214 protein-coding genes, 4 tRNA genes, 1 other RNA gene, 7 pseudogenes and 1 riboswitch (2 of these 227 only partly in view) are annotated in these 219,802 nt (G+C 67.6%); of the genes and pseudogenes, 92 read left to right on the top strand and 134 right to left on the bottom strand.

Annotated features, from left to right (window positions below; genetic code table 11):
* From LPB142_RS05515 to LPB142_RS05505, 3 genes are all read right to left on the bottom strand, one after another.
* Positions 1-469: the 5' portion of a DUF2478 domain-containing protein gene (locus tag LPB142_RS05515; protein ID WP_071165757.1), read on the bottom strand. The gene continues 59 nt to the left of window position 1, outside the view; 469 of the gene's 528 nt are visible here — the first part of the coding sequence; it begins with the start codon at positions 467-469; its stop codon lies beyond the left edge, outside the window.
* Positions 466-1,722 carry a molybdopterin molybdotransferase MoeA gene (locus LPB142_RS05510; protein WP_071165756.1) on the bottom strand — a complete coding sequence of 419 codons (1,257 nt, stop codon included), beginning with the start codon at positions 1,720-1,722 and terminating at the stop codon, positions 466-468. The genes LPB142_RS05515 and LPB142_RS05510 overlap by 4 nt, the downstream gene beginning before the upstream one ends.
* A gap of 62 nt (positions 1,723-1,784) precedes the next feature.
* Entirely contained in the window at positions 1,785-4,454 is a 2,670-nt protein-coding gene (locus LPB142_RS05505) for a molybdopterin-dependent oxidoreductase (protein WP_068767789.1), read from the bottom strand.
* Positions 4,455-4,569: 115 nt separating this feature from the next.
* Between LPB142_RS05505 and LPB142_RS05500 the strand changes: the two genes are divergently transcribed.
* Complete coding sequence (locus LPB142_RS05500; RefSeq protein ID WP_068767788.1) at positions 4,570-5,277, top strand: response regulator; 708 nt, start codon at positions 4,570-4,572, stop codon at positions 5,275-5,277.
* On the opposite strand, the gene LPB142_RS05495 is transcribed toward LPB142_RS05500, so the two are convergent.
* Entirely contained in the window at positions 5,253-8,066 is a 2,814-nt protein-coding gene (locus LPB142_RS05495) for an ATP-binding protein (protein WP_068767787.1), read from the bottom strand. The genes LPB142_RS05500 and LPB142_RS05495 overlap by 25 nt on opposite strands.
* Here LPB142_RS05495 and torT point away from each other — a divergent pair.
* The 5 genes and pseudogenes from torT to LPB142_RS18380 all read left to right on the top strand — a co-directional run.
* Positions 8,017-9,036, top strand: a complete 1,020-nt coding sequence (gene torT, locus LPB142_RS05490) for a TMAO reductase system periplasmic protein TorT (RefSeq protein WP_198037871.1) — start codon at positions 8,017-8,019, stop codon at positions 9,034-9,036. The genes LPB142_RS05495 and torT overlap by 50 nt on opposite strands.
* 77 nt (positions 9,037-9,113) lie before the next feature.
* A pseudogene (locus LPB142_RS19935) lies at positions 9,114-9,209 on the top strand (ATPase); the annotation flags it as partial.
* Positions 9,210-9,235: 26 nt separating this feature from the next.
* Complete coding sequence (locus LPB142_RS18385) at positions 9,236-9,409, top strand: DEAD/DEAH box helicase family protein (RefSeq protein ID WP_156894320.1); 174 nt, start codon at positions 9,236-9,238, stop codon at positions 9,407-9,409.
* Positions 9,406-9,714 (top strand): hypothetical protein, encoded by a 309-nt coding sequence (locus tag LPB142_RS05485; protein WP_231879133.1) that lies wholly within the window; start codon positions 9,406-9,408, stop codon positions 9,712-9,714. Before LPB142_RS18385 ends, LPB142_RS05485 begins: the two co-directional genes overlap by 4 nt.
* 62 nt (positions 9,715-9,776) lie before the next feature.
* Positions 9,777-10,531 (top strand): annotated as a pseudogene (locus LPB142_RS18380) (IS5 family transposase); the annotation flags it as partial.
* Between the two features lie 19 nt (positions 10,532-10,550).
* Here the strand turns inward: LPB142_RS18380 and LPB142_RS05475 are convergent.
* Positions 10,551-11,264 (bottom strand): Hint domain-containing protein, encoded by a 714-nt coding sequence (locus tag LPB142_RS05475; protein ID WP_083392600.1) that lies wholly within the window; start codon positions 11,262-11,264, stop codon positions 10,551-10,553.
* A gap of 149 nt (positions 11,265-11,413) precedes the next feature.
* Between LPB142_RS05475 and LPB142_RS05470 the strand changes: the two genes are divergently transcribed.
* Positions 11,414-11,503: transfer RNA gene (locus LPB142_RS05470), tRNA-Ser, on the top strand.
* A gap of 180 nt (positions 11,504-11,683) precedes the next feature.
* Here the strand turns inward: LPB142_RS05470 and istB (LPB142_RS05465) are convergent.
* Both istB (LPB142_RS05465) and istA (LPB142_RS05460) read right to left on the bottom strand, forming a co-directional pair.
* A complete protein-coding gene (istB, locus tag LPB142_RS05465) occupies positions 11,684-12,448 on the bottom strand; it encodes an IS21-like element helper ATPase IstB (protein ID WP_071165181.1) in 765 nt (254 codons plus the stop codon).
* Complete coding sequence (istA, locus tag LPB142_RS05460; protein ID WP_071165182.1) at positions 12,445-13,932, bottom strand: IS21 family transposase; 1,488 nt, start codon at positions 13,930-13,932, stop codon at positions 12,445-12,447. Before istA (LPB142_RS05460) ends, istB (LPB142_RS05465) begins: the two co-directional genes overlap by 4 nt.
* Before the next feature lie 44 nt (positions 13,933-13,976).
* Between istA (LPB142_RS05460) and LPB142_RS19335 the strand changes: the two genes are divergently transcribed.
* On the top strand, positions 13,977-14,351 hold the full coding sequence (locus tag LPB142_RS19335) for a hypothetical protein (protein WP_198037870.1): 375 nt from the start codon (positions 13,977-13,979) through the stop codon (positions 14,349-14,351).
* Positions 14,352-14,361: 10 nt separating this feature from the next.
* Here LPB142_RS19335 and LPB142_RS05450 read toward each other — a convergent pair whose 3' ends face one another.
* On the bottom strand, positions 14,362-16,662 hold the full coding sequence (locus tag LPB142_RS05450; RefSeq protein WP_071165751.1) for a heavy metal translocating P-type ATPase: 2,301 nt from the start codon (positions 16,660-16,662) through the stop codon (positions 14,362-14,364).
* A 92-nt stretch (positions 16,663-16,754) separates the two neighbouring features.
* On the opposite strand from LPB142_RS05450, the gene LPB142_RS05445 reads away from it, so the two are divergent.
* From LPB142_RS05445 to LPB142_RS05430, 5 genes and pseudogenes are all read left to right on the top strand, one after another.
* Positions 16,755-17,189 (top strand): MerR family transcriptional regulator, encoded by a 435-nt coding sequence (locus LPB142_RS05445; protein WP_071165750.1) that lies wholly within the window; start codon positions 16,755-16,757, stop codon positions 17,187-17,189.
* A 274-nt stretch (positions 17,190-17,463) separates the two neighbouring features.
* Positions 17,464-17,598 (top strand): annotated as a pseudogene (locus LPB142_RS19930) (DUF6538 domain-containing protein); the annotation flags it as partial.
* Positions 17,599-17,658: 60 nt separating this feature from the next.
* Complete coding sequence (locus tag LPB142_RS05440) at positions 17,659-19,224, top strand: site-specific integrase (RefSeq protein ID WP_198037869.1); 1,566 nt, start codon at positions 17,659-17,661, stop codon at positions 19,222-19,224.
* Positions 19,217-20,059: a hypothetical protein gene (locus LPB142_RS05435; RefSeq protein ID WP_071165748.1), complete on the top strand. Its 843-nt coding sequence runs from the start codon at positions 19,217-19,219 to the stop codon at positions 20,057-20,059. Before LPB142_RS05440 ends, LPB142_RS05435 begins: the two co-directional genes overlap by 8 nt.
* A 106-nt stretch (positions 20,060-20,165) precedes the next feature.
* Positions 20,166-20,843, top strand: coding sequence for a hypothetical protein (locus LPB142_RS05430; protein WP_198037868.1), 678 nt, complete (start codon positions 20,166-20,168; stop codon positions 20,841-20,843).
* A gap of 285 nt (positions 20,844-21,128) precedes the next feature.
* Here the strand turns inward: LPB142_RS05430 and LPB142_RS05425 are convergent.
* The 5 genes from LPB142_RS05425 to ychF all read right to left on the bottom strand — a co-directional run bounded on the left by LPB142_RS05425 (position 21,129) and on the right by ychF (position 26,369).
* Positions 21,129-22,282, bottom strand: a protein-coding gene (locus tag LPB142_RS05425) for an IS3 family transposase (protein WP_156894319.1) whose coding sequence is annotated in 2 segments (ribosomal slippage) — positions 21,129-22,036 and positions 22,036-22,282 — 1,155 coding nt in all. Because the reading frame shifts where the segments join, the coding sequence is not laid out codon by codon here.
* 121 nt (positions 22,283-22,403) lie between these two features.
* On the bottom strand, positions 22,404-23,471 hold the full coding sequence (locus LPB142_RS05415; RefSeq protein WP_071167137.1) for an integrase core domain-containing protein: 1,068 nt from the start codon (positions 23,469-23,471) through the stop codon (positions 22,404-22,406).
* Between the two features lie 245 nt (positions 23,472-23,716).
* Entirely contained in the window at positions 23,717-23,917 is a 201-nt protein-coding gene (locus tag LPB142_RS18375) for a hypothetical protein (RefSeq protein WP_083392598.1), read from the bottom strand.
* A 271-nt stretch (positions 23,918-24,188) separates the two neighbouring features.
* Complete coding sequence (locus tag LPB142_RS05410; RefSeq protein WP_068767565.1) at positions 24,189-24,971, bottom strand: DUF2924 domain-containing protein; 783 nt, start codon at positions 24,969-24,971, stop codon at positions 24,189-24,191.
* 300 nt (positions 24,972-25,271) lie between these two features.
* Positions 25,272-26,369, bottom strand: coding sequence for a redox-regulated ATPase YchF (gene ychF / locus LPB142_RS05405; RefSeq protein ID WP_071167136.1), 1,098 nt, complete (start codon positions 26,367-26,369; stop codon positions 25,272-25,274).
* A 168-nt stretch (positions 26,370-26,537) separates the two neighbouring features.
* On the opposite strand from ychF, the gene trpA reads away from it, so the two are divergent.
* The 4 genes from trpA (at position 26,538) to LPB142_RS05385 (ending at position 29,959) form a co-directional block, all read left to right on the top strand.
* A complete protein-coding gene (gene trpA, locus LPB142_RS05400; RefSeq protein ID WP_068767566.1) occupies positions 26,538-27,329 on the top strand; it encodes a tryptophan synthase subunit alpha in 792 nt (263 codons plus the stop codon).
* 235 nt (positions 27,330-27,564) lie between these two features.
* Complete coding sequence (locus tag LPB142_RS05395; protein ID WP_071165746.1) at positions 27,565-28,728, top strand: alpha-hydroxy acid oxidase; 1,164 nt, start codon at positions 27,565-27,567, stop codon at positions 28,726-28,728.
* Between the two features lie 71 nt (positions 28,729-28,799).
* The gene (locus LPB142_RS19330) at positions 28,800-29,249 is read left to right on the top strand and encodes a hypothetical protein (protein ID WP_071165745.1); all 450 of its coding nucleotides are present in this window, start codon (positions 28,800-28,802) and stop codon (positions 29,247-29,249) included.
* Between the two features lie 101 nt (positions 29,250-29,350).
* A complete protein-coding gene (locus tag LPB142_RS05385; RefSeq protein WP_068767569.1) occupies positions 29,351-29,959 on the top strand; it encodes a 50S ribosomal protein L25/general stress protein Ctc in 609 nt (202 codons plus the stop codon).
* 63 nt (positions 29,960-30,022) lie between these two features.
* Here LPB142_RS05385 and LPB142_RS05380 read toward each other — a convergent pair whose 3' ends face one another.
* On the bottom strand, positions 30,023-30,424 hold the full coding sequence (locus LPB142_RS05380) for a rhodanese-like domain-containing protein (RefSeq protein WP_071165744.1): 402 nt from the start codon (positions 30,422-30,424) through the stop codon (positions 30,023-30,025).
* Positions 30,425-30,487: 63 nt separating this feature from the next.
* Here LPB142_RS05380 and ftrA point away from each other — a divergent pair, with 63 nt between their 5' ends.
* Together ftrA and pth are read left to right on the top strand one after the other, a co-directional pair.
* Positions 30,488-31,495, top strand: coding sequence for a transcriptional regulator FtrA (ftrA, locus tag LPB142_RS05375; protein WP_071165743.1), 1,008 nt, complete (start codon positions 30,488-30,490; stop codon positions 31,493-31,495).
* A 92-nt stretch (positions 31,496-31,587) separates the two neighbouring features.
* The gene (pth, locus tag LPB142_RS05370; protein ID WP_068767572.1) at positions 31,588-32,268 is read left to right on the top strand and encodes an aminoacyl-tRNA hydrolase; all 681 of its coding nucleotides are present in this window, start codon (positions 31,588-31,590) and stop codon (positions 32,266-32,268) included.
* Here pth and LPB142_RS05365 read toward each other — a convergent pair whose 3' ends face one another.
* The 3 genes from LPB142_RS05365 to LPB142_RS05355 are packed head-to-tail and all read right to left on the bottom strand — an operon-like array spanning position 32,269 to position 34,932.
* Positions 32,269-32,697 (bottom strand): VOC family protein, encoded by a 429-nt coding sequence (locus LPB142_RS05365; RefSeq protein ID WP_071165742.1) that lies wholly within the window; start codon positions 32,695-32,697, stop codon positions 32,269-32,271.
* Positions 32,698-32,707: 10 nt separating this feature from the next.
* A complete protein-coding gene (locus LPB142_RS05360) occupies positions 32,708-34,075 on the bottom strand; it encodes a hypothetical protein (RefSeq protein ID WP_071165741.1) in 1,368 nt (455 codons plus the stop codon).
* Positions 34,072-34,932 (bottom strand): hypothetical protein, encoded by an 861-nt coding sequence (locus LPB142_RS05355; protein ID WP_068767575.1) that lies wholly within the window; start codon positions 34,930-34,932, stop codon positions 34,072-34,074. Before LPB142_RS05355 ends, LPB142_RS05360 begins: the two co-directional genes overlap by 4 nt.
* 148 nt (positions 34,933-35,080) lie before the next feature.
* On the opposite strand from LPB142_RS05355, the gene istA (LPB142_RS05350) reads away from it, so the two are divergent.
* From istA (LPB142_RS05350) to thyX, 3 genes are all read left to right on the top strand, one after another.
* Positions 35,081-36,568 carry an IS21 family transposase gene (istA, locus tag LPB142_RS05350; RefSeq protein WP_071165182.1) on the top strand — a complete coding sequence of 496 codons (1,488 nt, stop codon included), beginning with the start codon at positions 35,081-35,083 and terminating at the stop codon, positions 36,566-36,568.
* Positions 36,565-37,329 (top strand): IS21-like element helper ATPase IstB, encoded by a 765-nt coding sequence (gene istB, locus LPB142_RS05345; protein ID WP_071165181.1) that lies wholly within the window; start codon positions 36,565-36,567, stop codon positions 37,327-37,329. Before istA (LPB142_RS05350) ends, istB (LPB142_RS05345) begins: the two co-directional genes overlap by 4 nt.
* Before the next feature lie 326 nt (positions 37,330-37,655).
* Positions 37,656-38,570 carry an FAD-dependent thymidylate synthase gene (gene thyX, locus LPB142_RS05340; RefSeq protein ID WP_068767576.1) on the top strand — a complete coding sequence of 305 codons (915 nt, stop codon included), beginning with the start codon at positions 37,656-37,658 and terminating at the stop codon, positions 38,568-38,570.
* 9 nt (positions 38,571-38,579) lie between these two features.
* Here thyX and LPB142_RS05335 read toward each other — a convergent pair.
* Both LPB142_RS05335 and LPB142_RS05325 read right to left on the bottom strand, forming a co-directional pair.
* Positions 38,580-39,625, bottom strand: a pseudogene (locus LPB142_RS05335) (acyltransferase family protein).
* A gap of 96 nt (positions 39,626-39,721) precedes the next feature.
* Complete coding sequence (locus LPB142_RS05325) at positions 39,722-40,561, bottom strand: alpha/beta fold hydrolase (RefSeq protein ID WP_071165738.1); 840 nt, start codon at positions 40,559-40,561, stop codon at positions 39,722-39,724.
* Between the two features lie 59 nt (positions 40,562-40,620).
* On the opposite strand from LPB142_RS05325, the gene LPB142_RS05320 reads away from it, so the two are divergent.
* Entirely contained in the window at positions 40,621-41,214 is a 594-nt protein-coding gene (locus tag LPB142_RS05320) for a hypothetical protein (RefSeq protein ID WP_071165737.1), read from the top strand.
* A gap of 44 nt (positions 41,215-41,258) precedes the next feature.
* On the opposite strand, the gene LPB142_RS05315 is transcribed toward LPB142_RS05320, so the two are convergent.
* From LPB142_RS05315 to fabA, 3 genes are read right to left on the bottom strand one after another with little or no spacing between them, the layout of a single operon-like run.
* Positions 41,259-42,047, bottom strand: a complete 789-nt coding sequence (locus LPB142_RS05315) for an enoyl-ACP reductase FabI (RefSeq protein WP_071165736.1) — start codon at positions 42,045-42,047, stop codon at positions 41,259-41,261.
* A gap of 17 nt (positions 42,048-42,064) precedes the next feature.
* Entirely contained in the window at positions 42,065-43,294 is a 1,230-nt protein-coding gene (fabB, locus tag LPB142_RS05310; protein WP_071165735.1) for a beta-ketoacyl-ACP synthase I, read from the bottom strand.
* A 33-nt stretch (positions 43,295-43,327) separates the two neighbouring features.
* A complete protein-coding gene (gene fabA / locus LPB142_RS05305; protein ID WP_068767583.1) occupies positions 43,328-43,837 on the bottom strand; it encodes a bifunctional 3-hydroxydecanoyl-ACP dehydratase/trans-2-decenoyl-ACP isomerase in 510 nt (169 codons plus the stop codon).
* A gap of 151 nt (positions 43,838-43,988) precedes the next feature.
* Between fabA and irrA the strand changes: the two genes are divergently transcribed.
* The gene (gene irrA / locus LPB142_RS05300) at positions 43,989-44,405 is read left to right on the top strand and encodes an iron response transcriptional regulator IrrA (protein WP_068767631.1); all 417 of its coding nucleotides are present in this window, start codon (positions 43,989-43,991) and stop codon (positions 44,403-44,405) included.
* A 209-nt stretch (positions 44,406-44,614) separates the two neighbouring features.
* Here irrA and efp read toward each other — a convergent pair whose 3' ends face one another.
* Positions 44,615-45,184 (bottom strand): elongation factor P, encoded by a 570-nt coding sequence (efp, locus tag LPB142_RS05295; protein WP_068767584.1) that lies wholly within the window; start codon positions 45,182-45,184, stop codon positions 44,615-44,617.
* 96 nt (positions 45,185-45,280) lie between these two features.
* Here efp and epmA point away from each other — a divergent pair, with 96 nt between their 5' ends.
* On the top strand, positions 45,281-46,327 hold the full coding sequence (gene epmA, locus LPB142_RS05290) for an EF-P lysine aminoacylase EpmA (RefSeq protein WP_071165734.1): 1,047 nt from the start codon (positions 45,281-45,283) through the stop codon (positions 46,325-46,327).
* On the opposite strand, the gene LPB142_RS05285 is transcribed toward epmA, so the two are convergent.
* From LPB142_RS05285 to LPB142_RS05265, 5 genes are all read right to left on the bottom strand, one after another.
* Positions 46,324-46,707: a DUF2237 family protein gene (locus LPB142_RS05285; protein ID WP_071165733.1), complete on the bottom strand. Its 384-nt coding sequence runs from the start codon at positions 46,705-46,707 to the stop codon at positions 46,324-46,326. The genes epmA and LPB142_RS05285 overlap by 4 nt on opposite strands.
* A gap of 79 nt (positions 46,708-46,786) precedes the next feature.
* Positions 46,787-47,947 carry a serine hydrolase domain-containing protein gene (locus tag LPB142_RS05280; protein WP_071167135.1) on the bottom strand — a complete coding sequence of 387 codons (1,161 nt, stop codon included), beginning with the start codon at positions 47,945-47,947 and terminating at the stop codon, positions 46,787-46,789.
* 93 nt (positions 47,948-48,040) lie between these two features.
* Complete coding sequence (locus LPB142_RS05275; protein ID WP_068767588.1) at positions 48,041-48,550, bottom strand: MarR family winged helix-turn-helix transcriptional regulator; 510 nt, start codon at positions 48,548-48,550, stop codon at positions 48,041-48,043.
* A gap of 125 nt (positions 48,551-48,675) precedes the next feature.
* Positions 48,676-48,948 carry an FAD assembly factor SdhE gene (locus LPB142_RS05270; RefSeq protein WP_068767589.1) on the bottom strand — a complete coding sequence of 91 codons (273 nt, stop codon included), beginning with the start codon at positions 48,946-48,948 and terminating at the stop codon, positions 48,676-48,678.
* Positions 48,945-49,322: a helix-turn-helix domain-containing protein gene (locus LPB142_RS05265; protein WP_071165732.1), complete on the bottom strand. Its 378-nt coding sequence runs from the start codon at positions 49,320-49,322 to the stop codon at positions 48,945-48,947. Before LPB142_RS05265 ends, LPB142_RS05270 begins: the two co-directional genes overlap by 4 nt.
* Before the next feature lie 81 nt (positions 49,323-49,403).
* Here LPB142_RS05265 and LPB142_RS05260 point away from each other — a divergent pair, with 81 nt between their 5' ends.
* On the top strand, positions 49,404-50,606 hold the full coding sequence (locus LPB142_RS05260; RefSeq protein ID WP_071165731.1) for a pyridoxal phosphate-dependent aminotransferase: 1,203 nt from the start codon (positions 49,404-49,406) through the stop codon (positions 50,604-50,606).
* A 26-nt stretch (positions 50,607-50,632) separates the two neighbouring features.
* A complete protein-coding gene (locus tag LPB142_RS05255) occupies positions 50,633-51,049 on the top strand; it encodes a hypothetical protein (RefSeq protein ID WP_068767592.1) in 417 nt (138 codons plus the stop codon).
* Here LPB142_RS05255 and LPB142_RS05250 read toward each other — a convergent pair whose 3' ends face one another.
* The 7 genes from LPB142_RS05250 to LPB142_RS05220 all read right to left on the bottom strand — a co-directional run bounded on the left by LPB142_RS05250 (position 51,050) and on the right by LPB142_RS05220 (position 57,198).
* Positions 51,050-52,102, bottom strand: coding sequence for a threonine aldolase family protein (locus LPB142_RS05250; RefSeq protein WP_071165730.1), 1,053 nt, complete (start codon positions 52,100-52,102; stop codon positions 51,050-51,052).
* Positions 52,099-52,548, bottom strand: coding sequence for a YcgN family cysteine cluster protein (locus LPB142_RS05245; protein ID WP_068767594.1), 450 nt, complete (start codon positions 52,546-52,548; stop codon positions 52,099-52,101). The genes LPB142_RS05250 and LPB142_RS05245 overlap by 4 nt, the downstream gene beginning before the upstream one ends.
* Before the next feature lie 46 nt (positions 52,549-52,594).
* Positions 52,595-53,518 carry a bifunctional riboflavin kinase/FAD synthetase gene (locus LPB142_RS05240; RefSeq protein WP_071165729.1) on the bottom strand — a complete coding sequence of 308 codons (924 nt, stop codon included), beginning with the start codon at positions 53,516-53,518 and terminating at the stop codon, positions 52,595-52,597.
* Positions 53,519-53,554: 36 nt separating this feature from the next.
* Complete coding sequence (locus LPB142_RS05235; RefSeq protein WP_071165728.1) at positions 53,555-53,992, bottom strand: MaoC family dehydratase; 438 nt, start codon at positions 53,990-53,992, stop codon at positions 53,555-53,557.
* 128 nt (positions 53,993-54,120) lie between these two features.
* Positions 54,121-54,999 carry a TIGR01459 family HAD-type hydrolase gene (locus tag LPB142_RS05230; protein ID WP_071165727.1) on the bottom strand — a complete coding sequence of 293 codons (879 nt, stop codon included), beginning with the start codon at positions 54,997-54,999 and terminating at the stop codon, positions 54,121-54,123.
* Between the two features lie 201 nt (positions 55,000-55,200).
* Positions 55,201-56,121 (bottom strand): manganese-dependent inorganic pyrophosphatase, encoded by a 921-nt coding sequence (locus LPB142_RS05225; protein ID WP_068767598.1) that lies wholly within the window; start codon positions 56,119-56,121, stop codon positions 55,201-55,203.
* An 81-nt stretch (positions 56,122-56,202) separates the two neighbouring features.
* Positions 56,203-57,198, bottom strand: a complete 996-nt coding sequence (locus LPB142_RS05220; RefSeq protein WP_071165726.1) for a TraB/GumN family protein — start codon at positions 57,196-57,198, stop codon at positions 56,203-56,205.
* 207 nt (positions 57,199-57,405) lie between these two features.
* Here LPB142_RS05220 and groES point away from each other — a divergent pair, with 207 nt between their 5' ends.
* From groES to LPB142_RS05205, 3 genes are all read left to right on the top strand, one after another.
* A complete protein-coding gene (groES, locus tag LPB142_RS05215) occupies positions 57,406-57,693 on the top strand; it encodes a co-chaperone GroES (RefSeq protein WP_068767600.1) in 288 nt (95 codons plus the stop codon).
* Between the two features lie 44 nt (positions 57,694-57,737).
* The gene (groL, locus tag LPB142_RS05210; RefSeq protein ID WP_071165725.1) at positions 57,738-59,375 is read left to right on the top strand and encodes a chaperonin GroEL; all 1,638 of its coding nucleotides are present in this window, start codon (positions 57,738-57,740) and stop codon (positions 59,373-59,375) included.
* A 131-nt stretch (positions 59,376-59,506) separates the two neighbouring features.
* Entirely contained in the window at positions 59,507-60,028 is a 522-nt protein-coding gene (locus LPB142_RS05205) for a hypothetical protein (RefSeq protein ID WP_071165724.1), read from the top strand.
* Positions 60,029-60,105: 77 nt separating this feature from the next.
* Here LPB142_RS05205 and aroQ read toward each other — a convergent pair whose 3' ends face one another.
* From aroQ to LPB142_RS05165, 8 genes are all read right to left on the bottom strand, one after another.
* Positions 60,106-60,546 carry a type II 3-dehydroquinate dehydratase gene (aroQ, locus tag LPB142_RS05200; protein ID WP_071165723.1) on the bottom strand — a complete coding sequence of 147 codons (441 nt, stop codon included), beginning with the start codon at positions 60,544-60,546 and terminating at the stop codon, positions 60,106-60,108.
* Between the two features lie 12 nt (positions 60,547-60,558).
* A complete protein-coding gene (locus tag LPB142_RS05195; protein ID WP_071165722.1) occupies positions 60,559-60,909 on the bottom strand; it encodes an H-type lectin domain-containing protein in 351 nt (116 codons plus the stop codon).
* Positions 60,910-61,004: 95 nt separating this feature from the next.
* On the bottom strand, positions 61,005-61,403 hold the full coding sequence (locus tag LPB142_RS05190; protein WP_068767605.1) for a F0F1 ATP synthase subunit epsilon: 399 nt from the start codon (positions 61,401-61,403) through the stop codon (positions 61,005-61,007).
* A gap of 12 nt (positions 61,404-61,415) precedes the next feature.
* Positions 61,416-62,834, bottom strand: a complete 1,419-nt coding sequence (gene atpD, locus LPB142_RS05185; protein WP_068767606.1) for a F0F1 ATP synthase subunit beta — start codon at positions 62,832-62,834, stop codon at positions 61,416-61,418.
* 21 nt (positions 62,835-62,855) lie between these two features.
* Complete coding sequence (locus LPB142_RS05180; protein WP_071165721.1) at positions 62,856-63,731, bottom strand: F0F1 ATP synthase subunit gamma; 876 nt, start codon at positions 63,729-63,731, stop codon at positions 62,856-62,858.
* A 20-nt stretch (positions 63,732-63,751) separates the two neighbouring features.
* Complete coding sequence (gene atpA / locus LPB142_RS05175) at positions 63,752-65,281, bottom strand: F0F1 ATP synthase subunit alpha (RefSeq protein WP_071165720.1); 1,530 nt, start codon at positions 65,279-65,281, stop codon at positions 63,752-63,754.
* The gene (locus LPB142_RS05170; protein ID WP_068767609.1) at positions 65,281-65,841 is read right to left on the bottom strand and encodes a F0F1 ATP synthase subunit delta; all 561 of its coding nucleotides are present in this window, start codon (positions 65,839-65,841) and stop codon (positions 65,281-65,283) included. The genes atpA and LPB142_RS05170 overlap by 1 nt, the downstream gene beginning before the upstream one ends.
* 461 nt (positions 65,842-66,302) lie before the next feature.
* Complete coding sequence (locus tag LPB142_RS05165; RefSeq protein WP_068767610.1) at positions 66,303-67,058, bottom strand: class I SAM-dependent methyltransferase; 756 nt, start codon at positions 67,056-67,058, stop codon at positions 66,303-66,305.
* A 60-nt stretch (positions 67,059-67,118) separates the two neighbouring features.
* On the opposite strand from LPB142_RS05165, the gene gloB reads away from it, so the two are divergent.
* On the top strand, positions 67,119-67,889 hold the full coding sequence (gene gloB / locus LPB142_RS05160) for a hydroxyacylglutathione hydrolase (protein ID WP_071165719.1): 771 nt from the start codon (positions 67,119-67,121) through the stop codon (positions 67,887-67,889).
* 3 nt (positions 67,890-67,892) lie between these two features.
* On the opposite strand, the gene LPB142_RS05155 is transcribed toward gloB, so the two are convergent.
* Positions 67,893-69,275: a chloride channel protein gene (locus tag LPB142_RS05155; protein WP_071165718.1), complete on the bottom strand. Its 1,383-nt coding sequence runs from the start codon at positions 69,273-69,275 to the stop codon at positions 67,893-67,895.
* 406 nt (positions 69,276-69,681) lie between these two features.
* On the opposite strand from LPB142_RS05155, the gene clpA reads away from it, so the two are divergent.
* Positions 69,682-72,000, top strand: a complete 2,319-nt coding sequence (clpA, locus tag LPB142_RS05150; RefSeq protein ID WP_068767613.1) for an ATP-dependent Clp protease ATP-binding subunit ClpA — start codon at positions 69,682-69,684, stop codon at positions 71,998-72,000.
* Positions 72,000-72,956, top strand: coding sequence for a M23 family metallopeptidase (locus LPB142_RS05145; protein WP_071165717.1), 957 nt, complete (start codon positions 72,000-72,002; stop codon positions 72,954-72,956). The genes clpA and LPB142_RS05145 overlap by 1 nt, the downstream gene beginning before the upstream one ends.
* Here the strand turns inward: LPB142_RS05145 and LPB142_RS05140 are convergent.
* The 3 genes from LPB142_RS05140 to LPB142_RS05130 all read right to left on the bottom strand — a co-directional run bounded on the left by LPB142_RS05140 (position 72,953) and on the right by LPB142_RS05130 (position 76,052).
* The gene (locus LPB142_RS05140) at positions 72,953-74,263 is read right to left on the bottom strand and encodes a peptidoglycan -binding protein (protein ID WP_071165716.1); all 1,311 of its coding nucleotides are present in this window, start codon (positions 74,261-74,263) and stop codon (positions 72,953-72,955) included. The genes LPB142_RS05145 and LPB142_RS05140 overlap by 4 nt on opposite strands.
* Before the next feature lie 3 nt (positions 74,264-74,266).
* Positions 74,267-75,454, bottom strand: a complete 1,188-nt coding sequence (locus LPB142_RS05135) for a biopolymer transporter ExbB (protein ID WP_232230981.1) — start codon at positions 75,452-75,454, stop codon at positions 74,267-74,269.
* 64 nt (positions 75,455-75,518) lie between these two features.
* Positions 75,519-76,052: a gamma-glutamylcyclotransferase gene (locus LPB142_RS05130; RefSeq protein ID WP_068767617.1), complete on the bottom strand. Its 534-nt coding sequence runs from the start codon at positions 76,050-76,052 to the stop codon at positions 75,519-75,521.
* 83 nt (positions 76,053-76,135) lie between these two features.
* Here LPB142_RS05130 and LPB142_RS05125 point away from each other — a divergent pair, with 83 nt between their 5' ends.
* Entirely contained in the window at positions 76,136-77,098 is a 963-nt protein-coding gene (locus tag LPB142_RS05125; protein ID WP_071165714.1) for a DUF2125 domain-containing protein, read from the top strand.
* Here the strand turns inward: LPB142_RS05125 and LPB142_RS19515 are convergent, their stop codons facing one another.
* The 11 genes from LPB142_RS19515 to LPB142_RS05070 all read right to left on the bottom strand — a co-directional run bounded on the left by LPB142_RS19515 (position 77,099) and on the right by LPB142_RS05070 (position 91,095).
* Positions 77,099-78,001, bottom strand: coding sequence for an extensin-like domain-containing protein (locus LPB142_RS19515; protein WP_071165713.1), 903 nt, complete (start codon positions 77,999-78,001; stop codon positions 77,099-77,101). It lies immediately after the preceding gene.
* Entirely contained in the window at positions 78,001-78,927 is a 927-nt protein-coding gene (locus LPB142_RS05115) for a prephenate/arogenate dehydrogenase family protein (RefSeq protein ID WP_071165712.1), read from the bottom strand. Before LPB142_RS05115 ends, LPB142_RS19515 begins: the two co-directional genes overlap by 1 nt.
* A complete protein-coding gene (gene hisC / locus LPB142_RS05110) occupies positions 78,924-80,015 on the bottom strand; it encodes a histidinol-phosphate transaminase (RefSeq protein ID WP_071165711.1) in 1,092 nt (363 codons plus the stop codon). Before hisC ends, LPB142_RS05115 begins: the two co-directional genes overlap by 4 nt.
* Before the next feature lie 131 nt (positions 80,016-80,146).
* A complete protein-coding gene (gene rpsD / locus LPB142_RS05105) occupies positions 80,147-80,767 on the bottom strand; it encodes a 30S ribosomal protein S4 (protein WP_068767622.1) in 621 nt (206 codons plus the stop codon).
* 274 nt (positions 80,768-81,041) lie between these two features.
* Entirely contained in the window at positions 81,042-82,100 is a 1,059-nt protein-coding gene (locus LPB142_RS05100; RefSeq protein ID WP_068767623.1) for a Hint domain-containing protein, read from the bottom strand.
* A gap of 140 nt (positions 82,101-82,240) precedes the next feature.
* Entirely contained in the window at positions 82,241-83,161 is a 921-nt protein-coding gene (locus LPB142_RS05095; protein WP_071165710.1) for a lipid A-modifier LpxR family protein, read from the bottom strand.
* 168 nt (positions 83,162-83,329) lie between these two features.
* Complete coding sequence (locus LPB142_RS05090; protein ID WP_071165709.1) at positions 83,330-84,988, bottom strand: hypothetical protein; 1,659 nt, start codon at positions 84,986-84,988, stop codon at positions 83,330-83,332.
* A 60-nt stretch (positions 84,989-85,048) separates the two neighbouring features.
* Entirely contained in the window at positions 85,049-86,794 is a 1,746-nt protein-coding gene (locus tag LPB142_RS05085) for a PhoX family protein (RefSeq protein ID WP_068767626.1), read from the bottom strand.
* A gap of 96 nt (positions 86,795-86,890) precedes the next feature.
* On the bottom strand, positions 86,891-89,134 hold the full coding sequence (locus LPB142_RS05080; protein ID WP_071167134.1) for a hybrid sensor histidine kinase/response regulator: 2,244 nt from the start codon (positions 89,132-89,134) through the stop codon (positions 86,891-86,893).
* A gap of 20 nt (positions 89,135-89,154) precedes the next feature.
* Positions 89,155-90,342 (bottom strand): FIST N-terminal domain-containing protein, encoded by a 1,188-nt coding sequence (locus LPB142_RS05075; protein ID WP_071165708.1) that lies wholly within the window; start codon positions 90,340-90,342, stop codon positions 89,155-89,157.
* A 21-nt stretch (positions 90,343-90,363) separates the two neighbouring features.
* Complete coding sequence (locus tag LPB142_RS05070; protein WP_068767628.1) at positions 90,364-91,095, bottom strand: response regulator transcription factor; 732 nt, start codon at positions 91,093-91,095, stop codon at positions 90,364-90,366.
* 150 nt (positions 91,096-91,245) lie between these two features.
* Between LPB142_RS05070 and LPB142_RS18365 the strand changes: the two are divergent.
* Positions 91,246-92,000: pseudogene (locus tag LPB142_RS18365) on the top strand (IS5 family transposase); the annotation flags it as partial.
* A 309-nt stretch (positions 92,001-92,309) separates the two neighbouring features.
* Here the strand turns inward: LPB142_RS18365 and LPB142_RS05055 are convergent.
* Entirely contained in the window at positions 92,310-94,076 is a 1,767-nt protein-coding gene (locus LPB142_RS05055; protein ID WP_071165706.1) for a PQQ-dependent methanol/ethanol family dehydrogenase, read from the bottom strand.
* A gap of 191 nt (positions 94,077-94,267) precedes the next feature.
* Positions 94,268-94,675, bottom strand: coding sequence for a c-type cytochrome (locus tag LPB142_RS05050; RefSeq protein ID WP_068767926.1), 408 nt, complete (start codon positions 94,673-94,675; stop codon positions 94,268-94,270).
* A gap of 162 nt (positions 94,676-94,837) precedes the next feature.
* Between LPB142_RS05050 and LPB142_RS05045 the strand changes: the two genes are divergently transcribed.
* Genes LPB142_RS05045 through LPB142_RS05025 form a run of 5 tightly spaced genes read left to right on the top strand, consistent with a single transcriptional unit; the run spans position 94,838 to position 99,028 of the window.
* Positions 94,838-96,061 (top strand): ABC transporter substrate-binding protein, encoded by a 1,224-nt coding sequence (locus LPB142_RS05045; RefSeq protein WP_083392596.1) that lies wholly within the window; start codon positions 94,838-94,840, stop codon positions 96,059-96,061.
* On the top strand, positions 96,058-97,020 hold the full coding sequence (locus tag LPB142_RS05040; RefSeq protein WP_068767925.1) for a YVTN family beta-propeller repeat protein: 963 nt from the start codon (positions 96,058-96,060) through the stop codon (positions 97,018-97,020). The genes LPB142_RS05045 and LPB142_RS05040 overlap by 4 nt, the downstream gene beginning before the upstream one ends.
* A 10-nt stretch (positions 97,021-97,030) precedes the next feature.
* Positions 97,031-97,483: a cupredoxin domain-containing protein gene (locus tag LPB142_RS05035; RefSeq protein ID WP_068767924.1), complete on the top strand. Its 453-nt coding sequence runs from the start codon at positions 97,031-97,033 to the stop codon at positions 97,481-97,483.
* A 49-nt stretch (positions 97,484-97,532) separates the two neighbouring features.
* Positions 97,533-98,252 carry an ABC transporter ATP-binding protein gene (locus LPB142_RS05030; RefSeq protein WP_232230963.1) on the top strand — a complete coding sequence of 240 codons (720 nt, stop codon included), beginning with the start codon at positions 97,533-97,535 and terminating at the stop codon, positions 98,250-98,252.
* Entirely contained in the window at positions 98,249-99,028 is a 780-nt protein-coding gene (locus LPB142_RS05025; RefSeq protein ID WP_068767923.1) for an ABC transporter permease, read from the top strand. Before LPB142_RS05030 ends, LPB142_RS05025 begins: the two co-directional genes overlap by 4 nt.
* An 80-nt stretch (positions 99,029-99,108) precedes the next feature.
* On the opposite strand, the gene LPB142_RS05020 is transcribed toward LPB142_RS05025, so the two are convergent.
* From LPB142_RS05020 to LPB142_RS05010, 3 genes are read right to left on the bottom strand one after another with little or no spacing between them, the layout of a single operon-like run.
* Positions 99,109-99,702 carry an ABC transporter ATP-binding protein gene (locus LPB142_RS05020; protein WP_071167130.1) on the bottom strand — a complete coding sequence of 198 codons (594 nt, stop codon included), beginning with the start codon at positions 99,700-99,702 and terminating at the stop codon, positions 99,109-99,111.
* Entirely contained in the window at positions 99,699-100,553 is an 855-nt protein-coding gene (locus tag LPB142_RS05015) for an ABC transporter permease (protein WP_232230962.1), read from the bottom strand. Before LPB142_RS05015 ends, LPB142_RS05020 begins: the two co-directional genes overlap by 4 nt.
* A 20-nt stretch (positions 100,554-100,573) precedes the next feature.
* The gene (locus tag LPB142_RS05010) at positions 100,574-101,554 is read right to left on the bottom strand and encodes an ABC transporter substrate-binding protein (protein ID WP_068767922.1); all 981 of its coding nucleotides are present in this window, start codon (positions 101,552-101,554) and stop codon (positions 100,574-100,576) included.
* Between the two features lie 197 nt (positions 101,555-101,751).
* On the opposite strand from LPB142_RS05010, the gene pedF reads away from it, so the two are divergent.
* Both pedF and LPB142_RS05000 read left to right on the top strand, forming a co-directional pair.
* Positions 101,752-102,441 carry a cytochrome c-550 PedF gene (gene pedF / locus LPB142_RS05005; RefSeq protein WP_083392594.1) on the top strand — a complete coding sequence of 230 codons (690 nt, stop codon included), beginning with the start codon at positions 101,752-101,754 and terminating at the stop codon, positions 102,439-102,441.
* Positions 102,442-102,444: 3 nt separating this feature from the next.
* Positions 102,445-103,359: a substrate-binding periplasmic protein gene (locus tag LPB142_RS05000; protein ID WP_156894318.1), complete on the top strand. Its 915-nt coding sequence runs from the start codon at positions 102,445-102,447 to the stop codon at positions 103,357-103,359.
* Here the strand turns inward: LPB142_RS05000 and LPB142_RS04995 are convergent, their stop codons facing one another.
* From LPB142_RS04995 to LPB142_RS04975, 5 genes are all read right to left on the bottom strand, one after another.
* A complete protein-coding gene (locus LPB142_RS04995) occupies positions 103,360-104,226 on the bottom strand; it encodes an FAD:protein FMN transferase (RefSeq protein ID WP_071165705.1) in 867 nt (288 codons plus the stop codon).
* Entirely contained in the window at positions 104,223-106,289 is a 2,067-nt protein-coding gene (locus LPB142_RS04990) for a 4Fe-4S binding protein (protein WP_071165704.1), read from the bottom strand. The genes LPB142_RS04995 and LPB142_RS04990 overlap by 4 nt, the downstream gene beginning before the upstream one ends.
* Positions 106,290-106,354: 65 nt before the next feature.
* The gene (gene fghA, locus LPB142_RS04985; protein WP_071165703.1) at positions 106,355-107,185 is read right to left on the bottom strand and encodes an S-formylglutathione hydrolase; all 831 of its coding nucleotides are present in this window, start codon (positions 107,183-107,185) and stop codon (positions 106,355-106,357) included.
* A gap of 8 nt (positions 107,186-107,193) precedes the next feature.
* Positions 107,194-108,303 (bottom strand): S-(hydroxymethyl)glutathione dehydrogenase/class III alcohol dehydrogenase, encoded by a 1,110-nt coding sequence (locus LPB142_RS04980; RefSeq protein WP_068767918.1) that lies wholly within the window; start codon positions 108,301-108,303, stop codon positions 107,194-107,196.
* 33 nt (positions 108,304-108,336) lie between these two features.
* On the bottom strand, positions 108,337-108,600 hold the full coding sequence (locus tag LPB142_RS04975) for a metal/formaldehyde-sensitive transcriptional repressor (protein WP_068767917.1): 264 nt from the start codon (positions 108,598-108,600) through the stop codon (positions 108,337-108,339).
* A 207-nt stretch (positions 108,601-108,807) separates the two neighbouring features.
* On the opposite strand from LPB142_RS04975, the gene rlmF reads away from it, so the two are divergent.
* The gene (gene rlmF, locus LPB142_RS04970; protein WP_071165702.1) at positions 108,808-109,713 is read left to right on the top strand and encodes a 23S rRNA (adenine(1618)-N(6))-methyltransferase RlmF; all 906 of its coding nucleotides are present in this window, start codon (positions 108,808-108,810) and stop codon (positions 109,711-109,713) included.
* Here rlmF and LPB142_RS04965 read toward each other — a convergent pair.
* The gene (locus tag LPB142_RS04965; RefSeq protein WP_071165701.1) at positions 109,708-109,947 is read right to left on the bottom strand and encodes a DUF6525 family protein; all 240 of its coding nucleotides are present in this window, start codon (positions 109,945-109,947) and stop codon (positions 109,708-109,710) included. The two genes, rlmF and LPB142_RS04965, sit on opposite strands and share 6 nt — an antisense overlap.
* The gene (locus LPB142_RS04960; RefSeq protein ID WP_068767929.1) at positions 109,944-111,140 is read right to left on the bottom strand and encodes a GTP-binding protein; all 1,197 of its coding nucleotides are present in this window, start codon (positions 111,138-111,140) and stop codon (positions 109,944-109,946) included. Before LPB142_RS04960 ends, LPB142_RS04965 begins: the two co-directional genes overlap by 4 nt.
* Positions 111,141-111,265: 125 nt before the next feature.
* Between LPB142_RS04960 and LPB142_RS04955 the strand changes: the two genes are divergently transcribed.
* Positions 111,266-112,207 carry a DUF6635 family protein gene (locus LPB142_RS04955; RefSeq protein WP_071165700.1) on the top strand — a complete coding sequence of 314 codons (942 nt, stop codon included), beginning with the start codon at positions 111,266-111,268 and terminating at the stop codon, positions 112,205-112,207.
* A gap of 5 nt (positions 112,208-112,212) precedes the next feature.
* On the opposite strand, the gene LPB142_RS04950 is transcribed toward LPB142_RS04955, so the two are convergent.
* Together LPB142_RS04950 and LPB142_RS04945 are read right to left on the bottom strand one after the other, a co-directional pair.
* On the bottom strand, positions 112,213-112,845 hold the full coding sequence (locus tag LPB142_RS04950; protein ID WP_071165699.1) for a hypothetical protein: 633 nt from the start codon (positions 112,843-112,845) through the stop codon (positions 112,213-112,215).
* 95 nt (positions 112,846-112,940) lie between these two features.
* Positions 112,941-113,828 (bottom strand): LysR family transcriptional regulator, encoded by an 888-nt coding sequence (locus LPB142_RS04945; RefSeq protein WP_071165698.1) that lies wholly within the window; start codon positions 113,826-113,828, stop codon positions 112,941-112,943.
* 111 nt (positions 113,829-113,939) lie between these two features.
* On the opposite strand from LPB142_RS04945, the gene LPB142_RS04940 reads away from it, so the two are divergent.
* From LPB142_RS04940 to LPB142_RS04930, 3 genes are read left to right on the top strand one after another with little or no spacing between them, the layout of a single operon-like run.
* Positions 113,940-114,335: a (R)-mandelonitrile lyase gene (locus LPB142_RS04940; protein WP_071165697.1), complete on the top strand. Its 396-nt coding sequence runs from the start codon at positions 113,940-113,942 to the stop codon at positions 114,333-114,335.
* Positions 114,316-114,783, top strand: a complete 468-nt coding sequence (locus LPB142_RS04935) for a cyclophilin-like fold protein (RefSeq protein ID WP_232230961.1) — start codon at positions 114,316-114,318, stop codon at positions 114,781-114,783. Before LPB142_RS04940 ends, LPB142_RS04935 begins: the two co-directional genes overlap by 20 nt.
* A 26-nt stretch (positions 114,784-114,809) precedes the next feature.
* Positions 114,810-115,550, top strand: a complete 741-nt coding sequence (locus tag LPB142_RS04930; RefSeq protein ID WP_071165696.1) for an SDR family oxidoreductase — start codon at positions 114,810-114,812, stop codon at positions 115,548-115,550.
* Positions 115,551-115,629: 79 nt separating this feature from the next.
* Here the strand turns inward: LPB142_RS04930 and LPB142_RS04925 are convergent, their stop codons facing one another.
* The 8 genes from LPB142_RS04925 to LPB142_RS04890 form a co-directional block, all read right to left on the bottom strand.
* Positions 115,630-116,565 (bottom strand): LysR substrate-binding domain-containing protein, encoded by a 936-nt coding sequence (locus LPB142_RS04925; RefSeq protein ID WP_071165695.1) that lies wholly within the window; start codon positions 116,563-116,565, stop codon positions 115,630-115,632.
* A gap of 27 nt (positions 116,566-116,592) precedes the next feature.
* Positions 116,593-117,939: an NAD(P)/FAD-dependent oxidoreductase gene (locus tag LPB142_RS04920; RefSeq protein WP_071165694.1), complete on the bottom strand. Its 1,347-nt coding sequence runs from the start codon at positions 117,937-117,939 to the stop codon at positions 116,593-116,595.
* Positions 117,940-117,947: 8 nt separating this feature from the next.
* A complete protein-coding gene (locus LPB142_RS04915; RefSeq protein WP_071165693.1) occupies positions 117,948-119,456 on the bottom strand; it encodes an aldehyde dehydrogenase in 1,509 nt (502 codons plus the stop codon).
* A gap of 2 nt (positions 119,457-119,458) precedes the next feature.
* Positions 119,459-120,376: a dihydrodipicolinate synthase family protein gene (locus tag LPB142_RS04910; protein ID WP_394328607.1), complete on the bottom strand. Its 918-nt coding sequence runs from the start codon at positions 120,374-120,376 to the stop codon at positions 119,459-119,461.
* Positions 120,377-120,574: 198 nt separating this feature from the next.
* Positions 120,575-121,654, bottom strand: a complete 1,080-nt coding sequence (locus LPB142_RS04905) for a hypothetical protein (RefSeq protein WP_071165691.1) — start codon at positions 121,652-121,654, stop codon at positions 120,575-120,577.
* A 1-nt stretch (position 121,655) separates the two neighbouring features.
* The gene (locus LPB142_RS04900; protein WP_071165690.1) at positions 121,656-122,003 is read right to left on the bottom strand and encodes a hypothetical protein; all 348 of its coding nucleotides are present in this window, start codon (positions 122,001-122,003) and stop codon (positions 121,656-121,658) included.
* Positions 121,970-123,247 (bottom strand): DUF1176 domain-containing protein, encoded by a 1,278-nt coding sequence (locus LPB142_RS04895; RefSeq protein WP_071165689.1) that lies wholly within the window; start codon positions 123,245-123,247, stop codon positions 121,970-121,972. The genes LPB142_RS04900 and LPB142_RS04895 overlap by 34 nt, the downstream gene beginning before the upstream one ends.
* Positions 123,247-124,062: a hypothetical protein gene (locus LPB142_RS04890; protein ID WP_071165688.1), complete on the bottom strand. Its 816-nt coding sequence runs from the start codon at positions 124,060-124,062 to the stop codon at positions 123,247-123,249. The genes LPB142_RS04895 and LPB142_RS04890 overlap by 1 nt, the downstream gene beginning before the upstream one ends.
* Positions 124,063-124,285: 223 nt before the next feature.
* Here LPB142_RS04890 and LPB142_RS04885 point away from each other — a divergent pair, with 223 nt between their 5' ends.
* Together LPB142_RS04885 and LPB142_RS04880 are read left to right on the top strand one after the other, a co-directional pair.
* On the top strand, positions 124,286-125,650 hold the full coding sequence (locus tag LPB142_RS04885; protein ID WP_068767901.1) for an FAD-dependent oxidoreductase: 1,365 nt from the start codon (positions 124,286-124,288) through the stop codon (positions 125,648-125,650).
* Between the two features lie 10 nt (positions 125,651-125,660).
* Positions 125,661-126,023, top strand: a complete 363-nt coding sequence (locus LPB142_RS04880) for a DUF5368 domain-containing protein (RefSeq protein ID WP_068767900.1) — start codon at positions 125,661-125,663, stop codon at positions 126,021-126,023.
* A gap of 373 nt (positions 126,024-126,396) precedes the next feature.
* On the opposite strand, the pseudogene LPB142_RS18950 reads toward LPB142_RS04880, so the two are convergent.
* Both LPB142_RS18950 and LPB142_RS18360 read right to left on the bottom strand, forming a co-directional pair.
* Positions 126,397-126,519, bottom strand: a pseudogene (locus LPB142_RS18950) (IS256 family transposase); the annotation flags it as partial.
* Between the two features lie 116 nt (positions 126,520-126,635).
* A pseudogene (locus LPB142_RS18360) lies at positions 126,636-127,222 on the bottom strand (IS5 family transposase); the annotation flags it as partial.
* A gap of 29 nt (positions 127,223-127,251) precedes the next feature.
* On the opposite strand from LPB142_RS18360, the gene LPB142_RS04865 reads away from it, so the two are divergent.
* The 5 genes from LPB142_RS04865 (at position 127,252) to LPB142_RS04845 (ending at position 133,398) form a co-directional block, all read left to right on the top strand.
* On the top strand, positions 127,252-127,830 hold the full coding sequence (locus LPB142_RS04865) for a hypothetical protein (protein WP_156506817.1): 579 nt from the start codon (positions 127,252-127,254) through the stop codon (positions 127,828-127,830).
* On the top strand, positions 127,830-129,626 hold the full coding sequence (locus LPB142_RS04860) for a hypothetical protein (RefSeq protein WP_071165686.1): 1,797 nt from the start codon (positions 127,830-127,832) through the stop codon (positions 129,624-129,626). The genes LPB142_RS04865 and LPB142_RS04860 overlap by 1 nt, the downstream gene beginning before the upstream one ends.
* On the top strand, positions 129,626-130,303 hold the full coding sequence (locus LPB142_RS04855; RefSeq protein ID WP_068765935.1) for a hypothetical protein: 678 nt from the start codon (positions 129,626-129,628) through the stop codon (positions 130,301-130,303). The genes LPB142_RS04860 and LPB142_RS04855 overlap by 1 nt, the downstream gene beginning before the upstream one ends.
* Before the next feature lie 8 nt (positions 130,304-130,311).
* Complete coding sequence (locus tag LPB142_RS04850) at positions 130,312-131,223, top strand: hypothetical protein (RefSeq protein WP_071165685.1); 912 nt, start codon at positions 130,312-130,314, stop codon at positions 131,221-131,223.
* Between the two features lie 291 nt (positions 131,224-131,514).
* Complete coding sequence (locus tag LPB142_RS04845; protein ID WP_083392593.1) at positions 131,515-133,398, top strand: acyltransferase family protein; 1,884 nt, start codon at positions 131,515-131,517, stop codon at positions 133,396-133,398.
* A gap of 183 nt (positions 133,399-133,581) precedes the next feature.
* Here the strand turns inward: LPB142_RS04845 and LPB142_RS04840 are convergent.
* Positions 133,582-133,657 (bottom strand) — tRNA-Phe (locus LPB142_RS04840).
* A gap of 245 nt (positions 133,658-133,902) precedes the next feature.
* Between LPB142_RS04840 and LPB142_RS04835 the strand changes: the two genes are divergently transcribed.
* Together LPB142_RS04835 and LPB142_RS04830 are read left to right on the top strand one after the other, a co-directional pair.
* Complete coding sequence (locus tag LPB142_RS04835; RefSeq protein WP_071165683.1) at positions 133,903-134,556, top strand: CoA transferase subunit A; 654 nt, start codon at positions 133,903-133,905, stop codon at positions 134,554-134,556.
* A gap of 11 nt (positions 134,557-134,567) precedes the next feature.
* Positions 134,568-135,221: a 3-oxoacid CoA-transferase subunit B gene (locus LPB142_RS04830; RefSeq protein WP_071165682.1), complete on the top strand. Its 654-nt coding sequence runs from the start codon at positions 134,568-134,570 to the stop codon at positions 135,219-135,221.
* Between the two features lie 45 nt (positions 135,222-135,266).
* On the opposite strand, the gene yacG is transcribed toward LPB142_RS04830, so the two are convergent.
* From yacG to LPB142_RS19325, 14 genes are all read right to left on the bottom strand, one after another.
* Entirely contained in the window at positions 135,267-135,449 is a 183-nt protein-coding gene (yacG, locus tag LPB142_RS04825) for a DNA gyrase inhibitor YacG (protein WP_071165681.1), read from the bottom strand.
* Positions 135,446-136,486, bottom strand: coding sequence for a ribonuclease E/G (locus LPB142_RS04820; protein ID WP_071165680.1), 1,041 nt, complete (start codon positions 136,484-136,486; stop codon positions 135,446-135,448). Before LPB142_RS04820 ends, yacG begins: the two co-directional genes overlap by 4 nt.
* Complete coding sequence (locus LPB142_RS04815) at positions 136,483-137,058, bottom strand: Maf family protein (RefSeq protein WP_071165679.1); 576 nt, start codon at positions 137,056-137,058, stop codon at positions 136,483-136,485. Before LPB142_RS04815 ends, LPB142_RS04820 begins: the two co-directional genes overlap by 4 nt.
* Positions 137,055-137,273: a translation initiation factor IF-1 gene (infA, locus tag LPB142_RS04810; RefSeq protein ID WP_036636451.1), complete on the bottom strand. Its 219-nt coding sequence runs from the start codon at positions 137,271-137,273 to the stop codon at positions 137,055-137,057. Before infA ends, LPB142_RS04815 begins: the two co-directional genes overlap by 4 nt.
* A 96-nt stretch (positions 137,274-137,369) precedes the next feature.
* Complete coding sequence (locus LPB142_RS04805) at positions 137,370-138,257, bottom strand: carbon-nitrogen hydrolase family protein (RefSeq protein ID WP_068765943.1); 888 nt, start codon at positions 138,255-138,257, stop codon at positions 137,370-137,372.
* Complete coding sequence (locus tag LPB142_RS04800; protein WP_071165678.1) at positions 138,254-138,841, bottom strand: GNAT family N-acetyltransferase; 588 nt, start codon at positions 138,839-138,841, stop codon at positions 138,254-138,256. Before LPB142_RS04800 ends, LPB142_RS04805 begins: the two co-directional genes overlap by 4 nt.
* Positions 138,841-139,248 carry a ketosteroid isomerase-related protein gene (locus tag LPB142_RS04795; RefSeq protein ID WP_071165677.1) on the bottom strand — a complete coding sequence of 136 codons (408 nt, stop codon included), beginning with the start codon at positions 139,246-139,248 and terminating at the stop codon, positions 138,841-138,843. The genes LPB142_RS04800 and LPB142_RS04795 overlap by 1 nt, the downstream gene beginning before the upstream one ends.
* Before the next feature lie 121 nt (positions 139,249-139,369).
* The gene (locus tag LPB142_RS04790) at positions 139,370-139,828 is read right to left on the bottom strand and encodes an arsenate-mycothiol transferase ArsC (RefSeq protein WP_071165676.1); all 459 of its coding nucleotides are present in this window, start codon (positions 139,826-139,828) and stop codon (positions 139,370-139,372) included.
* Positions 139,825-140,304 (bottom strand): UPF0262 family protein, encoded by a 480-nt coding sequence (locus LPB142_RS04785; protein WP_068765947.1) that lies wholly within the window; start codon positions 140,302-140,304, stop codon positions 139,825-139,827. Before LPB142_RS04785 ends, LPB142_RS04790 begins: the two co-directional genes overlap by 4 nt.
* Positions 140,304-141,614, bottom strand: a complete 1,311-nt coding sequence (hisD, locus tag LPB142_RS04780) for a histidinol dehydrogenase (protein ID WP_071167126.1) — start codon at positions 141,612-141,614, stop codon at positions 140,304-140,306. The genes LPB142_RS04785 and hisD overlap by 1 nt, the downstream gene beginning before the upstream one ends.
* Before the next feature lie 172 nt (positions 141,615-141,786).
* Complete coding sequence (locus LPB142_RS04775) at positions 141,787-142,272, bottom strand: GNAT family N-acetyltransferase (protein ID WP_068765948.1); 486 nt, start codon at positions 142,270-142,272, stop codon at positions 141,787-141,789.
* Positions 142,269-142,745, bottom strand: coding sequence for a DUF2948 family protein (locus LPB142_RS04770; RefSeq protein ID WP_071165675.1), 477 nt, complete (start codon positions 142,743-142,745; stop codon positions 142,269-142,271). The genes LPB142_RS04775 and LPB142_RS04770 overlap by 4 nt, the downstream gene beginning before the upstream one ends.
* Positions 142,742-144,010, bottom strand: coding sequence for a UDP-N-acetylglucosamine 1-carboxyvinyltransferase (gene murA, locus LPB142_RS04765; RefSeq protein ID WP_071165674.1), 1,269 nt, complete (start codon positions 144,008-144,010; stop codon positions 142,742-142,744). Before murA ends, LPB142_RS04770 begins: the two co-directional genes overlap by 4 nt.
* On the bottom strand, positions 144,010-144,183 hold the full coding sequence (locus tag LPB142_RS19325) for a hypothetical protein (RefSeq protein ID WP_198037867.1): 174 nt from the start codon (positions 144,181-144,183) through the stop codon (positions 144,010-144,012). Before LPB142_RS19325 ends, murA begins: the two co-directional genes overlap by 1 nt.
* Before the next feature lie 115 nt (positions 144,184-144,298).
* Here LPB142_RS19325 and LPB142_RS04760 point away from each other — a divergent pair.
* Positions 144,299-144,373: transfer RNA gene (locus LPB142_RS04760), tRNA-Thr, on the top strand.
* Positions 144,374-144,430: 57 nt separating this feature from the next.
* Here LPB142_RS04760 and LPB142_RS04755 read toward each other — a convergent pair.
* The 13 genes from LPB142_RS04755 to rnpB form a co-directional block, all read right to left on the bottom strand.
* A complete protein-coding gene (locus LPB142_RS04755; RefSeq protein WP_071165673.1) occupies positions 144,431-144,766 on the bottom strand; it encodes a hypothetical protein in 336 nt (111 codons plus the stop codon).
* Between the two features lie 27 nt (positions 144,767-144,793).
* Positions 144,794-145,642 (bottom strand): energy transducer TonB, encoded by an 849-nt coding sequence (locus tag LPB142_RS04750; protein ID WP_071165672.1) that lies wholly within the window; start codon positions 145,640-145,642, stop codon positions 144,794-144,796.
* Positions 145,639-146,103 (bottom strand): ExbD/TolR family protein, encoded by a 465-nt coding sequence (locus LPB142_RS04745; RefSeq protein WP_071165671.1) that lies wholly within the window; start codon positions 146,101-146,103, stop codon positions 145,639-145,641. The genes LPB142_RS04750 and LPB142_RS04745 overlap by 4 nt, the downstream gene beginning before the upstream one ends.
* A gap of 3 nt (positions 146,104-146,106) precedes the next feature.
* On the bottom strand, positions 146,107-146,490 hold the full coding sequence (locus tag LPB142_RS04740) for an ExbD/TolR family protein (RefSeq protein WP_068765953.1): 384 nt from the start codon (positions 146,488-146,490) through the stop codon (positions 146,107-146,109).
* Positions 146,487-147,248 (bottom strand): MotA/TolQ/ExbB proton channel family protein, encoded by a 762-nt coding sequence (locus LPB142_RS04735; RefSeq protein ID WP_083392744.1) that lies wholly within the window; start codon positions 147,246-147,248, stop codon positions 146,487-146,489. The genes LPB142_RS04740 and LPB142_RS04735 overlap by 4 nt, the downstream gene beginning before the upstream one ends.
* 147 nt (positions 147,249-147,395) lie before the next feature.
* Entirely contained in the window at positions 147,396-148,466 is a 1,071-nt protein-coding gene (locus LPB142_RS04730) for a DUF1513 domain-containing protein (protein WP_071165670.1), read from the bottom strand.
* A gap of 24 nt (positions 148,467-148,490) precedes the next feature.
* Positions 148,491-149,486 carry an imelysin family protein gene (locus LPB142_RS04725; protein ID WP_071165669.1) on the bottom strand — a complete coding sequence of 332 codons (996 nt, stop codon included), beginning with the start codon at positions 149,484-149,486 and terminating at the stop codon, positions 148,491-148,493.
* A complete protein-coding gene (locus LPB142_RS04720) occupies positions 149,486-150,913 on the bottom strand; it encodes a di-heme oxidoreductase family protein (RefSeq protein WP_083392592.1) in 1,428 nt (475 codons plus the stop codon). Before LPB142_RS04720 ends, LPB142_RS04725 begins: the two co-directional genes overlap by 1 nt.
* Positions 150,914-150,942: 29 nt before the next feature.
* Complete coding sequence (locus LPB142_RS04715) at positions 150,943-152,220, bottom strand: imelysin family protein (RefSeq protein WP_071165668.1); 1,278 nt, start codon at positions 152,218-152,220, stop codon at positions 150,943-150,945.
* Positions 152,221-152,409: 189 nt separating this feature from the next.
* On the bottom strand, positions 152,410-152,577 hold the full coding sequence (rpmG, locus tag LPB142_RS04710) for a 50S ribosomal protein L33 (protein WP_011750518.1): 168 nt from the start codon (positions 152,575-152,577) through the stop codon (positions 152,410-152,412).
* Between the two features lie 158 nt (positions 152,578-152,735).
* Positions 152,736-153,446: a tellurite resistance TerB family protein gene (locus LPB142_RS04705; RefSeq protein WP_068765959.1), complete on the bottom strand. Its 711-nt coding sequence runs from the start codon at positions 153,444-153,446 to the stop codon at positions 152,736-152,738.
* 86 nt (positions 153,447-153,532) lie between these two features.
* Positions 153,533-153,919 carry a DUF302 domain-containing protein gene (locus LPB142_RS04700; RefSeq protein ID WP_071165667.1) on the bottom strand — a complete coding sequence of 129 codons (387 nt, stop codon included), beginning with the start codon at positions 153,917-153,919 and terminating at the stop codon, positions 153,533-153,535.
* Positions 153,920-154,012: 93 nt separating this feature from the next.
* Positions 154,013-154,408: RNase P RNA component class A (gene rnpB, locus LPB142_RS04695), an RNA gene on the bottom strand.
* A 439-nt stretch (positions 154,409-154,847) separates the two neighbouring features.
* On the opposite strand from rnpB, the gene LPB142_RS04690 reads away from it, so the two are divergent.
* On the top strand, positions 154,848-156,089 hold the full coding sequence (locus LPB142_RS04690; protein WP_071165666.1) for an aromatic ring-hydroxylating oxygenase subunit alpha: 1,242 nt from the start codon (positions 154,848-154,850) through the stop codon (positions 156,087-156,089).
* 3 nt (positions 156,090-156,092) lie between these two features.
* The gene (locus LPB142_RS04685) at positions 156,093-157,163 is read left to right on the top strand and encodes a hybrid-cluster NAD(P)-dependent oxidoreductase (RefSeq protein ID WP_071165665.1); all 1,071 of its coding nucleotides are present in this window, start codon (positions 156,093-156,095) and stop codon (positions 157,161-157,163) included.
* 182 nt (positions 157,164-157,345) lie between these two features.
* Here LPB142_RS04685 and LPB142_RS04680 read toward each other — a convergent pair whose 3' ends face one another.
* Positions 157,346-158,038, bottom strand: coding sequence for a metal-dependent hydrolase (locus tag LPB142_RS04680; protein WP_071165664.1), 693 nt, complete (start codon positions 158,036-158,038; stop codon positions 157,346-157,348).
* Between the two features lie 111 nt (positions 158,039-158,149).
* Between LPB142_RS04680 and gatC the strand changes: the two genes are divergently transcribed.
* Genes gatC through LPB142_RS04660 form a run of 4 tightly spaced genes read left to right on the top strand, consistent with a single transcriptional unit; the run spans position 158,150 to position 161,377 of the window.
* Positions 158,150-158,437 (top strand): Asp-tRNA(Asn)/Glu-tRNA(Gln) amidotransferase subunit GatC, encoded by a 288-nt coding sequence (gene gatC, locus LPB142_RS04675; protein ID WP_071165663.1) that lies wholly within the window; start codon positions 158,150-158,152, stop codon positions 158,435-158,437.
* Positions 158,434-159,912: an Asp-tRNA(Asn)/Glu-tRNA(Gln) amidotransferase subunit GatA gene (gatA, locus tag LPB142_RS04670; protein ID WP_071165662.1), complete on the top strand. Its 1,479-nt coding sequence runs from the start codon at positions 158,434-158,436 to the stop codon at positions 159,910-159,912. Before gatC ends, gatA begins: the two co-directional genes overlap by 4 nt.
* A 12-nt stretch (positions 159,913-159,924) precedes the next feature.
* Entirely contained in the window at positions 159,925-160,680 is a 756-nt protein-coding gene (locus LPB142_RS04665; protein ID WP_068765966.1) for a hypothetical protein, read from the top strand.
* A gap of 4 nt (positions 160,681-160,684) precedes the next feature.
* Entirely contained in the window at positions 160,685-161,377 is a 693-nt protein-coding gene (locus LPB142_RS04660; RefSeq protein WP_068765967.1) for an N-acetylmuramoyl-L-alanine amidase, read from the top strand.
* Positions 161,378-161,448: 71 nt separating this feature from the next.
* Here LPB142_RS04660 and LPB142_RS04655 read toward each other — a convergent pair whose 3' ends face one another.
* From LPB142_RS04655 to LPB142_RS04645, 3 genes are all read right to left on the bottom strand, one after another.
* Positions 161,449-163,653 carry an NADP-dependent isocitrate dehydrogenase gene (locus tag LPB142_RS04655; protein WP_071165661.1) on the bottom strand — a complete coding sequence of 735 codons (2,205 nt, stop codon included), beginning with the start codon at positions 163,651-163,653 and terminating at the stop codon, positions 161,449-161,451.
* Positions 163,654-163,936: 283 nt separating this feature from the next.
* Positions 163,937-164,305: a DsrE family protein gene (locus LPB142_RS04650; RefSeq protein ID WP_197474221.1), complete on the bottom strand. Its 369-nt coding sequence runs from the start codon at positions 164,303-164,305 to the stop codon at positions 163,937-163,939.
* Complete coding sequence (locus LPB142_RS04645) at positions 164,305-164,757, bottom strand: nucleoside deaminase (protein ID WP_068765970.1); 453 nt, start codon at positions 164,755-164,757, stop codon at positions 164,305-164,307. The genes LPB142_RS04650 and LPB142_RS04645 overlap by 1 nt, the downstream gene beginning before the upstream one ends.
* 138 nt (positions 164,758-164,895) lie before the next feature.
* Here LPB142_RS04645 and LPB142_RS04640 point away from each other — a divergent pair, with 138 nt between their 5' ends.
* The 9 genes from LPB142_RS04640 to LPB142_RS04605 all read left to right on the top strand — a co-directional run bounded on the left by LPB142_RS04640 (position 164,896) and on the right by LPB142_RS04605 (position 174,107).
* Positions 164,896-166,452 (top strand): pseudouridine synthase, encoded by a 1,557-nt coding sequence (locus tag LPB142_RS04640; RefSeq protein ID WP_232230960.1) that lies wholly within the window; start codon positions 164,896-164,898, stop codon positions 166,450-166,452.
* Positions 166,453-166,535: 83 nt separating this feature from the next.
* Positions 166,536-166,673, top strand: a complete 138-nt coding sequence (locus LPB142_RS18945) for a hypothetical protein (protein WP_156506819.1) — start codon at positions 166,536-166,538, stop codon at positions 166,671-166,673.
* Positions 166,673-167,587, top strand: coding sequence for a 5-bromo-4-chloroindolyl phosphate hydrolysis family protein (locus LPB142_RS04635; protein ID WP_068765971.1), 915 nt, complete (start codon positions 166,673-166,675; stop codon positions 167,585-167,587). The genes LPB142_RS18945 and LPB142_RS04635 overlap by 1 nt, the downstream gene beginning before the upstream one ends.
* 30 nt (positions 167,588-167,617) lie before the next feature.
* Complete coding sequence (locus LPB142_RS04630; protein WP_071165659.1) at positions 167,618-168,787, top strand: toxic anion resistance protein; 1,170 nt, start codon at positions 167,618-167,620, stop codon at positions 168,785-168,787.
* A 2-nt stretch (positions 168,788-168,789) separates the two neighbouring features.
* Positions 168,790-169,773: a DUF2927 domain-containing protein gene (locus tag LPB142_RS04625; RefSeq protein ID WP_071165658.1), complete on the top strand. Its 984-nt coding sequence runs from the start codon at positions 168,790-168,792 to the stop codon at positions 169,771-169,773.
* Between the two features lie 9 nt (positions 169,774-169,782).
* Positions 169,783-170,907, top strand: a complete 1,125-nt coding sequence (locus tag LPB142_RS04620; RefSeq protein ID WP_071165657.1) for an SPFH domain-containing protein — start codon at positions 169,783-169,785, stop codon at positions 170,905-170,907.
* A gap of 8 nt (positions 170,908-170,915) precedes the next feature.
* On the top strand, positions 170,916-172,034 hold the full coding sequence (locus LPB142_RS04615) for a zinc ribbon domain-containing protein (protein WP_071165656.1): 1,119 nt from the start codon (positions 170,916-170,918) through the stop codon (positions 172,032-172,034).
* Positions 172,035-172,065: 31 nt separating this feature from the next.
* Positions 172,066-172,515: a D-aminoacyl-tRNA deacylase gene (gene dtd / locus LPB142_RS04610; protein ID WP_068765976.1), complete on the top strand. Its 450-nt coding sequence runs from the start codon at positions 172,066-172,068 to the stop codon at positions 172,513-172,515.
* A 269-nt stretch (positions 172,516-172,784) separates the two neighbouring features.
* Positions 172,785-174,107, top strand: a complete 1,323-nt coding sequence (locus LPB142_RS04605) for a DEAD/DEAH box helicase (protein ID WP_156506820.1) — start codon at positions 172,785-172,787, stop codon at positions 174,105-174,107.
* Here the strand turns inward: LPB142_RS04605 and LPB142_RS04600 are convergent.
* A complete protein-coding gene (locus tag LPB142_RS04600; protein ID WP_068765978.1) occupies positions 174,104-174,568 on the bottom strand; it encodes a phage regulatory CII family protein in 465 nt (154 codons plus the stop codon). The two genes, LPB142_RS04605 and LPB142_RS04600, sit on opposite strands and share 4 nt — an antisense overlap.
* Before the next feature lie 241 nt (positions 174,569-174,809).
* Here LPB142_RS04600 and LPB142_RS04595 point away from each other — a divergent pair, with 241 nt between their 5' ends.
* A complete protein-coding gene (locus LPB142_RS04595; protein WP_071165655.1) occupies positions 174,810-175,391 on the top strand; it encodes a thymidine kinase in 582 nt (193 codons plus the stop codon).
* A 106-nt stretch (positions 175,392-175,497) separates the two neighbouring features.
* Here the strand turns inward: LPB142_RS04595 and LPB142_RS04590 are convergent, their stop codons facing one another.
* The 12 genes from LPB142_RS04590 to gltX form a co-directional block, all read right to left on the bottom strand.
* On the bottom strand, positions 175,498-176,616 hold the full coding sequence (locus LPB142_RS04590) for a beta-ketoacyl-ACP synthase III (protein WP_071165654.1): 1,119 nt from the start codon (positions 176,614-176,616) through the stop codon (positions 175,498-175,500).
* Positions 176,617-176,673: 57 nt separating this feature from the next.
* Positions 176,674-177,618, bottom strand: a complete 945-nt coding sequence (locus LPB142_RS04585) for a 2-hydroxyacid dehydrogenase (protein ID WP_068765981.1) — start codon at positions 177,616-177,618, stop codon at positions 176,674-176,676.
* On the bottom strand, positions 177,618-177,953 hold the full coding sequence (locus tag LPB142_RS04580; RefSeq protein ID WP_068765982.1) for a tRNA-binding protein: 336 nt from the start codon (positions 177,951-177,953) through the stop codon (positions 177,618-177,620). Before LPB142_RS04580 ends, LPB142_RS04585 begins: the two co-directional genes overlap by 1 nt.
* Positions 177,950-178,762 (bottom strand): pyrroline-5-carboxylate reductase, encoded by an 813-nt coding sequence (gene proC, locus LPB142_RS04575; protein WP_071165653.1) that lies wholly within the window; start codon positions 178,760-178,762, stop codon positions 177,950-177,952. The genes LPB142_RS04580 and proC overlap by 4 nt, the downstream gene beginning before the upstream one ends.
* A 27-nt stretch (positions 178,763-178,789) precedes the next feature.
* Entirely contained in the window at positions 178,790-179,293 is a 504-nt protein-coding gene (locus LPB142_RS04570) for a type III secretion system chaperone family protein (RefSeq protein WP_068765984.1), read from the bottom strand.
* Between the two features lie 222 nt (positions 179,294-179,515).
* The gene (gene fabI, locus LPB142_RS04565) at positions 179,516-180,280 is read right to left on the bottom strand and encodes an enoyl-ACP reductase FabI (RefSeq protein ID WP_068765985.1); all 765 of its coding nucleotides are present in this window, start codon (positions 180,278-180,280) and stop codon (positions 179,516-179,518) included.
* Between the two features lie 188 nt (positions 180,281-180,468).
* Positions 180,469-180,544 (bottom strand) — tRNA-Ala (locus LPB142_RS04560).
* 94 nt (positions 180,545-180,638) lie between these two features.
* The gene (gene trxC / locus LPB142_RS04555; RefSeq protein ID WP_068766046.1) at positions 180,639-181,082 is read right to left on the bottom strand and encodes a thioredoxin TrxC; all 444 of its coding nucleotides are present in this window, start codon (positions 181,080-181,082) and stop codon (positions 180,639-180,641) included.
* A 149-nt stretch (positions 181,083-181,231) separates the two neighbouring features.
* The gene (gcvP, locus tag LPB142_RS04550; protein ID WP_071165652.1) at positions 181,232-184,063 is read right to left on the bottom strand and encodes an aminomethyl-transferring glycine dehydrogenase; all 2,832 of its coding nucleotides are present in this window, start codon (positions 184,061-184,063) and stop codon (positions 181,232-181,234) included.
* 4 nt (positions 184,064-184,067) lie between these two features.
* The gene (gene gcvH / locus LPB142_RS04545; RefSeq protein WP_068765987.1) at positions 184,068-184,430 is read right to left on the bottom strand and encodes a glycine cleavage system protein GcvH; all 363 of its coding nucleotides are present in this window, start codon (positions 184,428-184,430) and stop codon (positions 184,068-184,070) included.
* 10 nt (positions 184,431-184,440) lie between these two features.
* Positions 184,441-185,529, bottom strand: a complete 1,089-nt coding sequence (gene gcvT, locus LPB142_RS04540; RefSeq protein ID WP_071165651.1) for a glycine cleavage system aminomethyltransferase GcvT — start codon at positions 185,527-185,529, stop codon at positions 184,441-184,443.
* Between the two features lie 144 nt (positions 185,530-185,673).
* Positions 185,674-185,759, bottom strand: a riboswitch (glycine riboswitch).
* A gap of 174 nt (positions 185,760-185,933) precedes the next feature.
* Positions 185,934-187,262 carry a glutamate--tRNA ligase gene (gltX, locus tag LPB142_RS04535; protein WP_071165650.1) on the bottom strand — a complete coding sequence of 443 codons (1,329 nt, stop codon included), beginning with the start codon at positions 187,260-187,262 and terminating at the stop codon, positions 185,934-185,936.
* A gap of 100 nt (positions 187,263-187,362) precedes the next feature.
* Here gltX and LPB142_RS04530 point away from each other — a divergent pair, with 100 nt between their 5' ends.
* On the top strand, positions 187,363-187,782 hold the full coding sequence (locus LPB142_RS04530; RefSeq protein ID WP_071165649.1) for a metallopeptidase family protein: 420 nt from the start codon (positions 187,363-187,365) through the stop codon (positions 187,780-187,782).
* Positions 187,783-187,837: 55 nt separating this feature from the next.
* Positions 187,838-188,776 (top strand): MBL fold metallo-hydrolase, encoded by a 939-nt coding sequence (locus tag LPB142_RS04525; protein ID WP_071165648.1) that lies wholly within the window; start codon positions 187,838-187,840, stop codon positions 188,774-188,776.
* A gap of 42 nt (positions 188,777-188,818) precedes the next feature.
* Here LPB142_RS04525 and LPB142_RS04520 read toward each other — a convergent pair whose 3' ends face one another.
* Together LPB142_RS04520 and LPB142_RS04515 are read right to left on the bottom strand one after the other, a co-directional pair.
* Positions 188,819-189,808: a DUF6976 family protein gene (locus LPB142_RS04520; RefSeq protein WP_068765992.1), complete on the bottom strand. Its 990-nt coding sequence runs from the start codon at positions 189,806-189,808 to the stop codon at positions 188,819-188,821.
* Between the two features lie 13 nt (positions 189,809-189,821).
* The gene (locus tag LPB142_RS04515; RefSeq protein WP_071165647.1) at positions 189,822-190,031 is read right to left on the bottom strand and encodes a hypothetical protein; all 210 of its coding nucleotides are present in this window, start codon (positions 190,029-190,031) and stop codon (positions 189,822-189,824) included.
* 120 nt (positions 190,032-190,151) lie between these two features.
* On the opposite strand from LPB142_RS04515, the gene LPB142_RS04510 reads away from it, so the two are divergent.
* Positions 190,152-191,099 (top strand): 1-phosphofructokinase family hexose kinase, encoded by a 948-nt coding sequence (locus LPB142_RS04510; protein WP_071165646.1) that lies wholly within the window; start codon positions 190,152-190,154, stop codon positions 191,097-191,099.
* A 145-nt stretch (positions 191,100-191,244) separates the two neighbouring features.
* Here the strand turns inward: LPB142_RS04510 and LPB142_RS04505 are convergent, their stop codons facing one another.
* Positions 191,245-192,903, bottom strand: a complete 1,659-nt coding sequence (locus LPB142_RS04505) for an NAD+ synthase (protein WP_071165645.1) — start codon at positions 192,901-192,903, stop codon at positions 191,245-191,247.
* A gap of 234 nt (positions 192,904-193,137) precedes the next feature.
* Here LPB142_RS04505 and LPB142_RS04500 point away from each other — a divergent pair, with 234 nt between their 5' ends.
* The 8 genes from LPB142_RS04500 (at position 193,138) to LPB142_RS04465 (ending at position 203,494) form a co-directional block, all read left to right on the top strand.
* A complete protein-coding gene (locus tag LPB142_RS04500) occupies positions 193,138-194,706 on the top strand; it encodes an MORN repeat-containing protein (RefSeq protein WP_083392742.1) in 1,569 nt (522 codons plus the stop codon).
* A gap of 301 nt (positions 194,707-195,007) precedes the next feature.
* Complete coding sequence (locus LPB142_RS04495) at positions 195,008-196,567, top strand: 2-isopropylmalate synthase (RefSeq protein WP_071167123.1); 1,560 nt, start codon at positions 195,008-195,010, stop codon at positions 196,565-196,567.
* Positions 196,568-196,945: 378 nt separating this feature from the next.
* A complete protein-coding gene (locus LPB142_RS04490) occupies positions 196,946-197,983 on the top strand; it encodes a rod shape-determining protein (protein WP_068765996.1) in 1,038 nt (345 codons plus the stop codon).
* 70 nt (positions 197,984-198,053) lie between these two features.
* The gene (gene mreC, locus LPB142_RS04485) at positions 198,054-198,944 is read left to right on the top strand and encodes a rod shape-determining protein MreC (RefSeq protein ID WP_071165644.1); all 891 of its coding nucleotides are present in this window, start codon (positions 198,054-198,056) and stop codon (positions 198,942-198,944) included.
* Entirely contained in the window at positions 198,937-199,476 is a 540-nt protein-coding gene (locus LPB142_RS04480) for a hypothetical protein (protein WP_071165643.1), read from the top strand. The genes mreC and LPB142_RS04480 overlap by 8 nt, the downstream gene beginning before the upstream one ends.
* Before the next feature lie 9 nt (positions 199,477-199,485).
* A complete protein-coding gene (gene mrdA / locus LPB142_RS04475; protein ID WP_068765999.1) occupies positions 199,486-201,408 on the top strand; it encodes a penicillin-binding protein 2 in 1,923 nt (640 codons plus the stop codon).
* A gap of 9 nt (positions 201,409-201,417) precedes the next feature.
* Entirely contained in the window at positions 201,418-202,557 is a 1,140-nt protein-coding gene (rodA, locus tag LPB142_RS04470) for a rod shape-determining protein RodA (protein WP_068766000.1), read from the top strand.
* 1 nt (position 202,558) lies between these two features.
* Complete coding sequence (locus tag LPB142_RS04465) at positions 202,559-203,494, top strand: NAD(P)-dependent oxidoreductase (RefSeq protein ID WP_071165642.1); 936 nt, start codon at positions 202,559-202,561, stop codon at positions 203,492-203,494.
* A 17-nt stretch (positions 203,495-203,511) separates the two neighbouring features.
* Here the strand turns inward: LPB142_RS04465 and hisG are convergent, their stop codons facing one another.
* From hisG to hisS, 3 genes are read right to left on the bottom strand one after another with little or no spacing between them, the layout of a single operon-like run.
* On the bottom strand, positions 203,512-204,216 hold the full coding sequence (gene hisG / locus LPB142_RS04460) for an ATP phosphoribosyltransferase (protein ID WP_071165641.1): 705 nt from the start codon (positions 204,214-204,216) through the stop codon (positions 203,512-203,514).
* The gene (locus LPB142_RS04455) at positions 204,213-205,283 is read right to left on the bottom strand and encodes an ATP phosphoribosyltransferase regulatory subunit (RefSeq protein WP_071165640.1); all 1,071 of its coding nucleotides are present in this window, start codon (positions 205,281-205,283) and stop codon (positions 204,213-204,215) included. Before LPB142_RS04455 ends, hisG begins: the two co-directional genes overlap by 4 nt.
* The gene (gene hisS, locus LPB142_RS04450) at positions 205,283-206,782 is read right to left on the bottom strand and encodes a histidine--tRNA ligase (RefSeq protein WP_071165639.1); all 1,500 of its coding nucleotides are present in this window, start codon (positions 206,780-206,782) and stop codon (positions 205,283-205,285) included. The genes LPB142_RS04455 and hisS overlap by 1 nt, the downstream gene beginning before the upstream one ends.
* A 98-nt stretch (positions 206,783-206,880) precedes the next feature.
* On the opposite strand from hisS, the gene LPB142_RS04445 reads away from it, so the two are divergent.
* Entirely contained in the window at positions 206,881-207,087 is a 207-nt protein-coding gene (locus tag LPB142_RS04445; RefSeq protein WP_231878981.1) for a SlyX family protein, read from the top strand.
* Positions 207,088-207,096: 9 nt separating this feature from the next.
* On the opposite strand, the gene dnaE is transcribed toward LPB142_RS04445, so the two are convergent.
* Entirely contained in the window at positions 207,097-210,600 is a 3,504-nt protein-coding gene (gene dnaE / locus LPB142_RS04440) for a DNA polymerase III subunit alpha (protein WP_071165638.1), read from the bottom strand.
* A 212-nt stretch (positions 210,601-210,812) separates the two neighbouring features.
* On the opposite strand from dnaE, the gene xdhA reads away from it, so the two are divergent.
* The 7 genes in view from xdhA to LPB142_RS04405 are tightly spaced (at most 52 nt apart) and all read left to right on the top strand, a layout consistent with a single transcriptional unit that may run on beyond the window.
* On the top strand, positions 210,813-212,195 hold the full coding sequence (xdhA, locus tag LPB142_RS04435; protein ID WP_071165637.1) for a xanthine dehydrogenase small subunit: 1,383 nt from the start codon (positions 210,813-210,815) through the stop codon (positions 212,193-212,195).
* Positions 212,192-214,474: a xanthine dehydrogenase molybdopterin binding subunit gene (gene xdhB, locus LPB142_RS04430; protein WP_071165636.1), complete on the top strand. Its 2,283-nt coding sequence runs from the start codon at positions 212,192-212,194 to the stop codon at positions 214,472-214,474. The genes xdhA and xdhB overlap by 4 nt, the downstream gene beginning before the upstream one ends.
* Positions 214,471-215,427: a xanthine dehydrogenase accessory protein XdhC gene (gene xdhC / locus LPB142_RS04425; protein WP_071165635.1), complete on the top strand. Its 957-nt coding sequence runs from the start codon at positions 214,471-214,473 to the stop codon at positions 215,425-215,427. The genes xdhB and xdhC overlap by 4 nt, the downstream gene beginning before the upstream one ends.
* Positions 215,427-216,941 carry an ABC transporter ATP-binding protein gene (locus LPB142_RS04420; RefSeq protein WP_071165634.1) on the top strand — a complete coding sequence of 505 codons (1,515 nt, stop codon included), beginning with the start codon at positions 215,427-215,429 and terminating at the stop codon, positions 216,939-216,941. The genes xdhC and LPB142_RS04420 overlap by 1 nt, the downstream gene beginning before the upstream one ends.
* Positions 216,938-218,017 (top strand): ABC transporter permease, encoded by a 1,080-nt coding sequence (locus tag LPB142_RS04415; protein ID WP_068766010.1) that lies wholly within the window; start codon positions 216,938-216,940, stop codon positions 218,015-218,017. The genes LPB142_RS04420 and LPB142_RS04415 overlap by 4 nt, the downstream gene beginning before the upstream one ends.
* Positions 218,017-218,946 carry an ABC transporter permease gene (locus tag LPB142_RS04410; protein ID WP_156894429.1) on the top strand — a complete coding sequence of 310 codons (930 nt, stop codon included), beginning with the start codon at positions 218,017-218,019 and terminating at the stop codon, positions 218,944-218,946. Before LPB142_RS04415 ends, LPB142_RS04410 begins: the two co-directional genes overlap by 1 nt.
* Positions 218,947-218,998: 52 nt before the next feature.
* Positions 218,999-219,802 carry the 5' portion of a BMP family ABC transporter substrate-binding protein gene (locus LPB142_RS04405; protein ID WP_071165632.1) on the top strand. Its footprint extends 279 nt past the window's final position, so the window shows 804 of its 1,083 coding nt (coding positions 1-804); it begins with the start codon at positions 218,999-219,001; the stop codon falls past the right edge of the window.

Genomic DNA, 219,802 nt, shown 5'->3' with positions numbered 1-219,802 from the left:
CGAACGGCAGATCACTGGCCAGTTCGCCACCGAAGTCGGCCCAGGCGGCGGCGTATTTTGGCCGCACCGTTGTCAGCACCGGGATCCCGAGCTCGAGCGCCCGCGCGATCAGGTCGCGAAAACCACGACCCTCGCTCTCACCTTGGCCGAAGCGGTTCAGCACCAGGAGGTCCGGCTTCGTCGTCAACTCGCCGGCAAGAACCTCGGAACATTGCGCCAGCGCGCCGGGATGCAGGCGGCAGCCGTGCGAGCCGTTGCCAAGCGGCTGCGAGATGCGAAAGACCTCGCCCGTGGCGATCGAAGTCAGATCCATGTCGGCGCAATGACACTCGGTATCGGCGATCCCGCGCGACTGCAGTACACCGCTCAGCCGCCACCCGGCCGAGCGCAGGACCTCGACAAGACCTGCGACGAACCCGTCGATGTCCTGATCGTCAAACCGGATGGCGGCGAGCGGTGTCGCGGTCATTCCAGACCTCCCTTGCAGAAGGGTTGCCAGCGGATCATGTCGCCCTCGGACACATGCGCAGTCGAGGCAGCGACGAGGCCCAGCCCGTCAGCTTCGGTGAGAGGGAACAAGGTGGCCGACACCCCGGCGCCGAGGCGTTCGAGGATCTGCACGCCCGCCGGATCATGGCCCGCAAGGCGGGCCGGGAAGACCTCGGCACGGCCGGGCTTGCGGCTCCAGCCGAACCCGGCGCGGGCCGGCACGGAGGCAAACGGTGCGGGCGCGGCGCCGGCAAGGCGCGCGATCTGCGGCCCGGCAAAGAGACGGAAACCGGTGTAGGCGGAAAACGGGTTCCCGGGGAGCCCGGTGATTGCCGTCTTTCCGATCCGGCCGAAAGCCACGGGCTTGCCCGGCTTCAAGGCCACCCGCCAGCCGGTGAGCGCGCCGCCCGCCGCGACGATGGCGTCGCGCATGTGGTCGCGCCCTCCCATCGACACAGCGCCGGAGGTCAGGATCAGGTCGAACCGGTCGCCGAGCGCGGCGAGGGCCCGGGTCGTTGCGGCAAGGTCGTCGGGCAGAATACCCATGTCTTCGGCCTCTGCCCCGGCTTCACGCGCCAGCGTCAGGAGCATCGGCCGGTTCGCGTCATGGATCCGGCCGGGGGTCCCGCCGCCGGTCAGTTCATCGCCGGTCGAGAAAACGGCGACGCGGGGACGCCGCGAGACCTCAACTTGTGTGATCCCGTTGGCGGCCAGCAGACCGACATGCAGGGGCCGAAGCGGCTGGCCGCGCGCAACAAGGCGCGCACCGAGAGGCTGGTCGCTCCCCGCGCGACGGATGTTGTCTCCCGCTTTCGGAAGGCGGTGGAATTGCACCCGTGCGCCCGCAACGCGCGCGTTCTCGATCATCACCACCGCATCGGCGCCCTGCGGCACCGGCGCGCCGGTGAATATCTCAAGCGCGACGCCCGGGGGCAGATCGCGAGGTGCGGCACCGGCCGGCACCGTTCCGGCCAGCGGCAGGCTGTCGCCACCAGCGAGGTCGGCCAGGCGCAAGGCAAAGCCGTCCATGGCCGAATTGTCGAACAGCGGCATGGCGGCGGGGGCCAGAATGTCTTTCGCCGCGACCCGCCCAACAGCTTCGGCGAGCGGGATGCGCTCTGCCTGGGCAATCGGAGAAACCTGGGCGAGCGCCAAGGCAACGGCCTCATCCAGCGGCAAGAGCCCTGGGGTCATCTCGCAGCTTGTGCCTTCGGGGTAAGTCACATCGTGCATCTCGGCCTCGCGGAAAAAGGTGGGGCGGCCGGCTGGGACCGGCCACCCCAGGGACGTCAGGCTTACTTCGGCGCGTCGGCGGCGCGTGCCATCAGGAAGTTGCGCACCGTCTCCTGCTCGACATCGTCGAGACCGGCGCGTTCGAACATCGACGGCAGCACCGCCTGCCACTGCAGCTGGGTGTAGTGGCTGGGTTCGCGCGGCGCGTGGCAGACGGTGCAGCGCTCGTAGAACAGGTGCTCTTCGGGCGACATGTCGGCCATGATGCTCTCGAAGATCGCGTCGACCCGCTCGAGGCCAAGCGCATCGTCGTCGATCGCCGCGATCTCCATGTCCTCGATGATCGCCGGCTTCTCGTAGGCCATGTTCGGCCCTTCCGGGTCTTCGCACTTCTTGAGCGAGGCGAGCACCGTGTTGGCGGTGGTGGCATTGGTGAGCCCCGAAGCGGGCCGGGTCGAGGTGAGGAAGTTGGCCAGCCCCGAGTTGTCGCGGCCCTTGCTGTCCAGCGACGGCCAGCAGCCCTCGTAGATCGACATCACGCCCGGCATGATGTCGTCAGACACCACGGCGCCGGCAAGGATCGTGCCGCGCTCGTTGTAGAGCTCGACCACATCACCATCGACGATGCCACGCGCCGCCGCGTCCTCGCTGTTGATGCGCACCGGCTCGCGGCCCTGCACCTTGTAGAGCGCGCGCAGGCCCTCGGAGTTGTCCATCTGGCTGTGCAGCCGGTACCACGGGTGCGGGCTGACCACATGCAGCTGGCCCTCCTGAGCATTGCCGAGGTACTCGCCGGGTTCGAGCCACATCGGCATGCCGGGGCAGTCCTCGATGGCGAGGTCGGCGATCGCCTGGCTGAACATCTCGATCTTGCCGGTCGCGGTGTGCAGCGGATTGGCTTCGGGGTCGGCATAATAATCGGCGTGGCGCACCCATTTGCGCGCTTCGGCCGGTATCGGCATCCGGGCATAGCCCTTCTCCCAGAACTCCTCGAACGGCACCGTCGCCGCCGCGCCGGATTTGGCGTAGGCCGCCTTGACGTGATCGATGAACTCGAGCGAGTCGGTGAACTTCGCCCAGAAGCCCATCTTGTCGGCCAGCGCCTCGAAGATCTCGTAATCCGACTTGGCCTCGGCCATCGGCTCGATCACCTTCTTCATCGCGTAGATCTTGTCGTTCGAGTAGGTACCGCCGACCGAGATGTCGTCGCGCTCCAGCGTCGAAGTGGCCGGCAGCACGATGTCGGCCCAGCGGGTCGCCGCCGTCCACCAGATGTCCTGGCTGACGATGTGATCGACCTTCGCCAGCGCCTTGATGAGCCGGTTGGTGTCCTGCTGGTGCGACATGAAGTTGTTGCCGGCGTTGTAGATCATGTAGACGTCCGGGTAGGTCCGGGTCACGCCGTTGTACTGGAACTCGGTGCCGGGGTTTTCCAGCATCTCGGTGATCCGGCTCGCCGGGCAGATCATGTCGACGAAGTTCTTGCCCTGGCTGAGGCCGACCGGGGTGGCGTTGCCGCCCTGCGGCATGCCGCCGTTGCCATAGTGCCAGGAGAAACCGACGCCCTCGCCCGGCTTGCCGATCTTGCCGGTGAGCGCCGCGAAGTTGACGATCGCCCAGTAGATCATCTCGCCGTGGTGGGCCCGCTGGATCGCCCAGGAGCCGGCGATCTCGGTCTTCGACTTGGCCAGAAGCTCGGCCAGTTCCTTGATCTTCGCCTCGTCCATGCCGGTGATTGCGGCGGCCCAGGCCGGGGTCTTGGGCTCGCCATCGGTCTCGCCCTTGACGTAGGCGATCCACTTGTCGGCGCCGACGGTGTATTTCGCCATGTAGTCCTTGTCGTCGAGCCCCTGTTCGAGCACGTGGTAGGCCATGGCGAGGAACAGCGCGGTATCGGTGTTGGGGATGATCTTCACCCACTCGGCATTCAGATATTCATCCGAGGCGGTGCGCTGCGGGTTGATCGAGATGAACTTCACCCCGGCGTCGCGGATCTCTTCCCACGGGCCATACATGCCGTGGTCGGCCACGGTGTATTCGACGCGGTTGTTCTTGATCGGGTCGGCGCCGACCAGCAGGAACACCTCGGTGTTGTCGCGGATGACCTCCCACGCGGTCTGGGCGGAATAGACCTCCATGTCGCCGATGATGCGCGGCATGATGATCTGGCCCGCGCCCGCCGACCAGTCGCCGGCGGTGGTCGAGCAGCCGCCGATCAGGTTGAAGAACCGGCCCTGCATCACGTTCGGGCGGAACGAGCCGGCATTGGCCCAGCCGCCGTAGGACGACGAGAAGATGCCTTCGTTGCCGTGCGCCTCGATGGTGTCGAGGATCGCCTTGGCGACGAGCGAAAGCGCGGTATCCCAGTCCACTTTCACCCATTCTTCCTTGCCGCGCAGTTCGCGCTTGGTGTCGCCCGACTGCCAGCCCTCGAGATAGGACTTGCGCACCATCGGGTAGTCGATCCGGGTCTTGTCATAGGTGCGATCGAGGATGCCGGTGGTCAGCATTTCGGTCGGCCGCTGATCGAGCTCGATCATCGGCGCGAGGCTGACGATCTTGCCCTCGCGCACCACAGCTTCGAACGGGCCGAAGTGGGTGGCGTGGAACACGCGGCCGGAAAACGAGTTCGGATCGATCGCGGACAGCGCCGTCGTGCCCCAGAGGCTCGACAGGCCGAGGGCGCCGGAACCGATGAGAAAGCCGCGGCGGGTCGGGGTGGCGAATGACATGACAGGTCTCCTTCGGGATTGTCTGCCAGAAGACTAGGCGGCGGGTGTGAACCGGTCTTGCCGGTTATGTAAACGCCCTGTAGGAAGATGTAACAGGATGTAAAAGGGGCGCTCCGTGAGCCAGCACATCGTGATTGTCGAAGACGACGTGGTGACACGCCGCCGGCTGGCCGCTCAGCTCAAGCAGCAGATGTACCGGGTGAGCGAGGCAGCCGACGCCGCAGCGATGGAGGAAATCCTTGCGCGCGACCCGGCTGATGTGCTGCTCGTCGACATCAACCTCGAGGGCAAGGACGGGCTGACGATCACCCGCGAACAGCGGGCGGTCTCGAAGGTCGGGATCATCCTGCTTACCGCCCGGACCGATCAGATTGATCGCATCGTCGGGCTGGAACTCGGCGCCGACGACTACGTGACCAAGCCCTTCGACAAGCGAGAGTTGTTTGCCCGGATCAAGAACCTCGCGGCCCGGGTCGAGGATCTGCGCCGGGCCGCCGCCGAGACCGTCGCCCTGCCGGACGCCCGGTTTGGCCGCTGGTCGCTGGACCGGACCCGGCGCCGGCTAATCGACGACGCGGGCACGGTCGAGCCGCTCACCCGCGCCGAATACGAGTTGCTTGCCGCTTTCGCGGACCATCCCGGCGTGATCCTTAGCCGCGATCGCCTTCTCGACATGATTCAGAACCAGAAATGGGCGCCGGACAATCGCACCGTCGACGTGCTGGTGGGCCGGTTGCGCAAGAAGCTGGAAGCCGACCCTGCGCACCCCGAGTGGATCATCACCGTGCACGGAGAAGGCTACCTGTTGGCCGAGCTGTCCTGAAGCACAAGCCCGAGCCCGCGCGCCGCCGCCCGCAGCTCTGCGAGCGCCTCGCTTGCCGCCTCGTCGATCCCCTCCCAGGCCGCACCGATGCCCTCGCCACTGCGCGCGGCACGCTCCAGATGTCCTAGCCGGTCGCAGAACGCCGTCATCGCGAAGTTCGAGGCGGCGCCCTTGAGCCGGTGGGCGGCACGTGCCAGCGCCTCGCTGTCGGACGCGGCGCGGGCGGCTTGCATGGTGGCCAGCGCCGGGCCGAGTTCGGCGATGAAGGCGTCGACGATACCGGCGGTCTCGGCGGCGCCAATCTCGTCAATATCGGACCGAAGGGTGTCCGAGACCGCCCCCGGCACCGCCACGCCTTGCGCACCAGAACCCGGCCCGAGTAGCGCTGCAAGCGCCCGAGGCGACAGCGGCTTGTGCAGCACCGCGTCGACGTGGAGCGCCGAACGCTGATCCGGCGTGTCGTCAATGCGGTGCGCCGTCAGGGCCACGATCTGCGGTGACTGGCCCTCGCGTTCCACCTTGATCCGGCGTGCCGCCTCGCCACCCGTCATGTCGGGCAGGTCAATATCCATGAGGATCAGGTCGAAGATCTCGGACAGCGCAACGCGCACCGCGTCTTCGCCAGTTTCGGCCTCCACCACCATGCAACCCAGGCGCTCGAGGAAGCCGCGCGCCACCATCCGGTTGACGGCCTGATCCTCCACCACCAGAACGCGCTTGCCGAACTTCTGGGTGATGACAGTCTCGGCCTGTCGCACCACGAGGGCCGGATCGCCGATCACCAGGGGCACGGTCAGGGTGAAGCGCGCGCCCTGCCCAGGCGCGCTTTCGAGCGCGATCGAGCCACCGAGCGTCTCTGTCAATCGACGGCAGATGCTGAGCCCAAGCCCAAGCCCTTCGATCATGCCCTCCCCCGCACCGTCGCCACGCGCATAGGCATCGAAGATCCGGGCGTGGTCCTCCTGTGGGATGCCGCGCCCGGTGTCAGTCACGGCGAAACTGAGCACGGGCGCGCCGCTTCTCGGATCGGGCGCGAAGTCAAGCAGCAGCGCGACCTTTCCAGTCTCGGTGTATTTGACCGCATTGGACAGAAGATTGACGACCACCTGGCGGATCTTCTGAACGTCACCGAACAACACCGGGGGCACATCCTCGGCCATGTCGATGCTAACGGAAAGGCCCTTTTCGCCCGCGTTGGCCCTGAGATAGCCGGCCAGTTGCCCCATCAATTCGCGAATGTCGAAGTGCACCGGCCGCAACACCGGACGACGATCCTGCGTCGCGGAATAATCTAGAATATCGTTGGAAATCACCAGGAGGTTCTCGGCGCTTTGCCGCGCCACGGTGGCCCGTTTCTTCTGCTCGGCGCCCGCAGCCTCGGCTTCGAGCAGACGCAACATGCCCACGATGCCGTTGAGCGGCGTGCGGATCTCATGCCCCATCATGGCGAGAAATTCCGTCTTTGCACGGTTCGCATCCTCGGCCTCGGCGCGTGCCCGGTCATGGGCATGCATCTCGGTCACCACGTCGCGCGTGCGCTGGGTGACGGCCACTTCGAGTTCGCCCCGCAATCGTTGCGCTTCGGCCGCCCGCAACCGCAGCACATGCAAGGCCCGCTCCATCCGGCCAATTTCGTCATGCCCGGTCTCCGGGATGTCTCGGTCGTAGTCGCCGCGCGCAAGCGCCGTGATGTGGCGCGAGATCGCAGCCAGTCGCGCGACCGTGCGCCGACTGACAATCGCCCATGCTACGATCGCAGCGACAACCGCGCCGGAGAGGAGGGCGACAAGTCCAACTGTTATCCACCAACTCACGGTCTCCGTGCGGGCCTGGCTCGCGGCCGCCTCGGCTTGCATCCTGGCAAACAGGGCGGTGGAATAGACCGCCAATCCGTCGGTTTGGTCTTTCAGGCGTTCCAGCGCATCCACCAGTTCGCCTTCAGCAACCAGACGTTTCTCGGTCCATGCGAGCACGCCGTCAGGATTGAGGGTCTCGGCCACACCGGCGACCATCCTCCGGATGTCATCGCGCGCGTTCGGCGAGGGCAAATAGTCAATCCGACCCTGCACCGTCGCCAAGGCCGCCGTCAGCTCTTCGCCAAGAGCCTTTGCTGTCTCCGGGCGGGTAATTTGTGGGACCTCGCCCAATCCGTTGCGTACGCTCTCGACCGCCCGTGCCAGTTCGACCAAACGATCATAAGCAAAGAAGTCGGCATCGGCCAGTTCATCCAATCCGGGAGCGACCTGGTCGTGCGGCGCGTCATAGAGGTCCGAGATCGTCGCCGTCACCTGAACCCGGGCGGTGTCGATCTGGCGTTCCAGGATGTCTTCGATCTCATTCAGGAGACTGTCCGCGGCGGCAAGGCGCGTGCGCGTCGCGTCCTGTGCCGCGAGCCGCGCGAGGGCCGCCGCGGTTTCGAGTTCGACCGCCGCCTGCAACGCCGTGAATGAAGGTCCATCGGGCGACGTTTCCGTCGGTCTGTGCGAGGCAAGTTGGGCCACGGATGCGCGCAGCCCGTCAACCCTGACCACAAGTTCCTGGCCCAATTGCGCAAGTCCCGCAACGTCGGCAATATCGGGAACGGCGCCGGCCAGCTTTGCAAGATAAGCACTGTCGGCCTGAATTTGCCGGGTCAGGTTCGCTGCCGGCAAGTTGTCCTGGATCAAGGTCCGGTGCGTCTCGACCAGATAGCGGTTCGAAAGAATGGCGACAATTCCAACCACGACCGTAAGCCCGGCGATGAAACCGAAAACCCTGCGAAGCTGTCTGTCGAAACGTGCGCGTGCCATGGCCTCGTTCTACGCGCGCGCTTTTGGTCCCGCAATCTTGCTGTTGGCCGGGGTCACGGGCGCTGTCGCCTCCAACGCCCCAAGCCTTTGCGTCATCGTTCCCCACTTCAAGGACGAGTACTGGCTGTCGGTCGGCTATGGGCTGGAGCAGGCCGCCGATACCGCGGGGGCCGAACTTTTGACCTTCGAATCCGGCGGCTATCACTCGGTGGAACGACAAATCGAGCTTCTGCAAACCTGTCTTGAGGCCGGCAGCGACGCGATCCTGCTTGGCGCGGTTTCAGCTCACGATGAAGGGTTGGTCGACGCCGTCGTCGCCGCCGAGAAAAGAGTTCCGGTCCTGGCACTGGTCAACGAACTGGCAGCGCCGGGGCTGTCGGGCTGGATCGGGGTCGATTGGCGGGCGATGGGGGGTGCTGTCGGCGAGTTTCTTGCCGCGCGCGCGCAGGCAGAAGGCAGACCACTCACCGCCGTGCTCGTGACCGGGCCCACCGAGTCGGGCTGGGCGCCGATCCTCGACGAGGGCTTGGCCGAAGGTCTCGCACACAGCCCGGTGGAGATCGTCGCCACATACCGCGCCGACACCGGCCTGAGGGAGCAGTTGCGAGAAGTTGAACAGGCCCTGGCCGAGCATCTTGACGTGGATGTGCTTATCGGCAGCGCGCCGGCAATCGAGGGAGCGATGGCGCTGATCCGTCGGCTACCCGAGGGCGCCCATCGTCCAATGCTGGTCGCCACCTACATCAGCCACTCGGTATTGCGCGGCCTGCGCGGCGGGCAGGTCGCCATGGTCCCGTTCGACGACCCGATCGCGCAGGGGCGCGCGGGCGTCGACCTTGCCTTGCGGGCCATCTCCGGCGAGTCCTTTCCCGGTCTGTCTGGGCCGGTGATCGTGTCGGTGACAACCGGTACGCCAGATGTGCAACGGATCGAACTCTCGCCGTCGGGGTTCTTTCCGGCCTTGCAGTAGGGCCGCGTCTTCCCATCGCGGCCTGGCTCCGAATCCACCAGCATGGCGCAACACCGGACCTGAGCCCTGCCCCACCCATGGAAAGATCGCAGGTGCTGGAGGCGATGAGCCAGCTGAAGTTGTACGGGATGAAGGCGGCATACGATGAGCTGATCGCCACGGCGGTCATCCGCCCGACATTCTCCTGACGAACTACATGATGGCAGAATTGCTTCTGACGCGTCAGGACGACCTGGACTCGAAAGTCGTTTCGAACGCGTCCGGTCTTGAGTTCATCATTCTCGACGAACTCCATACCTATCGCGGGCGCGAAGGCGTCGCGGGCGTGATCCGCGAGATGATCGCGCCGCGCGACATGGAGGCCGCCGAATGACCCGTGGCAATGGCACGATCCGCGTGCTGATCCCCCTGAAGCTGCGCAAGAAGAACGGGCGGCCCAAGATCATGCCGCCCGCCGATTACAGCCCGAGCGAGGATCAGGCGCAGGACCCCCACATCCTGCGCGCCATCGGCCGGGCTTGGGGCTGGCGGCGGCGTATGGAGGCAGGTGAATTCGTCACGATCCAGGAACTGGCCGAGGCCGTCGGCCTGGCCGAACGCCATGTCAGCCGCCAGCTGCGCCTCGCCTATCTGGCGCCGGAGGTGCTCAAACGCCTGACCTGCGGCCGCGAAGGTTAGGGTCAGGACCCATTGATTTCCTAGGGATGGCATGATTCACGGTTCGAAAACGAGCGGTGAACATGTCTGATCTGTTTTGGCTGACCGACGCCCAGATGGCGCGTCTTGAGCCCTTCTTTCCCAAGTCACACGGCAGGCCACGCGTCGATGACCGACGTGTGCTGAGTGGGATTATCTTCATCAATCGCAACGGCTTGCGGTGGCGGGATGCCCCCATCGCCTACGGTCCACACAAGACGCTCTACAACCGTTGGAAACGATGGAGCGACACGGGCATCTTCGCGCGAATGATGGCCGGTCTGGCTGCCGAGCACAGCGAGACGAAGACCGTGATGATCGACGCGACCTACCTCAAGGCCCACCGAACAGCGATCAGTTTGGGCGTGAAAAAGGGGGGCGTGGACGCCTGATCGGTCGGACGAAGGGCGGCATGAACACTAAACTGCACGCTATCTGCGACAGCCAGGGCCGGCCGCTCAACCTCTTCGTCACCGCCGGACAAGTCAGCGACTACATCGGCGCGCGAGCGCTGCTCAGCAGCCTGCCGAAGGTCGATTGGCTGCTCGGCGATCGGGGGTATGATGCCGACTGGTTCAGAGAAGCATTGAAAAACAAGGGGATACGCGCCTGCATCCCTGGCCGTAAGCAGCGCAAGAAGGCGGTGAAATACGACAAGCGCCGCTACAAACGCCGGAACCGGATCGAGATCATGTTCGGCAGGCTAAAGGATTGGCGACGCGTTGCGACACGATACGACAGGTGTCCGAAGGTCTTCCTGTCTGCCATCGCCCTCGCAGCAACCGTCATCTATTGGTTATGTGTCCTGACCCTAGGCCTCACCCCGCCTCGCGGAACTTCTCGAAGCGCGAGAGGTGCTTGGCGATATGCGCCTCGATCCCGCCATCGCGGGCGATTTCGCGTTTGAGCAGGTCGACGGCGAAATCCTCGGGCAGCGTCGTGTAGCTCAGCGGTGCATCGTCATCGTCGTAAAAGCCCCAGTCGTCGATCATCGAGCCGGTATCGCACAGCATTACCGCGCCGTCTTCCGTCAGCACGAGCTCGGGGCGGTCGAAGCGGGGGCGGAAGATCACCCGCTCGGAGGAGGGTTTGACGCGCTCCACCTGCGGGATCAGCGCGAGCACATTGGCCGGGATCAGCACGAAGGGGTCGCCATAATCCTCCTCGGCGATGTCGCTTTCGAGCAGGAGCGCCTGTTGCGGGGCGACGAAGCGCTCCTCGGTATTGCCAAACAGCCCCGGCGGCAGGCGCAGCGGCCAGAGCGCCTCGGGCACCTCGGTGCGCAGCCAGGAGAACTCCACCCGCTCGATGTGGCGCACCGGCTGCGGGCCGTGATCGAAGGTCAGGACGCGGTCGCCGACCGCCACGCGCGCGATCGGGCGGGGGCCATCGGTGGTCAGCAAGACGGTCTCGGCATAGAGACCATGGCCGAGGTCGATGAACGAATCGAAGCTGATCGGCTCGCGCGGGTCGCCCTTCCTGAACCCCGGGCGCGTTAAAACGGCGCGCAAGCGCTCCCGAAAACTGGACATCCCCGTCCCCTCGTCTTCCCAACCGCGGCCAGGGTATCAAGGACATCTTAATAAATGCTCAAAGTGCGATATATCGCCCCCACGCGCGCCGAAAGAAGGTGCGGCAAAAGCACTTGCCCCGCCCGCAGTTGCCGCATATACGAGGCGGCGGAGACGTGGCCGAGTGGTCGAAGGCACACCCCTGCTAAGGGTGCAGGCGGGAAACCGTCTCGAGGGTTCGAATCCCTTCGTCTCCGCCATTTTACCTATCTAAGTGTCAACGGCGGAGTAAAATTGGGCCACGGGGCGGCGCAAAATTGGGCCACTTTGGGTTTGCGCGAGACGCGGCTGATGGGCGGCGGCCAGTCAGCCGCGCTCTCCATATAGCTTGCGGGTGACTGGCCGCCTTGGACCGTCAGGTCCAAGTCTGATACTTTGGATCAGGTGTTGTCGCCGGTCTTGCGCGCGCGACTTTGCGCGAGGCGATAGCTTTCGCCGTTCATCTCGAGGATGTTGACGTGGTGGGTCAACCGGTCGAGGAGCGCGCCGGTCAGCCGCTCGGTGCCGAAGGTCTCGGTCCATTCATCGAAGGGCAGATTGCTGGTGATCAGCGTGGCACCGCGCTCGTAGCGCTGGGAGATCATCTCAAAAAGCAGCTCGGCGCCGGTCTTTGACAGGGGCACGAACCCGAGCTCGTCGATGATCAGCAGCTTGACGGCAGCCATCTGCTTCTGGACGCGCAGCAGCCGACGTTCGTCTCGCGCCTCCATCAGCTCGTTGACCAGCGCGGCGGCGGTGGTGAAGCTGACAGACATGCCCTTCTGGCAGGCCGCCAACCCGAGGCCCAAGGCAATGTGGGTCTTGCCGGTTCCGCTGGGGCCAAGGGCGATCACGTTCTCACGCCGTTCGATCCATTCGCAGCGCGCCAGTTCCAGCACCTGCATCTTGTTCAGCTTCGGGATCGCCTTGAAGTCGAAGCTGTCGAGGCTTTTGGTGGCCGGGAACTTCGCAGCCTTGATGCGGCGCTCGACCATCCGCCGCTCGCGGTCAATGAGTTCCAGTTCAACGAGGCGCGACAGGAATTGGACATGGTCCAACCCTTCGGCGGCGCATTGGCGCGCAACCTTCTCGTGTTCCCGCAGGAAGGTGGGCAGCTTCAGCGTCTTCAGATGGTGGGCAAGCAGGATCTTCGGAGCCTCGCTCATTCCGCCGCCTCCGACATCAAGGCCATGTAGCTGGCCGCACGCGTCGTCTCGACGTTCGCCCGCGGCAGGTAGGGGTAGACATCGAGATCAAGCCTTGGGGGGCGCTTCTCGACCTGGCAAAGCACGAGGTGCTTCACGGCGTCAAAGCCGACCGCGCCCAGCTTCAGGGCCTTCTTCACGGCGGCATGCAGGTCATCCATGCCAAAGGTCTCAAGCAGCCGCAGCACCTGCACATACTCGCGGCGCCCCATCTTGAGCATGCGCGCCTCCATCAGGCGGCGCAAAGTCTGGAACTCTTCGGGCAGGTCCCATTCCGCCAGAGGCGCAGCCTGGTCCAAGGCATTGATCTTGCGCTCGATCAGCGGGAGGTAGTGAACCGGGTCGAAGATCATGTCCTCGCGATCGTAACAGCGCGGGTGTCGGGCGATCACCTCCCCGCGACAGCCGATCACGACCTCATCGACATAGCCGCGGATCCAGACATCCTGATGGCCATAGGCGACCGGGACCGAGTAATCGTTGGTGTCATAGCGCACGAGCGACTGCGAGCTGACCCTGCCGCTCGCTTGGTCGCAGGCGTCGAACGGGGCAGTAGGCAATGGGCGCATCGCCGCCAGATCGCGCTGCAGCCTCTCGCCGATCGTCTCCTTGTGACCCCGAAGAATGCGCGTGAGGCGTGCGCAGCACTGCCCTTCAAGGTCGGCGTTGAAGGCGTCCCAACTGGCAAAGTGGGGGATCGGCACCATGTGGTTGCGGCGGGCGTAGCCGACCATCCCCTCGACAGCGCCCTTGTCGTTCCCCTTCCCGGGCCGACCATAGCGATCCCGAAACAGGTAATGCGACTGCAAGCCGCTGAACAGCGTGGCGCGGATGCGCGTGCCATCTGGCTGGATCTTCGAGACCAGGCAGCGGTCGTTATCGTAGAGCACCGACTGCGGCACCCCGCCGAAGAAGGCAAAGGCGCGGACATGCCCGTCTATCCAGGCCTCCGCCGTCGCCGCCGGATAGGCCCGGACGAAATAGGCATCGCTGTGCGGCAGGTCGATGACAAAGAAATGCGCCTTCTGCTCGACACCGGCGATGACGACGACCGCTTCGCCAAAATCGGCCTGAGCATGGCCCGGCGGATGGGCCAGTGGCACGAACATCTCCCGTGTCCGCCGCTCACGCTCACGCACGTAATCCTTGACGATCGTATAGCCGCCGGTGAAGCCATGCTCGGCCTGAAGCCGTTCCCATATCCGCTTGGCCGTATGACGCTGCTTGCGATGCACCGCCTTGTCGGCTTCAAGCCAGGCGTCAATGAACTCGGTGAACCCGTCCAGCTTCGGCCGCCTGATCGGCTTGTCCCGCCGGTAGCCAGGCGGCACCGAGAAGGCCAACATCTTCTCAACCGTCCCGCGCGAAATGTTGAAATGCTTCGCCGCCGCCCGCGCGCTCATGCCCTCGGCACACGCCAAGCGAACCTTCTTGTAAAGTTCCACGGTATAAATCTCCCCACCCTCCCTGCTGCCGCAAGAAGGGAAAAGTGGCAGGATTTTACTCCGCCCGCAGCGAGACGATCCCGCCGCTACCGTGGCCTAATTTTGCACCGCCGTTTCCAGGCGACCATCGCGCCAAGTCCGGCGACAAATACTCCGATCAGGCCGAGGACCACGGCACCCCCCTCGGTCCAGAGGGGATCGACCTTGTGCAGGGCAGGCATGGCGAGCCAGAGGAGTGGCCCGAAAAAGGCAAGTACGAAGGCGAGACGGAAGCCCATCGCAGCCAGACGGTCGCGTCCCGTGGCGCGCGAAAACAGCCAGACAGGCCGACCCGCCGCTTGCGCCGCCAGCGCACTACCCCAGAAGAACAGAGCCAGATAGCCGAACAGAAGGGCCAACGCGGCCCAGCCAAAACCTGAGATCATGATGTCAGCTCTCACGCTCAGGGTTGAACCGAAGCAGGCGCAGGGCGTTCAGGGTCACAAGCACTGTCGCCCCGGTATCGGCCAGGATCGCAATCCACAGGCCGGTCAGACCGAAAACCGAGGTCACCAGAAACACGGCTTTCAGCCCCAATGCGATGGTCACGTTCTGGCGGATGTTGGCCATCGCGGCTCGCGACAGGCGGATCGTCGCGGGGACGTCGGTCACCCGGTCGCGCAGGATCGCCGCATCGGCGGTTTCCAGCGCCACGTCTGTGCCCGATCCCATCGCCACGCCGACGCTCGCCTGTTTCAGCGCGGGCGCGTCATTGATGCCGTCGCCGATCATCATCACGCCGCCCTGGGTGCCGATCTCGCGGATATAGGCGAGCTTGTCTTCGGGCATCATGTCGGCCTCGAACTTGAGCCCCAGGTTTCCGGCAATCGCGGCGGCGGTGCGCGGGTTGTCGCCTGTCAGGATGACCGCGGTCACGCCCATCGCCGTCAACTGGCGCACGGCATCCTTGGCATCCGCGCGCGGCTCGTCCCGCATGGCGATCAGGCCAAGCGGGGTTTTTTCGCGGAACACCGCGACGGCGGTCTTGCCATCCTCTTCGAAGGCCGTGGCCTGTCGCAGGCCGAGGCCATCAAGGCCGCCATGCTCCATTGCATAGCGCGGAGAGGCCACCCATGCGGGAGCGCCGTCCACGGTTGCGACAACCCCCTTGCCCATCAGCGCCTTTGCATCCTGCGACGACAACGCAGTGATGCCTGCGTCCTTTGCCTTGTTCAGGATGGCGATGGCCAGCGGGTGGCTCGACCCCGTCTCGACCCCTGCCGCAACGGCCAGAAGCTCGGCTTCGGTGGTGGCCCCGAACGGCACCACATCCGTCACTTGCGGGCGGCCATGCGTGAGCGTCCCGGTCTTGTCGAAGGTCACGACATCGACCTTCGCCGCCGCCTCGATCACCGCACCGCCCTTCATCAAGAGCCCGCGTCGCGCCCCGCTCGACATGGCCGAGGCGATGGAGGCGGGGACCGAGATGACCAGCGCGCAGGGGCAGCCGATCAGCAGAAGTGCCAAGCCGCGGTAAACCCAGGTGTCCCACGGCTGACCGAAGGCCAGGGGCGGCACGACGACGACCAGCGCCGCGACGGCGACGATGGCGGGCATGTACCAACGGCTGAAGCGGTCGATGAAGCGCTCGGTCGGCGCGCGGGCCTCCTCGGCCTCCTCGACCAGCCGGATGATGCGGGCGATGGTGTTGTCTTCCGGGCCTTTGGTGACTTTCACGCGCAGGGCCGCCTCGGTGTTGATCGCACCCGCAAAAACCGCATCCCCGGGCCCGCGTGTTTTGGGCACGCTTTCGCCGGTGACCGGGCTTTCGTCCACACCCGAGGTGCCTCCGGTGATCTCGCCATCGGCAGGAATCCGGTCGCCTGGGCGGACAAGGACGGTCTGGCCTACGGACAGGCTCGCGGCTGGCACCTCGCGCGTGGTCTCGCCCGTGACCAGTTGGGCCGTCTTGGGCACCAGATTGGCCAGCGCCCGGATCCCGTCGCGGGCCTTGCCAGCAGCCACGCCCTCCAGCACCTCGCCCACGGCGAACAGGAACACCACCAGCGCCGCTTCCTCTGCCGCATCGATGAACAAGGCACCGATGGCCGCGATGGTCATCAGGCTTTCGATGGTGAAGGGCATGCCCATCCGCAGCGCAGCGAAGGCGCGCTGCGCCACCGGGGCAACGCCGATCAGGCAGGCGGCCACAAAAGCCCAGCGGCCGACTTGCGGCGCGACAAGGTTCACGGCATAGGCCGCCGCCAGCAGCAGCGCGGTAAAGATCACCAGTCGCCCCTTGGCCGTCTGATACCAGCGCTTGCCACGGTCGGCCGGGTCATCGTGGATGTGGTCGGGGCTGCCGTGATCGTGGTCAGGGAGCGAGCTGTGGCCCTCGGCGCTGGCAGAGGGCGGGGCGTGGTCGTGCCCTGCATTTTCGGTGCTGTCAGGCCCCATAAGGTCGTTGCCGCTCGCGGCGTCTGCTCCGCCCGGCAGCACGAAGGCCCTGGCCTTGCCGGCCCGGGTCGCGCCGATGCCATAGCCAAGGCTGACCACCGCGGCTTCGATCTTGTCGCGCGGCGTGGTGCCGGGCTCCAGCTTCAGTGTCAGCTTCTCGGACATGATCGCGACGTTGACGTCCGATACGCCCGGCAACCGTTCGACAGCGCTCCTGATCTTGGCGGCACAGGACGCGCAGTCCATGCCGGACACTGTCCATTCCTGCGATTCGGATGCTGATTTCCCTGACATTCCATACCTTTCCCTGTGCATTGCCTGCACCGGTTGAATTCTCTCAGAGTCCTTCGTAATCTCTCTAGCCACTAGAGGTGCAAGGACATATCATGCTGACCATCGGAAAACTGAGCGAGGCCACCGGCGTCAAGGTGCCGACGATCCGATACTATGAGGACATCGGTATCCTCCCCGAGGCAGAGCGGAGTGCCGGGAACCAGCGTCTCTACGGGCAGATGGCGCAAGACCGGCTGAGGTTCGTCCGCCATGCCCGTGAACTCGGTTTCCCGCTGGATGCGATCCGCGACCTTCTCAGCCTGTCAGACCGGCCCGACCAGTCCTGCGCCGCCGCAGACGCCATCGCGCGGGCCCAACTGGTGGCCGTCGAGGACCGCATTGCCCGGCTGACTGCCCTGAAGGCGGAACTGGAACGCATGGTCGTCCAATGCGCCGGGGGTGCGATCCGCGACTGCCGGGTGATCGAGGTGCTTGGGGATCACGGCCACTGCACGGCGCCCCACCATGGCCCGCAGGAAACCACCTGACAGGTCCCGGCGCTGCTGCCGAAAGTCCTTGGCCCAAGATGCGGCGTTCCGTGACTACCAGAGTTCTCGCGCAACGGGGCTCAGCAGCCGATGCAACCTTCTCCCACGACGTCATGAAGCATTGATTTCATGGAGTTTTTCCCAGAGAAGGTTCGACGGCAGTCGCGTTCCCTCCGCCATTACCCCGCTAACTTGCTGATATTAAACGATACCCGTTTTCGTGAAGGTCAATACCTGCGCCCTGGTACAGTCAACTGGTACAGTGAGGGCAAGGATGGCCACGATACCACGGCTGGTTACGCGCGGGCGGACCTTCTATTTTCGCGCCTCGGTTCCACAGGATTTGTGGGATGTCGCGGGCCGAAAAGAGGTTAAGATTTCCTTAAGGACTGCTGAGCGATCATTGGCTCTCATGCGATGCCGCACGATCAGCAATCACGTTGATCTCGTGGTGACGGAGGCGCGGAGGATGGCTCAGGGGCAAGATGCGGCGATAGATCAGGCGATCCGCGACTATTTCCGCGAGGCGCTGGATTGGGGACAGGAATTTGCCGACATCTTCGCCCCCGAAGCGGAGGTGGACGTCGAGGACTGCATCGCCACGCTGGAAACCCGGCTCGCCCTCCTCAGGCGGCGTCTTGCGGTCAGGGACTTCCCCAGCGACATCCAGAGCGAGGCAACGGCTCTTGTGGAGGCCATCCCCCAAAGCACCTTCACCAGCCGCTATCAGGCGCTCCAACGTGCCCAGACGGGGCTCTTGCGGGCGAAGATCGAGGCGGATCGTTTGCTTCTCGCCAAGCTGCACGGCGATTATGCCCAGACGCAGATTGCCGATCCGCTTTTCGCAGGTGTCACCTCATCGCCGGACGCGGTGATCCCGGCGATTGTTCCCCCTGCCTCGATGCCAGCGCCCCTAGCGGTCGCCCCCGCCCCGCCGCTGCGGGAGCTTGCAATCAAGTACGAGCAGGCACTGGCCACCCAGAACATCAAGGAAAAGACCCTTGGCGATCTGCGCCTGACGTTTGATCTGGCCCGCGCCGTGATCGACTTCGACAAGCCCGCCTCGCTTCTCGATACCGCCGACATGAAGGCGTTGCGCGACCTGATCGGGCAGATACCGGCGCACTATCAGAAGAAGCCTGAAACCCGCGACCTTGACCCGGTCGCGGCGATCAAGGCGGGGCATGACCTACCCAAGATGGGCTATGAGACGCAAAAAAAGCGGTTTGATTTCTTCAAGCGGTTCGTCGCGTGGATGGTGGCCGAGGAATATCTGCCCAAGGCTCCGGGTGCTGACCTCAAGCTGCTTGTCAAGAAGCCGCCCAAGGGCAAGCCCAAGCGCCTGCCCTACGACACCGATCAGCTCAAGCTGATCTTCAAGACCCCGATCTACACTGGGCGGCGGAGCTTGAAGCACTCAGGCGTGCCGGGTGATCTGCGGCTTAAGGACGGTCGCTATTGGGTGCCCGTGATCGCGCTTTACGCGGGGATGCGGTCGGGTGAGATTATTCAGCTTTTGAAATCGGACATCCGCACAGAAGACGGCGTGACTTATTTCGACATCTCGAAATGGGAGGACGAAGAGGCGGAGGAGATCAAGAACCTCAAGACCGGGTCCAGCTATCGCCGCGTGCCGATCCATTCGGCGATCCTTGCCCTTGGTTTCCTCGACTATGTGGCCAGCCGGGGCAAAGGGCGGATATTCCCGGACCTCAAGCTCGGCAGTGACGGCACCTATAGTCAGCCATGGTCAAAGTTTTGGTACAACCTCGGCAATGCCTGGGGGTTCAGGACGCCGCTGCATGTGTTCCACAGCTTTCGCCACAACTTTGTGGATGCCCTGCACGATGCGAACGTAACCGATGCCATCGCCATGCAGCTTTGCGGCCATGCTGACGATGCGGCCCATTGGGGCTACGGCAAGGGCGCTTCGCTGGGGCGGCTGAAAGAAGAGATCGAAAAGGTGCAATACTCCGGCCTCGACCTCAGCCATGCAACTGGGTTCGGCTGGGATAAGGGGGGCGAGCATGGCTGACGTTCCCCCGACCGAAGGCTGGCTCCAAAAGCTCACAGCCGTTGCAAAGCAGCAGTTCAAGAAGCAAATTTTCGAGGGCGAGCCAGCAAAGCCCCTTGTGCCGCCGCCCGTCGATAGCGGGAAGTTCACGACATATGGCTTCGAACAGTATCAAAAACTCTGCAAGACGCCTCAGCCCGAACCAGACATCCTGAATGGGACCACCAAGAAAATTTACGCTCAGGTCAAGCACTGGACAGAACTATCCCCGATCCATGCCGAGGGGCGCGACTGGGCTGGGATCACCCACGAAGATTTGGCACAGGCTGTTGGTGTCAGCTCTAAGCAGGTGCAGCGGATCGTCAGCAAGCCTCCGTTTCATACCATCACCAAGGTCATCGAAAAAAGAACCCGCAAGTTGTTCAGGATCGGGGCTCCGTCCGACATGACGCACGAGGACTTTGCCCGCATCATGGTCGCTGACTGGCGAAAGGCGACTGGGCGAAAAGAAAAGCGAGACGATTTCGGCCTGCTCGTCGGGATGGTCAAGGACGCGCCGATAGGCCTTGCGCCTGACATCCTGCGAACTGTTGTGGAGAACTGGTCAGGTTTTTCGGCGGGGGTGGGCCTGGCAGTAGAAGTTGCCAAAGTTGAAGGCGATGCCTTCGACGGCAACGCCGAACACTTCGAAAAGAAGTTTTTTCACTACCCGGCCATCTCTGTCACGCGCCGATTTTGGCCGGTGGCTATCGAGTTCTATCACATGTTCATACAAGAAAATCTCGGGAAAGGTCCGATCCTTTATGACCAAATTGATAAGATACTTAATAATCATGAAATACAGTCACCATTCTGACCAAAGGACATAAAGAAATGGACATGGTGACAGTAGCTCCACGCGCTGCGCTCGTGTCGCACTTCTCACGGGGAAGATGGGAATGAGTTCTCGGGTAGAAGACATAATGCGTTTCTATGACATCCTGAAAATGCTTGAAGGCAGGCAAGGCACTATTCGAACTCTACCTGAAAGCGCCAGCCGGGACTGCCCGCTGCGCGGCGTGTATTTCTTCTTCGAGCTGGGAGAGCAGCGCAGCGGTTCGGGCGATGGTGCCCGCGTTGTGCGTGTCGGAACCCATGCCCTGAAACCCGGCTCCAAGACCACGCTCTGGACCCGGCTGTCCCAGCACCGTGGGGCGCTCAGGAGCGGCGGGGGCAATCACCGGGGGTCAATCTTCCGGTTGCTGGTAGGAAGCGCTCTGATCGCCCGTGACGGGCTTTCCTGCCCGACTTGGGACACCCAGCGCAGCAACGCGTCAAGCCCTGTCCGCGCGGCAGAGATTGAGCTGGAGCGGCTGGTCAGCCGAACCATCGGGGCGATGCCTGTCCTGTGGCTTTCCGTTGACGATGATCCGGGGGCCGAAAGTGAGCGTGGGGTCATCGAACGGGGGGCCATCGCGCTGCTGAGTGGGTGGGGGCAGACTGAGATTGATCCACCGTCGGCCAACTGGCTGGGTCACGCCTGCACGCGCGTCAAGGTCCGCCGCTCGGGCCTATGGAACAACAACCATGTTGATGAAGCCTATGACCCTGCGTTCCTTGACGTGATGGAAAGGCGCGTCCTCGCAACCCCGTTCGCTTAAGGCTGATGTCGTCCCTGCCGTCGGTGCTTTTTTGATCGCAAGCAGGCTCTGGCCCAGCCGAACGAGGGACAATAATCCAGAACTGTCAATCCTGCGATAAGCCCCTGATCCCATGGGTTTTAGCTGGCCTCCGCTGTGGAAACGCGGGGGGACATTTTCGGCAGGGACATTTCGTGTGTCTCTGTCGAACCCCCTCCGCAGACCGGGGTTGAGGCCCGGGTTTCTTGCTTTCACGGCGCTATTTCCTTCCCCTAGGCGCTGACCTGCCCCCCGGTCGTCCCTCGTTCATAACGAGAGTCCTTGGGGTTGATATTGGTTGGTTTCGGGTGTGGCAAGCGCGCCGGGCGCGGAGCCCTCAGATTGCTCAAGCGCCCGGCGCGCTTCTGCCGGGGTCTTGTTGGCCAGCGAGGAATGCGGCCTGACGTTGTTGTAGTCGTAGCGCCAGAGTGCCAGCTTGCGGCGGGCATCGGCCAGGCTGTCGAAGATCTCCTCGTTCAGGCATTCGTCGCGCAGGCTGCCGTTGAAGCTCTCGATGAATCCGTTCTGCTGCGGCTTGCCCGGATCGATGTAGTGCCATTCGACGCCGTTCTCGTTAGCCCATTTCAGAATGGCCTTGCTGGTGAACTCGGTGCCATTGTCAGAAACGATGCAAGCGGGTTTGCCGTAAATCCTGACCAGCGCATCGAGTTCCCGCGCCACTCTGGCCCCCGAGATGCTGGTGTCGGCAATCAGGGCAAGGTTCTCGCGGCAGCGATCGTCGTTGACGGCCAGGATGCGGAACTTGCGGCAGGCCCCGAACGTGTCGGATAGGAAGTCCAAAGACCACCGCTGGTTCGGGCGCAATGGCACCGGCATCGGCGTTCGGCTGCCGCGCGCCCGTTTGCGGCCACGGCGTCGACGCACCGACAGGCCCTCTTCCCGGTAGATGCGGTAGAGCTTCTTTTCGTTCATGATCATGCCCTTGCGCTCCAGCAGGATACCCACGCGCCGGTAGCCGAAGCGACGGCGCTTCTCGACGATCTTGTGCATCGCCTCACGGATTTCCGGGTTATCGAGCGGCCTGTCACGCCGCACCGTCTTCGGATCGACACCGATCAGGACGCAGGCCCGGCGTTGAGAGATCGGATGATCCCTCATCGCCCGCAGCACCGCCTCCCGCCGTTGCACCGGTGTCGTCAGGGCTTTCCCAAGAGATCCTTCAGAACCACGTTGTCCAGCATCGCATCCGCCAGAAGGCGCTTCAGCTTCGCGTTCTCGTCCTCGAGCTGCTTCAGCCGCTTGGCGTCCGACAGGTCCATCCCGCCATACTTCGCCTTGAGCTTGTAGAACGTCGCGGGGCTCAACCCGTGCTTCCGGCAAAGCTCGGAAGTCGGCAAACCCGCCTCCTGCTCCTTGATCATCCCGATAATCTGCGCCTCGGTGAACCGGCTTTTCCTCATGTCGTCTGCTCCTTCTCAGGTTGGGCAGACTCTACATCACAGCGAGGGAACTTCCGGGGGGCAGGTCAACACCTCCGGGCGCGCCATGTGGCCACGCTGAGACCAGATTCCAGACCGCGGATCATGCCGCATCGCGGGTGTAGGAGGTGATGATGCCGCCGAGCTGGTGCCGGCGGCGGATCGGGCCGTCGCGGGCGGGGCTGAAATCGACCTGAAGCACATTGTTCCCGATCTCCCGCCCCCGATGCGGACGCTCGACATTGTAATGGCGCACCCATGTGCGCAGGATGTAATCGAGCTGGGACCGGCTGAAGCAGACGAAGAAATCCAGGCATTCGCGCTTGATGGTGCCGATGAAGGATTCCGCAAAGGCATTTGCGTTCGGCGCCCGGTGCGGGATCTGGATGACCCGGGCAGCTTCCGACGCCCAGACGGCATCGAAGCTGACGCTGAACTTGGTGTCGGCGTCGCGGATCAGGAAACCCGGCGTGATCTCCTGGTCCGCGCACCACATCAGCGTATTGCGGGCCTGCTGGGTCACCCATGCCGAGTCGGGGGCGTAGGTCGGGGCGCTGCAGAACACGCGGCGGCTGCCGAGATGGATGAAGATCAGCACATAGGCCGTCAGCGGCCCGCGGGCGGTAAGTACAGTCTTGGTGAAGAAGTCGCAGGCCACCATGCTTTCCATATGTGCCCTGACGAAGGTGGTCCACGGCAGGGCCGGCTTCTTCTTCCGCTTCTCGGGGCTGGGGTGGATGCCCGCCTCATCGAGGATGCGCTTGACCGAGTTGGCGCCGGCATAGAGCCCGAGCTTTTTCAGCTCCCCGGCGATCCGCTTGTAGCCCCAGAGGAGATTTTCCGAGCCGATGCGAATGATGACGTCGCGCAGCTCCTGCGTCAGGCGCGGCCTGCCCACGGCTTTGAAGGCGCGCCCATCACGCATCTGGGCAAGCCAGCGCTTGTAGGTCGCGGGCCTAGCCACCTCCATGAGCCCGTCGATATCGTGTCCGCACTCCGCCCCGATGCGCAGCAGCTCGGATTTTTCGGCGGGCGACAGGATGATCCTTTGCGCCGGGATGCGGGCCCGGAGAATATGGATCTGGGCCTTGAGCAGCCGCATCTGCGCGTTGTGCCGCGGCATGAAGAACCGGGCCAGGAAGACCAGAAGGAGGGAAAACGTCGAATTCATCTTGCCGGGCTCCACCACGGCGCTTAAAAAACTGCCGTCATGTCAATGCGATGAGACGTGGCTACATTTTGGCACCCCTCTCAGGAAGGCCAAAAACGCGCGGGACGGGTGATGGCCGTCGTGAATCCACAGCGCGCCGCAGCGGACAGGTCCGTTGATCTCCGCATGACAGCATAGGGACCACAGTCGTCCGTTTCGCTGCCAGTCGCGACTGAACCAGATGACCATTTAAGTCACCATAAGTGTCATATAAAACAATGAATTAGGTGGTGAAGAAGGTTCGACGGCAGGCCCATCCCCTCCGGAATTTCTCCAGTATCGTCAGAAGGTTTGCCGCGTTCTCGCTGCATCAAACGCACCAGCCCGAGGGCGAGCAGCCCGCACAATTCGGCGCGGCGCTCGGCGGCGGTCATCTGGTCGGGTGGCAGGGGATTGGGGCGTTTCATGCGAGCAAGTCCGTGTTGGCTTGCCCTGCCTCTACTCAGCCGAGCCGAGAAACGTCCCACAGGGAAAGATGGCGGTTATGCGAAAGGCCGGACTCGACTTATGGTTGATCCATCGTTTGGAACATAATCAGAACACGCCGGCCGTTTGCGAGGTATTCCCGTGGGTTCCGATCTCAAGAAATTTGTTAATCCGAAGTTTCTCAAGACCATTGATCCGGCCCTGATGCGGGCGTTGTTCGTTCGGCACTTCGGCGAGGATGAACTGCCTGTGTCATTCGAGGGAGAGGCCCCAACCATTCGGGCAGCTCTGGCGGCGCATTTCGAAGGAACCGTTGCCGGCTGGAACGCCGGAATGGTCGCCGATTTGCATCGCGTTGCCGAGCTTGGCCGCAGCATTCACGCGCAGCGTGCGCAAGACCAGTGCCCCGTCCGCGATCTGGTTCTTGCGGCGGGAGACGCCCTCGACCTCGTCCGCGAGCAGGTCCAGCATGCGGCGGGTTTCGTGGTCGGTACCGCCATAGGTCAGTTCCTGCAGGCGATAGGCGATGCGAGCCTCGAGAAAGGCGCGGCTGTTGTTCGGCGCGGCGCTGCCGAGGAGCCGTTCCCATTCGGCCTTCAACTCTTTCACCGACATGGCCTTGAGGGCGGCGATGCGCGATAGGACGCTCTGGTCCAGCCGGAAGGAAAACTCTCGCGAAGGCTCACAAACAACCTGCGCGACCCCACCGAGATCGGTGGCCAGGCGGGCGACCTCGTCGCGCCGAAGCGCCCATCCTCCGCCCTCAAGCGCGGAGAGATAAACAACCGGCAAGGAGGAGACTGCCGCACCGCGAATGATCGCCTCGGCTTGATCCAAACCGGCCGAGTCGTCGCTCAGACGGTGTGGCGCACAGGCCGGGCGGAACAAACCGTCATCAAGCACCGCCCCCTCATCGAGAAGCATGCGGATCAGATGGGTCCGCTTGGGCACCTCGAGCCGCACGAGCGTTTCCCGCGCAAGGCATTGCGCTCGCACCCGCAGCAGGTTCCCCCGCCCCGGCAGATTGCGCAGCACAGCTTCAGTGCGCCAAAGGCGCTATCTGGATCGACATAATCATAACGGCATCCGGTCGCGACCCAATCCGCCCCGCGCCCAAGCGCACGGAGGTGAAGCGCCTCAGACACCCCGTCATCGATACGGATATCGTCGCCATCGAACGCGCCGGCTTCAACCGTCTCGAGCAGATGACTGTGTTTCATCCCCCGGATCCATGCCCGAATCTGCGCTTCAAACGCGTCGCCGGCACTAGAAATTCGGTGGCAAATTGACTCGTGCGCCGAGATTAGGCGCGCCACTGAATCCGGTCAATCCACCTCAGGCGTTGAACAGGAAGTGCAGCACGTCGCCGTCCTTGACCTCATAGGTCTTGCCCTCGACGCGGAACTTGCCCGCTTCCTTCGCGCCCGCCTCGCCCTTGTATTTGACGTAATCGTCGAAGGCGACGGTCTCGGCGCGGATGAAGCCGCGCTCGAAATCGCCGTGGATGACGCCTGCGGCCTGCGGCGCGAGCGTGCCCTGACGGATCGTCCAGGCGCGGGCCTCTTTCGGGCCGACGGTGAAATAGGTCTCGAGGCCGAGAAGCTCGTAGCCCGCGCGGATCAGCCGGTCGAGGCCCGCCTCATGCAGCCCGAGCTCCTCGAGGAACATCACCGCTTCCTCGGCGTCGAGCTGGCTGATCTCTTCCTCGATCTTGGCCGAGATCACCACGAACCCCGCGCCCTGCGCCGCCGCCATCTCGGCCACGCGCGCCGACTGGCTGTTGCCGGTGGCCGACGACGCTTCCTCGACGTTGCAGACATAAAGCACGGGCTTGGCGGTCAGGAGCTGGAGCATGTTCCAGGCCTTGCGGTCATCCTCGGCCACCGTGACGGTGCGCGCCGGGCGCCCGGCCTCGAGCGCCTCTTTCGCCGCCCCCATCAGCCGCGCATCTTCCTTGGCCTGCTTGTCGCCCGCGTTGATCTTGCGGGTGAGGTTCGCCAGCCGCTTCTCGAGGCTCTCGAGATCGGCGATCATCAGCTCGGTCTCGATCGTCTCGGCATCCGCCACCGGGTCGACGCGGCCCTCGACATGGGTCACATCGCCGTCCTCAAAACAGCGCAGCACATGCGCGATCGCATCGACCTCGCGGATATTGGCGAGAAACTGGTTGCCCAAGCCCTCGCCCTTCGAGGCGCCGCGCACGAGCCCCGCGATATCGACGAAGGTCATCCGCGTCGGGATGATCTGCTTGGAGCCCGCGATCGCGGCGAGCTGGTCAAGCCGCTTGTCGGGCACCGCGACCTCGCCGACATTGGGCTCGATCGTGCAGAAGGGGAAGTTCGCGGCCTGCGCGGCGGCGGTCTTGGTCAGCGCGTTGAACAGCGTCGACTTGCCCACGTTCGGCAGGCCGACAATCCCCATCTTGAAACCCATGATCTTCCCCTCGCTGGCGTGCGTTTGGCGCCTCTTACGCGGGCCGGGGCGCGCTGGCAAGTCGCGCGGGCCCGCCCGCCCCCGCGGGCCGCGCAAATCCTGCCGCATACGCTTGATTTTCCGCCCCCCATGCCGCAAACCGCTTGCGACAGATCCGAAGGAAACGCCATGACTCGCATCGACGCCAAATTCGCCGCCCTCAAGGCCGAGAACAAAAAGGCCTTCGTCGCCTATCTGATGGCGGGCGACCCCGATATCGCGACCTCGGCCGCGGTGATGGCGGGGATGCCGGCGGCGGGCGTCGATGTGATCGAACTCGGCATGCCCTTCACCGACCCGATGGCCGACGGCCCGACGATCCAGCTCGCCGGCCAGCGCGCCCTCGACGGCGGCCAGACGCTGCAAAAGACCCTCGATATGGTCGCCGACTTCCGCAAGACCGATGACGTGACCCCGATCGTGATGATGGGCTATTACAACCCGATCTATAACCGCGGCGTGACGAAATTCCTCGCCGATGCGAAGGCCGCCGGGGTCGACGGGCTGATCGTCGTCGACCTGCCGCCCGAGGAAGACAGCGAGCTGTGCCTGCCCGCGCAGGCGGCGGGCATCAACTTCATCCGCCTCGCGACGCCCACGACCGATGACGCGCGCCTGCCGACGGTGCTGCAAAACACCTCGGGCTTCGTCTATTACGTCTCGGTCACCGGCATCACCGGCAGCCAGGCCGCGCAAGCCGCCGATGTCGCCCCCGAAGTCGCCCGCATCAAGGCCGCGACCGACCTGCCCGTCGTCGTGGGCTTCGGCATCTCGACCCCCGAAGCCGCCCAGACCATCGCCGGCGTCGCCGACGGCTGCGTCGTCGGCTCGGCGATCGTCAAGGAAATCGGCGCGGGCAAAAGCCCCGAGGCCGTGCTCGCCACGATCGCGGCGCTCGCCAAAGGCGCACATTCGGCCTGAGGCCTTGGCGGCACCGCCGGAGGGGGCTGTCTGCCCCCGCTGCGCTGCCGCGCAGCCCCCCGAGGATATTTCCGCATCGTTGAAAGCGGGCGCCCTCTCCTCCTTCAATGATGTTCAAATATCCCGGGGGTGAATTCGGCAAGGCCGAAGAGGGGGCAGCGCCCCCTGCGCCGCTGCCCTTGCGCAAAACGCCCCGCATTGGTAACAAGATGTAACCAATTCGAGGAGGCCAGCCATGCCCGTTATCACCTGCATCGACGATCTCAAGCGGCTCCACCGCAAGCGCACGCCGAAGATGTTCTATGATTACGCGGAAAGCGGCTCCTATACCGAGCAGACCTTCCGCGAGAACACCAGTGATTTCGCCCAGATCCGGCTGCGCCAGAAGGTCGCCGTCGACATGACCGGGCGCTCGACGCGCTCGACGATGCTGGGCGAGGAGGTGGCGATGCCGGTCGCGCTGGCGCCTGTCGGGCTTACGGGCATGCAGCGCGCCGATGGCGAGATCAAGGCGGCGCGGGCGGCGGCGAAGTTTGGCGTGCCCTTCACCCTCTCGACCATGTCGATCTGCTCGATCGAGGATGTCGCAGCGCATAGCGACGCGCCGTTCTGGTTCCAGATCTACACGCTCACTGACGATGATTTCAACAAGCGCATCCTCGAGCGGGCGCGCGCGGCGGGATGCTCGGCGCTGGTGATCACGGTCGATCTGCAGCTCCTCGGCCAGCGCCACAAGGATCTCAAGAACGGCCTCACCGCGCCGCCGAAATTCACGCTGCCGGTGCTCGCCGATCTCGCCACGAAATGGCGTTGGGGGATCGAGATGCTGGGCACCAAGCGGCGCTTCTTCGGCAATATCGTCGGCCATGTCAGCGGCGTCGAGGATCCCTCGCGGCTGAGCTCCTGGACGGCGGAAAAGTTCGACCAGGCGCTCAACTGGGACCGGATCCAGCGGCTGATGGAAATGTGGGGCGGCAAGGTGATCCTGAAGGGGATCCTCGACGCCGAGGATGCCGAGATGGCCGCGAAAGTGGGCGCCGATGCGATCGTGGTGTCGAACCACGGCGGGCGCCAGCTCGACGGCGCGCTCTCCTCGATCCGGGTTCTGCCCGAGATCGTCGCGGCGGTGGGCGAGCGGACCGAGGTCTGGCTCGACAGCGGCATCCGCTCGGGGCAGGACGTGCTCAAGGCGCTGGCGCTCGGCGCGAAGGGGGTGATGATCGGGCGGGCCTATATCCACGGGCTCGGCGCGATGGGCGAGCCCGGCGTGACCGCGGCGCTCGAGGTGATCCGCAAGGAGCTCGACACCTCGATGGCGCTGTGTGGCGAGCGGCGCGTGGCCGATCTGCGGCGCGAGAACCTGCTGGTGCCGAAAGGCTTCTTCGAGGCCTATGAGTAAGGCGGTTGGTAACGGCTGATTAACGCCTCTTTGCTATCAAGGAGGCGTTAGCAACCCGCGGAGAACCCGCCATGACCCAGATTTCTGCGACCGCGCTCAGCGCGCTCACCTCCCGCGGCACCCGCACCGAAGCGGCGACCGCCGCCGCGGCCAATGAGCTCGAAGGCGGTGATATCCGCTCGGCCTTTGAGGATCTCTATGGCCGGGACAGCACCGCAGGCCCCCGCCCCCTCGACGAGATCGCGCAGACCGTGATGGCCGCGCAAGCCGCCACCGCCCCCGCGCCGGAGGAGCCCGCGGCGAGCCCCGCCCCCGAGGCGCCCCCCGCCCCTGCCGTCGGCGTGCCGATGTCGAGCGTGATCGCCAATATTCGCGAGCGTGTGGACGAGGCGATGAGCCGCGAAGACGCCGATGCGGCGCTGCAAGGCTTCCTGACCACGCGCCAGGATACCGAGGCCGTCGACGCCCGCCTCGCCCGCGCCTCGGCGGAATCGCTTTTCGCCGCCCGGATCTCCTCCTGAGCCACTTTCTCCTTGCCAAAGCCCGGCCGAGGGCTTATCGGCACGCGTTCATGGGCCTGCACCCTTGGAGGAGGCCCGGGTTTTAACTTGGAGATACGAAAATGGCGAAAGAGATCGAAACGATCGAAGCCTTCGTGCGTACGGGGACGGGCAAGGGGGCCGCTCGGCAAGCACGTCGTGAGGGCTATGTGCCCGGCATCGTTTACGGCGACGGCAAAGAGCCGGTTGCCCTGAACTTCGACTACAACAAGCTGCTCACCCGCCTGCGCAAGGGCCGCTTCATGTCGACCCTCTTCAACCTGAAGGTCGAAGGCATGGAAGACGTCCGCGTGATCTGCCGCGGCGTGCAGAAAGACGTGGTCAAGGACCTGCCGACCCACATCGACTTCATGCGCACCCACCGCGCCTCGCGCATCAACCTGTTCATCCACGTGAACTTCGACAACGCGGACGCCGCCCCCGGCATCAAGCGTGGCGGCACCCTGACCATCGTGCGTCCGGAAGTCGAACTCGAAGTGCTCGCGGGCGACATCCCGGATCACATCACCGTGGACCTGACCGGCAAGCAAATCGGCGATGTCATCCACATCAACGACATCGAGCTGCCGGCGGGCTGCAAGCCCACCATCGACCGCAACTTCGTCATCGCCAATATCGCGGCGCCCTCGGGCCTGCGTTCGGCCGATGCGGACGAAGCGGCCGAAGGCTGATCGGATCCGTTCCGACAAGCAAAACGCCGGGCCCAGGCCCGGCGTTTTCATTTTTGCGGCCCCTCAGGCGCCATGGGCAAAGGCAAAGCCCTCGAACTCCCAGCCCATGATCCCGCCCAGCATGATCTTGACCGGCCGCCCGAGCCGCGCCAGCGCCAGCGCCGCCTGCTCGGCCGCGTTGCAATGCGGCCCCGAGCAATAGACGACAAACAGCGTCTCGCCCGGCCATTCCGCCATCCGCTCGGCGGTGATGAGCCGATGCGGCAAGAACACCGCGTTCGGCACATGCCGGCGCGCATAGGTCTCGGGCGTGCCCATCGTATGCAAAAGCACAAAGCCCGGCGCGCCCGGCGCGGCAAAAGCCGCATGAACATCGGAACAATCGGTATGAAGCGCGCATTGCGCCTCCAGCGCGGCGATCAGGCTCTCGGGGGCGGGGGCGGGGCGGCTCAAAACGGGGTTCATCACTCTCTCCTTCGTTGATGGGCCCAGCTTGCCAGCCCGCCCCGCGCCGCGTAAGCTGGCACCATGACAACGATCGCAAATATCCTGCCAAACCTGACCCTCCCGCCGCTCCCCCGCCCGCGGGTCGTGGCGCTCGCCTATGACGGGCTGTGCACCTTCGAATTCGGCATCGCCGCCGAGATCTTCGGCCTCGCCCGCCCCGAAATGGGCCCGAACTGGTACAGCTTCGCCACCGCCGCGATCGAGCCCGGCCCCCTGCGCGCCCAGGGCGGTCTGACCGTGCAAACCGATGGCGGGCTCGACCTGCTCGAGGGCGCCGGGCTGATCCTGCTGCCCGGCTGGCGCGGCGCCGAGGCGCCGATCCCCCCCGCCCTCCTTGAGGCCCTGCGCCCCGCCCATGCCGCAGGCGCCCGCCTCGCCTCGATCTGCTCAGGCGCCTTCGTCCTCGCCGCGACCGGCCTCCTCGACGGTCGCGCCGCCACAACCCATTGGCGCTACGCCGAAATCTTCCGCGCCCGCTTCCCCCGCGTGCGCCTCGACCCAGAGGTGCTCTACATCGACGAGGGCGATATCCTGACCTCGGCGGGCTCCGCCGCGGGGATGGATCTCGGCCTCCACATCATCCGCCGCGACTTCGGCCCAGAGGCCGCAAATTCCGTCGCGCGCCGCCTCGTCATGCCCGCCCACCGCGCCGGCGGCCAAGCGCAATTCCTGCCCCGCCCGGTGCCGCGCGCCCATGAGGGCGACCGCCTCGCCCCCGCCCTCGAAGCCCTGCGCCAAAACCTCGCCGCGCCCCCCTCGACCCGCGCCCTCGCCGCCCGCGCCGGCCTGAGCGAGCGCACCTTCCTGCGCCGCTTCCACGACGCCACCGGCACCACCCCCGCCCGCTTCCTCGCCGAGGCCCGCCTCACCCGCGCAACCGAACTCCTCGAGAGCACCCCCGCCCCGATCGAGGCCGTCGCCGAAGCCGCGGGCTTTGCCTCCGCCGCCCTCCTGCGCCACCATTTCCACGCCCGCTACGGCCTCTCCCCCTCGGCCTGGCGCCGCCGCTTTGGCCGCCCCACCCCCTGACCCCCTTCATCTTGCCAAAAATATCCCGGGGGGCCCGGGGGGCTGGCCCCCCGGCCCGGCCCGCGCTAAAACCGCCCAAACAGGAGATCGCCATGCAACTCTGGGTCGGCCTCGGCAATCCGGGCGCAAAATATGCCGCCAACCGCCACAATATCGGCTTCATGGCGCTCGACCGCATCGCCGCCGACCACGGCTTCGGCCCCTGGCGCAAAGGCTATCAGGGGCTCGTCTCCGAAGGCCGCCTCGGCTCCACCCGGGTGATCTTGCTCAAACCGGAAACCTTCATGAACCTCTCGGGCCAATCGGTGCGCGCCGCGGCCGATTTCTTCAAGATCCCGGTCGAGGCGATCACGGTCTTCCACGACGAGCTCGACCTCGCGCCCGGCAAGATCCGCGTCAAACAGGCGGGCGGGCATGCCGGCCACAACGGGCTGCGCTCGATCCACCAACACCTGAGCGAAAATTACGCCCGCGTCCGGCTCGGCATCGGCCACCCCGGCGACAAGGCCCGCGTCGCCAATTACGTCCTGTCGGATTTCGCCAAGGCCGATCAGGACTGGCTCGACGACCTGCTGCGCGGCCTCTCGGACGGTGCGCCTGCGCTCGCGGCGGGCGAGAGCGCGAAATTCCTCAACGCGGTGAGCCTGCGCACCGCGCCGCCGCGGCCCTCGACCGGCACCAAACCGCCCGAAAAACCCGCCGAAAAACCCGCCGCCGCCCCCGAAGATCCGCGCAGCCCGCTCGAAAAACTCGCCGAGCGTTTCAAGCGCTGATCACCAATGCCCGGTGTTGGGCATCGAGGCCCAGGGCTCGGCCGGGGCCAGCGGCGCGCCTGCCTGCAAGAGCTCGATCGAGACATTGTCGGGCGAGCGCACGAAGGCCATATGGCCATCGCGCGGCGGGCGGTTGATCACCACGCCCGCCTCCATAAGCCTCTGACAAAGCGCATAAATATCCTCGACCTGATAGGCGAGATGGCCAAAATGGCGGCTGTCCGAGGGCAAGCCCGCATCGCCATCCCAGTTCCAGGTGAGCTCGACCGGGCAGTCCTCCTGCCCCTCCGGCGCCATGAAGACGAGCGTGAACCGCCCCGCCTCGCTCTCGATCCGGCGGGTCTCGCGCAGGCCCAAAAGCGCGAAAAACGCCATGCTTTTCTCCAGATCAAGCACCCGGACCATCGTGTGCAGATAGCGCAATTTCATCGGTCTCCCCTCAGAAGAGCGAGCGCAGCCCGAGCGTCAGCCCGAGCTCGCTGCCGTCATGGATCACATTGTTCGAACTGTCGCGCCGCCAGCTCAGCCCGAGCTCGGGCGCAAACCCCATATATTGCAGCGCCGGAAGCGTCGCCGAAACCCCGGCATCGAGGATGTCATCGGCCCGGCCATTGGCGTAATCGCGGCTCTCATAGCCGAGCGAAAGCGCCCAATCCGCCCCCCAGAGCGGCGCCTCGGGCCGGTAATCGAGGCTCACCCCGCCGCCCTCGAAGGCGATCGAATCGGTCCCCGAGATCGCCCGGCGCGCATAGCTGCCGAGCTTCCAGCTCCCCGCCCCCGGCCCCGCGGCCCGCCACCCGAGATCGAGGCCGAGCCGCTGCATCGTGGCCGAGCGCGCCTTGGCATCGAGCCGGAACTGCCGCTCGAGAAGCCCGCTCATGCGCAGCGCCATCCGCGGCGCAATCGCGAAATCCCGCCCCGCCTCGAGGCGCAGATAGTTCGACAGCGGCGCGCCCGCGTAATCGTTGTGGCCCGCCGTCGCGCGCGCATCCCAAGCCCCGCCCGCGAGCTGCGCACGATGCGCGGCCCAGGCCTCGAGCGCCCAGAAGGCGTAATCCGAGCCTTTCGCGCCGGGCGCCTTGGCCTTCGCCTCGGAACTCAGCGTGGTCATCAGCCCGGTCGCGCTCACCCCCGCCTGCCAGCGCGACCGCGCGCTCTGCCCGAGCACCCAGCCGCCGCCGAGGCTCGCCCGGCTCTGCACCCCCGACAGCGCGGTAAGCGCGCCCGGCAGCGGCAGAACGAAGGTGCCGATCGTCACCGTATCGGTCGCCGAGCCGCCGTTCACATTCGACGAGGGCGAGACGGAAAAATCGAAGCTCCAGGTAAATTTCTGAGCCGGCGCAAGGCCTTGATAGGCCCGCACGGCGAGCGCCTCGGCCTGCGCGTCGGGCGCATACCAGGCCGCGCGCCGCAGCCAGCGCCGCGCCGTGCCGATCTCGCCGCGCTGGAACGCCGCCTCCGAGACGATCATCGCCGCATCATGGCGCGCCGGGCCGCGCGGCGCGGCCCGATAGGCGCGCGCGCCCTCGGCCTCGGCCCCGGCGAAATCGCCCTCCGCATAAAGCGCCGCCGCGAGGATCTGCCGCGCGACGACATCGCCCGGATCACGCCGCAAGAGCGCGAGCGCGAGCCCCCGCGCAAGCCGCGCATCCTTCGCCCGATGCGCGGCGAGCGCCAGCCCGCGCGCCTCTTCGATCGAGAGCACCTGCGCCCCCGGGGCCCCCGGCGCGGGCTCCGCCCCGGCCGGCGCCGCCGCGAGCCACCCCGCCAGCGCCGCCGCCGCGACCCGCTGGAGCGCCCCTCTCACGGGACGATCAGGCTGACCTGATCGATCACGAAGGCCGCGGTTTCCTGAACATTGGTGCCCGACGCGCTCAGCGCATCTTGCCCGCTCAGCACCAGCACCCCCGCGATCTGATCGCCGTTCGTGCCGCCGAAAATCCCCGAGAGCGTCCCCGTCGAGCCGGTCGAGCCATCGGCATTGACCTCATAGGCGGTGGTGTCCTTGATCACCCCATCCTCGTGATAGGTGTCGACCACCGCCAGCCCCGGCAGCGCGCCGCGCACCGAACCGTCGAAATTATAGGCCACCCGGTTGCCGATCGAGGTGGTGATCGCGCCGGTATTGTCGAAATCCTCGAAATCGACGACCATGTTGATATCGCCCGTGGTCAGGTCGGCCACGCCGCCATCCTTGTAGACGCGGATGCCCTGATAGGTGCCCGCATAGCTCGCCTGCGCGTTGGTCGGCAGGTTCACCTCGCCGGTGCCGCGATACATCGTGCCCGAATAGCCGTAATCGAGCCAATCGCCCGTCGCCACGACCGAGGCCGCGGTCACATCGTTCTTGCCCGGCACATAGATCGCATAATAGGTCCGCGCGCCCGCATCGTTGCGATAGACCTGATAGCCGTTGATCGTCATGCCCGCGACGGCGGAATACTGCCCCGCGAGGTCGAAGGGCAGGTTGTTGATCGAGATCGTATCGGTCTTGGCGTCATAGACGAATTTGTTGGCCTCATCGAGACAATAGATCTTCGCGGCCTCGTCGCAGACCCCGCCGCCGGTGATCACCTCATCCGGCGTCGGCGCGCCCACCACCGCCGGCCCGTCACAGGCGGCCAGCGCCGCCACCGCGACGAACGGCCAAAGATACTGCTTCATTATCGTTTCTTTCACTGGTCCCAGCCTCGTGGAAACGGCGGTGCAAAATTAGGCCACGGTAGCGGCGGGATCGTCTCGCTGCGGGCGGAGTAAAATCCTGCCACTTTTCCCTTCTTGCGGCAGCAGGGAGGGTGGGGAGATTTATACCGTGGAACTTTACAAGAAGGTTCGCTTGGCGTGTGCCGAGGGCATGAGCGCGCGGGCGGCGGCGAAGCATTTCAACATTTCGCGCGGGACGGTTGAGAAGATGTTGGCCTTCTCGGTGCCGCCTGGCTACCGGCGGGACAAGCCGATCAGGCGGCCGAAGCTGGACGGGTTCACCGAGTTCATTGACGCCTGGCTTGAAGCCGACAAGGCGGTGCATCGCAAGCAGCGTCATACGGCCAAGCGGATATGGGAACGGCTTCAGGCCGAGCATGGCTTCACCGGCGGCTATACGATCGTCAAGGATTACGTGCGTGAGCGTGAGCGGCGGACACGGGAGATGTTCGTGCCACTGGCCCATCCGCCGGGCCATGCTCAGGCCGATTTTGGCGAAGCGGTCGTCGTCATCGCCGGTGTCGAGCAGAAGGCGCATTTCTTTGTCATCGACCTGCCGCACAGCGATGCCTATTTCGTCCGGGCCTATCCGGCGGCGACGGCGGAGGCCTGGATAGACGGGCATGTCCGCGCCTTTGCCTTCTTCGGCGGGGTGCCGCAGTCGGTGCTCTACGATAACGACCGCTGCCTGGTCTCGAAGATCCAGCCAGATGGCACGCGCATCCGCGCCACGCTGTTCAGCGGCTTGCAGTCGCATTACCTGTTTCGGGATCGCTATGGTCGGCCCGGGAAGGGGAACGACAAGGGCGCTGTCGAGGGGATGGTCGGCTACGCCCGCCGCAACCACATGGTGCCGATCCCCCACTTTGCCAGTTGGGACGCCTTCAACGCCGACCTTGAAGGGCAGTGCTGCGCACGCCTCACGCGCATTCTTCGGGGTCACAAGGAGACGATCGGCGAGAGGCTGCAGCGCGATCTGGCGGCGATGCGCCCATTGCCTACTGCCCCGTTCGACGCCTGCGACCAAGCGAGCGGCAGGGTCAGCTCGCAGTCGCTCGTGCGCTATGACACCAACGATTACTCGGTCCCGGTCGCCTATGGCCATCAGGATGTCTGGATCCGCGGCTATGTCGATGAGGTCGTGATCGGCTGTCGCGGGGAGGTGATCGCCCGACACCCGCGCTGTTACGATCGCGAGGACATGATCTTCGACCCGGTTCACTACCTCCCGCTGATCGAGCGCAAGATCAATGCCTTGGACCAGGCTGCGCCTCTGGCGGAATGGGACCTGCCCGAAGAGTTCCAGACTTTGCGCCGCCTGATGGAGGCGCGCATGCTCAAGATGGGGCGCCGCGAGTATGTGCAGGTGCTGCGGCTGCTTGAGACCTTTGGCATGGATGACCTGCATGCCGCCGTGAAGAAGGCCCTGAAGCTGGGCGCGGTCGGCTTTGACGCCGTGAAGCACCTCGTGCTTTGCCAGGTCGAGAAGCGCCCCCCAAGGCTTGATCTCGATGTCTACCCCTACCTGCCGCGGGCGAACGTCGAGACGACGCGTGCGGCCAGCTACATGGCCTTGATGTCGGAGGCGGCGGAATGAGCGAGGCTCCGAAGATCCTGCTTGCCCACCATCTGAAGACGCTGAAGCTGCCCACCTTCCTGCGGGAACACGAGAAGGTTGCGCGCCAATGCGCCGCCGAAGGGTTGGACCATGTCCAATTCCTGTCGCGCCTCGTTGAACTGGAACTCATTGACCGCGAGCGGCGGATGGTCGAGCGCCGCATCAAGGCTGCGAAGTTCCCGGCCACCAAAAGCCTCGACAGCTTCGACTTCAAGGCGATCCCGAAGCTGAACAAGATGCAGGTGCTGGAACTGGCGCGCTGCGAATGGATCGAACGGCGTGAGAACGTGATCGCCCTTGGCCCCAGCGGAACCGGCAAGACCCACATTGCCTTGGGCCTCGGGTTGGCGGCCTGCCAGAAGGGCATGTCTGTCAGCTTCACCACCGCCGCCGCGCTGGTCAACGAGCTGATGGAGGCGCGAGACGAACGTCGGCTGCTGCGCGTCCAGAAGCAGATGGCTGCCGTCAAGCTGCTGATCATCGACGAGCTCGGGTTCGTGCCCCTGTCAAAGACCGGCGCCGAGCTGCTTTTTGAGATGATCTCCCAGCGCTACGAGCGCGGTGCCACGCTGATCACCAGCAATCTGCCCTTCGATGAATGGACCGAGACCTTCGGCACCGAGCGGCTGACCGGCGCGCTCCTCGACCGGTTGACCCACCACGTCAACATCCTCGAGATGAACGGCGAAAGCTATCGCCTCGCGCAAAGTCGCGCGCGCAAGACCGGCGACAACACCTGATCCAAAGTATCAGACTTGGACCTGACGGTCCAAGGCGGCCAGTCACCCGCAAGCTATATGGAGAGCGCGGCTGACTGGCCGCCGCCCATCAGCCGCGTCTCGCGCAAACCCAAAGTGGCCCAATTTTGCGCCGCCCCGTGGCCCAATTTTACTCCGCCGTTGACAGCCTCGTCCCCCACCCTGCCCAACTCCGCCCGCAAAGTCAATTTCGCCTGCGGAAACAATCACGCCAGATCACGCCCGCGCGAATTCGCCTCAGCCCCGCGCCGACGGTTCCGCCGCGCGATCTTTTCGCTATAACGGGGCGAGTCACCACGGAGGACACCATGCCGCTCACCCCCGAACAGCAAGCCGAGATCGCGGCCCAGCGCGCCCAAACCACGCAAACGCTGCGCGCCACCGCCCCGGGGATGGAGGCGCATCTCTACACCGCCCATCCGGTGCTCGACCACGGCCTCGTGCGGGTGATCGATTACATGGGCGATGATGCGGCGATCTGCCAGGCGGCGCGGGTGAGCTACGGGCGCGGCACGAAAGCGGTTTCCGATGACAGCGGGCTGATCCGCTATCTGATGCGGCACTGGCATTCGACACCTTTTGAAATGTGCGAGGTCAAGTTCCACGTCAAACTGCCGGTCTTCGTCGCCCGGCAATGGATCCGCCACCGCACGGCGAATGTGAACGAATATTCCGCGCGCTATTCGATCCTCGACCGCGAATTCTACATCCCCGCCCCCGAGGCGCTCGCCGCGCAATCGACGGTGAACAACCAGGGCCGCGGCCAGGTTCTCGAAGGCGCCGAGGCAGCGCGCGTGCTCGATCTCTTGCGCGAAGACGCGATGCGCGCCTATGACCATTACGAGGATATGCTCAGCCCCGACGAAAGCGCCGGCAAACTCGGCCTCGCGCGCGAGCTTGCGCGGATGAACCTGCCCGCGAATATCTATACCCAGTGGTATTGGAAGATCGACCTCCACAATCTGTTCCATTTCCTGCGCCTGCGCGCCGATAGCCACGCGCAATACGAGATCCGCGTCTATGCCGAGACCATGTGCCGGATCGTCAAGGATTGGGTGCCCGCGGCCTATGGCGCCTTCGAGGATTATCGCCTCGGCGGCGTCACTCTCTCGGGCAAGGCGGTCGAAGTGCTCAAACGCCGCCTCGCCGGCGAAACCGTGACGCAGGAAAGCTCGGGCATGTCGAAGGGCGAATGGCGGGAGTTTGAGGGGGTTTGGGGGTGAGGCGAGGCCTCACCCCGCCACAACATCCTTGCGCAAAACACCTCGGCCACGCTTGACCGAGGAAGGCAGGCCGACGAGTTTGTCGATACCGAGCCGCACCGCGACGAGCTGAACCGCGACGGGAATGAGCGTCGCGGAGAGCGTGAGCACCGTCAACAGAACTGCAGGATCGCTGACCTTGAGAAACTTTGTCATCGCCAGCCTTACGGCCCCGATGACGAGGATATGCAAGATGAAGATGCCCATCGAGCATTGTCCGATCGTCACGAGCAGCGCGACCGACCGCCCTCCTGCCAGCGCGTGACCCAGCCTGATGCTCAATGCGAGAACCGCCGGAACCATGAACAGCGCGGCCGGAATCGGAAGGTAACTCGGCACACCAGCCACATAACAGAACACCGCGCCCAAGGCGCCCGCGAGCAACAAACCGACGACCGACGGCCATGTCCTCCCGAGGTGCTCAAGCAGTTTCATCTCGCGGGCCATCATCCCGACGAAGAAATAGAAGAGCCCATAACTCACCAGCATGATCGTTTTCGGAAGCGCGTAGAACGCCCCAAGGAAAGTCAGAAGCCCCACAAACACGAGCAGCAACGGACGCACCCGCCGCCAGACCAGGAAGCTGATCAGCTGTGCAAAGAACATGGCGTAGAGAAACCAGAACTGCCCAAAGGGTTTCCAGTAGATCTGGAAAAGGTCAGAAACACTCAGGTTTCCGTTCACCGCGTCGCCCCGCGCCAGCGCGATTTGCCCCCCCCCTGCAGCAGCGACCACAGCAAATAGGGCCAAGCAAGCAGCACGAGGATTTTCGTCACGAACGCGCCAAGCGGCGCCCGCTGCCCCTGGACCGAGGGACTAAAAAGCAGGCCTGATATGACGAAAAAGAGGGGCATGTGAAAGGTGTAGATCAGGTAGTCGACGGGCACGCTCCAGCCACTATCGTCGACAAAGCCCGCGCTGACCAAGCCACGCAGCGCATGACCGAACACCACGAGAACAATCCCCAAGCCGCGTGCAATATCCAGAGACAGATCGCGGGACGTAAGCGTGGTCATGGTATCTGCTCCGCAATGGGGAACTATGCGCGATCAGTCGTGCACGCATAAAAAGCCGTCCGCAAGACTGCGCGCCAAGCCCCAAATAAACCCCGCTTAATCTGCCCTTGCCAAATTAAGCCATTTTAACACCGCCCCCGCCGCCTCCGGCTCGTCGAGAAACGGCACATGCGCCCGGTCGGGCACTTCGGCGAAGGTCATGTCGGGGCGGCGGGCGCGCATCTCGGCGGCGGCCTTGGCCGAGAGGAGATCCGAATTCGCCCCCCGGATCAGCGCGAGCGGCAGGCCTGCGCAGGCGTCAAAAAGCGGCCAGGCCGTTGGCACCTCCTCGCCCGAAAACGCCGCGAGAAAGCTCTCGCGCAGCGCCGGGTCATAGTTGATTTTGACCCCCTCATCGGTCTCGATATAGTGGTGCGCCACCTCTTCGGCCCAACGGCTTGCGGGCACATGGGCAAAGCCCGGCATCGCGCGGGGCAGCTTCTCGGCCAGCTCGGCCAGCGTTTTCGCCGCGGGGTTACGCCCGACATAATCGAAAATCCGCACGAGTCCCGCCTTCTCAAGCACCGGCCCCACATCGTTCAGACAAAGCCCCGCGACCCGCTCCCGCGCCGTTGCGGCCAGCACCATCCCGATCAGCCCGCCCCGCGAGGTGCCCAGAATCGCCGCCCGCGCCACGCCCAGATGATCGAGAAGCTGCACCGCATCGGCCGCCTCGCGCGGCACGGTATAGCTCGCAGCACCGGTCCAATCGCTCGCCCCCCGGCCCCGGTAATCCATTCGGATCAAACGATAATTTTCGAGATGGGGGGCGATATAGTCGAAATCCTCGCCGGTCCGCGTGAGCCCCGCCAGCGCCAGAACCACCGGCCCGTTGCCTGCGTCGCGATAGCCGATCTTCGCCCCGTCATCGGCGGTAAAATACTGGATCTTCGACATTTTCTCCCCTTGGCTCTGACGCGCTTCTCGCTACCTTAACGACAAAGAGGGAGAGCGTCATGTCCGACACGCTGGAAAAACTACAGGCGCGCCTGGCCGAGCTCGAGGAGCAGATCGAGACCGAATGGGCCGCGCGGCGCGCGGTGATGCGCTATCATGTCGAGCGCGGGCGGGTGGTCTTCGAGGAGGGCGTGCGCGAGGCCCATCGGCGCGCGCGGGTCAACCTGTGGCTCTTCCTGCGGCGCACGCGGTTCTTGGTCGTGCTCACCGCGCCGATCATCTACTCTATGGTCATCCCGTTGTTTTTGCTCGACGTTTTCGTCTCCGCCTATCAGGCGATCTGCTTCCCGATCTACGGGATCCAGAAGGTCAAACGCGCCGATCATGTGGTGATCGACCGGCATATGCTGGCCTATCTGAACGGCTTGCAGAAGCTCAACTGCGTCTATTGCGGCTATGGCAACGGGGTGATTTCCTTCGCGCGCGAGGTCGCCGGGCGGACGGAGAAATTCTGGTGCCCGATCAAGCACGCGCGCCGGGTGAAGGGCCCCCATGCGCATTACGGCGATTTTTGCGATTTCGGCGATGCGGAGGGGTTTCAGGCCAATTCCGCGCGGCTGCGGGCCGAGCTGCGCAAGATCGAGCGCGATTGAAAAGGGCGCCCGAGGGCGCCCTATCTCGTTGATTTCACAAGACATCAGATATTGCCGGGCTGCGGCATGCCGAGCACGTGATAGCCGCAATCGACCATGACGACATCGCCCGTCGTGCAGGCGCCGTAATCCGAGCAGAGCCAGACCGCGGTGCCGCCGACGGCCTCGAGGGTGGCGTTCTGGCGCAGCGGGCTGTTGGCCTCGGTATGGCGGAAGGTCTTGCGCGCCCCGCCGATCGCGGCGCCGGCGAGGGTCTTCATCGGGCCGGGCGAGATCGCGTTGACGCGGATGCCCTGCGGCCCGAGATCGTTGGCGAGATAGCGCACCGAGCTTTCCAGCGCCGCTTTCGCCACGCCCATCACGTTGTAAAACGGCGTCACCCGGTTCGAGCCGCCATAGGTCAGCGTGATCAGCGAGCCGCCCGCGGGCATGAGGTCGGCGGCGCGGCGGGCCACGTCGATGAAGCTGTAGCAGGAGATCGCGAGCGAGTTCTTGAAGTTCTCGCGCGAGGTGTGGATGAAGCGCCCGGCGAGCTCATTCTTGTCGGAATAGGCGATCGCATGGACCACGAAATCGAGCGTGCCCCAGGTGTCTTTCAGCACCGCGAAGGCCGCATCCATCGAGGCGTCGTCGTTCACATCGACATCGACGAGGATCGAGGAGCCGAGCGAGGCGGCGAGCGGCTCGACACGCTTGCCGAAGGCTTCGCCCTGGTAGGTGAAGGCGAGCTCGGCGCCCTCTTCGGCGAGCGCCTTGGCGATACCCCAGGCGATCGAGCGCTCATTGGCCACGCCCATGACCAGCCCGCGCTTGCCCTTCATCAGATCAGCCATTTGATTTCCTTGAACAATCAGCCGTTATACTTGCTCATGACGAGCGAGGCATTGGTGCCGCCGAAGCCGAAGCTGTTGGAGAGGATCGAGTCGAACTCGACGCCTTCGCGCAGCTCGGTGACGATCTCGCCGGGGCGGATCGCCGGGTCGAGCTCGCGCACATTGGCCGAGGCCGCGATGAACCCGCCCTGCATCATCAGGAGCGAATAGATCGCCTCATGCACCCCGGTCGCGCCGAGCGAGTGGCCGGTGAGCGATTTCGTCGAGGTCACCGGCGGCACCGCGCCCTCGCCGAAGATCCGGCGGATCGCGTCCATTTCGGTGACATCGCCGGCCGGCGTCGAGGTGCCATGCGCGTTGATGTAGTTGATCTTGCGGCCTTCCGGCAGGGTGCCGATGGCGAGGCGCATCGAGCGCTCGCCGCCCTCGCCCGAGGGGGCGACCATGTCATTGCCGTCCGAGGTCGCGCCGTAGCCGGTCAGCTCGGCATAGATCTTGGCGCCGCGGGCGAGCGCATGTTCGAGCTCTTCGAGCACCACCACGCCGCCGCCGCCGGCGATGACGAAGCCGTCGCGGGTCGCATCGAAGGGGCGCGACGCGGTTTCCGGAGCGTCATTGTATTTCGAGCTCATCGCGCCCATCGCGTCGAAGAGGCACGAGAGCGTCCAGTCGAGCTCTTCGCCGCCGCCGGCGAAGACGATGTCCTGCTTGCCCATCTGGATCAGCTCGGCGCCGTTGCCGATGCAATGCGCCGAGGTCGAGCAGGCCGAGGTGATCGAATAGTTCACGCCCTTGATCTTGAAGGGCGTGGCGAGGCAGGCCGAGTTCGTCGAGGACATGCAGCGGGTGACCATGAACGGCCCCATGCGCTTGGGCGCGCCTTTCTCGACGACGATCTTGTGCGCCTCGAAGAGGTTCGAGGTCGAGGGGCCGCCCGAGCCCATCACGAGGCCGGTGCGCGGGTTCGACACATCCTCGGGCGCGAGGCCGGCATCGGCGATCGCCTGTTCCATCGCGAGGAAGTTATAGGCCGCGCCCGGACCCATGAAGCGCAGGTTGCGCTTGTCGATATGGTCCTCGAGCACGATCCGGGGCTGGCCCTTGACTTGGCTGCGGAAGCCATGTTCGGCATATTCGGGCGCGAAGACGATGCCCGAGCGGCCGGCGCGCAGGCTGGCGGTGACTTCTTCGGCGTTGTTGCCGATGGGCGAGATGATCCCGAGCCCGGTAATGACGACGCGGCGCATGGGCGGCCTCCTTGAAGTTGGGTTGGGTCGGGCTCAGCTCTCGGAGAGCGCGACCTTCATGTCCTTGACCATGTAGATCACCTCGCCATCGGCCTCGACGATACCGTCGGCGACGCCCATGGTCAGCCGGCGGGTCTGCACGGCCTTGGTGAAATCAACCTTGTAGGTCAGCATCTTGCGATCGGGGCGCACCATGCCGGTAAGCTTGACCTCGCCGACGCCGAGCGCATAGCCCCGCCCCGTCCAGCCGCGCCAGCCGAGGTTGAAGCCGGTGAGCTGCCACAGCCCGTCGAGCCCGAGGCAGCCCGGCATGATCGGGTTGCCGGGGAAGTGGCAGTCGAAGAACCACAGATCCGGCGTGATGTCGAATTCCGCGACGACATGGCCCTTGCCATGCAGCCCGCCATCGCCCGAGATCTCGGTGATGCGGTCCATCATCAGCATCGGCGGCGCCGGAAGCTGGGCATTGCCCGGCCCGAACAGCTCGCCACGCGCGCATTTCAGAAGATCTTCCTTGCCGAAGCTCGTCGGATAGTTTGCCATCGGCTTCCCCCCTTGTCCGTTGCCTTCCCTCTAGCACCCGCGCGGGCGCGCACGCAAGGGCAACGGTTTCGCTCAAAAGCCGGCGACGGGCCGAAAACCATTGAAAAAAGCCCGCCGTGCGCGATATATGGAGGATCGGGAGACGCTGAAAATGACGACGATCGCAGTTGAGAGGGGCCAGGAATGGCTCGCCAAGGGAGGTTTGCGCCCCACGCGCCAGCGGCTTTCGCTGGCGAGCTTGCTGGTGGGCGATGGCCACAACCGCCACGTGACCGCCGAGGGGCTTTATGCCGCAGCCCATGAGGCGGGCGAAAAGGTCTCGCTTGCCACGGTCTACAACACGCTGCGCGCCTTTTGCGCGGCGGGGATCATGCATGAGATCACGGTGGACGGCACGCGGTCGTATTTCGACACGCGGATGGACGATCACCCGCATTTCCTGTGGGAAGACGAGAACCGGATCTCGGACGCGCCGGCCGAGGAGCTCGAGATCACCCGCCTGCCCGCCGCCCCCGAGGGCGCCGAGGTGACGCGGGTCGATGTGGTGATCCGGGTGCGCAGGGTCTGAGACCCGCGCGGATTTCGGCGACGGCCCCCGCGCGGGGCCGTTTTGCTTTTGCGCCGATGAGAAATTCGAGGCCCGGGCTGTTCTGAACGGCGTCACCGTATGTCTCGGTCATCCGTTCGCCGGCGACGACAGTGGCGACCGCAATCCCCCCGCCCCCAACGCAAAAGGCGCCCCGTGGGGCGCCTTTTTCAATCCGCTCGGGCCGAGGATCAATCCTTGGCGCGTTCGACGTAGGAGTTATCGGTGGTGTTGATGATGATCCGGGTGCCGACGCCGATATGGGGGGGCACCATCACGCGGATGCCGCCGGTGCAGGTGGCGGGCTTGTAGGAGGAGGACGCGGTCTGGCCCTTGACGACCGGCTCGGTTTCCTCGACCTCGACGGTCACCTTCTGCGGCAGTTCGATCGAGAGCGCCACGCCCTCGTGCGTCAGCATCCACACGCGGATGCCGTCGCGCAGGTGGACCTTGGCGTCGCCGACCACGTCTTCGGAGACGGTGATCTGGTCATAGGTCTCGGGGTTCATGAAGTGATAGCCTTCGCCATCCTCGTAGAGGAAGTCGAATTCGTTCTCGTCGACATGGGCCTTTTCGACGCTGTCCACGGTGCGCCAGCGCTCCGAGACCTTCACGCCGTCCGAGATGCGGCGCATCTCGACCTGGGTCACCGAGTTGCCTTTGCCCGGGTGGACGTTTTCGGCGGTGAGAACGATGTAGAGAACGCCATCCATGTCGATAACGTTGCCCTTGCGGATCGAGGAGGCGATCACTTTTGCCATGGGTCTGGTCCTTGATGAGTGTAGCAGGCTCTGGCGCCCGGATGGCGAAGCGCCTAAACCATCCGCAACCAGATTTCCAGCGAAAAGCCTGTCCAGATGAGCCAGACCCCGTGGTGGAGCCCCGAACGCCATGCCGACCGCCGCCCCGCGCTTTTGGCGCGCAACCGTATCCAGGGGGCGATCCGGGGATGGCTCGGGGCGGAGGGGTTTCTCGAGGTCGACCCTTCGGCGCTGCAGATCAGCCCGGGCAATGAGGCGCATCTGCACGGGTTCGAGACCCGCGCGATCGGCAATGATGGCGTGGGCCATCCGATGTATCTGCACACGAGCCCCGAATTTGCGATGAAGAAGCTGCTCGCGGCGGGGGAGGAGCGGATCTTTGCCTTCGCCCATGTCTGGCGCAACCGCGAGCGCGGGCAGCGGCACAGCCCGGAGTTCACGATGCTCGAATGGTATCGGGTGGGCGAGGAGTATACCGCGCTGATGGCGGATTGCGCGGCGCTCTTGCGGCTGGCGGCGGAGGGCGCGGGGGCGGAGGTTCTGCGCTATCGCGGCGCGGAATGCGACCCGTTTGCCGCGCCCGAGCGGGTGAGCGTGGCGGAGGCCTTCGACTATTACGCCGGCGTCGATCTGCTGGCGAGTTGCGAGGGCGCCGAGACCGATGCGGCGGCGCTGCGCGGCGCGTGCCGGGCGGCGGGGATCGCGGTGCGCGAGGACGACAGCTGGTCGTTTTTGCTCTCGAAGGTGCTCGTCGAGAAGATCGAGCCGCATCTGGGGCATGGCCGCGCGGTGGTGCTCGACCGCTATCCGGCGGCGGAGGCGGCGCTGGCGCGGCCCGCGCCCGATGACGCGCGGGTGTCGGAGCGGTTCGAGCTTTACGCCTGCGGGGTGGAGCTTGCGAACGGCTTTGGCGAGCTCACCAACCCGGTCGAGCAGCGGCGCCGGTTCGAGGCCGAGATGGAGGAGAAACAGGCGATCTATGGCGAGCGCTACCCGATCGACGAGGATTTTCTCGCAGCGCTGGCGATCATGCCGGCGGCCTCGGGGATCGCGCTCGGCTTCGACCGGCTGGTGATGCTCGCCACTTCGGCGCCGCGGATCGACGATGTGATCTGGACGCCGGTCGACCCGCTGATCCGCTAATCGAAGGGCGAGAGCACGCGGTAAAGGCGCAAGACCTCCATCGGCACGACCTCGAGGGTGCGCCGATGCGTGGCCTCGAACACGACCGGCGGCGCGCAGCCCGCGTCATGGGCCTCCCAGAAGCGGCCCGCGCACAGGCACCAGCGATCGCCCGGTTTGAGGCCGGTGAAGCCGAGCTCGAGCCGCGGGCTGGTCAGATCATTGCCGACATAGGCCGAGAAGGCGAGGAATTCGGCGGTGGTGATCACGCAGACAGTATGGGCGCCGCGATCCTCCCAGCAGGTGTTGCAATGGCCGTCGCGGAAGAAGCCGGTGCGCGGCGCCATCGAGCAGGGCTCGAGCGGGCCGCCGAGCAGGTTCACCGAGGGCTCCATCTCCATGCCGACCTCCGCCGTTCTCAAGGGTTGGGCTTTGCTCAAGGTTTGGGGCGCGCGGGCGCGAAGTCAAGCGGCGCGGGCGTCACGGCGCATGGGCAAGCGCGCGCAACATGGCGAGGTTCTCGTCATCGACGCCCGCCTCGCGAAACAGCCGATCGGCCGCGTTCACCGCCACCACCGCCCGCGCGGCAGGGTTGACGTAGATATATTGGCCATAGATGCCGCGGGCGAGATAATCGTTTCCGTGCAAGGCGTTATCCTTGGGAACCCACCATTGGTAGCCATAGCCCGCGCCGCCGGGCGCCTGGTGCGCGGTGGAGGCCGCGACCCACGGGGCCGGCACGATCTGGCGGCCGTTCCAGGCACCGCCTTGCAAGAACATCTGGCCGATGCGGGCGTAATCGCGGGTGCGCAGGTTGAGCCCGCCGAGCACGAAGGCTGTGCCCTCGCCATCGGTGAGCATCACCGGGCTCGCCTCGAGGCCGAGCGGCGCAATGATCCGCTCCGCCATCAGATCGGCCGGGTCGCGCCCGGTCGCGCCCTTGATCACCATGCCGATCACATGGGTGTCGATCGAGACATAATGCATCCGCGTGCCGGGCGGGGCATCGCGGGTCTTCAGCGAGGCGGCGAAGCCATCCATCGAGCCGCCGAGCGCGAGCACGCGACCCATCCGGTTGATATCGCTGTTGAAATCGAGGTAATCCTCGTTGAAGGCGACGCCCGAGGACATCGTGAGCACATCACGGATCGTGGCGCCCTCATAGGCCGAGCCCTTGAGCGCGGGGGCGAAATCGGTCACCTCGGCGTCGAGATCGGGGATCGTGCCATCGGCATGGAGCGTGCCAAAGAGCGCCGAGAGCACCGATTTGGCCATCGACCAGCTGATCCGCAGATCCTCGGGCGCGGTGCCGTGGTAATAGCTTTCATGGACCAGCGCGCCCTCGCGCAAGATCACAAGGCCGGTGACCGCGCGCCGCTCAACCCAGGCGCGGGCCTCGGGAGAGAGCGTCTCGGGCGGCCCGGACGGCAGCGCAGAGACCGGGCCGGTGCCGCGATCGAGGCTGCGATGGAAAAAGAGCCCGTCCATATGCGAGAAATTCGCGACGATCCGATCGGCATCGAAGAGATGATTGACCGCGAGCAGGCGGGTGATCTCCTCGCGTTTCCACAGCGCCGCGGCGCCCGCGACCCCGATGAGCACGACAAGGACCGTCAGAGCGATCCGCAAGACTTTCCGCATGTTCCCCTCCCCCGGTTCGACCCAGAGAAGCACGGCGCGCCCGCCTCAGGCAAGCCCGCGCCACAGCGGGCGCGGCTGACCTGACGGCAGGGATCAGTAGATATAGCGGATCTGGTCGGTCCAGTAGCGCTCCATCCGGCGCAGCGTGCGGTTCACCTCGTCCATCGCCTCGAAGGTGATGACGCCGCGGCCTTCCATGCCGATCGCGTGACGCTCGAAAAGCTCGGCCACGGCGGCGCGCATCTGGTTGCCCTTGTCGGTCAGGCGCACCCGCACCGAGCGGCGGTCGATATCGCAGCGCTGATGATGCATGTAGCCGGTATCGACCAGCTTCTTGAGGTTATAGGACACGTTCGAGCCCTGATAATAGCCTCGGCTCTTGAGCTCGCCCGCAGTCACCTCGTTCTCGCCGATATTGAACAGCAAGAGCGCCTGCACCGGGTTGATCTCGAGGATCCCGAGCCGCTCGAATTCATCCTTGATCACGTCGAGCAACAGCCGATGCAGCCGCTCGAGCAGCGACAGCGTATCCAGATAGCCGGCCATCAGACCCGGATGGGCCGTGTCCTTGACGGGCTCCGTCACAGGGGTTTGAAAAGTCATTCCGTTCTCCGCCAGCCTCGCATCCCGAAACCGACTTTGACGAAAATTCCCCAAAATTTTGTTAAGCGAGGAAAATTCCCGGCAAATACGTCACAATTTCGGCGCAAACCGCGCGTGCGGGCGGCTCAGACGCGGCCGTGGCGGGCCTTGGCGAAGGCCGAAATCTCGGTCAGGAGCTCAAGATATTGCGGCGGGCAGGGCTGCGCCCCCGAAACCCAGGGGTAGAGATCCTGATCATTCTCCTCGAGGAGCAAATCATAGAGCTCGAGCGCCGCCGCATCCATCGTGGCGAGTTTCTCATCCGCCCAGGGCCCGAGGATCAGGTCCATCTCCTTGGTGCCGCGCCGCCAGCTGCGCATCCGCATCCGTTTCAGCCGCGCATCCTGCGTCTCGCTCATGCTTGCCCCTCCGCCGCCAATTTCCGCTCGAGCCGGCCCAGCCGCGCGTCGAGCTCTTCCACAACCGTCCGGATCGCCCGGATCTCGCGCACGGTCTCGCGCACGTCCTGTGCCTCTTCCCGCGCTTCGGGCGGGCCGTCAAGCCCCTCGCCCTCGCCGGTCAGGAGCCACATCAGCGACACATTGAGCATGCCCGCGACCATTTGCAGGCGGTTGGCGCGCGGGTCGGCCATGTCATCCTCCCAGCTCGCCAGCGTCTCGAGCCGCACGCCAAGCCGCTGGGCGAGCTCCTCCTGGCTCAGCCCCGCCGCCTCGCGCGCCCCCGTCAGCCGATCGCCGAAGGTTGCCTCATCGGCCCCGAACCAATCGCTCATGCCCCGCTCCTCTCTCTTGATCACATCCGGGGCGGAGCGTAAGACATGGCTCCGGCAGATGACAGACCGGAGTTCCCGAAAATGGCTTTCCTTTCCGATACGCTTGCGCGTGTGAAGCCCTCGCCCACGATCGCGGTGACCAACAAGGCGCGCGAGCTGAAGGAGGCCGGGCGCGACGTGATCGGCCTCGGCGCGGGCGAGCCTGATTTCGACACGCCCGACAATATCAAGCAAGCCGCGATCGCCGCGATCGAGGCGGGCAAGACGAAATACACCGCCGTCGACGGGATCCCGGAGCTGAAAAAGGCGATCTGCGCCAAGTTCGCGCGGGAAAACGGGCTGAGCTACACGCCCGCGCAGATCACCGTCGCCTCGGGCGGCAAGCAGGTGCTCTACAATGCGCTGGTGGCCACGCTGAACCCGGGCGATGAGGTGATCATCCCGGCGCCCTATTGGGTGAGCTACCCCGATATGGTGCTGCTGGCGGGCGGCACGCCGGTGTTCGTGACGGGCGAGATGGAAGCGGGCTACAAGATCAGCCCCGAGGCGCTCGAGGCCGCGATCACGCCGAAGACCAAATGGTTCATCTTCAACTCGCCCTCGAACCCCTCGGGCGCGGCCTATAGCCGCGAGGAGCTCAAGGCGCTGACCGATGTGCTGATGCGGCACCCCCAGGTCTGGGTGATGTCGGATGACATGTATGAACATCTTGTGTTCGGCGGGTTTGAATTCACCACCCCCGCGCAGGTCGAGCCCGGCCTTTACGACCGCACGCTGACCTGCAACGGGGTCTCGAAAGCCTATGCGATGACCGGCTGGCGGATCGGCTATGCGGGCGGGCCCGAGGCGCTGATCAAGGCGATCGGCAAGGTGCAGTCGCAATCGACCTCGAACCCCTGCTCGATCTCGCAATATGCCGCGGTCGAGGCGCTGAACGGGCCGCAGGACTATATCGCCGAGAGCCGCGTCGCCTTCGAGCGGCGGCGCGATCTGGTGGTGGCGGCGCTCAACACCTGCCCGGGGATCAGCTGCCCCACCCCCGAGGGCGCGTTCTACGTCTACCCCTCGATCGCGGGTTGCCTCGGCAAGACCTCGGCGGGCGGCGCGCAGATCACCGATGACGAGAGCTTCGCGACCGCGCTTCTCGAGGAAACCGGCGTGGCGGTGGTGTTTGGCGCGGCCTTCGGGCTTTCGCCGAATTTCCGCATCAGCTACGCTACCTCGGATGCGGCCCTCACCGAGGCCTGCGCGCGGATCAAGGCCTTCTGCGAAGGGCTGAAATAAGGCCCGAAGGGCCGATTGGGGGGACGATGGCGGGCGATCTGCCGGAGTATTATTTTCGGATCCGCGAGAACGGCGCGGCGGTGTTTCGGGTCGATACCGAGAACCGCCAGCGGCGCATCGAGATGGATCAGATCGCCGTCGTCAACATCAAGAACGGCGAGATCAAGGCCCAGGGCGAGCGCAAGCTGACCGAGGCCGATCTCGCCGAGATCAACGGCTGGATGGCGCGCCGCCAGGAGGTTCTGGCGCGGCGCGACATCGACGATATTCACCGCGCGGTGGATTATCTCAACCTCACGACGCAATGGGTGCAGGCCAAGGCCTCCGACGCCCAGCTCGACGAGGTGACCGACGCGCTCCTCCTCGCGATGCATGATCTGCGCTCGGTTCTGGTGCGCAAGAAGGCCGAGCGGCTGATGAAGGGCGCGCCGGAGGAGGGCTGATCAGCCCCGCACCAGCGCCAGGAACGCGTCGATCTCGGCCTCGGTCGTGGCCCAGGAGCAGACGAGCCGCGCCACGAGCGGCTCCTCGGGCGGGCCAGCGAGCGATTGGTCAAAGGGCCAGAGGTAGTACTGCGCGCCGCCGGCCTGGGCGCGGATATGGGCCGCGCGCGGGAAAGCAGTGAAGACGGCATTGGCCTGCGGCGGATGGACGAGCGTGGCGCCGGGCGTCGCCGCCAGGCCCTCGGCCAGCCGCGCGGCCATGGCGTTGGCGTGGCGCGCAAGGTTGAGCCAGAGCCCGCCCTCGAGATAGCTCGCCATCTGCGCCGCGAGGAAGCGGTGTTTCGAGAAGAGATGGCCCGCGCGCTTGCGGCGCAGCTCGAATTCGGCGGCGCGGGCGGGGTCGAAGATCACCACCGCCTCGACGCCCATGCAGCCGTTTTTCGTGCCTCCAAAGCTCAGCACATCGACGCCCGCGCGCCAGGTCATCTCGGCGGGGGAGGCATCGCAGGCGACGAGCGCATTGGCGAAGCGCGCCCCGTCCATATGCACCGGCAGATGAAAATCGCGCGCGATTTCCGAGAGTTGCGCGACCTCGTCGGGGGTGTAGACGGCGCCCGCCTCGGTGGCATTGGTGATCGAGACCATGCCGCGTTGCACGTTATGGACGCCCCCGCGCCCGGTATGCGCGATCGCGCGGCGCAGCGCCTCGGGCGCCATTTTCGCATGTTCGCCGTCGACCAGGACGAGCTTCGAGCCGCCGGTGAAGAACTCCGGCGCGCCGCATTCATCCTCTTCGATATGGGCGTTGCGGTGGCAGAAGATCGCGGCCCAAGGGTCGGTCAGGATCGCGCAGGAGAGCGCGTTCGCCGCGGTGCCGGTCGCGACGAGGAAAACGCGCGCCTCGGGCGCCTCGAAGATCGTGCGGATCTCGGCCTCGACGGCCTCGGTCAACGGGTCGGCGCCGTAGGAGGGCACATGGCCCGCATTGGCGCGCCCGAGCGCGGCGAGGATCTGCGGCGCGACGCCGGAGGTGTTGTCGGAGGCAAAGTTCATCCCAGATCCTCGATCGTGTATTGATCCCAATCGTCCTCGGGCACCTCGGCCTCGGAGACCGTCCAGCCGCGCACGCTCTGGCCCGCCTCATGGATCGTCTCGGGCGAACCCGAGATCAGATAATGCCACTCTTCCAAGGGCTTACCCTCGAATCGCAGGCGATAGGCGCAGCTCGCCGGCATCCAATAGGCGATCTTGCGGATCGTCTTCGGGGTCAGGCGCACGCATTCGGGGACGTAGGTGTGGCGCGTCTCGTAGGACATGCAGCGGCAGGTCTCGCCATCGAGCAGCCGGCAGGCGACGCGGGTGAATTCGAGCTCGCCCGTATCCTCATATTCGAGCTTGTTCAGGCAGCATTTGCCGCAGCCATCGCAGAGCGCCTCCCATTCGACGGGGGTCAGCTTGGCGAGCGGCAGGGTCCAGAATTCGGGGCGCAGGTCGGTCATGGCGGAAGCGTGCTCCATCGCGCGCGGAAGGGAAAGGGGCCCGCGCTCACGCCCGGGCAAGGATCTCGCGCGCCTGCGCACAATCGCGCGCCATCTGCTCGAGAAGGCCCGGCAGGCCGTCGAACTTGAGCTCGGGGCGGAGGAACTCCACCAGCGCGACCGAGAGGTGCTGACCGTAGAGATCGCCTTGGAAATCAAAGAGATAGGTCTCGAGATTGGGGGCATTCTCGCCAAACATCGGGCGCACGCCGAGGCTGGCCGCGCCCAGGTAATGGCCCGCCTGAGGCCCGGTCAGCACATCGACCTTGACCGCATAGACGCCGAGCCGCGGCAGGTGCAGCCCGCCGAGCGACATGTTCGCGGTCGGGAAGCCGAGCGCGCGGCCGCGCTTCTCGCCGTGGATCACCTCGCCCTCGATACGGTGCAAATGGCCCAGCATCGCCGCGGCATCGCCCGGGCGGCCCTCGGCGAGCGCGGTGCGGATCGCGGTGGAGGAAATCTCGAGCCCGTCGAGATGCAGGAGCGGCGCGATGGTCACATCGAAGCCGTAGCGGCGGCCGAGCTCGATCAGCCCGGCGGTATCGCCCGCCCGCCCCCGGCCGAAGCGGAAATCACCGCCGACCGCGACATGGGCGACGCCGAGCCCCTCGGCGAGGATCTCGCGGGCGAAGGTCTCGGCCTCCATCCCGGCGAGGGTGGCATCGAACGGCAGCTCGAAGAGCCGCTCGACGCCCAGTTTTTCCAGACGGTTCGCCCGCGCCTCGGCGTTCATCAGCCGAAACGGCGGCGCGTCAGGGGCGAAGAGCTCGCGCGGGTGGGGCTCGAAGGTGATCACGCCGAGCGGACCCTTCCCGCGCGCCAGATCGATCACCGACTGATGCCCGAGATGCAGCCCGTCGAAATTGCCAAGCGCCACCGAGGCGCCGCGCGCGGTCTCCGGCAGGCCCTGCCACTGCGTGAACTTCTTCATACCCTTGCCCCGCCGACGCGAGGCGCCGGTCCGTGGTTAGCCGCGCGAGGGCGCCAGAACCTGGGCCTCGCCTTTGATCACCACGGTATCGCCCACCGCGCAGTGGGTTTCAAGGGTGACACGACGCTTGGCCGGGTCGATCGCGGTGACGGTGACGGTCGCGGTGACCTCATCGCCCGGGCGCACCGGCGCGGTGAATTTCAGCGACTGGCCGAGATAGATCGTGCCATGGCCCGGAAGCTGCTCGCCGATCACCGCCGAAATCAGCCCCGCCGAGAGCATGCCATGCGCGATGCGGCCCTTGAACATCGTCGCATTGGCATAGTCGTCGTTCAGGTGCACGGGGTTGTGGTCGGTCGAGACCTCGGCGAACATCTCGATATCGCGGTCGGTGACGACCTTCTTGAGCGAGCGGCTCATGCCGACTTCGAGGTCTTCGAGATAGATGGTGCCGGGGGTGAAATCTTGGGTCATCGGTCCTGCCCTCAGGTGGATGTTGCACTGCGGCATAACATGGCGGGGCTTACCAAAGCAATAAAATCGAAATTAATTTTCGATGAAGATCGACGCCGCGCAAGGATATTGCGCAGCGCCGCGAAGACTCAGCGCAGCTTGCCGATCGAGAAGAGCGGGTCCTGTTGACGCGCGGCCAGCCAGGTGGCGAGCAGCTCGGCCTCCGGCGCCTCCGGGTCGGCGCCGAACTGGTCCACCGCAAGCCCGCCGGTGACGAAGAGCGCGTCGATCCCCTCGCCCACGGCGCCCGCGACATCGGTGTTGATGCCGTCGCCGATCGCCAGAATCCGGCCATCCTCGACGCCCCCGATCGCCGCGAGCTTGCGCCGCGCGAGGTCATAGATCGGCGGATGGGGCTTGCCGAAATACATCGCCTCGCCCCCCATCTCCTCGTAAAGCGCCGCCAGCGCGCCCGCGCAATAGATCCGCCGCTCGCCCAGATCGACGACGATATCGGGGTTGGCGCACAGCATCGGCAGCCCGCGCCCCTTGGCGAGCAGGAAGCGCGCGCGATAATCTTCGGGCACCTCGCTGATCTCGTCGAAGGGGCCGGTGCAGATGATCCCCTCGGCCTCCTCGAAACTCACCCGCTCGATCTCGGCCTGCCCCTGCCATTCGGCCGGGATCTGCTCGAAAAAGCCCGCATCCTTCTCCGGCCCGAGATGCCAGACCTTGCGCCCGACTGCGCCGGCAAACATCGCATCTTGCGCCGCGTCGCCCGAACTGACCACGAGATCATAGGCGTCGCGCGGCACCCCCATCCGCTCGAGCGTCGCAATCACGAAGGGCGCCGGGCGCGGCGCATTGGTCAGCAGCACCACCTTGCCCCCCGTCGCGCGGAACCCCTGCAACGCCGCCACCGCCTCCGGGAAGGGCGCCACGCCATTGTGCAGACACCCCCAGAGATCGCAAAAGAGCGCGTCATAGGGCGCCGAGATTTCGGCCAGAGATTGAACGATCCGGGTCATGCTGCCTCATCTTGTCTGCTGCGCGTCGCGCGCCGATCCTGCCCCCGCTATAGGACAGGGATGTGAAAAAGGCAAAGCCCGCCCCTTCAACGATGCCCAAATATCCGGGGGGCCGGCGCGCCGGCGGGGGCGGAGCCCCCTCCCCCGCATGCAAAAGGGCGGAGGTTTCCCCCCGCCCCTCTCATCACGATCCTGGTCGGATCAGACCTTCAGCGCCGGGATGATCTGTTTCTTGCGCGACATCACGCCGGGCAGAACCACGGTATCGCCCTCGACGGTGCAGCCAAACGACGCCTCGGCGATTTTCTTCACCAGATCGTTCGGCACCAGAAGCGTGGCCTCCTCGTTCAGGATGTCGACGACGAAGAGCAGCACCTGATCGGCGCCATCTTCCTTGGCGACATCGACCATCGAAGCCATCAGGCTCGCCTTGCGGTCGAGGATCAGCTTCGGCGCGGTGGTCTCGAGAACCGAAACCCGCAGCTCGGTGCCGTCGACGTTGTATTCCTTGGAATCCATCCGCAGGAGCGCCGCGTCCGAGAACTCGGACACGTCCGATTTCGCCTCGAACATCGCCGAAGCGAGCTCGTTGATCGACACGCCCAGATCGGCCGCGAGCGCCTCGCAGACGGCCTTGTCATGGGCGGTGGTGGTCGGCGAGCGGAACTCGAGCGTATCGGAGAGGATGCACGACAGCATCGCGCCCTTGATCCCGCGCGGAGCCTTTTTCACATCCTCGCCCATCAGGTCATACATGATGGTCGCGGTGCAGGCGAGCGGGCGGATGGTGATGTCGATCGGGCCCTTGGTCTCGAGGCCGCCGACCAGCTTGTGGTGGTCGATGATCGCGGTGATATCGGCCTTGTTGATGCCCTCGGGGAGCTCGGCGGGGTTGTTGGTGTCGACGATCACGACCTTCTCGCCGGCCTCGACGCCCGAGATGATCTCGGGTTTCGCCAGATCCCAGTGCTTGAGCACGAAGGCGGCTTCGGTGTTGGGCTCACCGAGCAGCACCGGCGTGGCGGGCACGCCTTTCACTTCGTTCAGATACCAGGCCCAGATGATGGGCGAGCCGGTCGAGTCGGTGTCAGGGGCCTTGTGGCCGAAAACCTTGGTGGTCATGGAATCCCTCGGATCTGCGTTTCGGCCGCGTTATAGGGGCTTGCGCGGGGCTTGTCATCCGTTTGGCGCTAACGGGCGCGCTCAATCGACACGGGTGACGGTGAAGCCCTCCGCCTCGAGGAGCGCGAGCACCCCCACCGCCCCCGAAAGATGCAGCGCGCCCACCGCGAGCACCGCCGGCCCCTCGGCGAGCGCGGCCTCGACCGGCGCGATCCAGGCGCGGTTGCGGCGCACGACGAGCAGCTCCTCGGCGAGATCCATCTGCGCCGCGACCTCCTCGGGGTCGAGGCCCGCCGCGAGCGCCTCATGGCGCGAGAATTCCCAGATCAGCCGCGGCTGGCGGGCGAAATAGAGGTTGCCCATGGTCACCGAATTCGACGGGCCATCCTCCGCGCCGACCAGCGTCGCGCGGATCATCGCCTCGGTATCCTCCTGCGGGATCTCCTCGAAGAGGGTGAAGAGCGTGTCATAGGGCTCGACCGCGCGCACCGGCAGATCGCGCGCCGCGGCCTCGGCCATCAGCGCCTTGTCGAGCCCGCCGCCGCCCTCGGCCATCTCGGTGAGCGCGCAGGGCGGGATCGACAGGATCATCGACAGGAAGGCCGGGCGCATCTTGGCGACCAGAACCGCGGGCATGCCGCGCGCGGTGGCCACGGTGGCGAGCTCTTGCCACAGATCCTCGGGCAGGATCTCGGGGAGCGTCGGGCCGTCGGTGGCAAACATCAGCCCCGGATCGGTGGCGATACGCGCCTTGAGCGCGGCCTCTTCCTCGGGGCCGGCCTCGACCAGAAGCGTGGTCGCGGCCGCGAGATCGGGGCGGATCTCCGCGACGAGGGCGGCGTGGCGCGGATCGGGGAGGTGATAGGTGCCGACGACGGTGAGGCGCTCTTCGCCGCGGGAGGCGCGGAAGACGAGCCCCTCGCCATGGGGCGCGGCAGCGGCGTCGGCGGTGAGCGCGGCGCGCTCGGCCTCGGGGAGCGCCGCGAAGAGATCGGTGCCCACACAGCCCGCGCGCGCCCCCGTCCCCGCCAGAACCGAGACCCCGAGGGCCACACTCGCAACCGCACGCCAAATCATTCGCACTCTCTCCTCTTTTGCCGCGCGACCCTGCCACGCCCGCACCCCGCCGCCAAGGCCGCCCGGGCCGGTCGCAAAAATTCCACGCAAAATTTTGCGCGCGGGTGTTGACAGCCACGGGGGGCAGTGCCTAACTCCCGCATCGTTAGCACTCACCCGAAAAGAGTGCTAAAAGCATTCAACCTGGAACCTTAGGGAGTGACCCAGATGGCATTCAAACCGCTTCATGACCGCGTGCTGGTCAAGCGCGTGCAGAGCGAAGAAAAGACCAAGGGCGGTCTGATCATTCCGGATTCGGCGAAAGAGAAGCCGGCCGAGGGCGAGATCGTCGCCGTTGGCGAAGGCGCGCGCAAGGATTCGGGCGAGCTGATCGCGCCGTCGGTCAAGCCGGGCGATCGCGTGCTCTTCGGCAAATGGTCGGGCACGGAAGTGACCCTCGACGGCGAAGAACTGCTGATCATGAAAGAATCCGACATCATGGGCATCATCGCGTAACTCACGCGATCCCATTGATCTCAAACGCATAAAGGAAGACAAAAATGGCAGCCAAGGACGTCAAGTTCTCGACCGATGCCCGCGACCGCATGCTCAAGGGCGTCAACATCCTCGCCGATGCGGTGAAGGTCACGCTCGGCCCGAAAGGCCGCAACGTCGTCATCGAAAAATCCTTCGGCGCGCCGCGCATCACCAAGGACGGTGTGTCGGTCGCCAAGGAAATCGAGCTCTCGGACAAGTTCGAGAACATGGGCGCGCAGATGGTGAAAGAAGTCGCCTCGCGCACCAATGACGAAGCCGGCGACGGCACCACCACCGCCACCGTGCTCGCGCAAGCGATCATCAAGGAAGGCCTGAAATCGGTCGCCGCCGGGCTCAACCCGATGGACCTCAAGCGCGGCATCGACATGGCGACGCTGAAAGTCGTCGAAGCGATCAAGGCCGCCGCGCGCCCGGTCGCCGACAGCGACGAAGTCGCTCAGGTCGGCACCATTTCGGCCAACGGCGAAGCCCAGATCGGCCGTTTCATCGCCGATGCGATGCAGAAGGTCGGCAACGAGGGTGTGATCACCGTCGAAGAAAACAAGGGCATGGAGACCGAGGTTGAAGTCGTCGAAGGCATGCAGTTCGACCGCGGCTACCTCTCGCCCTATTTCGTCACCAACCCCGACAAGATGATCGCGGATCTCGAAGACTGCCTCATCCTGCTGCACGAGAAGAAACTCTCGTCGCTGCAGCCGATGGTGCCGCTGCTCGAGCAAGTCATCCAGTCGCAAAAACCGCTCCTCATCATCGCCGAGGACGTGGAAGGCGAAGCGCTGGCGACCCTCGTGGTCAACAAGCTGCGCGGCGGGCTGAAGATCGCCGCCGTCAAGGCGCCGGGCTTTGGTGACCGTCGCAAGGCCATGCTGCAGGACATCGCGATCCTGACCGGCGGCCAGGTGATCTCGGAAGACCTCGGCATGAAGCTCGAGAATGTCGGCCTCGACATGCTCGGTAAGGCCAAGAAGGTCACCATCTCGAAAGAGAACACCACGATCGTCGACGGCGCCGGCGAGAAGGCCGAGATCGAAGCGCGTGTCGCCCAGATCCGCACCCAGATCGAGGAAACCACCTCGGACTACGACCGTGAAAAGCTGCAAGAGCGCGTGGCGAAGCTCGCCGGCGGCGTGGCTGTCATCCGCGTGGGCGGCATGACCGAGGTCGAAGTGAAAGAGCGCAAGGACCGTGTCGATGACGCGCTGAACGCGACCCGTGCGGCGGTTCAGGAAGGCATCGTCGTCGGCGGCGGCGTGGCTCTGGTGCAGGCTGGCAAGGTGCTCGCCGAGCTGACCGGCGCGAACTCGGACCAGGATGCGGGCATCGCGATCGTGCGTCGCGCGCTCGAAGCTCCGATGCGTCAGATCGCCGAGAACGCGGGCGTCGACGGCGCCGTGGTGGCCGGCAAGGTCCGCGAATCGTCGGATCTCGCCTTCGGCTTCAACGCGCAGACCGAAGAATATGGCGACATGTTCAAGTTCGGCGTCATCGACCCGGCGAAAGTCACCCGCACGGCGCTCGAGGATGCGGCTTCGGTCGCGGGTCTCTTGATCACCACCGAATGCATGATCGCCGAGAAGCCCGAGCCGAAAGCTCCGGCCGGCGGCATGCCCGACATGGGCGGCATGGGCGGCATGATGTAATCACGCCGCGCCCGCAAGGGACGGAAAGGGCGCCTCTCGGGGCGCCCTTTTTCTTTGCGCCGTCACGGTTTGGGCGCATTTTGCCGGCAAGGTGGCGTCATAGCCGCAGCCCGTTTCACGCCCGAATTGCCATGCCCTCGATTGTGCCCCCAAACCCGACCACCGACCACGACGTGTTGATCCTGCGCGCGGGCCCGCGCAGCGCGCGCGGCGGCCTGATCTGGCGCGGCGTCGGGACGAGCCTCGCGCTCATCGGCGGGGTGACGGTGCTGGGCCTCCTTGCCGCCGGGGCGGAGCTGCCTGCGCTGATCTTCTGGGGGGGCTGCGCGGCGATCGTGGGGCTTGGCGGGCTCGGGATCCGCCAGATCGGGCGCGCGCCGCGGCAATGCCTGCGGATCGACCCGGGCGCGGGCCGGGTCAGCTTGCGCACATGGCCTTTGCGCGGCGCGCCGAGCGAGGTCGGCTGCGCGCTCGACGCGCTCGAGGCGCCGCGGGTCTACCTGTTGCCCTCGGCGCCCGACAGCTCCGAAACGCCGATCCTCGAGGTGACGCTCGCGGGTGGCGCCCGGATCGCGAGCGACGAGTTCACCTCCGAGGAAGAGGCGCGCGCCTGTGCCGCCCGGATCCGCGCGATGATCGCCGCGGCGGGCTGAACGATTGTCGCAAAAGGGATAGCGCGCAGCAAAACGCCGCCCCGAAAGGCGGCGCGATTGTTGCAAAAGGGAAAGCCTCAGGCGCCGATCAGCGTCAGGATCCGGCGCGTTGCGGCCTCGTAGCCCTCGATGCCGAGGCCGGCGATCACCCCTTCGGCGCGGGCCGAGACGAAGCTGTGATGGCGGAAGGCCTCGCGCTTGTGGACGTTCGAGATATGCACCTCGATCACCGGGCCGTCATAGGCGTTGAGCGCATCGAGGATCGCGACCGAGGTATGGGTGAAGGCCGCGGGGTTGATCACGATGCCCGCGGCGGCCTCGCGCGCCTCGTGGATCCAGTCGATGATCTCGCCCTCGTGGTTCGACTGGCGCAGGCTCACCGCCACGCCCCGCGGCCCCGCGATCGCGGCGCAGCGGCTCTCGACATCGGCGAGCGTCTCGTGGCCGTAGATCTCCGGCTCGCGCTTGCCCAAGAGGTTCAGGTTTGGCCCGTTCAGGATGAAAATCGTCTTGCTCATGCCCTGCCCTCCTCAGAGAATTTCCCAATCGTCCTCGTTGCCGACCCCGCCGATCGCGAGCCAGTCGCAGCGCACGCGCGCCACGCGGGTATCGCCCCAGGTGCGGAATACGATCACGAAGCCCTCCTCGGTCACCATATCGGCCGAGATATCCATCCGGCCGTTGTGCTTCTGGTCGATATCCCACATCGCGAGCGAGACATGCACGGCGGGCACTTCGCGGAAGGCCTCGGAGAATTCGACGACCTTGCGCAGCTCGCGCGGGCCCTCGCCCGTCCACATCACGCCGCCGTCCTGGTAATCGGAGAACAGCACCAGCGACCCTTGCAAGACCCCGACGCGATGGCTGCTAAACTTCTGCATGAAATCCTCGTGACCTTTTCGCCTGTTTTAGGCGCAGGTTGCGAAAGAAAAAAGCCCCGGGTTTCCCCGGGGCTTCGATTTGCTTGGCGCCGTGCTCAGGCGGTCATATGGGTGCCGAGGGCTTCCATATCCGCGAGCATCTTCACCGCGGCGTCGACCACCGAGGGATGGGCGGTATCGACGGCCTTCTTGGCCTCCGCCATCATCTCGGCGTGGATCGCCGGGGTCAGCTCGGTCTTCGGCAAGCCGCGCTCGGCGAGGACGGTGACGCCCTCCGGCCCGATCTCGGCAAAGCCGCCGGTGACGGCATAATCCGCGCTCCCCTCGGCCGAAACGACCGTCAGGATGCCCGGACGCAGCGTGGTGATCAGGGCCGCGTGACCCGGCATCGCAGTCAGGTCACCATCGGCGCCCGGGATGCGCACCTCGCGGGCCTGGACGGAAGCGAGCTTCCGTTCAGGGGAGACGAGGTCGAATTGCATCGTGTCGGCCATGGATCAGCCTCCTTACGCCGCGGCGGCGAGCTTGGCAGCCTTGGCGATCACTTCGTCGATGCCGCCGACCATGTAGAAGGCAGCTTCCGGCAGGTGGTCGTATTCGCCAGCCACAACCGCCTTGAACGAGCGGATGGTGTCTTCGAGCGGCACCTGAACGCCGTCCGAACCGGTGAAGACCTTCGCCACGTCGAAGGGTTGCGACAGGAAGCGTTGGATCTTCCGGGCGCGCGCCACGGTGAGTTTGTCTTCTTCCGACAGTTCGTCCATGCCGAGAATGGCGATGATGTCCTGCAGCGACTTGTAGCGCTGGAGCATCCCCTGCACGTCACGGGCGACCTGGTAGTGCTCTTCGCCGACGACTTGCGGGTCGAGGATCCGCGAGGTCGAGTCGAGCGGGTCCACCGCCGGATAGATCCCGAGTTCCGAGATCGCACGCGACAGAACCGTGGTGGCGTCGAGGTGGGCGAACGAGGTCGCCGGCGCCGGGTCGGTCAGGTCGTCGGCCGGAACGTAGATCGCCTGCACCGAGGTGATCGAGCCGGCTTTGGTCGAGGTGATGCGTTCTTGCAGCGCGCCCATGTCGGTCGCCAGCGTCGGCTGGTAACCCACGGCCGACGGGATCCGGCCGAGGAGCGCCGACACTTCCGAACCCGCCTGGGTGAAGCGGAAGATGTTGTCGACGAAGAACAGAACGTCGGTGCCCGACTGGTCGCGGAACTGTTCCGCGAGCGTCAGACCGGTCAGCGCGACGCGCGCACGGGCCCCCGGAGGCTCGTTCATCTGGCCGTAGACCAGCGCCACTTTCGACTCTTCGAGTTTCTCGGTGTTGATAACGCCCGATTCGATCATCTCGTGGTAGAGGTCGTTGCCTTCACGGGTCCGTTCGCCAACGCCCGCGAACACCGAGAAGCCCGAGTGCACTTTCGCGATGTTGTTGATCAGTTCCATGATCAGAACGGTCTTGCCCACGCCGGCGCCGCCGAAGAGGCCGATCTTGCCGCCCTTCGAGTAGGGGGCGAGCAGGTCGATGACCTTGATGCCGGTCACGAGGATCTGGCTCTCGGTCGATTGCTCGGCGAATTCCGGGGCCGGCTGGTGGATGGCGCGCGCCTGGTCGTTCGCGACCGGGCCCTTTTCGTCCACCGGCTCGCCGATGACGTTCAGGATGCGGCCGAGGGTGGCGTTGCCCACCGGCACGGTGATCGGCGCGCCGGTATCGGAGACTTCCGCACCGCGCACGAGGCCTTCGGTGGCGTCCATCGCGATGGTGCGCACCGAGTTCTCGCCGAGGTGCTGGGCGACTTCGAGCACCAGCTTCTTGCCGTTGTTGGTGGTTTCAAGCGCGTTCAGAATCGCGGGCAGACCGCCTTCGAACTGGACGTCGACGACGGCGCCGATGACCTGGGTCACTTTGCCTTTGCTTGCCATTGTTTGCTATCTCCGGTTCGGTCAGAGCGCCTCGGCGCCCGAAATGATTTCGATGAGCTCGTTGGTGATCACGGCCTGACGCGAGCGGTTGAACTCGATCGTCAGCTTGTCGATCATGTCGCCCGCGTTGCGAGTGGCGTTGTCCATCGCCGACATCTGGGCCCCGTTGAACGAGGCGTTGTTTTCCAGAAGCGCCGAGAAGATCGCCGTCGCCACGCCGCGCGGGAGAAGATCCGCGAGGATCTCTTCTTCGCTCGGCTCGTAGTCGTAGACCGCCGAAGCCGCATTGGCTTCGCCTGCCTCGAACTGGGCGGGGATGATCTGCCGGGCCGTCGGGATCTGCGAGATCACGGATTCGAAGCGCGAGTAGAAGATCGTCGCGACATCGAATTCGCCGGCTTCGAAACGGGCGAGCAGATCGCGGGCGATCTCCTGCGCGTTGGCGTAGCCGATTTTCTTGACCTCGGAGAGATCGACATGGGCCACGAAATGGTCGCCAAGGTCACGACGCAGCGCGTCGCGGCCTTTTTTGCCGACGGTCAGGATCTTGACCGTTTTGCCGGCGGCGATCAGCTCGAGAGCCCGCGCCTTCGCGAGTTTGGCGATGTTGGCGTTGAAGCCCCCACACAGCCCGCGCTCACCGGTCATCACCACCAGAAGGTGGATCTGATCCGAGCCCGTCCCGGCGAGAAGCCGGGGCGCGCTGTCGGAGCCGCCCACCGAGGCAGCAAGCCCCGACATGACGGCCGTCATGCGCTCGGCGAAGGGCCGGGCGCTTTCGGCGGCTTCCTGGGCGCGACGGAGCTTAGCCGCCGCGACCATCTGCATCGCCTTCGTGATCTTCCGAGTGTTTTTGACACTCGTGATCCGGTTCTTTAGGTCCTTAAGGCTGGGCATGTCCCTGTCCTTTCAGGCGCTTAAGCGAAGGTCTTGGCGAATTCTTCGATCGCGGCTTTCAGCTTCGCTTCCGCGTCACCCTTGATTTTGGGATCTTCGTTGGTGAGCCACTCGAGGATGTCCTTGCGGGTGCCGCGCAGATACGAGAGCAGGCCTTTTTCGAAGCGGCCGACCTCTTTCACCGGAACGGTGTCGAGGAAGCCGTTGGTGCCCGCGAAGATGACCGCAACGATTTCGGCGTTGGTCAGCGGCGAGTACTGGGCTTGCTTCATCAGCTCGGTCAGACGCGCACCGCGGTTCAGCAGCTTCTGGGTCGCGGCGTCGAGATCCGAGCCGAACTGGGCGAAGGCCGCCATTTCGCGATACTGGGCGAGTTCGAGTTTCACCGGGCCGGCGACCGACTTCATCGAGTTGGTCTGGGCCGAGGAGCCGACGCGCGACACCGAGAGACCGGTGTTCACGGCCGGGCGGATGCCCTGGTAGAACAGTTCGGTTTCAAGGAAGATCTGGCCGTCGGTGATCGAGATCACGTTGGTCGGGATGAAGGCCGACACGTCGCCGCCCTGGGTTTCGATGACCGGCAGCGCGGTGAGCGAGCCCGAACCGAAATCCTCGTTCAGCTTGGCCGAACGCTCGAGCAGACGCGAGTGCAGGTAGAACACGTCGCCCGGATAGGCTTCACGCCCCGGGGGACGACGCAGCAGCAGCGACATCTGACGATAGGACACGGCTTGTTTCGACAGGTCATCATAGACGATCAGCGCATGCATGCCGTTGTCGCGGAAGTATTCGGCCATCGCGGTCGCCGAATAGGGCGCGAGGAACTGCATCGGCGCCGGGTCGGACGCGGTCGCGGCGATGACGGTGGTGTATTCCATCGCGCCGGTTTCTTCGAGCTTCTTGACGAGCTGCGCCACGGTCGAGCGCTTCTGGCCGACGGCGACGTAGAAGCAATGCAGCTTGTTGGCCGGGTTCGCGTCGTTGTAGACTTTCTGGTTCAGAATGGTGTCGAGCGCGATCGCGGTCTTGCCGGTCTGACGGTCGCCGATGATCAGCTCGCGCTGGCCACGGCCGATCGGGATCATCGCGTCAACCGACTTGAGGCCGGTCGCCATCGGTTCGTGCACCGATTTCCGCGGAATGATGCCCGGGGCTTTGACGTCGGCGATGCGGCGCTCGGCGAAAACCACCGGGCCTTTGCCGTCGATCGGGTTGCCGAGCGCGTCGACGACGCGGCCGAGCAGGCCGGGGCCCGCCGGAACGTCCACGATCGACTGGGTGCGCTTGACGGTGTCACCTTCTTTGATGTCACGGTCCGAACCGAAGATAACGACACCGACGTTGTCGGTTTCGAGGTTCAGCGCCATCCCGCGGATCCCGCCGGGGAATTCCACCATCTCGCCGGCCTGGACGTTGTCCAGCCCGTAGACGCGGGCGATACCGTCGCCCACAGAGAGCACGCGGCCCACTTCGGCGACTTGGGCGTCCTGCCCGAAGTTCTTGATCTGCTCCTTGAGGATAGCAGAGATCTCAGCTGCTTGGATGCCCATTATCCGACCTCTTTCATGGCGTTCTGGAGGGAAGCGAGTTTGGCTTTGACCGAGGTGTCGATCATTCGCGAACCCAGCTTGACGATCATGCCGCCGATGAGGCTCTCATCCACGGCGATGTTGAGTTTGACGGTCTTGCCCGTCTTGGTTTTCAGCGCCTCGGCCAGTTTCTCGGCCTGGGCGGTGGAAAGCGCGGTGGCCGAGGTGACATCGGCGGTCACTTCGCCCTTCTCTTCGGCGATCGCGGCCGAGAGCGCCTTGAGGAGCTGCGGCAGCGCGAACAGGCGCCGTTTGGACGCCATCAGCCCGAGGCCGCCGGCCATCGCCGCGGTCAGGCCCATTTTCGTGCCGAGCGCGCCGATCACGGCGGCCTGCTCGTCGCGCCCGTAGAGCGGCGAGGCGATCAGATCGCGCAGATCCGCCGACTCGGCCAGGGCCGATTGCAGGGCCGCGACATCGGCTTCCAGAGCGCCAAGCGCCCCGGCCTCGCGGGCAATTTCAAAGATCGCCGTGGCATAGCGCCCGGCAATGGCTGCGGAAATCGAAGCTGGTTCGGACACGTCCACCCTTCCGATGTTCTTGCCCCGTCCCGCCGCGAGGGTGCGGCACGCGGGGCCTCCCCTGGCGCGCAGGACAGTCCCGCACGCCGCAATATCGGCCCCGCGTGTAGCAGAGCATTCCCCCCCTCGCAACCGTCTTGCACAACAGAATGTGAATGCGGGAGGCGCAATTTGGCCCGGCCTTGAGCCGTTAGCGCAAGCGCTGCAGGGAGTTATGGCGCTAACGGCTCGATCGGCCCGAAAACCCGACCAATTCCGGCCCGTGACGCTACGGCGCGGCGGGGTTTGTCGCAGCGATGCGGCGCGCTTTGGCGGGGGTGATTCACCCGCTTGCGGGGGGCGCGGGAGGGAGGCCGCGGGGGGGGGGCGCTGCCCCCCGCCCGTGCCGGGCTCCCCCCGGGATATTTGGGGCAAGATGAAAGGGGGCGTGGGGGGGGCGTGGCAGACCGGGGCTTCGGGGCTCAGACCGGGTCGGCGGCGGGTTTGACCGCGCCTTCGAGGATCGAGAGCGGGCGGCGCACGGCGGCGCCGAGGCCAGGGCGGCGCGGGGCGTGGATCTGTTTGGAGACTTCGAGCATCACGACGCCGGCCGCCAGCAGGCCCGCCAGTTTCGTGCCGAGCCGTTCCCACATCGGCGCCGAGCGCAGCCAGAAGCGGCGGTGCGAGGGCGGGATATAGAGGGCGGCGGCGTGGCGTTCGGGGACGAAGCCGGCGGCGCGGGCCTGGGCGTCGAGCTGGCCGAGCGTATAGGGGCGGCCGAAGCCGAAGGGGGTGGTTTCGCGCGGGGCCCAGAGGCCCGAGCGGTTCGGCACGATCAGGAGCGCCCGCCCGCCGGGGCCGAGCACGCGCCAGCATTCGGCGAGCAGCGCATCGGGGTGGTCGGACATTTCGAGCCCGTGCATGACGACGAGGCGGTCGATCATGCCGGTCTCGATCGGCCAGCGGGTTTCATCGCAGAGCACCGAGACATTGGGCAGGCCCGCGGGCCAGGGCATCACGCCTTGTTGGGCGGGCATCAGGCCGATCACGCGGCGGGCGGGCTCGAGATAGGGGCGCAGGAGCGGCACCGCGAAGCCGAAGCCCGCGACGGTGAGCCCGGTCATTTCGCCGCCCGCCGGCCAGAGCGCGCAGACCCGGTCGCGCACGGCTTTCTGCGCCGCGCGGCCCAGTTGCGTGCGGTAGTAGAAGTTGCGCAGATCGAGCACATCGAGGTGCATTGCTCTTGGCTCCTGCTTGGGCGAAGCTGGGGCAGAATACCGAAACTGGCGCGAAACACCATGACCCTTGAGCTGCTGATCCTGCCCTGTCTGACCGATAACTATGCCTATTTGTTGCGTGATGGCGCGCGCGGGACGGTGGCGCTGATTGATGCGCCGGAGCCCGCGCCGGTGCTCGAGGCGTTGGCGGCGCGGGGCTGGGGGCTCGATCTGATCGCGCTGACGCATCATCATGGCGACCATATCGCCGGGGTGGGCGAGATTGTCGCGGCAACGGGGGCGAAGGTGGCGGGGGCGGCGGCGGATGCGCATCGGCTGCCGCCGCTCGATATTGCGCTGCGGGGCGGCGACCGGCTCGAGATTGCGGGGGCGGCGGCGGAGGTGATCGAGGTGCCGGGGCATACGATCGGCCATATCGCCTTTCATCTGCCGGAGGCGGGGTTGCTGTTCTCGGGCGACAGTCTGATGAGCTGGGGCTGTGGGCGGCTCTTCGAGGGGGCGCCGGCGCAGATGTTGGCGAGCCTGCGGCGGCTGGCGGCTTTGCCGGGGGAGACGCTGGTCTGTTCGGGGCATGAATATACCGAGGCGAACGGGCGGTTTGCGCTCGCGCTCGAGCCGGAGAACGCCGATCTTCTGGCGCGGATGGCGGTGGTGAGGGCGGCGCGGGCGGCGGGGCAGCCGACGGTGCCGGCGCCGCTTTCGCTCGAGATCGCGACGAACCCGTTTTTGCGCTACGGCGCGGCGGAGCTGCGCGCGGCGTTGGGGCTGGCGCCCGGCGCCTCGGATCTGGCGTGCTTCACCGAGGCGCGGGCGCGCAAGGACCGGTTCTGAGGCTCAGCGCGGGTCGAGCGGGCGCGGGGGGGCTTCGGCCTGCGCGGTGCGGCTCGCGGCCTCTTGCGCGCGGTAGAGGCGCAGCGCATCGGCCACGAAGAGCCGCGAGAGCGCGCCGTAGAGCGGCTCGGGCGCGAAGAGCCGCGAGGTGCCATAGCCGAGCATCGCGGTGAGCATCACCGGCACCACGATGCCATGGTTGCCGGTCATCTCGATGATGATCACGATCGCGGTCATCGGCGCCTGGGTGACGCCGGCGAAATAGCCCGCCATGCCGAGGATCGCGGCGAGGCCGACCTGGGATTGGAGCAGACCCGCGACGGTCGCGCCAAGGCCCGCGCCGACCGAGAGCGAGGGCGCGAAGAGCCCGCCCGGGATGCCCGAGACCGAGGCTGCGAGCGTGGTGATCAGCTTGAGCGCGAAATAGCCCGCCGAGGGGGCCTCGCCCTCGATCGCGGCGCGCGCCTGTTCATAGCCGGTGCCCCAGGTCTGGCCGCCAAAGCCCACCCCGATCCCCGCCGTGATCACGCCCGCGATCAGCGCCACGGTGAGCGCCTTGCGGGTCGGCGAGGGGCCCTTCCAGCGGCGGATGCGGCGCACGAGGCTGACCATGGTGCGCGAGAAAAGCGCCCCCGCGAGCCCGCCCGCGAGCCCGCAAACGAGCACGAGCGCCCAATCGCGGCGCCCGTCGAGCACCGCATGGGAGATGCCGAAATAGGTGTAATTTCCGAGGATTGCGAGCGAGGAGACGCCCGCGATGATGACCGTGGTCAGCACGATGCCATTGGTGCGCGCGCGGTAGGCGCGGCTCATTTCCTCGATCGCGAAGACGATGCCGGCAAGCGGCGTGTTGAAGGCCGCCGCCACCCCCGCCGCGCCCCCCGCGAGGATCAGCCCGCGCCCCTCGGCCATACCGCCAAAACGCCCCGCAAGCATCATGATCGAGGCGCCGACCTGCACCGTCGGGCCCTCGCGCCCGATCGAGGCGCCGCAAAACAGCCCGGCGACGGTCAAGAGCACCTTGCCCACCGCGATGCGCAGCGACAACAGCCCCCCCCGCCCCGGAAGATCGCGCAGCGAGCGCGAGGCGATCGCCTGCGGAATGCCCGAACCCTGGGTGCCCGGGAACCACCGCCGCGAAGCATAGGCGAGCGCGACAAAGCCGAGCGGCGTGATCACGAGCGGCGCGAGGCTCAGCCCGTCTTGCGCGACGAGCCGGGTGAAGAGGTGGTGCGCGTAATCGGCCGCGCGCGCGAATCCCGCCGAGATCGCCCCGATCAGGAGCGCCCCCGACCAGAACACCAGCCGCGATTTCCAGACCCTGCGAGACACCATCGCGCGCGAGCGGCGCAACATGCCAAGCCGCGTGAGCTTGCCCGTTTCCATCGCTTCCTCCGGTTTTGCCCCGTGGCGCCGCCCTTTCAGGCCGCACGGGCCCCCGCTTGGACCCATCGGCCCCGCATTTCAACCCGAATTCCCCGCCGGGCGGGTCTTGTGCGCGCCGCGCGCCCTCCTATATGCACATTAATTCGGCAAACGCCGACGGAAAACCCCTCCAACCGCCCGGATAATCAGCACGCCCCGCGCCTCCACCCCTGCCCCGCCATGCCGCAAGCGCAAAACGCCGCCAAACAGCATACGCTGGGTTAAGGAAAACATCAGCTTTCGGGCCGAGCGTGAGAAGTGATGGAAATTCGCGCATTCCCCCTTGAAGCCGGGCGATTTCCACCGAACTTTAACCTTATCGGGTCCAGCATGAGCAAACGGCCCGCGACAAGGAAAGGAGCACCATATGCCTTCGTTCTCGACCACGCTCGAACAAGCAATCCATGGTGCGCTGGCGCTGGCCAACACCCACAAGCATGAGCTTGCGACGCTCGAGCATCTGCTGCTCGCGCTCATCGACGAACCCGATGCGAACCGCGTGATGCGCGCCTGCGGGGTGGATCTCGATGAGCTGCGCCAGACCCTCACCGAATTCATCGACGACGATCTCTCGACGCTGATCACCGAGGTGGAGGGCTCCGAAGCGGTGCCGACGGCGGCCTTCCAGCGCGTGATCCAGCGCGCCGCGATCCATGTGCAAAGCTCGGGCCGCTCGGAGGTCACCGGCGCGAATGTGCTCGTCGCGATCTTCGCCGAACGCGAGAGCAACGCCGCCTTCTTCCTGCAAGAACAGGACATGACCCGCTATGATGCGGTCAATTTCATCGCCCATGGCGTGGCCAAAGACCCGGAATTTGGCGAAAGCCGCCCGGTCAGCGGCGCCGAGGAAGAACACAAGGCCGAAACCGGCCCGGCGGGCGAGGCCAAGGAATCGGCGCTCGCGAAATATTGCGTGAACCTCAACGACAAATCCGCCAAGGGCGATATCGACCCGCTGATCGGCCGGGAATCGGAGGTCGAGCGCGCGATCCAGGTGCTGTGCCGGCGGCGCAAGAACAACCCGCTGCTGGTGGGCGACCCCGGCGTCGGCAAAACCGCGATCGCCGAGGGGCTCGCACTCAAGATCACCCGTGGCGAGACGCCGGAGATCCTGTCGAAGGCCACGATCTTCTCGCTCGACATGGGCGCGCTGCTGGCCGGCACCCGCTATCGCGGCGATTTCGAGGAGCGTCTGAAGGCGGTCGTCAAGGAGCTCGAGGAGCACCCCGACGCGATCCTCTTCATCGACGAGATCCATACCGTGATCGGCGCGGGCGCCACCTCGGGCGGCGCGATGGATGCCTCGAACCTGCTCAAACCCGCGCTCGCGGGCGGCAAGCTGCGCTGCATGGGCTCGACCACCTACAAGGAATTCCGCCAGCATTTCGAGAAGGACCGCGCGCTCTCGCGCCGGTTCCAGAAGATCGACGTGAACGAGCCCTCGGTGGGCGATTCGATCAAGATCCTGATGGGCCTCAAACCCTATTTCGAGGACCATCACGACATCCGCTACACCAATGATGCGATCAAGGCGGCGGTCGAGCTCTCGGCGCGCTACATCCATGACCGCAAGCTCCCCGACAAGGCGATCGACGTGATCGACGAGGCGGGCGCGGCGCAGCATCTGCTCTCCGAGAGCAAGCGGCGCAAAACGATCGGCGCGAAGGAAATCGAGGGTGTGGTCGCGAAAATCGCCCGCATCCCCCCGAAAAACGTCTCGAAAGACGATGCCGAGGTGCTGCGCGATCTGGAGAAAACCCTCAAGCGGGTGGTCTTTGGCCAGGACAAGGCGATCGAGGTGCTCGCCTCGGCGATCAAGCTCAGCCGCGCGGGCCTGCGCGAGCCGGAGAAGCCGATCGGCAACTATCTCTTCGCGGGCCCGACCGGCGTCGGCAAGACCGAGGTCGCCAAACAGCTCGCCGATACGCTTGGCGTGGAACTTCTGCGCTTCGACATGTCGGAATATATGGAGAAACACGCGGTCAGCCGGCTGATCGGCGCGCCTCCGGGCTATGTCGGCTTCGATCAGGGCGGCATGCTCACCGATGGCGTCGACCAGCACCCGCATTGTGTGCTGCTGCTTGACGAGATCGAGAAGGCGCACCCGGATGTCTACAACATCCTGTTGCAGGTGATGGATCACGGAAAACTCACCGACCATAACGGCCGGACGGTGGATTTCCGCAATGTGATCCTGATCATGACCTCGAACGCGGGGGCGGCCGAACAGGCGAAATCGGCGATGGGCTTCGGGCGCGAGCGGCGCGAGGGCGAGGATACCGCCGCGATCGAGCGCACCTTCACGCCGGAGTTCCGCAACCGCCTCGACGCCGTGGTGGCCTTCGCGCCGCTTTCGCGCGATGTGATCTTGCAGGTCGTCGACAAGTTCGTCCTACAGCTCGAGGCGCAGCTGATCGACCGCAACGTCCATATCGAGCTCACGCCCGATGCCGCGCATTGGCTCGCCGAGAAGGGCTATGACGACAAGATGGGCGCGCGCCCGCTGGGCCGCGTGATCCAGGAGCACATCAAGAAACCGCTCGCCGAGGAGCTGCTCTTCGGGCGGCTGACCAAGGGCGGCGTGGTGCGCGTCGGCGTCAAGGACGAGGCGATCGTGCTCGAGGTCGAGGAACCGGGCAAACCGCGCCTCACCGGCTCGAAACCGCGGCTTCTGCCAGCCGGCTGATGCGGCTCACGCTCCTCGCGGCGGCCCTCTTCGGGGCCGCCCCGGCCTTTGCCCTTACCCTCGCCCAACCGGTCGGCTGCACCCTGGGCGATGGCTGCTATATCCAGCATTTCGTAGATCGCGACGCGGGTCCGGGCGTGATAGACCATGCTTGCGGCAATGCAAGCTATGACGCTCATGATGGCACGGATTTCGCGCTGCCCACGATGGCGGCGATGTTGGCGGGCGTGCCGGTCCTCGCCGCGGCGCCCGGGCGCATCCGCGCTGTGCGCGACGGCGAGCCCGATGGGGCGGCGCTCGCCGGGCAGGATGTTGCCGGCAAGGAATGTGGCAATGGCGTCGTGATCGATCACCCGGATGGCTGGCAGACCCAATATTGCCATCTGCGCGCGGGCAGCGTTCAGGTCCGGCCCGGAGAGACGGTCGCCGCCGGCGCGCCACTCGGGCAGATCGGCGCCTCCGGCCTTGCGGACTTCCCACATCTGCATCTGACGCTGCGCCACAATGGCGCCCCGGTCGACCCGTTCCGCCCCGTGCCCGGCGAGGCCTGTTCCGCCGCCACCGGCCCGGGGCTGTGGCAAACCGCCCTGCCCTATGCCCCCGCAGGCCTGCTCGACGCCGGGCTCGCCGAAACGCCGCCGAGCTTTGCCGCGGTCAAGGACGGCCTGCCCGCGCCCTCGACCCTGCCGAAATCGGCGAAATCTCTGGTGCTCTGGGCCTATTTCTGGGGCACGGATGCGGGCGACCGGCTCGAGCTCGAGATCTCCGGCCCCGCGGGTTTTCGCTTCGCGCAAGACGTCACGCTGGAAAAATCGCAGCAACTCGCCTTCCGCTACGCCGGAAAACGCGCGCCCGGCGAGGGCTTTGCCCCCGGCCTTTACAGCGCCGAAGTGCGGCTCACCCGCGCGGGCAAGCCCCTCGGCCTGCGCCGCGCGCAAATCACCCTCGGCCCTTAACGCTCGGTCAGCTTGAGCTCGATGCGCCGGTTCGCCGCCCGCGCTTCGGCGCTGTCGCCCTCCGCCACCGGGCGGAACTCGCCAAAGCCCGTCGCCGCGAGGCGGTTCGGCGGGAAACCGAGCCCGTCGATCATATAGCGCACGACCGCCAGCGCCCGCGCCTGGCTCAGCTCCCAGTTATCCTTGAACTCGCCAAGCCCCGAGAGCGGCTGGTTGTCGGTATGCCCGTCGACCCGCAAGATCCAGTCGATCTCGGGCGGGATCTGGCCGGAGAGCTCGCCAAAGGTCTCGGCGACCCGCGCGATCTGGGCCTTGCCCTCCGCCGAGAGCTCGGCCGAGCCCGGCTTGAAGAGCACCTCGGAGGAGAAGACGAAGCGGTCGCCGACCACGCGCACCCCCTCGCGGCCCGCCAGAAGCTCCGACATCCGCCCGAAGAACTCCGAGCGGTAGCGCGCAAGATCCTTGGCCTCGGCCTCGGCCTTGAGCCGCGCGGCCTCCTCGAGCGCGGCGCGGCGCTTTTGCTCCGCCGCGACCTGCGCGAGCGCCGCGTTGAGCTGCGAGCCGAGCGTTTCGAGCTGCACCTGCGCCGCCTCATCGCGCGATTTCGCGGCATCGAGCACGCCTTGCAGCTCGCCAAGCTGGGCGCGGAGCGCGCCGATCTGCTCGTTCAAGAGCGCGACCTTCTTCGCCGCCTCCGCCGAAATTTCCTTCTCCGAGGCCAGCGCCGCCTCCGCCGCCGCCTTCAGCGCCGCGCGCTTTTCGGCCTCGCTCAGCTCGGCATCGAGCCGCCCCTGCAAATCGGCCTTCGCGGCATTGGCGGCGGCCAAGAGCGTCAGCGTCTCCTCGGCCTTCGCCCGCGCCGCCTCGAGCGCGAGCGTCATCGCCGCCACCTCATCGCCCGAGGCCTTGAGCTTGCCGCGCAGCTCCTCGATCGTCGCCCGGTCGAGCTTGAGATCGGCCGCCCGCGCCGCAGCCTCCGCCTGGGCCGCATCGCGCGCCGAGATCAACGCCGCCACCTGCGCCTCGAACGCGGTGATCTTCTGCCCCGCCGCATCGAGCGCCGCGCCGAGATCGGCCGATTTTTTCTCTTGCAAGGACAAGGCCTTGGCGAGACCCGCCACCTGTTCATTGAGCGCCGAGAGCTCATTGTCCTGCGTCGAGATCGTGTCGCGCAGCACCGATTGCACGACCATGAAGATCGTCAGCACGAACATCAGCACCATCAGGAGCGCCGTCATCGCATCGACGAACCCCGGCCAGATCGTCGCCGAAAACCGCTGTCCGCCGGTGCCGCGCGAAAGCGCCATGGCTCAGCCCTCGCCCCGCGCGCCGCGCAAGATTGCCCGCGTCAGCGCCGCAAAATCGTTGCGCAGCTCGGCCATGCTCTCCTGCCGCCCGGCGGTCATCTCCTCGAGCATCCGCGCGAGCTGCCCGTCCATCGAGCGCAGCCGCATCCGCGCCTCGGCGTTGATTTCGGCGCTCTCATCGGTCTCGGCCTGATGCGCGAGCCGCTCGAGCGCGGCCACCAGCCGCTCCTGCCCCGCCGCCATCGCGCCAAGCGCCGCGCTTTGCGCCTCGCGCGCGTCGATCTCCTGGCCAAGCCGGTCGGCCAGCTGCGCCACCGCATTCGAGAGCATCCCGAAATGCCGGTCAAGCTCGGCGCGCGAGCCCTCGGATTCCGCGAAAAGCTCCTGCATGCCGTTCATCTGCTCGGCCATGTGGTCGAGAATTTCGGCCACCACCGAGGCCTCGCCCTCGCCCTCCGCGCCCGAGAAGCTGAGCCGGGTGATCGAGGAAATCCACTCCTCGAGCTCGCGGTAGAAGCGGTTCTGGCCATGGGTGACGAAAAGTTCGAGCAGGCCGACGACGAGCGAGCCCGCGAGGCCCAGAAGCGAGGAGGAAAACGCCGTGCCCATGCCGCCGAGCTGCGCCTCGAGCCCGGTCATCAGCTTGTCGAAGACCGCAAGCCCGCTTTCCGCCTCCTGCGGGGCGAGCGCGCGGATCGTCTCGACCACCGCCGGGACAGTCGTCGCAAGGCCGTAGAACGTCCCCAGAAGGCCAAGGAAAATCAAAAGGTTGGAGAGGTAGCGCGTGATATCGCGGGCCTCGTCGATGCGCGTCGCGACCGATTCGAGGATCGAGCGCGCCGCCGAGGTGGCGATCGTGCGCCGCCCACCGCGCGCGCCGAGAAGCGCGGCGAGCGGCGCGAGCATGGTCGGCGCGGTCACGAGCGGGCGCCCGGGGCGGTCGGCGGCGAAGCTCTCGATCCAGCTCACCGCCTTCACGAGCTGCACAACCTGCCACAGACAGGTCAGCACGCCGAGCACGAAGACCGTCGCGATCAGCCCGTTAAGCCACGGATTTGCAAAGAAAATCGGGAAGATTCGCGCATAGGCGAACCAGCCCCCCGCGATCACGAGGCCGAGCACGATCAACATCGAGGTGATCTGCCGCACGGGTTGGGAGAATTGCGCGTCGAGCCGGATTTCCCCACGCATGGGCTGCCTCATCTGCTGTCGTCTTTGGCGCGAGGATAGGCGGGTGCGGCCGGGCTGCCAAGGGTTAACGCGCGAGCGCCGCGACCCGCGCCGCGAGCGCCTCGAGCGCCGCATCCGGCAGGCCAAGTTCGCGCAAATGATTGGCAGTATTGAACAAATAATCCCGGTTCGGGCCGCGCGTGCCCGCCGCGCTGGCGATGATCCGGGCCTGTTCCTCGGCGTCAAGCTGGCAATATTGCGGCCCCGCGCGGTCGATCACATAGCTGATCGCGGAAATCGTCTCGCCGCTCTCGCAGCTCAGCTCGAGCCGCCGTTCGAGATAGGCATAGGAGATCAGCTCGCGCGCGCGGGTTTCGGCGAGCACCCGCTCGGCCTCCGCCGGCGCCACTCGGAACGCGAGCCCCGCGCAGCGCGCGCCGGGCGCTGCATCGAGCGCCAGCACGAGCCCCGGCGCCTCCGCGGTGCCGCGAAAATGGATCGAGCGCATGCAAAAGCTGCGCTGCCAGCCGATCGCGACCGCGCGCCGCACCTCGGCGGGCGCAAACCCCGGATCCCAGATCAGCGATCCATAGCCGAAGATCCAAAGCGCATCGCTCATCGTGCTGGCCCTCCCCGCGCCTCAGGGATAGCCTCTCGGCAGCCGCGCCATCAAGGGAGAAGCGCGGCGTAAGGGGGTAGGCAATGCGCGGATTTTTCGGGGTGATCGCGGTGGCGGGGCTCGCGGGCGGCTATTGGGCGGCGGGGACGGCGGCGCTCGAAAGCGCGCTCGGCGCGGCGCAGGAGAGCGGGCGGTTCCGGGTCGAGGCGCTCAGCCCGAGCCAGCGGCCGGACCGTTTTGCCGTGGCAATGACGGCGCCGGCGCTCGCTGATCCGGGGGCGGAGCTGGCGGTGCGGGCGGCGGCGGCCGATCTCTGGGCGCCGCTCTGGAACCCGCTATCCTGGCATCTCGACGCCCGTGGCAAGGTCGACATTCTCTATCAAGGTCAACTGGTTACGGTCGATCATCAGGGGCTTTCCGGGGCGGTTCGCGCGCGCCCGGGCCTCGCGCTGCCGCTGGCGCAGGCGCGCCTTGCGCTGCGCGAGGCGCGGCTCGGCGGCCCGGCGGGCGCGGGGCTCGGGGTCGGTGCGCTCGAGGTCGATCTGCGCGCCACCGACACCCCGGCGCGCTACCATCTGAGCGGCGTGGCCCGCGATCTCGCGCCGCCGCCCGAGGCCCTGCCGCAGGGCGCCGGCCTGCCCGCCCTGCCCGCCCGGATCGAAACCCTCGCGCTCGAGGCCGATCTGACGCTGAGCGCGCCGATCGCCCTGCGCGCCGGCGCCGCCCCGGCCCTCACCGCGCTCGATATCGGGGCGGCCAGCCTGGCCTGGGGGCCGCTCACCGCCGAGGCCTCCGGGCGGCTCGAGATCGACGCCACGGGCGCGCCCAGCGGCACGCTCCTCGTGAAAACCGCAAGCTGGGAGGGCTGGCTCGCGCTCCTTGAGGCCGAGGGGCTGATCCCGCCGGAGCGCGCGGGGCTCCTGCGCTCGGTCGCGGCGGGGCTTGCGGCGCAAAACGGCGGCGTGCTCAGCCTGCCGCTCGGGCTCTCGAAGGGGCAGATGAACCTCGGGCCCGTGCCGCTCGGGCCCGCGCCGCGGCTGCGCTGATCACTTGCAATAGGCGCCGTAGTTGTAGCGCGCGGTGTCGACGTGGATGTGATCGCGGTGGAACGCATCCGATTTCGGGCCGAGCACGGTGCCGAAGGTGCCGCAGGCCGAGCGATGCACCGCCTGCAAGATCTTGCCCTCGCGCCGCCAATCGGCCTCGACGGTGATCACCTTGCCATTCGCCAGCGTCAGCCCGCGCAGGTCGATCGCCTTGCCGCGGCCATGTTCGGAGATCTTGGCGCCCGCCTGACGGTTGCGCCCCCGGCAGGCATAGGAGCCCGCGATCTCGAGCCGCGCGAGGCCCCCGCCGGCGCGCCCCACCGCCGGGATGATCCCGCGATCGACCCATGTTTTCAGGGCCTTGGCGGTGTTGCAATCGACCGTCGCCGGGATCGAGAGCGGCACGCCGGCGACCGAGGTGAGGCGCACGCCATTCTCGAGCCCGCAGCCCTCCAGCTCGCCCGGGATCGCCGGAACCGCGACGCCTATGAGGCCGGGCGTGCCGCAGACCATCCCCTTCGCGCCGGGTTTTCCGAGCTTGAGCGGCACCGAGGCGCCCGACATGGTGACCTGTGGCGCGGGCGCCGTCGCGGCGGGCGCGCCGCTTTCGGGGCGGGGCATCGGGCGCGGGCTCGCGGCGAGGATCGTCAGCGTGCCGTTCGGCTCGGCCGCCACTTGCGGGGCGGGCGCGAGCGGGGCGGGCCGGGCCGCGCTGATCGCGCTTGCGGCGAGCGAGGCGCCCGCGAGCGGCGAGGGAACCGGATGCGGCACGGCGGCCAGATCGGGCGCGGCCTCGGCCGGGCGGTGCGGGTTGGGCAGCGGGCGCGGGCTCGTGGTGGGCGGCTCGGCCTGCGCCACCCCGGCCATCACGAGGAGCGCGGCCAGCACCGCCCGGGCGCGCATCAGCGGCTCTCACCCCCGGGCGCGCCGCGGCCGAAATCGGGCGCCGCGGTATCCTGGCCGGCCTCGATGATGCCGCGCCGGATCGCGCGGGTGCGGGTGAAATAGTCGTGCAGCATCTGCCCGTCGCCCATCCGGATCGCGCGTTGGAGCATGAACAGCTCCTCGGTGAAGCGGCCGAGAATATCGAGCGTCGCATCCTTGTTGGTCAGGAAGACATCGCGCCACATGGTCGGGTCGGAGGCCGCGATCCGGGTGAAATCGCGAAAGCCCGAGGCCGAATATTTGATGACTTCCTCGTGTGTTACGCGGCGCAGGTGGTCCGCCACGCCGACCATCGTATAGGCGATGAGGTGGGGCGTGTGCGACACCACGGCGAGCACGAGGTCATGGCGCGCGACCTCCATCTCGTCGACATTCGCGCCGATGCCGGTGAGGCAGGCTTTTAGCCGCGCGAGCGCGCCCGCGTCGGTCCCCTCGAGCGGCGTGAGCAGCCACCAGCGGTTGCTGAAGAGCGCCGCGAACCCCGAGCGGGGGCCGGAATGTTCGGTCCCGGCGAGCGGGTGGCCGGGGATGAAATGGACATGCGCAGGCAGATGCGGGCCCACCGCCTCGACCACCGCGGCCTTCACCGAGCCGACATCGGTCACCGTGCAGCCGACCGCGAGATGGGGGGCGATTTCCGCCGCGATCGCGCCCATCGCGCCGACCGGCACGCAAAGCACGACGAGATCGGCGCCGCGCACCGCCTCGGCCGCCGTCTCGAAGACCTGATCGCAGATCCCGATCTCGAGCGCCGCGGCGCGGGTCTCCTCCGAGCGCGCATGGCCCCAGATCTCGCCCGCGAGCCCCGCCTTGCGCAGCGCATGCGCCATCGAGGAGGCGATCAGCCCGAGCCCGATCAGCGCGACCCGGTTGTAGCCCGTCATGCGGTTGCACCCGCCTTGAAGAGCCCGATCATATGCGCGACGCGGCGGCAGGAAGGTTCGTCGCCCACCGTGATCCGCAGGCAATGCGGCAGCCCGTAGCTCGCCACGCGGCGCACGATCAGCCCGTCTCGCTTGAGGAATTCATCGCAGGCGATCGCCTCTTCCTCGGAGCCGAAGCGCGCGAGGATGAAATTCGCCGTCGAGGTATCGGAGGGCACGCCCTTTTCGGCGAGCGCCTCGGCAAGCCAGCCGCGCAGCCGGGCGTTGTCGTCGCGGCAGCGGTTGATCCAATCCTGATCGCGCACCGCGGCCTCGGCGGTCTCGAGCTGCGCGGTCGAGAGGTTGAACGGGTCGCGGATCCGGGCGAGCACGTCGATGATGTGTTTGGGGCCATAGCCCCAGCCGATGCGCAGCCCGCCAAGCCCGTAGATCTTGGAAAAAGTGCGCGTCATGAACACGTTGGGCAGCCGCGTGGCGAGCTCGGCGCCGCCGTCATAGCCCTCGACATATTCGGCATAGGCCCCGTCGATCACCAGGATCGCCTGTTTGGGCAGGCCGTTCGCCAGCCGTTCGAGCTCGGCCAGGCCGATCATCGTGCCGGTCGGGTTGTTCGGGTTGGCGATGAAGACGAGCTTGGTCTTCTTGCCGCAGGCCTTCAGGATCGCGTCGACATCGGTGGTGCGCTCGCGCTCGGGCACCGCGACCGGGGTCGCCCCCGCGCCGAGCGCGGCGATCTTATACATCAGGAAGCCGTGTTCGGTGAACACGACCTCATCCTTCGGGCCGGCATAGGCGTTGACCAGCATGCGGATGATCTCGTCCGAGCCGACGCCGCAGATGATCTGGGCGGGGTCGAGCTTGTAGACATCGCCGATCGCCTGGCGCAGGCTGGCGTGGTCGGTCGAGGGGTAGCGGTGCAGCTTGTGGGCCGCGCGCGTGAACGCTTCCTTGGCTTTGTCCGAGGGCCCGAACGGGTTCTCGTTCGAGCTCAGCTTCACCGCATCGGTGACCCCCGCCACATGCGAGGCCCCGCCCTCATAGAGAGCGATCTCCATGATGCCGGGTTGCGGGCGAATGTGATCGTTCATGGTCTTTTCCCCAAGTGTCGCGGGCTTTCTAGCGGGCGGCGGGGCGCAAAGCCAGCGCGATCTTGCCGGGGGTGTAACGAAAAAGGGCCGGGAAACCCCGGCCCTTTCGCAAGATCGTTTGATCTGAAAGATCAGTTCTTCGCGTAGAATTCGACGACGAGGTTCGGTTCCATGACGACCGGATAGGGCACGTCCGAGAGGCCCGGGGTGCGCACGAAGGTCGCGGTCATCTTGCCGTGGTCAACCTCGAGGTAGTCCGGCACGTCGCGCTCGCCCGATTGCGAGGCTTCGATCACCAGCGCGAGCTGACGCGATTTCTCGCGGATGGCGATCACGTCGCCTTCTTTCACGCGGTAGGACGCGATGTTGACGCGCTTGCCGTTGACGGTGACGTGGCCGTGGTTGACGAACTGACGCGCCGCGAAGACGGTCGGGACGAATTTCGCACGGTAGATCACGGCGTCGAGGCGGCGCTCGAGCAGGCCGACGAGGTTCTCACCGGTGTCGCCCTTGACGCGTTCGGCTTCGCCGTAGATGCGGCGGAATTGCTTTTCGGTCAGGTCGCCGTAGTAGCCCTTGAGCTTTTGCTTGGCGCGCAGCTGGGTGCCGAAGTCCGACAGCTTGCCCTTGCGGCGCTGGCCGTGTTGGCCCGGGCCGTATTCGCGCTTGTTCAGCGGCGACTTGGCGCGGCCCCAGATGTTCTCGCCCATGCGGCGGTCGATTTTGTACTTGGCAGACGTGCGTTTGGTCACGGCTGATCTCCTTCTGACGTTTCGAAGGGCGTTGTCCTCCTCCCTCGGCCTCATCCGCGAGGCTTCGGGCGACAGGTTTCCCCTTGCGGGGTCCACCAACACCAATGATACCGCCGGCACGAGGGCGCCGTCGGGATGGCGGGCTTATACAGGGCCGGGCGGGGCTGTCAAGCGGGATGGGGCGCGCCCCCGGGGCTGGCGGGATGGGGGCTCCGCCCCCGGGCCTCGCGGCCCTCCCCCGGGATATTTCGGCATCGTTGAAGGGAGGGGGGCTTCAGGCGGCCAGATCGTGGCGCAGGATTGCGGCTTCGGGGGCGGTGAGCATGCGCCGCGCGAAGCCGCCGTAGGACATCGGGTCTTGCGCGAGATCGGGCATCAGCGCGAGCAGGCCGGCGCGCTGATCCTCGGGCACGAGGCTGAGCGCGGTCGCGCCGGGGTGGAAGCTCTCGGTCTCCATGCCGTTGGCCCAGAGCACCTGGTGGCGGCTGAGGAGGATATGGATATAGCGCAGCCGCGGCAGGCCCTGTTCGATGCGCACGGCGCGGCCATCGACCAGATCGCAGGCGCGCACCAGCACCTCGTCTTCGTTGAAGAGCGCGCGGGCTTGCGCGCCGCGCAGGAGCATCCGGTGTTGGGGCGAGACGAGGAGATCGCCCTCGGGGCGGCCGATGCCGAAGGCGCCGGCGCGGATCCGCACCGGGCGCAGCTCGGGCATCGCGTAGAGCCGCGCGCCGGTCATCGCGCGCCCGCCCGTCCACAGGATCTGTTGCGCGCCGTCATCGCGGGTGGTGACCCAATCGCCGGGCGCGAGCGCCTCGACGGGGCGCTTGCCCTCGGGGGTGTCGATCAGCGTGCCGGGGGTGAAGCAGATCACGCCCGGCGCCTCGGCGCGGCTCAGCGCGGGGCGCAGGTCGAGCCCGCAATCGACGATCCAGAGCTCGGCGCCGGCGGGCGGCACATGGCCGGAGAACATCAAGAGCCGCGCCGCGCTGTCGGGAAGCTCGACCAGCGTCACCACCCAGGCGCGCAGCCCGTCGGTCACGGTGAAGCTCTGCTCGGGCGTGGGGTCTTCGCCGAGATCGGGCGCCGCCGCCCCCTCGAGCGCCGCGCCCATCAGCCGGCGCACCATCCGCGCCGCGCGGGCGCGCAGCTCCGCCTCGCCCTCGGCGCCGGTGAGGATGAGAAGGTCGCGCGGGCCATCGACGCGCACCGCCTCGCCGCGCCAGCTCCAGCCGGCGCCGACCCGCACCGACGAGAGCGGGGCGGGCGAAAGCCCGTCAATTTCCGTTTGCGCCCACGAGATGACAAACGTGCCCTGATAGCCCGTTTTCATTGCCTGTATGATCCACTGCCGCACTGCTTTGGGTCTTGTGACCCTTGATTATTCGACCACGCTAACATGGGCGAATCGGCTTGTGAATCCCCAATCGAATCGCTCCGAAGAAATTTTCGCGGGCGGCAGACCGGGCGGTTTCAGAAGTTCACGCGCAGCCGCAGCGAGCCCAGAACCTGCCCCTCGGGCTGGCCCTCGAACTCCTCCGAGAGCCAGGTGACGCCGTAGAACACCCCCATCATGCCGAGCCGCGCATCGACGCCGGCGCGCAGCCGCGCGCGGGTTTTCTCGGCCTCGACCCCATCGGCGGCGGGGAAATAGCCGCTGTCGAACACCCGCGCGACATCGGCGCCGAGCGTGAAGGCCGGGCGCGGATCGCTCTCGCCGGAGATGCCGACATAGCGCTGGCCGGTGGTCTCGTCGCGCAGCCACAGCGCGCCGATCTCGCGCGCGCCAAAGCTCAGATCGACGCCCGCGCGCAGCAGATCCTCATCGCCCAGCCGCGCCTCGGCGAAGGGGCGCAGCTCGGCCCGGCCGAGCGCGAGCGGGCGCCCGATCTCGCCCGAGAGCACCGGGTAGAGATGGTTGGGGAGCTGATTGGCCGCGACCACGGGGCGGGGCGAGCTGAAGATCCGGTGCAGATCCTCATGAAGGCCCGAGACCCCGGTATCGGGGCCCACCGCGACGAGCCCGGCGCCGAGACGCGTCTCCAAGCCTTTGAAATCAAAGTAGGTATTCGCGCCAAGGTGCAGCCGCCCGGCATAGCGCCGGTCGCCCGGCGGCGGGCTGCGCAGATCCGAGGGCGCGATGATCGAGGAGCCGATGCGATATTCGATCACCTCGAGCGGCGCGGCGGGCATCGCCCCCTCCCAGCCGGTGCCGCGCACCACCGAGATGGTGTAAGAGCCCGTCTGCCAGCGGTCATCGCCGTCGCCCAGATGGTCGTTGTTGAACAGCCGGCCATAGCCAAGTGTTTGATATCCCTGCCCGAAAGGCTCCGCCACCGCGGGCGCGCAAAGGCACATCAGGGCCAGCGCCCCGGAAAGGATCTGTTTCAACATCGACCTGCTCGTCTTTCTTTGCTTGGCCGGGCGACCTTTGGGCCGCGCCGACGGGCGATTCTTGGCCCCAGCCGGGGCATGGGGTCAATATGGCGACGAAATCGGGCCAGATTTTGACCGCGCCGCGCCCGAGTTTACCGCCCGGCGCGGCGTTTTTGCCACAAGCGCTCAGCGCGCGGCGCGCGCAAACCACCCCGCGACCGGCGCCGCGACGCCCGTCGGCTGATCCTCCTCGAGCACGCGCCACACGCTCCCCTCCATCGGCGCGAGCACCGCGTCGCGGCCCTTGGTGAAGCTCTGCTCGCGCACCACCTCGCGATAGGCGACATCGAGCGCGCGCGCCCGGCCCGCATCGGGCAGGATCAGCGCCGCAAGCCCCGCGCCCCCGGCCCCGACCGCCTGCGCCGCCGCCGGCGCGAGCGCGTTATCGGCGAGCCACTGCGCGACCTCGGCCCGCGTCGCGCCCAGATCATCGGCCCCGCCATTGGCGCGCAGGTAATGCGCGGCCTCCGAGGTGCCATCGGCCCGGATCAGATCGGCGCCGCCGTCAAAGCCCCTCTGGCTCCAATGATACCACCCCGCGCGGAACGCCTCCGCCCCGAGCTTGCGCGGGAAGGCGAAGGTATCGTCATCGGTCGCGCCGATCCCGCCATGGCAGCCCATGCAAAACACCGTCTCCTCGAAACTTTGCGGCCGCAGATCGCCCGCCGCATCCTCGATGAAGCCCTGCAACCGCCAGCCGGTGCCGTTCGAGATCCCCTCCTCGGCCGAGCCGAAGAACTGCGCCAGCCGATCGGGGAAATCGCGCCGCTCCTTGGCATCGGCATGGGCGGCATCCTCGCGGTCGTAATAGCTCTGCCAGCGGGTCTTGCGCATGTAGCGCAGCTCCTTCATCCGCGGCGCCATCTGGCCGGGCGCCTCAGGGCTCAGATAGCGCACCGAATGGAGAAACTCGGTGCCGAGCGGGTAGAGCCCCGCCGCGATCGGCGCCTCGGCGGCGGGCAGCGTGGCCGCCTGCCCCACCCAGCGCATCTCGCGCCCGGCGAGCGGATCCCAGTCGAAGGCCACCTTCTCGGCCCGCCCAAGCCGCCCGTCGCGGTCGAGATCGAGCCCGAGCGGCGCCTCCTCGGTGGGCGCAATGGCGATATCCGCGCGTTTGATCAGCGCCTCGGTGATCGCGAGGTTGAGCTTGTAGATCGCGCGCGAGGGCGTGCCGTCCGCCGCCCGGCGATAGGCCTCGGGCAGGCGGATCATCACGTCATCGGTCGAGCCGCTCATCGGCCAGAAGCTGCCCGGCAGCGGATGATAGGCGAAGGCGCGCCAGCCGCTCTCGCGGCCATCGGGGCCGCGGTCGAACCCTTCTTCGTCGAAATCGAACCAGATATCCGGCACATAGCCCGCCCATTTGCCATCGCCGTCGCTATCCCAATCGGCGGGCAGCGCGGCGAGTTTCTCGGCCAGCGCGATCTTGCCCGACGGGCTGCGGTAATTGTCCTGCGCGACCCAGGCGTCGATCTCGGGCGCCGGCGTGGTGGCGATCGCGGCGCGGCGGTCGGCGAAGAGGTTCGTCCAGGGGTTCACCCGCGCCGGCGCCGGGAAGGCATAGACCGTCTGCAAATCGGCATCGGCGGTGTAATTGGGCGCGCGCGGCAGGACGTGGCAGGTCTGGCAGGGGTTGTGCACCGCGCCCGCGGCATCGGTCGTCTTGGTATAGCATTGCGGCGGGATATGCGCCGAGCGGTTGGAGAGCGTGGTCGCCCCCAGATCGAGCGCCTGCGCGCCCGAAGCGGCGGTCAGCGTGGCGAAAAGCAGGGCTAGTCGGGTCATGGCGTCTCTCCGGGATGGAAAAGGGGGCCCCGGGCGGGGCCCCCTCGCAAGGCTCTGCGCTTACTTCGCCAGCGCCGGGAACGGGCCGATATAGCCGACATAGGCCTGCGCATCGGCGGCATCTTGCAGCTTGTCCTCATCGGATTCGCCGTAGGGGTGCTGCACGACCGCCATCAGATAGCCATGGCCGTTCACATCCGGGTACCAGTAGGGCGAGGTGGTTTCCGAGCCGTAGGGCGTCGAGAACACCCGCGTCAGCGCGGCGGTCTCGAGGTTCATCGACCAGATCGCGTCGTTCTGGTGGCCCTCGCCGGTATCCTCGCCGATGATCAGCGTGTTGTAGCCGGGGATATAGGTCAGGTTGTCGGGGTTCGCGATGCCGTCGATATCGCATTCATTGCCGGCATACTCCGAGCCTTCCGGGTAGGTCAGCGGCTTGCCCGCGACGATCGCCTTGGCCGAGGTCGCCTGGAAATTCTCCGCCAGATCAAGCTGGTAGACCGCGCCGCACGCGTTCTTGGCGAGGCGGATGTCGTTGCGCCCGCCCTTGTCCTGCTTGGAGCCGTCCTCCATGCCCTTGGCGATTTCCGACATCGCCAGATAGACCTTGTTGTGATCGCCGTCATAGGCGATGCCTTCCATCTTGCGGAACTCGGTCGTGGCGCCGAGCATCGAGGCATAGCGGCGCGTCTCGAGCCGCGAGGCGAGCATCTCCATGCCCGGCTTGACCTTGAGGCACTCGGCCTGACCCTCGGCATTGGCGGAGGCAAAGCCCTCCGGGCAGGAGCCGTCTTCGCCGATCTCGGCGGTCTCGAAGAGGTCGGAGAACTTGATCCCCTCCTCGACGGCCTTGGTGACGGTGGCGTCATCGGCATGGCCGAGGTCGATCCAGCTCAGATCGGCCGCGCCCGCGCCCTCATCCGAGGTCTGGGTCCATTTCGCGGCGTAGAGCTGGCCGGCCGAGAGATCGCCTTCCTTGTCGGCCACGAACATGAACAGGCCCACATTGGTGCCGTCATCCGAGATATAGGCGGTTTTCTGGTCGGGCATGACCTTGGCGAGCTCGACCGCGACGCGGCCCATCGCATGGTGGCGCACCGGGGTGGCGGTGCCGTCCTCGGTCACGGTGACCTCGACGGGCGCGCCGTAGCGATAGGGCTTGTAGGCCGCGCGGAACGCCTCGAGATCCATCTTCGCGGGCTCGACGCCCTCGTAGCGGACCATCGTGAAGGGGTAATCATCGAGCTGGTCGAGCGCGGTCGCCTCTTCGATGGCGCGCGCATCGGCGGGGTATTCCTCCGAGCCGAGATGGGTTTCCCACGGCGTGACCGAGCCCGCGCAGGGCACCCAAAGGCCGTTGAGCGCCGAGAAATCGACCGGCTTCGAGGAAACGACCGAGAGCTTGCCCTCGGCGTCCTGCGCCAGCTCGCTCAGATACATCGCGCCCGGGCGCGATTCGAAATGGGTGAGCGAGAAGAGCTTCGCGCCGACCTTCAGCAGCGAGGTGAAATCGGCGCTGTTGGAGATGATCTCGCTGCCGTCTTCGGCCTTGAGCACCGCGCCGTCGCGCCCGGTCAGCGCCCCGAAGGCGGTCTGGCCGAATTTCTCGCCCGAGCGGGCGAAGGCGGTGTAGCCGATCGGATAGGTCTTGCCGTCGATGGTCACTTCGCTCGAGGCGAGAACGGCGCGCTTGGCGGCGTCGTCGGCGGCGAAGGGCACCGGCGCGAAGGCGAGCTCGCCCGCTTGCGCGGCGAGCGGCAGGAGCATGAGCGCGGTGGCGGAGAGCAGATGGCTGCGCAGCTTCATGGGAGGGTCCTCAAAGGTTGTTGGCTGGCCCCCCTTTGCCAAAGCGATGCGTCACACCCGTGACAATTTGCGAAAAGTGATCCGCCTGCCGTTGCGTCAGCCCGGCCGCCCCTCGCGCTGCGCGCCGAACCCGTCCCGCTCCGCGCCGAACAGGAACTCGGAGAGATCGCCGGGCGGCAAGGGCTTGTGCAAGACCGTCACCCCCGCCGCCGCCGCGCGCCGCAACAGCGCCTCGGAGCGGTCGGCGGTGACGAGCCGCGCGGCAAAGGGCCCGACCATCGCCGCCAGCCGCCCGAGCGTCTCGATCCCGTCGAGCCGCCCCTCGCCGAGCTGAAAATCGACAAGCGCCCGGTCGGGCACCAGCCCCGTCGCCTCGATCAGCTCGAGCGCCTCCTCGCCCGAGGCCACATCGAGCACGCTCGCCCCCCAGGTCTCGAGCAGCTGCACCATCGCCTGACGCAGCCCCGGGTCGTTCTCGACCAAAAGCACGACGATCTCGCCCGCCTCCGGGTCGCGCGGGCCGGCATCGGGGGCGACCTTGTCGAGCCCGGGCGCGGCGGCGGGCGCAAGGCGCAGCCCGAGCGTGAAGGTGGTGCCCCGCCCCGGCGCCGAGCGCAGCCCGAGCGGATGGCCCAATAGCGCCGCCGCGCGCTCGACGATGGCAAGGCCGAGCCCCATGCCGACCGCCGCCGAGGAGGCCTGATGGAGGCGCTGAAACTCGCGGAAGATGATCTCCTGATCGGCCTCGGCGATGCCCGGGCCGCTGTCGCGCACCTCAACGACAAGCTGCCCGCCCCGGCGCCGGCAAAGCACCGCCACGCGCCCGCGCAGCGTGTAGCGCACCGCGTTCGAGATCAGGTTTTGCAAGATCCGGCGCAGATAGGCGCGGTCGGAGATCACCACCGCTTCGACCGGCCGGATCACCAGCTCGATCCCCTTGAGCGCGGCGCTTGGCGCGAATTCATCGGCGAGCGCGCGCAGAAGCGGCCCGAGCGCCAAGGGCCCCGGCTCGACCGCCGCCCGCCCCGCCTCGAGGCGCGAGATATCGAGCAGCGCGCCGAGGATCGCCTCGACCGAGCCGAGCGCGTTTTGCGCCTTCTCGAGCGTGGCGCGCGCCGCGGGCGCGATCGCATCATCGCCCATCGAGGCGAGATAGAGCCGCGCGGCCGAGAGCGGCTGCAGCAGATCATGGCTCGCCGCCGCGACAAAGCGCGAGCGCGAGGCATTCGCCCGCTCGGCGCGCCCGAGCGCATCCTCGAGCTCGAGCGTGCGCTCCATCACCCGCGCCTCGAGCGTCTCATTGGCCTGCGCGAGCGCCTGCAACGCGCCGCGCTCGGCGGTGACATCGGCCAGCGACATCACGAAGCCGCCGTCGGGCAGCTCCTGCGCGAAGAGCTCGTAAACCTGCCCGCCCTCGCGGCTGAGCTCCATGCGCAGATGATCGCGCCGGCGCGCGCGGCGCACCCAATCCGAGAGCCGATAGGCGCTCAGCCCGCTCGGGAAGAGGAACTGATCGCGCACCTGCTCGAGAAGCGTGTCGAAATGGATCCCCGCCCGCAGCCGCCGCCGCGGCAGCGTGAGCAGATCGGCCAGCCGCTCGTTCCAGCCCAGAAGCTGGAGCCGCGCATCGAAGATGCACACGCCAAGCGGCAGATGTTCGAGCGTGGCGCGCAGGATCCTGGCCTGATCGTCGAGCATCCGCCCGCGCTCGCGCCGCTCGGCGCGGATCAGATCGGTGACCTCGGTCTGCAAGATCACCGTGCCGCCCTCCTGGGTGCGGTGCTCGGAGACCTGCACCCAGCGGTCGTCGCCCATCTGCTGGGTCAGGATGAAATGATGGCTCTCATGGCGGCGCGCGCGCATCTCGATCCAGTCGGGCGGGCTCATGCCGGCGGGCATGCCGAGGAAGGCCGAGCCCGCGACGATGCGCAGATAATCCGAGAAATGCAGCCCCGGGACCATCTGCGGGCGGATATCAGCCAACAAGATGTTGTAGCGCGAGTTGCACATCACCAAGATGTCGTTGGCGTCAAAAAGCGCAAACCCCTCCTGGATCGTCTCGAGCGCGGCGGCGAGGTTGGCGCGCGCGGCCTCGATCTCGCGGTTGGCCTCGGCCAGACGCGCGTTCGAGGCGTTGAGCAGATCGAGCGCGCGCTCGAGATCGCGGGTGCGCTCGCGGACCTGCTCCTCGAGCACGGCGGCGCGCTGGAACTGCGCATAGCCCGCGCCGCGATCCTCGGTGATCTCCTCGGCATGGCGCATCAGGGCCCCCGCGATCACCCGCAGCTTCTCGTTTTGCCGCGCGAGGCTGTCGGCAGGGTCGACGAGCGAACGCGCCATGGTGGCAAAATCCGGGGCGGTCATCGGCGCGCCTCGGTGGGGTAAAAGGCAAAGCCGGTCAGCGTCTGGTTGACATGCATCGCCCCGATCTGCTCGCCATAGGTGGAAAAGCCGGTGACCCGGTGGCGCGCGAGGATCTCGGAGACCGCCCGCGCGCGCTGGCGCCCGGTGGCCTCGATGCGCCGGAAGATGCAGTCGAAGCCGAGGATCGCCGAGGGCGCGCCGCCCGCGGCCAGATCGGCCAGCGCCGCGTCGAGATGGGCCGCGATATCGCCCGGTTCGGCCAGCGTCAGCACCAACCCCTCGGCGATCGCGGCGAAGAAGATCAGCGCGCCGCTCGCATCCACCCCCTGGATCGCGCGGACATGGTGGCGCCCGCCCGCCCGCGCCAAAACCGGATGCGCGGCAAAGACATAGGGCGAGAGCGCCTCGACCGGCAGCCCGAGCAGGCGCGCATATTCGGCCGCGGCGGGCTCGTCATTGATCCGCGCCACGGCCCGGCGCGCGGGGTCGGCGGCGGTGACCACCATCCGCGCCTCGGTCGGGCGCATGTGGTCGATCGAGAAGGGCCGCACCTCGCAGCGCCCGCGCACGAGGCTGAGCGCGGCGGCGTTTTCCCAAAGCCGCCCCCCCGCCCAGATCAGCGAGCGGCGAAACAGCCCCCCGTCGCCCGCCGAGCCGCCGATCAGCGGCACCGCGCCGAGCGCGCCTGAGAGCGCGCCGACGAGTTCATCCTCGCGCCCCGAGAGCCCGTCGACCAGCAGCACCGCGAATTCGCTCGCCAGATCGGCGGCGCGCAGCCCGAGCCCCTGACGCGCGCGCAGCACCTCCGCGATCAGCCGCCGCGTGTCGAGCCGGTCGAGCTCGGGCACGACGATCATCTCGACATCGAACCCCGCCCGCGGCAGCGCGAAGGCGAGGATCTGGCCCTCGGCATAGCCCGCCTCGGTGATCTCGCCCGCCGTGGTGCAGCCGACCACCACCGCGCGCGGATATTGCGCCGCCGCGCCCCGGCACAGCGCCTCGAGATCGGCCTCGGGGCTCGCAAAGATCGAGATCTGCGCGAAGGGCCCGGGCCCGAGCCCCGCCGCGAGCGTGGCAAAGGCGCCCGGGTCGGCAGCGCGCGCCGAAGCGGTGACCGGACAGGCCTGCGCGGGGCAATTGGCCGCACGCGCCGCCCCTGCGTGAGGGTCGCTGATCGTCTCCATGATGTCCTCCCGGGCAGGAGCTTAGCGCGCGCCCCAGTCCCCCGGCAATGCCCCCGTCGATTGCGCCTCGCGCGCGAGCAACACCGCCTGGGTGCGGCTGTAGACGCCGAGCTTGCGCATGATCGCGGTGACATGGGCCTTCACCGTGGTCTCGGCGATCGACAGATCAAAAGCGATCTGCTTGTTCATCTTGCCCGCGCAGATCTGCTCGAGGATGTTGGCCTGCTGGCGGGTGAGCTGGCTCAGCCGCCGGATCGCCTCCTCCTGCGCGCCCTCGGGGGCCGCGGCCTCGAGCGCGGCGCCCGCGCTTTCGGGCACGAAGACCTCGCCCCGCGCGATCGCGGCAAAGGCCGCGCGAAAGAGCTCGCGGCGCGAATGTTTGGGCACGAAGCCCGCCGCCCCCGCCGCCAGCGCGGCGCGGATCACCCGCGGCTCGTCGAGCGAGGAGACCACGATCACCGGCCGCTCCGGCGCGGCCTTGCGCAGGCTCATCAACCCCTCGAGCCCGTTCACATCGGGCAGGTTGAGATCGAGCACGATCACATCGGGCGCCGCGCCGCCCTCGATCAGCGCCAGCGCATCGGCGAGGCATTCGGCCTGCTCGAGTTCCTCGATCCCCGCCACCGCACGCAAGGTCATGCCCAGCGCATCGCAAAACAGCGGATGGTCATCCACGATGAGCGCGCGCCGCAGCTCGCCGCAAGCAAGCGGACCGGCGGGCGGCGCGATCGGGGCGGGGTCGGTCTGTTGCATGGGCTCGTCCTGTCTGTCTCGCCGATTGTGCGGGGCTCCCCTCACTCTAGCAACCCCCTTTGCGGCGCCATACTGTGCTAAAGTCTAGGGTCAGGACCCATTGATTTCCTAGGGATGGCATGATTCACGGTTCGAAAACGAGCGGTGAACATGTCTGATCTGTTTTGGCTGACCGACGCCCAGATGGCGCGTCTTGAGCCCTTCTTTCCCAAGTCACACGGCAGGCCACGCGTCGATGACCGACGTGTGCTGAGTGGGATTATCTTCATCAATCGCAACGGCTTGCGGTGGCGGGATGCCCCCATCGCCTACGGTCCACACAAGACGCTCTACAACCGTTGGAAACGATGGAGCGACAAGGGCATCTTCGCGCGAATGATGGCCGGTCTGGCTGCCGAGCACAGCGAGACGAAGACCGTGATGATCGACGCGACCTACCTCAGGGCCCACCGAACAGCGACCAGTTTGGGCGTGAAAAAGGGGGGCGTGGACGCCTGATCGGTCGGACGAAGGGCGGCATGAACACTAAACTGCACGCTATCTGCGACAGCCAGGGCCGGCCGCTCAACCTCTTCGCCACCGCCGGACAAGTCAGCGACTACATCGGCGCGCGAGCGCTGCTCAGCAGCCTGCCGAAGGTCGATTGGCTGCTCGGCGATCGGGGGTATGATGCCGACTGGTTCAGAGAAGCATTGAAAGACAAGGGGATACGCGCCTGCATCCCTGGCCGTAAGCAGCGCAAGAAGGCGGTGAAATACGACAAGCGCCGCTACAAACGCCGGAACCGGATCGAGATCATGTTCGGCAGGCTAAAGGATTGGCGACGCGTTGCGACACGATACGACAGGTGTCCGAAGGTCTTCCTGTCTGCCATCGCCCTCGCAGCAACCGTCATCTATTGGTTATGTGTCCTGACCCTACCTCTGCTTCCTCAGGAGGATGCGCGAAGGTTTTCTGGCTGCATATCACGACGGATTGAGTGACGCCCTCCCCGTCTGGGTATGGTGCGCAGGTCAGATCAGATATCGTGGGCACGGCAACGAGACTTTTGAGAACGGATTCTGCTTTCGTTGCTTTCCATTCGATGGAACGATCGAAGTTGCCCCCAATGAAATGAACTACGATCGACAGCTTTTCTGACTTCGCCCCGCCGCGCAGGAAAACGGCGCGAGGGTTTCCCCCCGCGCCGCGCGGTCTGGTCTTGCCGGGCGCGCTCAGTTCGCCGCGAGCTGTTTGGGCAGTTTGAACGTCCAGACCATGCCGCCCTGGTTGAGGTAGTTCACCTTCTTGGCGACCTCGCCGCCCCAGAGCGGAACCGCGCCGCCCCAGCCCGACATGATCGAGACATATTGCTCGCCGTCCTGTTCCCAGGTGATCGGCTGGCCGACGATGCCCGAGCCGGTCTGGAACGACCACAGCTTCTCGCCGGTTTCATCGTCGAAGGCGATGAATTCGCCCTCGGGGGTGCCGGTGAAGACGAGCCCGCCGGCGGTGGTCATCACGCCCCCCCAGAGCGGCGCGCCGTTCTTGTATTCCCATTTCACCTCGCCGGTCACCGGGTCGATCGCCTTCAGCGAGCCGATGTAATCCTCGAAGAGCGGTTTGATCGTGAAGCCCGCGCCGAGATAGGCCGCGCCCTTCTTGTAGCTGATCGGCTCGTTCCAGATATCCATGCCCCATTCGTTCGAGGGCACATAGAAGAGGCCGGTCTTCTGGCTATGGGCCATCGGCATCCAGTTCTTGCCGCCGAGGAACGAGGGCACCGCGAAGACCTGCTGGCCCTTGCCGCCTTCGGCCGCGGCATCGGGGGCGCCGGGGCGGTTGTCTTCGTTGTAGATCGGCCGGCCGGTTTCATCGATGCCGCTCGCCCAGGTGATGTTCTTCACGAAGGGGTGGGCGGCGACGAATTTGCCGTCCTCGCGGTTGAGCACATAGAAGAAGCCGTTGCGGTCGGCGGTGGCGAAGCGCTTGTTGCCGTCCTTGTCGGTGAAGGCCACGACCTCGTTCACGCCGTCGAAATCCCAGCCCTCGCGCGGGGTGGTCTGGAAGTGCCATTTGATCTCGCCGGTGGCCGGGTCGATGCCGACGCGGCTCGCGGCATAGAGGTTGTCGCCCTTGTTGCCCTCGACGGGCGTGCCGGCGTTTCGCAGGTGGCTGTTCCAGGGCGACGGGTTGCCTGCGCCGAAGATCAGCGTGTTGGTATCGGCATCATAGGAGCCGCCGAGCCAGGTCGCGCCGCCGCCGGTCTTCCACAGATCGCCCGGCCAGGTGGCGTTGAGCGTGCCGGTCATCGTCGAGGGCTCGCCCTTGAAGGTGCCCATATGGCCTTCGATCATCGGCCGCGTCCAGACCATCTCGCCGGTCTCGGCGTCGCGCGCCTGCACCTCGCCGACGATCCCGAACTCGCCGCCCGAATTGCCGGTGATCACGAGCCCGTTCACGATCAGCGGCGCCGCGGTATAGCTGTAGCCTTCCTTGTAATCGGCGATCTTCTTGTTCCACTTGACCTTGCCGGTCTTCAGATCGAGCGCGATGATCCGCGCATCGAGCGTGCCGAAGTAGAAATTGTCGCCATAGATCGCGCCGCCGCGGTTGATCACGTCACAGCAGGGCAGGATCCCCTCGGGCAGGCGGGCGTCATATTGCCAGGCTTCCTTGCCGGTCTTGAGGTCGATCGCATAGACGCGCGAATAGGAGCCGGTGATATACATCATCCCGTCATGGACGAGCGGCTGGCTCTCCTGGCCGCGCTGTTTCTCGCCGCCGAGCGAGAAGGCCCAGGCCGGCACCAGGTTCTTGACGTTGTCCTTGTTCAGCGTCTCGAGCGGGCTGTAGCGTTGCAGGTTGCGGCCCATGCCATTGGTCAGAACGTCGCTGACGCTGGTCTGGTCGTTGAGCAGGTCTTCCTCGGTGACGCCGGCGCTGGCGGCCGTGCCGAGGCAGGTGATGGCCACGACGGCGGCCATGACGAAACGATTCATGTGGTGTCCTCCCGGTTCTCCCGTCCGGCGCCTTTGGGCGGCGCGCGAACCCTGGCGCCAGTATCGGCCCGGGCGCGCCGCGCGGTATATTGTCCATTGGTCTTACGACCCCGGCGGGCTTGACAGCCGCGCAACGAAAAGGGCGCGCCCGGCCGCCGCCGCGCGCGCCCTTGAGGGCCGATGGGCCCCGCTTACTTGGCGAGCAGGCTTTCCAGATAGGCCACGATGAATTCCTGCACCGTCGGGTCGGTGATGCCGACATGGCGCATCTTGGTGCCCGGCACGAATTCGTCATTGGCCTCCATCCAGGCCTTCAGCGCCCCCGGCGTCCAGACAAAGCCCGCCCCCTTCAGCGCATCCGAATAGGGATAGCCCTCGAAAGTGCCCGCGCGGCGCCCGACCACGCCATCGAGCAGCGGCCCGTAGCTCTTCTTGTCGGCCTCGACCGAGTGGCAGCGATGGCAGGTCGCGTCGAACAGCATCTTGCCGGCGGCGACCTTCACGGTCTGATAGGTATCGGCCTGCGCGGGCGCACAAAGCGCGGCCAGCGCGGCAAAGGTCAGCGGGGCCGCGAGGCGGCGAAACGGTCTGGCTCGCATGGGTCTACTCCTGTCATGGTCTGCGCCGGCATGAGGGGGCCGCGCGCGCAGCTCCTCCCGGCGGCCAGCCTAGCGCCAAGCGGCGCCCGCGCGGCCCTAGACATTGGTCGTATTGTCCGCCGCCCCCCGCCGGGACCAGTCTGGGCCCCAGGGAGGAATTTCATGCGTGCTTTGAGTTTTGCCGCGGGGCTTTCGTTTGCTGCAAGGGCCGCGGGGCTCGCGCTGACGGCGCAGGCCGCCGGGCTTTTGTTTGCGGCACAAGCCGCGGGCGCGGGCGAGCTGCGCATCGACTGGATCGAGCGGCAGGTGACGCCGCCGCCAGTGCTCTCGAACATGCAAGCCCGCCCCGAGGATCTCGGCCGCGCGGGCGCCGCGCTTGCGCTCGCCGATATTTCCACCACCGGCAAATTCACCGGCCAGAGCTATCGGATCACCGACACCGTGGTGCCGCCCGAGGCCGAGTTCCTGCCCGCGGCGCGTGCGGCCCTCGGCGCGGGCGCGCGGGTGCTTGTCGTGCGGGCGCCTGCCGAAGACCTCCTTGCGCTTGCCGATCTGCCCGAGGCGAAAGGCGCGCTCATTCTCAACACCGCCGCCCCCGAGGATGCGCTGCGCGGGCCCGGCTGCCGGGCCAATGTGCTCCACACCCTGCCCTCCTACGCGATGCGCGCCGATGCGCTGGCGCAGTTCATCGTCACCAAACGCTGGACGCGGCTTGCGCTCATCGCGGGCACCCACCCGGAGGACACCGCCTTCGCCGCCGCGCTGCGCGCTTCGCTGACGAAATTCGGCCTCGCGCTCGCGGGCGAGAAGACCTGGGCCTATGATGCCGACATGCGCCGCGCGGCCGCCGCCGAGGTGCCGCTCTTCACCCAGGATCTGCCCGCGCATGACCTCCTCCTCGTGGCCGATGAGCCGGGCGATTTCGCCCGCTATGTCGCCTATAACACCTGGGAGCCGCGGCTTCTGGCGGGCTCGGAGGGCGCAAAGCCCGTGGGCTGGGCGGGCGTGGTCGAGCAAAACGGCGCCGCGCAGCTGCAAAACCGCTTCCGCGAGGCCACCGGCCGCGAGATGCGCGCCGAGGATTACGCCGCCTGGGCCGCCGTCGCCGCGCTTGGCGAGGCGGTGACGCGCGCGGGCACGACCGAGCCCGCGGGCCTGCGCGCGTGGCTCCTCTCCGATGCCGCGCGGATCGGCGGCTTTCTCGGCCGCCCGCTCAGCTTCCGCCCCTGGGATGGCCAGATGCGCCAGCCGATCCCGATCGTGACCGAACGCGCGGTGGTCGCGCTCGCGCCCTTCGAGGGGTTCCTGCACGCGACCAACGAGCTCGACACGCTCGGCCCCGACCGCCCCGAAACCCTCTGCCAAGCCTTTGGAGACCCCGAATGATCCGCGCGCTACTGCTCTCCACTTTCCTCGCCGCGCCCGCGCTGGCCGATGAGATCTGGGTGACGAACGAGATGGATGACAGCGTGAGCGTGATCGATGTCGCCACGCTCACCGTCAAGGCCACCTACCCGACCGGCGAGCGCCCCCGCGGGCTGACCTTCTCGCGCGATTTCTCGCGCCTTTACATCTGCGCCTCCGACAGCGACGCGGTGCAGGTGATGGACCCCGCCACCGGCGCGATCTTGCATGACCTGCCCTCGGGCGAAGACCCCGAGCAATTCGTCCTCGCCCCCGATGACCGGCTGCTCTACATCGCCAATGAAGATGACGCGATCACCACCGTCGTCGACACCCAGACCCGCAAGCTCGTCGCCCAGATCGATGTCGGCGTCGAGCCCGAGGGGATGGGGATCTCGCCCGATGGCCGGGTGCAGGTCACCACCTCCGAGACCACCAACATGGCGCATTGGATCGACACCGCGACCCATCAGGTGATCGCCAACAGCCTCGTCGACGCGCGCCCCCGCCATGCCGAGTTCAGCCCCGATGGCGCCGAGCTCTGGGTGAGCTCCGAGATCGGCGGCACGGTGGCGGTCTTCGATGCGGCGACGAAGGCCGAGATCGGGAAAATCTCCTTCGCGATCAAGGGCGTGCAGCCCGAGAAGCTGCAACCCGTGGGGATGCGCTTCTCCCCCGATGCGACCAAGGTCTTCGTCGCGCTGGGGCCGGCAAACCATATCGCGGTGGTCGATGCCGCGAGCCGCACCGTCGAGCGTTACATCCTCGTCGGGCGGCGCGTCTGGCATATGGCGATCTCGCCCGATGAGACGATGCTCTTCACCACCAACGGCGTCTCGGGCGATGTCACCGCGATCGACCTCGCAACCCTCGAACCCGTCGCCACCATCAAGGTCGGCCGCTTCCCCTGGGGCGCGGCGGCGCGGCCCACCTCGGATTAAGGAGTTACCCATGCGCATTTTCTCAGCCTTTCTGCTGTCGGCCTGCCTCGCGCTCGGCGCCGGCATGGCGCTTGCCGAAACCGCCGCCGAAGACGATGACGCGCCGCTCGCGGGGCTGCTCGCGGGGCCCAACAAGACCGCGCTTCCCGAGGTGATCCTGTCGGTGGGCGAGCCGCTCGGCGGGCCCTGGAAGCTGCGCTCGGGGGGCTATTACGAGGTCGAGATCACCGCCGACGGCTCGGGCGAGCTCGGCCTCGCGGGGGCCGATTTCTTCCGCGCGATCTGGGTCGACGAGGTGGTGATCCGCGGGCTTGAGATGCGCCCGATGGGGCTCCATTCGATCGAATTCGACCGCGCGGGCACGATGGAGATCGGCTTTGTCGCGATCAAGCCGGGGCGCTACAGCCTCGAGATCCCGGGCGCGACGGGGGCCTCGCAGCGCCTCGAGATCGAGATTGATTGAGCCGCCCGCCCCCTCACCGGGCGCCCCTGCCCCGGCTGCGGCCCTCGAGGTGCGGGGCCTCAGCCATGACTGGGGCGCCCGGCGCGCGCTCGATGAGGTCTCCTTCCGCCTCGCGCCGGGGCGGTTTTGCGCGCTTTTGGGGCCCAATGGCGCGGGCAAATCGACGCTGATCGCGGTGCTCACCGGGCTCATCCGCCCGCGCCCGGGGCAGGTGATCATCGGCGGCGCCGATCTGGGGCGGGCGGCGCGCGCCGCGCGGGCGCAGATCGGCGTGGTCTATCAATCGCCCACCTATGACCCAGAGCGCAGTGTCGCGGCCAACCTGCGCTATTTCGCGGCGCTGCACGGGCTGGGGGGGGCGCGCGCCGAGTCGCGGATCACCGAGGCGCTGGCCCGGCTTGGCATGGCCGAGCGCGCCGGCGAGAAGGCGGGCGCGCTCAACGGCGGGCATCGGCGGCGGATGGAGATCGCGCGCGCGCTGATCCATGCGCCGCGGCTTTTGATCCTCGATGAGCCCACCGTCGGGCTCGACGCGCCCGCCCGCGCGGCGATCACCGAGCATGTCCATGCGCTGTGTCAGACCGGGGTCGCGGTGCTCTGGGCCACCCATCTCGTCGATGAGATCCGCCCCGAGGATGATCTGCTGCTTCTCCACCGCGGGCGCCTTGCGGCGCGGGGGCCGGTGGCCGAGGCCACCGGCGGCGCCCCGCTCGCGGCGTGGTTTCTGGAACAAACCAAGGAGCCCGCCCCCAAGGAGCCTACCCGATGAGCGCCCTCCTCGCCGCCCGCGCCATCGCCGCCCGCGAGCTCGCCCGCTTCCTGACCCAACGCGAGCGCTTCCTCGCCGCGCTGGTGCGCCCGATGGTCTGGCTCTTCGTCTTTGCCGCGGGCTTTCGCGCGGCGCTCGGGCTCTCGATCATCCCGCCCTACCGCACCTATATCACCTATGAGACCTATATCCTGCCCGGGCTGTGCGGGATGATCCTGCTGTTCTCGGGCATGCAAAGCTCGCTCAGCCTCGTGAGCGACCGCGAGAATGGCGCGATGCGGCTGATGCTGACGGCGCCTTGGCCGCGCTGGTTTCTCTTGGGCGCAAAACTCCTCGCGGGCGCGCTCGTCGGGCTCTTGCAGGTGGCGATGTTTCTCGCGGTGGCCGCGCTTTACGGGCTGAAGGCGCCGCTCTGGGGCTATCTCGCGGCGGCGCCGGCGGCGCTGCTCGCCGGGCTGATGCTCGGCGCGCTGGGGCTCTTCCTCTCCGCCCGCGTGCGCCAGCTCGAGAATTTCGCGGGCGTGATGAACTTCGTGATCTTCCCGATGTTCTTCCTCTCCTCGGCGCTCTATCCGCTCTGGAAAATGCAGGAAAGCTCGCCGCTTCTGGCCGCGATCTGCCGCGCCAACCCCTTCACCCATGCCGTCGAGCTGATCCGCTTTGCGCTTTACGGGCAGATGAACTGGGCCGCGCTCGGCTGGACGGGGCTGGCCGGCGCGGTGTTCTTCGGCCTCGCGCTCTGGGGGTTCGAGCCCGCCCGCACGCGGGCGCGTTAAAGCGCGACAGGTCGCGCCCGCATATCAATGCGCGACAAGTCGCGCCCCCAGGTTATTGCGCGACAAGTCGCGCGGGCACCTCAATGCGCGACAAGTCGCGCGGGCCGCCCCTCGAGCCGCGCGCGCCGCGTGGCGAGGCGGGCAAGCTCCGCCTCCGCATGCGAGGCCAGCACCACCGCAGGCCGGATCTCGGCGATCAGCTCGGCCGTCAGCGCGAGCAGATCCTCGATCCGCTCGGCATCGAGCGAGGCGAAGGGCTCGTCGAGGATCAGCATCTCGGGCGCGCCCACGAAGGCCCGCGCGATCGCCACGCGGCGCGCCTGACCGAGCGAGATCTGCCCCGGCCAGCGCCCCTCGAGCCCGCCAAGCCCGACCCGCGCCAGCATCTCGCGCGCGCTGGCCTCCGACACCCCGGTCGGGATCGTGACATTGTCGAGCACCGTCCGCCAGGGCATCAGCGTCGGGCTCTGAAACACCATCGCGCGGCGGCCGGGCGCGCTGAGTTCGCCCTCGAACCGGCCATCGAGCCCCGCGAGGATCCGCAAAAGCGTCGATTTCCCCGCCCCCGAGGCGCCCGAGATGCCCAGCACCTCACCCCGCGCCACGCAAAGCCGCATCGGCCCCAGAACCGGCACCGCGCCGAAGCGTTTTTCCACGAGATCGAGCGTGATCATGGCGCCCTCCAGCGCGCGGCGCGGCGCGCGAGCGGGCCGAGCACCGCCCATTCGATCGCCAGCATCACCGCCACGAAGGCCAGCGCATTGGCCAGCACGCCGGTGATGTCGAACATCTGGAAATCGAGGTGGATGCGGAAGCCCACGCCGTTCGAGCGGCCGAGGAATTCGACGACCAGCACGATCTTCCAGATCAGCGCGAGCCCGGCGCGCGCCGCCCCCGCCAGATGCGGCGCGATCTGCGGCAAGATGATATGGCGCAGCCGCGCGCCAAGGCCCATGCGGTGGATCCGCGCCATCTCGCTCAGCCCCGGGTCGAGCACCCGCACCCCCTCGCGCAGCATGATCGTGACGAGCGGCACCTTGTTGAGCGCGACGGCGGCGATCGCGGCGGTCTCGTTCAGCCCGATCCAGAGGTAACAAAGCACCACCGTGACCAGCGCCGGGATATTGTTGAAAACCGTGAGCCAGGGGTCGAGCCAGCGGTCGAGCCGCGGCGCGAGGCCGAGCGCGATCCCCGCCGCCGTGCCAAGGCCCATCGCGAGGATAAAGCTCAGCCCCACCCGGCGCAGCGTGGCGCCCAGATCGGGCAGCATCGCCCCCGAGACGAGCCCCTGCCAGAGCGCGGGCAGAACCTGCTGCGGCCCGGGCGCGCGCTGCGGATCGCCGAGCGCCCAAGCGAGCAGCCCCCAGACGAGAACGAGCGCGAGAACGGAGGCCGCGCCGCGCGCGAGCGCCCGCAGATCGCGCGGCCCCGGCGCGGGGTTGCGCGGCGGCGCGGCGGGCTCTCGCCCCGCCGCGCGCCCCGCCGCGCCCCCCGGGGCACGCAGGCTCTCTTGTGCCCGGCTCACGCCCATGCCCCGCCCCTCCCTCAATTCGTCAGGAAGATCCCCGGCGGCAGGTCTTTCGCCGCGCCGACGAGCTCCGGCCCGCCCAGATCGGCCATCAGCGCGAGCATCCGCGCCGCCGCCGCCTCGTCGACCGGCCCCGCCGCCGGGATCCCGGCGCGATACCCCGCCACCAGCGCCGCATATTGCGCCTCCGATTTCGCCTTCATCTGGGGCCGCAGCCGCTCGAACGCGGTATCATCCTGGCCAAGCTTTTCCTTCGCCGCGCGCGAGGCCTGACCCAGCGCCGCAGCCAACTCGGGGCGCTCGTCCACCAGCTTGCCGGGCAGCACATAGCCCAGCAGCGGCGTCTCCGGGTCGAGCCCGAGCGCCAGCGCCGCTTCGGAGACGCCGATCAGCTGATGCATCCCCGCGGCCTGCATCTTGGCGTTGAAATGCCAGAAGTTGATCGCCGCATCGACCTCGCCCGAGAGCCCCGCCTCCATGATCAGCGGCGGGGCGCCAAAGACCTGCTCGGTCTCGGCGGCGAGATCGATCCCGGCCTCTTTCTGCGCATAGGCGCGCAGGATCAGCCAGCTCTTGTCGAGCGGCCCGCCCGCGATACCGATCTTGCGGCCCTTGAGATCGGCGAGGGCCGCCACCGGGCTCTCGGCGCCGACCATCAGCCCGCCCACCGCCTTCGAGTAGGGCAGGAAGCGATAATCCTGCCCCTCGGCCGCGAGCCGCGCCACCCAGAACCAATCGCTCACGATCGCATCGACCGCGCCGCCCTGCAAAGCCACCTGCGCGGCCGGGTTGCCCGCCACCGGCATCACCTCGAGGCGGAACCCCGCCGCGGTGTCGAGCCCATAATGGCTGATCGTGTCGAGCTCCCAGTTGACCGTGCCGCCCTCGAGCGCCGCGACCTTGAGCACCGGCAGCTCCTCGGCCTGCGCGCCCCCCACAAGGCCCGCCAGCGCAAGCCCGAACACGGCCGCAGCACCGCGACCCATTGCCTTGAACATGTCATCCTCCCTGCCCGCCCGCGCGGGTCTCCGGGGCCCAGATTAGGCCGCCCCCCGCCGCCCTCCTATTAGACCAATGGCCAATAGCGCCGCCGGGGCGATCAGGCAGGATGAGACCAGCCGCGACCAAGGTCGAATAGCGCCCCACACCGGGCCCCGCTAAGCCGGTCGCACCCAAGATCGAGAGGGAGGGAGACATGCTCGACATCCGCACCCGCCGCCTGATGGCGGCCCTGACGCTGGCGGCGCTGACCGCGCCCGCCCTGGCCTATGCGCATGGCGACGTGGCGCCGCAGCCGATCAACACCGATGCCCTGCCCGAGGTCGGCGAAGAATGGCTGACCGAGAACCCCTACCGCGCCGAAACCGCGGGCGAGGAGGTCTGGGCCAAGGCCGTGCAGATCGGCGATTCCGGGTTCAACCAGAACTGCGCGCGCTGCCACGGGCTCGGCGCGGTCTCGGGCGGGCTCGCGCCCGATCTGCGCTTCCTCGAGGCCAATGAGAGCGGCGACGAATGGTTCGTCGAGCGCTTCCAGCACGGCTATACCCAGGATGGCACGACCAAGATGCCGGCCTTCGGCGCGGTGCTCGGGCAAAAGGCGGGCTGGGCGATCCGCACCTATATCGAGACCCGCCCCGAGGATGGCGCGCTCGATGCCGCCTCGACGCGGCTCCATGCGATCCGCGATGCGCTGGCTGCGGGCGGCGCCGATGCGGCCGCGCTGAAGGCCGAGCTCGAGGAGATCGCGGCGACCGTCGCCACCGCGTCGGGCGCGCCGGTGGCCGACAGCGCGGTCAGCCGCGCGGCGGCGGCGCTCACCGAGGACCCGGCGAGCGAGAAACACGCCGCCGAGCTGCTCACCATCGGCCTGTCGGCGGCGGAGTAAGCGATGGCGGGCGCTCTCGGGCGGCGGTGGGTTCTGGGGCTTGCGCTGGCGCTTCTGGCGGCGCCGGTCGCGCCCGGGCTTGCGCGGGCGGCCTGCGAGGGCCTGCCGCCCGAGCAAAAGCTGCAAAACACCCCGCCGCAGGATATCGGCCGCTCGCTCGACCGGATCCGCGAGGAGGGCTGGATCGAATTCGCCCTCTATGAGGAATTCGCGCCCTGGTCCTGGGCGGAAAACGGCGCGCCGCGCGGGATCGATGTCGAGATCGCGCAGCTGATCGCGGCCGATCTCGGCGTCGAGGCGCGGATCCGGCTCGTGGCCTCGGGCGAGACGCTCGACGCCGATCTGCTGAACTATGTCTATCGCGGCGCGGTGGTCGGCGGGCATGTCTCGAATGTCATGCTCCATGTGCCCTATGACGTTGATTATGCGTGCCGTTTCGATCAGGTGGTGTTCACCGGGCAATATGCGGTCGAGCGGCTCGCGATCGCCTACGGGCTGGCCGATTACCCCGAGAAGGGGCCGGTGCCGGCGGTCTTCCGCTATGATCCGGTGGGGGTCGAGAACGATTCGATCTCGGATTTCTACCTGACCTCGGTCGCCCATGGCGCCACCGCTGACAAGGTGCACCGCTACCGCACCACCGCCGCCGCGATGGCGGGGCTCGAGGCGGGCGAGGTGATGGCGGTGATGGGCCCGCGCGCCGAGCTCGACGCCAATCTCGGCGCGGGGCAAGCGGTGCATGAGCCGCCGCTTCTGGGGCTCGCGCGCTCGAAATGGACCCTCGGCGCGGCGGTCTCGTTCCAGCATCGCCCGCTCGGCTATGCGGTCGATGATGCGATCGCGGCGGCGCTCGCCGATGGCCGGATCGCGGCGATTTTCGCGCGCTACGGGGTGGAGTTCGCGCCGCCCGTGAGGTGATCAGAGCGTCACGAGATCGCCCGCGGCGTCGATCAGCGTCACCGTGCCGAGCCCGAGCGCGTCGCGCGCCCGCGCGATCTCGCCCGCCTCCATCAGCACGAACCCCGTCGAGGCCGCGTCGCAGAGCGCCGCCGCCCCCCCCTCGACCGCGACCGTCGACCAGCGCGGCGCCTGGCCCTGCGGCCCGAGGATATGGCCGCCCGCGCCCAGGCGCATCGCCCCGGGGCTCGAGGTGGCAATCGCGCGCGGGGCGCCCGCGCCGATCTCGCGCGCGCCCAGAAGCCCCGCCGCCGGATCCTCGACCCCGAGCCGGAAGCGCCCGCCAAGCCCGACGAATTCGCCCATGTCGATCAGGCAGGGCCCCGCGCCCGCCGCCTCGAGAAGCGCCGCGACCCGGTCGGCGGCATAGCCCTGCACCACGCCGTTCAAGGTCAGCGCCTGACCCGGGCCGAGGCGGATCTCGCGGCCGATCTCGACGCGCGCAAAGCCGATCGCGGCGCGCGCCTCGGCCTCGGGGGCGCGGGCCGCGCGCGCGGCCCAAAGGCGGCCGACGGTCGGATCGAAGGCGCCCCCGGTGGCCGCATGGACCCGGCCTGCAAGCGCCAGAACCGCGCGCATCTGCGCCGAGCCGGGGCCGCGGCCGGCGGCGTTGAGGCGGGTGAGTTCGCTCTCGCGGTAGAGCGAAAAGGTGGCCTCGATCGCGGCGATCTCGGCCAGGAGCGCCGCGCGGGCGGTCTCGGGCAGGCCCGAGACCGCCACCTCGGCGCCAAAGGCGCGGCCGCGCCAGTCGGCCGCGCCTTTGGCGCCCGCGGCGCGGCCGCCCAGCGCCGCGGCGGCGGTGATCTGCAAGAAGCGCCTGCGGTTCATTTCGCCCTCCCCTCGCGGCGCGCGGCCAGCACGAGCGGCACGCAGAGCCCCGGATCATCATGGATCTTCACGCAATCAAGGCATTGAAAACACTCGGAATAGCGGATCTCTCCGGTTTTCGCGATCGCCCCGTAGCGGCAGCGCACCTTGCACAGCTGACAGGGGCTGCCACAGGCCGCGCGGCGCGGGATGAAGGCGCGCAGGCGCAAAAGCCCGCCCAGCCGCATCGCCGCGCCGAGCGGGCAAAGCGAGCGGCAAAACCCCTTGAACCAGACCATCGAGACGGCAAGCCACCCCCCCGCCCAGAGCAGATAGGGCCAGGGGCGGGCGAAATGCAGGGTGATCGCGGTCTTGAAGGGCTCGATCTCGGCCACGGTTTCGGCGTGATCCGGGGCGAGAAGCGCGGTCGCGACGAGCCCCGCGAGCGCGACCGGCCCCGTCCACAACAGCGCGCGCGCAAGGCTCGGCGGCGGCTCCCAACGCGGCAGGCGCAGGAGCCGGCCGAGGTGGTGGGCGAATTCCTGCAGCGCGCCGAAGGGGCACAGCCAGCCGCAAAAGAGCCCCCGCCCCCAGAGGAAGAACCCGGCAATCGCCGCCGCCCAGACGAGGAGCCCGAAGGGGTCGTAGAGCAGCACCTCGAGCCCCGCCGCGCCCTGCGCCTTGAGCCCGCGCAAGACGGCGAGAAGCGTGACGACCGAGAGCTGGCCCTGGCCCCAGAAGCCCACAAAGCCGATGACCACCGCCAGCACGCCAAGGCGCAAAGGCGTGAAGGCGCGCAGCCCCGCGAGCCGCGATTGCGCCAAGAGTGCTGCGAAGAGGGCCACGAGCAGCGCGCCCAGCGCCCAGAGATCGGCCGCGCGGTTGCGCAGCGCCTCCTCGAAGGGCGAGAGCGCGCGCGGCGCCTCGGGGCGCAGGAAGAAGCGCTCGGGCGTGGCGAGGGAGAGCGCGAAATGGGTCTCGCCGGGCTCGGGCTGGAACTGGCCATGGAGGCGCACGGCTTGCAGCGCGAGCTCCCAGGGCCGGGTCGGATCAAAGCCGAGACGGCGGTCGAGGCGCAGCACCATGCGGGTCGCGTCGGAAAGCTCGGGCGGCACGCTGGGGCCAAGCTCGGGCAGGATATCGGCATCGCGCAGCGCGAGCGGCAGGCCGTCTTGGCTGGCTGAGAGGCGGTCGGGGGCGGTGTTGCGCACGAAATCCTCGGAGACGAGGCCATGGCGGCCCGCCTCGATCAGGAGGTAAAGCTCGTCATCCGGGGCGCGCGCGGTGAAACGCGCGATTTCGGCCAGGGTCTCGGGGGCGAGCGCCGCGCGGGCGAGCGCGGGGGGGCCGAGATCGACGACGTAAAGGTCGATGAACGGCGCCTCGGGGTCGCCGCCCGCGCCATCGGAGGCCCATTTCGTGCCGGCAAAGGCCGCGTCGAGCTCGGCCTCGGTCACGGTGAGCCGCCCGATCAGCCCCTCGGCCAGCGCGCGCGGCCAATCGAGAGCTTCGTCATGCGCGGGGTCGGGGCGCGGCGGGGGGCCGGCCGAGACGCCCTGCATCTTCTCGCGCGCGACCGCGAGCGTGGCCGCGAGGATCGATTCATGCGCGATGCGCACCGAGGCGGTCGCCTTGGTCACGCCGTCGAGATAGACATTGTCCGAAGCCGCGCCCCCCGCGCCATAGGGGGTGCCCACCACCAGCGGCTCGGAGATCGCATGGCCGCGATATTGCTCGAGAAAGGCGCGAAACGGCGCCTCGCCGAGGCCCGAGACGAAGATCGGCTCGTTATGGGAGAGAAGCCGCACGTCGATGAACCGCCCCTCGGTATCGAGGAGCACGAGCATGTTGATCGGCTGGCCGGAAAAGCCCGGCAAAGGCGCGAGCGGCCCGGTCTCGAAGACATAGCCCGCCGGCCCGCCGCCCGAGTTCAAAAGCGCCCAGACGCCCTGGTCGTTCACCGCTTCGCCAAGACCATAGGGCGCGACGATCTCGGCTTCGATCGCCTCGCGCGGCAAGGGCTCGGCGGCGGCGGGGGCCACGAGACAGAGGGTGAGAAAAAGGAAAAGCGCGGCGCGGATCATCGGGTGATCCTCGCGCCGCGCCGGGCTCTTGCCTATACGACCAAAGTCGCGGGCAACGTCGCGCCTCAGGCGGCGAGCGCCGCCGCGTGATGGGCGATATGTTCGCCGATGAAGGTGGCGATGAAGTAATAGCTGTGGTCATAGCCCTCATGACGGCGCAGCGTGAGCGGATGGCCCGCCGCCGCGGCCGCCGCCTCGAAGAGCCAGGGCTTCAGCTCGGCCTCGAGGAACGGATCGGCCTCGCCCTGATCGATCAGGATCGGCAGCCGCTCCCCCGCCTGCGCCAAAAGCGCGGTCGCATCCCAGGCCGCCCAGGCCGCCCGGTCAGCGCCGAGATAGGCGGTGAAGGCCTTTTGCCCCCAGGGCACGAGCGCGGGCGCCACGATCGGCGAGAAGGCCGAGACCGCGGCATAGCGGCCCGGGTTCTTCAGCGCGATGACCAGCGCGCCATGCCCGCCCATCGAATGGCCCATGATCGAGCGCCGCTCCGAGGCCGGGAAGCCCGCCTCGATCAGCCCGGGCAGCTCCTCGGTGATGTAGTCATACATCCGGTAATGGCCCGCCCAGGGCGCCTCGGTCGCGTTGAGGTAGAACCCCGCGCCCTGCCCCAGATCATAGCCCGCGTCATCGGCCACGCCCTCGCCACGCGGCGAGGTATCGGGCGCGACGAGGATCACGCCGGCCTTCGCCGCATAGCTTTGGGCGCCGGCCTTGGTGATGAAATTCTGCTCGGTGCAGGTCAGCCCCGAGAGCCAGTAGATCACCGGCAGCTTCGCGCCCGGTGCATGGTCCGGCACGAAAACGGCAAAGCGCATCTCGCAGCCGAGCGTGGCAGAGGCGTGTTTCCACACGCTCTGCTCGCCGCCGAAGATGCGATGGGTTTCGATCTTCTCCATCGCCCGCCTCAGAACTTGATGACCGAGCGGATCGACTTGCCTTCATGCATCAGGTGGAAGGCCTCGTTGATCTCTTCGAGCGGCATGGTGTGGGTGACGAAGGGGGCAAGCTCGATCTCGCCCTTCATCGCATCCTCGACCATGCCGGGGAGCTGGCTGCGCCCCTTCACGCCGCCAAACGCCGTGCCCATCCATTTGCGCCCGGTGACGAGCTGGAACGGCCGCGTCGAGATCTCCTGCCCCGCGCCCGCGACGCCGATGATCACCGACTGGCCCCAGCCGCGATGGGCGCATTCGAGCGCGGCGCGCATCACATTGACATTGCCGATACATTCGAAGGAGTGATCGACGCCCCAGCCGGTCATCTCGACGATCACCTGCTGGATCGGCTTGTCGTGATCCTTCGGGTTGACGAAATCGGTCGCGCCGAACTGCCGGGCGAGCTCGAACTTGTCGGGGTTGGTGTCGATGGCGATGATCCGGCCGGCCTTGGCCTGACGCGCGCCCTGGATGACCGCAAGCCCGATGCCGCCGAGGCCGAAGACCGCCACGCTGTCGCCCGGCTGGACCTTGGCGGTGTTGTGGACCGCGCCGATGCCGGTGGTCACGCCGCAGCCCAGAAGGCAGACGTGTTCGTGGTTCGCTTCCGGGTTGATCTTGGCCAGCGAGACCTCGGCCACCACGGTATATTCCGAGAAGGTCGAGCAGCCCATGTAATGATAGATCGGCTCGCCGTTATAGGAAAACCGCGTGGTGCCGTCGGGCATCAGCCCCTTGCCCTGCGTCGCGCGCACCGAGGTGCACAGGTTCGTCTTGCCCGATTTGCAAAACAGACATTCGCCGCATTCGGCGGTATAGAGCGGGATCACATGGTCGCCCGGCTTGACCGAGGTGACGCCCTCGCCGACCTCGACGACGACGCCCGCGCCCTCATGGCCGAGCACCGCCGGGAACACGCCCTCCGGGTCATCGCCCGAGAGCGTGAAGGCGTCGGTGTGGCACACGCCGGTGTCGGTGATGCGGATCAGCACCTCGCCCGCTTTCGGCGGCGCGACGTCGATCTCGACGATTTCAAGGGGTTTGCCGGGGGCAAAGGCAACGGCGGCACGAGATTTCATCTGGGGTCTCCCTTTGGGGCGCGCGCGGCGCGCTTATTTGAGATAGCTGCGCACGAGGGCGAGCAGTTCCTGGGTCTTGGCGCCCTGAGCATCGGGGGCGCCGAATTCATCGCGGATATGGGCCTCGAGCACCTCGGCCATCAACCCGTTGATCGCGCCACGGGTGGCGGCGATCTGTTGCAGGATCGGCGCGCAGGGGCTGCCGGCCTCGAGCGCGCGCTCGAGCGCCTCGCATTGGCCCTTGATCCGCCGCACCCGCGTCAGGATGCGCTTCTTGTCTTCGGGGTTATTGGGCATCGGCGCTCCGCATATCGTATACTAGGGTATAGTATACATCGGCCCCGTGACGCAAGGGCCGCGACATTTGCCGCGCCAAAAACGACCGCCGCCCCTCCCCGGGCCCCGCGCCGGGCCGGCGCCCGCGCTATTTCACCGCCCGCCAAGACGCGGTAAGCTCGGCCTCTCGCGGGCGCGCCGCCCGCCGCAAGGAGCAGGCAAGGTCTCATGGCCGTCAAACCGATGTTGCACCCGCGGAACCTGCATCGGGAGGGCTATGATTTTCCGCGCCTGTTCGAGAAAACGCCCGAGCTTGCCGCGCTCACGACCCGCTCCCCGCGCGGCGAGCTGACGATTGATTTCCAGAACCCCGAGGCGGTGCGCTGCCTCAACCGCGCGCTCCTGCGCACGCATTACGACCTTGATTTCTGGGAGTTTCCGGCCAAGGCGCTGTGCCCGCCGATCCCGGGGCGGGTCGATTACCTCCATTATCTCGCGGATCTGCTGGCCGAGAGCAACGGCGGCGTGATCCCGCGCGGGCCGCAGATCCGCGCGCTCGATATCGGCACCGGGGCGAGCCTCGTCTATCCGCTCACCGGCCAGAGCGCCTATGGCTGGAGCTTCACCGGGGTCGATATCGACCCGGCCTCGCTCGCCTCGGCGCGGCGGATCTGTCAGGAGAACCGGCTCGAGATCGGGCTGCGGCGGCAGCGCAACCCGGAAGACATCTTCCGCGGCGTGGTGCGCGCCGATGACCTGTTTCACCTGACGCTGTGCAACCCGCCGTTCCACGCCTCGCCCGAGGCGGCGCGCGCGGGCACGCGGCGCAAATGGCGCAACCTTGGCAAGGGCGATCAGGATGCGCTCAATTTCGGCGGCCAGAGGGGGGAGCTGTGGTGCCCGGGCGGCGAGGTCGGCTTCATCGCGCGGATGATCGCGCAAAGCCGCGAGGTCGCCGAGCAATGCCTGTGGTTCACCTGCCTCGTCTCGAAACAGGACAACCTCGCGCCGTTGACGCGGCTGTTGCGGCGCGCCGAGGTGGCCGAGACGCGGGTGGTCGAGATGGCGCAGGGCCAGAAGACCAGCCGCTTTCTCGCCTGGAGCTATTACCCCGAGCGGCTGCGCGCGCTATAGCCGGGCCTCGCGCGCGAGCGTGCGCGCCTCGGCCTGCGCCAGCCGCGCGAGCGCGGCCTCCTCCGAGCCGGTTTGCGCCATCGCCCGCGCCCAGATCCGCGCCACCGACGCCGCCGACCAGGGCAGCACCGCCTGCGCCACCCACCGGCGCGCGGGGGCGGGCAGCCGGTCATGCGCCGCCATCGGGGCCTCGCGGATCCGCGCGCGCAGTCGGGTGCCGAGGTTGCGCCTCATGCGCCGCCGCCCCAGCGCGGGAACGGGTCTTCGAGCCCGGCCCAAAGCTCCGGCGTGAAGCTGGTCTGCGGCACGAGGCAGCGCTCGAGCATCGCCTCGATCCGGGCGCGGTTCATGGTGCCGAGCCGGCCGATGAAGACCAGCTCCTGCCGGCGGTCGCCAAACGCCTGCCCCACCCGCCCGGCCATCCGCGCGCGCGCCTCCTCGGGCCAGTGCTCCTGCGGCACCGCCGCCCACCAAAGCCCGAGCGCCCGCACCTCGAGCATCGGCCCCGCGACCGAGACCTCGCCCGCCCAGTCAGGCCGCGTCGCCAGCCAGAAATGCCCCTTGGCGCGGATCACCCCGGGCAGCGGCGTCTCGAAGAACGCGGCGAGTTTCGCGGGCTCGAACGGGCGCTCGGCGCGAAACACGAAGGAGGTGATGCCATATTCGGCATCTTCGGGGATGTGATCGGCAAAGCCGTAAAGCTCCTGCGCCCAGGTCGGGTGGCGGTGCGCGGCCTCGAAGCTGAACCGCCCGGTGCCGAGGATCTCGCCCGGATCGACCCGCCCGCGATCGGTCTCGAGGATCTTCGCATCGGCATTGAGCGCGCGCAGGATCGCGCGCGCATCGGCCCGATCCTCGGCGCGGGCCGAGGACACCTTGTTGAGCACGATCACATCGGCGAATTCGATCTGCTCGGTGAGCAGCTGCACGAGGCTGCGCCCATCCTCGGGGCCGAGCGCCGCGCCACGATCGGCCAAGAACGCCTGCGCGGAGAAATCCCGCGTCAGATTGGCCGCATCGACCACCGTCACCATCGTGTCGAGCCGCGCGACATCCTCGAGCGCCGCGCCCGCTTCATCGCGGAATTCGAAGGTCGCCGCCACCGGCAAGGGCTCCGAGACGCCGGTGGATTCGATCAACAGGTAATCGAACCGACCCTCCTCGGCGAGCCGGCGCACCTCGATCAGCAGATCGTCGCGCAGCGTGCAGCAGATGCAGCCATTGGTCATCTCGACGAGCTTTTCCTCGCCGCGGGTGAGGCTCGCGCCCGCGCGCACCAGATCGGCGTCGATATTCACCTCCGACATGTCATTGACGATCACCGCCACCCGCAGGCCCGCGCGATTGGTCAGAATATGGTTGAGCAGCGTCGTCTTGCCGGCGCCAAGAAAGCCGGACAGCACGGTGACAGGCAAACGATCGGGCATCGGGGGCTCCATGTTATACTATAACTTTTCGTTATAATATAACTTCCCGAGATGCAAGGGCCCGCCGCCCGTCGCCTTCGCGGCGAAAGGCTGGCATACTGCGCGCGCCAGACAGGGAGCCTCAGATGACCGCGCCAGCCGAGACCGATCCCGCGCGCGCTGCGGCGCTCGACGCTTTCGTGCGGCGCCAGTTTCTCTGGCCGGGGAGCTTGCGGCTCCATCGCGCGGCGCTCGGCGGCGATCTGCTGCGCGCGCCGGTCAATCTCGCGCTTGCGCCGGTGCAGCTGGGGCTGCGCGGGCTCGGCTGGCTGTGGGGAAGGCTGGGCGGCAGGCTGGGCGGCAGGCTGGGCGGCGCGGGGCTCGGACGGTGGCTGGGCACGCGCCAGATCCTGCTGCGCACGGCGGTCGCGGCGCGGGTCGAGGCGCTGATCCTGAGCGAGCTTTGCGCCATCCCCCTGCCCGGCCCCGCGCCCGACCGCGCCGCGCTCCGGCGCGCGCTGCTCGCCGCGCCCCGGCTGCGCGCGCCGCTGCGCGCCGCGGGCTCGCAGGAGGCGGCCGAGCGCCTCGTGGGGCGGATCCTCGCGGCGCTGAACGAATATTCGGGCGCGCGGGCCGCGACGGCGGAATTCACCGCCGCGCTGATCTTGCTCGCGATCGGCGCGCTGGCCTTTCACAGCCTGACGCCCGGGGCGATCTCGCTCGCGCCCAGCCTCGCCGAACAGCTCGCGCAGAGCACCGCCATCGCCGAATTTCCGCTCGGCGCCGGGCTCGGCGGGCTCTGGTATGGGGTGTTTCCGGCCGGCCCCTCGGGGGGGCTCGTGGCGCTCACGGTGGCGGGGCTCGTGCTGGGCGGGGCGGTGCTGACGAGCCTGGCCGGCGCGCTCGCCGATCCGGTTCAGGTCTGGCTCGGGGTCCATCGCCGCCGGCTCGCGCGGCTGATCGCGGTGCTCGAGGGCGAGATCGCGGGCACCGCGGGCGCCCCCTTCATCGCCCGCGAGCCGCTCCTCGCGCGGGTCTTCGACCTGTGGGACGCGGCGCTCTCGCTCCTGCGGGCGCTGCGCGGCTGAGCGCGTCACGCGCGCGGCGCGCCGGGCCCTTCGGCGAACAGCTCAAAGCGAAGCACCGCCCGCGCGAGCTCAAAGCTCAAAACCGCAAACGAGACATCGGACACGCGCTTGAGCGCGCTCATCCGAACGGTCTTGACGCCGCGCAAGAGGAAAAAGCCCTCGTCCTCGGGCCAGGGGGCGAGTGGCGTCTCGCCAAAGCCCAAGGACGCCAGATTGCGCGGCAACCGGCCATCGAGATCGAGCTTGAAGCGCAGACAGGTGCGCGTTTCCGGCCGACCATGCGAGAGGAGCACGGCCCCCTCCCGGCGGCTGCGCATCTCGATCCGCGCCGAGCGAACCGCGTGAAACGCGCCACAGTCGACAGGTTCGGCCGGCTGCTCCTGCAAGACGCGCGAGAGCCGCTCGACCTGCGCGCTCAGGCTCCGGTTCGAGTGGCTGAGCGCCTTGAACGCCCCGGCTTCGTCGAAGGGGAAGTGCTCGCGAAGAGCGCCGAGCGTGGCGGGCCCCATGCCGGGCACCCGCACCAGCGCGTCATCGGCCATGATCGCGAGTTCCTCCGGCGCAATGCCGGCCGCAGCAAGTTTGTTCAGGGCCGCCCTGACCTTGCCCGGCAGGTGCTTGGTGTCCGCTTTTGTCATGAGCCTGTCGCGAGAGCCGGAAGGAACGTCATCGCCGCAAACTGAGCGTGCCGGAGCGCCAAGTCAACGCCGCCCCCGCGGCCGCGCCGGCGCGGTCACTGCCGCAGCGCGTTCACCACGACCTTGAACGCGGGCAGGTTCTGGTGCCGGCTCGGGTAATAGATGTGATAGCCGGCAAAGCGCGGCGACCAGTCGTCGAGCAAGAGCTCCAGCGCGCCGCTGGCGAGATGGGGCGCGACCATATCCTCGGGCACATAGGCGATCCCCACCCCCTCGAGCGCCGCCGCGACCATCGTCGCCTCGTCGTTCAGCGTCAGCCGCCCCTCGACGCGCACCCGCAGCTCCTTGCCGTCCTTCTCGAACTCCCAGGCGTAGAGCCCGCCCGCCGTGACCAGCCGCCGGTTGATGCACTCCTGCGCCAGCAGATCCTGCGGATGGGCGGGGCGCCCGCGGGCGGCGAGATAGCCGGGCGAGGCCACCGCGACCAGCCGCCAATCCGGCCCGACGCGCTGCGCGATCATGTCCTGCTCGACGCTTTCGCCCAGCCGGATGCCGGCGTCGAACCCGTCCTCGACGATATTGCGAAAACCGCCGTCGACGCTCAGCTCGAGCCGGATGTCGGGATAATCGCGCAACACCGGGCGCAGCTTGGGCCAGATCAGGCCGGTGAGCGCATGATGCGAGAGCGTGATCCGCACCGACCCCGCCGGCCGGTCGCGCAGCTCCATCAGCGCGGCGATCTCCGCCTCGATCTCGCTCACCCGCGGCGCGAGCGCCCGCCGCAGCCGCTCGCCCGCCTCGGTGGTGGCGACCGAGCGGGTGGTGCGCGCCAAAAGCCGCATCCCCATCTGCGCCTCGAGCTTCTTGATCCGGTGGCTCAGCGTCGATTGCACGACGCCGAGCTTCGCCGCGGCCCGGGTGAAGCTGCCCTCCTCGGTGACCGCGAGAAACCACATCAGATCGTTGAAATCGGTCTGCGCCATTGCGCCCCCATTCATGGCCATGGTCGATAAGTTCAAGCGATACTTCGCCTCTAATCAATAAGTCTCGGGCGGCCATATAACAACGGCAACCCACGAAAGCAGGAGGCTCCCATGAAGATCACCCGCGCAGGCAGCACGCCCTCGATGAAAGGGCCGGCCGACTGGTTCACCGGCACGGTGCGGATCGACCCGCTGTTTCAGGCCGAGCCGCCCGGGCAGGCGGCCGGCGCCGCCGTGACTTTCGAGCCCGGCGCGCGCACCGCCTGGCACACCCACCCGGCCGGGCAGACGCTGATCGTCACCGCCGGGCTTGGCCGCGTGCAGCGTGCCGGCGGCCCGGTCGAAGAGATCCGTCCCGGCGATGTGGTCTGGTTCCCGGCGGGTGAAAAGCACTGGCATGGTGCGGCGCCCGACGTGGCGATGACTCATATCGCGATTCAGGAGGCGGTCGCGGGCGAGGTCGTCACCTGGCTCGAACCGGTCAGCGATGCAGACTACCGCGGCTGACCCCAACCCCACCTGGATGACGCGGCGCAGCTTCACCGCCGGCGCGGCCTGCATCGCGGTGAGCCGCCCTGCGCCGGCCTTTTCCAAGGAGCTTCCGATGCGCCTCATCTGCCGCTTTGCCGATCAGGCTTTCACCGTCGCGCTGAACGACAGCCCGGCCGCGCGGGATCTGCTGTCGCTGCTGCCCCTCGATCTGACGATCGAGGATTACGCGCAGAACGAGAAGATCGCCTCCCTGCCGCGCAAGCTGACCGAAGAGGGCGCCGCCCCCTTCGGCAACGAAGCGGTGGGCGATGTCTGCACCTATGCGCCCTGGGGCAATCTCGTGTTCTTCCACGCGCCCTATCGTTTCTCCCGCGGGCTGATCCGGCTCGGCCGGGTCGAGGGCGACATCGCGCCCCTGCGGCGGCGCGGCACCTATCCCCTCAGCGTGATCGCTCACGGCTGAGGCCTGTTTCAACGAAAGGAAACGACATGAAAGACAAGGTCATCCTGATCACCGGCGCCTCCTCGGGCATCGGCGAAGCCACCGCGAAACTGCTCGCCGCGAAGGGCGCGAAGGTCGTGCTCGGCGCGCGCCGGGCGGATCGTCTCGAGGCGCTGGCCAACGAGATCACCGCCGCGGGCGGGGAGGCGATCTGGCAGGTGCTCGATGTCACCAGCCAGGCCGACAACGACGCCTTCGTGAAACTGGCGAAGGACCGCTTCGGCCGGGTCGACGTGATCTTCCTCAATGCCGGGATCATGCCCAGCTCGCCGCTCTCGGCGCTCAAGACCGACGATTGGCACGCGATGGTCGATATCAACATCAAGGGCGTGCTGAACGGGGTGGCCGCCGTGCTGCCCGAGTTCATCGCGCAGAAATCGGGCCATGTGATCGCGACCTCCTCGGTTGCGGGGCTCAAGGCCTATCCGGCGGCGGCGGTCTACGGCGGCACCAAGTTCTTCGTGCGCGATTTCATGGAGATCTTGCGCATGGAATCGGCGATGGAGGGCACCCATATCCGCACCGCGACGATCTTCCCGGCCGCGATCAACACCGAGCTTCTCAACACGATCAGCGAGCCGGGCACCGCGGCCGGCATGGCCGCGCTTTACGAACAGGTCGGCATCACCCCCGACCGGATCGCCAATGTCGTCGCCTTCGCCATCGAGCAGCCCGAGGATACCAATGTCAGCGAGCTGACCGTCGGGCCGACCGTTCAGGCCTGGTGACCCGGCCGGCGGCGGGGCGATGGCCTCGCCGCCCCAACCGCGGCGGCCGCCCGGCGCGCACAAGCCCGCCCGAGGCCGCTCAGGGCGCGAGGCTGTCCAGAAGGTGGCTGACGAAGCGCGCGACAGAGGGGCGGCGCAGCGCCGCCTGCCGCACGTTGAGGAAATTGCCGCGCCCCGCGCCGATCGTGCCGGGATGGGCAAAGACCAATTCACCCGAGGCGATGAAGCGGCGCACCATCTGGTGCCAGCCGAGCATCACCCCCTCCCCCGCCAGCGCCGCCTCGATCAACAGCCCGACCTTGTTGGTGATCAGGCTCGACGGGCCCTTGCCCCAGACCCCGCCATGGGCGCGAAACCACTCGCTCCAGCCCAAGGGCTGCCAGCCGATCGCATCGGCGTTCCAATGGCTGTCATGCAGGTGCAAGAGATTGACTTCGTTGAACCTTTCCACCGTGTCAAACGGCCCCTGCGCGGCCAGATAGGCGGGCGCGCAGACCGGCTGGGCGAGCTCGGGGAAGAGGAAATGCACCTGCTCGCCGACCTCGCAGCGCTCATTGCCGCAGATCAGCGCGATATCGACCTGGGCGTAGTTGCGCAACGTGTCGTCGGCGTCGGAGGCGAGCACGGTGAAGCCCACCTCGGGGTGGCGCGCGCGAAAGCTGTCGATCAGCGGCTTGAGCCAGAACCGCGCCATGCCATCGGTGGCCGAAACGGTGACCTGTTGCGGCTCGGCCCCGCCCGACGTCGCCGCCACCGCATCGGCGATCGCGTCGAGCCCGACCGTCACGCTGGCAAACAGTGCCTTGCCCGCCTCGGTCAGCTCGAGCGCATTGTGCTTGCGGATGAAAAGCGGCGTCCCGAGCGCGGTTTCCAGAAGCCGGATCTGCTGGCTCACCGCGCCCTGCGTGACGTTGAGCTCCTTCGCGGCGAGCGTGAAGGAGAGATGCTTGGCCGCCACCTCGAAGGTGGCAAACGCGCCGAGCGAGGGCAGATGGCGGCGTCGGACCGGGGGCATCGCGCTCCTTTCACGGGGCAGGCCCGGTCACTCGCGCCGGGCCTGCCATTCCTTCGCACGAAGATACAGGGTCGCGCCGATCGTGTCGAATGGATGTGGCGGCAGCTTGGCGGGTTCGGGCTCGGCAGCGAAATACTCCGTGATCTCCGAGGCTTGCCCGCAGACGAGCTCCGCCGCCCCGATCCCGCTCAGCGTGCCGCGCGCGGTGCCCAGCCCGTTTTGCACGCAGGCCGCAACCAGCCCCGGCTCGAGTTCGCGCATCACGCTGACAGCGTTTTTCGTCAGGCACAGATGCCCCGACCAGCAATGTTCGAAGGGCTGCCCCGCAAGCCCCGGGAAGCGCGCGTCGAACTTGGCCCGCATCGCACGCACGAGCCGCGCCAGATCGGCGGCCGAGGTCTCCATGCCGGGGCGGTAACAGGCGCCCTGACGGATCACGATGCGGTTGCCGCCCTCGGCCGGGCCGAGGCGCCGCACCGTCGCGCCCATCGGGTCGGCGGGGGTCAGGCCCCAGCTCTCGGCGCCGCCGAGCGCGCGGATCTGATCGGGGCTCATCTCGGCGCTCATGCATGCGCTCAGCATCACATGCATCAGCCGCCCGCGCGCGAAACCGAAGCTCTCGAGATGGCCGTTGGTGGCCAAAATGACCTTTTGCGCCGCCAGCACCCCCTGCGCGGTTTCAACCCGCCAGCCCCCGGGCGCGGTCTCGAGGCGCGTGACGCCGGAGCGCTCGAAGATCCGCACGCCGGCCGCCTCGAGCCCCGCCGCAAGCCCGAGCGCATAGCCCGCCGGCTGCAACATCGCGGTGCCGGGGGTGTAAAGCCCGCCCTGGTAATAGGCCGAGCCGGTGAGCGCGCGCATCGCCTGCGCATCGAGCATTTCATGCGCTTCGCCAAGGGCTTGCAGATGCGCGGCATAGGCGCGGTTGGCCGCCATGCCGCGCTCGGACGCCGCCGCGTTCACCTTGCCGCGGCGCTGGAAGGCGCCCGGCCCCATGCCGTACTCCGCCGCCGCCGCCCCGGCAAAGTCGATCGCCTGCCGGTTCAGCCGGGTCAGAACCCGGTCGCGGCTTTCGCCCCCGGCCGCGTAATCCGAAGCGGTCAGCTCATGCGGCAGGTCGATCATGAAGCCCGAATTGCGCCCGGTGCCGCCCTCGGCCAGACGCCCCGCCTCAAGCAGCGTGACGGCCAGCCCCGGCTCGATCTGGCGCAGCCGCCGCGCCGCGGACAGCCCCGCATAGCCCGCGCCGATGATCGCCACATCGCAGCCCTGCGCGCCGGTCAGCACCGGCCGCGGCGGGCGCGGCGGCAAGATCTCGGCCCAGCCCGCAGGCCCGGTGAATCGCGGCTGGCGGATCGCATCATGACGGCTCATCGCGCACCTCAATCGAGCGAGCTGTCGGCCGGATCGGTCAGATCGAGCCAGATCGTCTTGAGCTGCGTATATTGGTCATGCGCGTGGATGCCATTGTCGCGCCCGCCGAAGCCCGATTGCTTGTAGCCGCCAAAGGGCGTCGAAATATCGCCCTCGCCGAAGCTGTTGACCGTCACCGTGCCCGCCCGCAGCGCCCGCGCCCCGCGCAAGGCCCGCTTGCCGTTGGCGGTGAAGATCGAGGCGCTCAGCCCGTAGTCGGTCGCATTCGCCACCGCGATGGCCTCCTCGAAACTCGCCACTTCGATCACGCTCAGGATCGGGCCGAAGATCTCCTCGCTCGCCAGTTTCGAGCCGGCCGAGGAGACTTCAACCACCGTCGGCTCGACAAAGCCCTCCGCGATCACCTTGCCGCCCAGCACGACCCTTTCCTCCTTGCAAGCCTCCAGGTAGCTGCAAACCTTGGCAAAATGCGCCTTCGAGATCAGCGCGCCCACCCGCACCGCCGGGTCGAGCGGGTCGCCCACGACCCATTCGCGCAGATGCGCCGCGATGTGCTCCAAGAGCCGCGCCTTGACGCCGCGCTGCACGATCAGCCGCGAGGCCGCCGAGCAATTCTCGCCCATGTTCCAAAACGCGCCCTGGACGACATGGCCCGCCACCGCATCGAGGTTCTCGGCGTCGTCCAGAACGATGCAGGGGTTCTTGCCGCCCAGCTCCAGCACCACCTCCTTGAGGTTGCTGTCGGCCGAATAGTGCAGAAAGCGCCGCCCCGTCCGCGTCGAGCCGGTGAAGGACACCATGTCGACGCCGGGGTGCCGGCCGAGCGGCTCGCCCACCTCGGCGCCGCCCCCCGTCACCACGTTGAAAACGCCGCGCGGCAGGCCCGCCTGATGCGCGAGCTCCGCCACCCGCAGCGCGCTCAGCGAGGTCTCGGCGGCGGGTTTGACCACCACCGAACAGCCCGCGGCCAAGGCCGGGCCGATCTTCCACGCCAGCATCAGCAGCGGGAAATTCCACGGCAGAACCAGCCCCACCACCCCCACCGGCTCGCGCAGCACCATCGCGAGATGCGCGTCGGAGGCGGGGGCCACCTGATCGTAGATCTTGTCGATCAGCTCGGCATGCCATTTGATCACATGAATCGCCTCGGGCACATCGACCGTCTCGCAATCGAAGATCGTCTTGCCGCTCTCGAGGCTCTCCATCACCGCCAGCTCGCGCGCGTTGCGCGTCATCAGCTTGGCCAGCCGGATCAGCACCTCCTTGCGCGCGCCGGGCGGCAGCTTCGCCCAGCGCCCGTCGTCAAACGCCTCGCGCGCCTTCGAGACGGCGAAATCGACATCCGCCGCGCCGCAAGCCGCCACCGTGCCCAGCACCGCGCCGGTCGCGGGGTTCGCGGTCTCGAAGGTCTCGCCCGAGAGCGCCGGGCGGAAACTGCCGTCGATGAAGGCGTTTTGCGGCAAGCAAAGGGTGCGCGCGAGCGCGTGATACTCCTCGCGGGTCAGCAGATCGGCCATGTTCAATTCCCTTCCATGATCGCGGCCACTGCCACTTTCAGCGTGCCGATCACCTGTTCAAGCGCGCGTTTCTCGTCCGTGTTCAGCCCCTTGAGCGGCGGCCGCATCGGGCCCGCGCGCAGCCCCGTGGTCGCCACCCCGTGCTTGACGCATTGGATGAACTTGCCGCCCTGTTCGAGCACCCGCATCAGCGGCAGCATCGCCGACATGATCCGCCGCCCCTTGGCGAAATCGCCGTCGATCACGCAGGTTTGGTAGAGCGCGATATGTTCCTCGGGCAGGAAATTCGAGCCCGCACAGATCCAGCTTCGCGCCCCCCAGGCGAAGAATTCGAGCGCCTGATCATCCATGCCGCACGACATCTGCAGATGCGGATAATCCCGCGCGAGAAGGTGCAAGCGGTTGATATCGCCTGAGCTTTCCTTGATCGCCACGATATTGCGCGACCGCCCCACCCGGTCGAGGAACTCGCGCCCCATCTCGACGCCCATCCGCCCCGGGTAGTTGTAGAGCACGATCGGCAGATCGGCGGCGCGGTCGATGGCCAGCGCGTTGAGCGCGTTTTCGCGCTCGGTCGGCACCGCATAGGGCGGCGAGCCCAGCAAGATCGCATCGGCCCCGATCTCGCGCGCGCCCACCGCCAGCGCGATCGAATCGGGCGTGCGCATCGCGCCGGTGCCGACGATGACCGGCAGCCGCCCCTTGACGCGCCCGGTCACGAACCGCGCAATCGCCAGACGTTCCTCGACGGTTTCGGCATAGTTTTCGCCGGTGGAGCCGCCCGAGATCAGCCCATGCACGCCGGCCCCGATCAGCCGCTCGATCAGATCGTCAAGCGCGGGGTAGTCGATCGCCCCATCGGCCGAAAACGGCGTGATGACGGGGGTATAGATGCCCTCGAGGCGCATCCGTGGCGGCATGGTTGGTCTCCCTGAAGGCGTCGGGCGCGCGTGGCCCGGTCCGGCATCGGCTCAGCTAAGGGCAAGGGCGGCCGCGCCGCAAAGGAGAATGTTCCCCAATGTCACATTAGAAAAGCTAATGCCTGAGGGCGCCCGGCCCCGGCACCGGCCGCCCCGTCTCGCGCCCATTGGCCCGCCGCGCCTGCGGGCCCACGCCTTTCAGGGCTCCGCGAGGCCGCCCTCCGACAGAGGCCCGCGCCAGATGCTCTGGTAATAGTCGAGGATCGCCTCGGGCCGGGCGCTGGCCTTTTCCCTGGTCGTATAGAGGCCCAGCCCCTCGGCGGCGCGGGCGCGCAGATAGTTCCAGGCCTCTTGCTCGCTGACCGTCCTGCTCGAGACCTCGGGGCTCTCGGTCTGCCCGCAGACATAGCGATATCTCCCGCCGGCCAGCTCCAGCCGCGACCATGTTTCGCGGTTGCCCGAGAGCGGCTGCGCGCCGATCCGGGCGAACATCGCCAGAACCTGCCCGCGCACGCTCCGCTCCGCCTCCGAGAGGGCGGGCGCGGCGGAGTTGGCGCGCGGCCCCGGCGCGGCCTTCGCCGCCTGCAAATGCGCTTCGAGCAGGGCCGCATACCGATCGGGCGGGGTCGCGCCGAGGGTGGCGGTCTGGTCATAGCCCAGCTCCGAGAGCCGCGCCGCATGGCAATGGCGCAGCGCGATCTCGGCATTGGGGCCGCACAGCGCCGCGCCCAGCCGCTCGCCCAGAACGATCTGCTCGCGGCCGAGCAGCCGCAGACGGAAGACCTGCGCCTTCGGGCGGAACTCCTCGCGCAGGAGGATGTTTTGCGGGCGAAGGCCCGCGGGCCGGCCGTGCGCCGCCCACTCCGGGTCGCGCCGCGCGATCTCGTCCCAGTCGATCACCTCGTCGCCGTAAACGGTCTTGGGCAGCAGGATCGTCGCCCCCTCGGCCAGCGGTTTGCGCGCCCCCTTGATGCCGATGCGCGCCCGGATCCGGCTCATCGGCGTGAAGCGGTCGATCGCGATCAGCGTCTCGACCAGGGCATCCTTCCACAGCGGCAGGCCATGGTCGTTGCAGATGACATCGGGCAGGAAAGCGGCGTCGCGCGTGCCGCGGAAATAGGGGGGATAGGCCTGTTGCTCGGTGGTCATCGCGGGCGTGCCCAGCGCGAGGCCGGACGCGCTCGAGAGCTCGGGATAGAGCCGGGGGTTGAGAAATTCGAGTTCGATATGGGGGTCGGCGGGGCGCGCCGGGCCGAGCACATGAAAATCCGGGCGCATCTCATTTCCCCTCCAGATTTGCGGCGACAAAGTTGAACCAGTCGGGCGGGCCGACGATGGTCAGCACCACCCAGGCCCGCCCGAGCCGATAGCCGACGAGGCTTTGCTCGGTGGCCCCGTGACGCGCGGCGAGCGCGGCGAAATTGGGCAAGACGGCGCAGTCGCCCTCAAGCGTCAGCCGGGCGGCCGCGGCGCGGTCGAGCGCCCCTTGCGCGCGGGCCGCCTTGAGCGTGTCGATCACCGCCGCGCGGGGGTTGCCGGTGCTGGCGCGGGTCAGATCGGCCGCGCGCTCCCAATGGCCGGCCGCGATCTCGGTCAGGTAATAATGCAGCCAGGGCCCGCCCTCCATGCAAACCTCGAAGGCGCGGGCGGGCTCTGCGGCCAGTCTCGCTGGTAAACCGGCACGGCTATCACCCGCGCCGGCGGGGCGCCCGGAACGGCGGCCACCGGTGCCGCGCCGCGCAGCACGAGCGCGGTCGGGCTACCCGCGCGCCCCTGCCGCTCATCCATGGCGCGGGCGAGCTCGCGCAGGGGCCCAAGCGAGAGATCCGCCCGCCTCTCGCCCGCCGTCACGGTCAGTTTCTCGCCCCCCAGAAGGGCGTCGAGCGCGGCGCCGATCCGCACCGGGGGCACCTCGACCCAGGGCATGCCCTCCATCGCCCCGGCGGCCTGCCGCAACGCAAAGCCGTCCGCCTCGGGGTGGAGCGGCCGCCCGTCGACCAGGACCGTCGCCCCCCCGACGGCGCCCCGGGCCGCGCCCCGGGCCGCGCTCATCAACACCACCCGCAGCACGACGGGCGCCCCCGGCCCGGCCTCCCTCTCGATCTCGACGCTGATCTCGGCCAGATCGCTCTGGATCAGACAGGTCCGGCCCGTGCCGCAGGTCAAGAGCCAATCGCCGCGGCGCAGGCTGGGCGAGGGCGGGTCTTGCGCGGGGGGCTCGGGCAGAGGCGGCGGGGTCTCGGCAAGGCGCAGCAGCGTGCTGATATCGGTGTCATAGGCGAGACCGTCAAAGCCGGGAAAGACCCGCGCGGCATAGCCGGCCACGCGCCCGGCGGTGGCGGGGTCGCCGCCCGCCTCCAGCGCGCGCGCCAGCAGGGCCAGCGCGCTGACCGCCTCGCCGCCGGTCTTCGCCAGGGTAAAGCCATTCAGCGCCGCCCCCGCCGCCATGTCGTAAAAGGCTTCGCGCGCAAAGACATCCGGGGTCGCCGTCGGCCTGCCGGCCGCGTCGTGATCGCCCAGCGCCATGTCGATGGCGATCTCGGCGAGCGTCAACCACTCCCACGCGCCCTTGCCCGGCCCGGCCTTCGCCAGCGCCACATCCAGCGCCGCGCGGATCACATTCGGGTCGTCCAGGCTCTCGTAATAGTCGAGGAAATCGGCCGCCTCGGGGTCGGCGATCGCGGCCGCGCCCGCCTCGGCCGCCAGCGCGTCGGCGCGGGCCACGATCCGGGTCGCATAGCCCATCACCGGCAAGAGCGAGGCGCGGTTGGTCATCGCAAGCGTGGGGCGGGCAAGGGCCAGCGGCTCGGCAAGCGCGGGGCCCGAGACCCCGAGCGCCAGAGCCACGGCCAGAAGAGAGCGGCGCATCATCACTCCTCCTTCGGGACGGCAAGAAACAGATCGGAGATCAGCTCCGGCGCGGCGCAGTCGAGCGCGCGGGCCTCGGAGACCCGGGCAAAGCCCTGCCCGGTCCAGAGAAAGACCTCCCGTCGCGGGCAAGCGCCCAGCCCTCGCCGCGCAGCGCCTGCCCCTCCTCGAGCGCGCTTGGCCCGGCCGGACGCCCCCCCCCCCCCGTCGAGCGCGGCCGCCAGCGCGACGAGCGCGGGATCGGCTTCAAGACCCGGCAGGCGGCGGGCCGTGGCGAGCGCCCGCGCGGCGGTCTCGGCATCCCCACCCGCCGCACGCAGCCGCGCGAGCGCGAGCGCCGCCCGTTGCACCGCGCCCGGGGTATCGGCCAACAAGAGTGCATTGGTCGCCGCCCCCGCGGCGAGCTCGCCCAAAGCCTCGCGGGCGAGCGGCCCGGGCCCGGCCCGCTCGCCCGCGCGCGCGGCCAGCCCGGCCAGCGCCCGCCAATCCTCCGCGCGCCCGGTCAGCTGCGCGGTGATCGCCTGCCCCTCGAGCGCCAGATGCCACCCCTCCTCCCCCTCGGGATCCTCCGCCTCGGGCTGCCAGGCCAGCACATCGGGCGCGGGCAGGTCATAGCTCTCGCGCCGCGTCATCGCCCAAAGGCGCAGCCTGTCGGCCTCGCGCAAGATCCCCGGCGCGGTCTCGGCAAAGGCAAGATCGGCGCGGCGGACAAGGGCCGGCTCGGCCGCGGCCGGCGCCGCCGTCAGGGCCAGCAGCCCCGCCGTCAGGGCCAGAAGCCCCGCCACCGGCAGGGTGAAAATGAACCGCCACTCCGGCATCCATGGCTCCTCCGCAATGAAGCCACTCTACCGCCCGCCGCCCGACGGCCCTCATTCAAGTGAATGACCCCGGCCCGCGCCCGGCCCGGCGGCGCCTGTGTGATTTTGCCGCGCAGGTGCGACAACTTATCCCTTAGGATGCCTCACGACCGCCTGTTTTCGGGTCGCAATCCGCGGCTCGCAATGATATTCAACAATCCGCATATAAAGGGAGATCACATCCATGTCCGACAATCAGGACTTCCGCCCCTCGCGGCGGGGTTTTCTGGGCCTTGCCGGGGGAGCGGCGATGCTCGGGCTCGCGGCACCCACGCCGGCCAAGGCGCAAGCTGTTGCCACCAAAGCGAAAATCGTCATTCTCGGGGCGGGGGCCGGCGGCACCGGCATGGCCAACCGCTTGGCCGAGCGGCTCGAGGGCGCCGAGATCACCATTCTCGATGCGCGCAAGCAGCACTGGTATCAGCCGGGCTTCACGCTGATCGCGGCCGGGCTCAAACCCGCCAGCTACTCGGTTTCGGGCACTGGCGACTGGCTCCCCGAGGGGGTGAAATGGATCGAGGAGGCCGCCGCCGGGATCGACCCCGAGGCGCAGATCGTCACCACCGCGAGCGGCACCAAACTGCCCTATGACTATCTGGTCGTCGCCACCGGGCTGAGCCTCGACTGGGCGGCGATCGAGGGGTTCTCGCTCGATCAGGTCGGCCAGAACGGCATCGGCGCGGTCTATGCCGGGCCGGATTACGCCGAGGCGACCTGGCGCGCGATGGATGCCTTTACCGCCAAGGGCGGCGTCGGGCTCTTCGGGCGCCCCGCGACCGAGATGAAATGCGCCGGCGCGCCGCTCAAATACACGTTCATCACCGATGATTACCTGCGCCGCAAGGGCACGCGCGAGGCCTCGCAGATCATCTATGCCGCCAATAACGAGGCGCTGTTCTCGGTGCCGGTGGTGAACGAGAAGGTGAAGCTGCTGTTTGGCGATCGCGGCTTCGACACCCGCTGGAACCATATCCTGACCGGCATCGACGCGGGCGCGAAGACCGCCTATTTCAAGGTGCCCGAGAAGCGCAGCCTTGCCGCCGATGGCTCGGTCGAGGTCACCCCCGAGAAGACCGAGGCGATCGCCTTTGATTTCACCAACGTGATCCCGCCGCAGCGCGCCCCCAAGGTGGTGCGCGAGTCGGGGCTGAGCTGGGCCGACAAATGGGTCGATCAGGGCTGGATCGAGGTCGATCAGGGCACCTTGCGCCATCTTCGCTACCCCAATGTCTTCGGCGTGGGCGACATCAACGGCGTGCCCAAGGGCAAGACCGCCGCCAGCGTGAAATGGCAAGTCGCCGTGGTCGAGGACCATCTGGTCTCCGAGATCGCCGGGCGGCAGGGCACCGAGGTCTACAACGGCTACACCTCCTGCCCGATGATCACCAAGATCGGCCGCGCGATGCTGATCGAATTCGATTACAAGAACAACCTCACCCCCTCCTTCCCCGGGGTGATCGCGCCGCTCGAGGAGCTGTGGATTTCCTGGCTGATGAAGGAAATCGCGCTCAAACCCACCTATAACGCGATGCTGCGCGGCAAGGCCTGAGGAGAGGATCATGAAGGAACTGACGCTGCAAACCCTGATCGCGGTTTTCGAGGAGATCTTCGGCCGGGGCCTGTTCTGGACCATGGTCGCGGTCGCGGCCGGGATCACGCTGGCCTATATCTTCGTGCTGATCCGCGACCGCCACCTGTCGGCGCGCAAATTCCTGACCGCGCAACTGTTCATGCCGGTGGGGGCGGTTGCCGCCGTGGTCTTCGTGCAATGGGTGACCCATTCGGGCCTTGGCGATATCGGCGGGCCGATCGACTGGATCGTGCTGCTCGGCGTCGCGGGCATGGGCGCGGTCGGGCTCGCGATCCTCGTCTACACGGTGCAGGCGCTGGTGGCGGGCAAGAGCCCGAAAGACAACGGCTGACCTGCCGCTTCGACCTAGCGACACGCCCAAAGGCGGCCCTCGGGCCGCCTTTTCCATGGCCCCGGGCCTCCCCGCGCGCAGGGCCATTTCGGCCGCTCGGTCTAAGCCGGGGCCGGACGGCCGGCTGGAGCGGACCCCGACAAGGACCAGACGCTCGGCCCAGGTCGCCGCCGATTGCAGCGCGGGCGGGCACGACCGCAGCGAGATCAGGGCTGATCCGGCGCCGGCGGCGCGGTGATCGGGGACGTATCTATCTCCACGCCAATATCCACACCGTCCTGCGCGCTCGCGTCACCTATTATGTGGTTTGTGAAGAAGTCGCCAACAAATCGATAGATATCGCGTCCCATCGGCGGGACATCGTGATAAGCGCCAGCAATCCGTCGACATCGGCCTCCATGATCAGCTGAAGCACGGCCTCGGCGATGCTGCGCAGGAAGTCTCCCTGATCGTGCTTTGCCAGAAGCTCGGACTGGTCCATGTTGGTCTTGGTCATCGGGGTCTCCGTGTGGTCCGTGGTTGAAGTCGCCAAACTCCACCTCGACCATACACCTCGATGGCCACCCGGGATTACACCGTCGACGGCGATGAAATTACACCACGTCCGCGGACACTAACACGGCCAGGGATGCAGGCGCGTATCCCCTTGTCTTTCAATGCTTCTCTGAACCAGTCGGCATCATACCCCCGATCGCCGAGCAGCCAATCGACCTTCGGCAGGCTGCTGAGCAGCGCTCGCGCGCCGATGTAGTCGCTGACTTGTCCGGCGGTGACGAAGAGGTTGAGCGGCCGGCCCTGGCTGTCGCAGATAGCGTGCAGTTTAGTGTTCATGCCTCCCTTCGTCCGACCGATCAGGCGTCCACGCCCCCCTTTTTCACGCCCAAACTGGTCGCTGTTCGGTGGGCCTTGAGGTAGGTCGCGTCGATCATCACGGTCTTCGTCTCGCTGTGCTCGGCAGCCAGACCGGCCATCATTCGCGCGAAGATGCCCTTGTCGCTCCATCGTTTCCAACGGTTGTAGAGCGTCTTGTGTGGACCATAGGCGATGGGGGCATCCCGCCACCGCAAGCCGTTGCGATTGATGAAGATAATCCCACTCAGCACACGTCGGTCATCGACGCGTGGCCTGCCGTGTGACTTGGGAAAGAAGGGCTCAAGACGCGCCATCTGGGCGTCGGTCAGCCAAAACAGATCAGACATGTTCACCGCTCGTTTTCGAACCGTGAATCATGCCATCCCTAGGAAATCAATGGGGCCTGACCCTAGACCGCGCTACCGACGCGGTCGGCAAGCCCGTCGCCGTCGAAGCCGGTCAGAGCTACACCCGCGTGCTCGGCGCCTCGCGCGCCAACAAGGTCCAGGCCGGGAACCTCAACGACCCGGCGCCCTGGAGCGCCGCGCCGGGCTGGTCGATCGCCGGTGGCCTCGCGACCCATGCGCCCGGTGCGACCGGGGCACTCTCTCAAGCCCTGACGTTGCTCGAAGGGCGCGCCTATCGGATCGCCATCACCATCTCCGGCCACAGCACTGGCAGCCTGACGCCCTGTCTGGCCGGGGGGACCGAGACCCTGGGCGCCCCGATCAGCGCCGACGGGCGTCAGCTCGACCGGCTCCTCTGTGCCGCCGGAAACGACCGGATCGAGTTGCGGCCGAGCGCCGATTTCGACGGCTCCGTCGATCAGGTCGTCGTCTATCTCGAGGCCACCGCCTGCCTCGATCCGGGCACACATTACGTCTGGCTCGAGGCCCGCAATGCCAAGGGCCTCGGCGGCGCCGTCACTGGCCCCATCACAATTGAGGTAATCTAATGACCGATAGCACCACCACGCACGATCTGTTGGCGGTCTCGCTCGCGGACGAGGTGATCGTCAACCGCGATGGGAGCACCGCGCGCCAGTCGATCGGCAACCTGGCGGCCCAGATCTGGGGGCTCGGCGATACCGACCCGATCGCGGCCGCCACCTCCGCTGCAGCCGAGGCTGCGCAGACCGCCGAGATCGCCGCCGCCGCTGCTGAGGCCGCGCTCGATGCGACGGTCCCGGCGGGCGGCTGGGATTACGCCCCTGCCGATCTGACGGCGCTCGCGGCAATCACCGGCATGACCGAGGGCGCGCGCGCCTATGTCGTATCGGAGCAGGAGGTCTACCGATATGACGGCGCCGGGTGGATTGCGACGGGCGAAAACCCGCTGAGCGGATATGCTCGCGCGGACGCGCCGGGGCTAGTCGTCGGGGCGACGGGCGACGAGAATATCGCATATGCGTTGACGTTCGATGACCTAATCCGCACCTGGGTTCAGGTGGCGCCAGATGGGGGGCTCACCGATCACGCCAGAGATCAGGTCATGGCCGCGCTTTCGCCGTTCATCTCGGCTGACAAATTCCTCCACCGACGCGATGGGCCGACCGGAACCGCGAACGTGCAGTTTGGGTTTGTGACTGAGGATCTGATCCGCACATGGTTGGAGGTGGCGGAGGACTACGGACCGAGTGACTACGCCATTCAGCGTCTGCGTGCGGCGCTTGAGCCGTATTTTTCGGCGGCGGCAGATACTGTTCTGGTCGGGGCTGCGGTGCCGATCACCGGACTCAACTCCGCGCCGTCCATATCGTCGCCATGGCGCGAACACCCGATTGTTCGCAAGCTCGATGTCAATCCGATTATTGATTTCGCGGGCCAATCCGCCGAGTCGATCATGCGGCCATTTCTGGTGGATCTGTCACAATCCGGCGAATCCGGATATGCGCTGGTCTATTCCACCGACCACGCGGAGGACGCCGATAGCGGGATCTATGCATTCCATACGCTCGATCCGATCAATGGCCCGTGGACGGACCTCGGGCGCATCTTCGACACAACGCAGACGGACGGTCAGCAGGTCGAAACCCCGTCGATCATGTGGGATGAGGTGAACAGCCGCTGGCTGATGTATTATCAGGTCAAATTTTTCACGGGGTCGCGTGGGTCACAGGTGACATGCGTTGCCACGTCCCCCACGTTTTTCTCCTCGGGAACAACCCCTGCAACGTGGACCTTCCTGCAAAAGACCCATGATGTTAATCTGAGCTCGTGTTACCCAAGTGAGGGCGCAACGCTTGGGGATGGGCACAGTGGGTATTTCAAGCCATTCCGGCACGCGGGGCGCTGGTATGGCTACGGGCTCATGGGTGGCACTGATAACAGCACTATGGCGTTTTGGCTCTCGAATGATGGCCTCGAGTGGATGTATCACCCGAAAATCATCCAGCACATGCACCCGCAACTGAGCCATCTGAGCGGCTACAATGTCGCGGGCTATGTGTTCTCGGTGCACAGTTCGGTCGTGATCGAGCGCTCTGGCGTCAAGTGGATCGTTGGCCGCGCGTCTCAGGTTGCATCTGGTGGCGCGGAGGTGACGAACATCAGAACGGTAGCCATGCCTATTGGTGATGATGGGGTGTCTTTTGGTAGAGCAATCGACATTACGCCACCGGATCAGGCGTGGGAGGACGCTGGACGCGGGGTCGAGAGCATCGGGAGCGGCGTCATGTATCAGGGGCGGCTAATCTGCCCTTATCGTAACAACGGCGCTCAAGGTGCGTTCGGTCTGTTGGAGATCCTGTAATGCTGCAACTCGATTTTCGCGGTCGCGTCATTGAGCCCGGATACCTGTCGAAAACGCTCGGTGGCGATCTGGATAGTCGGGGGATCCCTGATCTGTGGGAGATTCCGACGACCGGGGGTTACGCTGGGGTGACGGTATCTGATCCCGTCGATGGCACCTATCTCAGCCAATATATGGGCAAGATCATGTCGCGAGCGGCTGGGTCTCCCGGCCCAATCAGGGTGCAAGGGCCAGTCATCAGGACAACCTACGGCATGGGCGGGATTTACACGTCGGCACATGTCATTGGGCTCGGCACCACGTCCATGTCGTTCAAGATGGGCCTGCTATCCGACGACAGTCAAACCGGTGTCTATGTCGAGCATAGCGGCTCACAGGCGTATCTGACCCGCGTAACCGGCGGCGTCGTGACGCGGCAGGCTATTGCGCTGGACCTCAACGGGAACGTGGACCATGCACAGATTGGCATCTGGGTGACCCGCAATCAACGCCCTGAGCCTAACGATTGGACAGTGACGCTTGAGGTCAACGGGGGGCTGCGCGAGCAACTGTCTGGGGACCGGAATTATATGTCGATCGCATCCGTCCGGCCGGTCGTTGAATGGGTCTACTCCGGCACCAATGCTGTTAGCCGGACAATCTGCAACCATATCGCCAAAATTTATTGGCAGAACTGAGGTGTGACGTGACTTCTCGAGTTTCTATCGGCGCCATCGCGCCGACCACGACCGGCACCGTCATCGGCTTTGATGAGGGTCAGCTTGTGCACGGCGCTATCTCGTATATCGAGCCTGCGCGAGACGAGCTGATCGCCGTTCCGGCACTCAGCGATCGCGTGACTAACTGGGCCAAATCGTCGTTTTGCAAATTGTCTGGCGCCAGTCTTGCGGATGCCGACGGACGGCTCGCTGAAAATAGTTTTGCTGCTGGCGAGGCACTGTTCGAGCTCACGTCGGCTGGCGCCCTGCATTGCGCAATCAATCAGAGCATCGCGGCGCAAACGCACGGGGTAGAGATCGGGCACTCTCAGGAGGTGTTGGACTACATGGCGGCCAACGTCGGCCACGTCTTCTATGCCGATTTCCTGACGGCTCCGACATCTCTCAACGCCTACAGTGCAACAATCACCTATACCTCGGTTGGTTGGGATTGTCTGATCGGTGACCGCAACGTCACCGATGAGCTCGATCTGTTTGTGGGGTTCAAAATCGTTCCGTCGAGCGCCGTCGGGCAGAGATATTACCGTCCGAATGCGGTATCATCGACCGTGCTGGGGGTGGCCGGCTCGAACCCGTCCACCGATACTCGCTGGCACTTTGCCACGGCGCGGGAGGTCACGAGCGGTCTTGACTTCACCAACTACCGCGCATCGTTTCGATGGCGCGGGTCGCGGGCATGGTCTGGCGGCAGCGTGAACGGCAATGTCGGCGGGCAGAGCCATGTATTCTACTCGTCATACATCGAGGATCTGACGGTCTCTGGGCGCCCGTATTCGTCAGTTTACGCGATGCGCGCGGCGCAGATCGCTGCCGATTTCGGAGCGGGTGGGCGCTACTACGGCGAGAGCTGGACTAACCCGGCGTCGGTGGTGTGGTGATGCCGCTGCGTCCGGCCGGTGGCAGCACCGTCTTGCGGAGGGGATCAGGATGCAACATGAGAGCACCGCCACACCGAGTTTTTGACTTTGAGCTTGGGAGCCCCGCCCCGCAAAGCTAAAGTGTTCCCATTACGCGGCCAGGGCGCCTGGCTTAGCAACAGGATTTCAAATGACGCGAAATTACCGCCCAGATATTGACGGCCTCCGAGCCATTGCAGTGCTTGCTGTCGTATTCGCTCATGCCAAAGTGCCTTACTTTGACGGTGGCTACATAGGCGTCGATGTGTTCTTCTGATTTCCGGTTACCTGATCACCGGGATCCTGTTCAAGGAGGTATCAACCGACCGTTTCTCGATCTTCGGTTTCTACGAGCGGCGGATGAAGCGGATCCTGCCTGCGCTCTATGCGATGGTCGCGGTGATCTCGGTCATATGCTGGTTCCTGCTGATGCCCGTCGATTACAAGGAATATGGCGAGAGCCTGGCAGGCGTCGGCTTGTTCATCTCCAATTTCTATTTCTTCATCAAGAGCGGTTACTTTGAAACGTCTTCCGAGTTCCGCCCGTTGCTCCACACCTGGTCGCTGGGGGTCGAGGAGCAGTTCTACATCGTCTTTCCCTTGCTGCTCTGGCTCTTGGCGCGTCTTCGGCTCTTGCATAGAGCGGTGCCAATTCTCGCGGTGCTTTGGCTGGTCTCTCTGCTGTCCAACGAGTTTGGATCCGTGAATGGCAGGTTCTATCTCCCCTGGTTTCGCGCTTGGGAGTTGCTTACAGGGAGTCTGATCGCCATCCTCCTTCGCGGAGAGGGTATCCGCCTGCCCGCGACCGCGCGACAGATCCTGGGCGCGGCCGCAGTGCTGATGATTATCGCGCCGATCTTCCTCTATACGCCCGAGACCCCGTTTCCGGGGCTGACGGCCTTGCCGCCGGTGCTCGGCGCCGCGCTGCTGATCAAGCTGGGTGAAGGCACCCCGAACAGCTTGCCGCTTGGCAGCCGTGCCTTGGCACTGCGTCCCGTGGTCTATATCGGCAAGATCTCATACTCGCTCTATCTCTGGCATTGGCCGCCGCTGGTTTTCTTGCGGTATGGTTCCCCGGCAGAGCCCTCGCCCATGGCGGAGCTGGGAGCCGTTGTCCTGGCCTTCGGGATGGCTGTCCTGTCTTATCACTACGTCGAACAGCCGATCCGAAAGGCGGAAGGGTTGAGCCGGCGTTTCGTCCTGGCCTCTGGCACGGCAGCTTGCCTGATAGCCCTGGTCTTCGGTGCATCGGCGAGGGTCTTCGATGGCCTGCCGGGGCGGCTGCCGGACCAGGTTGCCGCGATCAGCCAAACCGGCCTGGACATCAACCCGGATCGCAACCGGTGCGACTCGCGCTTCTTCGAGACGCTCGAAAACGGTCGTCCTTGCGTAGGCGGCGCGAAAGGGGCGGTGCCGACCTTCGCCGTCGTCGGGGATAGCTTCGCGGACGCGATGACGCCTGCGGTTCTGAAAGCCGGTGAAACCATTGGCTTGGCGGGGTATCAGATCACGTTCGGCGGCTGCTATCCGCTGTTGGGGGTATCGGGCGCCGGGTCGAAATGTGGCGACTATTTCCAGCGCGCAGCCGACTTCCTCGCCGAACATGACGAGATCACGCATGTCGTGCTGATCGCGCGCTGGAGCAGCGCCTATGAGGCGTCCCGCTTCGGCTTGAATGCGGGGAGCGGGCACTACATCACCGACGCCAAACACACCGGCCATAGCCTGGACGATACCCGCGGCGCGGTCCACGATGGGCTGATCCGGATGATCGAGGCCGTCGGCGACAAGCAGATCGCCATCGCGGCGTTCATCCCGGAGCAAGCCATGAACGTCCCCAGATCCGCCGGCGTCGCCCGACTTTTCGGCAGACAAACGGACCTCGGCATCTCCAAGACGACCTTCGAGGTCCGTCAGACCCATGCGCGCGCCTCGTTGTCGGCGGTGTCGAAGCAGACCGGAGCAGAGCTTGTCGATGTGGGCCGGGTGATGTGCAATGCAGACTCATGCCCCGCCACGCGTGAGGACGGCCTGCCGCTCTATGTCGACGACAACCATGTAAGCCGCACGACCGCTGTTGCCCTCGCCCCGCTGTTCTTGGATTTCTTGGCGCGCACCCCAGCCCGTGTCGATGCGCCAGCCACTGCAAGCCAGTAGCCCCTTTCGGCGTCTTGGCGATCATCGCGGCTGGACGGGTTGCATAAGTGCGTCAGAAATCAGGGGGTGGAAAAAAATTCCGTCCGGAAGCTGGTGCGCCATTGTCCGAAAGCTGCCGCGCCGCCACACAGAAACGCCTTCTGTTCAAGGTCTTGCACGAAATTTGAGGCTTGGATTTTGAAGTGGTGCCCAGAGCCGGAATCGAACCAGCGACACGCGGATTTTCAATCCGCTGCTCTACCAACTGAGCTATCTGGGCACCGGGCCATCGGCGTTGCCGGGTCGGCGTTGGTGGGGGGTTACTAGACGAGGGCGCGGGGCCTGTCCAGAGGGTTTTGCGGATTTTTCGCCCTGATGCGCGAAAATTTTGCCAAGGCTCGGCGCCCGCCGCCGGCGCTTGGTGCGGCACCGCACGCCGGCTCTGCGCCTCGGCCCTTGTTTCGCGCCTCGAACCGAGCCAAGCTCCGAGAAAGGCGGGATTTTTCCCCGCCGGGAGGAGAGGATATGAAAACCGCCCTGACCGCCGCGGCCGCCGCGGAGCTGATCCCTGACGGTGCGAGCCTGCTGATCGGCGGGTTCATGGGGGTCGGCACCCCGAACCGCATCCTCGATGCGCTGGTGGCGCGGGGCGCGCGCGATCTCACCGTGATCACCAATGACACCGCCCGCCCCGGCCAGGGCATCGGCAAGCTGATCCGCGCGGGCGCGGTGGCGCGCCTCGTGACCTCGCATATCGGCCTCAACCCCGAGACCCAGGCCGGCATGATCGACGGCACGATCGCGGTGGAGCTGGTGCCGCAGGGCACGCTGATCGAGCAGATCCGCTCGGGCGGCATGGGGCTTGGCGGCGTGCTCACCCCCACCGGCCTTGGCACCGAGATCGAGGCGGGCCGTCAGGTGATCGAGGTCGAGGGCAAGCGCTACCTGCTCTTCCCGCCGATCACCGCCGATTTCGCGCTGATCGGGGCGTTGCAGGCCGATGGCTTTGGCAACCTGACCTATGAGCTCACCGCGCATAATTTCAACCCGATCATCGCGCTCGCCGGGCGCCGGGTGATCGCCGAGGCCGAGCTGATCGTGCCGGTGGGCACGATCCCGCCCGATGCGGTGAAAACCCCGGGGGTTCTGGTCGACCACCTGCTGAGCCGGGCCGTGTGAGGGAGAGGACGATGAGCGAGAAAGATCTGATTGCGAAACGGGTGGCGCGCGAGCTCGCGCCGGGCAGCCTCGTCAACCTCGGGATCGGCCTGCCGAGCCTCGTGGCGAAATATGTGCCGCCCGGGCATGGCGTGTTTTTCCAAAGCGAAAACGGCATGATCGGCCTTGGCGCGCCGCCGCCGATCGGGCTCGAGGACCCGCATATGACCGATGCGGGCGGCAATTTCGCCTCGATCGTGCCGGGCGCGGCCTCGATCGACAGCGCGATGAGCTTCGGGCTGATCCGCGGCGGGCATGTCGATGTGACGGTGCTCGGCGGGCTCGAGGTCGACGAGGCGGGGCATCTGGCGAACTGGAAGGTGCCGGGCAAGCGCGTGCCGGGGATGGGCGGCGCGATGGATCTCGTGGCCGGCGCCGCGCGGGTGATCGTGGCGATGCAGCATTGCGTGGGCGGGGTGTCGAAGATCGTGCCGGTCTGCACGCTGCCGCTGACCGCGCAGCGGCGCATCGATCTGATCGTGACCGAGCTTGCGGTGATCGCGCCGACCGAGGCGGGGCTGGTGCTGCGCGAGCGCGCGCCGGGGGTGAGCACCGAGGCGGTGATCGCGGCAACGGCGGCGCGGCTGATCGTCGAGGGCGAGGTGCCGGAATTCGCCTGCGATTGAGCGGCGTTTACGCAAGCGCGGCCGGATTGAGCCGCGCTTGTCCGCTCAGTTCGGCCGCACCGGGCGCGCGAGCTCGTCGGAGGGCGCGCGCTCCTCTTCCTCGGCCAGATCGCCCGGGATCACATAGGAGCCCTTGAGCCAGCGCGCCAGATCGACATCGGCGCAGCGCTTCGAGCAGAACGGGCGGTATGTCTCCGCCGCCGGCTTGCCGCAGATCGGGCAGCTCATTGCCGCCCCCCGAGCACCTGCGCGAGCGCCACCCGGTCGCGTTTGCGCACGAGCTCGAAGAGCCCGAGCGGCGTCCAGCCGGCAAGGCTCGTCTCCGCCGCCTCGCCCTTGAACGCGCCGCGGATCTGTTGCTCGAGCACAGCGCGGTCGCGTTTCGGCATCGGCGCGAAATCGATCACAACCTGCCCGCCGAGCCCCTTGAGCCGCAAAATGCGCGGCAGCGCGCGCGCCGCCGCGATATTGGCCTTGAGCGCGGCCGCGGGCGAAGTATCGGCGCCGGTATTCACATCGACCGCAACCAGCGCGCGGGTCGGCTCCACCATCATATGCCCGCCGCCGGGCAGATCGATGCGCGCCGCGAGCACCGCGTCGATCGCCTCGAGCACGCCATGATCCTCGAACCCCTCGACAACCTCGTCGGGCGCGGGCTCGGCCCAGTCGCGCCAGGCCGCTTCATGGGGGCCGGGCGCATCGACCAGAAGCTCGGGCTCGCCCGTGGTATCGGCGAGAACCGCCTCGGCCAGCTCGCGCATCGCGGCGATATCCTCGACGAGCTCGCCCTCCTCGGCGTCTTCGGCGGCCGAGCGCAGGATCAGCCCCATCTCGGAGCCCTCCATCACCACCGCCGCGATCGCCTGCAGCCCCTCGCGGGTCTCGGCGTCATGGATGCGGCGCGAGACGTTGATCCCCGGCGCGCCGGGGGTGACGATCGCGTAGCGGCTCTTGAACAAAAGCCGTAGCGCCACCGGCAAAGCCTTGCCCGGCTCGGTGCCGCCCGAGACCTGCACGAGCACGTCCTGGCCGGGCGCCAAGCCCTTGACCTCGCGCAGAAATCCCTTCTCGCCGCCGGGCAGGCGCACGAACACGCCGCCCTGCCCCTTCATCTGCCGCTCGATCCGCCCGCGGCAGATCGCGCCGGGCGCGAGCGCCACCACATCGGAGGTATCGACGAGCAGATCCTCGAGCGCGCCATCGACCATCAACGCAGCGGCCTCGAGCCCCGCAACCTCGCCCAGAACGACGATCCGGCCCTTCATGGCATCTCCTTCGCGAAAACTCCGGCGGCGGCCAGCAGCGTCGCGGTTTCCGCGAGCGGCAGGCCGACGACGCCGGTGAACGAGCCCTGGATCCAGGGGATGAACGCCCCGGCCCGGCCCTGGATGGCATAACCGCCCGCCTTGCCGCGCCACTCGCCCGAGGCGAGATAGCCGTTCACATCGGCGTTCGAGAGCGGCCGGAAGCGCACCACCGTATCGACGAGGCGCGCGCGCAGCCCGCCCGCGTCGCGCACCGCGACCGCGGTCAGCACATGGTGGCGGCGCCCCGAGAGAAGCCACAGGAACTCCGCGGCCTCTTTCTCATCGGCGGGTTTTCCGAGGATCCGGCGCCCGCAGGTCACCGTGGTATCGGCCGCGAGGATCACCTCATCCGCGCCCAGATCCAGCGCCATCGCCTTTTCGCGCGCCATCCGGGCGACATAGGCGCGCGGGTCTTCGCCGCGCGCGGGTGTCTCGTCGATATCGGCCGGGCGCACGGCCTCGGGCACCAGCCCGAGCTGCGCCAGCAATTCGAGCCGCCGCGGGCTCGCCGATCCGAGGATCAGCTTCACTTGAAGCGGTAGTTGATACGACCTTTCGAGAGGTCGTAGGTGTTCATTTCCACCTGAACCTTGTCGCCGGCGAGAACGCGGATGCGGTTTTTCCGCATCTTCCCTGCCATATGCGCGATGATCTCATGGCCGTTTTCCAGCTCGACCCTGAACGTCGCATTGGGCAGGAGTTCCTTCACGACGCCGGGGAATTCGAGCATTTCTTCCTTGGCCATGGTCACTCCAAAAGAGGTTACCCGCCAGTTTGCGGGCGCGCGATACATGCGCCGGGGCGCGGCAAAATTCAAGGCCAATGTCAAGGCGCGGGCGGGTTATTCGCGCGTAATCGTGAGGGCGGCCACCGGCGCGGCCTGTTCGGGCCAGTGACGGTGGAGCAAAACGCCCCCCGCGGCGCGACTCAGGGCGACCTGATCGAGATCGACCGTGGCCGAGACCCAGCCCGGCGTGTCCAGCGCGCCCGCCGCGATCACGCCGGTTTCGGGCCAGCCGGCATCGGGGGGGCCGAAGAGCCCGGCTGCGCCGCGGTTCTCGTCGATCGCGGGGCACCAGAGCGCCTCGCCCACGGTGGGCGCCTGCACGGTGACGCATTGGTTTTCAAGCGCGCGCGCCATCGCGCCGATGCGCACGCGGGAATAGCCCGCGACGGTATCGGTGCAAGAGGGCACAAGCAGGATCTCGGCGCCCGCTTCGGCCAGCGCGCGCGAGAGCAGCGGAAACTCGCTGTCGTAACAGATCACCACGCCGATCTTGCCGAGCCGGGTGTCAAAAAGCTGGAGCGCGGCGCCCGCCGAGACGTTCCAGAGCTCGCGCTCGAAGCGGGTCATCATCACCTTGTCCTGCGCGCCGATCGGGCCCGAGGGGCCGTAGAGTGCTGCACGGTTGAGGCGTTTGCCGCCCTCGATCACCGGGCCGGAGGGGGCGAGGATATAGAGCTCGAACTGCACCGCCAGCGCCTCGAAGAGCCGGTCCATCGCCGGGCGGTGGCGGGCGACCTCGAGAAGGGCGGCCTCGAGATCGGCGGCCACCTCGAGCCCGCCAAGGCTTGCAAGCTCCATCGCACCATATTCGGGGAAGACCAGGAGATCCGCGCCCAGCGCCGCACCGCGCCCGACCCAGGCCCGCGCCTTCGCCTCATAGGCCGCCCAATCGGGCAGATAATCGAGCGGATAGGCCGCCGCCGCGATCGTGACCTCTCTCATAGCGCTTTCCCCCAGAATTGCAGCTCTTTCTCGGTTTGCTCGGTGCCGCCGACATCGGTCCAGCGAAAGCGCGCAACGACCCCGGGCATCGGCGCATAGCCGCGCGCGCGCCAGAACGGATCGAGCGGGCGATACCCGGCCGGGCGCAGCGGGTGATCGCCCGGGCGGATCACCGAGCAAAAGGCCGAAAACCGGCGCCCGAGCGCGCGGGCATGGGCCTCACGCGCATCAAAGAACCGATGCCCCAACCCCTGGCCGCGATAGGCGGGCAAGAGCACCGATTCGGCGCAATAAAAAACCTCGGAGAGCGCGAGCCCCGTATCCGCGAAAGCGGCGGCGAAATCCTCGGCATGGTCTTCGAGCGGGGTGCCGGTGGCGGCGCCGACAAGCCGCGCCCCGTCGAAGGCGCCCACCACGATCCCCCCCGCCGAGGCGCGGTAGCTCTCCAGATAGGCGCGCTCATAGTCGAGCGAGCCCTCATAGATATAGGGCCAGTCGCGGAACACCGCGATCCTGAGCCGCGCGAGATCATCAAGCGCGGCGTCGAGATCCGGGCCCCGGAGCGGGCGCAGCGTGAGCGACATCAGCTGACCTGCGCGATCCAGTCGGCGAGGTTGTAATAGGTCGTCACGCGCTGGATGCGGCCCTCGCGCAGGGTGAAGAAGGTGCCCGCGGGCAGGATATAGCTCTGGCCACGCGCCTCGGGCAGGCCGTCATCGGTGGTCAGATAGACGCCGTTGACGGTGAATTCGGCGGCCGCGCGGGTGCCCGCATCATTGGCCATGACCACGATATCGGTCAGGTGCTCGCGGTAGCAGCGGGTCATATGGGCGTTGAAGGCGCGGAATTTCTCGACGCCCTTGCGGATCTGGCCCTCGTTGACGTGATGCTCGAAATCCTCGGTCAGCAGCGCCTCCATCGCGGCGGTATCGCCGGCGTTGAACGCGTCATAATAGGCCGAGATCGTGGCAAGGGCGGTGGCGCGGGGCATGTCTGTCTCCGGGGCTTGAGCGGCTTTGAGAGAGGTGTGACACGGCCCGCGCAGGTCGTCAAACCCCGCAAGCGGCGCATTTCGCGGCAAAAACGCCGCCGCGCGGCGCCGTGCGGGGGGCTCAGCCGTGCACGGGCGGGCCGAAGCGCGCGAGGATATGGGCGCGGATCTGGTCGCGCGTGGCGCGATAGGCGGCAAGGCGCGCTTCGCGGCCCTCGCCGGTGCCGGTCGGGTCGGTGATCGGCCAGAATTCGACCGCGACATGATGCGGCCCGGCCGCCGCCTCGGCCATCGCGCGCGAGACCGGCGTCAGCGCGATCACCAGATCGAAGGATTCGAGCTCATCGCCGAAATCCGAAAGCTCGGCCAGATCGCGGGCGCGGTGGCGGCTCAGGTCGATGCCGATCTCGTGGCAGACCGCGATGGTGAAGCCGTCGATCTCCAGATCGCTCTTCACCCCCACCGATTGCACATAGACCTCGCGGCCGTAGAACTTCTTCATCATCCCCTCGGCCATCGGCGAGCGCGTGGCGTTGTGGTCACAACAAAACAGCACCGAATGGGGGAGATTGGCCATCATTTCACCGGGGCAAGGGCACAGACCAGCGTGAACAGGCGCCGCGCGGTGTCGATATCGACCTCGGCCTTGCCCTCGAGACGTTCCTGAAGGATGCGCGCGCCCTCGTTGTGGATGCCGCGCCGCGCCATGTCGATCGCCTCGATCTGGCTCGGCGGCAGCTTCTTCACCGCGTCGAAATAGCTCTGGCAGATCTGGAAATAATCCTTCACCGCCTGGCGGAACGGGCCGAAGGAGAGGTGGAACTCGGCCACCTTGTCGCCCGCCTCGGTCGCGGTATCGAAGACGAGCCGGCCGTCGCGCACCGCAAGGAGGAGCGCAAACGGCCCCGCCGGCGCGGGGGTCTCATCGCGGCCGGGGATCGTGAAGCTGTTGTCCTCGAGCAGGTCGAAAACCGCCACGCGGCGCTCCTGCTCGATCTCGGGGGTGGGCGCGGGCAAGCCGCTGTCATCGATCTCGAGGCGACAGATCCGGGCCATCACGGCTCTCCTTCGTTCAGGGCGGCGAGCCGCGCGAGCACCGAAAGCCCATGCGCCTCAAGGCTTTCCGAGCGCGCGAGCGTGGCCGCGGCGGGGCCGATCGCCTTGAGCGCGGCGGGCGTCATCTTGGCCAGCGTGGTGCGTTTGAGGAAGTCGAAGACAGAGAGCCCCGAGGAGAACCGCGCCGAGCGCGCGGTGGGCAGGACATGGTTCGGCCCGCCGACATAATCGCCGATCGCCTCGGGCGTATAGGCGCCGAGGAAGATCGCGCCGGCATGGGTGATCTCCTCGGCGAGCCCGTCGGGGTCGTCGACGCAAAGCTCGAGATGCTCGGGCGCCACCCGGTTCGAGAGCGCGGCCGCCTCGGAGAGCGAGCGGGTGACGATCACCGCGCCGAAATCGCGCCAGCTCGCCCCCGCGATCTCGCGCCGCGCGAGCGTTTCGAGCCGCGCCTCGACGGCGGCGACAACGGCGCGCGCGAGGCTTTCATCGGGGGTGACGAGGATCGCCTGCGCCGAGGCGTCATGCTCGGCCTGGCTCATCAGATCGAGCGCGATCCAGTCGGGGTTTTGCGGGCCATCGGCGATCACCAGGATCTCGGAGGGCCCGGCGATCATGTCGATGCCGACCTTGCCGAAAACGCGCCGCTTCGCCGCGGCGACATAGGCATTGCCGGGGCCGGTGATCTTGTCGACCGGGGTGATCGTCGCGGTGCCATAGGCGAGCGCCGCGATCGCCTGCGCGCCGCCGATCCGATAGACGGTATCGACCCCCGCCAGCCGCGCCGCGAGCAGCACCAGCGGGTTGACCGCGCCCCCCGGCGTCGGGCAGGCGACAACGAGCCGCTCGACCCCCGCCACCTTCGCCGGGATCGCATTCATCAGCACCGAGGACGGATAGCTCGCCAGCCCCCCCGGCACATAAAGCCCCGCCGCCGAAACCGGCGTGAACCGCCAGCCGAGCGTCGCCCCGGTGATATCTTGCCACATCGCATCGGCGGGCATCTGGCGGCGGTGATAGGCGCGGATCCGCTCGGCCGCGAGCTCGAGCGCGGCGCGCTCCTCGGCGCTGACCTTGGCGATCTCGGCGTCGATCTCGGCCTCGGTGAAGGCCAGCCCCTCGGGCGCAAGCGCGAGCCGGTCAAACCGCGCGGTGAGCTCGATCACAGCCGCATCGCCGCGCGTGCGCACCTCCTCGATGATCGCAGCCACCGCCGCGTCGACATCAGGGCTGTCCTCGCGTTTCATCCCCAAAAGCGCGGTGAAACGGGCCTCGAAATCGGCGTCACGGGTCGAGAGGAACTGCGGCATGTCGGTCTCCTTGATCCCTTTCGGGATAAAGGCTTGGCCGCGCCTCGGCAAGCGGGGAACCGCCCTGCCCTTTAATGATGCAGAAATATCCTGCGGGGGTCCGGGGGTGCAAAACCCCCGGCGGCCCGCCTCGGGCGCGACCTGATTTTGCGTATTTTTGCCAAGAAGAAACTCAGTCGAGCCGCTTTTGCATCGGATGACCGAGGATCCAGCGGCCCGGGCGCGGCGGGCCATCGGCGCGCCAGCCGTGGTGGCGGTAGAAGGCATGGGCGGTCGCGGTGGCGGTGAGGCGGCCCTCGGGGCGGCCAAGCGCCACGAGCTCGGCCTCCATCGCGGTCAGAAGCGCGGCGGAAAAGCCCTGGCGGCGGGCTTCGGGGGCGACATAGAGGAGCGTGATCTTGCCCTGCCCCGCGGGCTGACCGGCCCAGTCGAGCGCGCCAACGGCGGCGATCTCGCCGGTCTCGGGGCGGCCGGCGACATAGACCGCGCAGCCCTGCGCCGCGATCAGCGCGGCGATGTCGGCCGAGGTCTTGTTCGCCAGCCAATTGGCGATCTTGGCCGGGTCACCCCCGTGGTCGGCCACGCAAAGCGCCCGGATCGAGGCGCAGATCACCTCGGAGATGCGCGCGGCGTCCTCGGGGCGCGCGCGGCGGATCATTCGGGGTGCCGGGGCGCCGCGCCCGAAACCGCGCGATAGGGCCGCGTCACATCGCGCAGATCGAGGGCGAGACATTCGACCGTGAGCGCGATCGCGCCATCGCCCGCGAGCGTCAGCGTGAGCGCGCCCGCGCCATCCTCGCCCGGCACCCAGGCCAGATCGAGGAGCGAGAGCACCAGATCGCGGTCGGTCCGGTCGATGCCGGTCGAGGCCACGCGCAGCACATCCGAGACGGTCAGCACCGATTGCACCCGCTCATAGGGGCGGCGCGCAGCCTCGGCGGCGGCGCGATCCTCCCAGCGGAAGCGGTTGAGCAGGAGCGAAAAGCGGCGTGCCTTCGGCTCCCAGCGGATCTCGGTAATCGGCAGGACCGCATCTTGCACGAGCGCCGCGATGACAGCGAGATCCTCGGGCGTCTCGGCGCGCAGAGCGAGCGGCCCCTCGGCGGCGTCTTCGAAGCGCGCGTCCGTCATTCGCCCGCCACGCGCTCGATATGGGCGCCGACCGCGCGCAGCTTTTCCTCGACGCGCTCATAGCCGCGGTCGAGGTGGTAGACGCGGCTCACCACCGTCTCGCCCTCGGCCGCGAGGCCCGCGAGGATCAGCGAGACCGAGGCGCGCAGATCGGTCGCCATCACCCGCGCGCCCTTCAGCTTCTCGACGCCGTGGACGGTGGCATGGCCGCCATGGACCTCGATGCGCGCGCCCATCCGGGCGAGTTCGGGGGCATGCATGAAGCGATTCTCGAAGATCTTTTCCTCGAGGACCGAGGTGCCCTCGGCGGTGCACAGAAGCGCCATCATCTGCGCCTGCAGGTCGGTGGGGAAGCCCGGGAAGGGCTCGGTCACCACATCGACCGCGCGCACCCGGTCGCCGCGGCGGCGGACCTTGAGGCCGGCGGCGGTTTCCTCGACCGAGATCCCGGCCGCGTCGAGCTTCTCGCAGAAGCTCTCGACGAGCGCGATCTTGCCGCCCAGACATTCGACCTCGCCGCCGCAGATCGCGGGGGCGAGCATATAGGTGCCGAGCTCGATGCGGTCGGTCACGACCGGATGGGTCGCGCCATGGAGCCGGTCGACGCCCTGGATGGTGATCTCGCTGGTGCCCTCGCCCTCGATCTGCGCGCCCATCTTCTTCAGACAGGCGGCGAGGTCGACGATCTCGGGCTCGCGCGCGGCGTTTTTCAGAACCGATGTGCCCTTGGCGAGCACCGCCGCCATCAGGAAGTTCTCGGTCGCGCCGACCGAGGCAAAGCGCATCTCATGGACCGCGCCCTTCAGCCCGCCGCGGGCCTTGGCGTGCAGATAGCCCTCTTTCAGCTCGATCTCGGCGCCGAGCGCGGCGAGCGCGTCGATATGGATATCCATCGGGCGCGCGCCGATCGCGCAGCCGCCGGGCAGCGACACGACCGCGTGCCCGAGCCGCGCCAGCAAGGGCCCGAGCACCAGGTTCGAGGCGCGCATCTTGCGCACGATGTCATAATCGGCGACCGGGTTGATCTCGCCATGGCAGGAGGTCGCGAGCACCTTGCCGTCTTGCAGCGCGGTGACCTCGGCGCCGAGCGAGGCGAGAAGCTGGGTCATCGTGCGGATATCGCTCAGCCGCGGCGCATTGGTCAGCGTCAGCGGCTCCTCGGACAAGAGCGTCGCCGGCATCAGCGCGAGACAGGCGTTCTTCGCCCCCGCAATCGGGATCTGGCCCTTGAGCGGCCCGTTGCCGCGCACCACGATCGAATCCATCAGTCTTTCCCTTCCGCCTCATGCTCCCCGGGATCGGCCGCGCGCGCGCGCGACTGCGCCTTGCGCCGCGCCAGATTCGCCCGCAGCGCCGCCGCCAACCGCTCCTCGCGGCTCAGCTCCTCGCCCCTGGCCTGCGCCGGGGGGGCCTTCGATCCGGTTTTTTTCTCGTTCATGGGCCCTCTCTAGCGCGGCGCGGAAAATGTGTCGAGAGAGGGTGAAAATTTGTGCTTGCATAGGCCGGAGATTGCCACTAAATCCCCGCCCACGGTCGAAGCGCACCGCACCGGCGCTGCAGTAGCTCAGTGGTAGAGCACTCCCTTGGTAAGGGAGAGGTCGAGAGTTCAATCCTCTCTTGCAGCACCATCCTCCCCCTCAAGGTCTTGATCCGAAACGCCGCTCTGGCGTCCGCCGATCGCCGCGCTATTTCAGCGCGATATAGGTTTGCGGGTCGAGCGCGGAGATCCGCACCGCGACCGCGGCGCCGCCGGACGGGGCGGCGAGATCGGCGCGGATCGTCGCGGCAAGCGCCATCAGCTTGTCCCGCGTGCGCTCGGGGCGCGGCAGGAGCGCGAGCTCGACATTGATCGGCGGTTGATCGGCAAGCCCCGCGACCGGCACGATCACCACCTGACAGGCGGCGGGCGGCACCGAGAGCTCGGCACAGAGCAGATCGCGCAGCGGCCTGAGCGCAGCGACAAGCGCGGGTTTGTGGGCGGCCAGAACCGCCTCATCGACGAAGAGTTTTACATTGGGCATCGGCGCCTCCCGGAGGGTTGCGCCACTTTAGCGCGCGAATTGGATGGTGAGGGAAAAATCGTAGCTCGCCCGCGTGAGCCCCGCAGGCGCCGCCGGGAAGCGGCCCGCGCGCCGCACCGCCTCGAGCGCGGCCTGATCGAGCGCGGCATGGCCCGAGGAGCGCGCGACCGCGACCCCGCCCAAAGCGCCCGAGCGCGAGACCGAGAGCGCCACCGTCACCCGCCCCTGCGCGCGCCCGGCGGCCGAGGGGTAGCGCTTGCGGGCCTCGATCCGGGCGCGGATGGTGGCGCCCCAGCGCGCGCGCAGATCCTGCTCGGCGGCTTTCGAGAGCGTGGCGGCCTCGGCGGCGCCGTTCACCCCGGCATTGGCACCGCCGCCCGCGCCGGCCGCCGTTTGCGCGACCGAAGGCGCCGAGGGGGCGGGGGCGGGTTTTGCCGGTTTGGGCGCCGTGGCGGGCTTTGGCTTGGCCGGCTTTGGCTTTTCGGGCTTTGGCGCGGGGCGAATCTTCGGCACGGGTTCGGCCTCGGGCGGCAGGTTCGGCGCGGCCTCGGGCTGCGTGGGCGCCGCGATCTGCGGCGCGCGCGGGGCCTCGGGGGCGGGCGGCGCGACCTCGGCCACGGGCTCAGCGGCGGGCGCGGGCTCGGGCTCCGGCGCGGGCGGCGGTTCGGGCGGGGGGGCGATCTCGGGCGGGCGCTCATAATCGGCGAGCGCGGCCAGGATCGCGGGGCTCGCGGCGCTCAGGCTGACCAGATCCTCGCCCCCTGCCCCGGCCGAACTCGCCCCGGCCGTCGGGCGCGCAACCCCGAACGCCGCCAGGTGCAACCCCAGCGCCGCGGCGAGGAACACACCCGCCTCGAGCACGCCGCGCGGGCTCATGGCGCCGCCCCCGGCGCAGGCGCGGTGATCAGATCGACGCGCGCAAACCCCGAAGCGCCAAGCGCGCGCATCAGCCGCGCGAGCCGCACCACCGGCGCCCCCTGATCGGCGCGCAGCGCGAGCGGGGGCGGCGCGGCGGCGCAATCTTCTTCGGCGCAATAGGCCGCGCGCGCGGCCGCAAGCGCGGCAAGCACCGGCGCATCGGCCGCGGCCTCCTGCGCGGGCGTGGCGGGCGCGCTCAGGCTCTCGCGAAAGCCGAGCGCGCCATCTGCGCCGAGGTAGAGCGTGAGCTCGGCCGCGGCGCGGGCGCCCGCGCGGGCCTCGGGCGGGGCTACGGCGAAGGGTTCCGGCGGCGCGAGCCGGGCCGAGATCAGGAAGAAAATCAGGAGCAAAAACACCACGTTGATCATCGGCAACAGGTTGGCCTCGAAGCCGCGGCGGGGGGGCTCGCGCAGATCCATCGCTCACTCCACCAGCACAAGCGCGGTGAAGCCCGCGTCGCGCAGCCGGTCCATCACCGCGACGAGATCCTGGAGCGCGGCGTCGCGCCCGCGCAAGATCACCGGGTCGCTCGGCGCGGCGGTCAGGGGGGCGAGCGCGGCGGCGAGCGCCTCGGGGGCGATCGCGGCGCCGTTGAGCGTGAGCGCGCCCGCGGGGCCGATCTCGACGAGGCGCATCGGTCCCGTCCAGCCGCCCGCACCGCCGCGCGCGGCCTCGAGCGGCAGGCTCGTCTCGGAGGCAAAGCGCGAGGCGAGCATGAAGAACACGAGCAGGAGAAACACGACGTCGATCATCGGCGTCAGATCGGGCCGACGGCGCCGGCGCGGCTCTCCGAAGCTCAGGCTCATTCGGCGACCGCGAGTTTGGCGCGGGTTTCGGCGGTCAGGCCATGGGCGAGTTCGGCGGGGGCGGGCTCGGCGGCGGCCGGGCGGGCGACGAAGACCCGCGTCGCGGCGTCTTCCATGTCGAGCCGCAGCCGGTCGATCACCGATTCGAACCAGGCGAGCACCACCTGCGCGGGGATCGCGACGGCCATGCCCGCGGCGGTGGTCAAAAGCGCCTCCCAGATGCCGCCCGCGAGGGTGGCCGGGTCGGCGCGGGCACCGGCCTCTTGCAGCGCCTGAAACGCGCCGATCATGCCGGTGACGGTGCCGAAGAGGCCAAGGAGCGGGCCGATCGTGGCGGCGAGCTCGATCCCGCGCAGCCCGGTGCGGGCCTGGGCGAGCAGCCCGCGTGCGACGCGCACGGTCTCGTCCTGGGCTTGCTGGTCGCTCATGTGGGGGTCGGCCGCGGCCCGCATCGCGGCGCGCACGAGGCGCGCGCGCAGGCTGTGGCGCCCGGCCAGCGCCTCGAGCGCCGCAGCGCGGTCGCCGCGCGCCCACAGATCGAGCGCCTCGGCGCTGTGCCGCCCGCCCGACCAGGCGCCAAACCACACCAGCCGCCAGATCTTCCACAGCACCAGCGCCGTGAGCGCCACCGAGAGCGCCGCGATCGCCCACATCGCCGGGCCGCCGAGCGCCACGAATTCCTGCGCGCGCGCGAACGCGCCGGTGAGCGCCTCGGCGCCTTCGGGCGCGGCGGCCTTGGCCAGATCGGTCGGCTCCATGTCCATCTCCTTTGCGGCTTGGCCCGCAATGCCTTAACCAAGTAAAAAAGTCAAGATTGCCCGGCGAGATCGGCGCCCCGCGCCCGGCTGTCCTGCTCTAGATCGCCGCGGGCGGTTTCGTAAAGCACGCAAAGGCCCCCGCCGCCCTCAGCCGAGCGCGATCAGATGGTTGTCCCAGGCGACCGGCGCGCCCTGCAAGGGCGTGAGCCCGCCCTCGGTGACGCGCGCGACGAGGCCCTGGCCGTCGGTCGTGACAAAGCCGCCCCCGGCGCAGGGGCCGAGCCCGCAGACATCGGCCCGCGCGACCGACCACAGCGGCGCGCCGGCCGCGCTGAAGGCCTGCACGCGGCCGCCGCGGGGGCTGGTGATTGCGACGGTGCCGAGATCGGCGGCGAAGGCGACCGAGCCCGCATAGCCCTGCATCGCGAAGAGTTCGGCGGGCGCGGGCTCGGCGAGGATCGGCGCCGCGCCGCGCCGGTGCAGGCCGAGAAGCGGCACCGGCTCCGACAGATCGCCCTGCCATTGCATCGCGAAAGCGACGAGCCCGTCCGCGCCGAGCGCGAGGTGGCGGATCGAGTTTTGCCATATTTCGGGCAGCTCGACCACCTCGAGCACCGCCCCCGAGGCGCTCAGATAGCTCAAATTCGGGCGCATCTCCTCGAGGTTGAGCGGCGTGCGGTCGCTCGGATCGGTCTGGATGCCGCCATTCGCGACGACGAGGATCTCGGTGCCGGGCAGGCGGCGGATCTCATGCGGGCCGAGGCCGTTCGAGGCGAATTCCGCCACGCGGCGATAGCCCCGCGCCGCATCCCAGACGCCGATCCGCCCGGCCGAGCCCTCGGCCACCACCTCGGAAGTGAAGAGCGTCGCGCCATCCTCGGAGAAGGTGCCGTGGCCGTTGAACTGGCGGCCCGCGGGGGGCGTGAGGCGCGCGACGGTCTGGCCGCGGGCGCAGTCGATGACCAGCGCATAGGTGCCCGGGCGGCGGGCGAAGGCCACCGCCTCGGGGCGGGTCGGATGGGCGGTGGCGGCGTGGCCGCGCGCGGGCAAGGGCTGGGCAAAGAGCGGCGCGCCGGCCGCGCTCAGCCCGTAAAGCGCATAGGCCCCGTCGGCCGCGCGCGCGGCGGCGAGATAGGCGGGGCTGCCCGCATCGGCCCAGCTCAGCGCGGGGGCGGCACAGGCGGCGGCAAGCGAGGCAAGGAACGCGCGACGTTTCATTTTCTCTTTCCTGTCAGGGCCTTATCAATCGCCATCGGCGGAGTTGAAACCCGCCGAAACGCCCAAAAGCGCGCCGAGCTCGGTCTCGGCGGCGGTGCGGGTGGCCTGCACGGCCTGTTGCAAGATCTCGATCTTGAGGCGGCGGCCCGGGTCGGCCACGCCGGCAAAGGCGGGGTCGTCGAGCGCATCGGCGAGGCTTTCGGCGCGGGCGAAGGCGGCCTCGGTCAGCGGGATCGCGCCGCGCCCCTCGGCCAGCGCCCCGGCGAGCGCGCGCAGCCCCTTGAGCGAGAGCGTGACATTGCGCAGCGCGCGCTGCGAGGCCAGCGCCTCGGCGCGGTCGGGGCGGGGTTTGTCGAAGCTGCCCAGCGGGCGGCCAAGGCGCTGATCGGCGTCGAATTCGAGCCCGGCGATGAGCTGGGTGAAGAGCGCCTGACGCGCCTCGGCCTCGGTCAGATAGGTGGTGTTGCCCGCCGCCCCCGGGGCGAGCAGCCGCGCGGCGTAATCGTCGCGCCACTCGGCGGCGAGCGCCTCGGCCATGGTGGCGAGATCGGCCGCCATCGCGCGGCGCAGCGCGCAGGCATAATCGGGGTTGGCCGCGCCCGCCTCGGTGTAGATCAGCCGCTCGAGCCCGAAGAGCCCGCGCGCGGCGACCGAGACCTTGGCCATGCCGGCCTCGGCCACGAGGGCCGGGTCGGCTTTCTCGAGCATCGCGGTGGTCTGGCGCCCGCCGATGTTCTTGGCATCGGGCCAGAAGGCGATGGCGAGCGCGCGGCCCTCGGTTTCCGACGGGCCAAGGCGCAGCTGCGCGACCGGCATCCAGGCGTCAAAGGCCGCGCCCCAGGGCGCCTTCAGCGCCTCGGCGCCGCAATCGGCCTGCGCCGCCTGATCGAGCGCGGCGGTGGCGGAGGCGAACCCGGCATAGGCGGGCACGATGACCTTATTCACCGCCTCGGCGACATCGGCGCGGGCGGGCGCGGCCAAGGCCATGGAAAGGCACGCAAAAACGGGGGCAAGGCGCATCAGAGGCTCTCCAGAAAGCGGATCAGGGCGGCGCGGGTCTCGGGCGCCATCGCCGCGACCCTATCACGGGCGGCGCGCGCTTCGCCACCATGCCAGAGCACCGCCTCGAGCAGGCTGCGCGCGCGCCCGTCATGCAAGAACCGCGCCGGGCCGCCGCGCGCGGCCGCGGTCAGGCCGATGCCCCAGAGCGGCGGCGTGCGCCATTCGGCACCCGAGGCGCCGGCCTCGGGGCGGGTCTCGGCGAGCCCCGGGCCCATGTCGTGGAGCAAAAGGTCGGTATAGGGCCAGATCAGCTGGAAGCTGCGCGCGGGGTCGGCGGGGCGTTTCTCGGTGACGAATTTCGGCCGGTGGCAGGCGGGGCAGCCGGCGTCGTAGAAGGCGGCCTTGCCGGCCAGCACCTGCGGCGCGCCGGGCGTGCGGCGGGCGGGCACGGCGAGGCCGCGGATATAGGCGGCGGTCAGATCGAGCGCCTCGGCCGAGACCTCGCGCCCGTCGCGCAGGCCCGCATCCTCGCCCATCGGCGCGGCGCGGCAGGCGGTTTGCGCGGCGGTGCAATCGCCCGCGGGGTCAGGAAAGAGCGGCGTCGAGAGGCCGAGATCGGTCGCGAAGGCGGCGGCGATCATCTCGGGCAGGCTCGCGGCGCCCGCCTTCTGGCCAAAGCGGCCAAGCCGCGGGCCGAGCGCCCCGCCGAGCTCGGAGACGCGGCCCGAGATGCCGTCGCCATTCCTGTCCTCGGGGTCGGCGCCGGCGCGAATCGCGGCCTCGGGCACGGCTTCGAGGAGGCCCAAGCCGATCAGCTGCGGGGCGATGCGCAGATCGGTGAGGGTCGTGGGCCCGAGCGGCGGGCTGACGCGGGGCACGGGGCGGCGCAGCGACAGGCTCTCGCCGCCCGCGAGGGGGATTTGCTCCTCGACCCACTCAAGCGCGAGCGCGCCCTCGGGGGCGAGGCCCGGCGCGGCGCGGTCCTGAAGCTGGGCGCCCAGATGCGGGTCCGGGCCGCCGCCCGGCGCGCCGAGCTTGAGCACCATGCCCGAGAGCCCCGCCGCCTCGTCGACCGGGGCCCCGCGCGAATCGCCCGGGTGGCAGCTCGCGCAGGCGCGGGCATTGAAGAGCGGCCCGAGCCCGTCGGAGGCGCGCGTGGTGCTCGGCGCGGGCACCCAGAGTTTCTCGAAAAGCGCCTCGCCCAGCGCGAAATCGAAGCGCTCGGCCTCGGGCAGGGTCGTGAGCGGGGCGGAAAAGGCGCCGTCCATCGCGGTGCCCGCACCGGCGGGGCGCGCCTCGAAGGGCTCGGGCGCGGTGAAATCCTGCGCCGCGCGGGTCACCTCGGCCACCCGCGCGGCCTCGCGCGCCGAGAGCGGAGCGGCTTGCGGGGGCGCGCCGTGGGCGGCCCCCGCAAGGAGAAGAAAAGCGATGGAGATCAACCGCATGGCAGGTCTCCGCGCGCGCGACCCCGGCGTTACTGGAAGACCGCGGTCGGGTTGTCGAGGCTGTCCGAGCCCTCGACCGAGATCTCGGCGCCGAGCGCCGCCACCACGCGTTCGATCTCGCGGGTCTGGGCCACCAGCGCATCGACGACCTTGTTGATGATCGCCGCGCCCTCGTCGTTGCCCATGGCGATCATCTGATCGACCGCCATGCCGCCCTCGGCCGCGGCCTTCATCTCACCCAGCGCGGCGACCGACGCCTCAAGCCCCGCACGCAGCGCCGCATCCTCGGCGGGCGCCTTGGCGGCGACATATTGCGACAGCGACGGGCCCGAAACGACCGTGCCATCGACGCGGGTATAGCGGCCCTCATAGACATTCCGGATGCCGACGCCGTCGTAATAATGGCTCAGATGGGTCATGTCGGAGAAGCAATCATGCTCCTCCTCGGGGTCGTGCAGCATCAGCCCGAGCTTGATCCGCTCGCCCGCGAGCTCGCCATAGGAGAGCGAGCCCATGCCGGTCAGGATCGTCGCGATGCCGGCGGTCGGGTCGGCCTCGAGCGGCTGGCGCGCTGCGCCGCCGGGGGCCCAGTTCGCGGCCATTTCCTCGAGATCGGCGACCAGAAGATCGGCCGCCGCCACGAGATAGGCCGCGCGGCGATCGCAGTTGCCGCCGGTGCAGCCCTCGCCTTGCAGATAATCGGTATAGGGGCGCGCGCCGGCGCCCGCCTCGGTGCCGTTGAGGTCTTGCCCCCAGAGCAGGAATTCGATCGCGTGATAGCCGGTCGCGACATTCGACTCGACGCCCTCGGCCTCGTGCAGCACCTCGCCGAGGAGCTTCGGCGTGATCTCGGTCGCGTCGATCTCCTCGCCGCCGACGGTGATCTTCGGGCTGGCGATGACATTGAGCAGCGCGAGTTCGTTTTCCTCGTTGACCGCGGCCGAGCCCATGTCGACGTAATCGATCAGCCCCTCGTCGAGCGGCCAGGCGTTCACGCGGCCCTCCCAGTCATCGACGATCGCATTGCCGAAGCGGAAGGCCTCGGTCTGTTGATAGGGCACACGCGCGGCGACCCAGGCGGCTTTCGCGGCGGCCTGGGTCTCGGCCGAAGGGGCCGCCACAAAGGCGCCGATCGCGGCGCGCAGCGCCTTGGCGGTGGCGAGGCTGTCCTCATAGCCCGCCTGCGCGAGATCGGCATAGGTGGCCAGCACCGCCTCGGCGGCGGGGGCATCGGCGGCGCGCGCCGGCGCGCTCAGCGGCAAGGCGAGGGCGGTGGTGGCCAGGAGCGCCAGCAGGGTGTGTTTCATCGCGATTTCCTTGTCATGTCTCGGGCCGAGGCCCGGAATCAGCCAGCCCCGGGGGCATTGGCGGGAAACCTAGTGATTTTGTCGGATATGTAAACCCGATTATTTTACTTTGTTAAATCCGGGCCACCAAAGAAAAAGGCCGCGCCCCGGCGGGGGCACGGCCTTCTGACCCAGAGGATCGGCGCGATCTTACTTGATCTTGCCTTCCTTGTATTCGACGTGCTTGCGGACAACCGGATCGTATTTGTTCACGGTCATCTTTTCGGTCATGGTACGGGCATTCTTCTTGGTCACATAGAAGTGCCCGGTGCCCGCCGTCGAGTTCAGACGGATCTTGATCGTCGTCGGCTTCGCCATTTTCTCTCTCCTAGAGCCGGGCAGTCTCTGCCCGCGAATTCCTATGAAGCCCGCCTTTTAGCGAGGCGCGGTCGAGAGTCAACCACGAAAGCGCGCGAAATCGCCGATTTTCGGCCCGAAGGCGGGGGCGGCGATGCCACCCCGCGCCGCGGGCGGCCTCAGACGAGCGGCTTGCCCGCCGCGGCGTGAATCTCGGCCACCTTCGGCGCCTCGAGGCCCAGCGCAGCGGCGAGATTGGCGAGATATTGCTTCTCGGCCTCGGTGTCGACGCTGATCGCCATCAACGCGGCGGCATAGACCTGCGCCTTGGCGCTCTCGCCCGCCGAGGCGGCCAGCGCGGCGACATCGATCTCGGCCTCAAGCTCGGCCTTGACGAAGGCCATCTCCTCCTCCGAGGCATCGCCCAGATGATCGAGGATCGCGGCGCGCTCGGCCGCGTCGATCTCGCCATCGGCCTTGGCGGCCTGGATCATCGCCCGGATCATCAGCTTGGCCTGCTCCTCCATCACCGCGCTCGCAGGCGTGCCCTTGGTCACCGTGGAGATCATGTCGCCCAGGCCTGCGGCGCCGGTGGTCGCAGCCCCCGCCATCGCGCCCATCAAGGAGCCCAGGCCCGCCTCGGTCGCCTCGGTCGCGGCGGCGGCCTGGGTGCCGAATTTCTCGAACATGTCGCGCACCGCGGCCTTGCCGCCCGGCAGGCCGAACTTGTCGGCCATGTCGCCCATCTGATCGGCGATGCCACCCGGCGCCCCGGCGCCGCGCATCGCATCCTTCATGCCGTCAAGCCCGCCCATCTTGCGGAATTTGTCGACCCCGCGCGCAGCCGCAAAGCCGACAGCCAGCGTCGCCAGCGTTTTCACGAAACTCATAAAAGCCCCCGTTGTTCGGATCGGTCCGGGCGGAAGTGTGCGCCGAAAGGACCGATCCGCCAAGGGGGAAACCGGGGCGGCGGCGCTCAGATCGCGGCGATGGCGCGCGCGAGGATGCCGCGCACCTCGTCGAGGATCGGGGCGAGCGCCGCCGCCTCGATCGCCGCCATCGAGGCGACCGGATCGACCGCGTTCACCTCGACGCCGCCCGGAACCTCGCGCAGCACGATATTGCAGGGCAACATCGAGCCCGCCTTCGGCTCGGCCGCGAGAATCGCCGCGGCATATTTGGGCGAACAGGCGCCGAGGATCTTGTAGGGCGCCATCTCGAGGCCGAGCTTGGCCTTCATCGTCGCGGCGATGTCGATCTCGGTGATCACGCCAAAGGCGTTGGCGGCCAGCGCGGCGCGGGTGCGCTCTTCGGCTTGCGGCAGGGTGAGGCCCTCGAGAAGGCGGTCGATCGTGTAGCTCATGGCGCGTCCTTGTGGTTGTTCGCGCCCCACTGAACCGCGCCCGCGCCGCCCCCGCAAGGGGACGTGCCGCCGCAGGCGGGCTCGCAGGAGGATTTGCACGGATGGCCTGTAAGCCGGATTTTGTCCGGGGTTGCCCCCTGGATGACCATTCCTCTGGCCCTGCGGTTGCCCGCAGGATCTAGCCGCCAACCCGGACTGCTCGGGGCGAAGCTCCCCTGCCGCACGCGGCGCGCAGTCCCTATTCGGCGTTGCTCCCGGTGGGGCTTGCCGTGCCGTCCCTGTTGCCAGGTCCGCGGTGGGCTCTTACCCCACCGTTTCACCCTGACCCTGCACAAGGCAGGGCGGTCTGTTCTCTGTGGCGCTTTCCCTGGGGTTGCCCCCGCCGGGCGTTACCCGGCACCGTTGCTTCATGGAGTCCGGACTTTCCTCGACGGCCCAGCTATCCGCAGGTGCAGAGCTATGAGCCGCCGCGGTCATCCAGCCATCCGCGCAGAGCCGCTCATAGGCGCGCGCGCGGCCTTCGTCAACCGCGACGGGGGCGCTGCCCCCTCGGCCCTGCGGGCCTCTCCCCCGGGATATTTCGGCATCATTGAAGGAGGGCCCCCGGGCTTTCAACGATGTTCAAATATCCCGGGGGGCTGCCCGCGAGGGCAGCGGGGGCAGCGCCCCCTCCCCCGCCGCAAGGCAAGTTCTCGCAATGTCTGAATCGCGACGCCGAAGGTCGCATTTGCCGCGCCGCAGCGGTCGCAATTTGGCACAGTGCAGCGATCGGGGCGCCCGCGACACTGCGGGGCAGGGACGCCCGGATCCGCCGCAGGCCCCGCTCGGGGGCCGGGCCCGTCGCGTCCCCCCGCTCCGCCAACCCGGGCGCTTGCCCGTCACCAAGAAACCATCCGCGCGGGGAGGCGCGGGCAGCAGGGGAAAGCCGATGCTGAATGCATCCGAGATCCGCGCGGAACTGGCCGCGCGCCGCAAGAACTACTCGCTGAGCCGGGCGCTCTACTGTGACGAGGGGGTCTATCAGGCCGATCTCGAGCAGATCTTCTACCGCGAGTGGCTGTTTGCCGTTCCGGCCGCCGAACTCCCGAAGACCGGCAGCTTCGCGACGCTGCAGGTCGGCGCCTATCCGGTGATCCTGACGCGCGGCTCGGATGGCACGATCCGGGCGTTCCACAACGTCTGCCGCCACCGCGGCCAGCGGCTGTGCTCGAAGGCTTCGGGCACCTCGCCCAAGCTCGTCTGCCCCTATCACCAGTGGACCTATGAGCTCGACGGCAAGCTGCTCTACGCCCGCGACATGCAGGAAGATTTCGACGCCTCGGCGCATGGGCTCAAGAAGGTGCATTGCGTCGATATCGGCGGGATGGTGTTCATCTGTCTGGCCGAGGTGCCGCCGCCGATCGCCGATCTCGCGAAGACGCTGGGCGCCTATCTCGCGCCCTCGGGGATCAAGACCGCCAAGGTCGCGTTCCAGTCGACGATCGTCGAGAAGGGCAACTGGAAGCTCGTGATCGAGAACAACCGCGAGTGCTATCACTGCGGCGGCTCGCATCCCTCGCTGTGCCGGACCTATTCGGACAATCCGCGGATGACCGCGATGGAAGGCCCGGACGCGGCCAGCCCCGACATTTTGGCGCATTGGGCGCGCTGCGAGGCGGCCGGCCTGCCCTCGCGCTTCATCAACCATCCGAAGATGCAATGGCGTCTGGCGCGGATCCCGCTCCTGAACAACGCCGAGAGCTACACGATGAGCACCAAGGCCGCGGTCACTGGCATGCGGATGGGCGAGATGCCCTTCAACGACGCGGGCTCGCTGCTGTTCTTCCACTACCCGAACACCTGGAACCATTTCCTCGCCGATCATGCGATCGTGTTCCGCGTGCTGCCGCTCTCGGCGACCGAAACGCAGGTCACCACCACCTGGCTCGTGCCGGCGGACGCGGTCGAGGGCAAGGATTACGACCTCAAGACGCTGACCGAGGTCTGGGAGGCGACCAATGACGAGGACCGTCAGGTTGTCGAGGAGAACCAGGCCGGGATCCTGTCGCCCGCTTATGAGCCGGGCCCCTATTCGACGGTTCAGGAAGAGGGCGTGATCCAGTTCGTCGACTGGTATTGCGACACGATGAGCGAACGTCTGGGCGATGCGCCCGCGCTGGCGGCGGAATAACCGATGGCGCGCGTGAACTGGACCGCCGAGCCCTGGCACGAGAGCGAGATGCTCGAATGCGCCATGGTCGTGCCGGAAACCCCCAACACCTCCACCTTCACCTTCCGCGCGCCTTCGGGCGCGTGGTTCGACTACGAGCCGGGGCAGTTCATCACGCTCGACCTGCCGGTGCCGGGCGGGAACGTGCAACGCACCTACACGATCTCCTCGAGCCCTTCGCGGCCCTTGTCGATCTCGCTCACGGTGAAGGCGCAAAGCGACTCGATCGGCACGCGCTGGATGCTCGACCACCTCAAGCCGGGGATGAAGATCCGCGCCTGGGGCCCGGCGGGGATCTTCTCCTTCCGCCGCCACCAGGCCGACAAATATCTCTTCATCTCGGCGGGCTCGGGGATCACCCCGATGATGTCGATGACCACCTGGGCGTGGGATTCGGGCGAGATGCCCGACATCACCTTCGTCCATTCGGCGCGCCGCCCCTCGGAGATCATCTTCCGCGAGCGGCTCGAGCAATTCGCCAACCGCGTGCCGGGGTTGCAGCTGCGCTTCACGGTCGAGAAACCCGACCCGTTCCGCGCCTGGAACGGCTATCAGGGGCGGCTCAACCAGATCATGCTGGGCCTGATGGCGCCCGATTATCTCGAGCGCGAGGTGTTCTGCTGCGGGCCCGAGCCGTTCATGGCCTCGGTGCGCGAGATGCTGATCTCGCTCGGCTATGACATGGAGCGCTACCATCAGGAGAGCTTCGGCCTGGCCGTGGCCTCCGAGGCCGAGGCGCCCGCGCTCGACGATGTGGTGCTCGATGACGCCGCGCGCTCGGAGATCACCTTCACCGCCTCGGGCGTGACGCAAAGCTGCGCCGAGACCGATACCGTGCTCGCGGTCGCCAAACGCGCGGGCCTCAACATCCCCTCGGGCTGCACTTTCGGCCTGTGCGGCACCTGCAAGGTCAAGAAAACCGCCGGCGAGGTCCATATGGTCCATAACGGCGGGATTTCCGACGACGATATCGAGGCAGGCTATATCCTCGCCTGTTGCTCGAACCCGATGGGCAAGGTCTCGGTCGAGATCTGAGCTCAGAGCGGCGCCCCCTCCTTGCTCCCGAGGGGGCGCCGCCCCCGCTGCCTTGCGGCAGCCCCCCGGGATATTTGAACATCATTGAAATGCAGGGGCCCGAAGCCTCCCTTCAACGATGCCCAAATATCCCGGGGGTGAAGGGCCAAAGGCCCGAGGGGGCAGCGCCCCCTGCCCCCCCTTCACAGCTCGAGCGCGACCATCACCTCGGGCTCGATCACCTCGACGCCGGGCAGCCCCGCGACAAGCGCCTCGGCGCTTTGCTCAAGAAGCGGGAAGGTGCGGTAATGGCAGGGGATCACCGTCTTGAAATCGAAGTATTTATGCGCGGCGAAGGCGGCGGTTTTCATATCCATGGTGAAATGCCCGCCGGCGCAGAGGATGCCGATATCGGGGCGGTAGAGCTCGCCCATCCAGCCCATGTCGGCCATCACCGTGGTATCGCCCGAGAGATAGATCACCCGGCCCTCGCCCGCGATCATGTAGCCCGCCTCGGAGCCCGCATAGACCGGGCCCGCCGGCCCGCCGATCGAGGAGCTGTGCGAGGCCGGCACCATGGTGACCCTGGCGCCGGCGAGATCGACGGTGCCGCCGCGGTTGAAGCCCAGCCCCGTGATGCCCTCGGTTTCCTGCCAGAAGCTGATCAGGTCATAGATGCCGACGACGGGGATGCCGAGCTCCTTGGCGATGGCGAGCGTATCGGCGGAATGGTCGCCATGGCCATGGGTGAGCAGGATATGCGTCGCGCCCGCGAGCGCCTTGGCGCGGGCCTCGGGCGGGAACACGGGATTGCCGGTGAGCCAGGGGTCGATAAGCAGCGTCGCGCCCTCGATCTCGAGACGGAAGCCGGAATGGCCGAGCCAGGTGAGTTTCATGTCATCCTCCAGAATTTCCCCTCACAGTAGCGTGGTGCCCGGGCACGGCAAGCGCGCTTGATCCGCGCGGCCTTGGGCGCTAAACCCGGGGCCAGACAAGCGGAGACCCCAATGTCCATTGACATCGATACCGCCCGCAAGGTGGCGCATCTGGCGCGGATTGCCGTGGCCGAGGAAGACCTGCCCAAGCTCGCTGGCCAGCTTTCGGGCATCCTGACCTTCATGGAGCAGCTCAACGAGGTGAACGTGGAGGGCATCGAGCCGATGACCTCGGTCACGCCGATGCGCCTGAAGCGCCGCGTCGACGAGGTGACCGATGGCGGTTACCAGGACAAGATCCTCAAGAACGCCCCCGATGCCCGCGAGGGCTTCTTTGCCGTGCCGAAGGTGGTCGAATGAGCCTGAACAAACTGACGATCGCCGAGGCGCGCGATGCGCTGCGCAAGGGCGATGTGACCGCGGTCGAGATCACCGAAAGCTGCCTCGCGGCGATCGAGGCGGCCGATGTGCTCAACGCGTTCTGCGCCAAGACGCCGGAGACCGCGCGCGCCCAGGCCGCCGCAGCCGATGCCCGGATCCGCGCGGGCGACGCCCCTGCGATGTGCGGTATCCCCCTGGGGATCAAGGATCTTTTCGCGACGAAGGGGGTGGCCACGCAAGCCGCCTCGAAGATCCTTTCGGGGTTCAAGCCGGAATATGAATCGACCGTGACCCAGAATCTGTGGGACGCGGGCGCGGTCATGCTCGGCAAGCTCTCGATGGATGAATTCGCGATGGGCTCGTCGAACGAGACGGCCTGCTACGGCCCGGTGGTGAACCCCTGGAAGATCGACGAGCGCGCGCTCACCCCCGGCGGCTCCTCGGGCGGCTCGGCGGCGGCGGTGGCGGCGGATCTGTGTCTGGCCGCGACCGGCACCGACACCGGCGGCTCGATCCGCCAGCCCGCGGCCTTCACCGGCATCGTCGGGATCAAGCCGACCTATGGGCGCGTCAGCCGCTGGGGCGTGGTGGCCTTTGCCTCCTCGCTCGATCAGGCCGGGCCGATGACCAAGACGGTGCGCGACGCGGCGATCATGCTCGGCGCGATGGCCTCGGTCGACCCGAAGGATTCGACCTCGGCCGAGATCGCAGTGCCCGATTTCGAAGCGGCGCTGACCGGCGATATCCGCGGCAAGAAGATCGGCATCCCGCGGGAATACCGGCTCGAGGGCATGAACGCCGAGATCGCCAGGCTCTGGGATGAGGGCGCGGCGATGCTGAAGGATGCGGGCGCCGAGATCGTCGATATCTCGCTGCCGCATACCAAATACGCGCTGCCGGCCTATTACGTCATCGCCCCGGCGGAGGCCTCGTCGAACCTCGCGCGCTATGATGGCGTGCGCTATGGCCACCGCGCCAAGCTCGGCGCGGGCGATGGCATTGTCGAGATGTATGAAAAGACCCGCGCCGAGGGCTTTGGCCCCGAGGTGCAGCGGCGGATCATGGTCGGCACCTATGTGCTCTCGGCGGGCTTCTACGACGCCTATTACAACCGCGCGCGGCGCGTGCGCGCGCTGATCAAGCGCGATTTCGACGAGGCTTTCGCGGCCGGGATCGACGCGATCCTGACGCCCGCGACGCCCTCCTCGGCCTTTGGTCTGGGCGAGATGCAGGACGCGGACCCGGTCGAGATGTATCTCAACGACGTCTTCACAGTGACGGTGAACCTTGCCGGGCTGCCGGGCGTTTCGGTGCCGGCGGGGCTCGATGCGAAGGGGCTGCCGCTCGGGTTGCAGCTCATCGGGCGGCCCTGGGGCGAGGGCGATCTGCTCAACCAGGCGCTGGTCCTCGAGAAGGCGGTTGGCTTCACGGCCAAGCCCGCGCAATGGTGGTAAGAGGGTAAGCGCATGAAACGTCTCGTTTTTCTCCTGCCGGTTCTGGCGATTGCGGCCTGTGACGGGGGGGTGCCGAATTCCGGCGTCGGTTTTGGCGATTACGAGACCTATCTCAAGCGCGAGGCGGAGCTCGGCGGCAAGCAGGCCGCGCCCGCCGCCATCCCCGCCCCGGCGGCGGTGACCAGCGGGCCGATCAGCGCGACGCCGCCGCTCAACTCGAACGCGCCGCTCTCGGCGCTGGGCACGCCCGCGCCCGCGCCGGTGGCGCCCGCTTTGGGCGAGCAGGCGCTGCCCGTGCCGGTGGCGGCCGGGGCGCCGGTTGCGGGTGTGGCGGGCGCGCCGGGGGCGAGCGATCCGCAGGCGATCGGCGCCGATGCGCTGGCCGCGCTGAACGCCACCGCGCCGGCGGGTGCGGCGCCCGCGCCGGTGTTCGCGGGCGAGAGCGCCACGGCGAGCTCGACTGCGGTTCCGGCGGCGGTTCCGGCGGCCCCCGTGGCCCCGGTGGCCAGCGGCGGCGCGGCGGGGCCGAACCTCGCGGCCTATGCGCTTGCGGCGGGCAACGCGCCCGGTCAATCGGTTTATGAACGCTCCGGCCTGCGGCTGACCTCGCCCGAGAAGGCCTGCGCGAAGTTCACCTCCTCCGATCTGGCGCAGATGGCGTTCCTCGAGAAGGGCGGCCCGGCGAAAGACCCGCTCAACCTCGACCCCGATGGCGATGGCTTCGCCTGTGGCTGGGACCCGCGGCCGTTCCAGGCGGCGCGGCCCTGAGCCGGTGAGCCTGCCCTCGCCCAATTTCGGCCCGCGGCGCGACGGCGCGCGGCCCGAGCTCATCGTGATCCATTACACCGCCATGGCGAGCGCGGCCGAGGCGCGGGCGCGGCTGTGCGACCCGGCGGCGGAGGTATCCGCACATTGGCTGATCGCCGAGGACGGCGCCTGTGAGGCGCTCGTGGCGGAGGAGGCGCGCGCCTGGCATGCGGGCGCGGGCGCCTGGGCCGGGCGCGGCGATGTGAATTCGCGCTCGATCGGGATCGAGCTCGCGAACCCGGGCGACCGGCCCTTCCCCGAGCCGCAGATGGCCGCGCTCGAGGCTCTCTTGCGCGCGATCATGGCGCGCTGGGGGATCGGGCCGGAGGGGGTGATCGCGCATAGCGACATGGCGCCCGAGCGCAAATCCGACCCCGGGCCGCGGTTCGATTGGGCGCGGCTGGCGCGGCAGGGGCTGGCGCTCTGGCCCGAGCCGGGCGCCGCGCCGGGGCCCGAAATCGCGCCCGATCGGGCGGCGTTTGCGGCGCTGGCAAACGCTTTTGGCTACCCCGAGGCGCCCTTCGAGGCGCTGCTCGCGGCGGTGCGGCTGCGGTTCCGGCCGCGTGCGGCGGGGCCGCTCGATGGGCGCGACATGGCGATCATCGCCGAGCTCGCGGCGGCGCATGGCGCCGATGGCGGGCCCTGGCGCGCCTGCTAACCCCTTGAACAGCGCAACAAAAAGCCCCGCCCGGCGAACCGGACGGGGCGCGAATGTCAGCGACCCAAAGCTCAGGCGAAGATCGCGTTGAGCGTCGCCGAGGGGCGCATCACGGCGGCGGTTTTCGCCGCATCACCATGGTAGTAGCCGCCCAGATCCGCGGGCTTGCCCTGCACCGCGGCGAGCTCGGCCAGGATCGCCGCCTCGCCCTCGATCAGCGCCTGCGCGACCGGCGCGAAATGCGCGGCGAGCTCGGCATCCTCGGTCTGCTCGGCGAGCGCCTTGGCCCAGTAGCGCGCGAACCAGTAATGGCTGTCGCGGTTGTCGGGCTGGCCGACCTTGCGGCTCGGGCTGCGGTCCTCGTCGAGGATCCCTTGCGTCGCCACATCCACCGCCTTGCCGAGCACGCGGGCCTTTTCATTGCCCGATTGGTCGGCGAAGAACTGGAAGCTCTCGCCCAGCGCGCAGAACTCGCCCAGGCTGTCCCAGCGCAGGTGGTTTTCCTCGACGAGCTGCTGGACGTGTTTGGGCGCCGAGCCGCCGGCGCCGGTTTCGAACATGCCGCCGCCCTGCATCAGCTTCACGATCGAGAGCATTTTCGCCGAAGTTGCGAGCTCGAGGATCGGGAACAGGTCGGTGAGGTAGTCGCGCAGCACGTTGCCGGTGATCGCGATGGTGTTCTCGCCCTTGGTGATGGTCTCGAGCGAGGCGATGGTGGCTTCGCGCGGGGCCATGATCTCGAACTTGTCGGCGACGCCCTTGGCTTCGAGGATCGGCTTGACCATCTTGATCAGCTCGGCGTCATGGCCGCGCGCGGCGTCGAGCCAGAAGATCGCGCGGTAGCCGGTGGCTTTCTGGCGGTCGATGGCGAGGTTCACCCAGTCTTCGATCGGCGCCTTGCGGGCCGAGGCCGAGCGCCAGATGTCGCCCTTTTCGACCTTGTGGGCATGCAGCACGGTACCGTCGTCGAGGATCATCTTGACGGTGCCGTCGGCGGGGATCTCGAAGGTGGTCGGGTGCGAGCCGTATTCCTCGGCCTTTTGCGCCATCAGACCGATGTTCTGCACGGTGCCGGCGGTGGCCGGGTTGAGCTTGCCATTGGCCTTGAAGAACTCGATCGTGGCGTCATAGACCGGCGCGTAGGAATTGTCCGGGATCACGCAGACGCAGTCATGCTCCTGGTTGTCCGGGCCCCAGCCCTTGCCGCCGGCGCGGATCAGCGCGGGCATCGAGGCGTCGATGATCACGTCCGAGGGGACGTGCAGGTTGGTGATGCCCTTGTCGGAGTTCACCATATACATCGGCGGGCGCTCGGCGGTGACGGCCTCGATCGCGGCCATGATCGCGGCATTGTCCTTCACGCGGGCCAGCAGATCGCCCAGGCCCGAGTTCGGGTTGACGCCGAGCGCGGCCAGTTCGGCGCCGAATTGCGCGAAGACCGGCTTCAGCCAGGCCTTGACCGCATGGCCGAAGATGATCGGGTCGGAGACCTTCATCATCGTCGCCTTCATGTGGATCGAGAACAGCACGCCCTCGGCCTTGGTCTTGGCAATCTCCGCGTCGAGGAAGCTGTCGAGCGCGGCGGCCGACATGAAGGTCGCGTCAACGACGGTGCCCTCGGGGTATTTCACCGCGTCTTTCAGAACGATCTCGCCGTCTGCGGTCTCGAGCACGATCTTCGCGGTCGCGGCCTTGGCCAGCGTCGCCGAGCGCTCGTTCGAGAAGAAATCGCCCCCGTCCATCGCGGCGACGCGGGTCTTGCTGGCCGCCGTCCACTCGCCCATCCGGTGCGGGTTCGACTGCGCGTATTTCTTCACCGCCACCGCGGCGCGACGGTCCGAGTTGCCCTCGCGCAGGACCGGGTTCACCGCCGAGCCCTTGATCGCGTCATAACGCGCGCGGATTTCCTTCTCGGCGTCGGTCGCCGGGGTCTCCGGGTAATCGGGGATCGCATAGCCCTGGCCTTGCAGCTCTTTCACCGCGGCGACGAGCTGGGGCACCGAGGCCGAGATATTCGGCAGCTTGATGACATTGGCTTCGGGTTTCTTGACCCATTCGCCGAGCCAGGCGAGATCGTCGGACTGGCGCTGATCCTCGGTCAGGTTCTCCGGGAAGGTGGCAAGGATCCGGCCCGCGAGCGAGATATCCTTGGTGCCCACATTGATCCCCGCCACGGAGGCAAAGCTCTGGATGATCGGCAGAAGCGACGCCGAGGCCAGCTCGGGCGCTTCGTCTACCTTGGTATACACAATATCGGGCGTGTTCTTGTCAGCCATAACCTGAATGCTCCTCCAGTTTCGGGAAAGTACCGGCGCCAGCCGCGGCGACGAATTCGCCCTAGGCTGTAGCACTCCCCGCGCCCCCGGAAAAGCTCCTATCGCCGTGAAAAAGCGCCGATTCGGCTGTTAGCGCCCAGCATTGCGACGCCCCGAGGGGCCATACCGACAGAATGGATATTTGAGCATCGTTGAAACGAAAACCGCGGCGCCCTTCAACGATGTCGAAATATCCCGGGGGGCAGCCCGCAGGGCCGTGGGGGCGGCGCCCCCTCCCCGCCCGTCAGGGGCGCAGATAGGCGTAGCCCGCGCGTTGCAGCTCGATCACATGGGCCGCGCCCGAGGGCACGACGCGCGCCTGCGGCAAGAGCGGCGGCACCGCGCCTTCGGCCTGCGCAAGGCCATGGAGCGTATTGGCGCAGGCGGAAAAATGCACCGGGCGCCCGGCCAGTTCCGCCACCCGCGCGGCGAAGGGCGTGCGGTCGGCGCGCAGCAGGCTCACCCCGGGGCCGAAGCACACCACCTCGATCACCAGCGCAAAGCCGCGCTCGGCATAATAGCGGGTGAGGTTCGCGGCATTGTTGAGCGCCTGCGCCATCCGCGCCTCCTCGCCCTCGGAAAGCTGGATCACCACCTTGACTGCGCCGTCCATCAGCCCCTCCGTGCTGCGAAGAAATCCTTCAGGAGCCGCTCGGCCGGGGCGGCGCCGATCCCGTCGTAGACCTCGGGGACATGGTGGCATTGCGGATGCGAGAAGATCCGCGGGCCCTGGGCGATGCCGCCTGATTTCGGGTCGGCCGCGCCATAATAGAGGCGCGCGATGCGGGCGTTCGAGAGGGCGGCGGCACACATCGGGCAGGGTTCGAGGGTGACATAGAGATCATGGCCCGGCAGCCGCTCGGAGCCCGCCGCGGCACAGGCGGCGCGCAGTGCGAGGATCTCGGCATGGGCCGTCGGGTCATTGAGCTCGCGGGTGCGGTTGCCGGCGCGCGCCACCACCTGCCCGCCCGGGCCGATCAGCACCGCGCCGACCGGCACCTCGCCGCGCGCGGCGGCCGCCTGCGCCTCTGCGAGCGCGAGATCCATGTAAGAGGTGAAGCTCATACCCTTTCAATGGCCCCGCGCGCCGCGCCGCGCAAGAGGCTTGCGCGACAAGTTACTTGCGAGACTCGGGGCGCGCGCGTATAGAGCGGCCTTTGCGCCCGGTGATCCGCGCGCCCCCTCCCGATGAAGGATAAAATGATGAGTGACACGCCCGCAACGCCGGCCGCCTCGACCGTTCCCCAAACCACCACCGCCGACCGGATCGCCAAGGTCATCGCGCGCTCCGGCGTCGCCTCGCGCCGCGATGCCGAGAAGATGATCCTCGAAGGCCGCGTCACGGTGAACGGCAAGAAGATCACCTCGCCCGCGCTCGACGTTCTGCCCACCGACAAGGTGGTGGTCGACGGCAAGCCGATCGACGCGCCGCAAGAGACCCGCGTCTGGGTCTATTACAAGCCGCTCGGCCTCGTGACGACCGAGAAGGACGAACAGGGCCGGCGCACGATTTTCGACGAGATGCCCGAGGGGATGCCGCGGGTGCTCAATGTCGGGCGGCTCGACCTCAACTCCGAGGGGCTCTTGCTGCTGACCAATGACGGCGGGCTCAAGCGCCGCCTCGAGCTGCCCGAGACCGGCTGGCTGCGCAAATATCGCGTGCGGGTGAACGGCCGGCCGATGGATGATGCGTTCCGGCCGCTGCGCGAGGGGATCGTGATCGACGGCGAGGAATTTTTGCCGATGGAGATCACGCTCGACCGCCAGCAGGGCGCGAATGCCTGGCTGACGGTGGGGCTGCGCGAGGGCAAGAACCGCGAGATCCGCCGCGCGATGACCGAGATCGGGCTGACCGTGAACCGGCTGATCCGGGTGAGCTACGGGCCGTTCCGCCTCAACGAGATGCAGCCGGGCGATGTCATCGAGATCAAGCGCAAGGTGCTGCGCGAGCAGTTGGGTGACCGGCTGCTTTTGGGCGTCGAGGAGGGCCGCAAGTCGCGCTCCGAGCGCGAGGAGGCCGCGAAGGCGGCGCGCGACGCGCGCTTCAGCCGCAGCGATGAGCGCGGCGGCGAACGGGGCGGCGAACGGGGTCCGCGCAAGTTCGGCGACCGGCCCGAGCGCGCCGAGGGCGGCGAGAAACGCGGCTTCGGCAAGCAGCGCGATTTCGGCAAGGCCGAGGGCGGCGAGCGCCCCGAGCGGAAATTCGGCGACCGGCCGGAGCGGAAATTCGGCGCGAAATCGGAAGGGTTCGGGGCGCGCAAGCCGCGCTCGGAGGGCTTCCGCAGCCACAGCGACGAGGAGCGCAAACCGCGCGGCGACAAGCCCTTCGGCGAGCGCAAATTCGGCGACAAGCCGCGTGGCGAACGCTCGTTCGGCGACAAGCCGCGCTCGGATAAGACTTGGGGTGACAAGCCGCGCGGCGAGCGCTCGTTCGGCGACAAGCCGCGCTCGGATAAGACTTGGGGTGACAAGCCGCGCGGCGAGCGCTCGTTCGGCGACAAGCCGCGTTCGGACAAACCCTGGGGCGACAAGCCCCGCGGCGAGCGCTCGTTTGGCGACAAGCCGCGTTCGGACAAACCCTGGGGCGACAAACCCCGTGGCGAGCGCTCGTTCGGCGACAAGCCCGGCTTCAAATCCTCGGGCTTCAAGAGCCATGGCGGCGCGGGCAAGCCCCGTGCGGCCGGGTTCAAGAGCCATGGCGGCGCCCCCGGCGGCGCGCCGCGTGGCCCGAAAGGCCCGCGCGGCCCGAGCCGCGGCTGAGCGCCAAGCCTGACCCAAGGGGGAGCGCGGGGGCAATTTTCCCGCCCTCGCGGCCCCTGCCCCTCTGGCGGCGCGACGTTTGAGTGCCTATTGTCTGTCTCGACGCCGCCCCGGCGGCCCGATCGAAGGACCGGCCCATGTCGCGCAATGCCACGCGCCTGATCGCCTTTTTGCTGCTGCTTGCGCTGACCTTCTCGGTGGCGCTGACGGGGGGGGTGTGATGGCCGAGCGTTTTGGCGGCAAATTCAGCCCCTCCCCCCGCCCCTCTTCCCGAAGCGAGACCGAGAGCCTGCCGGCCGAGCGGCTGCCGCGCGTGCAGCACCGCCAGGAGGGCTGGCCGTTCTGGATCGTGGTGGCGGCACTGCCCTTCGGGGCGGGGGCGTTCGGCGCGGGGCCCGAGGTGCTCGCGCGCTCGCTCGGCGCGCTCGGCGTTCTGGCCTTGGGCGCCTATCTGCTGCGCGAGGGGCTGCGGGCCGAGGCCGCCTATGAGGCGCGCCGCGTGGCCCGCCGGCCGGCCTTTCCGCGCAAGATCTTCGCGGCCGTGCTGATCGGCGCGGGGCTCGCGCTCGGCGCCACCGACCCCGCGATGGGGCTGGCGGGGGCGGCGGTCACCGGGCTGATCGGGCTCGGGCTGACGGTTGCGGCCTTCGGCTTCGACCCGGCGCGCGACAAGGGCATGGAGGGGATCGACCCGATCCAGCAAAACCGGGTGGCGCGCGCCGTCGAGGCGGGCGAGGCGCATCTCGCCGCGATGCGCGAGGCGATCGCGCGGGCGCAGGACGGCCGGCTCGAGACCCGCGTCGCGGCCTTTGCCGAGACGGCGCGGGCGCTCTTTCGCGCGGTCGAGGAAGACCCGGGCGACCTGTCTGCCGCGCGCCGCTACATGGGCGTTTACCTGCAGGGCGCGCGCGATGCGACGGCGCAATTTGCCGATCTCTGGGCGCAGAGCCGCGATTCCAAGGCGCGCGCCGATTACGAGGCGCTGCTCGACGATCTCGAGCGCAATTTCACCGCCCGCACCCGCGATCTGATCGCCAATGGCCGCGAGGGGCTGGAGATCGAGATCGAGGTGCTGCGCGAGCGGCTGGCGCGCGAGGGGCTTGCGCCCGCCGAGACCGAGACCCACAATCCGTAACGAGCCCGCGCGCCGCGCAAGGAGAGAGCGATGACCGACACCACCGTCAACAAGGCCGCCGTGGCGACCGCCGAGATCGAGACCCTGCCCGCGCTTGCGCTGCCGAGCCCGGCGGGCGAGCTGATCGCCCTCGAGACCGCGCCGGCGCCGCAGGCCGAGGCGATCCGGGCGCGGATGGCCGAGATCGACATGGGCGATTCGGGCTCGGTGCTCTATTTCGGGGCGAAGGCGCAGGAGGAATTGCAGGCGATCAGCCAGGCGATGCTGGCCGATGTGCGCAACAAGGAGCTCGGCCCCGCGGGCGACAGCCTGAGCGAGATCGTCACCACGATCCGCGGGTTTTCGGTCAGCGAGCTCGATGTGCGGCGCAAGCAGAGCTGGTGGGAGCGGCTTTTGGGCCGCGCGGCGCCCTTTGCGCAATTCGTGGCGCGGTTCGAGAAGGTGCAGGGCCAGATCGACATGATCACCGAAGACCTGCTCGGCCATGAGACGAAGCTGCTCAAAGATATCAAGGCGCTCGACCATCTCTATGAAAAGACGCTGAATTTCTACGATGAGCTGGCGCTTTACATCGCCGCGGGCGAGGCCAAGCTCGCCGAGCTCGACGCGACCACGATCCCCGCGAAGGAGGCCGAGGTGGCCGGCGCGGAGGAGGCGCGCAAGGTGATCGTGGCGCAGGAGCTGCGCGATCTGCGCGGTGCGCGCGATGATCTCGAGCGGCGGGTGCATGATCTCAAGCTGACCCGTCAGGTGACGATGCAAAGCCTGCCCTCGATCCGGCTGGTGCAGGAAAACGACAAGAGCCTGATCACCAAGATCAATTCGACGCTCGTCAACACGGTGCCGCTGTGGGAGACGCAGCTCGCGCAGGCGGTGACGATCCAGCGCTCGGCCGAAGCCGCGAAGGCGGTCAAGCAGGCCACCGATCTGACCAACGAGCTCCTGACCGCGAATGCGCGGAACCTGCGCGAGGCCAATGCGGCGGTGCGCACCGAGATGGAGCGCGGGGTTTTCGATATCGAGGCGATCAAGACCGCGAACGCGGAGCTGATCGGCACGATCGAGGATAGCCTCAGGATCGCCGATGAGGGCAAGAAGGCGCGGGCCGCGGCCGAGGTCGAGCTGGTCGCCCTCGAGGGCAAGCTGCGCGAGACGCTCGCCGCCGCGCGGGCGCCGCAAGCGAACCGGGGCGCGGCCTGATCATGACCGCGCGCGCGGAGTGGTCCTCTCGCCTGCCCCGTCTCGGAGGGGCGCTTGCGCTGGTGGCGGCGCTGGCGGGCTGCCTCGAGGGCGGGCCGGGCGCGCGCGTGCCCGACAGCGCGCCCGTGGCCACCCCGCGCCCGACGCCCGCGCCCGCGGGGCTCGGCGGCACGCCGCGCGCCCCCGAGAGCGAGGCGATGCAGGCCTATTACGCGCAGGTGCAGGCGACGCTCGAGGGCCAGGGCCTGCTCCGTCAGGATGTCGCGCCGCGCGATGCGCCCTTCGGCACCCGCCAGCTCGTCGACAATTTCATCCATGTCGCGCTGTATGATGAATATGCCAACCGCAACGGCACGTTTGTCGCGAGCCAGCATGCCTCGCGGCTGCGCCGCTGGGAGGGGCCGGTGACGATGTCGATCGAGTTCGGCGCCTCGATCCCGGCCGCGCAGGCCCGCACCGACCGCGCCACGATCACCGCCTTCGCCGGCCAGCTCGCCCGCGCGAGCCATCACCCGATCTCCGTCACCCCCGCGGGCGGCAATTTCGCCGTGCTGGTCCTGAACGAAAACGAGCGCCGCGCGGCGGGCGAGCGGCTGCGCGCGCTGGTGCCGGGGATCGACGCGGCCTCGGTCGCCGCGATCACCGACCTGCCCGCGACCACCTTTTGCGTGGTTTTCGCCTTCTCCGAGGGCAATTCGCCGAGCTATTCGCGCGCGGTCGCGGTGATCCGGGGCGAGCACCCGGAGCTTTTGCGCCGCTCCTGCATCCATGAAGAGCTCTCGCAGGGGCTCGGGCTTGCCAATGATTACCCGCGCGCGCGCCCCTCGATCTTCAACGACGACGAGGAATTCGCCCTGCTCACCCGGCAAGATGAGCTGATGTTGCAAATCCTCTACGACCCGCGCCTGCGCCCCGGCATGACCGAGGCCGAGGCGCGCCCGATCATTGAGACCATCGCGTCCGAGCTTTTGGGCGCCGACAGCTAGGAGATCCGCATGGGCATTCTCGATTTTCTCACCGGCGAATTCATCGATGTCATCGAATGGACCGACGACACCCGCGACACGATGGTGTGGCGCTTCGAGCGCGAGGGCCATGCGATCAAATATGGCGCCAAGCTCACCGTGCGCGAGGGCCAGGCGGCGGTGTTCATCCATGAAGGCCAGCTCGCCGATGTCTTCGCGCCGGGGCTTTATCTCTTGGAAACCAACAACATGCCGGTGCTGACCACGCTCCAGCACTGGGATCACGGGTTCAAGTCGCCGTTCAAATCCGAGATCTATTTCATCAATACGACGCGGTTCAACGACCTGAAATGGGGCACGAAGAACCCGATCATCTGCCGCGACCCGGAGTTCGGGCCGGTGCGGCTGCGGGCGTTTGGCTCCTATGCGATGCGGGTCGGCGACCCGGCTAAATTCATGCAGGAAATCGTCGGCACGGATGGCGAATTCACCGCCGATGAGATCAGCTTCCAGATCCGCAATGTGATCGTGCAGGAGGTCAGCCGGGTGCTGGCGGGGTCGTCGATCCCGGTGCTCGACATGGCGGCGAATACCGCCGATCTGGGCCGGATGATCGCCGGCGCGATCGCGCCCCTGGTCGCGACCTATGGCCTGACGATCCCGGAATTCTATATTGAAAACATCAGCTTGCCGGAGGCCGTCGAGGCGGTTCTGGACAAGCGCACCTCGATGGGGATCGTTGGCGATCTGAGCCGCTATGCACAGTTCAACGCGGCCGAGGCGCTCGGCCAGCCGGGTAGCGCGGCCGCCTCGGGGATGGGCGCTGCGATGGGGATGGGGATGGGCGCCGCGATGGGGGCCGCGATGGGCGGCACCGTCGGGCCTTGGGGGGCCGCGCCCGCCCAAGGCCCTGCCGCCGCGCCGATGGCGCCGCCGCCGCCGCCCGTCGAGAAGGTCTGGCATCTGGCGGTGAACGGCGCGACGCAGGGGCCCTTTGGGCGCGGGCATCTGGGGCGGATGGTCGCCGAGGGCAGCTTCGCGCGGGAGACGCTGGTGTGGTCACCCGGTCAGGACGGCTGGAAGCCCGCCGGCGAGATCGCCGAGCTCGCGCAGCTCTTCACCATCGCGCCGCCGCCCCCGCCGCCGGCGGTTTGAGGCCCGCCATGGCCGCCCCGCGCCGGCCCGAGGCCGAGCATCACTACCCCTGTGCCTCTTGCGGCGCGGACCTGCGCTTCGCGCCGGGCCAGGAGCGGCTTGTGTGCGATTATTGCGGCCATGTGCAGGAGATCCCGCAGGCGGTCAGCCGCGGCGGCACCGGGCTGCAGGAGCTGCCGCTCGCGGCCGCGCTCGGCGCCGATGTGGCATCCTTCGAGACCGAGGAGCATCGCACGCTCCATTGTCCGAATTGTGGCGCTTCCATCGAGATGGACGGGCCCGAACACGCCGTTCAATGTCCGTTTTGTGCAACTCCGGTGGTGACCGATACCGGCGCGAAACGGCTCTTGAAGCCGCAGGGGCTGGTGCCTTTCGCGATCACCGAGGCGGAGGCGCGGGCGGCGCTCGGGCGCTGGCTCGGCAGCCTGTGGTTCGCGCCCTCGGGCTTCGCGCAATATGCCCGCAAGGGGCGGCGGATGACGGGGATCTACACGCCGTTCTGGACCTTCGATGCGGCGACCGAGACGCGCTATTCGGGCGCGCGGGGCGATTACTGGTATGAGACGCGCAGCGTGCAGGTGATGGTCGATGGCCGCGCCGAGACGCGCACCGAAGAGGTCCGCCACACGCGCTGGACGCCGGTCTCGGGGCGGGTCGCGCGGGTCTTTGACGATGTGCTGATCTATGCGGCGCGGTCGCTGCCGCCGGCCTATGTGCAGGGGCTCGCGCCCTGGGATCTCGCGGGGGTGACGGAGTATCGGCCCGATTATCTCGCCGGGTTTTCGGCCGAGGGCTATACGGTCGAGCTGGCCGAGGGGCATCATCTGGCGCAGGCGGAGATGATCCGGGTGATCCAATCCGATGTGCGGCGCGATATTGGCGGCGATGAGCAGCGGATCGGCCATCTCGACCCGAGTTTCGCCGCCGAGACCTTCAAACATATCCTGCTGCCGGTCTGGACCGCGGCCTATAAATACCGCGGGCGGAGCTTTCGGTTCGTGGTCAACGCCCAGACCGGCAAGGTCCAGGGCGACCGGCCTTGGTCGGTGTGGAAGATCGCGACGGCTGTCGTTTTGGCGATCGCGGTTGCCGCTCTGATCGCCTATCTGGGGCCACAGGCGAAGTAATCTCGCCGCAAGAGCCAGCCGAGGAGAGAGAATGCGCGCAGTGATCCAGCGGGTGCGACACGCAGATGTTGTGGTGGACGGGGTGACTCTCGGCAAGATCGGCCAAGGGCTGATGATCCTCGTCTGCGCGATGCAGGGCGATGGCGAGGCCGAGGCGGAGAAGCTCGCGGGGCGGATCGCGAAGCTGCGGATCTTCAAGGACGAGGCGGGCAAGATGAACCGCTCGGTCACCGATGTGGGCGGCGCCTGCCTCGTGGTGAGCCAGTTCACGCTCGCCGCCGATACCTCGCGCGGCAACCGCCCCGGCTTCTCGAGCGCCGCCGCGCCCGAGCTCGGCAAAGAGCTCTACGAGCATTTCTCGGCGAGCCTGCGCGGGCTTGGCCTGCCGGTGGAGACCGGCGAATTTGGCGCGGATATGGCGGTGAGCCTGCTCAATGACGGGCCGATCACGATCTGGATGGATACCGCCGATCGCGCCTGAACCGGGGCCTGAACCGGGGCGGCGGCGAAGAAAACCTTGACTTTCGGGCCGCGCGGGCCCATCTGCCCCTTACCCGATGCCTGCTGCCGCGTGAGCAGCCGCGCCCGGAGCAGGCCCCGTGCCTGCCGCGGAGGAGGCGCAAGGCAGGGTTCCGGCCTCACATTCACGCGGGGGGCCAGCGGGTTTGCGCCCGCCCCGCCCGCCTCGCCCCATCTTCGGGGCAGTTTGACATTCGCGCCCGGATGCGGCGCAACCCGAAAGACAATCCATTGGAAAATTTTGAAAATCTCGGCCTTGCGCCGATCCTGCTGCGCAATCTCGCGGGGCTCGGCCTGCTCAAGCCCACGCCGATTCAGGCGCAGGCGATCCCGCAGATCGTGAAGGGGCGCGATATTCTCGGCCTCGCGCAGACCGGCACCGGCAAGACCGCGGCCTTTGGTCTGCCGATGATGACGCGGATCATCGCCTATGGCAAACGCCCCGCGCCGAAGACGGTGCGCGCGCTGGTTCTGGCGCCGACGCGCGAGCTTGCGACGCAGATCCATGACAACCTCGCCGCCTATGCCGATGGCGCGCCGGTGCGGATCCAGCGCGTGGTCGGCGGCCAGTCGATCTTCCTGCAGACCGAAAAGCTCGCCAAGGGCGTCGATGTGCTGATCGCGACGCCCGGGCGGCTGCTCGACCTGCTCGAGCGGCGCGCGCTCGTGCTCTCGGAAACGCGCTACCTCGTGCTCGACGAGGCCGACCAGATGCTCGACATCGGCTTCATCCACGCGCTGCGCAAGATCGCCAAGCTGATCCCGGCGGAGCGCCAGACGCTCTTGTTCTCGGCGACCATGCCGAAGCTGATGGAGGAGCTCGCCGCGAGCTACCTCACCGACCCGGTGCGGGTGCAGGTCTCGGCGCCCGGCAAGGCGGCGGAAAAGATCGAACAGGGCGTGCATTTCACCACCCAGGGCGAGAAGGCGACGCTGCTGGCGGAATATCTGGGCGGCCACAAGGGCGAGCTGGCGGTGGTCTTCAACCGCACCAAGCATGGCTCGGACAAACTCGCCAAGCTCTTGGATAAATGGGGTTTTTCGGTCACTGCGATCCATGGCAACAAGAGCCAGAACCAACGCGAGCGGGCGCTGAACGCGTTCCGCGCGGGCGAGGTCGAGGTGCTGGTGGCGACCGATGTGGCCGCGCGCGGGCTCGATATCCCGCTTGTTGCGCATGTCTATAACTACGACCTGCCGAATGTGCCCGAGAACTATGTCCACCGGATCGGCCGCACCGCGCGGGCGGGCCGCGACGGGCGGGCGGTGGCGTTCTGCGCGCCGCTCGAGATGGGCGATCTGCGGGCGATCGAGAAGGCGATGGGCGACGGGATCCCGGTGATCGGCGGCCTGCCGCATGAGGAAACGCCGGCGCAGAAGCCGGGCGGGCGACCGGGTCAGAAGCCGGGCCGCAAGCCGCAGGGCCGTGGGCGGGGGCAGAAACCGGCCTCGGAGGGCGGCCATGCCGCGCCGAAGCCCGAGCGCGCCGCGCGCCCCGCGGGCGGCCAGCAGGCGCCGCGCCGCCCCGCCGCCAAGAAAACCCCACGCGGTTAACGCGCGGCGGCTTCCTCCTCGAGGTGCATCTTCATCTCGAGGAGGACGCGTTGCAGCGCCTGGGTCTCGGAGAGCAGGCGCTTGGCCTCGTTGATGGTGATCTTTCCATCGGCGATCGACTGGTGATACTCGCCCATCAGCATCGCGAACCGCTGGCTCAGCGCGACGACATCCGAGTTGATCCCGCCCGAACGCGCATTGCGCCGCTCCTCGTCATAGGAGACCGTGAGCCCGCCGAGCTCGGCCAGCGCCATCGTCACATGCGGCACCTGCGCCACCGCCTCGAGCCGCGCCACCACGTCGATCGGCATGTGGCGCTCGGCATGTTCCGGGTCGGAGGAATAATAGCGCCCGAGCGTGGCCTTCGATTTGCCGCAGACCTCGGCCGCCGCCTCGATGCCGATATCCTTCACCAAGGCTTCGCTGTGCTTTTTCAGATAGCTGCCGATCGTATCCGCCATAATTCCGTCGCCCTTCGCCCCGGGGGAAGCCCCCGCACCCTTTCCCCCTTATCGCTACCGCCCCGAAATGTCACATAAAAAGCCGTCCGCTTCAGTGGACAGTGGTGAGTATCGGCGCCCCCGACGCCGAGGGGTGAGGGCCCGCGCGCGCATCCGGCGGGAGGGATGTGGTCATCTGTGACCCGTCGCGCGGGTTCCTTTCGGCTTTGACGGGCGGGCGCGCCCACGCTATGCCCCGGCCATGGCCAAACTCTACTTCAACTATTCGACGATGAACGCGGGCAAGAGCACGATCCTCTTGCAAGCCTCGCACAATTATATCGAGCGCGGGATGCAGACCCTCCTCGTCACCGCGCGGATCGATGCGCGGGCGGGCGCGGGCCGGATCGCGAGCCGGATCGGCATCGGCGCCGAGGCCACGACCTTCGGGCCCGAAGACGATATGTTCGAAATGGTCAAGTCGCGGCGCGATGCGGGGCCCCTCGCCTGCGTCTTTGTTGATGAAGCGCAATTCCTGACGAAGGATCAGGTCTGGCAACTCGCGCGCGCGGTCGATGATCTCGGGATCCCGGTGATGTGCTACGGGCTGCGGGTGGATTTCCGGGGCGAGCTGTTCCCCGGCTCGGCGGCGCTGCTGGCGCTCGCCGACGAGATGCGCGAAGTGCGCACGATCTGCCATTGCGGGAAGAAGGCGACGATGGTGGTGCGCAAGGATGCCATGGGGCGCGCCGCGCGCGAGGGCGACCAGGTGCAGATCGGCGGCAATGAGACCTATGTCTCGCTCTGCCGCCGCCACTGGCGAGAAGCGGTGGGCGATCTCTGAGGCCCCGCCCCTGGCAAGGGCGGGATTTGCGTATTTTTGCCAAGAAGAAACGGCCAGGCTTCTTCTTGGCCCAAATACGCACAGCCACGGCAGGGCTTGCGGGCCCTCAGAAGGCCTCGACGATCACCGAGCCCACCGAATACCCCGCCCCGAAGGAGCAGATCAGCCCAAGATCCCCGGGGGCGAGATCGCCCGAGAAGCGGTCAAAGGCGATGATCGAGCCCGCCGAGGAGGTGTTGGCAAATTCCTGCAAGATGTTGGGTTGCTCGCCCGGCTCCGGGTCGCGGCCGAGCACCTTGCGGCCGATGAAATCGTTCATCGTCTTGTTGGCCTGATGCAGCCAGAGCCGTTTGAGCGCGCCCGCCTCGATCCCCTCGGCCTCGAGGTGGTGCAGGATATGGGCCGAAACCATCGGCAGCACTTCCTTGAAGACCTTGCGGCCTTCTTGCATGAACTGCATGTCGCGCCGATCGGCCAAGCCATCGGGGCGGGTGCGGCGCAGGAAGCCGTTGTTATTGCGGATATTGTTCGAAAACTCCGTCGCGCAGCGGGTCGAGCGGATGGCGAAGCCGTGCTCGGCCTCCTCGCGGCGCTCGATCAGCACGGCGGTGGCGACATCGCCGAAGATGAAGTGGCAATCGCGGTCGCGCCATTCGAGATGGCCCGAGGTGATCTCTGGGTTGACGACAAGGGCGCGGCGGACCGAGCCTGCGCGAATCATGTCAGCGGCGGCCTGGATGCCGAAGGTGGCCGAGGAACAGGCCACGTTCATGTCGAAGGCGAACCCGCCCGCGCCCAGAAGCTTTTGAATTTCAATGGCAATCGCCGGATAGGCGCGTTCCATGTTGGAGGCCGCGCAGATCACCAGATCGACCTCTTCGCCGGTGCGGCCGGCGGCGGCGAGCGCCTTTTGGCAGGCCTCCACCGCGATCTCGGCCATGATCCCGGGCTCGTCATCGCTGCGCTGACGCAGGCGCGGATACATCCGCGCGGGGTCGAGCACGCCCTCCTTGTCCATCACATAGCGGCTCTCGATGCCCGAGGCCTTGAGGATGAACTCGCTCGAGGAATGCGGCAGCGCCGCCACCTCGCCCGCCGCAATCGCCGCGGCATTCTCGGCGTTGAAACGGTCGGCATAGGCGTTGAAGGCAACGACGAGCTCGTCATTCGAGATCGCATGGGGGGGCACATAAACCCCGGTTCCGGTGATCGCAGGCGTGAACATTTGACCCTCTTTCAAAGTGGCGGCACAGTCGGCCGAAGCGCGCCACAGGTCAAGCGTTCAGACCGTATTCGGGGGCGCCTTTCCGTCGCGGAAGGCGATCAGATTGTCGAGCGCCATGAAGCCCATCGCGTCGCGCACCTCGAGTGCCGCGGTGCCCAGATGCGGCAGGAGCGTTACATTCTCTCGCGCGCGCAGTGCCGGCGGCACGAAGGGTTCGCGCTCATAGACATCGAGCCCGGCGCCGGCGATCCCCCCCGCCTCGAGCGCCGCGATCAGCGCCGCCTCATCGACGATATCGCCGCGCGCGATATTGATCAGATGGGCGTGGGGTTGCAGTTTTGCGATCTCGGCCGCGCCGATCATATGATGCGTTTCAGGGGAAGCGGGCACGGCGATCACGACAAAATCGCACTTTTCCAACAATCGATCGAGATCGACCTGCTTCGCGGGCAGGCCCGGCTCGGCCACCTTCGAGCGGTTGTGGAAGAGCACCTCCATGCCGAAGCCATAGTGGCAGCGCCGCGCCACCGCGCGCCCGATCCGGCCCATGCCGAGGATGCCGACGCGCTTGCCGGTGACATGCTGGCCGAGGAACTGCGTCGGCGTCCAGCCCGTCCAGGCGCCCGCGCGCAGGAAGCGCTCGCCCGCTCCGGCGCGCCGCGCGCTCATCAAGATCAGCGTCATCGCGATATCGGCGGTGGCGTCGGTCACCGCGCCGGGGGTGTTGGTCACGCTCACCCCCGCCGCGCGCGCCGCGGCCACGTCGATATGGTTGTAGCCCACGCCGAAATTCGCGACGATCCTGGCACGGGGGGCGGGGGCGAAAGCCTCTGCGCGGAGCTGATCGCCCAGCGTGACGAGAAGCGCGTCATACTCGGCCAAGGCCGCGCGCGCCTCCTCGACGCTCATCGGCGCGGCGCCGTTGCGGAAGGTCGTGTCGAATTCCTCCGCCACGCGCGCCTCGACCGCGGGCGTCAGCGCGCGGGTGACCAGCAGCCGCATCAGAAGAGCCGCCCGCCGAGCGGGACCTCCTGCCCCGGCGCGATCAGCACCACCTCGCCCGCCGCATCGGGCACGCCCAGCGTCAGCACTTCCGAGCGCACCGGGCCGATCTGGCGCGGCGGGAAATTGACCACCGCGAGCACCTGACGCCCGACCAGTTCCTCGAGCGTATAATGCGCGGTGATCTGGGCGGAGGATTTCTTCACCCCGATCTCGGGGCCGAAATCGATGGTCAGCTTGTAGGCCGGCTTGCGCGCCTCGGGGAAGGGCGCGGCCTCGACAATACGGCCGACGCGGATGTCGAGTTTGAGAAAATCTTCAAAGGTTGCAGTCATTTGCCAAGCTCCCGGCCACGGTCTGCGGCGGCCTTCACCGCCCGGGGGAGGAGCGCGGGAAAGCCCGCCTCCGGGTCCATGAGAACCGCGAGCGCCGCCGCCGTGGTGCCGCCCGGCGAGGTCACGTTGACGCGCAGCTGCGCGGGGTCTTCGGCCGCCTCTTCGGCGAGCTGGCCCGCGCCGCCGACGGTGGCCTTGGCCAGCCGCATCGCGAGATCGGGGGCGAGCCCCTCGGCCACGCCCGCCGCGGCGAGCGTTTCGATCAGGTGGAAGACATAGGCCGGGCCCGAGCCCGAGACCGCGGTGACGGCGTCCATCTGGCTCTCCTCCTCGAGGCGCACGACCTGGCCCACCGCGGCGAGAAGCCCCTCGGCGAGGCCGAGATCCGCCGCCGAGGCGCGCGCGTTGCCGATGATCGCGGTGATGCCGCGGCCGATCGCGGCGGGGGTGTTGGGCATGGCGCGCACGACCGGGGCGCGGGGGCCGAGGATTTCGGCATAGGTGGCGAGCGTGGTGCCCGCCGCGATCGAGACGAAGAGCGTCTCGCCCGCGCCCATCGCCGCGAGCTGCGGCAGCGCGGCGCCCATCATCTGCGGCTTGACCGCGACCACCACGACCGCCGGCGCCGCCGGCAGCGGGCCGTTCACCGAAACGCCGGTGCCGGCGAGCCATTCCGACGGATGCGGGTCGATCACATGCACCGAGCCCGGCGCGAGCCCGCCCTTCAGCCAGCCCGCCAGCATCGCCGAGCCCATCTTGCCACAGCCGAGGAGCACCAGCCCCCGATCCGAAATCGCCTTGAAATCCATAGCGCTCCCCTTCGTTCGGGGGCGAGATTAGGCCCGACCGTAGGCCTCCGCAATGGCCACCTTGATCGCGCGCTCGGGGCTCTCGTCGCCCCAGCAGGTGAGCTGGATCGCCGGGTAGAACCGCTCGCTGCCGTGGATCGCGGCGCCGATCAGCTGGTCGACCTGTTCGATCGAGGCGCATTGGCCGCCCGCGAGCACGAGCCCGTAGCGCCAGACCATCAGCTGTTGCTCGGGCCACCAGGTGAGCGCGCCGGACCAGCATTGGTCGTTGATGCGGTTGAGCAGCTCATAAAGCGCGCCGGCGCGGTGCGCGGGCGGGTCGAGCTCGAAGGTGGAGATCAGCCGCAGCGTCTCGTCCTGCGCCGACCAGGCGAGGGTGACCGAATAGGTGCGCCACTGGCCCTCGACGGTCATCGCGATCTGGTCATCGGTGACGCGGTCGAACTCCCAAGCATGGGCCTCGGCGAGCTCCTCGACCACATCGATCGGGTGCAGCTCGTCGGAATAGAGATAATCCTCGCTCAGCGCCATGTGATGCCCCCCGCCTGCTCTGCACCCCTTGGGGTGCAGCTCCCCTAGGGTTTGATTTATCCACAAAGGGCGGCGAAAACGCCCCTCGCGCCTACCATATATCGTGTGCGCAAGCCGGTCAGGTGTAAAGCAAATTCTCGTGGATAACTCGGAGCCGGCCCCAAAATCTGGGGAAAACAAAGGGCGGCCCGGGGGCCGCCCTGGAGGCAAGGGGAGGCGCGATCACGCGGTGATCGAATAGCCGCCGTCGATATCATGCACGCCGCCGGTGAGGTTTTTCGCCTCGGGCGAGGACAGGAAGGCGGCCATCGCGCCGATATCCTCGATCGTGGTGAGCATATGGGTCGGCGCACGGGCCGTCGCCTCGGCGAGCAGGCTGTCGAACTGATCGATGCCCGAAGCGGCGCGGGTCGCGAGCGGCCCGGGCGAGAGCGCATGCACGCGGATGCCCTTTTCGCCAAGCTCCGCCGCGGCATAACGCACAACACTTTCGAGCGCGGCCTTGACCGGCCCCATGATGTTGTAATGCGCCACCACCCGGCTCGAGCCGAAGAACGACACCGAGAGGCAGGTGCCGCCATTGGGCATCAGCGGCTCGGCGAGCTTGATCATCCGCAGGAAGGAATGGACCGAGACATCCATCGCCTTGGAGAAGCCCTCCGACGAGCTGTCGATGACGCGGCCGTGCAGGTCGGTGCGCGGCGCAAAAGCGATCGAATGCAGGATCGTGTCGACCTTGCCCCAACGCGCCTCGATCTCGGCGAAAACCGCCTCGAGCTCGCCCGGGACGGTGACGTCGAGCGGCATCATGATTTCGGCGCCGAGCGCCTCGGCAAGCGGGCGCACATGCGGCTCGGCCTTGGCGTTGAGCCAGGTCACCGCCAGATCGGCGCCCTGCTCGCGGAACGCCTGGGCGCAGCCGTAAGCGATCGAATGGTCATTTGCGATCCCGACAACGAGAACCTTCTGGCCTTTGAGTGAGAACATTTCAGCCTCCATAACTGACGCCATGAAGACACGGAAAGGTTGCAATGTGGTAACGTTTTTTCTGCGCCGCAGAAAAAACGTCGCGGCCTGTGCGAGAAACGCATCGAATTTTAGCCAAAGCGCCGCAAACGGGCGGAATCAAAGCAAAAACCGCCCCCGAAGGAGCGGCTTTTTGAGCGGGAACGGCTTGGTGGAGCTGAGGGGGATCGAACCCCTGACCTCATCATTGCGAACGATGCGCTCTCCCAACTGAGCTACAGCCCCTCGCCGTGGGGGGGCTTTTCGCGCATGGCGCAGGCATTGTCAAGCGCCCGAAAAGCCCCTTTTCAAAAAACTTTTCGCCGCCCCCCGCCGGCGCTCAGACTCGCGCGCCGAGCTTCGATTTGACGAACCCGACGAGCTCGGCGGCCGGCCGCGCCCCCGCCGCCCGCGCCACCTCGCGCCCCTTGCGAAACAGCACAAACGCCGGGATCCCCTGGATCCGATAGCGCTGGCTCACCGTCGGATTCGCCTCGGTGTTGATCTTGGCAAGCCGCACCTGCCCCTTCAGCATCCCCGCCGCGGAGACGAACTGCGGCGCCATCTGCCGGCAGGGCCCGCACCACGGCGCCCAGAAATCGACGAGCATCGGCGTGTCGTCCTTCTCCGCCTTCATCAGCGTCTCGGTGTCGATCTCGGCCACCTTCCCCGAGAACAGCGGCGCCCCGCAGACCCCGCATTTCGGCCCGGCGGAGAGCTTGTCCTCCGGCACCCGGTTCGCCTGCCCACAGTCGAGACAGGTCACGCGCATCGATTCGGCCATCTGAGCCTCCATGATATTCGATTTGCGGAATATATTGGGCGCCGCCCGCCCCGTTACAAGGCCGAAGGGCAGAAGCCTTGGCCCCTGCCCTTCAACGATGCCAAAATATCCCGGGGGGCCGAGGCCCGCCTCGGCGGGGGCAGAGCCCCCTATTTCGCGATGTAATCCTCGAGCGGCGGACAGGTGCACACGAGGTTGCGGTCGCCATAGACGTTATCGACGCGCCCGACGGGCGGCCAATATTTGTCCTCGCGGAACGAGCCCGGCGGGAAACAACCCTGCTCGCGCGAATAGGGCCGATCCCATTCGGCGACGAGGTCCTCGACCGTATGCGGCGCGCGGCGCAGCGGGCTGTCCTCGGCCGAGATCCGCCCCTCGGCCACATCCGCAATCTCCGCCCGGATCGCCTCGAGCGCGGTGATGAAGCGGTCGATCTCGGCCTTGGTCTCGCTCTCGGTGGGCTCCACCATCAGCGTCCCCGCCACCGGCCAGGACATGGTCGGCGCGTGAAAACCGTTATCGACCAGACGCTTGGCGATATCGTCCACCGTCACGCCCACCTCGGCAAAGCCGCGCGTATCGAGGATGCATTCATGCGCCACCCGGCCCCGGTTGCCCATGAACAGGATCGGATAGGAGGCCTTGAGCCGCGCCGCGATATAGTTCGCGTTCAAGATCGCGACCCGCGTCGCCTGGGTCAGCCCCGCCCCGCCCATCAACAGACAATAAGCCCAGGAGATCAGCAGGATCGAAGCCGAGCCATAGGGCGCGGCCGAGACCGCCCCCTCCTCGCCGCCCGTCTCCGGGTGGCCCGGCAGGAACGGCGCGAGATGCTCCTTCACGCCGATCGGCCCCATCCCCGGCCCGCCGCCGCCATGCGGGATCGCGAAGGTCTTGTGCAGGTTGAGGTGGCTCACATCGCCGCCGATCTCGCCCGGTTTCACAAGGCCCACGAGCGCGTTCATGTTCGCCCCGTCGATATAGACCTGGCCGCCATGCTCATGGGTGATCTCGCAAACCGCCCGCACCGTCTCCTCGAAGACGCCATGGGTCGAGGGATAGGTGATCATGCAGGCCGCGAGGTTCTCGCCCGCCGCGACCGCCTTCTCGTTGAAATCCTCGAGATCGATATCGCCGTTGGGCGCCGATTTCACCACCACGACCTGCATCCCCGCCATCTGCGCCGAGGCCGGGTTGGTGCCATGCGCCGAGACCGGGATCAGACAGATGTTGCGATACCCCTCGCCGCGCGCGCGGTGATAGGCCGCGATCGTCAGAAGCCCCGCATATTCGCCCTGCGCGCCGGAGTTGGGCTGCATCGAAAAGGCGTCATAGCCGGTGATCTCGCACAGTTTCGTGGTCAGATCGGCGATCGCCTCGTGATAGCCCTCGGCCTGATTATAGGGCGCAAACGGGTGCAGCGCGCCAAATTCCGGCCAGGTCAGCGGCATCATCTCGGCCGCGGCGTTGAGCTTCATCGTGCACGAGCCGAGCGGGATCATCGCCCGGTCGAGCGCGAGGTCGCGGTCCGAGAGGCGGCGCATGTAGCGCATCATCTCGCTTTCGGCGCGGTTCATGTGGAAGACCGGGTGGGTCAGATAGTCGCTTTGGCGCAGCATCGCCTCGGGGAAGCCGAGCTCGACCTCGGCGGGCGCCGGGTCGGTGATGCCGAAGGCGTCGAGCGCACGGGCGATGACATCGGCGTCGGTCAGCTCATCGACCGAGATGCCGACGCGGTCGCGCCCGACCTTGCGCAGGTTGAGCCCGCGGTGACGCGCGGCGGCGAGGATCCCGGCCTGGCCCACGCCGACCTTGACGGTGATCGTGTCGAAAAACGCCCCCGGCGCGACCTCGGCCCCCGCCGCGAGCAGCGCATCGCGCAGCCGCACGGCGTTGAAATGCACCCGCTCGGCAATCGCGCGCAGCCCCGCCGGCCCGTGGAAGACCGCGTAGAACCCCGCCATCACCGCCAAAAGCGCCTGCGCCGTGCAGACGTTCGAGGTGGCCTTTTCGCGGCGGATATGTTGCTCGCGGGTTTGCAGCGAGAGCCGGTAGGCCGGGTCGCCGTGGCTGTCGATCGAGACGCCGACGATCCGCCCGGGCATCGCGCGTTTGAGCGCATCGCGCACCGCCATGAAGGCCGCATGCGGGCCGCCATAGCCCATCGGCACACCAAAGCGCTGTGCCGAGCCGACCGCGATATCGGCGCCCATCGCGCCCGGCTCCTTGAGCAGGCACAGCGCCAGAAGATCCGTCGCGACAATCGCCAAGGCCTTGGCATCATGGAGCTTTTCGATCAGATCGGTGAAATCGCGGACATGGCCATAGGTGCCCGGATATTGGAAGATCGCGCCGAAGACGGCCTCGGGGACGAGATCGTCGGGCTGGCCCTTGATCACCTCGATACCCAGAGGCGCCGCGCGCGTCTCGATCACCGCGATGGTCTGCGGATGCAGGTTGAGATCGACGAAGAAGCCGCGCGCCTTCGATTTCGCCGAGCGTTCCGCCATCGCCATCGCCTCGGCCGCGGCGGTGGCCTCGTCCAAGAGGCTCGCATTGGCGACCTCGAGCCCGGTCAGATCGGCGACCATGGTCTGGAAGTTCAACAGCGCCTCGAGCCGGCCCTGCGCGATCTCGGGCTGATAGGGGGTATAGGCGGTGTACCAGGCCGGGTTTTCGAGGATATTGCGCTGGATCGCGGGGGGCGTGACAGTGCCGTAATAGCCCTGCCCGATCAGCGAGGTCATCACGCGGTTCTTCGCCGCCACCTCGCGCAACCGCGCCAAGAGCGCATGTTCGGTCAGCGGCGCCCAGGAGAGCGGGCGCTTCTGGCGGATACTTTTCGGCACGGTCTCGTCGATCAGCGCCTCGAGCGAGGGCGTGCCGACGACCGCCAGCATCGCCTCCATCTCGGCGGGCGACGGGCCGATATGGCGGCGGTTGGCGAAATCGTAGCTGTCGTAGGTCGTCGGCTTGAACATGGCGTTACCCGATGAATTCCTTGTATTTTTCTTCGGACATTAAGGCATCGAGCGCGCCCATGTCGGCCGGCTTCATCTTGAAGAACCACGCGCCGAGCGCATCTTCGTTCACCGCGCCGGGGTTGTCGGCGAGATCCGCGTTGACCTCGACGATCTCGCCATCGAGCGGCGCGAGAATGTCGGAGGCCGCCTTGACGCTCTCGATCACGCAGATCTCATCGCCCTTGGCAACGGTCGCGCCGGTCTCGGGCAGGTCGACAAAGACCACATCGCCGAGCTGCTCGGAGGCGTGCTCGGTGATCCCCACCACCACGACATCCCCTTCGACGCGCAGCCATTCATGCTCTTCGGTGTAATAAACGGTCATTTTGCGCTCCTCAGCGTTGGTAGGAATGGGGGTGGAAAGGCATCGGCACGATCCGCGCGGGCAGGCGTTTGCCCCGGACCTCGCCGTAAACCGTGGCGCCCTCGGGCAGATCGGCGGGCAGATAGGCCATCGCCATCGGCGCCTCGATCGAGGGGCCAAAGCCGCCCGAGGTGACCGCGCCGATCGGCGCGCCGCCCTCGGGGGTGGCGAAAATCTCGACACCCTCGCGCATCGGCGCGCGACCCTCGGGGCGCAGCCCGCGGCGCGCGCGCGCGGGGCCCGAGGCGAGCTCGGCCAAGATCCGCTCGGCCCCCGGGAAGCCCCCCTCGAGGCGGCGGCGCTTCTGGATCGCCCAAGAAAGCCCCGCCTCGACCGGCGTGGTTTTCTCATCAATATCATGGCCATAGAGGCAAAGCCCGGCCTCGAGCCGCAGGCTGTCGCGCGCGCCAAGGCCGATCGGCGCGACCTCGGGCTCGGCCAGGAGCGCGCGCGCGAAGGCCTCCGCCGCGGCCTCAGGCACCGAAATCTCGAACCCGTCCTCGCCGGTATAGCCCGACCGCGAAACCCAGAGCTCGACCCCGCCCCAAGGCAGGATCGCAACATCCATGAACCGCATCGCCGCCACCCCCGGCACGAGGCGCGCAAAAATCGCCGCCGCCGCCGGCCCCTGCAGCGCCAAAAGCCCGCGCCCGGTCACCACCTCGACCCCCGGCACATGCGCCTTGAGATGCGCGATATCGGCCTCGGCACAGGCCGCATTGACCACGAGGAAGAGGTGATCGCCCCGGTTCGCAACCATCAGATCATCGAGGATCCCGCCCGCGGCATTGGTGAACATCGCATAGCGCTGCCGCCCCTCGCCCAGCCCCGCCAGATCGACCGGCACCAGCCCCTCGAGCGCCGCAAGGCCCGCCTTCGGCACGATCACCTGCCCCATGTGGCTGACATCGAACAGCCCCGCCGCCGCGCGGGTGTGCAGATGCTCCTTGAGCACCCCCATCGGATATTGCACCGGCATCTCCCAACCGGCAAAGGGCACCATCTTGGCCCCCTGCTCGAGATGCAGATCGAATAGACATGTGCGCTTCAGCTCCGCCATGCCGCCCCTCCATGTTCGCCGAAATTCGGCACCGACCCCTGGGCTTTCGCCCGCTCGATGCCCCCTCTGTCCCTGCCCGCCGCGCGAGCGCCTGAGATCGTTATCCCTTCGGCGGGCGCCACGGGCGCCTCTCTCCAGAGTCCTTTATCAGAACGGTCCTTTTGCCTGAGAGTTTACCGGGGCGGTTGCTCCTTCGGCACTGGATGTCCAGTTTCTCCCGATTCTGACCTCTCCCGGATAGCCGAGCCCGGGCCAAGCTGACAAGCGCAAAATCCAGAATCGACGCTTTTGAGAAAAATACGACATCCGCCCGTCGCAAACGCACAAGGAAAAGGGCGAGGTTCCCCCGCCCTTTCATCTTGCCACAAATATCCCGGGGTGCGGGGCAGAGCCCCGCGAACCCCTCAACCCTTGGCGCGGATCTTGTGTAGAAGCGGCAACAGATCCGCCATCTCCGGCCCATGGTCGCGCCCGGTCAGCGCGCGCCGCAGCGGCATGAACAGCCCCTTGCCCTTGCGCCCGGTCGCCTCCTTGACCTTGGCCGTCCACTCGCCCCAGCTCGCCCCCGTCAGCGGCGGCTCGGGCAGAAGCGCCATCGCCGTCGCGATGAACTCGGCATCCTCCGGCGCGATCACCGGCTCGGCGCCGTTGAGCACGAGATCGGCCCATTGACCGAGGTCCGAGAGCTTGTCGATGTTCTTCGAGGCCACCGCCCAGAAGGCCTCCCCCTCGGCGGCCGGAATGCCCAGCGCCGCGATCTGATCGGCCACCGCCGCATAGGGCAGATGCTGGTTGCGCGCGCGGGTCAGCGGCACGAGGTCGTCGGCGTCGAACTTCGTCGGCGCCGCGCCGAATTGGCTCAGATCGAACCCTTCGGCGATCTCGTCAAGGCTCATCTTCAACTCGATCGGCTGGCTGGAGCCGAGCCGCGCCATCATCGACAAGAGCGCCTCGGGCGCGATGCCATTGGCGCGCAGATCGCGGATCGAGAGCGCGCCGAGCCGCTTGGAGAGCTCCTCGCCCTGCGGCCCGGTCAAGAGCGAATGGTGCGCAAAAGCCGGCGGGCGGCCGCCGAGCGCCTCCATGATCTGGATCTGGGTCGCGGTGTTGGTGACATGGTCGGCGCCGCGCACGATATGGGTGACGCCCATCTGGATATCGTCGACCGAGCTCGCGAAGGTGTAGAGCACCTGACCGCCCGCCTTGATCAGCACCGGGTCGGAGACCGAGCCCGCGTCGATCGAGATCGGGCCGAGGATGCCATCGGGCCATTCGGTGCGGCGCTGCTCGAGCAGGAAGCGCCAATAGCCCTCGCGCCCCTCGTCGCGGAACGCGGCCTTCTGATCCTCGCTCAGGGCAAGCGCCGCGCGGTCATAGACCGGGGGCTTGTGCATGTTGAGCAGCTTCTTGCGCTTCAGATCGAGCTCGGTCGGGCTCTCGAAACACTCATAAAGCCGGCCCATCGCGCGCAGGCTCTCGGCCGCCGCTTCGTAGCGGTCAAAGCGGCGCGACTGCCATTCCTCGCGGTCCCATTCGATGCCGAGCCATTCAAGATCGGCCTTCAGCGCGTCGATATATTCCTGCTTGGAGCGCTCCTGATCGGTGTCGTCGATGCGCAGGATGAAGGTGCCGCCGGTCTTGCGCGCGATGAGATAGTTCATCAGCGCGGTGCGCAGGTTGCCGACGTGGATATAGCCCGTGGGCGAGGGGGCAAAGCGGGTAACGGTGGTCATGGTGCACTCCTGAATGCGCCTGCTCTTTCATAAAGGGGCGGTTTTGTCCATATCGGGGCGGGGGGGAGAGTGCCCCGCGGGCGGTAAGGGAGTCGTGAAAATGGCAGAAGTTTCTGAAGAAAGCTGGCAAGGGGTAACCGCGCCCTCGCTCGCGCAGATCGAGGCGATGGCCGAGGCCGCGCGCGCGATGTTGCCCGAGGCCTTTGCGGCGGCGGCGGCGCGGGTGGTGCTGCGGGTCGAGGAGTTCGCGCCCGAGGCGCTGCTCGAGGAGATGGGGATCGAGGATGCCTTCGAGCTGACCGGGCTTTACGAGGGGGTGGCGCTGCCCGAGAAATCGGTGATGGATCCGGGCGGCCCGGACCTGATCTGGCTCTTCCGCCGACCGATCCTCGATGAATGGGTGGCGCGCGGCGATGTCGCGCTCGATGCGCTGGTCGCGCATGTCTATATCCACGAGCTCGCCCATCATTTCGGCTGGTCCGATGCCGATATCGCCGCGATCGATCGCTGGTGGGAGTGACTTGCCCTCGGCCGCGCGCGCCCCATCTCAAAGGGGCAAACCGCGACCAGAGGAGATGCCGATGAGACGTTCCCCCAGCCGCCGCCATGCGCTCGGCCTTGCCGCCGCCGCCCTTGCGAGCCCCGCCCTGATCGGAGCGCGCCCCGCGCAGGCCGAAACGCCCCCGCCCCCGGCCGCCCCCGCGATCCCGCCCTATCGGCGGATGACGCTTGGCGAGATGACCGTGACGAGCCTGCTTGCGGGCAGCCGGACGACGGAAAATCCGCAGGAGATTTTCGGGCTCAACGCCTCGAAGGAGGACTTCGCCGCGCTGAGCGCCGCGGCCTTCCTGCCGACCGATCGCGCGGTCAATTTTTTCACGCCGGTGCTGATCGAGCGCGGCGCGGAGAAGATCCTGTTTGACACCGGGCTTTCGCCCGAGGGGATCCGCGCCGCGCTCGCCGCCGCCGGGCATCGCCCCGAGGAGATCACCACGGTTGTCTTGACCCATATGCATGGCGATCACATCGGCGGGTTGATGGAGGGCTCGGCGCCGACCTTCGCCAACGCCACCTATGTCACCGGCCAGACCGAGTTCGACCATTGGGCGGGCGCGGGCAACGAGGGGTTCGAGGCGAAGGTGCGCCCGCTGGCCGAGAAATTCCGCTTCGTGACCGATGGGGAAAGCCCGGTGCCGGGCGTGACGGCCGTTCTCGCCGCGGGCCATACGCCCGGCCATATGGCCTATTGGCTCGAGAGTGCCGGGCGCGAACTCGTGCTCAGCGCCGATGCCGCGAACCACTATGTCTGGTCGCTCGAGCGGCCCGATTGGGAGGTGCGCTACGACATGGAAAAGGCCGCTGCCGCCGCGACGCGCAAATCGCTCTTCGGGCGGATCGCCGCGGGGAAACTGCCGTTTATCGGCTACCACATGCCCTTCCCCGGGGTCGGGTTCCTCGAGGCCCGGGGCGAGGGCTTCCGCTTCGTGCCGGCGAGTTACCAGCTCGATCTGTGAAACAGGCGCGGCCCGGGGGCTCGGGCCGCGCCTTGGCCTGCATCAGGCCGCGTTCGAGATATCCATCTTCACCAGGGTCTGGTTCAGCAGGATATAAGCGATTTCGCCGAAGGTGATCGGGCCGGTGAACTTGCCGGTGCGTTGGCCCTCGAGTTCGCCATAGAGGTAGTTGAGGATGCAGTTGCACGAATACTGCCCCTCGCCGGTCTCGCCCGCGCCCTGCGCGAAAGCCTGCGCATAGGAGCCCAGCGCATTGGCGAGGCGATATTCGACCCCGGCCACAACCGGCGCGTAGAACTTGACCTCACCGGCCTCGACATCGACCGACTGGATCGAGACATTGACCAGCGCGCCCGCATAATTCGCCACGAGCGGCAGGCGGGTATCGATCCCGGTTTCGGTGATGTAGCGCGCGAAATTGACTTCCTCGCCGTTCACCACCGCGGTTTTCGCCGCAAAACCCGCCTCCGGGAAGGAGAAGGTCAGCGCCGCGCTGTCGCCACGGGCGAAGATGTTGAGGATATCGAGATCGACATGCGCGCCCTCGGGCAGCGCGACATGGAGCAGCGCCGCGCCCTCGTCATGGCCGATGCCGGTCGAGCCGTCGAAGATTTTCGGCGCGCGCTTGCCGATGTCATCGAGGTGCACGCCCGTAATCCAGCCCGAGAGCGGCTGATCGAAGAGGCCCGGGTAGGTCTGGCCTTCGACCGCGAAGTTCGAATGCGCGACCGAGAAGGCCGGGATCATGATCATCGTGAACCCGCCGGGCGTGTAGCCCTTGGAGATCTCCGGCAGGCCGGCGACATCGACATAGCGCGGCACGGCCCCGGTCGCCTCGGCGAAGGTGGTGCAGAAGAGTTTGTCGCGCATCACCGTGCCACCGTCTTCGGTGACGAAATAGACGGTGGTGCCGCCGATCCATTTGCCGCGCGGAAGTTGCGCCAGAAGCGCCTCGTCCCCCGCCAGCACCATGACAGCGCCCGCTTCGATGCGTTTGGCCGCTTCGGCGACGCTCAGAACTTCGTTTTTCATCTCGGGCTCCGGTTCAGAATTTGGCCACGTCGGCGACAGCGAAAGAGTTTTTGGTCACGAAATCACGCAGCTCGCCGATCTTGCCGGCCAGCGCGCCGGGCGCGGCCGCCACTTCGCGGCGCAGGCGCGCGATCAGGATCCGGGTCGCCAGCGAAGTCGCGGAGAGGTCACTGTCACTCGTCAGAACGCGCTTCCAGCGCGGGTCATTTGCATCGGGAATCATGTAGCTCCTCCAAGAATTTCGGTTGTGATACCGCACGAGCGTTTAAGAATTGGTTTCCGGCCTTGGATCATGGGCCCGAACCTGCCATTCTGTCGCTCCCCCCTGCCCCGAAGAGACGCCATGACCGCCATCCTCACGATCACGCTGAACCCGACGGTAGACCTTTCGATCACCGCCGATCATGTTGCGCCAGAACGGAAATTGCGCTGCTCGAACCCGCTGACCGACCCCGGCGGCGGCGGCATCAACGTCTCGCGCGCGATCTCGGCGATGGGCGGGCATTCGACCGCTTTTGTCGCGCTCGGCGGGCCGACGGGCGACAAGGTGATGCATCTTCTGTCCGAGCAGGGCATCGGTTTGCAGCCGTTTCCGGCACCGGGCGAGACGCGCCAGAGCCTCACCGTCACCGACGAATCAACCGGCGAACAATATCGATTCGTGATGCCCGGCCCGAGCTGGAGCCCGCGCGAGGTGACCCGGGTGCTCGACCGCATCGGCCGCGCGGCGCCCGAAAACGGCATCGTCGTGCTCTCAGGCAGCCAGCCGCCGGGCTTTCCCGACGATTTCCCCGCCCGCCTCGCCACCCGGATCGCCCGCACGCGCGCACGGTTCTTTCTCGACACCTCGGGCAGGGCGCTGCATGCGCTTTTGCACTCGGGCGCGAAGCCGGCCGATGTGCTGCGGATGGATGACCTCGAGGCCGAGGAACTCGCCGGCCACGCCCTGCCCGGCCGCGAAGACAGCGCCGATTTCGCGCAAAGCCTCGTCAACCGCGGCCTCGCCCATGCGGTGATCGTGGCGCGCGGGGCGGATGGCAATGTGCTGGCCACGGCCGCGCGGCGTTGGGTGGCGCGTTCGGTGCCCGATCATGTGGTCTCGAAGGTCGGCGCGGGCGACAGTTTTGTCGCCGCCTTCGTGCTGGCACAGGCGCGCGGACTGAGCCAGCCCGAGGCGCTGCAATGGGGCTCTTCGGCGGCGGCGGCGGCGGTGATGACGCCCGCCACCGACCTGTGCGATGGCGCGACGGTCAAGCGGCTGCTGCGCCACTGCTCGCTCGAGGAAATCTGACCATGGGGGCGCCGCCCCCTCTTCGCCTGCGGCGAATTCACCCCCGGGATATTTTCGCATCGTTGAAACAGGCCCAAGTCCGCCTTCAACGATGCCGAAATATCCCGGGGGGAGGCGAAGCCGGGGGGCGGCGCCCCCCCCCGCGTCAGCTCCCGTCGCGCCAGCGGTTGACCATCGGATAGCGGCGGTCGAGCCAGAAGGCGCGGGTGGTCAGCCGCGGGCCGGGCGCCGACTGGAAGCGTTTCCATTCCGAGATGTAGAGCAGCTGTTCGATGCGCTTGACGGTGGCGTGCTCGAAGCCGGCGGCGACGATCTCGGCCACCGATTGATCGCCCTCGACGAGCCGCTCGAGGATTGCGTCGAGCACCTCATAGGGCGGCAGGCTGTCCTGATCCTTCTGGTTCTCGCGCAGCTCCGCCGAGGGCGGTTTCGAGATGATCTGCGGCGGCACGACCTCGCCCGCGGGCCCCATCATCCAGCCCCGATGGTTGGCGTTGCGCCACCGACAGGTCTCGAACACGCGCGTTTTATAGAGGTCTTTCAGCGGGTTATAGCCGCCCGCCATATCGCCGTAGATGGTGCAATAGCCCACCGCCACCTCGGATTTGTTGCCGGTGGTGAGCAGCATCGCGCCGGTCTTGTTCGAGATCGCCATCAGCATCACGCCGCGCAGGCGCGACTGGATGTTTTCCTCGGTGACATCGGGGGCGGTGCCGGCCATCAGATGCGCGAGCGCGCCCTCGACCGCGTGGCGGCTCTCCTCGATCGAGACGGTATCGAGCCGCGCGCCCAGCCTGTGCGCGGCATCGGCCGCATCATCGAGCGAGCCTTGCGAGGTGAAGTGCGAGGGCAGCATCACGCAATGCACGTTCTGCGGCCCCACCGCATCGGCCGCGATCACCGCGACAAGCGCCGAATCGACCCCGCCCGAGAGCCCGAGCACGACCTTCCTGAACCCCGATTTGCCCAGATAATCGCGCAGGCCCAGCACCATCGCGTGGTAATCCTGCTCCCAGGCGTCGGGCTGCGGGTCACAGCGGCCGGGCCTGGCGCGCCAGCCCTGCGCCCCGCGCTCGAAATCGACATGGTCGATGACCTCCTCGAAGGGCGCAAATTGCACCGCGAGCTCGCCATGGGGGTTGAGCACGAAGCTCGCGCCGTCGAAGAGCTGGTCATCCTGACCGCCGAGCATGTTGAGATAGACGAGCGGCAAGCCGGTCTCGACCACCCGCGCCACCGTCACATTGAGCCGCAGATCGCGCTTCTCGCGCCGGTAGGGCGAGCCATTCGGGACCATCAGGATCTCGGCGCCGGTCTCGGCCAGCGTCTCGGCGACATCGGGGTGCCAGGCATCCTCGCAGACCGGCGAGCCGATCACCAGCGGCCCGACCCGGTAGGGCCCCGAAATCGGCCCCGAATCAAAGAGCCGCATCTCGTCGAAAACATCGTCATGGGGCAGGTGATGCTTGAGAAGCCGCGCCGCCACGCGCCCCTCTTGCAAGATCCAATAGGCGTTATAGTGGCCGCTTTCGTCCCACCAGGGCCCGCCGATACCGAGCGCGGGCCCGTCCACGATCCGCGCCGCCAGCGCCTCCATTTCCGCCATCGCATCGCGCACGAAAGCGGGTTTGAGCACCAGATCCTGGGTCTGATAGCCGGTCAGGAACATCTCGGGCAGCGCCACCATCTGCGCCCCGGCGCGCTTGCCCTCCTGCCAGGCGGCGAAGGCTTTCTCGGCATTGGCCGAAAGCGCGCCGACGGTGGCGTTGAGCTGGGCGAGGGTGAGGCGGAAGGTCTCGGCCATGGGCGGCTCCTTGCTGATCTGCCCCCTGATGTAGCGGCATTGGCGCGCGCAGAAAAGCCGCGCGGGGCGCAAATCTGCCGCCCGGGGGGGCCGCGCCGCCCCCGCTTGCCCCGCGCCGGCGCAGGCTTTAGTCTCGCCCGGGCTTCGGGTGGGGACCGCGGAGCGCGCGCGAGCGACCATCCAGGCGACGAACGGAGAGGCAGAATGACGACAGGTTTCGGCTTCGGCGGGCAGATGCGCGCGCTTGGCGTGGCGTTGGCGCTGGCGGGTTTCGTGGCGGCGGGCGCGGCGGGCCCGGCGGCGGCGCAGGCGGTGCAGACCAAGCAATATGACGATGGCGGCATCTACGAGGGCGCCTTCAAGGACGGCAAGCAGCACGGCCGCGGCACCTATCGGCTGCCCTCGGGCTATGAATACGAGGGTGAGTGGGTGATGGGCGAGATCGCCGGCCAGGGGCGCGCGCGGTTTCCCAATGGCTCGGTCTATGAGGGCGAATTCGCCAAGGGCGAGCCGAACGGCAAGGGCAAGATCACCTTCGCCGATGGCGGCACCTATGAGGGCGACTGGGTCGCGGGGCAGATCACCGGCGAGGGCGTGGCGCGCTATGCCAATGGCACGAGCTACACCGGCACCTTCCGCAACGCGCTCCATAACGGCAAGGGCGTGCTGACCGGCCTCGACGGCTATCGCTACGAGGGCGATTGGGTCGGCGGGGTGAAACAGGGCAAGGGCAAGATCACCTATCCCGATGGCGCGGTCTATGAGGGCGACATGCTCGCCGGGGTGCGCGCCGGGCAAGGCCGGCTCACGATGGCCGACGGGCTCGTCTATGAGGGCGGCTGGGCGGAGGGGCAGATGAACGGCACCGGCCGGCTGACCCAGCCCAATGGCGATGTGTTCGAAGGCGCGATGGTCAACGGCAAACGCCAGGGCCCGGGCAAGGTCACCTATGCCAATGGCGATATCTATGAGGGCAATTTCAACGCCGACCGGCGCGAGGGCAAGGGCACGTTCCGCGGCACCGATGGCTATGTCTATGAGGGCGACTGGCTCGCCGGGCGGATCGAGGGCATCGGCCGGGTGAGCTACCCCGACGGCTCGGTCTATGAGGGCGCTTTCGTCAACGACCTGCCCGAGGGCCGCGGCAAGATCACCTATCCCGATGGCTCAAGCTACGAGGGCGATTGGGTCGCGGGGGTGATCGAGGGCACGGGCGTGGCGCGCTATGCCAACGGCCTCGTCTACGAGGGCCAGTTCCTTGCCGCGCGCAACCATGGCAAGGGCCGGATGACCTATCCCGACGGCTATGTCTACGAGGGCGACTGGGCCGATGGTCAGCGCCAGGGCCAGGGCCGCGCCACCTATGCCGATGGCACCGTCTATGAGGGCGGGTTCGAGGCCGGCCAGCGCGCGGGCCAGGGCAAGATCACCATGCCTGACGGCTTCACCTATGTGGGTAGCTGGCGGGGCGGCGAGATCGATGGCGAGGGCGTCGCGACCTATGGCAACGGCGATGTCTACGAGGGCCATTTCACGATGGGCAAACGCCAGGGCCAGGGCGTGATGCGCTACAAGAGCGGCGAGGTGGCCGCCGGCACCTGGGAAGAGAACGTGCTGACCGAAGCCGCGCCCACCCCGGCCACCGAGAGCCCGGCGCCCGAGAGCCCGGCGCCCGCCGCCGAAGCCGCGCCCGAAACCGCGCCCGAAACCGCGCCCGAGGCCGCCCCCGAAGCCGCGCCGCAAACGCCGGCCGAGGCCCCGGCCCCGGCGCCCACCGCGCCGCCCGCCGCCGCCGCGCACTGACCCGCCCCCGGGCGGCGCCCGCCCGCCCGGGGCGCATTTTTCGCTTTTCATCGCGGCCCGCGCCGGTATAGTCGCCCCCATGACACGGATGATCGACATTTCGACGACCTGCCCCGGCGCCCGCGCGCCCGGCTTCCCCGTCCGTGGCCTCCTCCTTCTTAGCAGCCTCTGAGCGTGCCTTCGGGCGCGACCGCTCAGAGGTATCCAGCGCCCAAAGCTCCCGAAGCCCAAGCGAGTGCTGGCCTTCGGGCCTCCATGACGCTAAGGAACACCCCGAGGAGAACGACCCATGGCGCAGAATATGACCGACACGTCCCGCGTATTGATTTTCGACACCACCTTGCGTGACGGCGAGCAATCGCCCGGCGCGACGATGACCCATGACGAGAAGCTCGAGATCGCGATGCTGCTCGACGACATGGGCGTCGATATCATCGAGGCGGGCTTCCCGATCGCCTCCGAGGGCGATTTCGAGGCGGTCTCGGCGATCGCGAAAGCCTCGAAAAACTCGGTGATCTGCGGGCTCTCGCGCGCCAATTACAAGGATATCGACCGCTGCTGGGAGGCGGTGAAACACGCCGCGCGCCCGCGCATCCACACCTTCATCGGCACCTCGCCCCTGCACCGGGGGATCACCAACCTCGGCCAGGACGAGATGATCGCGCGCATCGCCGATACCGTGACCCATGCGCGCAACCTGTGCGAGGATGTGCAATGGTCGGCGATGGATGCGATCCGCACCGAGCGCGATTACCTCTGCCGCGTGGTCGAGACCGCGATCAAGGCGGGCGCCACCACGATCAACATCCCCGATACCGTGGGCTATACGCTGCCGCAGGAATCGGCCGATATCATCGCGATGCTGCTCGAGAAGGTGCCGGGCGCGGATCAGGTGATCTTCGCGACGCATTGCCACAACGACCTCGGCATGGCGACGGCGAATGCGCTGGCTGCGGTGAGCGCGGGCGCGCGCCAGATCGAATGCACGATCAATGGCCTCGGCGAGCGCGCCGGCAATACCGCGCTCGAAGAGGTGGTGATGGCGATCAAGGTGCGGCGCGATCTGATGCCCTACACCACCCGCATCGACACCACCAAGATCATGAACCTGAGCCGCCGCGTGAGCCAGGTCTCGGGCTTCCCGGTGCAGTTCAACAAGGCGGTCGTCGGCAAGAACGCCTTCTTGCATGAGAGCGGCATCCACCAGGATGGCGTCTTGAAGAACGTCGAGACCTTCGAGATCATGAAGCCCGCCGATATCGGCATCACCGAGACCAATATCGCGATGGGCAAGCATTCGGGGCGCGCGGCGCTGCGCACCAAGCTCGCCGATCTGGGCTATGAGCTGGCCGACAACCAGCTCAACGATGTCTTCGTGCGCTTCAAGGCGCTCGCCGACCGCAAGAAAGAGATCTACGACGACGACCTGATCGCGCTGATGACCGATAGCGCGGCCAATACCTCGGACGATTATCTGCAGGTGACATGGCTGCGTGTGGTCTGCGGCTCGGACGGGCAGGAAGCCGAGCTGAAGATGCTCGTCGACGGGGTCGAGAAATCGGCCAAATGTGCGGGCGACGGGCCGGTCGATGCGGTGTTCAACTGTGTGAAGACGATCTATCCGACCCAGGCGCGGCTGAAGCTCTATCAGGTGCATGCCGTGACCGAGGGCACCGATGCGCAGGCGACGGTGTCGGTGCGGCTCGAGGAAGAGGGGCGGATCGTGACCGGCTCGGCCGCCGATACCGATACGATCCTGGCCAGCGTGAAGGCCTATGTCGGCGCGCTGAACCGGCTGCGGGTGCGCGCGCAAAAGACCGCGCCCGATGCCGACATGAAGTCGGTCAGCTACAAGCTCTGAGCGGCGCCCTTGCGGGCGCCGGGGGCGGCGCGAGACCGATGGTCCCGCGCCGCTTGGCTAACCTCCCCCGGCGCAAGGCGCTGTGGCGCGGTCGGAGTGCGTATTTGGGCCAAGAAGAAAGGCTTGGGTCCAGGATCTGCCCAAGATTTGCACGAATTCGTGAAAGGTTGCGAAAAGCCTGTTTTCAGAGCCTGTGCGCGCCCATATCGCCCTTCGATTGTTGCAAAATGGAAAGCCGTGTCGGGGCGGTGCGCGGAACCCCGCCCCCCTGCCCGCGTGCGGCGGGAAATCGGCTTCCCGATTTGCACCGCTTTGCCTATATGGGCGGGAAACCCGACTCCGGGGGCGAGTCGGCGCGATTCTATGGGACGGTGAAGTATGACGGGTCTTGGCGGGATTTTTTCCTCGGATATGGCGATCGACCTCGGGACGGCGAATACGCTCGTCTATGTCAAGGGCAAGGGCATCGTGCTCAATGAGCCCTCGGTGGTCGCCTATCACGTCAAGGACGGCAAGAAACAGGTGCTCGCGGTGGGCGAGGACGCCAAGCTGATGCTCGGCCGCACCCCCGGCTCGATCGAGGCGATCCGCCCGATGCGCGACGGTGTCATCGCCGATTTCGACAGCGCCGAGGAAATGATCAAGCATTTCATCCGCAAGGTGCACAAGCGCTCGACCCTCTCGAAGCCGAAGATCATCGTTTGCGTGCCCCATGGCGCGACGCCGGTCGAGAAACGCGCGATCCGGCAATCGGTACTCTCGGCGGGGGCGCGCCGCGCGGGCCTGATCGCGGAGCCGATCGCGGCGGCGATCGGGGCGGGCATGCCGATCACCGACCCCACCGGCTCGATGGTGGTCGATATCGGCGGCGGCACCACCGAGGTTGCGGTGCTCTCGCTTGGCGATATCGTCTATGCGCGCTCGGTGCGCGTCGGCGGCGACCGGATGGATGAGGCGATCATCTCGTATCTGCGCCGCAACCAGAACCTGCTGGTGGGCGAATCCACCGCCGAGCGGATCAAGACCACCATCGGCACCGCGCGGATGCCCGATGACGGGCGCGGCGCGAGCCTGATGGTGCGCGGGCGCGACCTGCTCAACGGTGTGCCCAAGGAGGTCGAGATCACCCAGGCGCAGGTCGCCGAGGCGCTCTCGGAGCCGGTGCAGCAGATCTGCGACGCGGTCATGCAGGCGCTCGAGACCACGCCGCCCGATCTCGCGGCCGATATCGTCGACCGCGGCGTGATGCTGACCGGCGGCGGCGCGCTCCTGGGCGAGCTTGACCTTAGCCTGCGCGAGCAGACCGGGCTGTCGATCTCGATCGCGGATCAATCGCTCAATTGTGTGGCGCTTGGCACCGGCAAGGCGCTGGAATACGAAAAGCAACTGCGGCATGTGATCGACTACGATAGCTGAGGCGCCCTCGGGGCGGCACGGCGGACGGGGGTAATCCGGCGGGCGGCGGCCCGCCTGGACGGAGGCGCATTTGGCACGCGATCGCGACGATCAGGATTATCTCGGCCCGCTGCGGCGCATCGGGATCGCGGCGCTGGTGCTGGTGCTGGCGGCGAGCTTCCTCGTCTGGCGCATCGACAGCACCCGTGTCGAGCGCTTCCGCAACGCCTTCATCGACCGTTTCGTGCCGACCTTCGACTGGGCGATGGTGCCGGTGACGAAGGCGCTGGGCATCGTCGAGGGGTTCCAATCCTACGCGCGGATTGTCGCGCAAAATCAGGAGCTTCGCCGCGAGCTTCAGCAGATGAAGGCCTGGAAGGAGGCCGCCGTCCAGCTCGAGCAGCAAAACGCCAAGCTGCTCGCGCAAAACCAGGTGCGGCTCGATCCGAAGCTGACCTCGGTTTCGGGGGTGGTGCTGGCCGACAGCGGCTCGCCGTTCCGCCAATCGGTGCTGCTCAATGTCGGCTCGCGCGATGGCGTGGTCGATGGCTGGGCGACGATGGACGGGCTCGGCCTTGTCGGGCGGATCTCCGGGGTCGGGCGCGCGACCAGCCGGGTGGTGCTGCTCACCGACAGCTCCTCGCGGATCCCGGTCACCATCCAGCCCTCGGGCCAGCATGCGATCCTGACCGGCGACAACACGCCCTTCCCGCTCCTGGATTTCCTCGAGCACCCCGAGCAGGTGCGCCCGGGCGACCGGGTGATTTCCTCGGGCGATGGCGGGGTGTTCCCGGCCAGCCTGCTCGTCGGTCAGGTGCTTCAGGGCCAGGACCGGCGGCTGCGCGTGCGCCTCTCGGCCGATTACGAGCGGCTCGATTTCCTGCGGGTGTTGCGCTCGCATCCGGCCGAACAGCTGCGCGACGCGGGGCCGCTGATCCCGCCCGCGCCGGCGGAGGTGGCGGCGGAGGGCGGCAATGGTTGATCCGCTCACCACCCGCCGGATCGCCCATCGCGCGCTCTATCTCGGGCTCGCGCTCATCGTGATGTTTCTGCGGCTCTTGCCGGTCACGCCGATGTCGCATGGCATCCCCGGGCCGGATCTGGTGCTCGCGCTGACGCTGGCCTGGGTGCTGCGGCGGCCCGATTATGTGCCCGCCTGGCTGATCGTCGGGGTCTTCCTGCTCGAGGATGTGATGTATTGGCAGCCGATCGGGCTGTGGACGCTGATCGTGCTGGGCGGCACCGAATTCCTGCGCGCGCGCGAGGAGGCGACGCGCGATCTCAACTTCCTCTTCGAGATGGCGCTGGTGGCGGGGGTGATGGCGGCGATGCTGGTGGTCAACCGGATGGTGCTGGGCCTTGCGGTGGTCGAGCAGCCGCCGCTCGGGCTGGAGCTCTTGCGGCTCCTGATGACGCTCGCGGCCTATCCGTTCGTGGTGGCGCTCTCGGCGCTCGGCTTCGGGCTCAAACGCGCGGCTTTGGGCGAGCTTGACGCCCATGGCCACCGGATCTGAGGAGGCGGGATGCGACGCAGCGAGAGAGAGAGCCTCGAGAGCCGCTCGAAGATCACCCGCCGCGGGCTGATGCTCGGCGCGGGGCAAGCCGCGATCGTGGCGGTGCTCGGGCTTCGGATGCGCAAGATGCAGCTCGAGCAATCCGAGCAATACCGGATGCTGGCCGAGGGCAATTCGGTCAAGATCCGGCTGATCCCGCCGGCGCGCGGGCTGATCTATGACCGCAACGGCGTGCTGATCGCGGGCAATGAACAGAACTACCGGGTGACCATCACCCGCGAGGATGCCGCCGATGTCGAGCAATTGCTCGCCGATCTGCGCCGACTGATCCCGCTCTCCGATGAAGACGCGGCCGATGTGCTCGCCGAGATCCGCAAGCAGCCGCCCCATGCGCCGGTCCTGGTCGAGGATCGGCTGAGCTGGGAGGAATTTTCCCGCATCGCGGTGAACACGCCCGCGCTGCCCGGTGTCTCGCCCGAGGTCGGTCTCTCGCGCGTCTACCCGCGCAGCTTCGATTTCGCCCATGTGGTCGGCTATGTGGGCCCGGTCTCGGATTACGACCTGAGCCAGATCGAGAACCCCGACCCGCTCCTGCGGATCCCGAAATTCCAGCTCGGCAAGCTCGGGATCGAGGCGAAGATGGAGGAGGTCTTGCGCGGCCATGCCGGCCAGCGGCGCGTCGAGGTGAACTCGGCCGGGCGCGAGATGCGCGAGCTCGACCGGCGCGAGGGCGAGCCCGGCGCGACCTTGCAGCTCACGCTCGATTATCGGCTCCAGAATTTCGCCCATCAGCGGCTTGGCGAGGAATCCGCTGCCGCGGTGGTGATGGATGTGACGAATGGCGATATCATGGCGATCGTCTCGACGCCGTCCTTCGACCCCAACCTCTTCGTGCGCGGGATTTCCTCGGCCGATTACCGCAGCCTGATGCAGGACGACCACCGCCCGATGGCCGACAAATCGGTGCAGGGCCTCTACCCGCCCGGCTCGACCTTCAAGGTGGTGACCGCGCTCGCCGCGCTCGAGGCCGGCGTGATCGGCCCCGAGGAGACCGTCTATTGCCCCGGCCATATCGAGATGGGCGGGCGGCGGTTCCATTGCTGGAAGCGGTCGGGCCATGGCCGGGTGAATGTCGTGCAAAGCCTCGAGCGCAGCTGCGACGTGTTCTATTACGAGGTCGCGCAGAAGGTCGGCATCGACAAGATCGCCGAGATGGCCAAACGCCTCGGCGTCGGCGTGCGCCATGACCTGCCGATGTCGGCGGTGGCCGAGGGGATCGCGCCGACCAAGGCCTGGAAGCAGGAGCGCTACGGCAAGGAGTGGCGGATCGGCGACACGATCAACTCCTCGATCGGTCAGGGCTATGTGCTGGCCTCGCCCCTGCAGCTTGCGGTGATGACGGCGCGGGTGGCGACCGGGCGGGCGGTGGCGCCGCGGCTGATCCGCTCGCGCGACGGGATCGAGGAGCCGCTGGCCGAGGCCGCGCCGCTCGGGCTCGAGGAGGATTGGCTCGACCATATCCGGCGCGGGATGATCTCGGTGGTCAATGGCGCGAACGGCACCGCGCGCGGCGCGCGGATCGTCGAGGCGGGCTGGAAGATGGCGGGCAAGACCGGCACGAGCCAGGTGCGCTCGGCGGTGGTGGACAACAAATCCGTCCCCTGGGAGCAGCGCGACCATGCGCTCTTTGTCTGTTATGCGCCCGTCGAGGCGCCCAAATATGCCGTCGCGCTGATCGTCGAACATGGCGGCGGCGGGTCGTCGGCGGCGGCGCCGATCGCGCGCGACATCCTGCTTTATGCGCTTGCCGACGGGCTGCCGCCGCTCGCGGCCTATCCGGCCGAGCAGCGCGGCAAGATCAAGGCCCAGCAGGAGGCGCTCGACCTCGTCGACCCGGAAACCGTGACCACCACCGGCCGCAGCCGGGCCTGAGGGAGCGCCATGTCCTACCTCGAAAGCAATCTCAAGACGGTGCCCACGGGCCTGCGCAAGATCTTCTATCTGAACTGGCCGCTGGTGATCCTGCTCTCGGCGGTGGCGGGATTCGGGTTCTTGATGCTCTATTCGGTGGCCGGCGGCGACCCGACGACCTGGGCCGAGCCGCAGATGAAGCGCTTTGCCGCGGGCATGATCGCGATGGTCATCGTCGGTTTCACGCCGATCTGGTTTTGGCGCAATATCTCGGCGATCGCCTATCTGATCGCGTTGCTCTTGCTCATCGCGGTGGAGTTCTTCGGCGATATCGGCATGGGGGCGCAGCGCTGGCTGGTGCTCGGGCCGCTCCGCCTCCAGCCCTCGGAGCTGATGAAGATCGCGCTCGTGATGTTTCTGGCCGCCTATTACGACTGGCTCGATCCGAAACGGGTCTCGCGGCCGCTGTGGGTCTTGATCCCGGTGGCGATCATCCTGGTGCCGACCTTCCTCGTGCTGACCCAGCCCGACCTCGGCACCGCGGTGATGCTGGTGCTGGGCGGCGCGATCGTGATGTTCGCGGCCGGGGTGAGCTTTTGGTATTTCGGCACGGTCGCCGCGCTCGTCGTCGCGCTCGTCTTCACCGTGATGGAGAGCCGCGGCACCGATTGGCAGCTCCTGCATGAGTATCAGTTCAAGCGCATCGACACCTTCCTCGACCCCTCCGCCGACCCGCTCGGCGCGGGCTACAACATCACCCAGGCGCAGATCGCGCTCGGCTCGGGCGGCTGGTCGGGGCGCGGCTACATGCAGGGCACGCAATCGCGGCTGAACTTCCTGCCCGAGAAACACACCGACTTCATCTTCACCACGCTCGCCGAGGAATTCGGCTTTGTCGGGGCGTTTTCGCTGCTGATGCTCTATGCCGGGATCATCGCCTTCTCGATCCATTCCGCGCTGATCAACCGCGACCGCTATTCGAGCCTCTTGACGATCGGCATCGCGGGGACATTCTTTCTGTTCTTCGCGATCAATATGGCGATGGTGATGGGGCTGATGCCGGTGGTGGGGGTGCCGCTGCCCCTTGTGTCTTACGGCGGAACGGCGATGATGATCCTGCTCGCGGCCTTCGGTCTCGTGCAAAGCGCCAATATCCACCGCCCGAGGTAACATGCTCACCCTTCTCTATGCCGGCTCGCCGGGGCTCTGGCCCGCCTATCAGGCCGCGCTTGGCGCCGCGCTCGCCGAGGCCGGGATCGCCGCGCGCCTTGTCCGCCCGGGCGAGGCCGCGCCCGAGAGCGTCGATTATCTGATCTATGCGCCCAATGGCCCGGTGCAGGATTTCGCCTCCTTCACCCGCGCGCGCGCGGTGCTCAGCCTCTGGGCCGGGGTCGAGCGGGTGGTGGGCAACCCGACGCTCACCCAGCCCTTGTGCCGGATGGTCGACGAGGGGCTCGCGCGGGGCATGGTGGAATGGGTGCTGGGCCAGGTGCTGCGCGCCCATCTCGGGCTCGATGCGCATATCCTCAACCACTCGGGCCGCTGGGAGCAGATCGCGCCGCCGCTCGCGACGGAGCGCTCGGTCACCGTGCTCGGGCTTGGCGCGCTCGGCGCGGCCGCGGCAAGCGCGCTCGCGGGGCTTGGCTTTCGTGTCACCGGCTGGAGCCGCAGCCCGAAGGAGATCGAGGGTGTGCGCTGTCTCGCCGGGGCGGCGGGGCTCGCCGAGGCTCTGGCGGCGGGCGAGATCGTCGTGACGATCCTGCCCAACACGCCCGAGACCGCGAATATCCTCAACGCCGAGACGCTGGCGATGCTGCCGCGCGGCGCGGTGGTGCTGAACCCCGGGCGCGGCACGCTGATCGACGATGAGGCGCTCCTTGCCGCGCTCGAGAGCGGCCAGGTGGCGCAAGCGACGCTCGATGTCTTCCGCACCGAGCCGCTGCCGCCCGAGCACCCCTATTGGGCGCATCCGCGGGTGACCGTCTCGCCCCATATCGCCGCCGAGACCCGCCCCGCGAGCGCCGCGCGGGTGATTGTCGAGAATATCCGCCGCGGCGAGGCGGGCGAGCCCTTCCTCTACCGCGTCGATTCCGCGCGGGGCTATTGAGCCCTCCTATTGAGCCCTCAGAGCGCGGGCAGGCTCAGCCCGAGCTGCGCGACGAGCCGCGCCGGGCGCGCGCCCTCGGCCGCCCAATCGGCCCCGCGCGCGGCAAAAAGCGTCGCCTGGCTCTGGTGGATCAGCCCGTCCGAGAGGATCTTCAGGTGGTTGGCGCGCAGCGTCTCGCCCGAGGAGGTGATATCGGCGATCGCCTCGGCGGTGAGGTTCTTCACCGTGCCCTCGGTCGCGCCCTGGCTGTCGACGAGCTGATAATCCGCCACGCCCTCGCGGGTCAGGAAGTCGCGCACGAGCCGGTGGTATTTGGTCGCGATCCTGAGCCGGAAGCCGTGATCGGCGCGGAAGGCATGCGCCGCCGCGTCGAGGTCTTCGAGCGTATCGACATCGGACCAGCAGGCCGGCACCGCGATGATGAGATCGGCATGGCCAAAGCCCATCGGCGCGAGCTCGGCCACTTGGCTTTCCCAATCGGCGAGCTTGTCGCGCACCAGATCGGAGCCCGTGACCCCGAAATGGATCCGCCCGGCGGCGAGCTCGCGCGGGATCTCGCCCGCCGAGAGAAGGACGAGCTCGACCCCCTCCGCGCCCTCGACCGCACCGGCATATTCGCGCTCCGAACCCGTGCGGCGCAGCGTGATGCCGCGCGCGGCGAACCAGTCGAAGGTCTTCTCCATCAGCCGGCCCTTGGAGGGCACACCGAGCTTGATCGTCATGCCTGCCCCTCCAGATCGGCCACCAGCCCCGGGCGGATCACGCCGCCCACCGCCGGGATCTCGCGCCCGCCGCCCAGGACCCGGGTGAGCGCGTCATAGCGCCCGCCGGAGGCCACCGGCGGCAAGGCCGGGTCGGCCGCGCTCAGCGTGAAGACGAAGCCGTCGTAATATTCCATCGTGGTGCGGCCGTGGCTCGCCTCGAAGCCGAGCGCGCCGAGATCGACCCCGCGCGCCGCGAGCGCCTCGAGCCGCCGCTCGAGCCGCGCCACCGCCCCCTCGATCGCCGGCAGCCCGAGCGCGCGCAGCCGCGCCGGCGCCTCGCCCGCCGCACAGCGCAGCGCGAAGAGCGCATCGAGCCGCGCGACATCCTCGGCCGCGATCGGCGCCGCGGCGGCGTCGCGCGCAAGCCGCGCGATCCGCGCCTCCATCTCCTGCGGGCTGCGCAGCCCGATCCAGGGCGCGCCCTCGCGCGCGCCGGCAAGCACCGCGCCGCGCGCCTCGGGCGCGGGCACGAGCCCGGCGTAGCGCGCCATCAGCTTGTGGAACCGCTGCGGGCGCCAGATATGGCGGCTGAGCGCGGCCTTGCGCTCGGCGATCGTGTCGAGCCCGGCCACCGCGGCGCGCAAGATCCCGATATCGCCGATCGTCGCGACGAGGTTGAGGGCCGCGAGCGCCTCGGCGATGCGGGCAAAGACCTCGGCGTCCGCCGCCTCCGGGTCGGCGCGGTCAAAGACCTCGAAGCCCACCTGCTGATATTCCGCGACCCGCGCGGCGCCGCGATGCTCCTGCTTGCGAAACACCTCGCCCAGGTAGCAATAGCGCGCAGGCTCGGCACCGTTGGCCATATGCTCCTGCACCACCGGCACGGTGAAATCGGGGCGCAACATCAGCTCGCCGCGCAGAGGGTCGGCGGTGACATAGGCGCGCGCGCGGATATCCTCGCCGTAAAGATCAAGGAGCGCTTCCGCCGGTTGCAGGATATCGGGCGCGATCTCCACCGCACCGGCGGCGCGGAAGAGCTCGAGAAACCGGGCGCCAGTGGCCCGCGCGGCGGCTTTCGAGGCCATCAGCGGGCCTCGTTCCGGGCGATGATCGCTTTCACTTTTTCCACCATCTCGCCGATCGGCGCCTCGAATTGCGCGGGTTGGGATTTCCATTCCTCAACAGTCGCCTCTGCGGCGATCTGCGCGCCGAGCACCAGATCCTTGATCTGCACGACGCCGCGCGCGGCCTCGTCCGAGCCCTGGATGATCGCCACCGGGCTCTCGCGCTTGTCGGCATATTTGAGCTGGTTGCCGAAGTTCTTCGGGTTGCCGAGATAGACCTCGGCGCGCAGCCCCGCGCGGCGCAGCGTGGCGGCGAGCGCGAGATAATCGCCCATCCGCTCGCGGTCCATCACGGTGACCACGACCGGCCCCTGCGCGCGCCCGCCGATCCGGCCCTTGGCGCGCAGCGCGGCCAGAAGCCGGTCGACGCCGATCGAGACGCCGGTCGCGGGCACCGCCTGGCCGGTGAAGCGCTTGACGAGGTCGTCATAGCGCCCGCCGCCCGCCACCGAGCCGAAGGAGCGCTTGCGGCCCTTCTCGTCGAGGATCTCGAAGGTGAGCTCGGCCTCGAAAACCGGGCCGGTGTAATAGCCAAGGCCGCGCACCACCGAGGGGTCGATCAGGATCCGCTCGGGGCCATAGCCCTGCCCCTCGAGAAGCTCCGCGATCAGCTCGAGCTCGCCCACGCCCTCAAGGCCCAGCGCCGAGCCGCCCACGAGCTCGCGCAGCCGCGCAGCGGTGGCGGCGCCACTGTCGCGGCGCGCCTGCATGAAGCCCATGACGATATCGGCCTGTTCGTCGGAGAGCCCCGCGCCCTTGGTGAAATCGCCGCTCTCGTCGAGCCGCCCCGCGCCCATCAGCGCCCGCACGCCGGCCTCGCCGAACTTGTCGAACTTGTCGATCGCGCGCAGCACGGTGCCGCGCGCCTCGGCGAACCGCTCGGGGTTGGTCGGGTCGAGCACGCCCGCGACCTCCATCACGCCGTTGAGAACCTTGCGGTTATTCACCCGCACGAGATAATCGCCGCGCGGGATGCCGACGGCCTCCAGCGCATCCGAGAGCATCCCGCAGATCTCGGCATCGGCCGCCACCGAGGGCGCGCCCACCGTATCGGCATCGCATTGATAAAACTGCCGAAACCGCCCCGGCCCCGGCTTTTCGTTGCGCCAGACCGGGCCCATCGTGTAGCGCCGGTAAGGCGCGGGCAGGTCGTTGCGGAACTGCGCCGCGACGCGCGCGAGCGGCGCGGTCATGTCATAGCGCAGCGCCAGCCAATCGCCACCCTCGTCCTGCCAGGCGAAAACCCCCTCATTCGGGCGGTCGACATCGGGCAGGAACTTGCCCAGCGCCTCGACCGTCTCGACGGCGGAGGTCTCGAGCGGGTCGAAACCATGGGCGCGGTAGACCTCGGCAATCGTGGCGAGCATGTCGCCGCGCTCGGTCACCTCGGCGCCGAAATAATCGCGAAACCCTTTCGGGGTTTCGGCGCGCGGGCGACGGGGGGCTTTATCCTTGGCCATGGGCGGACTCCGGCTTGCACCTGTTCATTCTCCGCGCGAGGGTGTAGCGGAAGGGGGCTGGCGCGGCAAGCCGCGTGCACCAAAATCGAGGAGAGGCCATGCAGGAGCGGATGGATCACGCCGAGGAAGTGCTCGCGCATCTGACGCGCAGTGTCGACGAGCTGTCCGATATCGTGGCGCGGCAGGCGCGCGAGATCGAGCGGCTCGCGCGCGCGGTGGGGCTGTTGATGGAGCGCGAGGCCGAGCGCGAATTTGCCGCCGGCGGCCAGATCCCGCTCGCCGATCAGCGCCCGCCGCATTACTGAGCCGCCCGCTCAGACCTCCTCGACCATCGCCACGCCGCGCAGCGAGCGGATCGCGCCCTTGATCTGCGGGTTGACCGGGTAATCGCGCCCGGCGCTGAGCTGATAGCGGCAGCCGCGTTCGGGGTCGAAGACGGTGAAGGAGATCGGCCCGCGCGAGCGCACCTTGCCCTCCGCCTCGAGCCGCTCGAGCAGCGCCGCGATCGAGCCCACCGCCTCCGCCCCCTCGACATGGATCATCAGCCCCGCGCCGCCGGCATCGGCGGTGACGCTTTCCACCGCGACCGCCGATTGCGCCAGCATCCGCACCGATTCGCCCTCGACCTCGACCTTGACATTGAGCACCACGAGCCGCCCCGCCTCGAGCACCCCGCGCGAGGCCTCCAGCGCATCGGAGAAGAACGTCGCCTCATAGGGCCCCGAGGTATCGGAGAGCGCGACAAAGGCAAAGCGGTTGCCCTTGGCCGATTTCTTCTCGCGCACCGAGGCGACCTCGCCCGCGATCTTGGCAAAGAACGGCCCGCCCACGGCCTTGGCCTGCACCTCCTCGAGCGTCATCACCTTCTTGCGCTTCAATGCGGGCAGGTAATCCTCGAGCGGGTGGCCGGAGAGATAGAAGCCGATCGCCTTGTGTTCCTCGGCGAGCCGCTCGCCGGGCAGCCAGTCATCGGTGTCGGCCATCCGCGGCGGCGGCAGATCATCGCCCGCCTCGCCAAAAAGCGAGACCTGCGCCGAGGCCTTGGCCTCGGCCACCGCCGCCGACCAGGCCATCAGCCCCTCGAGGCTCTGGAACACCCGCTTGCGGTTCGGGTCGAGCTCATCAAAAGCCCCCGCCCGCGCCAACATCTCCAAGGGGCGCTTGCCCACCCGCTTCATATCGACCCGGCGCGCAAAATCGCTCAGGTCGCGGAACGCCCGGTCACCGCGGGCCTGCACGATCAGCTGCATCGCCTCGACGCCCACGTTCTTCAGCGCGCCGAGCGCATAGACGAGCTTTTGATCGACCACATCGAAGGTCGCCAGAGACCGGTTCACACAGGGCGGCACGATCTCGGCGCCGAGCTCCTTCTTCACCTCCTGCGCGTAGATCGCGAGCTTGTCGGTGAGATGGATATCGCAGTTCATCACCCCGCCCATGAATTCGACAGGGTGGTTCGCCTTCAGCCAGGCGGTGTAATAAGACACCACCGCATAGGCCGCGGCATGCGATTTGTTGAACCCGTAGTTCGCGAATTTCTCAAGAAGGTCAAAGACTTCGCCCGCCTTCTTTTCATCGACATTATGGGTCTTCTTGGCGCCCTCGACGAATTTCGGGCGCTCCTTGGCCATTTCCTCGGCGATCTTCTTGCCCATCGCGCGGCGCAACAGGTCGGCGCCGCCGAGCGTATAGCCCGCCATGACCTGCGCGATCTGCATCACCTGTTCCTGATAGACGATGATGCCCTGCGTCTCGGCCAGGATCGGGTCGATCGTGGGGTGCAGCGAGGCCAGCGGCTTCAGCCCGTGTTTCACCTCGCAATAGGTCGGGATGTTTTCCATCGGGCCGGGGCGGTAAAGCGCCACGAGCGCCACGATATCCTCGATACAGGTCGGCTTCATCTGCCTGAGCGCCGATTTCATCCCCTCGGATTCGACCTGGAACACCGCGACCGTGCGCGCCTCGGCGTAAAGCCGATAGGTCTTCTCATCATCGAGCGGAATCGCGTTGATCTGGTTCGCGGCGCCCTCGGCGGGCTGGTAAAGCTCGGTGCCATCGGGGCCCACATGCAAAGGCCGCCCCGATTTGAAGATCAGGTTCATCGCCGATTGGATGACGGTCAGCGTCTTCAGCCCGAGAAAGTCGAACTTCACGAGCCCCGCCTGCTCGACCCATTTCATGTTGAACTGCGTCGCGGGCATGTCCGAGCGCGGGTCCTGATAGAGCGGCACCAGCCGGTCGAGCGGCCGATCCCCGATCACCACCCCCGCGGCGTGGGTCGAGGCGTTGCGCAAGAGCCCCTCGATCTGCTGGGCATAGCCGAGGAGGCGCTTGACCACCTCCTCCTCGCGCGCGGCCTCGCGCAGCCGCGGCTCATCGGCCAGCGCCTTCTCGATCGAAACCGGCTTCACCCCCTCGACCGGGATCATCTTCGAGAGCTTGTCGACCTGCCCGTAAGACATCTGCAACACGCGCCCCACGTCGCGCACCGCCGCCTTCGAGAGAAGCGCGCCGAAGGTGATGATCTGGCCGACCTTGTCGCGGCCATATTTCTCCTGCACATAGCGGATCGTTTCCTCGCGCCGGTCCATGCAGAAGTCGATGTCGAAGTCGGGCATCGAGACCCGTTCGGGGTTCAGGAAGCGCTCGAAGAGCAGCGAATAGCGCAACGGGTCGAGGTCGGTGATGGTCAGCGCATAAGCCACAAGCGAGCCCGCCCCCGAGCCCCGCCCGGGGCCGACCGGGATGCCGTTATCCTTCGACCATTTGATGAAATCGGCCACGATCAGGAAGTAGCCGGGGAAGCCCATCTGCTCGATGATGCCGAGCTCGAACTTGAGCCGCGCCTCATACTCCTCGACCGGCACCGCATGTTCGATCACCGCAAGCCGCGCGCGCAGCCCCTCCCAGGCCTGGCGGCGGAGCTCCTCGACCTCGTCATCGGCGAATTTCGGCAAGATCGGGTTGCGCTTGTAGGTCGCGAAAGCGCAGCGCTTCGCGATCTCGACGGTATTGGCGAGCGCCTCCGGCAGATCGGCGAAGAGCGCGCACATCTCCGCCTCGGATTTGAAATAATGCTGCGGCGTCAGGCGCCTGCGCGGCTCGATCTGGTCGACATAGGCGCCCTCGGCGATACAGATCAGCGCATCATGCGCCTCGAACATATCGGCCTTGGGGAAGTAGACATCATTGGTCGCCACGATCGGCAGGCCCATGTCATAGGCCATCTCGAGGAACGGCCGCTCGGTCATCCGCTCGCCCTCGGGGAGCTGCCCGCCCTCGCCCGGGTGGCGCTGCAGCTCGACATAGAGCCGGTCGGGGTAGATGCGGGCGAGCCGCTCGAGAAGGAGCCGCGCCTTGCCCGGCTGGCCGGCCTGCAAGAACCGCCCCACCGGCCCGTCGGCGCCCCCCGAGAGACAGATCAGCCCCTCGGAAAACTCCTCGAGCTGTTCGAGCGTGACCTCCGCCGCCGCGCCATGTTTGTCGACGTAAAGACAGCTCGAGAGCCGCATCAGGTTCATGTAGCCCGCCTCGGTCTGCGACAGCAGAACCACCGGCGCCGGCGGGCGCGGCTTTTCGCCGGGCTGGGCCGGGTCATAGGCCACCGAGATCTGGCAGCCCACGATCGGCTGCAACCCATCCCCTTTCGCCAGAACGGAAAATTCGAGCGCCGCGAACATCGCATTGGTATCGGTGATGGCGACGGCGGGCATATTCGCGGCGTCGCACATCTTGATCAGCTTCTTGACGGGCACGGCGCCCTCAAGCAGCGAATATTGCGTGTGCACGCGCAGGTGGATGAATCGGGGCTGGACCATGGCGCGAGATTAATCGCCCCGCGCGGGGGCCGGAAGGGCCAAATCGCCGCCCAGATTTTAATCGGCAGGTCAAAATTCCGGCAGGGCGGGCGCGAAACTCTGCGCACGGCCCTTGCCAAACCCGGCCGCGATCGGCTTTGCTCAGCCAAAGGCCCCCCGTTCTACGCCGCATCGGGCGGAGGGGCGCTCAGCGTAACGCGGCGGACAGATGCATGAAGATCTCGTTTCTTCTCAACGGAGAAACCCGCAGCGTCGAGCTCGCCGAGCCGACGCTCTCCGTGCTCGACTGGCTGCGCGCCGAAGGCCTGACCGGCACCAAGGAGGGCTGCAACGAGGGCGATTGCGGGGCCTGCACGGTGATGGTGAGCGATGCGGAAGGCCTGCGCGCGGTCAACGCCTGCCTGATGATGATGCCGCAACTCGCCGGGCGCGCGCTGCGCACGATCGAGGGGGTCGCGGGGCCCGATGGCGCGCTGCACCCGGTGCAAGAGGCGATGATCGCCCATCACGGCGCGCAATGCGGCTTTTGCACGCCGGGGGTGACGGTCTCGCTCGCCGTCGCCCATGCCTGCGGGCGGCGCGATCATGACGATGTGCTGGCGGGCAATCTGTGCCGCTGCACCGGCTATGCGCCGATCATTCGCGCGGCCGAGGCGGCGCAGACCGCGCCGGTGCCCGATTGGCTCGCCCCCCCTCTCACCTTGCCCGAAATATCCTCGGGGGTGCGGGGGCAGACAGCCCCCGCCTTCCTCCCCGAGAGCGCCGATGCGCTGGCCGACTGGTATCTGGCGCACCCGGAGGCCACCTTGATCGCCGGCGCGACCGATGTGGGGCTTTGGGTCACGAAACAGCTCCGCACCCTCGGCGAGGTCGCTTTCCTGAACGATTGCAAGGATTTGCAACAGATCGTCGAAACCCAGGAGGGGGTCGAGATCGGCGCCGGGGTGACCATCGCGCGGCTGCGCGCCTGGGCCGAGACGCCGCATCCCGCGCTCGCCGCTCTGCTGCGCCGCTTCGCCTCCGAACAGGTCCGCCAGGCCGCGACCTTGGGCGGCAATATCGCCAATGGCTCGCCGATCGGCGACACCCCGCCCGCGCTGATCGCGATGGGCGCGCGGCTGCGGCTGCGCCGCGGCGCGGTGCGGCGCGAGATGCCGCTCGAGGATTTCTTCCTCGACTATCGCAAACAAGACCGCCAGCCGGGCGAATTTGTCGAGGCGGTGATCATGCCGCGCACGGCGCCCGATCTCGCCTGCTACAAACTCTCGAAAAGGTTCGATCAGGACATTTCCGCGGTCTGCGGCTGCTTCAATATCGCCCGCGAAGGTTCGATTATTGCAACTGCCCGCGTGGCCTTCGGCGGCATGGCAGGCACCCCGAAACGCGCGCGCGCCTTCGAGGCGGCGCTCTCGGGGCGGCCCTTCACCGAGGCGACCTTCCGCGCCGCCCTGCCCGAGATGGCCCGCGATTTCGCGCCGATGAGCGACATGCGCGCCTCCGCCGATTACCGGATGGAGACCGCGCAGGCGATGGCGCTGCGCTATCTGCGCGCGGCCTCGGGCGAGGCGGTTTCGGTGCTGGAGGTCGCGCCATGACCCTCTCGCAGCCCCACGAGTCCGCCGCGCTCCATGTCACCGGCCGGGCGCGTTATGTCGATGACATCCCGGTGCCCGAGGGCACCTTGCACCTCGCCTTCGGCCTCTCGAGCGAGGCCTCGGCGGCGATCACGGCGATGGATCTCGACGCGGTGCGCGCCGCGCCCGGGGTCGTCGCGGTACTGACCGCGGCCGATCTGCCCTTTGCCAATGATGCCTCGCCCGCGCCCACGCCGGAGCCGGTTCTGGCGGAGGGCGAGGTCCATTATATCGGCCAGCCGATCTTTCTCGTCGTCGCGACCTCGCATCGCGCGGCGCGGGTGGCGGCGCGGGCCGGGCGCATCAGCTATGCGCCGCGAACGCCGATTTTGACGCTCGATCAAGCCCTTGCGGCCAAAAGCCATTTCGAGGGCGGGCCGGTCACCTGGGCGCGGGGCGATGCCGCGGCGGCTCTCGCGGGCGCGGCCCATCTCGCCGAGGGCGTGATCGAGATCGGCGGGCAGGAGCATTTCTACCTCGAGGGTCAGGCCGCGCTCGCGCTGCCCGGCGATGAGGGGATGGTCATCCATTGCTCCTCGCAGCACCCGACCGAGGTGCAGCACAAGGTCGCCGAGGCGCTCGGGCTGCACATGCATGACGTGCGCGTCGAGATGCGGCGGATGGGCGGCGGTTTCGGCGGCAAGGAGAGCCAGGGCAACCCGCTCGCCATCGCCTGCGCGGTCGCCGCGCGCGCCACCGGCCGGCCCTGCAAGATGCGCTACGACCGCGATGACGACATGATCATCACCGGCAAGCGCCATGATTTCCGCATCCACTACCGGATCGGCGCCGATGCCGAGGGCCGGATCCTCGGCGCCGAGTTCGTGCAGCTCGCGCGCTGCGGCTGGTCGCCCGATCTCAGCCTGCCGGTCTGCGACCGCGCGATGCTGCATGCCGATAACGCCTATTTCATCCCCGCGCTGCGGGTCGAGAGCCACCGGCTGCGCACCAACACGCAATCGAACACCGCCTATCGCGGCTTTGGCGGGCCGCAGGGGATCCTGGGCATCGAGCGCGCGGTCGAGCATCTGGCGCAGGTGATGGGGCTCGAGCCGCTCGAGCTCAGGCGGCGCAATTTCTACGCCCCGGCCGCCACCAAGGCCGCTCAGACCACCCATTACGGTCAGGAGGTGGAGGACAGCATCCTTCATGAGCTCGTGGCCGAGCTGGAGAAAACCAGCAATTACGCCGCGCGCAAGGCCGAGATTGCCGCGTGGAATAGCACAAATCGAACCTTGAAGCGCGGCATCGCGCTTGCGCCGGTGAAATTCGGGATCTCCTTCACGCTCACCCATCTCAATCAGGCCGGCGCCCTGGTGCATCTCTATTCCGACGGCTCGGTGGTGCTCAACCACGGCGGCACCGAGATGGGTCAGGGCCTGCATCAGAAATGCCGCCAGGTCGCGGCGCGGGTGCTCGGCGTCGCGACCGATGTGGTGCGGATCACCGCGACCGATACCTCGAAAGTGCCCAATACCTCGGCGACGGCGGCCTCTTCGGGGACCGATCTGAACGGCATGGCGGTGCAGGCGGCGGCCGAAACCCTGCGCGCGCGGCTCGCGGCGTTTCACGCCGCGCAGGCCGGTTGCGCCCCCGAGGAGGTGGTTTTCGCCGGCGGCATGGTGCGCGCGAACGGCCACGAGACGCCCTTCGCCGAGCTCGCCAAGGCGGCCTACATGGCGCGGATCAGCCTCTCGGCGACCGGCTTTTACGCCACGCCGAAGATCACCTGGGACCGGCTGCGCGGCCAGGGCCGGCCGTTTTTCTACTTCGCCTATGGCGCGGCGGTGAGCGAGGTGGTGATCGACACGCTGACCGGCGAGAACCGGATCCTGCGCACCGATATCTTGCATGACGCGGGCGCCTCGCTGAACCCCGCGCTCGATATCGGCCAGGTCGAGGGCGGTTTCGTGCAGGGCGCGGGCTGGCTGACCACGGAGGAGCTCGTCTGGGACGCGAAGGGGATGCTGAAGACCCACGCGCCCTCGACCTACAAGATCCCGGCCTGCTCGGACCGCCCGCGGGTGTTCAACGTGGCGCTCTGGCAGGCGCCGAACCGCGAGGAGACGGTGTTTCGCTCGAAAGCGGTGGGCGAGCCGCCGTTCATGCACGGGATCTCGGTCTTTCATGCGCTCAGCGCCGCCTGCGCGGCCTGCGGGCCGGGCTGGCCCGATCTGCGCGCGCCGGCCACGCCCGAGGCGGTTCTGGCGGCGGTGAAACGCGCGCGGGGGGGGCCATGAGTCTCGATCGCGAGGCGCTCGGCCGGGCGGCGGCGCGCGGGCCTTTCCTGCGGGTTCTGGTGGCCGAAACACAGGGCTCGACGCCGCGCGAGGCGGGGGCGGCGATGCTGGTCGGCGCCGATTGGGCTGAGGGCACGATCGGCGGCGGGGCGCTCGAATTCGAGGCGATGGCGCGGGCGCGCGAGATCCTGGCGCGCGGCGGGCCGGGCCGGCTCGAGCGGATCGCGCTCGGGCCTGCGCGGGGGCAATGTTGCGGCGGCGCGGTCACGCTCGCCTATGAGGCGCTCGCGGCCGAGACCGTGGCGGGCTTGGCGCCGGGGATCTGGGCGCGGCCGGTTGCGGGCGCGAGCGCGGGGGAGATGCCGCTCGGCGTGCGCAGGGCTCTGGCGCGGGTGCGCGACCGGGGCGAGGCGCCGGCGCTGCTGATCGAGGGCTGGCTTCTCGAGGCGGTCGCGGCGCCGGCGCGCGCACTCTGGATCTGGGGGGCGGGCCATGTCGGGCGGGCGCTCGTGTCGGTGCTCGCGCCGCTGCCGGGGCTCGCGATCTCCTGGGCCGACAGCGGCGCCGAGCGTTTCCCCGAAACGATCCCTGCCGGCGTCACGCCACTGATCGCCGCCAACCCGGCCGATCTCGTCCCCCTCGCCCCGCGCGCGGCCGATCATCTCGTGCTGACCTACAGCCACGCGCTCGATCTCGAGCTCTGCCACCGGCTGCTCGGCCATGGCTTCGGCTCGCTCGGGCTGATCGGCTCGGCCACCAAATGGGCGCGGTTTCGCGCGCGCCTCGCCGGGCTCGGCCATGACAGCGCCCAAATTTCGCGCATTGCCTGTCCGATAGGCGATCCGACCTTGGGGAAACACCCTCAGGCCATTGCGGTTGGCGTCGCCTCCGCGCTAATCAGGGGCATGAGCGCCGGGGCACGGCCCCGCCAGAAGAAGGACCGCGCCGGGTGATGGGGGACAAACTTCTCGAAATCGTGGGCCTGACCAAGGCCTATCCCGGGGTCGTGGCCAATGATGGCGTGGGATTCGCGGTCGCGCCGGGCGAGGTTCATGCGCTTTTGGGCGAGAATGGCGCGGGCAAATCGACGCTCGTGAAGATGATCTACGGGCTGGTGAAGCCCGATGCCGGCGAGATGCGGCTCGCGGGCGCGCCCTATACGCCGGCCGAGCCGCGCGCGGCGCGGGCTTCGGGCGTGGCGATGGTGTTCCAGCATTTCTCGCTTTTCGAGGCGCTCAATGTCGCCGAGAATGTCGCGCTCGGCATGGAAAACCCGCCGCCGATGCGCCAGCTTGCCGCGCGGATCCGCGAGATTTCAACGGCTTACGGCCTGCCGCTCGACCCGGCGCGCACGGTGGGCGACCTCTCCGCGGGCGAGCGGCAGCGCGTCGAGATCATCCGCTGTCTGTTGCAGGACCCCAAGCTCCTGATCATGGATGAGCCGACCTCGGTGCTCACGCCGCAGGAGGTCGAGATCCTGTTTCGCACGCTGCGCAAGCTCTCGGCCGAGGGCACGGCGATCCTCTATATCTCGCACAAGCTCGAGGAGATCCGCTCGCTATGCGATGCGGCGACGGTGCTGCGGGGGGGCAAGGTGGTGGGCACCTGCACGCCGCGCGAGAAAACCGCGCGCGAATTGGCCGAGATGATGGTGGGGGGCGAATTTGCCACGACCGAGCGCGCGGTGCGCCCGCTCGGGCCGGTGATCCTCGAGGTGCGGGCGCTCGATCTCGCGCCGATGTCGCAATTCGGGCCCGCGCTCAAACAGGTGTCGCTGGCGCTGCGCTCGGGCGAGATTTTGGGCATCGGCGGGGTTGCGGGCAACGGCCAGGAGGAGTTGCTTGCGACGCTTTCGGGCGAGCGGGTCTCGGCGCCGGGCACGGTGTTTTTGCATGGCCAGGATGTCTCCGCGCTCGGGCCCAATGACCGGCGGCGGCTGGGGTTGCAGGGCGCGCCCGAGGAGCGGCTGGGCCACGCCGCGGTGCCCGCGATGAGCCTGACGGAAAACGCGCTTTTGACCGGCACGGTGCGCCGCCCGCTGACCCACAAGGGCCTGCTCGACATGAAGGCCGCGCGGCTCTTCGCCGAGGAGGTGATCCGCGAGTTCGACGTGCGCACCCCGGGCCCGCAGGTCGCGGCGCGGGCGCTTTCGGGCGGCAATTTGCAGAAATTCGTGATCGGCCGCGAGGTATTGCAATTCCCCGAGGTGCTGATCGTCAACCAGCCGACTTGGGGGGTCGATGCGGCGGCGGCGGCGGCGATCCGGCAGGCTTTGCTGGCGCTGGCGGCCAAGGGCGCGGCGGTGATCGTGATCAGCCAGGATCTCGACGAGGTGATGGAGATCGCGGACCGGTTCTGCGCGCTCAACGAGGGGCGGCTGAGCGCGCCCCGCCCGACCGAGGGGCTGACGATCGACGAGATCGGGCTGATGCTCGGCGGGGTGCATGGGATGGAGGCCGCGCAATGATCGCGCTGATCAAACGGCCGACGCCGTCGAAATTCTGGGCCTGGACGACGCCTGTGGTGGCGGTGCTGGCGACGATGGTGGCGGGGGGGCTTCTGTTCGCCGCGCTCGGCAAGGACCCGTTCGAGGCGATCCGGATGATCTTCTGGGACCCGCTCTTCGGGCCGAATGCGGGCTATTTCCGCAGCCAGTTGCTGGTCAAGGCGGGGCCGTTGATCCTGATCGCCTCGGGGCTCGCGGTGGGCTTCAAGGCCGGGATCTGGAACATCGGCGCCGAGGGGCAATATATCATCGGCGCGATCTGTGGCGCGGCGGTGGCGCTGGCGGCCTTTCCGGCCGAGAGCGGCTGGATCTTTCCAGGGATGGTGGTGGCAGGCGCGCTCGGCGGGCTCCTTTGGGGGCTGATCCCGGCGGTTTTGAAGGTCGTTTTCGGCACCTCCGAGATCCTCGTCTCGCTGATGCTCGTCTATGTCGCGCAGAACCTGCTGGCCTATGTCGCCTTCGGGCCGCTGAAAAACCCCGAGGGCTATGGCTTTCCGGGCTCGCGCAACCTTCAGCAATACCCCTCCGCCTTCAACCCCGAGCTGATCGCGGGCACCGGCGCGCATTGGGGGGTGTTTGCGGCGCTGGCGGCGGTGATCGGGGCCTATGTGCTCATGCATCGCCATATCGCGGGGTTCCGCATCCGGGTCGCGGGCGAGGCGCCGCGGGCGGCGCGGTTTGCGGGCGTGGTGCCGGCGCGGCTCGTGATGCTGTGCCTCGGGCTTTCGGGGGCGCTCGCGGGGCTTGCGGGGCTCTTCGAGGTCGCCGGGCCCTCGGGGCAGATCACCGACAGTTTCAACGTCGGCTACGGCTTTGCCGCGATCATCGTGGCCTTCCTCGGGCGGCTCCATCCGATCGGGATCGGGCTCGCGGGGCTTTTGATGGCGCTGACCTATATCGGCGGCGACATGGCGCAGCTCATGCTCGGCCTGCCCTCGGCGGCGATCCAGGTGTTTCAGGGGATGCTGCTGTTTTTCCTCTTGGGGTTCGACCTGCTCACGAATTACCGTATCCGCATCGGGAGGGCCCGCGCATGATGGTCGGCGGCATCGATATCGTCACGCTGGGCGCCACGCTGATGGTCGCCTCGACGCCGGTTCTGCTGGCGGCGACGGGGGAACTGGTGGCCGAGAAGGCGGGCGTGTTGAACCTCGGGGTCGAGGGGATGATGATCATGGGCGCGATGGGCGGCTTTGCGGCCGCGGTCACCACCGGCTCGCCGGTGGCGGGCTTTGTCGCGGGGGCGCTCGCGGGCGCGGCGCTTGCGCTCCTCTTTGGCGTGCTCACCCAGGTGTTTCTCTCCAACCAGACCGCGACGGGGCTTGCGCTCACGCTGTTCGGGCTCGGGCTCTCGGCGCTCTTTGGCAAGGGGTATGAGGGCGTGCGCCCGCCGCCGACCGGCAAGGTGCCCTTCGGCCCGCTCGCCGATCTGCCGGTCGTCGGGCCGATCCTCTTCGGCCATGACTGGGTGGTTTATCTCTCGCTCGGGTTGGTCGCGGCGGTCTGGGGGTTCTTGAAATATTCCCGCCTCGGGCTCGTGCTGCGGGCGGTGGGCGAGAACGCGGGCGCGGCCCATGCGCTCGGCTACCGGGTCGTCGGCGTGCGGATCGCCGCGCTCGTCTTCGGCGGGGCGCTGGCGGGCTTGGGCGGCGCCTATCTGAGCCTCGTGCGGGTGCCGCAATGGACCGAGGGGATGACCGCGGGCGCGGGCTGGATTGCGCTCGCGATCGTGGTCTTTGCCTCGTGGCGGGCCGAGCGGGTGCTGATCGGCGCCTATCTCTTCGGCGGCATCACCGCGCTGCAACTGCAACTCCAGGCGGCGGGCTATGCGATCCCGGTGCATTTCCTGTCGATGGCGCCCTATGTCATCACCATCATCGCGCTTGTCATCCTGTCCGTTCTTCACCGCCGAGGCGCCCAGGCCGCGCCTGCCGATCTCGGCCGGTCGTTCCATGCCGCGCGCTGAGCGGCGGCACTCATCTCGGGCCCGCGCGGCCCATAACCAACGGGGAGTTCCCATGAACCGCAGATCCTTCCTCACCACCACCGCCGCGACCGCCGTTCTCGCGGCCTCGGGCCTGCCGGCTTTCGCCGCCGACCCGCTCAAGATCGGCTTCATCTATGTCGGCCCGGTGGGCGACATGGGCTGGTCCTACCAGCACGATCAGGGCCGTCAGGCGATCGAGAAGGAATATGGCGACAAGGTGCAGGTCACCTTCATGGAATCGGTCGCCGAGGGCCCGGACGCCGAGCGCGCCCTGACCCAGCTCGCGCTGGCCGGCAACAAGCTGATCTTCGCGACCTCGTTTGGCTACATGGATTCGGTGATGAACGTCGCCGCCAAGTTCCCGGATGTGAAATTCGAGCATGCCACCGGCTACAAGAGCGCCGAGAACGTCGCCACCTATGACGCGCGTTTCTATGAAGGCCGCGCCATTCAGGGCACGATCGCGGGCCGCATGACCAAGACCAACAAGATCGGCTATATCGGCTCGTTCCCGATCCCCGAGGTCATCCAGGGCATCAACGCCGCCTATATCCACGCCAAGAAGGTCAACCCCGATGTCGAGATGAAGGTGGTCTGGGCCTATACCTGGTTCGACCCGGCGAAAGAGGCCGATGCCGCCGCCGCGCTGATCTCGGAGGGCTGCGATTTCGTGCTGCAGCACACCGACTCGACCGCGCCGCAGGCCAAGGCGCAGGAAGCGGGCAACGTCTACACCTTCGGTCAGGCCTCGGACATGTCGGCCTTCGCGCCCAAACCGCGCGTCGGCTCGACGATCGACAACTGGGCGCCCTATTACATCGAACGCGTCGGCGCC

Origin of the sequence: Rhodobacter xanthinilyticus (assembly GCF_001856665.1) — a bacterium.
Classification (GTDB): domain Bacteria; phylum Pseudomonadota; class Alphaproteobacteria; order Rhodobacterales; family Rhodobacteraceae; genus Rhodobacter; species Rhodobacter xanthinilyticus.
This window is presented reverse-complemented; position numbering and strand designations above follow the sequence as displayed.

What these genes read in the sequence shown, in the direction of transcription:
- LPB142_RS05510 (WP_071165756.1), bottom strand. Translation starts at nt 1,722, where the DNA reads ATGCACGATGTGACTTACCCCGAAGGCACAAGCTGCGAGATGACCCCA.
- LPB142_RS05505 (WP_068767789.1), bottom strand. Translation starts at nt 4,454, where the DNA reads ATGTCATTCGCCACCCCGACCCGCCGCGGCTTTCTCATCGGTTCCGGC.
- torT (WP_198037871.1), top strand. Translation starts at nt 8,017, where the DNA reads ATGAAACCGAAAACCCTGCGAAGCTGTCTGTCGAAACGTGCGCGTGCC.
- LPB142_RS05495 (WP_068767787.1), bottom strand. Translation starts at nt 8,066, where the DNA reads ATGGCACGCGCACGTTTCGACAGACAGCTTCGCAGGGTTTTCGGTTTC.
- LPB142_RS18385 (WP_156894320.1), top strand. Translation starts at nt 9,236, where the DNA reads ATGGCAGAATTGCTTCTGACGCGTCAGGACGACCTGGACTCGAAAGTC.
- LPB142_RS05485 (WP_231879133.1), top strand. Translation starts at nt 9,406, where the DNA reads ATGACCCGTGGCAATGGCACGATCCGCGTGCTGATCCCCCTGAAGCTG.
- LPB142_RS05475 (WP_083392600.1), bottom strand. Translation starts at nt 11,264, where the DNA reads ATGTCCAGTTTTCGGGAGCGCTTGCGCGCCGTTTTAACGCGCCCGGGG.
- istB (WP_071165181.1), bottom strand. Translation starts at nt 12,448, where the DNA reads ATGAGCGAGGCTCCGAAGATCCTGCTTGCCCACCATCTGAAGACGCTG.
- LPB142_RS05450 (WP_071165751.1), bottom strand. Translation starts at nt 16,662, where the DNA reads ATGTCAGGGAAATCAGCATCCGAATCGCAGGAATGGACAGTGTCCGGC.
- LPB142_RS05445 (WP_071165750.1), top strand. Translation starts at nt 16,755, where the DNA reads ATGCTGACCATCGGAAAACTGAGCGAGGCCACCGGCGTCAAGGTGCCG.
- LPB142_RS05440 (WP_198037869.1), top strand. Translation starts at nt 17,659, where the DNA reads ATGGCTCAGGGGCAAGATGCGGCGATAGATCAGGCGATCCGCGACTAT.
- LPB142_RS05435 (WP_071165748.1), top strand. Translation starts at nt 19,217, where the DNA reads ATGGCTGACGTTCCCCCGACCGAAGGCTGGCTCCAAAAGCTCACAGCC.
- LPB142_RS05430 (WP_198037868.1), top strand. Translation starts at nt 20,166, where the DNA reads ATGCGTTTCTATGACATCCTGAAAATGCTTGAAGGCAGGCAAGGCACT.
- LPB142_RS05415 (WP_071167137.1), bottom strand. Translation starts at nt 23,471, where the DNA reads ATGAATTCGACGTTTTCCCTCCTTCTGGTCTTCCTGGCCCGGTTCTTC.
- LPB142_RS18375 (WP_083392598.1), bottom strand. Translation starts at nt 23,917, where the DNA reads ATGAAACGCCCCAATCCCCTGCCACCCGACCAGATGACCGCCGCCGAG.
- ychF (WP_071167136.1), bottom strand. Translation starts at nt 26,369, where the DNA reads ATGGGTTTCAAGATGGGGATTGTCGGCCTGCCGAACGTGGGCAAGTCG.
- trpA (WP_068767566.1), top strand. Translation starts at nt 26,538, where the DNA reads ATGACTCGCATCGACGCCAAATTCGCCGCCCTCAAGGCCGAGAACAAA.
- LPB142_RS05395 (WP_071165746.1), top strand. Translation starts at nt 27,565, where the DNA reads ATGCCCGTTATCACCTGCATCGACGATCTCAAGCGGCTCCACCGCAAG.
- LPB142_RS19330 (WP_071165745.1), top strand. Translation starts at nt 28,800, where the DNA reads ATGACCCAGATTTCTGCGACCGCGCTCAGCGCGCTCACCTCCCGCGGC.
- LPB142_RS05385 (WP_068767569.1), top strand. Translation starts at nt 29,351, where the DNA reads ATGGCGAAAGAGATCGAAACGATCGAAGCCTTCGTGCGTACGGGGACG.
- LPB142_RS05380 (WP_071165744.1), bottom strand. Translation starts at nt 30,424, where the DNA reads ATGAACCCCGTTTTGAGCCGCCCCGCCCCCGCCCCCGAGAGCCTGATC.
- ftrA (WP_071165743.1), top strand. Translation starts at nt 30,488, where the DNA reads ATGACAACGATCGCAAATATCCTGCCAAACCTGACCCTCCCGCCGCTC.
- pth (WP_068767572.1), top strand. Translation starts at nt 31,588, where the DNA reads ATGCAACTCTGGGTCGGCCTCGGCAATCCGGGCGCAAAATATGCCGCC.
- LPB142_RS05365 (WP_071165742.1), bottom strand. Translation starts at nt 32,697, where the DNA reads ATGAAATTGCGCTATCTGCACACGATGGTCCGGGTGCTTGATCTGGAG.
- LPB142_RS05355 (WP_068767575.1), bottom strand. Translation starts at nt 34,932, where the DNA reads ATGAAGCAGTATCTTTGGCCGTTCGTCGCGGTGGCGGCGCTGGCCGCC.
- istB (WP_071165181.1), top strand. Translation starts at nt 36,565, where the DNA reads ATGAGCGAGGCTCCGAAGATCCTGCTTGCCCACCATCTGAAGACGCTG.
- thyX (WP_068767576.1), top strand. Translation starts at nt 37,656, where the DNA reads ATGCCGCTCACCCCCGAACAGCAAGCCGAGATCGCGGCCCAGCGCGCC.
- LPB142_RS05325 (WP_071165738.1), bottom strand. Translation starts at nt 40,561, where the DNA reads ATGTCGAAGATCCAGTATTTTACCGCCGATGACGGGGCGAAGATCGGC.
- LPB142_RS05320 (WP_071165737.1), top strand. Translation starts at nt 40,621, where the DNA reads ATGTCCGACACGCTGGAAAAACTACAGGCGCGCCTGGCCGAGCTCGAG.
- LPB142_RS05315 (WP_071165736.1), bottom strand. Translation starts at nt 42,047, where the DNA reads ATGGCTGATCTGATGAAGGGCAAGCGCGGGCTGGTCATGGGCGTGGCC.
- fabB (WP_071165735.1), bottom strand. Translation starts at nt 43,294, where the DNA reads ATGCGCCGCGTCGTCATTACCGGGCTCGGGATCATCTCGCCCATCGGC.
- fabA (WP_068767583.1), bottom strand. Translation starts at nt 43,837, where the DNA reads ATGGCAAACTATCCGACGAGCTTCGGCAAGGAAGATCTTCTGAAATGC.
- irrA (WP_068767631.1), top strand. Translation starts at nt 43,989, where the DNA reads ATGACGACGATCGCAGTTGAGAGGGGCCAGGAATGGCTCGCCAAGGGA.
- efp (WP_068767584.1), bottom strand. Translation starts at nt 45,184, where the DNA reads ATGGCAAAAGTGATCGCCTCCTCGATCCGCAAGGGCAACGTTATCGAC.
- epmA (WP_071165734.1), top strand. Translation starts at nt 45,281, where the DNA reads ATGAGCCAGACCCCGTGGTGGAGCCCCGAACGCCATGCCGACCGCCGC.
- LPB142_RS05285 (WP_071165733.1), bottom strand. Translation starts at nt 46,707, where the DNA reads ATGGAGATGGAGCCCTCGGTGAACCTGCTCGGCGGCCCGCTCGAGCCC.
- LPB142_RS05280 (WP_071167135.1), bottom strand. Translation starts at nt 47,947, where the DNA reads ATGCGGAAAGTCTTGCGGATCGCTCTGACGGTCCTTGTCGTGCTCATC.
- LPB142_RS05275 (WP_068767588.1), bottom strand. Translation starts at nt 48,550, where the DNA reads ATGACTTTTCAAACCCCTGTGACGGAGCCCGTCAAGGACACGGCCCAT.
- LPB142_RS05270 (WP_068767589.1), bottom strand. Translation starts at nt 48,948, where the DNA reads ATGAGCGAGACGCAGGATGCGCGGCTGAAACGGATGCGGATGCGCAGC.
- LPB142_RS05265 (WP_071165732.1), bottom strand. Translation starts at nt 49,322, where the DNA reads ATGAGCGATTGGTTCGGGGCCGATGAGGCAACCTTCGGCGATCGGCTG.
- LPB142_RS05260 (WP_071165731.1), top strand. Translation starts at nt 49,404, where the DNA reads ATGGCTTTCCTTTCCGATACGCTTGCGCGTGTGAAGCCCTCGCCCACG.
- LPB142_RS05255 (WP_068767592.1), top strand. Translation starts at nt 50,633, where the DNA reads ATGGCGGGCGATCTGCCGGAGTATTATTTTCGGATCCGCGAGAACGGC.
- LPB142_RS05250 (WP_071165730.1), bottom strand. Translation starts at nt 52,102, where the DNA reads ATGAACTTTGCCTCCGACAACACCTCCGGCGTCGCGCCGCAGATCCTC.
- LPB142_RS05245 (WP_068767594.1), bottom strand. Translation starts at nt 52,548, where the DNA reads ATGACCGACCTGCGCCCCGAATTCTGGACCCTGCCGCTCGCCAAGCTG.
- LPB142_RS05240 (WP_071165729.1), bottom strand. Translation starts at nt 53,518, where the DNA reads ATGAAGAAGTTCACGCAGTGGCAGGGCCTGCCGGAGACCGCGCGCGGC.
- LPB142_RS05235 (WP_071165728.1), bottom strand. Translation starts at nt 53,992, where the DNA reads ATGACCCAAGATTTCACCCCCGGCACCATCTATCTCGAAGACCTCGAA.
- LPB142_RS05230 (WP_071165727.1), bottom strand. Translation starts at nt 54,999, where the DNA reads ATGACCCGGATCGTTCAATCTCTGGCCGAAATCTCGGCGCCCTATGAC.
- LPB142_RS05225 (WP_068767598.1), bottom strand. Translation starts at nt 56,121, where the DNA reads ATGACCACCAAGGTTTTCGGCCACAAGGCCCCTGACACCGACTCGACC.
- LPB142_RS05220 (WP_071165726.1), bottom strand. Translation starts at nt 57,198, where the DNA reads ATGATTTGGCGTGCGGTTGCGAGTGTGGCCCTCGGGGTCTCGGTTCTG.
- groES (WP_068767600.1), top strand. Translation starts at nt 57,406, where the DNA reads ATGGCATTCAAACCGCTTCATGACCGCGTGCTGGTCAAGCGCGTGCAG.
- groL (WP_071165725.1), top strand. Translation starts at nt 57,738, where the DNA reads ATGGCAGCCAAGGACGTCAAGTTCTCGACCGATGCCCGCGACCGCATG.
- LPB142_RS05205 (WP_071165724.1), top strand. Translation starts at nt 59,507, where the DNA reads ATGCCCTCGATTGTGCCCCCAAACCCGACCACCGACCACGACGTGTTG.
- aroQ (WP_071165723.1), bottom strand. Translation starts at nt 60,546, where the DNA reads ATGAGCAAGACGATTTTCATCCTGAACGGGCCAAACCTGAACCTCTTG.
- LPB142_RS05195 (WP_071165722.1), bottom strand. Translation starts at nt 60,909, where the DNA reads ATGCAGAAGTTTAGCAGCCATCGCGTCGGGGTCTTGCAAGGGTCGCTG.
- LPB142_RS05190 (WP_068767605.1), bottom strand. Translation starts at nt 61,403, where the DNA reads ATGGCCGACACGATGCAATTCGACCTCGTCTCCCCTGAACGGAAGCTC.
- atpD (WP_068767606.1), bottom strand. Translation starts at nt 62,834, where the DNA reads ATGGCAAGCAAAGGCAAAGTGACCCAGGTCATCGGCGCCGTCGTCGAC.
- LPB142_RS05180 (WP_071165721.1), bottom strand. Translation starts at nt 63,731, where the DNA reads ATGCCCAGCCTTAAGGACCTAAAGAACCGGATCACGAGTGTCAAAAAC.
- atpA (WP_071165720.1), bottom strand. Translation starts at nt 65,281, where the DNA reads ATGGGCATCCAAGCAGCTGAGATCTCTGCTATCCTCAAGGAGCAGATC.
- LPB142_RS05165 (WP_068767610.1), bottom strand. Translation starts at nt 67,058, where the DNA reads ATGCACCTCGATGTGCTCGATCTGCGCAACTTCTACTACCGCACGCAA.
- gloB (WP_071165719.1), top strand. Translation starts at nt 67,119, where the DNA reads ATGACCCTTGAGCTGCTGATCCTGCCCTGTCTGACCGATAACTATGCC.
- LPB142_RS05155 (WP_071165718.1), bottom strand. Translation starts at nt 69,275, where the DNA reads ATGGAAACGGGCAAGCTCACGCGGCTTGGCATGTTGCGCCGCTCGCGC.
- clpA (WP_068767613.1), top strand. Translation starts at nt 69,682, where the DNA reads ATGCCTTCGTTCTCGACCACGCTCGAACAAGCAATCCATGGTGCGCTG.
- LPB142_RS05145 (WP_071165717.1), top strand. Translation starts at nt 72,000, where the DNA reads ATGCGGCTCACGCTCCTCGCGGCGGCCCTCTTCGGGGCCGCCCCGGCC.
- LPB142_RS05140 (WP_071165716.1), bottom strand. Translation starts at nt 74,263, where the DNA reads ATGGCGCTTTCGCGCGGCACCGGCGGACAGCGGTTTTCGGCGACGATC.
- LPB142_RS05135 (WP_232230981.1), bottom strand. Translation starts at nt 75,454, where the DNA reads ATGCGTGGGGAAATCCGGCTCGACGCGCAATTCTCCCAACCCGTGCGG.
- LPB142_RS05130 (WP_068767617.1), bottom strand. Translation starts at nt 76,052, where the DNA reads ATGAGCGATGCGCTTTGGATCTTCGGCTATGGATCGCTGATCTGGGAT.
- LPB142_RS05125 (WP_071165714.1), top strand. Translation starts at nt 76,136, where the DNA reads ATGCGCGGATTTTTCGGGGTGATCGCGGTGGCGGGGCTCGCGGGCGGC.
- LPB142_RS19515 (WP_071165713.1), bottom strand. Translation starts at nt 78,001, where the DNA reads ATGCGCGCCCGGGCGGTGCTGGCCGCGCTCCTCGTGATGGCCGGGGTG.
- LPB142_RS05115 (WP_071165712.1), bottom strand. Translation starts at nt 78,927, where the DNA reads ATGACGGGCTACAACCGGGTCGCGCTGATCGGGCTCGGGCTGATCGCC.
- hisC (WP_071165711.1), bottom strand. Translation starts at nt 80,015, where the DNA reads ATGAACGATCACATTCGCCCGCAACCCGGCATCATGGAGATCGCTCTC.
- LPB142_RS05100 (WP_068767623.1), bottom strand. Translation starts at nt 82,100, where the DNA reads ATGAAAACGGGCTATCAGGGCACGTTTGTCATCTCGTGGGCGCAAACG.
- LPB142_RS05095 (WP_071165710.1), bottom strand. Translation starts at nt 83,161, where the DNA reads ATGTTGAAACAGATCCTTTCCGGGGCGCTGGCCCTGATGTGCCTTTGC.
- LPB142_RS05090 (WP_071165709.1), bottom strand. Translation starts at nt 84,988, where the DNA reads ATGACCCGACTAGCCCTGCTTTTCGCCACGCTGACCGCCGCTTCGGGC.
- LPB142_RS05085 (WP_068767626.1), bottom strand. Translation starts at nt 86,794, where the DNA reads ATGAAGCTGCGCAGCCATCTGCTCTCCGCCACCGCGCTCATGCTCCTG.
- LPB142_RS05080 (WP_071167134.1), bottom strand. Translation starts at nt 89,134, where the DNA reads ATGGCGCGTTCGCTCGTCGACCCTGCCGACAGCCTCGCGCGGCAAAAC.
- LPB142_RS05075 (WP_071165708.1), bottom strand. Translation starts at nt 90,342, where the DNA reads ATGGAGACGATCAGCGACCCTCACGCAGGGGCGGCGCGTGCGGCCAAT.
- LPB142_RS05070 (WP_068767628.1), bottom strand. Translation starts at nt 91,095, where the DNA reads ATGCAACAGACCGACCCCGCCCCGATCGCGCCGCCCGCCGGTCCGCTT.
- LPB142_RS05055 (WP_071165706.1), bottom strand. Translation starts at nt 94,076, where the DNA reads ATGAATCGTTTCGTCATGGCCGCCGTCGTGGCCATCACCTGCCTCGGC.
- LPB142_RS05050 (WP_068767926.1), bottom strand. Translation starts at nt 94,675, where the DNA reads ATGCGAGCCAGACCGTTTCGCCGCCTCGCGGCCCCGCTGACCTTTGCC.
- LPB142_RS05045 (WP_083392596.1), top strand. Translation starts at nt 94,838, where the DNA reads ATGCGTGCTTTGAGTTTTGCCGCGGGGCTTTCGTTTGCTGCAAGGGCC.
- LPB142_RS05040 (WP_068767925.1), top strand. Translation starts at nt 96,058, where the DNA reads ATGATCCGCGCGCTACTGCTCTCCACTTTCCTCGCCGCGCCCGCGCTG.
- LPB142_RS05035 (WP_068767924.1), top strand. Translation starts at nt 97,031, where the DNA reads ATGCGCATTTTCTCAGCCTTTCTGCTGTCGGCCTGCCTCGCGCTCGGC.
- LPB142_RS05025 (WP_068767923.1), top strand. Translation starts at nt 98,249, where the DNA reads ATGAGCGCCCTCCTCGCCGCCCGCGCCATCGCCGCCCGCGAGCTCGCC.
- LPB142_RS05020 (WP_071167130.1), bottom strand. Translation starts at nt 99,702, where the DNA reads ATGATCACGCTCGATCTCGTGGAAAAACGCTTCGGCGCGGTGCCGGTT.
- LPB142_RS05010 (WP_068767922.1), bottom strand. Translation starts at nt 101,554, where the DNA reads ATGTTCAAGGCAATGGGTCGCGGTGCTGCGGCCGTGTTCGGGCTTGCG.
- pedF (WP_083392594.1), top strand. Translation starts at nt 101,752, where the DNA reads ATGCTCGACATCCGCACCCGCCGCCTGATGGCGGCCCTGACGCTGGCG.
- LPB142_RS05000 (WP_156894318.1), top strand. Translation starts at nt 102,445, where the DNA reads ATGGCGGGCGCTCTCGGGCGGCGGTGGGTTCTGGGGCTTGCGCTGGCG.
- LPB142_RS04995 (WP_071165705.1), bottom strand. Translation starts at nt 104,226, where the DNA reads ATGAACCGCAGGCGCTTCTTGCAGATCACCGCCGCCGCGGCGCTGGGC.
- LPB142_RS04990 (WP_071165704.1), bottom strand. Translation starts at nt 106,289, where the DNA reads ATGATCCGCGCCGCGCTTTTCCTTTTTCTCACCCTCTGTCTCGTGGCC.
- fghA (WP_071165703.1), bottom strand. Translation starts at nt 107,185, where the DNA reads ATGGAGAAGATCGAAACCCATCGCATCTTCGGCGGCGAGCAGAGCGTG.
- LPB142_RS04980 (WP_068767918.1), bottom strand. Translation starts at nt 108,303, where the DNA reads ATGAAATCTCGTGCCGCCGTTGCCTTTGCCCCCGGCAAACCCCTTGAA.
- LPB142_RS04975 (WP_068767917.1), bottom strand. Translation starts at nt 108,600, where the DNA reads ATGCCCAATAACCCCGAAGACAAGAAGCGCATCCTGACGCGGGTGCGG.
- rlmF (WP_071165702.1), top strand. Translation starts at nt 108,808, where the DNA reads ATGGCCGTCAAACCGATGTTGCACCCGCGGAACCTGCATCGGGAGGGC.
- LPB142_RS04965 (WP_071165701.1), bottom strand. Translation starts at nt 109,947, where the DNA reads ATGAGGCGCAACCTCGGCACCCGACTGCGCGCGCGGATCCGCGAGGCC.
- LPB142_RS04960 (WP_068767929.1), bottom strand. Translation starts at nt 111,140, where the DNA reads ATGCCCGATCGTTTGCCTGTCACCGTGCTGTCCGGCTTTCTTGGCGCC.
- LPB142_RS04955 (WP_071165700.1), top strand. Translation starts at nt 111,266, where the DNA reads ATGACCGCGCCAGCCGAGACCGATCCCGCGCGCGCTGCGGCGCTCGAC.
- LPB142_RS04950 (WP_071165699.1), bottom strand. Translation starts at nt 112,845, where the DNA reads ATGACAAAAGCGGACACCAAGCACCTGCCGGGCAAGGTCAGGGCGGCC.
- LPB142_RS04945 (WP_071165698.1), bottom strand. Translation starts at nt 113,828, where the DNA reads ATGGCGCAGACCGATTTCAACGATCTGATGTGGTTTCTCGCGGTCACC.
- LPB142_RS04940 (WP_071165697.1), top strand. Translation starts at nt 113,940, where the DNA reads ATGAAGATCACCCGCGCAGGCAGCACGCCCTCGATGAAAGGGCCGGCC.
- LPB142_RS04935 (WP_232230961.1), top strand. Translation starts at nt 114,316, where the DNA reads ATGCAGACTACCGCGGCTGACCCCAACCCCACCTGGATGACGCGGCGC.
- LPB142_RS04930 (WP_071165696.1), top strand. Translation starts at nt 114,810, where the DNA reads ATGAAAGACAAGGTCATCCTGATCACCGGCGCCTCCTCGGGCATCGGC.
- LPB142_RS04925 (WP_071165695.1), bottom strand. Translation starts at nt 116,565, where the DNA reads ATGCCCCCGGTCCGACGCCGCCATCTGCCCTCGCTCGGCGCGTTTGCC.
- LPB142_RS04920 (WP_071165694.1), bottom strand. Translation starts at nt 117,939, where the DNA reads ATGAGCCGTCATGATGCGATCCGCCAGCCGCGATTCACCGGGCCTGCG.
- LPB142_RS04915 (WP_071165693.1), bottom strand. Translation starts at nt 119,456, where the DNA reads ATGGCCGATCTGCTGACCCGCGAGGAGTATCACGCGCTCGCGCGCACC.
- LPB142_RS04910 (WP_394328607.1), bottom strand. Translation starts at nt 120,376, where the DNA reads ATGCCGCCACGGATGCGCCTCGAGGGCATCTATACCCCCGTCATCACG.
- LPB142_RS04905 (WP_071165691.1), bottom strand. Translation starts at nt 121,654, where the DNA reads ATGCGCCCGGATTTTCATGTGCTCGGCCCGGCGCGCCCCGCCGACCCC.
- LPB142_RS04900 (WP_071165690.1), bottom strand. Translation starts at nt 122,003, where the DNA reads ATGGAGGGCGGGCCCTGGCTGCATTATTACCTGACCGAGATCGCGGCC.
- LPB142_RS04895 (WP_071165689.1), bottom strand. Translation starts at nt 123,247, where the DNA reads ATGATGCGCCGCTCTCTTCTGGCCGTGGCTCTGGCGCTCGGGGTCTCG.
- LPB142_RS04890 (WP_071165688.1), bottom strand. Translation starts at nt 124,062, where the DNA reads ATGCCGGAGTGGCGGTTCATTTTCACCCTGCCGGTGGCGGGGCTTCTG.
- LPB142_RS04885 (WP_068767901.1), top strand. Translation starts at nt 124,286, where the DNA reads ATGTCCGACAATCAGGACTTCCGCCCCTCGCGGCGGGGTTTTCTGGGC.
- LPB142_RS04880 (WP_068767900.1), top strand. Translation starts at nt 125,661, where the DNA reads ATGAAGGAACTGACGCTGCAAACCCTGATCGCGGTTTTCGAGGAGATC.
- LPB142_RS04865 (WP_156506817.1), top strand. Translation starts at nt 127,252, where the DNA reads ATGCCATCCCTAGGAAATCAATGGGGCCTGACCCTAGACCGCGCTACC.
- LPB142_RS04860 (WP_071165686.1), top strand. Translation starts at nt 127,830, where the DNA reads ATGACCGATAGCACCACCACGCACGATCTGTTGGCGGTCTCGCTCGCG.
- LPB142_RS04855 (WP_068765935.1), top strand. Translation starts at nt 129,626, where the DNA reads ATGCTGCAACTCGATTTTCGCGGTCGCGTCATTGAGCCCGGATACCTG.
- LPB142_RS04835 (WP_071165683.1), top strand. Translation starts at nt 133,903, where the DNA reads ATGAAAACCGCCCTGACCGCCGCGGCCGCCGCGGAGCTGATCCCTGAC.
- LPB142_RS04830 (WP_071165682.1), top strand. Translation starts at nt 134,568, where the DNA reads ATGAGCGAGAAAGATCTGATTGCGAAACGGGTGGCGCGCGAGCTCGCG.
- yacG (WP_071165681.1), bottom strand. Translation starts at nt 135,449, where the DNA reads ATGAGCTGCCCGATCTGCGGCAAGCCGGCGGCGGAGACATACCGCCCG.
- LPB142_RS04820 (WP_071165680.1), bottom strand. Translation starts at nt 136,486, where the DNA reads ATGAAGGGCCGGATCGTCGTTCTGGGCGAGGTTGCGGGGCTCGAGGCC.
- infA (WP_036636451.1), bottom strand. Translation starts at nt 137,273, where the DNA reads ATGGCCAAGGAAGAAATGCTCGAATTCCCCGGCGTCGTGAAGGAACTC.
- LPB142_RS04805 (WP_068765943.1), bottom strand. Translation starts at nt 138,257, where the DNA reads ATGAGAGAGGTCACGATCGCGGCGGCGGCCTATCCGCTCGATTATCTG.
- LPB142_RS04800 (WP_071165678.1), bottom strand. Translation starts at nt 138,841, where the DNA reads ATGTCGCTCACGCTGCGCCCGCTCCGGGGCCCGGATCTCGACGCCGCG.
- LPB142_RS04795 (WP_071165677.1), bottom strand. Translation starts at nt 139,248, where the DNA reads ATGCCCCGCGCCACCGCCCTTGCCACGATCTCGGCCTATTATGACGCG.
- LPB142_RS04790 (WP_071165676.1), bottom strand. Translation starts at nt 139,828, where the DNA reads ATGATGGCCAATCTCCCCCATTCGGTGCTGTTTTGTTGTGACCACAAC.
- LPB142_RS04785 (WP_068765947.1), bottom strand. Translation starts at nt 140,304, where the DNA reads ATGGCCCGGATCTGTCGCCTCGAGATCGATGACAGCGGCTTGCCCGCG.
- hisD (WP_071167126.1), bottom strand. Translation starts at nt 141,614, where the DNA reads ATGCCGCAGTTCCTCTCGACCCGTGACGCCGATTTCGAGGCCCGTTTC.
- LPB142_RS04775 (WP_068765948.1), bottom strand. Translation starts at nt 142,272, where the DNA reads ATGATCCGCCGCGCGCGCCCCGAGGACGCCGCGCGCATCTCCGAGGTG.
- LPB142_RS04770 (WP_071165675.1), bottom strand. Translation starts at nt 142,745, where the DNA reads ATGACGGACGCGCGCTTCGAAGACGCCGCCGAGGGGCCGCTCGCTCTG.
- murA (WP_071165674.1), bottom strand. Translation starts at nt 144,010, where the DNA reads ATGGATTCGATCGTGGTGCGCGGCAACGGGCCGCTCAAGGGCCAGATC.
- LPB142_RS19325 (WP_198037867.1), bottom strand. Translation starts at nt 144,183, where the DNA reads ATGAACGAGAAAAAAACCGGATCGAAGGCCCCCCCGGCGCAGGCCAGG.
- LPB142_RS04755 (WP_071165673.1), bottom strand. Translation starts at nt 144,766, where the DNA reads ATGCCCAATGTAAAACTCTTCGTCGATGAGGCGGTTCTGGCCGCCCAC.
- LPB142_RS04750 (WP_071165672.1), bottom strand. Translation starts at nt 145,642, where the DNA reads ATGAGCCCGCGCGGCGTGCTCGAGGCGGGTGTGTTCCTCGCCGCGGCG.
- LPB142_RS04745 (WP_071165671.1), bottom strand. Translation starts at nt 146,103, where the DNA reads ATGGATCTGCGCGAGCCCCCCCGCCGCGGCTTCGAGGCCAACCTGTTG.
- LPB142_RS04740 (WP_068765953.1), bottom strand. Translation starts at nt 146,490, where the DNA reads ATGAGCCTGAGCTTCGGAGAGCCGCGCCGGCGCCGTCGGCCCGATCTG.
- LPB142_RS04735 (WP_083392744.1), bottom strand. Translation starts at nt 147,248, where the DNA reads ATGGAGCCGACCGATCTGGCCAAGGCCGCCGCGCCCGAAGGCGCCGAG.
- LPB142_RS04730 (WP_071165670.1), bottom strand. Translation starts at nt 148,466, where the DNA reads ATGAAACGTCGCGCGTTCCTTGCCTCGCTTGCCGCCGCCTGTGCCGCC.
- LPB142_RS04725 (WP_071165669.1), bottom strand. Translation starts at nt 149,486, where the DNA reads ATGCGCCTTGCCCCCGTTTTTGCGTGCCTTTCCATGGCCTTGGCCGCG.
- LPB142_RS04720 (WP_083392592.1), bottom strand. Translation starts at nt 150,913, where the DNA reads ATGCGGTTGATCTCCATCGCTTTTCTTCTCCTTGCGGGGGCCGCCCAC.
- LPB142_RS04715 (WP_071165668.1), bottom strand. Translation starts at nt 152,220, where the DNA reads ATGAAACACACCCTGCTGGCGCTCCTGGCCACCACCGCCCTCGCCTTG.
- rpmG (WP_011750518.1), bottom strand. Translation starts at nt 152,577, where the DNA reads ATGGCGAAGCCGACGACGATCAAGATCCGTCTGAACTCGACGGCGGGC.
- LPB142_RS04705 (WP_068765959.1), bottom strand. Translation starts at nt 153,446, where the DNA reads ATGAGTTTCGTGAAAACGCTGGCGACGCTGGCTGTCGGCTTTGCGGCT.
- LPB142_RS04700 (WP_071165667.1), bottom strand. Translation starts at nt 153,919, where the DNA reads ATGAGCTACACGATCGACCGCCTTCTCGAGGGCCTCACCCTGCCGCAA.
- LPB142_RS04690 (WP_071165666.1), top strand. Translation starts at nt 154,848, where the DNA reads ATGCTGAATGCATCCGAGATCCGCGCGGAACTGGCCGCGCGCCGCAAG.
- LPB142_RS04685 (WP_071165665.1), top strand. Translation starts at nt 156,093, where the DNA reads ATGGCGCGCGTGAACTGGACCGCCGAGCCCTGGCACGAGAGCGAGATG.
- LPB142_RS04680 (WP_071165664.1), bottom strand. Translation starts at nt 158,038, where the DNA reads ATGAAACTCACCTGGCTCGGCCATTCCGGCTTCCGTCTCGAGATCGAG.
- gatC (WP_071165663.1), top strand. Translation starts at nt 158,150, where the DNA reads ATGTCCATTGACATCGATACCGCCCGCAAGGTGGCGCATCTGGCGCGG.
- gatA (WP_071165662.1), top strand. Translation starts at nt 158,434, where the DNA reads ATGAGCCTGAACAAACTGACGATCGCCGAGGCGCGCGATGCGCTGCGC.
- LPB142_RS04665 (WP_068765966.1), top strand. Translation starts at nt 159,925, where the DNA reads ATGAAACGTCTCGTTTTTCTCCTGCCGGTTCTGGCGATTGCGGCCTGT.
- LPB142_RS04655 (WP_071165661.1), bottom strand. Translation starts at nt 163,653, where the DNA reads ATGGCTGACAAGAACACGCCCGATATTGTGTATACCAAGGTAGACGAA.
- LPB142_RS04650 (WP_197474221.1), bottom strand. Translation starts at nt 164,305, where the DNA reads ATGGACGGCGCAGTCAAGGTGGTGATCCAGCTTTCCGAGGGCGAGGAG.
- LPB142_RS04645 (WP_068765970.1), bottom strand. Translation starts at nt 164,757, where the DNA reads ATGAGCTTCACCTCTTACATGGATCTCGCGCTCGCAGAGGCGCAGGCG.
- LPB142_RS04640 (WP_232230960.1), top strand. Translation starts at nt 164,896, where the DNA reads ATGAGTGACACGCCCGCAACGCCGGCCGCCTCGACCGTTCCCCAAACC.
- LPB142_RS04635 (WP_068765971.1), top strand. Translation starts at nt 166,673, where the DNA reads ATGGCCGAGCGTTTTGGCGGCAAATTCAGCCCCTCCCCCCGCCCCTCT.
- LPB142_RS04630 (WP_071165659.1), top strand. Translation starts at nt 167,618, where the DNA reads ATGACCGACACCACCGTCAACAAGGCCGCCGTGGCGACCGCCGAGATC.
- LPB142_RS04625 (WP_071165658.1), top strand. Translation starts at nt 168,790, where the DNA reads ATGACCGCGCGCGCGGAGTGGTCCTCTCGCCTGCCCCGTCTCGGAGGG.
- LPB142_RS04620 (WP_071165657.1), top strand. Translation starts at nt 169,783, where the DNA reads ATGGGCATTCTCGATTTTCTCACCGGCGAATTCATCGATGTCATCGAA.
- LPB142_RS04615 (WP_071165656.1), top strand. Translation starts at nt 170,916, where the DNA reads ATGGCCGCCCCGCGCCGGCCCGAGGCCGAGCATCACTACCCCTGTGCC.
- dtd (WP_068765976.1), top strand. Translation starts at nt 172,066, where the DNA reads ATGCGCGCAGTGATCCAGCGGGTGCGACACGCAGATGTTGTGGTGGAC.
- LPB142_RS04600 (WP_068765978.1), bottom strand. Translation starts at nt 174,568, where the DNA reads ATGGCGGATACGATCGGCAGCTATCTGAAAAAGCACAGCGAAGCCTTG.
- LPB142_RS04595 (WP_071165655.1), top strand. Translation starts at nt 174,810, where the DNA reads ATGGCCAAACTCTACTTCAACTATTCGACGATGAACGCGGGCAAGAGC.
- LPB142_RS04590 (WP_071165654.1), bottom strand. Translation starts at nt 176,616, where the DNA reads ATGTTCACGCCTGCGATCACCGGAACCGGGGTTTATGTGCCCCCCCAT.
- LPB142_RS04585 (WP_068765981.1), bottom strand. Translation starts at nt 177,618, where the DNA reads ATGCGGCTGCTGGTCACCCGCGCGCTGACGCCCGCGGTCGAGGCGCGC.
- LPB142_RS04580 (WP_068765982.1), bottom strand. Translation starts at nt 177,953, where the DNA reads ATGACTGCAACCTTTGAAGATTTTCTCAAACTCGACATCCGCGTCGGC.
- proC (WP_071165653.1), bottom strand. Translation starts at nt 178,762, where the DNA reads ATGGATTTCAAGGCGATTTCGGATCGGGGGCTGGTGCTCCTCGGCTGT.
- LPB142_RS04570 (WP_068765984.1), bottom strand. Translation starts at nt 179,293, where the DNA reads ATGGCGCTGAGCGAGGATTATCTCTATTCCGACGAGCTGCACCCGATC.
- fabI (WP_068765985.1), bottom strand. Translation starts at nt 180,280, where the DNA reads ATGTTCTCACTCAAAGGCCAGAAGGTTCTCGTTGTCGGGATCGCAAAT.
- trxC (WP_068766046.1), bottom strand. Translation starts at nt 181,082, where the DNA reads ATGGCCGAATCGATGCGCGTGACCTGTCTCGACTGTGGGCAGGCGAAC.
- gcvP (WP_071165652.1), bottom strand. Translation starts at nt 184,063, where the DNA reads ATGTTCAAGCCGACGACCTACGACAGCTACGATTTCGCCAACCGCCGC.
- gcvH (WP_068765987.1), bottom strand. Translation starts at nt 184,430, where the DNA reads ATGACCGTTTATTACACCGAAGAGCATGAATGGCTGCGCGTCGAAGGG.
- gcvT (WP_071165651.1), bottom strand. Translation starts at nt 185,529, where the DNA reads ATGGCGGAGCTGAAGCGCACATGTCTATTCGATCTGCATCTCGAGCAG.
- gltX (WP_071165650.1), bottom strand. Translation starts at nt 187,262, where the DNA reads ATGACCACCGTTACCCGCTTTGCCCCCTCGCCCACGGGCTATATCCAC.
- LPB142_RS04530 (WP_071165649.1), top strand. Translation starts at nt 187,363, where the DNA reads ATGGCAGAAGTTTCTGAAGAAAGCTGGCAAGGGGTAACCGCGCCCTCG.
- LPB142_RS04525 (WP_071165648.1), top strand. Translation starts at nt 187,838, where the DNA reads ATGCCGATGAGACGTTCCCCCAGCCGCCGCCATGCGCTCGGCCTTGCC.
- LPB142_RS04520 (WP_068765992.1), bottom strand. Translation starts at nt 189,808, where the DNA reads ATGAAAAACGAAGTTCTGAGCGTCGCCGAAGCGGCCAAACGCATCGAA.
- LPB142_RS04515 (WP_071165647.1), bottom strand. Translation starts at nt 190,031, where the DNA reads ATGATTCCCGATGCAAATGACCCGCGCTGGAAGCGCGTTCTGACGAGT.
- LPB142_RS04510 (WP_071165646.1), top strand. Translation starts at nt 190,152, where the DNA reads ATGACCGCCATCCTCACGATCACGCTGAACCCGACGGTAGACCTTTCG.
- LPB142_RS04505 (WP_071165645.1), bottom strand. Translation starts at nt 192,903, where the DNA reads ATGGCCGAGACCTTCCGCCTCACCCTCGCCCAGCTCAACGCCACCGTC.
- LPB142_RS04500 (WP_083392742.1), top strand. Translation starts at nt 193,138, where the DNA reads ATGCGCGCGCTTGGCGTGGCGTTGGCGCTGGCGGGTTTCGTGGCGGCG.
- LPB142_RS04495 (WP_071167123.1), top strand. Translation starts at nt 195,008, where the DNA reads ATGACCGACACGTCCCGCGTATTGATTTTCGACACCACCTTGCGTGAC.
- LPB142_RS04490 (WP_068765996.1), top strand. Translation starts at nt 196,946, where the DNA reads ATGACGGGTCTTGGCGGGATTTTTTCCTCGGATATGGCGATCGACCTC.
- LPB142_RS04480 (WP_071165643.1), top strand. Translation starts at nt 198,937, where the DNA reads ATGGTTGATCCGCTCACCACCCGCCGGATCGCCCATCGCGCGCTCTAT.
- mrdA (WP_068765999.1), top strand. Translation starts at nt 199,486, where the DNA reads ATGCGACGCAGCGAGAGAGAGAGCCTCGAGAGCCGCTCGAAGATCACC.
- rodA (WP_068766000.1), top strand. Translation starts at nt 201,418, where the DNA reads ATGTCCTACCTCGAAAGCAATCTCAAGACGGTGCCCACGGGCCTGCGC.
- LPB142_RS04465 (WP_071165642.1), top strand. Translation starts at nt 202,559, where the DNA reads ATGCTCACCCTTCTCTATGCCGGCTCGCCGGGGCTCTGGCCCGCCTAT.
- hisG (WP_071165641.1), bottom strand. Translation starts at nt 204,216, where the DNA reads ATGACGATCAAGCTCGGTGTGCCCTCCAAGGGCCGGCTGATGGAGAAG.
- LPB142_RS04455 (WP_071165640.1), bottom strand. Translation starts at nt 205,283, where the DNA reads ATGGCCTCGAAAGCCGCCGCGCGGGCCACTGGCGCCCGGTTTCTCGAG.
- hisS (WP_071165639.1), bottom strand. Translation starts at nt 206,782, where the DNA reads ATGGCCAAGGATAAAGCCCCCCGTCGCCCGCGCGCCGAAACCCCGAAA.
- LPB142_RS04445 (WP_231878981.1), top strand. Translation starts at nt 206,881, where the DNA reads ATGCAGGAGCGGATGGATCACGCCGAGGAAGTGCTCGCGCATCTGACG.
- dnaE (WP_071165638.1), bottom strand. Translation starts at nt 210,600, where the DNA reads ATGGTCCAGCCCCGATTCATCCACCTGCGCGTGCACACGCAATATTCG.
- xdhA (WP_071165637.1), top strand. Translation starts at nt 210,813, where the DNA reads ATGAAGATCTCGTTTCTTCTCAACGGAGAAACCCGCAGCGTCGAGCTC.
- xdhB (WP_071165636.1), top strand. Translation starts at nt 212,192, where the DNA reads ATGACCCTCTCGCAGCCCCACGAGTCCGCCGCGCTCCATGTCACCGGC.
- xdhC (WP_071165635.1), top strand. Translation starts at nt 214,471, where the DNA reads ATGAGTCTCGATCGCGAGGCGCTCGGCCGGGCGGCGGCGCGCGGGCCT.
- LPB142_RS04420 (WP_071165634.1), top strand. Translation starts at nt 215,427, where the DNA reads ATGGGGGACAAACTTCTCGAAATCGTGGGCCTGACCAAGGCCTATCCC.
- LPB142_RS04415 (WP_068766010.1), top strand. Translation starts at nt 216,938, where the DNA reads ATGATCGCGCTGATCAAACGGCCGACGCCGTCGAAATTCTGGGCCTGG.
- LPB142_RS04410 (WP_156894429.1), top strand. Translation starts at nt 218,017, where the DNA reads ATGGTCGGCGGCATCGATATCGTCACGCTGGGCGCCACGCTGATGGTC.